Genomic DNA, 230,686 nt, shown 5'->3' with positions numbered 1-230,686 from the left:
CCATCTGAGTCTTATGTAGTAGAGGTTTATAAAGATTTAGCTGCTATTGAAACACATCGCAAATCTGATCATTATCAGGCCTTTGTTAATGAAGTAGGTTCTAAATTAACAAATCGTAAAATGTACGACGTACAGTCTGTACTATTGTTTGAGAAAAAAGATGCTTTATCTATTGTCAATGATGGTAAAGCAATAGTGACTCTGACAGAGTTTACTGTTAATAGCAATGATATCGACACAGTACAACGTCAATACCAACTCGATATTGAACGGGCCGTACGCGATGATGCGGGTTATAAGGCTGGTTATGTGCTTCGTGAAAGAAATGTAAAAAATCATTGGTATGTTATCCAAATTTATAGTGATCAAGAGGCCTTAACAAAACATTTAAATAGTCCTGGTTATCGATTCATGATGAGCCAAATCCAAGGTAGTCTACAAAATGTTACCACAAAGGTTTTAGATGGGGATGTCCTCGTCAACCATGGGGGTCAAGCATTTGTAAGACCTTAAAACTGAATATAATATAGTATAATATAATCACAGTAAAGTTACTGCTAGCATATACATATGTGCTAGCAGTTTTTTGTTATATATTAGGTGAACGTATAGTCTATAAAAAAAGGAGTTACATATGACACAGCAAGAACGGTTACGCTATTTGGTTGAAGGCTTAGTAGCAGAATACAATGAGCGGCATAACGAACATATAGATATCCCTATAAATGAAGAAGAGCAATTTACTCTCTTTAGATCTTTATGTAATATTCGTCCTGCTGGTGGAATGCCTCTTGAATGGATGAAGATAGAGTCTGAATATTTAAATATATTGGCCCATGAAAAGGGAATCGTAACGATTAGTGATATGGAAGAGCGAGAGCCTCAGATTTATTTGTGGCAAGGAGATATTACTCGATTATCTGTAGATGCTATTGTAAATGCAGCCAATAATAAATTACTCGGATGTTTTGCTCCAAATCATAAGTGTATCGATAATGAAATCCATACCTTTGCTGGTATAGAGCTTCGCATGGAATGTGCTAGAATGACTGAGTATATGGAAATGCCTGAAAAAACGGGTGTGGCTCGTATGACCTATGGGTATAATTTGCCCGCAAAGCATGTACTTCATACGGTAGGTCCTATTATTTATGAAAGTGTAACAGATAAGGAAAGAATTGAATTAGCTTCTTGCTATCAATCCTGTTTAAAGTTAGCTAATGCTTATAAATTACGCTCCATTGCATTCTGTTGTATTTCTACTGGTGAATTTAGATTCCCTAATGAAGAAGCAGCACAGATTGCCATAGATACGGTACGAACATATTTAAAAGAAACAAATAGTAAAATACAAGTGGTATTTAATGTATTTAAGGATATAGATTATGACATCTACAACAAATTATTGGGATAAATAATATACTCCTTTTGAAATTCATAAAAATACTGTATCATTTAATAATGACATACAAAAGGTTATGAATGAATTGTTAGTTTAAGAAGGAGATAATGTACTATGAATTATAAATACACCTATGAAAGCCCATTAGGAACTATGATTATGCTTGGTACATTATCATACTTAACAGATTTGTTTTTTATCGATGAAGATTATGCACCAAGTTATGATGATGCGGAGTATATAGAGCAACTAACAGGTCCATTTGAAGTAACTATTATGTGGCTAGACCAATACTTTAATGGTAAAAAGCCTTTTATTACACCACCGATTCAGTTAGAGGGGACAGAGTTCCGTAAGTCTGTATGGTCCATATTACAAACTATAGCTTATGGTGAAACTACAACATATGGAGATATAGGTAAAGAGATTGCAAAACAGCAAGGAAAAGATAGGATGTCTGCCCAAGCAGTAGGAGGTGCTGTAGGTCATAATCCTATATCTATTATCATTCCATGTCATCGTGTGATTGGTAGTAATGGAAAATTAACTGGCTATGCTGGCGGTATTGAACGTAAGAAATACATGCTTGATCTTGAAGCGAAACATAAATAGTACATATTAGATTGTAAAATCATATTTAAATAGACTTATAGAAAAAGAAGAAAGAGATTACTTATGATGGATAGACACATCATAGGTAATCTCTTTTGGTATATATAGGTGGGACTATTTAAATTGATTTACTAAGGTACCAATGCCACTAATCGATATAGATACGGTATCTCCTGATTTTAACCAACCATATTTGCTTTCATTTTTACCAAGTACAACACCACTAGGTGTACCGGTAAAGATAATGTCACCCTCTTGTAGTGTAATATACTGGGATACAAATTCGATAATCGCGTCCGGTTTAAACATCATTTGTTGTAATTTGGCTTGTTGACGTATTTCACCATTTACTGTTGTAGTAATAGTGGCATTGTCAAAATCAAAATCATCTGGAGAAACAATAGTAGGACCAATAGGGGCAAAGTTATCTAGTGATTTGCCGAGAATCCATTGAGAGCCTCTAAATTGTAAGATTCGAGCAGAAACATCATTTCCAATGGTATAGCCTAATATATGGTCTCTGGCCTGTTCACGAGATATATTTTTACCAGCCTTACCAATGACGATAACTAGTTCTCCTTCGTAATCATAATGAAGGTTTTTATCTTGAATGGGAACTATATCTTGATGTGACGCTAATGCATTAGATGTTTTCATAAAGATTTCTGGAAAATCATGTGTAGCAAGACTAGTTTCCTCTATATGGTCTGCATAGTTTAAACCGATACAGATAATGTTTTTGGGATTAGTAATTAGGGTACGGTTAGTAGATTCTTTCATGAGAGATACCTCCTTAAGAGATAAGATACATATATTGTAAGTTAATTATAATATAAATCGGTATGTAAAGAATATTTTTGACGAAATAATTATATAGAGGCATTTTTGTCACATCCTGTTTATTATACTTAAACAAAGTAATAAAAGGAGGAGTCCCTATGTATATGCATAGAAATGTGACAGATAAATTTATAGGTACCGTAGCATCTTGTGACATTATAAGTACGGGTAGCTGGTATGGTGATTTACCAGATGGCGTTGCAAAGGAAGTGAAATTAAATCGTAAAGATTACTATATTGAAGAGATACAACATATTTCTATTAAGGAAGCCATAAGTGTTACCTATGGCATTAAATGGGGGCATATCTCAAAACCTGTAGAGGGGAAAATAGAATCCTTAACTACTAAGGAGTACTCAATTGACGAATCTAAAAAACAATATCTATTAGAGCTTATGGGGTGTAGATTTTCTGATGATATTGACCTATATGATGAGGATGAGTGTGCTGTCCAAGTGCAGCTCATCAACACTAAAGATCAGGAATTTATATATGAATTTCCTTTTGATAATACCCTGAGGGCCATGTCTATACTATTCAGACAAATCCTAGGTATGCCTACATTACTTTTATTTGATGGAAATCGAGAAAAAGATAGAATTCAAGAGATTCATATTGAAGTGCAAAAAAATATGTACCAAGAATATGGTGATGTAAATACATTGAATTTTAATTGGAATGCGTCTATTTCCATTGATTGTAATAGTAAGCAATTTGGTCACTCTAGTCATAGTCATAGCGAGTATGTAGATAATCAAATGATTCATCAATTGAAGCAAGATATTGACTTTCACATTGGCGGAACGCTATATAGTCTAGATTCTTTTAGTCTTAGTGAAAGTCATGACCTTGATAGAGATCCTGCTCGTGGTGGTATAGTAACAGTACGTATTAAATGGGCGCATAAAGAGGATACATTGTTTATAGGGAATCTAACAGATCAGTATGTGCCCACTTGGTATAAAAATCTAATTAATTTTATACATGCTCACACAAGAGATAAATCTTTACAAGAGTTTTTACAATCAAATCATACATCTGATAGAAGGATTTATACGTATTGTTCTGTATATATTTTTAAGATAAACCAGGAATTTTATTATCGTACTGATAGAAATGATATATATGAAGGGGATATTGTAAAAGTTCCGTTTGGATCCGATAATGCGGTTCGTACTGGTCGTGTAGAATCTATTTCATATCATACGCGTTACGATGTACCTTATGATTTGAAACGAACTAAATTTATTATAGATAAAGACATAGAAATTATTTATGATACCAATCGTTATAGATATGATGATCTATATGATTTATAAGGCATCAAAATAAGTGGTATTCTATATTTTGTACTTAAGTATACTTAACTTATTACATGTCTAATTTTTGTTCTCTATAGAATATGTTGAAATAACTTGCTCATAGTGTTAAGATTATAAGTATATTAATAAGCATGGAGGTTATTGTTATGAGCAAGAATATCGATTGGGATAATCTCGGTTTTGGTTATGTAGAAACCGACTACCGTTATTTGACTACATATAAAGATGGTAAATGGGACGAAGGCGGATTAATTACTGATGCTAACGTTGTTCTTAATGAATGTGCTGGTGTATTCCAATACGCTCAAACTGTCTTTGAAGGTTTGAAAGCATACTACACTAAAGATGGTCACATCGTATGCTTCCGTCCAGATTTGAATGCAGTTCGTTTGAATCAATCTTGTGAACGCCTTGTAATGCCTACATTACCTGAAGGTCGTTTCCTTGAAGCTGTAAAAGAAGTTGTAAAAGCAAATAAAGACTTTGTTCCTCCTTATGGTCATGGTGCAAGCCTTTATATTCGTCCATATATGATGGGTACAAACTCCGTTATCGGTGTAAAACCTGCAGATGAATATCAATTCCGTGTATTTACTACACCAGTAGGACCTTACTTCAAAGGTGGCGCTAAACCAATCAAAATTCGTATCACTGATTTTGATCGTGCAGCTCCTCATGGTACTGGTCATATTAAAGCTGGTTTGAATTATGCTATGAGTTTGTATGCTATCACTGATGCTCATAACAAAGGTTATGCAGAAAACATGTACCTTGATGCGGCTACTCGTACACATGTAGAAGAAACTGGTGGTGCAAACTTTATCTTCATCACTAAAGATGGTAAATTAGTTACACCTAAATCCGATAGTATTTTGCCATCCATTACACGTCGTTCTTTGATGTATGTAGCAGAACACTACCTTGGTATGACTGTAGAAAATCGCCCTGTTCATAAAGATGAATTAAAAGACTTTGCTGAAATTGGTCTTTGTGGTACAGCAGCTGTTATTTCTCCAGTAGGTCAAATCGATACTCCAGAAGGTACTATTAATGTACCGGCTGGTATGGATGATATGGGTCCTATCACTAAAAAATTATATGATACATTACTTGGCATTCAACATGGTGAAATCGAAGCTCCTGAAGGCTGGGTAGTTAAAATTTGCTAATCTTTTAATAGATTAATGTAGTAGATTATATAATCTAACACGTAAATAGAAATGGCATCTATCGTTGGATAGATGCCATTTTTGTCTTATTTTGATATGTTAAATTAGGGGTTATAGGACAAAAAGTGTTGCTGTTAATGCCGATGGAGGTAGTTAAATACTGGCTCTATCGGCATTTTATCTTTTTGAGTAACTTTTACATATAGGACAAAAAGTGTTGCTAAAAAGTCTGAACTCCCTTGATTTTACTGACTCAAATAAGGTTTTATCTTTCTAGAAAGATATATTTTTTAGAAGGAGTATAATTATGAAACTAGTCAGATGCCCTAGTTGTGGTTTCATTTGTAAGAAAAATGGTAGAACAAATGCGGGTTCTCAACGTTGGTATTGTAATCAATGTTCTTGCTCATTCACAAATAAAGTGAATAAAACTAACAATAATTTACAGATGTTTTTGGATTGGTTATTTGGTAAACACACACAGTTAGATATGGCTGGTGATGGACGTTCATTTCGGAGAAAAACATCACAGTTTTGGGAACTTTGGCCATTACCACCAAAAGTTGAATCATCAAGTAGCGTAGTATTTGTTGATGGTATTTATTTAGCTAGAAATGCTTGCATTTTAATCTGTTGTAATGAGACGCATGTCTTAGGCTGGTATGTTTGTAGATATGAACATTCTAAGGCTTGGGAGGCTTTATTACGACGTATTTCACCACCTACAGTAGTTGTATCCGATGGTGGTACCGGCTTTCAAAAGGCATTAAAAAAAGTTTGGCCGAAGGCCAAACTACAAAGATGCTTATTTCACGCATTTCAACAAGTAAAACGCTATACAACAATACGTCCTAAAACGATTGCTGGCCGTGAATTATATGGAATTGCAAGGGATTTATTAACGATACACACACAAGATCATGCCGTAAAGTGGGTACAAAACGTTATGTCATGGAAAGTACGACATAGAGTATTTCTATCAGAAATGACCGTTGACGAAAATGGTACGATACGACCTAAACACGAACGACTCATAAAAGCAGAAAATTCCTTAATTAAATTAATCAATAAAAGATGTTTGTTTACTTACTTAGATACATCATTAACATGTACCTGTCCGGCTACTAATAATCGTATAGAAGGTGGCGTAAATGCTCAGTTACGCGCTATGTTACGTAATCATAGAGGAATGTCTATTGAAAGACGAATAAAAGCGGTGTTCTGGTGGTGCTATATGCACTCACCGAACCCGCTTTCTAATGCAGAAATACTTAAGGTTATGCCGACCAACAAGAGTATTTCTGATATATATCATACCATACATGAACAATCTAGGTTAGAAGCCTCTATTCCAACTTGGGGTGATGCTATTGTTTGGAGCGATTTGCATAATTATGATCGCCTATTTACCAATCTTTGGGACTGAAATAGCAACACTTTTTGTCCTATAACCCTAAATTAGAGATAAGGGTATTGTAAAATTAGTTATAGACTATTATTAAAACTAGTTATTAGTTAGATTTTGCACGACTTACTACTTTAGCCATGAATTTTTCGTTATTAATAACAAATCGTTCATGAGTTCCTCGACCAATGATACCAACGCCGTCAGATGCTTCAATATCAAAGGTTATTTTACGTCCTTCTACAGCACTAACTGTAGCTTTAGCAGTTACTGTTGCACCAAGTGGAGTAGGGGCCTCATGAGTAATGGATAGAGCGATACCTACAGTGCCTTCGCCATCTTCTAAATATGGTTGTACTGCTGCTTGTGCTGCTTCTTCCATTAATGCACACATAGCTGGTGTGGCAAAGACCTCTAAAGAACCGGATTTCATTGTTTTAGCAATATTAGATTCTGTAACTGTTACAGTCGCTGTAGCTGTTTGACCTGCTGATACCATAATATACCTTCTTTCATTAAGAATATTCTCGTTATAATAGTATTATACATCTTTCGATAATTTTTATGCTAATGCTATTATACATATTTTATAGATACTACCAGTTAAAAGTAATTATTTTTAACTGGTAGTATCTATAAAACTAGCCTATATAACTTATAATCCTAATATTTTTAACTGGTAGTAATTGAAAAAATAGCATATAAAAGTATGAATGGTAATAAAAAGTATGAATGGTAATATTTTAACGGGTAGTAAAAAAATAACATATGAAAGTTCTAATGATAATATTTTTGACTGGTAGTAATTAGATAAATAGAATGTTTAGGTTCTTACGTATAACAGTTCTATAGAATCCGTGATATAATAGAACTAGTTTTTTATAAAACGAGGTATATATGAGTACAAAAAAATTAAAGCCTTCTGGTGAAGGTTGGGTACAGTTAATAGCAGGCATTGGTTTTGTCATTCTATTAATTGCCATCAATATAGTAGATCCTACATTCTATCCTACTATGTGGCATTTAGCGACGAGTGGATCCATGGATGAGATAGCAGAGTATATTCAAGGCTTTGGCCCAATGGCCATGGTTGTTAGTATGCTTCTTGATATTTTTGTTAATGCTGTTGGTTTTCTACCATCTATCTTTATATCTACCGCAAACGGTCTCGTATTCGGCATGTGGCCGGGCATAATTATTTCTTGGCTTGCAGAAACGATTGGCGTAGTCATTAGCTTTTATATTATGCGTTACTTTTTACGTGATACAGCAGATAAGCTTATTGCTAAGAGTACAGTATTGATGAAAGTAGATGATTTCTCTGGTAAAAATGGTTTTGTGGTCATGTTATTTGCCAGATCCTTACCATATTTTCCATCTGGTGTGATCACAGCACTTGGTGCTATTAGTAAGATTAAACCGAGAGACTACATCTTAGCAAATTTAATTGGTAAGTTCCCATCTACAGCTCTTGAAGTAGCTATCGGTACAGATATTGTAAATTTCCAAGAGAATATGGGGCGATTAGGAATTATTGTTCTTGTTGCAGGTGTTGTATACTTCATTCTTTGGAAAGTATATAAGAACTATATCAATAAGAAAAACGCTGAACAAGAGCATGATCCTAATGCTTAACAATCTCTAATTAAATGTTATTCAATTTAGTATATATGAAAGAGGCGATAGTATGAGCTTTTCTCTTCCTGAACGGGTGACCCTAAAAGGTCCTAATTTTATTCGTGAAGTATTTGAACGTGGTGTAGGGGTAGAAGGTTTTATTAGTTTTGGTATTGGCAATCCTGCACCTGAAGCGATTCCTGTGGAAATCATCGAAAAGGCTTTTGATGAAGTAGTTCACTCTAATCCAATGAGTCTTTTACAATATGGACCAATGCAAGGTGATGCACGATTAGCAGAATTGACATTAGATCGTCTTGTAAAAACGCATAAGATGAATCCAGAAGGACAAGGTCTTATTATCTCTAATGGGGCGGGGCAACTCTTAGGTCTTGTACCGATTACTGTATTAGAACCTGGCGATGAAGTATACATGGATGAATTCACTTTTACCAGTGCCATTAATTCTGTACGCAATATGGGTGGTAAAGCATTAGGTATTAAGACTGATGAGTATGGCATGATTCCTAGTGAATTAGAAAAAGCGGCTCAATCTGGTAAAGGTAAATATATTTATCTCATTCCTAACTTCCAAAACCCAACAGGTATTACAATGCCGTTGGAACGCCGTAAAGAAATTTACGCTATTGCGTCTAAATATGATTTGTTTATCTATGAAGATGATCCATACGGTGAGATTCGCTTTGCTGGTGAGTACATTCCAACATTTAAATCCTTTGATACAGAAAATCGTGTTCTCTATGCAGGTTCGTATTCAAAGACATTATCTGCTGGTTTGCGTGTAGGTTTCTTATTTGGCCCAGCTAAAGTTATTGAAGCTATTCAAGCATTAAAAAATAATACGGCAGGGCAAATGCCATTAGTTACGCAAAAAGTGGTAGCTAAAGTGCTCGATACAATCGATTACGACGCACATTTGGAAAATGTACGTAAAGTTTATAAAACAAAATGTGATGCCTTGTTAAATGCTTTTAACAAGTATGCAAGCTCTAAGGTTAAGTTAACACAGCCTACTGGTGGTATGTTTGCATGGATGACGATGCCTGAGGATGTAAATTGTGATGAATTCTTCGAAGCATGTATGGACAGAAATATAGGGATTATTAAGTGTGGTGCCTTTGCAGCTGATGGAGCAGGGGAAGGACATGCATTCCGTTTGAGCTATACTGTACCAACAGTAGAAGAAATTACAAAGGGCATGGAAATTCTTGGAACTTTAACTAAAGAGTTCTGTGGCGAGTAATATATTGATAAAGTTTGATATGACATGATACAATGTAACAGTAGATACATTGTATCTACCATATAGAGAAAAAGTTTTACATATAGATGTGAGGTAGTTCCTCAAAGAAAGTAGGTGTTTACTATGGGTTGCGGTAGCAGCAGTGATTGTGGCGGATGCCCATCTCAATCCTCTGGTTGCGGTGGCGGCGCTCCTCAACAACCTCAAGATCTTACAGCTCCATTACACGAGCTTAGTTCTGTTAAACATGTAATCGGCGTAGTATCTGGTAAAGGTGGCGTAGGTAAATCCTCCGTTACAAGCTTAATGGCTATTACTATGGCGCGTAAAGGTTACAAAGTAGGTATCCTCGATGCGGATATTACAGGTCCTTCTATTCCTAAAATGTTTGGTATCAAGGAAAAAGCATATGCTGACGAAATTGGTATGTATCCTGTAAAATCTAAAGGCGGCATTGACGTTATGTCTGTTAACCTCCTTTTGGAAAACGATACAGATCCTGTTTTATGGCGTGGTCCTATTTTAGGCAATGTGGTAAAACAATTCTATAGTGATGTTATTTGGAAAGACATCGATTATTTATTCGTTGATATGCCGCCAGGAACAGGTGACGTAGCAATTACTGTATATCAATCTTTGAAATTGGATGGTATCATCATTGTTACATCTCCTCAAGACTTGGTATCCATGATTGTTGAAAAAGCAGTTAAGATGGCTGATTTAATGCAAGTGCCTATTATTGGTGTAGTGGAAAACTACTCTTACTTCCATTGCCCAGATAATGGTAAGGATTATCAAATCTTTGGTGAAAGCCACATTGAAGAAATCCTTCAAAAATACGGTCTATTATTGTTGAATCGTTTGCCAATTGATCCAACTATTGCAAATCTTTGTGATAAAGGTGATATTGAAGCTATCGAGAAAACAAACTTAGAAAACGTATCTTTACCAGAATAGGATTTATATGTTAATGAAAGCTGTGCATACCTCGTGATGCACAGCTTTTTTTCATTATTGTCTTTAGACTGGTTCGCGACGTAGTCGCGAATCATTAAACCACCCGCTATGCGGGTGCGGCAACGAAAGTTATACAAAAAAATCACCTTGCTTAAGTATAATGTAGGTGTTCAAGCCGCATTATATGCAAAAGAAAGGTGATTTTATATGGCAACAAAGACACAGAGCCTTGCGCACACAAAATGGTTATGCAAATACCACATAGTATTTACACCTAAGTATAGACGTAAAGTTATATATAATCAATACAGAAATAGTTTACGTGAAATATTGAGACGTTTATGTGAATATAAGGGCGTCAAGATTATAGAGGGGGAGCTTATGGCTGATCATGTGCATATGCTAGTATTAATCCCGCCTAAAATATCAGTATCATCTTTTATGGGATACTTAAAAGGGAAAAGTGCACTAATGATGTTCGATAAACACGCAAACTTAAAGTATAAATTTGGAAATAGACACTTTTGGTCCGAGGGTTATTATGTTAGTACAGTAGGTTTAAATGAGGCTACAGTAAAGAAATATATACGTGAGCAAGAGTTACATGACCAAATGAAAGATAAACTTAGTGTAAAAGAATATGAGGACCCTTTTAAGGGTAGCAAGTAATACACATCCCCTTTAAGGGGAACGTTACGAGTCAATGGCTATGCGGCTTGAACGTAGTGAAAGCCAGCGCCTTTAGACGCTGGCCTAGTACTACGGGCTTATAGCCCGTGAGCAAACCACCCGTTTTACGGGTGGTTCTGATTTCTTTTTATGATGTAATATATTATATTTATTATAAGAAGAAATAATTATATATCTCACTTCACATACTACTGATATATACTGAAGACACCGTAGGATAGGGGCTACTGTGTGTTTTATAGTCACCTTGCGATGCCTTGGTATTTCAGCAGTTATATATTTTAGTTTTTTCCTATGTAGGAGGTATGTGTATGAAAAAACTGTTAAACTGGATTATTCCAGCGGTCTTTGGTATAGGCCTATGGTTTATTCCGACACCAGAGGGGTTAACACCTCAATCTTGGCATTTATTCGCCATTTTTGTGGCTACAATCGTAGGCTTTATTACTCAGCCATTACCGATTGGTGGCGTATCCATCGTTGTGATTACTGTAGCAGCTTTGACTGGTACTTTGAAAATTGGTGAAGCTATCTCCGGTTTTGCTAACTCTGCTATTTGGTTAATCGTAGGTGCGTTCTTATTCTCTCGTGGCTTTATTAAAACTGGTTTGGGGAAACGTATTGCATATAATTTGATTGCTGCTTTTGGTAGTAGCTCCTTACGTTTAGCTTATGCATTAGCTTTATCTGATCTAATTTTGGCTCCAGCAACTCCATCTAACACAGCTCGTGTAGGTGGTGTTATTATGCCGATTACTACTAGCTTGGCAAAAGCATTTGGTTCTGAACCTCAAGATGGTCCTCGTAAAATTGGTTCCTTCTTGATGCAATCCATTTATCAAGTTAATACGATTACATCTGCTATGTTCCAAACATCTATGGCTGGTAACACATTGGTTGCAGCATTGGCGCTTCAATCCTTTGGCATCGGTATTACATGGGGTGACTGGGCTATGGCAGCTATCGTACCTGGTATCATTGCATTGATCATTATGCCGTACTTTATTTATAAAGTTTACCCACCTGAAATTAAAGATGCTCGTGAAGCACAACAAATGATTAAAGAAGAGTTAAAAGGCCTTGGTAAAATGTCCTTCCAAGAATGGGTTATGTTAGGCGTATTTATTTTAGCTTTAGTTTTATGGGCTACTTCTCAGTTTACTAAAATCGATGCTACAACTGTTGCATTTTTAGGCATCTCTATTTTGCTTGCTACAAGCGTTCTTGTTTGGGATGATGTTAAAAGTGAAAAAGGTGCTTGGGATACATTAGTTTGGATGGGTACTTTAATGGGCTTTGCAGGCTTCTTGTCCAAATTAGGTTTCATCAAATGGGCAACAGTACTTGTAGGTGGTTATATTCCAGAAGGATCTTGGATTATTGCCTTCGTTATAGCTGTACTTATTAATACATATTCCCACTATGTATTCGCATCTTTAACTGCACATATTTCTGCAATGTTCGTAGCATTCTCTGCAATTGCTATTTCTGCAGGTGCACCACCAATGTTAACATTGTTGATGATTGCATTCACATCTAACTTGTGTATGTCTTTAACTCACTATGCAGCAGGTCCATCTCCAGTAATCTTTAATACTGGTTATGTTCCTCAAAATACATGGTGGAAACTTGGTTTCTTTGCATCCGTAATCAACTTGATTATCTTTATGGGACTTGGTTCTGTATGGATGAAAGCTATCGGTATGTGGTAAGAACTGAAAACGATAAAATAATATACTTGTAATACATAAAAACTTTAGATTTTAGAGTTGTTTTGATATGTAGTTACAAAATATACGGAAAGCCGTCCCGTTTGGGACGGCTTTTTTGTGATAAAATAAGTGTAGTTAATATATTATTAATGTATATGTTGTAATATTATACATATATAAACTATTCCTAGTGAATAAAAGAATTGCATCATTATTTTACATAGGAGGAAACTATGAAATTTGATAATGAACAGTTATTGAAATATATTGGTGCCTGTACATCTCCGTACCATACGGTAGATACAAGTTTGCAAATGTTATTGGATTCAGGATTTACAGAACTTAATTTAGATGATGAGTGGCAATTAGACTCTGGTTCTTATGTTGTTAATGTATTTGGTACTACCTTATTTGCCTTTCATATAGGTAAAAAACCAGAAGATACATTACGTATTGCTTCGGCACATACGGATTTTCCTGCGATCCGTGTTAAACCTAATCCTATTACCTCTGTAAAAGGTTACACTAAACTGAATGTAGAAATGTATGGTGGTCTCATTGAAAATACATGGCTTGATCGTCCTCTAGGAGCGGCTGGTACTGTTGTATTAAAAGGTGATAATGCCTTTGATGTTGATTCCGTATTGGTTGATACAAAACGTCCTATTGCGATCGTTCCAAATTTAGCTATACATATGAATCGTTCCGTTAATGATGGGGTTAAATTAAATCGCCAAAAGGAAATGCTTCCTATATTAATGATGGATCGTAAGGATAAGGCGAATTCTTGCAAATCTTTAAATGATCGGAACAATCCAAGCCTATTCCCAGAATCTGATATTCAATACGATGAGTGGACTACGTTCTTGGCTGATGAAGTCAACTGTGATCCATCTGAAATATTATCTTATGAAATGACATTATATCCAACAGAACAAGGTTGTGTCTTGGGCACAGAAGGAGATTTTATTAGTGCACCGCGTTTAGACAATTTAACATCTTGTTTTGGTGTGCTTTCCGGGATTATTCAAGCTCGTAAACATAATGCTAATGGTGTACGCTGTGCGATTCTCTTTGATAATGAAGAGGTAGGGAGTCGCACAAAACAGGGTGGAGCAGGTATGCTTTTACCAAACCTTATTAAACGTGTATATGATGCATTAGGATATTCCAATCAAGAAATGGAAAGTTTCATTTCTAAAGGGTTTATGGTTTCCTCTGATGTAGCCCATGGTTTACATCCAAATTACCCTGAGAAAAACGATATCACTAATATTCCTACACTTAATAAAGGGGTAGCCCTAAAAATCGCATGTAGCCAATCTTATGCAGGTGATGCAAGAGCCATTGCCATTGTTAAAGGTTTGTGTGATGAAGCTGAGGCAAACTACCAAATTTATGTAAATCGTTCTGATATACCAGGAGGGTCTACAGTTGGATCTATTTCATCTGCTATGTTGCCGATGAGAACCATGGATGTAGGCTTACCATTGTTGGCAATGCATTCTGCACGTGAGTTGATGGGGGCCAATGACCAAGAACAACTCAACCGATTAATGAATCATTTCTTAGGTGATTAATTATATAGTATATAGAACTAGTTCGATGTACATCGATAAAAGACATATGAGTTTTACTCATGAACAGCGGATAATGTATTTTATGATTTCGTAATTAATATAATCCTTTAAATATGTGGAAAATATTGTATAATAGTTATATATAATTATGAATATTATACTCATCATAAATTTTGATGAGTTTTCCAAATATATTGTTTTGACTATAAGTATAGGAAATATTCATATATTAATAAAAATGAAAGCTGATAGTTCACATTAGTGGAAGCTAGTAGGAGGCAATACATGAGAAAAATTAAATCCGTATTGGTTGCCAACCGTGGTGAAATTGCGATCCGCGTGTTCCGTGCATGTAATGAAATGGGTATTAAAACTGTAGCCATTTATTCCAAAGAGGATACATTATCCTTGCACCGCAACCAAGCTGACGAAGCCTATCTCGTAGGGGAAGGTAAAAAACCAGTTGAAGCATATCTTGATATTGAAGATATTATCCGTATTGCAAAAGAACATGATATTGATGCTATCCATCCAGGTTATGGGTTCTTATCTGAAAACGAAGAGTTCGCTCGTCGTTGTGGTGAAGAAGGTATCATTTTCATTGGACCTCATGTAGAACATTTGAATATGTTCGGTGATAAGGTTAATGCTCGTGCACAAGCTAAATTGGCAGATATCCCAATGATCCCTGGTTCAGATGGGGCTTTGCGTGATTTTGAACAATTAGAAGAATTTGCAAATACTCATGGTTTCCCATTGATGATTAAAGCCGTAAATGGCGGTGGCGGCCGTGGTATGCGTGAGGTTCATCGCAAAGAAGATCTTCGTGATGCATATGATCGCGCTAAATCTGAAGCAAAAGCTGCTTTTGGCGATGATGATGTATATGTAGAAAAACTTATTGTTGAACCTAAACATATTGAAGTACAAATCTTAGGTGATGAACATGGTAATGTAGTTCATTTACATGAACGTGATTGCTCTGTACAACGTCGTCACCAAAAGGTTGTTGAAATGGCTCCAGCTTTTGCATTGCCATTGGAAACTCGTAAAGCCGTATGTGATGCAGCTGTAAAAATCATGAAAAATGTTGGCTACGTTAATGCGGGTACTGTAGAATTCTTGGTAACTGCTGATGGCTCCTTCTATTTCATCGAAGTTAACCCTCGTATCCAAGTAGAACATACTGTAACAGAAATGATTACAGATATTGATATCGTTCATTCTCAAATCCGTATTGCTGAAGGTTATGACTTACATAGCCCAGAAGTAGGTATTCCAGCACAAGATGAAGTTCCTTGTAAAGGTACTGCAATCCAATGTCGTATCACTACAGAAGACCCTAAAAATAACTTCATGCCTGATACAGGTAAAATCTTGGCATATCGTAGCTCCGGTGGCTTTGGTATCCGCTTAGACTCTGGTAATGCTTTCACTGGTGCCGTAGTAACACCTTACTATGATTCCTTGCTTGTAAAAGCGACTGCATTCGGTCCTAACAACGAAGAAACTATTCGTAAAATGCTTCGTTGTTTAAAAGAATTCCGTATTCGTGGCGTTAAAACTAATATTCACTTCTTGATTAACGTTCTTGAAAATCCTGAATTCCAAAGCGGTAACTACACTGTTAACTTCATTGAAGACCATCCAGAATTGTTTGAATTAAAACCAGACCGCGATCGTGGTACTAAATTATTACGTTATATTGCTGACGTAACAATCAATGGCTACTCTGGTGCAGGTCCTCAAGTGGTACCTGATTTTGAACCAATTCAAATGCCATCTGATTTAGATGTATCTCTAGCAGCTGGTACAAAACAAAAATTTGATGAATTAGGACCAGAAGGCTTCAGTAAATGGTTATCTGATCAAAAACAAGTATTCTTTACAGATACAACATGGCGTGATGCTCACCAATCCTTATTTGCTACACGTTTACGTACCATTGATATGGCACGCGTAGCTGGTCGTGCTGCAAAAGGTGTTCCTAACTTATTCTCCTTGGAATGTTGGGGCGGTGCTACATTCGACGTATCCTATCGTTTCTTACATGAAGATCCATGGGAACGCTTACGTATGTTCCGTCGCGAAGTGCCTAATACATTACTTCAAATGCTTATTCGTGGCGCTAATGCTGTAGGTTACACATCTTATCCAGATAATGTAGTTCGTCAATTTATCCAACGTGCTGCTGCTAATGGTATTGATGTATTCCGTGTATTCGATAGCTTAAATAGCCTTGATAATATGCATGTAGCTATTGATGAAGTTCGTGCACAAAACAAAATTGCTGAAGTAGCATTGTGCTATACAGGGGATATTCTTGATTGCAACCGTCCTAAATACAATTTAGACTACTATGTAAATATGGCTAAAGAGCTTGAAAAAGCGGGTGCTAATATTATTGCCATCAAAGATATGGCTGGTTTATTGAAACCTCAAGCTGCTTATAATCTTGTATCTGCCTTAAAAGATGCTGTTACTGTACCGATTCATTTACATACACATGAAGGTTCTGGCAATGCTATCTATTCCTATGGTCGCGCTGTAGATGCTGGTGTAGACGTTATCGACTTAGCATACTCTGCATTTGCTAATGGTACATCTCAACCTAGCATGAACTCCATGTACTATGCATTGAGTGGACATGAACGTCAACCTGAAATGAACATTGATTACATGGAAGAAATGTCGCATTACTTTGGCAGCATTCGTCCTTACTACAAAGGTGTAGATAAAGCAGAAGCATATCCTAACACTGAAGTATATCAACATGAAATGCCAGGTGGCCAATATTCCAACTTGCAGCAACAAGCTAAGATGGTAGGCCTTGGTGATCGTTGGGCTGATATTAAGAAAATGTACCACCAAGTAAATATGATGTTTGGTGATATCATCAAAGTAACGCCTTCCTCTAAAGTTGTAGGTGATATGACATTGTACATGGTACAAAATAACTTGACTGAAAAAGATATTTACGAAAAGGGCGATGTATTAGACTTCCCTCAATCCGTAGTTGAATTCTTTGAAGGTCGTCTTGGCACTCCATACCAAGGATTCCCTGAAGAGTTACAAAAAATTATCTTGAAAGGTGCAAAACCAATCACAGTTCGTCCAGGTGCAGTATTGCCTCCAACAGACTTTGAACATGTTCGCAATGAATTGAGTGAAATGGGTGCTCAAACAACTGATGAAGATATCAGTGCATACTGCTTGTACCCTAAGGTTTACCAAGATTACAATAAATTTAAAAAAGACTTTGGTAATGTATCTGTACTTGATACTCCAACATTCTTCTTCGGTATGAAACGGGGCGAAGAAATTCAAGTAACTATCGAAAAAGGTAAAACACTTATCATCAAAATGAACGGCTTATCTGAACCAGATGAAGATGGTAACCGTATCGTATTGTTCGAGTTCAATGGTCAACCTCGTGGTATTAAAGTTCATGATAAACATGCTAAGACTACTGGCGTTGTTCGTCGTAAAGCGGATGAATCTAACCCTGGTGAAATTGGTGCTACATTGTCCGGTTCCGTTGTTAAGATTCTCGTTAAAAATGGTCAATCTGTAGCTAAAGGTGAGCCATTGATCGTTACAGAAGCGATGAAGATGGAAACTACAATTACTGCTCCTATTGATGGTATCGTAGAAGAAATCCTAGTTCGTGAAGGTAGCCGCATCGAATCCGGCGACTGCTTGCTTCGCGTTGAAGATGCTCCTAAACGATAGTTAGAATAGTACATAAAATTAAAAATATTATTTCTAAAGTATTTCATAACATAAAATGCTCTAGAATAATGGAAGAATCCCTAGGAAATCCTAGGGATTCTTTGTATTTTAAAGGCTTTCATGGTACTATATATAGTAGAGAAAATGGGCGTATTATGCACTATTTTAGAGTGATTATTAAAAAAGGAGTAGTAACAGATGAGATGTCCTTATTGCCAACACACAGACACGAAGGTAACAGACTCTAGAACGACTGATGAAGGTAATAGTATTCGCCGTCGCCGCGAATGTATCAATTGTGGCCGTCGCTTTACTACCTATGAAATTATAGAAGAAGTACCACTTATGGTATTAAAGAAAAACGGACGTCGTGAATTATTTGATCGCGGTAAATTATTAAATGGTCTATTGCGATCTTGTGATAAACGTACCGTACCAATGTCTGTGATGGAACAAGTGGTTAATGATGTAGAGCGTGATATTCGAAATGAAATCAATCAAGAGGTAACTACTGATCGTATAGGTGAACTTGTATTGCAACAATTAAAAGATATTGACCAAGTTGCATATGTTCGTTTTGCCAGCGTATATCGTAAGTTTGATAACATTGATAGCTTTATGGAAGAATTGAAAGCATTAAAGAAACTTGATTCTAAAAAACCAAAACGCAATTAATTACTAATACTATATGTGAGGCTTTATGATAGATTTACACTGCGATACGATAATGAAATTAATAGATCATCCTGATTGTGGAGATTTGTATCGTAATACTTGGAAAATCGATATAGAAAAATTACAAAAAGCTCACAGCAAGGTGCAAGATTTTGCACTTTTTATCAATCTTGGTGAGACAAACGATCCTTATGGTCGTTATGAAGCGATGCGTAATTTATGTACATCACAAATTCATCACTATGGAGAGCACATTCAGCATGTGCTCTCTTATCAAGATGTAGAGTCTGTGTATGAGTCTGGCAAGATTGGCGCTCTCATGTCTATTGAAGAGGGCGGTGTACTAGGCGGCGATTTAGATAAACTAAAACAAGCTTATCAAGATGGGGTTCGACTTATTACGCTTACCTGGAATTATCCAAATGGACTGGGTGAGCCACATTGTGGTGAGCAGCATAAAAAATTGACATCAAAAGGCGTTGAATTTGTAGAGGCTATGCAAGATTTAGGGATAATCGTCGATTGTTCTCATCTGAATGATGCTGGTACTGAGCAATTAGGAGATATTTTAGATGTACCATTTGTAGCATCACACTCCAATGCACGTGAAGTTACAGCCCATACTAGAAATCTACCAGATAATTTGATTAAGCTTATTGCTGATAAGGGTGGTGTGATAGGCCTTAACTTTGCCCAATCTTTTTTAGGCACATCACCGATAAGTCGAATTGAAGATATCGTAAATCATGGTTTATATCTTATCAATAAAGGCGGGGAAGATGTTGTGGCATTAGGAACCGATTTTGATGGTATTAAGCCGGATACAGAAATTAAAGACACTTCTGAAATGTATCGATTATACGATGCATTTAAAGAAGCTGGTTTATCTGTGGAACAATGTGAAAAATTATTCTGGAAAAATGCAGATAGACTGTTAAAGGAGATTTTATAATGACTGATTTAAATCCAATCATTGCAGATCGTTTTACGGAGCATTTGGAAGTCTTTGGTAAGACAATGGAGCATATGGATACCATTCAAGAGATTGCATATCGCTGTAAGGCGGCTCTAGAGAATGGCAATAAAATTTTGTTCTGTGGTAATGGCGGTTCTGCTGCTGATTCTCAACATTTAGCAGCTGAATTGATTTGTCGCTTTAAAAAGGAACGACGCTCTCTTGCAGGTATTGCATTGACTACTGATACATCTGCATTAACAGCTATTGCAAATGACTATGATTTTGAATCTGTTTTTGCACGTCAAGTAGAGGGCTTAGGCCGTACAGGTGACGTTCTCATTGGGATTTCTACATCTGGGAACTCCAAGAATGTTGTAAAAGCTGCAGAAATGGCCCGTTCTATCGGCATGCACACCATAGCTTTCACAGGTGAAGGCGGTGGAAAACTAGCTGAATTATGTGATATTACATTAGCTATTCCAAGCAATGTGACAGCACGTATTCAAGAAATGCACATTCTGGCAGGTCATATAATGTGCGAAATCATTGAAGAAGATTATTAACCGTTACGGTCATATTTATAAATAGATACATGTTTGAAACCCGGTTTTTTAGATAACTCGTTATACATGTATATTGTGGTAAGGAATAGGTGGATTATGATAAATGCTACCATTAATCAATTTTTGACAAAACAACTACCAAATCTAAAGATTGCCGTTATAGGTGATGTGATGGTAGATCGTTATGTTTTTGGTGATGTAAGTCGTATTTCTCCGGAAGCACCGGTTCCTGTAAACCGCGTGGCAAAGATGAAAGAAGTGCTTGGTGGCGCCGGTAATGTTGCGTCAAACTTATCAAATTTAGATTGCACAGTATATCTTGGTGCTATTGCTGGTAATGATGACCATGGTCGTTTATTACAACAATTGCTAAAGGCTGATAAGATTGATACAACAGGTTTATTAACGAGTGATAATCGTTCTACCATTACTAAAATGCGTATCTTAGGCGATCGACAACAGATGATGCGCCTTGATTTTGAAACGATTACAGATTTAACAAGTGAGGAAGAGAAGCGACTGGCTGCTTGGCTAGAAAATCTATGTAAGACTGGTATCGATGGTATTGTTGTATCTGACTATGGCAAAGGCGTTTGTACACCAACATTGCTAAAAAAAATCTTTAGTTTAGCTAAGGCGTATGGTGTACAAACCATTGTTGATCCTAAAGGTTCAGACTGGTCTAAATATAGTGGTGCAACCTGTATTACACCGAATGTAAAAGAACTAGGTGAATGTGTAGGTCATAAGTTAGCTAATGATGATGCCACCATCGTAGAGGCAGCTAAGTCAGTACTGGCTAATGTTGATTTAGAATATATTGTAGCTACACGGTCAGCAAAAGGGATTACTGTTATTGCAAAGGATGGACGCACATGGCATAATCCGGCTACACAACAAGAGGTATTCGATGTAAGTGGTGCAGGCGATACGGTTGTATCTATGATGATGACATGCCTTGCTAGCGGTCTATCTATGCGTTTGGCATTACATATTGCAAATGGTGCTGCTGGTATTGTCGTATCTAAGGTGGGCACATATCCAATCCACCGATCTGAACTATTGGATTTATGGCATTCTTATAAGCATAGTGTTCAATCTAAACCTTTATATACAAAAGAAGAGATGAAGCAACTTATTGCACAATGGCAAAACAAAGGTGAAACTGTTGTGTTTACTAATGGTTGTTTTGATATTCTTCATCGTGGACATATTACGTATTTACAAGAGGCGGCTCAGTTAGGCGACCATTTAATTATTGGATTAAATTCCGATGCTTCTGTTAGACGCCTAAAAGGGGAAACGCGTCCCATCGTACGTGAAGAGGATAGAGCTGCATTATTAAGCGCATTGCGTTGTATTGATGGTGTGGTGTTATTCGAAGAGGATACACCAGCTGAACTATTAGCTTATTTACGTCCTAATACGCTTGTTAAGGGCGGCGATTATAAGATAGAAGACATTATTGGACGTGAGTCCGTAGATCATGTAGAGGTGCTTTCATTTAAAGAAGGTTATTCTACATCAGATATTGTAGGGAAAATAGCTACTATGGCTAAGGAGGGTAAATTATGATTATCGTAACAGGCGGTGCTGGTTTTATTGGCAGTAATATTGTGAAAGCGTTAAATGACCGTGGTCGTACAGATATTCTTATTGTTGATGACCTTACAGATGGTCGTAAAATCCGAAATATTCAAAATCTAGAATTCTTAGATTATATCGATTGTGATGATTTTGATTGTGCTATCGCTGACGGTACATTCGATGTGGGCCCTATTGAAGTCGTATTCCACGAAGGCGCTTGTGCAGACACAATGGAATATAACGGCAAATATATGATGAAGAACAACTATGAAGGTTCTAAAAATCTATTCCATTATTGCCAAGACCGTCGTATTCCATTCATCTATGCATCCTCTGCATCTACTTATGGCAATGGTACTAATGGTTTCGTAGAAAAACCAGAAGCCGAAGAAGCCCTCAATCCATATGCGTACTCTAAATTGTTATTCGACCGTTATGTGCGTAAATATGAAGGTGAGTATACAGCGCAAGTTGTAGGTTTACGTTACTTCAATGTATATGGTCCTAATGAAGCTCATAAAGATAAAATGGCTTCCTTAGTTCGCCAAATGTTCTACAAAAATAAAGAAACTGGTATTATCAATCTATTTGAAGGTACAGATGGCTACGAAGATGGTGGTCAAACACGTGACTTTATCTATGTTAAAGACGTAGTTAATGTAAACTTCTACTTCTGGGAGCATCCAGAAATTTCTGGTACTTTTAACTGCGGTACTGGTAATGCTCATAGCTTTAATCAATTCATGCAAGCTGTTATTGACTACAACGGTAAAGGCAAGATTGAATATATTCCATTCCCTGAGGTATTAAAAGGTAAATACCAAAGCTTTACTGAGGCTGATACTACTAAATTATTGGCTGCTGGTTATGATAAAGGGTTCCATAAAATGGAAGATGCTGTTAAAGAATATTGTGAACTACTCGATAATAACGAAGGGTATTTACGTTAATGCGCAAGGTATTATTTTTAGATCGCGATGGTGTTATCAATAAAGATGTTAGCTATTTATATAAAATCAGCGATTTAGAATGGGTGGATGGAGCTAAAGAAGCACTAGCTTATGCGTATAACAAGGGCTATGACCTCATTGTAGTGACAAATCAAAGTGGTGTAGCTAGAGGTTATTATAAGGAATCTGATGTTCAGATTTTACATGATCACATGGCTCATGAACTAGATCGCAGTGGGGCACCAATTTTACATTTTTATTATTGCCCTCACCATAAAGAAGGATCTGTGCAACTTTATGCTGTCGATTGTGAATGTAGAAAGCCAAAGCCTGGTATGATCAATCAAGCTATTAAGGATTATGATGTAGATCCTAAAGCTAGCTTTCTTATCGGTGATAGTCAGCGCGATGTTGATGCAGCAGAAGCGGCTGGTGTAAAAGGCTATCTATTTACAGGTACAAATTTGTTAGATTTTATTAAGACTATTATTTAGTCCATTATTTATTTTACGCTTACTTTAGAGTAAATCAGATTCAACGGTGTTATGAGGCTTTTTAGTTGTGGTGTTGTATTTTGGGAGGCTATATGAAAGATTACAAGAATATACTCATCATTAAGATGAGTTCTTTAGGTGATGTAATTCATGCATTGCCTACCTTGTATGCAGTGCGTAAAAATTGGCCTAATGCGCATATTACATGGGCTATTCATGAACAATTTGAGAGTCTCCTACCAGGTAAACCATGGGTAGATGATGTAATCATTATCGACAAGAAACAACTTAAAAAGCCTGCTTATTTATGGCAGTTACGTAAGGATTTACATAGCCGTCATTTTGATATGACTTTAGACCTTCAATGTATTGCAAAGAGCGCCATTGTATCATTATTATCTGGTGCGCCTGAAAAATATGGCTACTGGGAACTTCGTGAAGGCAGTAATTTAGTTAATAAAGCACTTGTTGGTGAACATAAATACGATCATGTTATCGAACGATACCTCGATACCGTACGTGCTCTTGGAGGCGATGTAGAAGGCGTAGAGTTTCCTATGCCTGCTTATGTGGAGGCGGAGAAGTCCGTTAAGCATAAGTTACAATCTCATGGTGTAGAAGATGAATATGTAGTAGTTGTACCAGGTGCTCGCTGGATTGTTAAGGAATGGCCACTTCTTAACTTTGGTGAGCTATGTATCCGCTTATGTGAATCAGGTAAAAAAGTAGTTATTGCTGGTGCTCCAGATGATGCAGAAAAAGGAGCTTTCATAGAAAACTATGTGAAAAATAAGAATCTCATTAACCTAGTGGGATCTACATCCATGCCAGAGCTAATTGAGTTGATTCGACACTGTGAAATTTTCATCAGTGCTGATACGGGCCCTTTGCATATTGCTAATGCTCTGAAGCGGCCTTTGATTGCATTATTTGGAACCACATCTCCAAAACGAACTGGTCCATATGGAGGGAGTCATGTACATCTTATTATTTCACCTACATCAAAGGCTACACCTGAACAGCCATTAGTAGATGATCCTGATTGTATGGCTCAAATTCCAGTGGATGCAGTGTGGTCTGTATATGAACAAGTACTTGGAAAGGAACTGTAATGGAACTTGATTATAAACGCATTGTGGTCACCTTTCTTATGCATTTAGGAGATGTTATATTAACGACTCCATTTTTAGAAGTGCTTCGTAAAGCAGCACCACATAGTCATATTACGTATGTAATAGATGAAAAGTTACAACAAGTGATGCAATATAATCCCAATATTGATGAACTGATTGTAGTAGATAAAAAAGGGCGTCATAATAGTATTTCTGGCCTTAATGAGATTGCTCGTGAGATTAATAAAAAGGGAAAACCTGATATCGTTATTAATTTACATCCCAATGAACGCACATCTTATTTAGCTTGGAAAATACATGCCCTTATTACAACGGGGATGAGCCATTTCCTATTTAGACCATTTATGACTAAGTATACTCGTTTAGATCGTAAAACTCGTCATGCTGCCGATATGTACATCAATGTGCTAGAACAATTAGGTGTAACGGATATTTCTAACTCTGGTTTACATATTGAAACTTGTGAGGCATGGCGCCGTGAGGCTCAGGAGTTCTATGCTAGTCATGGTTTAACAGATAGTGATACGCTCATCGGTTTTAATATTGGTAGTGCTGTTCCTGAGAAACGCTGGCCTGCTGAACGATTTGCCCATGTAGCTGATTATTTGGGTCATTTAGGGTATAAAACAGTATTCTTTGGCGGCCCTATGGATCTCGAAATGGTGCAACCTGTAGTAGAACAAATGGAAACGAAACCGATTGTGGCTACTGGAAAATTCCAGTTAGGACCGTTGGCGGCGGCAATGAGCCGCTGTAATCTATTGATTACAAATGACTCTGGTCCTATGCATGTGGCCATCAGCCAAAAGGTGCCAATTGTGGCGCTTTACGGTCCATCAAACCCATTCTTTTATGGTCCGTACCAAGCTCATGCTATCGTTCTAGAAACGATGGACTCCTATGAGGTTGGTAAAAGCATGAAAAAAATTATTAAAGAAGGAAATTATAAAGGTTTGTCCGTAATTTCTGAAGAACAGGTTATTAAAGCAGCGGAAACGTTGCTTTCAGAATCGAAATAAACATATGAACTATATTGTATTTGATTTAGAGTGGAATCAACCCTATAGCAATGACATTAGCTTTATGAAGCGCACAAAAATGCCACTAACAGGGGAAATCATTCAAATCGGAGCGGTAAAACTGAATGAAAAGATGGACATTGTAGATCATTTTACAATGTTCATCAAACCACAATACCTGCCACGGATGCATAAACATGTCCGTGAATTGACAGGTATTACATCACGAGAACTCGATCATGGTGTGCCCTTTAAGACGGCTATGCAGCACTTTCAAAACTGGTGTGGTGATGAGTATATGTTGTTATCTTGGGGGTCTGATGACATTCTCATATTGCGTGAAAATCTAATGCTTCATAGGATGAAAGCTTTATCTTATGATCAATGGGTAGATGCACAGATGATTTATGCTTATCAGCGATATGGTACGAGTCAACAGTATTCTGTGGCTCATGCCATGGAGGACCTAAATATATCTACGGAGCATTTATCTGCTCATAATGCATTACATGATGCTGTATTTACGGCTCATATATGTCAAAAGCTAGATATACAACAAGGTATTTTACATTATGATCTAATTCGAAAGGAAAGTAGTAATCCTTTCTTATATCCACCAATTTTAACGTTCTTTATGTATGAGAACTTTCCTGAAAAGAAGCGCATTGTTCATGATAGAAGGGTTCGATTATCATTCTGCCCGTATTGTCAGACCCGCTTGGAAATGACGCGACCAGAACGATTACAAGGTGATAAGCATCTCGCTATAGGCGTTTGTCCTAAACATGGCGATTTTGCAGTGCAACTTAAAGTTGGAAAATATACGATTAAGTCCGGTAGTACTAAATTCTACGTTACAAAGGTATTAACGCATTGTACGGACGAAATTCGTTCTCTATATACTCAGAAGTCTGAAATTAATCGAGAGAAAGAGCGAAAATATTTGGAATTTCGCCGGGCGGAACTTGAAAAGGACCGCCAAAAATAATTTTATTAATTCCTGTTCACATCTATAGTTTCTTAATTATTAGCTTGTGAGCATTTAGAAAGGATAGATTATGGAACGCAAATATGCATGGCATAATTACGACGATGCCACTATGGAAAAGGTATATGCCTTAAGTGATACATATCGTCAATTTTTAGATAATGGTAAAACAGAACGTGAATGTGTTGTACAGGCCATTGAATTTGCAGAAGCTAAAGGGTATGTAAACTTAAAAGATATTATTAAGTCCAATACACCAATCAAAGCTGGGGATAAAATTTATTACACACATATGGATAAATCCATTACTTTATTTAATATTGGTACTGATGATATTGAATTGGGTATGAATATCTTAGGTGCTCATATTGACTCTCCACGTATCGATGTAAAACAAAACCCACAATATGAAGATAGCAATCTTGTATTTTGGGATACTCATTACTATGGAGGCATTAAAAAATACCATTGGGTTGCGATGCCTCTTGCTATTCATGGCGTTGTAGTAAAAACAGATGGTACTCGTATCAACATCAATATTGGGGATAACGAAAATGATCCTGTATTCTGCATTACAGACTTGTTACCGCATTTGGGACAAGAGCAAATGCAAAAGAATGCAGCTAAGGTAATTGAAGGGGAAGCCCTTGATTTACTCATAGGCAGTCGTCCTGTAAAAGATGAAGAAAAAGAAGGGGTTACTAAATTTATTAACAACCTTCTTGAAAAAGAATATGGCTTTGTAGAACGTGATTTATTATCTGCGGAACTCGAAATCGTACCAGCAGGCAAGGCTCGTGATATGGGCTTTGACCGCTCCATGGTTATGGCCTATGGACAAGATGATCGCGTATGTGCGTATACATCCTTAGTAGCTATGCTTGAAGTAGACAATGTTAAACGTACTACTTGTTGCTTACTCGTCGATAAAGAGGAAATTGGTTCTGTTGGTGCTACAGGTATGCAATCTCGTTTCTTTGAAAATGCAGTAGCAGAAGTTCTCACACTTATGGGTAAACCTAATTCTGTAAGTGTACGACGGACCTTGGAAAATTCTCGTATGTTATCCTCTGATGTTAGCGCTGGCTATGATCCTTTATATGCATCTGCATTCGAAAAGAAAAATGCATCTTACTTAGGTATGGGGGTTGTATTTAATAAATTTACAGGCTCTCGTGGTAAAGCTGGTTCTAATGATGCCAATGCTGAATATATGGGCTTTATTCGTCGTGTTATGGAATCTAACAATGTAACATATCAAACTGCAGAGCTTGGCAAGGTTGATCTCGGCGGTGGTGGTACCATTGCTTATATCATGGCCTTATACGGTATGAATGTTATCGACTGTGGCGTGGCTGTGCTTAGTATGCATGCTCCATGGGAGGTTACATCCAAGGCGGATATTTACGAGGCTAAACAATGCTATGTGGCATTCTTAAATGCAGCTGATGAATCAATCTAAAATTATGGGGCTTTCACCAATGGTGAAAGTCCATTCTATGTGAGGTATATATGAATCAAACAGATTTAGGCGCAGCCATAGAGGCAGCGAAGGGAGAGGCAACAGAGGTTAAGACTGTAAAAGTCGATATTTTTGATATTCCTGAAACAAAGGCTAAAGAATATATTGCTAATCGTGAAGAAGTAGCAGAAGCTGCAACACAGGTAATGAAGCCTTACTGTGTAACGGTAAAGCGTGAAACTCTAGATCCTGAAGAAGGGGAGGCTATAGTTGGTTATTATGTAACGGGTGAAATTTTAATGTGTGTCATCCTCGATCCATTTGAAGTGCCCGTTATGAAGGTAGCTCTTGATAAAGGGACCCTTAAAGACTATATTTTAGCGGCCAATGAGCTAACAGAAGACATGTTAACATCTCTTGAAAAATAAGAGGATTTCACATTTTTATGTGTCCTATAAATGGACAAATGTAAAATACTTTAATCTGCTACATTGATGTAGTAAAGAAATTTGTTTATAATAGATGTATTATAGTCATTGCAGATAGGAAGGAAATCCCCATGAATTTAAAAAAAGGTATTGCCCTAGCGCTCACGGCGGCAGCATTGATGGCATTTACAGGCTGTGGCTCCAATGGAACAACATCTAATGGTGAATACAAGGTTGGCGTAGTACAACTGGTTGAACATCCTGCACTTGATGCAGCAAACAAAGGTTTTGTTGATGCTTTAAAAGAAAAAGGCTTGGCAGATAAAATTACCTTTGACCAACAAAATGCGCAAGCTGATCAATCTAATTTGAACAGTATTGCACAGCGTTTTGTATCTGATCGTAAAAACTTAATCTTAGCGATTGCAACACCGGCAGCTCAATCTATGGCGAATGCAACTCATGATATCCCAATCTTGGGGACTGCTATTACTGATTACGAAGCAGCAAAACTTGTTAAATCTAATGAAAAACCAGGTGGTAATGTATCTGGTACATCTGATATGAACCCAGTAGAACAACAAGTTGATTTAATTTTACAAGTATTACCAAATGCTAAGACAATTGGTACTATTTATAGCTCTAGTGAAGTAAACTCTCAAATACAAGTTGAAAAAATGAAAGCTTATGCAGCTACAAAAGGTGTTAAGGTTGAAGAGGTTACCGTTTCTAACGTAAACGATATTCAACAAGCAGCACAAAATCTTGTTTCTCAACATGTAGATGCAATTTATGTGCCAACAGATAATGTAGTAGCTTCTGCGATGAGCAATCTTGTAGCGATTACCGATCCAGCAAAAATTCCTGTATTTGGCGGCGAAGATAACCACGTAAAAGGTGGTGCTGTAATGTCCTTGTCCGTAGATTACTACAAACTTGGATACCAAACAGGTTTAATGGCAGCTAAAATTTTAACTGGTGAAGCTAAAGTTGAAGATATGCCTATTGAAATGCAAAAAGAATTTAAATTAGTTGTAAGTAAAGATAAATTACAAAAATTGGGCATCACATTACCAGAAGAGTTGATGAACAAAGCAACTATGATTTAATACAGAACTGGTAAGGAGTTACATATGAACTGGAAAAAAGGTATTGCAGTAGCACTTAGTGCTATCTCTATTATGGCTATGGTAGCTGGTTGCGGTTCCAACACAGCAACTAATGATCAAAAGAAAATCGGCGTTATTCAATTGGTAGAACATCCATCTCTTGATGCCGCGAATAAAGGCTTTGTTGATGGCCTTGCATCTAAAGGTTATAAAGATGGGGAAAACATCAAATTAGACCAACAAAATGCTCAAGCTGACCAATCTAATTTAAATAGTATTGCTCAACGTTTTGTATCTGATAAAAAGGATTTAGTATTAGCCATTGCAACGCCAGCTGCACAAACTATGGCAAACGCATCTCATGATATTCCTATCATGGGTACTGCTATTACAGATTACGTTACAGCAAAACTTGTTCAATCTAACGAACATCCAGGTGGTAATGTTTCTGGTACATCTGATATGACACCTGTAGAAAAAGAGGTTGATCTTATTATTGCGTTAGTACCAAATGTAAAACGTATTGGTGCTATTTACACATCTTCTGAAATCAATTCCCAACTTCAAGTTGAAAAAATGAAAGCCTATGCAGCTACTAAAGGTATCACTGTTGTAGAAGCAACTGTATCTAACGTAAATGATATCCAACAAGCGGCTACAAATCTTGTGAACCAAGATGTACAAGCTATTTATACACCAACTGATAATGTATTAGCATCTGCTATGGCTAACTTAGCTCAAATTACTGATGCTGCTAAAATTCCAGTATTTGCTGCCGATGAAGGTATGACAATGACTGGTGGTGTGGCAACATATTCTGTTGACTACTATAAATTAGGTTATCAAACTGGTTTAATGGCGGCAAAAGTGCTTTCTGGTGAAGCTAAAATCTCTGATTTAGCTATTGAAACACAAAAAGATATTAAGTTAACTGTGAATGAAGAACGTGCTAAAAAATTAGGTATTACAATTCCTGAAGCACTTCGTAAAGATATGAAATAATAGAGGAGATTTTGATGTTAGATTTAGTGGTAGGCACCATAACAACTGGCCTTTTATGGTCTTTGTTAGCGGTCGGTGTTTTCATCACCTTCCGTGTATTAGATGTGGCTGACTTAACCGTAGAAGGTACGTTTCCAATGGGGGCGGCCATTTCTGCAATTTTAATTACAAGTGGTATGAACCCAATCCTATCTATCTTGATTGCCGGCATTGGCGGTATGGCCGCAGGTGCTGTAACAGGTTGGATTCATACAAAATTGAAGATACCTGCATTGCTAGCTGGTATCTTAACAATGATTGCTTTATACTCCATTAATCTTCATATTATGGGTAAAGCTAATGTATCCTTGCTTCGTATGGATACAATTTATACAATCATCGGTAGTGTACTTCACACAGCAAACATGTGGTCTGCAGCTATCGTAGGTATCATCGTAGCTGTTGTAGTTTGCTTATTACTATTCTGGTTCTTCGGTACTGAAATTGGTACAGCATTACGTGCAACAGGTGTTAACCCTCAAATGATTCGTGCTCAAGGTGTAAATACTGACAACATGATCGTTTTAGGTCTTTTGATTTCCAACGGTTTTGTTGGTATGTCTGGTGCATTGATTGGCCAATTCCAAGGCTTTGCCGACGTAGGTATGGGTATTGGTACTATCGTAATCGGTTTGGCTTCCGTAATTATCGGTGAGGTAGTATTTGGTACAAAATCCTTCGTACGTAGCCTTATCGCTGTAGTACTTGGTTCTATCGTATATCGTATCGTTATTGCGGCTGTACTCTATATGGGTATGCCACCAAACGACTTGAAATTATTTACTGCTATTCTTGTTGCCATCGCGCTTTCCTTGCCTACATTGAAAGCAAAATGGTTGGCTCGCTAAGGAGGACACTATGTTAGAAGTAAAAAATATGGTAAAAACCTTCTTTAAGGGCACAATCAATGAAAAAACTGCTCTTCAAGGTATTGATCTTCGTTTAGAAGAAGGCGATTTCTGTACTGTAATCGGTGGTAATGGTGCTGGTAAAAGTACGTTGCTAAACTCCATCGCTGGTGTATTCCCAGTAGATGAAGGTTCTATCACAATTAATGACATTGATGTCACTAAAATGCCAGAATACAAACGTGCTAAATACATTGGTCGTGTATTCCAAGACCCTATGGTTGGTACGGCAGGTAACATGCAAATTGAGGAAAATTTGATCCTTGCTATGCGCCGTGGTAAAAACTTAGGTCTTAAATGGGCTTTCAAAGATAGCGAACAAGCATTCTTTAAAGAACGCCTTGCACTATTAGGTTTAGGTCTTGAAGACCGATTATCTGCTCGTATGGGCTTGTTATCTGGTGGTCAACGCCAATCCATTACATTGTTGATGGCTACTATGCTTCGTCCTGAACTTTTATTACTTGACGAACATACAGCGGCTCTTGACCCTAAGACGGCAGAAAATGTTTTGCAATTGACTGATAAACTAGTTGCTGAACATAACTTAACGACTCTCATGATTACCCATAACATGCGTGATGCATTGCGCTTTGGTAATCGCCTTATCATGATGGATGCTGGCCGCATTATCTATGATGTAAAAGGGGAAGAAAAGAAAAAATTAACAGTTGCTGATTTATTACAAAAATTTGAAGTAGCTGGGGAAAATGCATTGAGCGACCGTATGGTGCTAGGTGCGAAATAATAGAAGAGGGCATAAGCCCTCTTTTATTTATGACATACCTTTACAAGTTAAGGAAGATACTGTATACTAAATAAGGTCGTAAGACATATCGTAAGCGAAGTATTCGAATCTCCAACGGTTACTTAAGCTTATCGGGATTATTTATTTTTTTTAGGAGGTAACATTAATGTTAACTACAGAAGCTAAATTAGCAGTAATTAAAGAATACGCTACTCATGAAGGTGACACTGGTTCTCCAGAAGTACAAGTTGCGATTTTAACAAGCCGCATCCAATACTTAACAGATCACTTGAAAGAACACAAAAAAGACCATCATTCCCGTCGTGGTTTGTTGAAATTAGTTGGTCAACGCCGTAACATGCTTGACTACCTTCGTCGTAAAGATATCGAACGTTACCGTTCCCTTATCGAACGTCTTGGTCTTCGTAAATAATAAAACTAGCCGTCCTTTTTGATATGTACCCATTTTCCTGGACACATATTATTTACTAGCCTAAACACATGGATGCTTCCCTGTATTTTACAGGAGGCATCCATTTTGTTTTTTTCTGGATCCTTTTGTTGTTGTAATAGTTAATGTATTCTTCTATTGCTACTGCAAAAGCATTAAATGATGAATATTCTGTTTCAAAACCATAATATATTTCTGTTTTCAATCTACCAAAAAAGGTTTCCATCACAGAGTTATCATAACAATTTCCTTTTCTAGACATAGACTGAATAATGCCATGTTCTTTAAGTGCTTGTCTAAAATAGTTATGTTGGTATTGCCAGCCTTGATCAGAGTGGAAGATTAATCCCGAAAGATTAGTAAACTTCTTAAAGGCTTTCTCTAACATACGAGAAATCTGTTCTAAGTTAGGCCTTAATGCTAAGTCATAAGCAATAATCTCATTCGTATTCATATCTAAAATAGGCGATAAATAGCATTTTCCCCACGAGAAATTAAATTGAGATACATCAGTAGTCCATTTTTGTAATGGTGCAGTTGTACTAAAATCTCTATTGACGATATTTTCTGCTACTTTACCGACTTTTCCTTTGTAAGAGTGATACTTTTCCTTCGGTCGCTTTCCTGCGAGTCCCATGCTATGCATAAGTCTTTGCACTCGTTTATGATTAACTACAAAACCTCGATTAAGAAGTTCTTGGTATACACGGCGTACACCATACCGACCTTTATGTTCTGTAAAAATCTTTTGAATTTCATCTTTTAGCTCTGTATTTCTTTTATCTACAAGATCTACTTTAGTAATTTCAAAATAATAGGTAGATTTGGACATTGGCATAGCTTTCAAAAGATGCTTTAGTTGATAGCCTTGTTGGCGGAGCGTTTTGATAATCGCTGCTTTTTCGCCTTGAGACGCGCAGCTTCCTTTTCTTCTCTCAAGGCAATCTCTTTTTTTATGACTTCATTTTCAGCTTTAATATAAGCAATTTCAGCTCGTAAGCGAATGAGTTCCTCATATTCACTCTCTTTGAGCTCTCGAGGTGAGATAGTCTTAGGTACTTTCATTTTGCAATCCTTTGGTGGTCGTCCTTTAGGTTTATTAATAAGACCATTGTATCCCAAAGTTTTGTATTTATGAACCCATTGATACAGTTGTCCAGAATTAATACCCGCTACAATAGCTACTGATCTTAAACCTTGACCTGAAAGAACTTGGCATACTAACTCAAATTTTTCTTTTGGAGACCAATACTTATTAGTCCCTCGACATTTATTAATATCTGAACCATGAAGTCGTTCTAATTTAACCCAGTCCCTTATTTGTCTATGAAATGTATCTGTCCTCACACCTTTAGGTGTCTTGGGCCATTCACCTTGATAGAATAATTCAATTGCTTTTCTTTTAAATTCATAACTATATCTCATGAAAATACCCCCTTTACTGGTTGTCCAGTAAAGGGGGTACATATCATGTTGATAAGTAGTGCTTTTTTACATGTATTTTATGGGTGAATTTATATATCAATACACTCTAAAAATACAGTAAATCGAGAGAAATCTATATTTTTCTGTGGATTTTACTATAAAAACTACCTTTTAATTTGGATAGTTATATTCTCCAAACTGAGTAGAATATACTTCATCAGGAGTAAAAAAATTAGTAAGTTATAATTTTGGAGGATACATGAATCAAGTAAAATTTATGGAAAACGTAGGTAAAGTTGCAACTGTTACTGCTGTAGCTATGTATGTATCTTACTTCCCACAAATCATGCACAACCTAGCTCATCCAGGTACAGGTGATTGGATCCAACCACTTGTAGCTGCGATCAACTGTACATTATGGGTAGCGTATGGTTTGTTCAAAGAACATAGAGATATTCCAGTAGCATTAGCCAATGCACCTGGCATCTTCTTTGGCTTGGCAGCAGCTATTACAGCTGTTATGTAATTTAAAGAGTAGAAACATAAAACTATAATTTATTGACATGTAAAATAAGATTACTGTTGACCGTTGTTAATTATATATATCATAATGAATGCATCTCTTAGATTTATAAGAGGTGCATTTTTTATGTGAATAAGAGAGGTTTTTGTGGTTAATAGTACTGACTCTATTAGTGTATATAGACAAATTTTTAATGCCGTTGTGCGTCCTAACTTATGGTTACCATACTTTCAGGCTAGAGGAACTTTAAGTGGTTCTATAAAAGGTATTATATTTTATATAGTATTAATGCTATTTATCATGACTTTGGGGAGCGTAAGCGTCAATTTATTAAAACCTGAAGCTACAACAACATTAGCCGAACTTTTAATTAATCCTACTCTTGCAAGGAATATAGTAGGTTCATTTTTAACTTTTATTGTTATGTCTGTTGTCTTTGTGCCTGTCTTTTTATTGATAGCAAGAGGGGCCGACGCAACATTAACATTAAATCGAGTTTTTATGGTATATTTATATGCTTATTCTGAAATATTTTTAGTTAAGAGTATAGAGTTATTTATTTTTTCACTTATGTCTGTTTTTGTACTGACAAATATTGTTAATATGGTTTTTGCAGGCGCGGTAATTTTTGGGACAACCTTAACCTGTGGACTTTTACAGATAGTGCTGTTTTTTAAAACGTTTAAAATAGCTCTTGATATTCCGTATTTGACAATAGCAGTAGCTGGTGGAATCGGCGGAGGTATTTCTATACTTACCTTATCTCTGTTAGAGAAAATTGGCTTATAAAACTTGGTGTTTAATAATTATTGTTAAATTTTTAGGGAGCATATAGCTAATATGGATTACTTTCACTACACCTATAAACACAATCACATAGATTTCAATAGTGATATATATAAGGTTAGTACCTATCACTATAACTGGCACAGTGGCGTAGAAATCCTAATCTTACTAAAGGGCAGAATCGACATGAGTTGTAATAGTGAGGTTTTTACAATGGAACCTCTTGATACGATTATTATTTCTCCTCAAGTTGGTCATGCTACATTGGCCTTAGAGGAGGATACAACGGCTCTCGTTATTCATGTAAGTAAGGAGTTTTTCCAATATTTTGATCCTAACTTCGGCATGTACCAATTTGTATTGCGATCAGATAAAACTAATCGGTATAATGAATTCTTTACATCACTACGTCATCGTGCTGCACAAATGATGTTGTTAATGGTAAATAGTGAAAGTACTGATCGTCAATTATGCTTGGAGAATCATTATTTAGCCATGATGAGTGATATATATCGGGAAATTGATGCGGTTAAGACTATCCCTGTACATACAAAGCCTGCTGATATGACTGTAGCTACCTTTGATAAAATGATTGCCTATATTGATGAAAATTATAAGCAGAAGATAGAGTTAGAAGATATTGCCAAAATTGGCGGTTATAATGTGAACTATACATCTCAGTTCTTTAAACGCCAATTAGGAGTTTCCTTTTTAGAGTATTTGTTGCGGTTGAGATTACGAGAGGCTACCGTTCGTTTAGCTAACTCTGAGGATGGGGTGGCTCATATTGCGAGTAGCTGTGGCTTCGCAGATATTAAAGCCTTTAATGTGGCCTTCAAGAAGCACTTCCATACAACACCATCTGAATATAGAAAACAAGCAAAAGAGATGGGGCGTAAAACAAAGTTACATGATTGGAAGGAAATTATCTCTACTCAGGAAAAGGATATTATAGATATATTGCAAACCTATTTACCATATCAAGATGCCTCTATCAATAAGGATAGATTGGAAGAGGCTAATCAAAAGTTACAGGATGTTAGAGAAGAACTTGAGCTGGTTGTAAAAAAATTACAATCATAATTTTCATTGTTATAATTCCTTGTAATTGCTTATAATTTTATGATTTTGAAAATTAAAATTAGGGGGATATACAATCATTAGGTATAGGTGATTTTGTATATTTGATAAGCATATAAAAATAAATGATGAAAGAGCACTACCTTTTGATAAGTAGTGCTCTTTTTGATATTTCTGAATAGGTGTAATTGTATATTTTATATAGGTAAAAATATAATTATATAGGTGATTTTGTATGAATTTAGCGTGCTTTCACAAGCAAAAATCAACTTATAAATTGGATAGTTATATCCTGTAAAAAGAGTACAATGAAATCATCGAAAGGAGCTAAGGTTCCGAAACAGAAATAATCACGTCTTAAATAATGAAGTCTTTTTGGAGGTTTGCGATGAGTACGAAGGAACAACAAGTACAAGAAATGACAAATAAGATAGCTAATTTCATTTCTTATATGGCAAAGGTATTGCCTGATGATGTACAAGAAAAAATTCATGAATTGGCACAGGATGAAAAAAATCCTATGGCTAAATCTATTTATGAAACAATGCAACATAATATGGATTTAGCAGCTCAGCTTAATCGTCCTTCTTGTCAAGATACTGGTGTATTACAATTTTGGGTAAAGGTTGGATCTAATTATCCCTTACTAGGAGAATTAGAAGATATTCTAAGAGAAGCAACTTATAAGGCTACACAAGAGGCTCCATTACGATTGAACTGTGTAGAAACTTTTGATGAGTTTAATACTGGTAAAAATATTGGCCTCACTGCACCTTATATTCACTGGGATATCATTCCTGGCCGTGATGATGTAGAAATCTTCCCTTATATGGCTGGTGGCGGGTGTTCCTTGCCAGGGTCAGGTAAAACATTGATGCCTGGTGAAGGCTATGAAGGTGTTGCTAAGTTTGTTCTTGATTTGATGACAAGCTATGGTTTGAATGCGTGTCCTCCACTATTGGTAGGTGTAGGGATTGCTACAACTATTGATACCGCTGCTGGATTATCTAAAAAAGCATTAATGCGCCCTGTATCTTCAAAAGCACCTAATGAAAAAGCGGCTTATATGGAACAATTGTTAGAAGATGGAATTAATAAGATTGGTATTGGACCTCAAGGTATGGGTGGGGATAAAACTGTTTTAGGTGTGAACATTGAACATGGTACACGTCATCCATCTGTTATTTCTTGTGCTGTTAGTGTAGGTTGTTGGAATCATCGTCGCGGCGATCTCGTATTTGACAAGGATGGTAATTGCACAGTTAAATCTCATAAAGGAGTGACATTATAATGGCTAAGAAAATATTAACTACACCTATTCAACAATCTGATTTAGCAGGCATTAAGCCAGGCGATGTGATTTATTTGACTGGGCATATTACAACCTGTCGTGATATGGGGCATCGTCGTGTGGTAGAAGAAGGTAAAACGTTACCGGTTGATGTTAAAGATGGGGCTATACTTCATGCAGGTCCAATTATTCGAACTATAAGCGATAATGAATTTGAAGTAGTATCTGTAGGTCCTACTACATCTATGCGAATGGAAAAATTCGAATATGACTTTGTTAAAAAGACTGGTGTACGTCTCATTGTAGGTAAAGGTGGCATGGGTCCTGAAACAGCCCGTGCATGTAAAGACTTTGGCGCACTACACTGTGTATTCCCTGCAGGTAATGCCGTACTTGCTGCTACAGAAGTCGAAAAAGTAGAATCTGCTAATTGGCGTGAATTAGGTATGTGTGAGACTTTGTGGACTTTTAAGGTTAAAGAATTTGGTCCGCTTATCGTATCTATTGATGCAGAGGGCAATAACTATTTTGAAAATAAAAAAGTAGAATACAATGCGAAAAAAGAAGAGGTGTTAGAAGAGCTCTATAAACACGTAGGCTTCATTAAATAATTGCATTGTGACATGTAACTAAATAGGAGGATTATACGGATTTTGTACAATCCTCCTTTTTTGTACCCTTTTTTAGGTATATTACACGTATTGGGAGGTATTTATGGATACGAGTGTAATGATAACTCTTGGCTTCTTGGTATTTGCCATCGTCATGTTTGCATGGGAGAAAATTCCATTATCTATTACTGCTATGGTTGTAGCAGTAGGTTTGCACTTAAGTGGAGTCTTATCTGCTAAAGAAGCATTCGCCGGTTTTGTAGATCCAAATGTCTTACTATTTATGGGTATGTTTGTTATTGGTGAAGCTTTCTTTGCAACAGGCGTAGCCGTAGGCGTAGGTAATGTAGTTCATAAGTTTGCTAAAACTGAAACATCTTTACTCGTTGCAGTTATGATGATTACAGGTATTTTATCTGGTTTCTTATCTAATACTGGTACAGCGGCTGTACTGATTCCTGTAATTATCGGTATTTGTAAAAAAAGTGGTTTTAAACAAACTAAATTGTTGATGCCTCTTGTGTTTGCTGCAGCTATGGGTGGTAATATTTCACTTATCGGCGCTCCTGGCAATATGATTGCGCAAGCGGGCTTACAACAAGCGGGCCTAGGCTCTTTTGGTTTCTTTGATTATGGTCTAGTAGGTTTGCCAATTCTAATTGTTGGTACTATTTTCTATGCTACAATTGGTAAACGTTTCTTACCAGATGCTCCAAGTCATCAACCAGATGGTGCCTTTGAAGGCAATGACGATTATAGCCATGTACCGTCTTGGAAAAAATGGACTGCTGCAATTGTATTGATTTTGACAGTTGTTGCTATGATCTTTGAAAAACAATTAGGTGTAAAACTTTATGTGAGTGCCTGGATAGGTGCTCTTGTATTAGTTGCTACTAATGTTATTAGTGAAAGTGCAGCTGTTAGATCTATAGATATGAAAACAATCATGCTCTTCGCTGGCTCTATGGCCCTTGGGGACGCAATGGTTAAAACAGGTACTGGTTCTGTAATTGCAGATCTTATCGTAAACAGCCTTGGTGCTAGTCCATCTCCAATTGTTGTTCTAGTAGTAATCTTTGTGCTTGGTGTATTCATGACGAACTTTATGTCTAATACTGCTACCTGTGCATTATTGGTACCAATCGGTCTTAGCTTAGCATCTCAATTGGGATTCGATCCAAAAGCAGTGCTTGCAGCTATTGTAATCGCTAGCTCCTTAGCGTATGCTACCCCAATTGGTATGCCTGCGAATACTATGGTATACAACATTGCTGGTTATAGCTTCATGGATTATGTGAAAGCTGGTTTGCCACTCATCGTTGTATCTAGTATAGTAGCACTTATATTGTTACCAATTTTATTCCCATTTTAATGAGATAATATAAGTTTTTTAGAAAGAGCCCTAATGTATGTTGCATTAGGGCTCTTTCTCATATGTGCAATAGGTAGGGATAAACGTATTAGATAATATAATTTAGCTATTAGATGTTTTAGATGTATTATACGTATTATACGTATTTGACGTATTAGATTTTCTATACGTCTTAGGCATCTTAGATCTATTAGATATATTACTAAAATTGTTAAGGATTAATATTAGACATACGTAATACTTTCATATATAATAGATTACTGTAGTTGTACAAATATACATCTACAGTAGACAATTAATATTAAATAGTAAATATTAGATAATATGTTAATAGTTGTTATATAGTTGATAGATGGCCATGGTGCCAAGGAGGCTTTATGTTAAGCGATATTGAGATTGCCCAACAGAATAAAATGGAAAAAATTCAGGTCATTGCCGATAAATGCGGTTTAACCCCTGATGATATTGAACAATATGGTCATTATAAAGCGAAGATTTCTTTTGATGCTATTCGTCGCTTAGAAGATAAGACAGATGGTAAATTGGTATTAGTTACGGCTATTACACCGACGCCAGCAGGTGAAGGGAAGTCTACAACGAGCATTGGTCTTGTACAAGGCTTACAAAAAATTGGCAAAAATGCTATTGCCACATTGCGTGAGCCATCCTTAGGTCCTGTATTTGGCATTAAGGGTGGTGCAGCAGGGGGTGGTTACGCTCAAGTTGTACCGATGGATGATATTAACCTTCATTTTACAGGTGATATGCACGCTATTACAGCAGCTAATAATTTATTGTCCGCTATGATTGACAATCACATCCATCAAGGCAATGAATTGCAAATCGATTTGCGTCAATTATCTTGGACTCGTGTTTTAGATATGAATGACCGTGCCCTTCGTAATGTTACCGTAGCACTTGGCGGTAAAGTGTGTGGTTTCCCTAGAGAAGATCACTTCATGATTACTGTTGCTTCTGAAATCATGGCTATTCTTTGCTTAGCTAAAGATCTAGAAGATTTGAAAGAACGCTTTGGTCGTATCGTTATCGGCTGTAATTTAGCAGGTGAGCCTGTTTATGTTCATCAGCTAGGTTGCCAAGGTGCGATGGCCCTTCTTATGAAAGATGCCATAAAGCCGAATTTAGTACAAACATTAGAACATACACCAGCTATTGTTCACGGTGGTCCATTTGCAAATATCGCTCATGGTTGTAACTCCATCGTAGCCACTAAGCTTGGTCTTAAATTAGGTGATATCGTAGTTACTGAAGCTGGTTTCGGTGCTGATTTAGGGGCTGAAAAGTTCCTCGACATCAAATGTCGTTACGGTGATATTTTCCCTGATACAATTGTAATCGTAGCTACATTGCGTGCTCTTAAAATGCATGGTGGTGTGCCTAAACAAGAACTTAGCACTGAAAATGTTGAAGCTGTTACAAAAGGTTTCAGCAATTTGCAAAAAGCCATTGAAAATATGCGTTACTTCAATGTGCCTGTATTGGTAGCAATTAATAAATTTGCTACTGATACCGATGCAGAGATTGCTGAATTGACTCGTCTCTGTGATGACTTTGGTGTACCTGTAGAGCTCAATGAATGTTGGGAAAAAGGCGGCGAAGGTGGCATTGATATGGCGAAAAAGGTCGTAGAATTGCTTGAAGGTTCTAAACCAACACCTAAATTCGTATATGATTTAGAAGATAGCTTAGAAGAAAAGGTAAATAAAATCGTTAAAACCATTTATGGTGGCGATGGCGTTATCTTTACAGATAAAGCTAAAAAGCAAATTAAACAATTAGCTGATTGGGGTCTTGATCGTTTACCTGTATGTATGGCAAAAACACAATACTCCTTATCTGATAATCCAGCTTTATTAGGGGCACCGAAAGGATTTACTATTACCGTATCCGATATTCGCGTTGCTAATGGAGCAGGCTTTATCGTATGCCGTACCGGTGATGTAATGGTTATGCCTGGCCTTCCTAAACGTCCTGCCGCTCTTAATATGGATATCGAAGCAGATGGTACGATTAAAGGTTTATTCTAATATAAATTCCTTGTAGTACACATTTTCTTAACTACCCATAGGTAGTGTCTGCTTTCACTAGTTTATATAGTGTGTTACCTGTATATTTTTATAGAAATGACAAAGCGATAACAAGGATAGCTTGTTATCGCTTTTACATGAGGTCTTGTTATGAATTTAGTAGAACAACGTGTTGTAGATTTTGTAGCAGCTACTGCATCTAAAGAACCAACTCCAGGTGGTGGAGCCATTGCGGCCTTAACGGCTGCAACGGGGGCAGCATTAGCTGAAATGGTGGCGAATTTAACCTTTGGTAAAAAGGGATATGAAGATGTTCAATCTGACATGAAAGATCTTCAAGCTAAAGCGGAATCTATTCGTAATCGCATGCTCGAATTATCTCAAGCTGATGCAGATGTATTTAATATCTTTATGAATGCCTTAGGTTTGCCAAAGAATACAGATGAAGAAAAGGCTAAACGTACTGCCGCTATTCAACAAGCTTATAAAGATGCTGCAATGGTTCCCTTTGAAATCGGCGAGTTAGCCTATCAAATCTTTGATTTAGCAGAGCTAGCATCTAAAAAAGGTAATCAAAATCTTATTACTGATGGTATTATTGCTGCAATCAATGCTCGAGCTGCAGTAAAGGCAGCATTCCTAAACGTACGTATTAATTTATCAGGTATTAAAGACGAAGCATTTGTAGTTGATATAACCACAAAAATGAATGCTATTGAAACAGGTTTAGATGATAAAGAAGCGGCAATTATAGCGTTATATGTATAGCCAGCTCAAAATAGCAGTTTAAAACAGCAGATTAAAATAACAAGATATACGACTGTATATACTAATCAATAATACCGTGGATGATTTCGAACGATTAAGGTTTTTAAAAATTTAATGTTCGGAAAAATATCGAAAGAGAACTTATTATTTCTTTTAAAAATAATGAGTTCTCTTTTTTCTATTGTTAAAATCCGAACGATAGTGTAAAATAAATGGGTGTTATTTCGAGGTTTGATGTAGGAGACATTATGACAGATCAAAAACAAATGAATACGGTCGATAGTATGTTGCCAATACCACAGCTCTTTGCCTTTGGTTTACAACACGTACTGGCCATGTATGCAGGTGCCGTTGCTGTACCTATTATTGTGGCACAGGCCATGCATTTACCTGTGGAAGATTTGATTCGCTTAATTACAGCGGACTTATTTACTTGCGGTGTTGCCACATTAATCCAGACGTTAGGTTTTGGTAACATTGGTGGACGTATTCCAATGATCCAAGGGGTTACCTTTGCATCTGTAGGCCCTATGGCGATGATTGGTGCCCAGCATGGTATGACTGCTATTTACGGTGCCATTATCGTAGCCGGTTTATTTACATTCTTGATAGCGCCATTCTTTAGTCGTCTTATTCGACTATTCCCACCTGTAGTTACAGGTACAATTATTACTATTATCGGTATTAACTTGATGCCAGTTGCTATTAACTGGATGGGCGGTGGTGTAGGGAATCCACAATTTGGTAGTTTTACTAATATTGGACTCGGGTTCCTTACATTCTTAATTGTTGTATTCGTTTACAAATTTGCAAAAGGTTTCTTCAGTAATCTGTCTGTATTAATTGGTTTAATTGCAGGTACAGCTATAGCTTTTGCCATGGGTGTTACAAACTTTGACGAAGTTGGACGTTCCAGCTGGATTGCAGTTATTGAACCTTTCTATTTCGGTTTACCAACCTTTGATTGGGCTTCTGTTCTTTCCATGATTATCGTAATGCTTGTTGTTATGGTTGAAACCACAGGTGACAGTATTGCGATTGGTGAAATCGTAGATAAGCCAATTGGACGTAAAGAATTGGCATCTATCATTCGTGCTGATGGGGTATCCACTATTATCGGTGGTATTCTTAATAGCTTCCCATATACAGCATTTGCTCAAAACGTGGGCCTTATTGCTGTAACGGGTGTTAAGAGCCGCTTTGTAGTTGCTGCCTCTGGTGTGATTTTGATTTTGTTGGGATTATTCCCTAAATTAGCGGCCATCGTAGCTAGTATTCCAAATGCCGTATTAGGTGGCGCTGGTATTGCCATGTTTGGTATGATTGTTGCTAGTGGTATTCGTTCTTTAGGCAAGGTTAGCTTTGAAGGTAATCATAATTTAATGCTTGTAGCAATTAGTATTGGTGTGGCTATGATCCCTATTGCAGCGCCAAACTTTTATGCTAATTTCCCTGCGTGGGCACAAATTATTTTAAAATCTGGCATCACTTTCGGTAGTATTATGGCAATTTTGCTTAATTTACTACTTAATGGTGTTAATCGTGGTGACGAAATTAAAGAAATGGGTCGCCGATAAAAATCACTAAAAAAGAACTCTGTTCCTTGGAGCAGAGTTCTTTTTTAGTGATTAAATTCACAGGAAATTTGTGTGAATACTATGCTATAATAAATAGATAATTGTAGAAAAATTTTGTGATGCTTTCAGTAACATGAAAATTATAAAAATGACTGCAATTACATATTGAAATAAAGTTATGTATATATGTATATATATGGTATGTTCCCATAAGAAGGGAAGGGTTACATGGCAGACGGAAAAATTATTGCTATCTCCATTAGTGAGAGAAAAGGGCAAAAGAAACATAATATTGAATCCGCTAATCTTATCGTAGATCATGGTATGGAAGGTGATGCGCACGCAGGCAATTGGCATCGTCAAATCAGCTTGCTTGGTATTGCAAGCATCGATCATATGCGTGCCCAAGGAGCGGATGTAAAACCTGGTGATTTTGCAGAAAATATCACTGTTGAAGGTATGGTGCTTTACGAATTGGCTGTAGGCACACAATTACAAATTGGTAAGGATGTAATTCTTGAAATTACTCAAATTGGTAAGGAATGTCATCATGGCTGTGAAATCATGAAACAAGTAGGATCTTGTATCATGCCTACACAAGGCATCTTTGGCAAAGTCCTTAAAAATGGTACCATTCACGTAGGTGATGAAGTATCTATTATCAAATAACTTAGTCGTACAAACGAGGTGTGTTATGAAAGACGCATGGGGCCGTACAATTGAATATGTACGTCTGTCATTGACAGATGCGTGTAATTTTTGTTGTCCCTATTGTCGACCTGCTGAAATTACACCTCAAAGTCAAACCCAATTATTATCAGTTGATGAATGGATGACTATTTTAGGTGCCTTCCATCGTATCGGCGTGAAAGCGGTACGTTTAACTGGTGGCGAGCCATTGCTATATCCTCATATTGAAGAGCTTTTAACTCGTATCAAGGATACTGGTTGGTTTGAAGATATATCTATGACTACTAATGGTAGCTTGCTTGCATCTCGAGCACAACGATTGAAAAAACTTGGTTTGAACCGAGTGAATATCAGTTTAGATTCTCTTGAAAGTGACGCTTTTGCCACTTGTGTAGGCAAAGAGGGGCAGCTAGATTCCGTATTAGATGGTATTCGCAGTGCTATTAGCGAGAATTTTAAATCAGTAAAGATTAATACCGTATTATCTCGCCATTGGTCTGATGATGAAGTTAAATCTTTATTACAGTATGTAGAAAAGTGGCCTGTTGTATGGCGGTTTATTGAATATATGCCATTCCAAGGCGATGCGTTCCATGGTCCAACCTTTGATGAATGGAAGGCTCAATTAGAACGTGTTAGTGGAGGTCCGCTTACAGAAGTACATTCCGTTTATGGCTTTGGTCCTGCTACGTACTTAGCGTTACCAAGTGGAAAGGCTATAGGCTTTATCTTTTCTATGTCTCATAGCTATTGTGATACATGTAATCGCGTTCGTCTTACATCAGATGGGCAAATGCGGTTATGCTTGTTGCGTGATGACGAGGCTGATCTAGTGTCGCTTGTCCGTAATGGTGTGACAGAAGAGGATTTAGCTATGCATATTGAACGTGCGTTGCAACGTAAACAAGAACGTCATGATGGAATAGGGATGGAACAACCTGAACGTCCAATGTGGCGCATTGGAGGATAGTATGGGGTTTTTTGATTTTCTAAAACCAAGATCAAAGGAACATATTGAAGAATGCTGGCCTGGTGGCAAGATGCTTCAAGTCCATATAGAATACGATACAAAATCTGCTGTCATTACCTACAAGGGACGTTATGGATTGCAATTTAATGTGCCAAAGGCTGATGTGACAAACATTATTATTAAAGAGGTAAGTCGTACGCATAGTGTTCTTCAACTATATAGTGGTGCTGACTGCGTAGGGACTAGTGATATTCTTCCTACGGAGGCTTGTAATACGATGAAGGATTGGCTAGGACGATATTGATGTATATGTTTTATAGGAATGTAATAAATATTCTTTACATTCCTATAAAATAGGCATATAATTAGTCGTGTCATGGACCACTAGCTCAGCTGGCAGAGCACCTGACTCTTAATCAGGGTGTCCAGGGTTCGAACCCCTGGTGGTCCACCAAATAAACCCGCACTACTGTGCGGGTTTTTCTTCTATATTTTAAGTATTTGTATAATCTGCAACTACTTTATGGACGGATATGCTTCATTTACTTAATATGACGTATTTTGTAGACAATAAATGATTAAAAGCTTATTATTAATAATAATAGTTTTTATCATTAGGAGGTTCTTATGGCAGTAGATGTTTCTAGAACACAAGATGTGTATAAAGATGCTGGACAAAGTGTAAATTTTACAACATTATTATTAAATCGTAAAGATCGTGATGCAGAGCTAGAAGTGATTCAAGATATGGCGGACCGCATTCAAGCCATAAAACGTTCTGTAAGTATTCGTGCAAATGGTGAAGGTTTGGGCATTGCTTTTGGTTTCAGCCGTAAAGCATGGGATTATTTATTCCCTAATGCACCTGTACCAAAAGAGTTAGAAGACTTCCAAGGTATTAAAGGTGATAAACAAGACGTACCAGCTGTAGCAGCTGATTTATTCTTACATGTACGTTCCAATGATGAGTCCGTAACATATACTGTAGTGGATCAAATTATGGAGTTCTTACGTCCTATTACATCTGTAGTAGATGAAACTCATGGCTTCCATTATGAACAAGGTCGCGCCATCATTGATTTCGTAGATGGTACTGAAAACCCTGTTGGTCAAGAAGCTGTAGAGTGGGGCGTTATTGGTGATGAAGATCCTGAATTCACTAATGGTTCTTATGCATTTGCTCAAAAATATGAACACGATCTTGATGCGTGGCGTGCGCTTCCTACAGAAATGCAAGAAAAGTTTATTGGCCGTCGTAAATTCAGCGATATTGAGTTAGAAGATGATGAAAAAGATCCAGCAGCTCATAATGTAGTGGCTCAAGATAATCGCGATGATAAAGAACATAAAATCGTGCGCATGAATGTAGCCTTTGCTCAACCGGGTCAAGGTGTACGTGGTACATACTTTATTGGCTATGCTCGTTACTGGGATGTAACTAAAACAATGCTTACTAATATGTTTACGCAAAATGATAAATTGCTTGATTATTCCAAACCTATTACAGGCATGCTCTTCTTTATTCCATCCCTTGATACATTGGATGCTATTGCAGAAGGCGAATTATAATCTGCATAGCTAGTTTATGCATGATTTATATGGTTTGTGATGCTCAGTTTTGTTAGCAGCATATAATTTGAGTGAAAATACCATATAAATTCTATAGAAGCGCTCCTTTTAGGGGCGCTTTTATGCTATAATAAATCTATTAAACTCGTAAAATCCATTGTAGTTATGAATGAGGTATTCCATGAATTATACTAGCACCCGCGGTACCGTTGCGGTAAATGAAACATATGCATTGTTGCACGGCTTAGCAGAGGATGGTGGTCTATATGTACCATCTTTATTCCCTACAAACTGCTTAACTTACAATGATGTGAAAGATAAAAACTATCAAGAGGTAGCAGCTATTGTATTATCTAAGTTGTTCCCATGCTTCTCTGAAGCTCATTTAAATGAAATGATCAATTCTGCATACTCTGATGCTAATTTCAGTACTCGTGATATTGCACCATTACATTCCTTATTAGAAAAGGTTTCTGTATTGGAATTATTCCACGGCCGTACACAAGCTTTCAAAGATATGGCATTGTCCTTATTCCCATATCTATTGGTGGCAGCAAAAGAAGCAGAAGGTGAGAAAAAAGAGGTTCTTATCTTAACGGCTACATCTGGTGATACTGGTAAAGCCGCACTGGAAGGCTTTAAAGATGTACCTGGTACACATATCCAAGTATTCTACCCAACAGATGGTGTAAGCCCTATGCAAGCAGAACAAATGCAAAAGCAAGAAGGGGAGAATGTTAATGTCACTGCGATTCATGGTAACTTTGATGATGCTCAACAATTCTTGAAACGCTTATTCGTTGATAAGGCTACAGCAGAAGAGGTTGCGGAAAAAGGTGTTATGTTCTCCAGTGCGAACTCCATTAACATCGGCCGCTTGGCACCGCAAGTAGTGTACTATGTAAATGCCTATGCTGAGCTCGTAGCACAAGGTGCTATTCACGAAGACGAAGCTTTCAACGTAGTAGTGCCAACAGGTAACTTTGGTAATATCTTGGCTGCTTACTATGCTAAAAAAATGGGTATTCCTATTGGTAAATTGATTTGTGCATCCAACCAAAACAATGTGCTCACTGAGTTCTTTGAAACTGGCACATACGATATGAATCGTCCATTCTATACAACGATTTCTCCATCTATGGATATTCTTGAATCCTCCAATTTTGAACGTTTCTTGTACTATATCTCTGGTGAAGATAGTGAACGTACCGCTGCTTGGATGAAAGATCTTAAAGCAACAGGTAAATTGACTGTCAATGAAGAAGAGTTCAGTCGTGTTAAAGCTAATTTCGCAGGTGCTTATGTTGATGACGAAGAAACAAAAGCTATCATTGAACAAGTGTACAACTCCTATGGTTATGTAATGGACCCTCATACGGCGGTAGCTATGGGTGCATACATGAAGGAATTAGAAAAACATCCTGAAGATGGTGCGCGCCATACAATTATTGCGTCTACTGCACATCCATTTAAATTCCCTACAGCTATTTGTGAGGCTTTAGATATCAAAGTGGGTGACACACCGTATGAAAGCTTAGATAATATTTCTGCTGTAACGGGTGTAGCATTCCCTAAACAATTGGAAGCTTTGAAATCTAAACCGTTGCGTTTCACAAAAGCAATCGATAAAGAGGATATGAAACAAGAAATTCTTGATTTTGTAGATACGTTCTCTAAATAATACGATGCCGCCTTTCGTTAGAAGGGCGGCATATATTTTGGCTTTGTGAACTCTGTATCTCCTGTATATCGGAGTGCTTATATAGATAATACAGGACAGTAACTATGTAGTAACATTATAGTAGAAGTGTATAGGGAGGTAGTATGGCTAAAAAAGGCCTTATGTACGCATTGCTATCGGCTCTTTTGTTGAGTACGATGAATTTATTCGTAAAGATGCTAGGCTCTAATATTCCTTCTGGGGAAATTGCCTTTTTCCGCGGCTTATTTGGTACGGTAGCGGTTCTTATCGTTATGTATGCCCAAGGCATCCGATTCTCTAAAGAAGATAGAGGACATCTACTAATGCGCGGTTTATACGGCGGCTTTGGCATGGTTTGTAACTTTATTGCCTTAGTGCATTTAAAGTTATCTGATGCAACGATTTTATTTCAAACATCAGGTATATTTGTATTGATATTTAGCGCCTTATTTCTTAAAGAACGGGTACCTAAAGGGGCTGGGAAATGGCTTCTTTTGATCTTTGTAGCTGTAATGGTTATGGTAAATCCATTTAGCTTTACTGGCTTTACTTGGTTTGCCTTAGTAGCTATTTTAGGGGCTGCTTTATCTGCGGCTGCGTATACAACGATTCGCCTTATATCTAAGCGAGGTAAACATAGTAATTTCGAAATTATGGCGTATTTTATGATTACAGGTATGATTGCAGGGCTTGTTACAACTGACAAACTCGTTATGCCTCAAGGCACAGATTGGCTTATCATCTTGGCGATTGGTGGTATAAGTGTAGTGGCTCAGTTCTTCTTGACTGGTGCCTTTGTTACAACTAACGCTGTAGTGGCACAATTCTTACAATATGTTGGTGTATTCATCAGTTCCTTCTACGGCTTCTTGTTCTTTGGTGAAAGCTTATCTATTGAAACTATAGGCGCTGGTGTGGCGATGTTCGTATCTTCTGTTATGTTGGCTCGCCTTAAAGAACAAAGTGGACCTTTACAAGAAGGAAAGGTTATAGAGGATAAAATTAAATAATTGTCGAATCTATACAATAATAGACGTTGTATGACAGTAGAGGTGCTAATCACATTCGTGATTGGCACCTTTTAACATGGTGCGAAAAGTACGCATAAATACTGATTTATTACAATTTTAGATTGACCTATGAAAAACTATATTAAATAAATTCGAAAAACTACATCGAAAAATATTGACATCTCTTCATCTTTCCTTTATGATTAGTACAGTTATTAACGCATTCTCAATTAAGTGTATCTAGGAGTAGTGAGAAATGAAAGAATTTTTGAACGATTTTAAAGCTTTTGCATTCAAAGGTAACATGATGGACCTCGCTATTGGTATGATTATTGGTGCTGCTTTCACAGCGTTGGTTAACTCCGTTGTAAGCAACTTGTTCATGCCTATTATCAGCTTGTTCACAGGCGGTATTGATTTCAGTAACTTGTACTTGCCATTAAATGCTGCATCTAAAGATGCATTTATGTCTGGTGCTGATATTAATACAGCTCGTGCAGTTGGTTCTGTATTGCCATACGGTACATTTATTACTGATTTGATTCAATTCTTAATCTTGGCGTTCGTTGTATTCTTGATGGTTCGCGCATTAGCTAAAATGATGAAAAACGCGAAAGAAGAAGAAGCTGCTGAAGCACCTACAACTAAAGAATGTCCATTCTGTAAAACAGAAATTCACATTGATGCAGTTAAATGTCCTAATTGTACAGCAGATTTGAAATAATTCAAATTTAAAGCTACATAAAGGGAGTAAGGCCTAGGCCTTACTCCTTTTTGTTGTATTACGCCAGCTTTCTAGTATAAAATATAAGTATATAGTAGAAATATATAATATTAACTTTAACGCGAAATTCTTGTGCGTGTATTATAAGACGCTTTTGGAGGACTTATACATATGGAAAAAAAACCTCTAGTTGTTGTAAACGGTTTAGTCCGTAAAGATGCAATTGCTTATTTAAAAGAGCACGTAGATGTGCGCCAATGGACTGAAAAGACTGTAATGCCTCGTGAGACCTTAAAGGAATGGCTCGTTGATGCGGATGGTTTGTGGTGTGTTCGCCCTTTAGATGTAGACGGTGATCTTGTAAAAAATGCACCTAATTTAAAGGTTATTGCTCAAGCAGCTGTGGGTTATGATAATGTAAAAATTGATGAATTAACGGCAGCAGGTATTCCTTATGGCAATACGCCAGGTGTTCTTAATGAAACCGTAGCAGAGCTTGCTTTTACATTGATTGCCACTGCTAGTCGTCGTATTCTGGAAAATGCTAATTTCGTAAAAGAAGGACGTTGGGCTCAAAGACCATCTAATATTAAAGGTTTTGATTTGAGTCGCCGTACCCTTGGTATTATTGGGATGGGGGCTATTGGTGTATCTATTTCTCGTCGTGCCCGTGCATTCGGTATGACTGTGGTATACCATAATCGCAACCAGCGTATAGATGATAAAATTTATAAAACAACTTATATGGAGTTAGATGATCTTTTGGCTACTAGTGATGTAGTTTGTGTAATGGCTCCATTAACAGATGAAACCTATCACATGTGTGATGAAGCATTCTTCAAGAAGATGAAAAATACCGCTTTATTTGTAAATGTAGGCCGTGGACCTATCGTTGATACAGATGCTCTCATTAATGCCTTACAAACAGGTGAAATTGATTATGCGGCACTCGATGTAACTGATCCAGAACCATTACCAGCAGATCACCCACTATTAAGTGTTGAAAACTGTCTTATCGTACCACATATTGGTTCCTATACTGACCGCACGCGTTATGATATGTCTATTTTGACAGCCGATAATATTATTGCTGGTGTTCATAAGAAACCATTAAAAACTTGTGTTAATGAAGAGGTTAACTATAAAAAAACAGAAATGGATGTTGAATCTGCTTTAGAAGAGCTTAAAAAGGCAGGAGTTGATTTAGCTGATTTCGACTAATATCACAAGACCTCAAAAGATATGCGATATTATGCAAAATATGGTAAAATAAAAGAATATTTATCCTATGGAGGTTAGAACGTTGGAACATAAAGATATTGAAAAAACTGTAGCTCCTGAAGAAGTTGTATCCGTTAACTTTATCGAAGCTATCATTAACAAAGATAATGAAACTGGTAAATACGGCGGACGCGTATTAACTCGTTTCCCGCCAGAACCAAATGGTTACTTACACATTGGGCATGCTAAATCTATCTGCCTTAACTTTGGTATTGGCAAGCAATATAATGGCTTAACAAACCTTCGTTTTGATGATACAAACCCAGCAAAAGAAGACGTTGAATACGTAAACTCCATTATGGAAGATGTAAAATGGCTCGGCTTTGATTGGGCTGGAGAGCCTCGCTATGCATCTGATTATTTCGGTCAAATGTACGAATATGCTAAGAAATTAATCACTCTTGGCAAGGCTTATGTAGATGATCAAACAGCAGATGAAATTAAACAAACACGTGGCGATTTCTCTACACCTGGTACCAATAGTCCATACCGTGACCGTAGCGTAGAAGAAAACTTGAAACTCTTTGAAGAAATGAAGGATGGTAAATACGCTGATGGTGAAAAGGTATTGCGTGCAAAAATCGACATGGCTCATCCTAATATCGTTATGCGTGACCCTGTTATTTATCGTATTGTAAATACAGAACATCATAACACAGGCAATGAGTGGAAGATTTACCCTATGTATGACTTTGCTCATCCTATTGAAGATGCTATCGAACGTATTACACACTCTATCTGTACTTTAGAGTTTGAAGTTCATCGTCCATTGTATGATTGGGTACTTGAGGATTGGGATGATACTGAAATTCCGCAACAAATTGAGTTTGCTCGTTTAAATGTAACTAAAATGGTTATGTCCAAACGTAAATTGCGTGCACTTGTGGAAGCTGGTCTCGTAGCTGGCTGGGATGATCCTCGTATGCCTACTATTTCTGGCTTGCGTCGTCGTGGTTACACGCCAGAAGCAATTCGTGATTTCTGCGATCGCATTGGCGTCGCTAAAGCTGATAGCGTTGTTGATATTGCTTTGCTTGAGTTCTGTATCCGTGAAGATTTGAAACTCAAAGCTACACGTCCTATGGTAGTTATTGATCCTGTGAAAGTTGTTATTACGAACTATCCAGAAGGTCAAAGTGAACTTTGCACAGTTGAAAATAATCCAGAAAATGAAGAGTTGGGTAACCGTGAAGTTGTATTCGGTCGTGAAATCTACATTGAACGAAATGACTTTATGGAAGAGCCAGTTAAGAAATTCTTCCGCTTGGCACCAGGTAAAGAAGTACGCTTAAAAGGTGCATACTTCATTACATGTACTGATGTTATTAAAGATGAAAATGGCAATATTACAGAAATACACTGTACATATGATCCAGAAACTAAGAGCGGTAGCGGTTGCACTCGTAAGGTAAAAGGGACATTGCACTGGGTTGAAGCATCTACTGCAGTAGATATTGAATCTCGCTTATATGATTATTTACTTAAAGAAGATTCCGATGGTAAAGACTTCTTGGGCGATTTCAACCATGACTCCTTACAAGTATTCCATAGTAAAGGTGAAGCATGTCTTGCTAATACTGTACCAGGAGACCATTTCCAATTCTTGCGCCAAGGTTACTTTGTAACTGATAAAGATAGCACACCAAATCATATCGTAATGAACCGTATTGTTGGTTTACGCGATAGCTGGGCTAAGGCACAAAAGAAATAATTTAGTCAGTCATATACGTTGCTAAGATAATGATAAAGAACCGCTCCACTAAGGGCGGTTCTTTACTACTGTGTTGTTACTATAAATGTTGAGTGTTTGTGACATTAACATTTCACTAGAGGAGACATATGAAAAAATTAGTATTACTTGCTACTGCAGCTGCTGTATTAGTATCTGTTCCAGCAATAGGTTCTGCAGCAAACATTAAGTCCGTTTTGAATAAAAGTCAAACTGTAACATATCAAGGTGTTAAATTATCTGAAGGTGTTACAATGTATCAAAATAATCCTAAAGCACTTTTTGCAGGCGATGCAAAAAAAGATATTAAATCTGTGCTTATAGAAGCGGGTGCTACCTCTGCTAATGTATATACATTGAATATTAAAAACGAAAATGAAATGAACTATGCTGTATATGGTGATGTAGTATTAGGAAAGCAATTATCTGGTCGCATGAGTGAAACTAAGCATGTCAATGCAGATCCATCTTCGCTAGGTGCACTTGCCTCTGCTATTAATAAGGGAGATAGTCCAATCCTTGGTACTTTCACAGTTGTAACGCCATTAGCTAAACAAGGTAATGTATACGAAGGAACATTAAAATATAAAAGCGTAGCTAATAATAATTCTTATAATGAAGTTTTACATATTAGCCTTTTTGATGATAAGTATACTGGTCCGAATGCACGCTTTATCGCTATAGATGAAGCTGATGATGCTGCGATATTCCCTAAAGTTAAGACTTTACTAACCGTAAAAAAATAAATAATTATTGAAAATATATATCAATTATTCTTGACAATTTTTCTCATCAAGAGTACTATTGGCATATAGGAATTATTCTCATTAGAGAAAGTTCTAACGATGTGCAACAGGCAGGTACTATTATGATGAATTCAATTGACCATATCATTGGATATCATTGTGCACCGGCAATTCGAGGTATCAAGCTTTCGAACTTGGTTTCTATTCCACGGGACATGAATGAACAAATCCAATTTGTATTGACAGAATATAATAAAGAGTTCAATGAAAAAGGATTGTTCTTCTTTGAATTATGTCGCTGTAAAGCGCGTAGACTATTATTGGTATTCCGTGAGAAACAATTACGAGACTATGTACGGCAACCTGCAGTTATGACATTTTTGAAAGCCTACGGTTATCATGATCGCATGAGCATTATGGAGATGCTTGAGCACCTAAGATATCGTATGGAAGCAAGTGTTGATTTTCCACATGAAATCGGCGTATTTCTAGGTTATCCATTAAAAGATGTGAAATATTTTATTTCTCGTCGTGGCAGTGGATATCGTATGTGTGGAGAGTGGAAAGTTTACCATGATGTGGTAGATGCAAAGCGCTCTTTCTTATGTTACAAAGCATGTCGTGAATTTTGTCAAACTCAATTGATGTTGGGAAAAACATTTAGTTCATTGGTCGCAAGAACGGCCTAGGAGGTACAAGATGATTGGTGTAATTTATTGGTCCGGTACAGGCAATACAGAACAAATGGCTCAAGCAGTAGCTGAAGGTATCAAAGCTGCAGGTCAAGAAGTTGAAGTGAAATCTGTTTCTGAAGTATCCGTAGATGACGCAGCAGCTTACGAAAAACTAGCTCTTGGCTGTGCTGATATGGGTGCAGAACAATTAGAAGAAGGCGAATTTGAACCATTCTACACAGAATTAGAAGCTAAATTAGGTGGTAAAAAAGTAGCAATCTTTGGCTCCTATGGTTGGGGTGGCACTTGGTTAGAAGACTGGGGCACTCGCATTAAAGACGCTGGTGGCGAATTAGTAGCTGATGGTGTGGCAATCTTGGGTGAACCTGATGATGATGGTAAAGCACAATGCCAAGAATTGGGTAAAACATTAGCAAACGCATAATTTACTCTTAACCATTAACATAAATCCTAACAGATAACAGTATATAAAGGCTGTAATAACGATATGTCGTTATTACAGCCTTTTTTGTATGCAATAAGGAGATTATTTACACTTACTATGTATATAGACGTAACTCTTTGATAGTTATAAATAGTAGGAATATTTATAAAATATATATATGCATAATGACATAGCAGATAGAATTAATACATATAAAAATATAGATATACATTGATTTTTATAGAATTTGAATAGATTTAATTATATAGATGTGATAGTACAAAGGTCATTAAAAATTTTTATAACAGACAGTTCGTGTGATGGAAATCACAGGGAGTGTATATGTTTGTAACAATGGATGTATGTATCTGTATGTTTATAAATAACTTTAATGCATAATAGCGTTGCATTTTTGTATACATAGACCTATAATTTAAGTAAGGAACCTAACAAAAAATTAGGTTGATACAAAAATAGTTAGAATTATTCTCATAATGCTAACTATGTAAGCGGACTGAAGTTATTTAGACCATAAAGTTAACCGATACCGATGAGAGGGAGGTTATCTCAATGAGTACATTGGAACGGCTAAAAGTAATAGCCCATGGATTGGCCATACAATTCGGACCATCTTGTGAAGTACTAATACATGACTTACAAGGAGATCTCGATACATCACTTGTATATATAGAAAATGGTACGATAACAAATCGTCATGTTGGTGATGGTCCATCACATGTGGTTTTAGATGTACTCAACTATGATGATGGTAGTGAAGGTAGATTTGGGTATCTAACAAAAACTAAGGATGGACGAATATTAAAATCTTCTACCATGTATATCCGTGATGATAATGGCAATATTGATTACCTATTAGGAATTAATCAGGATATCACAGAGTTTGTTATGATGCATCGATCACTTGAAAGTCTTATAGGGATAGGCCAAGCAGAGAATGGCACTGTTGAAAAAATTACTACAAGTGTATCGGAACTATTAGATGATTTACTACTAGAAGCAGAACGATTAGTTGGCAAACCTGGACCACTCATGAATAAAGTAGAGCGACTAAAAGCTATTAGCTACTTAAATGAAAAAGGGGCTTTTCTTATCTCTAAATCTTCAGAAAAGATTGCGGAGTATTTCAATATTTCTAAGTTTACTCTTTATAGTGATTTAAATACTGTAAAGGAAGAATCCTAGGAGGCAAATATGGACCGAATTCAGTGGAAACGTAATACGATGGCACCATCTAGTGACAAGTTTTTGTCCGTTATGGATGTTAGAGAAATTAAGAAAGCAAAAGCGTTTCATGAAAGTTTTCCACAGTATAGTGTAACTCCACTAGTATCGCTAGAAAAATTAGCAGATTATATCGGTGTTAATTCTCTCTTTGTAAAAGATGAATCTTACCGCTTTGGCTTAAATGCGTTTAAGGTATTAGGCGGCTCTTATGCAATGGCAAAATATGTAGCTCAACAAACTGGTAAAAATGTTGAAGATGTACCATATGATGTATTAACTTCTCCACAATTAAAAGAAGAATTCGGACAAGCTACATTCTTTACAGCTACTGATGGTAACCACGGACGTGGCGTAGCCTGGGCTGCTAATAAATTAGGTCAAAAAGCAGTAGTGTTCATGCCTAAAGGCTCTACAGAATATCGTAGAAAACAAATTGAAAATGAAGGTGCTACCGTAACGATCGAAGAATTCAACTACGATGAATGTGTACGGCTAGCAACTAAAAAATCTAAAGAAGTTCCAAATGGTGTTGTAGTTCAAGATACAGCATGGGAAGGTTATGAAGAAATTCCAAACTGGATCATGCAAGGCTATGGCACAATGGCTATGGAAACGGCAAATCAGTTAGAATCTGAAAACTGTAAGGTACCAACTCATGTATTTGTACAAGCTGGTGTAGGTTCCCTAGCAGGTGCTGTAGTAGGTTATTTCACTAATTTATACAGCAATGCAGCTAAGAAACCTAAATTAGTGGTTGTAGAAGCTGAAGCAGCAGCTTGCTTATATAAAGGGGCTGTAGCTGATGATGGTAATCCTCGTATCGTTGAGGGTGATTTAGAAACAATCATGGCTGGACTTGCATGTGGTGAACCAAATACAGTTTCTTGGGATATTTTGAGAAACCATGCGGATGTATTCGTATCTGCTCCTGATTGGGTAGCAAGACTTGGTATGCGCGTTGGTGGTGCACCGATTAAAGGTGATACACCAATCACTACAGGTGAATCTGGTGCAGTTCCACTAGGTCTTGTAACGGCAATTATGACAATGCCAGAATATGAAGACTTACGCAAGGAATTAGAATTAGATGCGTCTTCAAAGGTGCTCTGCTTCTCCACTGAAGGTGATACAGACCCTGAAAGATATAAAAACATTATGTGGTATGGTGAAGATCGTTAGGAGGCATTAATTATGGATTTACAAGCAATTAAACAAGCAGCAGCAACTTATGGACCAGCGATGACCAAGTTCTTACGTGAAATCGTAGCATTCCCTGGTGAAAGTGCAGAAGAAAAAGAACACGTTCAACGTATTGAAAAAGAAATGAAAGATCTTGGCTTCGACGAAGTTGAAGTAGATCCAATGGGTAACATTCTTGGTTACATGGGTACTGGTAAAACACTTATTGCCTTCGACGCTCATATCGATACAGTAGGTATTGGCAACCGCGATAACTGGAATTTCGATCCTTATGAAGGTTTCGAAGATGAAACTAAAATCGGTGGTCGTGGTGTATCCGACCAATTAGGTGGTATCGTATCCGCTGTATACGGCGCTAAAATCATGAAAGACTTAGGTCTTTTAAGTGATAAATATCGCGTACTTGTTGTAGGTACAGTTCAAGAAGAAGACTGCGATGGTCTTTGCTGGGAATACATGATTAAAGAACGCAATATTCGTCCTGAATTCGTAGTATCCACTGAACCTACTGATGGTGGTATCTACCGTGGTCAACGTGGTCGTATGGAAATCCGCGTAGACGTACAAGGCGTATCTTGCCATGGCTCCGCTCCTGAACGCGGTGACAACGCAATTTACAAAATGGCAGACATTCTTCAAGATATCCGTGACTTGAATGCTAACTCTGCTGATGAAAGCACAAAAATTAAAGGTCTTGTAAAAATGCTTGACCCTAAATTCAACCCTGACCACTACGAAGAAGCTCGCTTCTTAGGTCGCGGTACTGTAACTACTTCCCAAATCTTCTACACTTCTCCAAGCCGTTGTGCAGTAGCTGACTCTTGCGCCGTTTCCTTGGACCGTCGTATGACAGCTGGCGAAACATGGCAATCCTGCTTGGCAGAAATCGAAGCTTTACCACATGTTAAAGAATATGGTGCGAAAGTATCCATGTATGAATATGCTCGTCCATCCTGGACTGGTTTAACATATCCAATCGAATGTTACTTCCCAACTTGGGTAATTCCTAAAGATCACAAAGTAACAGAAGCTTTGGAAGAAGCATACACTAGCTTGTATGGTAATGAACGTATCGGCGCTGAAGATACAGTTGAAATGCGTAAAGCTCGCCCATTGACTGATAAATGGACATTCTCCACAAATGGTGTTTCCATCATGGGCCGTAACGGAATCCCTTGCATCGGCTTCGGTCCTGGCGCAGAAGCACAAGCACATGCTCCTAACGAAATTACATGGAAACAAGACCTTGTAACATGTGCGGCTGTATATGCATTATTGCCATCCGTATACTGTAAAGACTAATATCACATAAATTGGATTAGATCTCTTTAAAACGGAAATCACTAGAACATCGTTCATAACTACAAATTTAATACGGTACCTCACCATTGGATGAGGTATCGTATAAAGTTAGATCCTAAGTAGCCCTTTAGGGAATTGAAAGAGAGGACTTACAGATGACAGACTTCAATAAAAGTATTGAAACTTTAAAAGACTTAGACGTTAGCAAAATGTACGGCGAAGATTTCTTCCTTACATGGGAAAAATCTGAAGATGAATTAAAAGGTGTTTGGGCAGTAGCAGATGCATTACGAGCTCTTAGAGAACGCAATATCTCCACTAAAGTATTCGACAGTGGCCTTGGTATTTCTTTATTCCGCGATAATTCTACAAGAACTCGTTTCTCCTTCGCCTCCGCTTGTAACTTGTTAGGTCTTGAAGTTCAAGATTTAGATGAAGGTAAATCCCAGATTGCTCACGGTGAAACAGTTCGTGAAACAGCGAATATGATCTCCTTCATGGCTGACGTTATCGGTATCCGTGATGATATGTACATCGGTAAAGGTAATGCTTACATGCATCAAGTATCTGATGCAGTTAAAGAAGGTCATGAAGATGGCGTATTAGAACAACGTCCTACACTTGTAAACTTACAATGTGATATCGACCATCCAACACAAATCATGGCTGATGCGGCTCATATCATCAAAGAATTCGGTGGTGTAGAAAATCTTAAAGGCAAAAAACTTGCTATGACTTGGGCTTACTCTCCATCTTATGGTAAACCTTTATCCGTACCTCAAGGTGCTATTGGTTTATTCACTCGTTTAGGTATGGAAGTTGTATTAGCACATCCTGAAGGCTATGAAGTAATGCCAGAAGTTGAAGAAATCGCTAAGAAACAAGCTGAAGAAAGCGGCGGTTCCTTCCGTAGAACTAACGACATGAAGGATGCTTTCAAAGATGCAGATATCGTATATCCTAAGAGCTGGGCTCCATTTGGTGCGATGGAAAAACGTACGAAATTGTATGGCGAAAACGACCATGAAGGCATTAAAGCATTAGAAAAAGTTCTTCTTGAAGAAAATGGTAAACATAAAGATTGGGCATGTACTGAAGAGATGATGAGTCTCACTAAAGACGGTAAAGCTCTTTACTTACATTGCTTACCAGCAGATATTACAGGTGTAAGTTGTGAAGAAGGCGAAGTAGACGCAACAGTATTCGATCGCTATCGCGTACCTCTTTATAAAGAAGCAAGCTACAAACCATATGTTATTGCAGCTATGATCTTCTTAAGCAAATTTAAGAATCCTGTAGAAACCTTAAAAGAATTAGAACGGAAGGGAACTGATCGAGTTCAACCGTAAAGTAAACTTTAGGGGCCATCCGTGTTGATGGCCCCTTTTTATTCTTAATAGTTTGTTATGAGGCATAACATGAAAAAAAGAGTTGTAGTAGCGTTAGGTGGGAATGCATTAGGTAATTCCCTTCCGGAACAAAAAATTGCAGTAAAAAGTACAGCTAAAACGATTATTGATTTAGTAGAAGCTGATTGTGATGTGGTAGTAACTCATGGCAATGGTCCTCAAATTGGTATGATCAACAATGCGATGGCTGCATTGACACGTGAAGTAGAAGGCCAACCAAATACACCATTGTCCGTATGTGTGGCTATGAGCCAAGCATATATCGGGTATGACTTACAAAATGCCCTTCACGAAGAGTTGTTGAATCGTGGTATTGAACATTTGCCAACCATGACAATGGTTACGCAAGTATTAGTTGACCAAAATGACCCTGGATTCCAAAATCCAACAAAACCAATCGGTCACTTTATGACTAAAGAAGAAGCTGAATACGCAGAAAAAAATTACGATTACGTTGTAAAAGAAGATTCTGGTCGCGGATATCGCCGTGTAGTAGCATCTCCAGCACCTCAGGAAATTATCGAAATTGAAGCGATTAAAGGCTTGGTAGGGAAACAATTAATCGTTGCTTGTGGTGGTGGCGGTATTCCTGTAACTAGAGAAGGTAATGAACTTCATGGTGCAGCAGCCGTTATTGATAAAGACTGGACTAGTAGCCTATTAGCACAAGAAATTGATGCAGATGTACTTGTTATATTAACCGCTGTTGAAAAGGTTGCCATTAATTTTGGTAAAGAAAATGAAAAATGGCTAGATGAAATAACCGTGGCAGATGCGAAAAAATATGCAGCAGCAGGCGAATTTGCAGAAGGCTCTATGAAACCTAAGGTAGAAGCAGCTATTGCCTTTGCAGAATCTAAAAAAGGCCGTGTTTCCATTATTACATTATTAGAAAAATCTAAGGATGGTATAGCAGGAAAAACAGGTACGCGTATCGTATTATAATAATATATGGATTTATAAGTATGCATCCAACGTTTCGTTGGGGAGGTGCCCTATGATTATATTAGGAAAAGGTACTGTAATTACTCGCGATACTGATAGACCTATCATTTATGATGGTGCTGTTGTTATTGACGGAACTCAGATTATAGATATTGGTACATATGATGAGTTATGTAAAACTTATGCAAACGCAGAAATCATTGACGCTCATGGCGGCTTGATTATGCCTGGTTTTATTAATGCACATCACCATATTTACTCTGCTCTTGCACGCGGCTTATCCTTGCCTGGTCCAGCACCAACTAACTTTGGTGAAATTTTAGAAGGACTCTGGTTCTATTTAGATAATAAATTGACAGCTCCAGATGTGAAAGCTAGTGCATTACTTACATATTTAGGATGTATAGAAAACGGCGTTACTACTATCTTCGATCATCATGCAAGCTATGGTGAAACTGCTAATAGTTTATCTGTAATTGCTGATGTAGCTAAACAGTTCGGTGTTCGTTCTTGTTTATGCTATGAAGTCTCTGATCGTAACGGTGTTGACCAAATGAAAGCAGCTGTTGCAGAAAATGTGCGTTTTGGTAAAGAAGCGAAAAAAGATCCATCTAGACTCGCTGCTATGATGGGCTTACATGCATCCTTCACATTAAGTTCTGAAACATTAGATTATGTGAAAGCACAAAATGAAGACAAGTTAGGTTATCACGTTCATGTTGCTGAAGGCCCTGAAGATGTGGCAGATAGTAAAGAAAAATATGGCATGACACCGGTGAGACGACTTGTAGAGGCAGGAATTTTAGGTCCTAAGAGTATTGCAGGTCACTGCGTACATGTAACTGATCAAGATGTGGAATTATTGAAAGAATCTCAAGCTAAGGTTGTACATAATCCAGAAAGTAACATGGGTAATGCAGTAGGCACAACAGATATCTTAAAACTATTAGGTGCAGGTATCACAGTTGGTCTTGGTACAGATGGTTATACAAATGACATGCTCGAATCTTACAAAGTGGCAAATTGCCTTGTAAAACATGAGCAACATAAACCATATGTAGGTTGGGGCGAAGTTCCTCATATGCTATTCGAAAACAACCGTAAAATGGCGAATGAATTCTTCGATACTACAGTTGGCATCCTTAAAAAAGGTGCCGCAGCTGACGTAATCGTTCTTGATTACGCAGCACCAACGCCACTTGATGAAAATAACATCAATGGTCACTTATTATTCGGTGCTAATGGTATGTATGTGGTAACAACTATTAGTGATGGTGTACCACGTATGATCGATCGTAAGTTACAAGGCATCGACAAAGCTGAAGTAATGAATGAAGTTTTAGCAACATCTAAAGGTTTATGGAAACGACTAAACCCATAACACAAGCGCTTTAAAGGAGTGTGACATTATGAGTGACATTATGTATCCGGTAAGTTTCGGAAATTTGATGAACCACATTATGACTGAGTACAAGATGTACAATCGTATTTACAATGTAAATAAAATTCATCGTACGAATCATGATCAACGCTTATCTATTTTTGGTAAATCCATTGAAAACCCTGTAGGTCCTGCAGCTGGCCCTAATACACAGTTGGCACAAAATATTGTGGCTTCTTATGTAGCTGGTGCTCGTTGCATCGAATTGAAAACTGTACAAATTATGTACGGTGAAGAATTAGGTATTCCTAGACCTTGTATCTACTCTGTAGACGAAACATACAACGTAGAGTGGTCTTCTGAATATAGCTGTGATGAAGCTGCTGATGAATACATCAAAGCATGGTTTGCATTGAAATTGATCTCTAAAGAATTAGGCTTAGGCGATCCAGATGGTTTCTTGTTTATCATGAGTGTTGGTTACAATTTAGCTGGTATTAAGAGCCCAATGGTTGATAAATTCATCAACACAATGCGTAGCGCATCTCAATCTCCTATGTGGGATGAATGCAAACAATGGTGTCTTGACCATGTAGATGAATTTGAACATATCGATGCTGATTTCATTAACTCCATTAGCGATGAACTTTGCCAAGCAATTACATTGTCCACAATGCATGGTTGCCCGGCTGAAGAAATCGAATCCATTTGTTCTTACCTAATCAGTGAAAAAGGTCTTCATCTATACTTGAAATGCAACCCTACATTATTAGGTCCAAAACGCATTAGAGAGTTATTAGATAATGCTGGCTTTGAATATATTGACTTTGAAGATCATCAATTCGAAGTTGATCTTCAATTCGATAAAGCTGTTCCAATGTTAGAACGTCTTATCGCTCTTGGTGAAAAACATAACAAGATCTTTGGCGTTAAATTGACAAATACATTCCCTGTACAAATTCATAACAATGAATTGCCAGGCGAGCAAATGTACATGTCTGGTAAATCCTTGTTACCTGTAACAATTGGCGTAGCTGAGCTTCTAAGTGCTCAATTCGGCGAACGTTTACCAATGTCTTACAGTGGTGGTGCTGTAAAACAAAATATCAAAGCTATCTTTGATTGTGGTATCTGGCCTGTAACAGTATGTACAATTCTTCTACAAGGCGAAGGTTACAATACGTTCAAAGGCTTAGCAGATGAAGTTGAATCTACTGATTACAACGCTGCTTTGAAAGTGCATAAAGATCTAATCGCTAAACTTGCTAAAGATATTAGTGAAAATAAAATCTTCAAGAAGAGCGATGCAATGAAGAAAAAACGTGAAGCAATGCCATCCTTCCCTAGTACACGTAGCTCTGACTACCACTGCCGCGTAGTATGTGGTGCTTGCGTTCGCGTATGTCCTAATAGATGTAATGAAGTCGTTACTGTAAATGATGCTAAATTGATTGTCCATGTAGATCAAAGCTGTAATGAGTGTGGTAACTGTGCATGTCATTGCGTAGAACCTTGTCAACCATACAAGGATCGCATTACATTCTTCCACAATGCTGAAGCTTTAGCAGATAGTACAAATGATGGTTTCTACATCACAGGCACTAGCTGTGGTTACCGCTTCAAAGGTGAAGAAGCCGTATGTGACATTGATGCATTACCTGAAGAATTGAAAGGAGTTGTACATGCCTTCTGTAAAGAGCATGTGTACTATGTATCATGATTATCATACAACAAGGGGACTTGGTCTTAACTGATCGAATCCTTACCGGAGATTTATTAATTGATGGCGACAAAATTGTCGCCATCGATGAACACGTTCCTGTTCCAGAAGGAGCTAAAGTAATTGATGCAAAAGGTTGCTATGTGTTCCCTGGATTCATAGATCCACACACACACTTTCAGATGACAAATGCCTTAGCGTCTACTGCGGATGATTTTGATAGTGGTACAAAAGCCGCTATTCTTGGTGGAACAACATCAATCATTAATTTTGCTTCTCCTGAGGAAGGATCCCTTTGTAAAGGCTTAGAAGTTCATAAGGAGCGTGCCGCAGGGCATTGCTCCTGTGACTATAAATTCCATATGGAACTAGTAGAAATGAATGAAAATGTAGCTTGTGAGATACCAAAGGTTGTAGATGCCGGTGTATCATCCTTTAAAGTGTATTTAGCGTATGGCTTTCGTTTAACAGACCGAGAGATTTATGATGCTATAGAGGCAATCAAACCTACAGGCGCTCTCGTTGGAGCGCACTGTGAAAATGGTGATCTTATTGATGCGCTCGTAGCTAATAAACGTAAACGTGGTGAATTAGATGTAAGCAATCATCCACTCACAAGACCTGCCATGATTGAATCGGAAGCGATTAAGCGCTTTAGTACAATTGGTGCTGCATTAGACTATCCTGTACATATTGTTCATGTAAGTTCTAAAGAGGGCCTTGAAGAGGTTATTCGAGAACGGAACCTAGGGCATAAAGTGACTTGTGAAACATGTCCACAATATTTAGTGCTCGATGAATCACGATATAATTTGCCTGATTTTGAAGGTGTTAAATATGTGATGAGCCCACCGTTGAGAACAATTCAGGATCAAATGGCAATAAAGGATGCCTTAGTAAATGGCATATTCCAAACGATTGGGTCTGATCATTGTAGTTTTACTTTTGATGATCAAAAGCTAAAAAGTCGGCATGATTTTACTCGTATACCTGGTGGTATTCCAGGTGCTGAGGAACGAGGAATCGTAGCTTATGATGTGTTGGTAAATCAATGCAATATGAGCGTTGTAGATTTTATGAAATTAGTTAGTGAAAATCCTGCAAAGCTTTACGGTATGTATCCGAAGAAGGGCACGTTAGCCGTTGGTAGCGATGGGGATATTACAATTGTTGATAAGCGCATTGAGCATGTGCTTTCGAAAGAGTCCGCCCATACAAAGGCAGACTATATACCTTATGAGGGCATATCTGTAACAGGTAAAGTTCGAGATGTTATCCTTAGAGGTCACCATGTGGTACAAGATGGATCCTTAATAGAATCATATCTTGGTGAATGTATTCCTTAATGAAAGGAGGGCTATATATGTACCGCTTTCAAGTGAATGGCACCCAACATGAGGTTCAAGAGGATCAGCGTTTAATTGATTTCTTGCGAGCTGATTTGAAATTAACTGGCACTAAAGAAGGTTGTAGTGCGGGTGCTTGTGGTACGTGTACAGTAATTATAGACGGAAAAAAAGCTAAGGCTTGTGTAAGCAAATTATCCCAATTGGATGGTAAATCAGTTGTAACGATTGAGGGCCTAACAGAACGGGAAAAAGCAGTATACACCTATGCTTTTGGTGAATGCGGAGCGGTGCAATGTGGTTTCTGTATCCCAGGTATGATTATTAGTGCAAAAGTTTTAATTGATGAAAATAATGACCCTACACCTGATGATGTAAAAAAAGCTATTTTAGGCAACATTTGTCGTTGTACAGGCTATGTAAAAATTGAAGAAGGCATTATGTTAGCCGCAAAAATGTTCCGTGAGAACTTACCAGTTCCTGAAAAGGATACAACTGGTAATGTAGGCGCTCGTTTACATCGTGTAGATGCGGAGGAAAAAGCACTAGGTACTGGACAATACGCTGATGATATCCATATGGATGGCATGATTTATGCTAAAGCATTGCGTTCTAAATACCCTCGTGCTAGAGTCGATCGCGTTGATGTTTCTAAGGCGCTTGAACATCCAGCTTGTGTAACAGCTTTGACCGCTAAAGATGTACCATTTAATAAAACTGGTCACTTAGTGCCAGACTGGGATGTACTCATTGCAGAGGGCGATATCACTCGTTATGTAGGTGATGCAATTGCGCTCGTAGCAACTACAGAGAAAAAATACTTGGACGAAGTTCTTGCTCTCGTTGAAGTTGATTATACAGAGTTAGAGCCTGTAGTAGACCCATTAGAAGCATTAAAACCAGATGCACCTCAATTACATCCAAGCGGAAATGTATTGACTCGTCAAACATTATCTCGTGGTGATGTAGATAAGGCTATTGCAGAGGCTGCATTTGTAGTAACAAATCACTATTCCACACCTCAAACAGATCATGCATTCATGGAACCTGAATGTGCTGTAGCATATCGTGAAGGCGATGTAATTCATTTGCATTCTGGTAGCCAAAACGTTTACGATGATCGCCACGAAGTGTCTCGTATGCTTGGTATCCCTGAGGAATCTGTACAAGTTCATAGCATGCTCGTAGGTGGCGGCTTTGGTGGTAAAGAGGACATGAGCGTACAGCATCATGCATCTCTTGTAGCTTGGCTTACAGGCAAACCAACTAAGGTTCTCTTCTCTCGTCAAGAAAGTCTTAATATTCATCCTAAACGCCATGCGATGGAAATGGATATTACTACTGCTTGTGACGCAGAAGGCAACTTGGTAGCAAGTAAGGTAAACATCGTATCTAACTGTGGTGCATATGCATCCTTAGGTGGTCCTGTACTTCAACGTGCAGGTACACACTCTTGTGGTCCTTACAAATTTGATAACTTTGCCTTTGATGGCGTTTGTGTTTACACAAATACTGTTCCTGGTGGTGCATTCCGCGGGTTCGGCGTAACACAAACTATCTTTGGTCAAGAACAAAATATTGATGAATTAGCAGCATTGGTAGGCATGGATCCTTGGGAGTTCCGTTATAAAAACGTTGTTCGCCCTGGTGACTCCTTACCAAATGGCCAAATTTGCTCCGAAGAAACTGCATTAGCAGAATGTTTGGAAGCCGTAAAAGATGCATACTACGCATCTGACCGTACAGGTCTTGCTGTATGCTTGAAAAACAGTGGTATCGGTGTAGGGTTACCTGATACTGGCCGCATTATCTTAGAAGTGCGTGACGGTGTGGTTCGCATCCGTACTGGCGCAGCTTGTATCGGTCAAGGTATGGCTACTATGGCTACTCAAGTTCTTTGTGAAACAACTGGTTTAACAGCTGACAAAGTATTTGTAGAACGCCCTGACACAGTACGTACACCAGACTCTGGTACAACTACTGCATCTCGTCAAACAGTATTCACTGGTGAAGCAACTCGCAAAGCAAGTCTTCGCTTGAAAGAAATGTTAGAAACTATGTCATTAGAAGAACTGAATGGTGTAGAAATTTATGAAGAGTTCCTTGGTGAAACAGATCCATTCAACTCTGATAAACCACATCCAAAAAATCACGTTGCCTATGGTTACGGTGCTTGTGTAGCAACAATTGGTGAAGATAATAAAATTGCTGATTTACATGTAGCATACGACGTAGGTCGTGTAGTTAACCCACAATCTTGTGCTGGTCAAGCTGAAGGCGGCGCTATCATGGGTATGGGCTTTGCTGTAACAGAAGACTTCCCTTATAAAGATGGCTATGTAACAGCTAAATACGGCACTCTAGGTCTTCTTCGAGCGACACAATGTCCACCAATTCATGTAAGTTTGATTGAAAAGGGGACACCAGAACAATATGCATACGGCGCTAAAGGTATTGGTGAAATTTCCAGTATTCCAATTGCACCAGCTATTGCAAATGCGTATCGTCGTATTGACGGAGAACCACGTAGATCTTTGCCGATTCAACATACAGGTTATAAAAAATAGAATATTTGCTTAATGGGTAGGGGCCTAAGGCCCCTAGCCATCAAGGTTCCCACGTGAAGTCGATGAGATTTCTCTAAACTCTATCATGTACGATAGTATGACTATATAATTTTACTAGTAACTAAAACGTAAGATATGAGGTGATTCTTATGAGTAAAGCTATATCTGGCGTCGACCATGTAGATGGTATGCTGCCAATCCCGCAATTGTTTGCTTATGGCTTACAGCACGTACTAGCTATGTACGCAGGTGCAGTAGCGGTACCAATCATCATCGCACAAGCGATGAACTTACCTATTGAAGACTTAATTCGTTTGATTACGGCCGACTTGTTCACATGTGGTGTTGCTACATTGATTCAAACATTAGGCTTTGGTCCTATCGGTGGTCGTATTCCTCTTATTCAAGGTGTAACATTTGCTTCTGTAGGTCCAATGATTATGATTGGTCAGCAGCATGATATTACAACTATCTACGGTGCGATTATCGTAGCCGGTATCTTTACATTCCTTGTGGCTCCATTCTTTAGTCGTTTGATTCGTCTATTCCCACCTGTAGTAACAGGCACTATCATTACTATTATTGGTATCAACTTGATGCCAGTAGCAGTTAAATGGATGGGTGGCGGTGCAGGCAGTCCAAACTTTGGGGATCTGCTTAACATTGCTCTTGGTGTAGCTACATTTATTATTGTTATTATAACCTATCGATTTGGTAAAGGATTTATTGGTAATCTAGCAATCTTAGTAGGTCTTATCCTTGGTACAGCCCTTGCTATGCTTTGTGGTGTTACTGACTTCTCCGAAGTAGGTCGTTCTCAATGGGTATCCATTGTAACACCGTTCTATTTTGGTCTTCCAACCTTTGACTTTGCTTCTATGATTTCTATGATTATTGTAATGCTCGTAGTTATGGTTGAAACAACTGGTGACAGTATCGCAGTAGGCGAAATCGTTGATAAACCTATCGGTCAAAAAGAGTTGGCTGCAGTACTTCGTGCTGATGGCTTATCTACTTTAATCGGTGGTGTGCTTAACAGCTTCCCTTACACAGCGTTCGCTCAAAACGTTGGTCTTATCGCTGTAACACGCGTTAAGAGCCGCTTCGTTGTAGCAGCATCTGGTGTTATTCTTATTTTATTAGGTCTTTTCCCTAAATTAGCTGCTATCGTAGCTTGTATTCCAAATGCCGTTTTAGGCGGTGCAGGTATCGCAATGTTTGGTATGATCATTGCCAGCGGTATCCGTTCCCTTGGTAAAGTTAGCTTTGATGGTAACTACAACTTGATGTTAGTAGCGATTAGTATTGGTGTATCCATGATTCCTCTAGCTGCGCCTAACTTCTATGCACATTTCCCAGATTGGGCTCAAATTCTTTTGAAATCTGGTATCACAGCTGGTAGTATCATTGCCGTTCTTCTAAACGTTGTATTCAATGGCTTTGGTTACAAAACTGTTAACGAACCTAATCGTGCAATACGTAAATACCGTCACTTCACACGATTCAAAGGCTATCCTAAACATTTCTATCAATAATATATAGTTAGACGAGTTTATTCTCATACGATTACATGTATTGTCTTTCACAATAGAAACCTTGTTTGTATAGGTAAAACATCTATATACATGTTTTCGATTTTAAAAGGGCTCACTCTAGTTTTAGAGTGAGCCCTTTTTTGTGTGGAATCGTGTACTACTTTGGTATATAATTAAATAATATTATTACAAAGGAGAAGCATTATGAAAGACGAGCGATTTATAGTTACGTATCGAATAGAAGCAGGTTCATATGAAGAAGCAAAAGCAATTGCTTGGGCTGTTCAAGTAGAACAAACTATAGAGTTTCCTTATGAGTTTATTACTGATTCGTATATTAAAGAAAATATCACTGGTCGGTTAGAGAGCCTTGAGCCTATGGAACAAGGTTCTGCATATGTTAATGTTGGCGTTATGCCAAATGCTGTAATTGATGTATCTCGTTACTATGTGGCTCGTATTTCGTATCTTGTAGATACTACGGCATTAGAAGCGACACAATTTTTAAATGTTGTCTTTGGAAACTCGTCCTTACAACCTCATATTTGGGTGGTTGATGTAGAGTTATGTCCAACCCTTTATGATGTGTTTACAGGGCCTCAGTTTGGTTTACAAGGCATTCGTGACTTAGTGCACACACCGACACGACCTATGATTCAGGCGGTTGTAAAACCTATGGGAACACCTAATGAAGAGTTAGCTCGTATGTGTGGAGCTTATACACGTGGTGGGGCAGATGTTATTAAGGATGACCATGGTATCTCTAACCAGTCGTTCTCTCAATTTAAAGATCGGGTAAAGCGATGTGCTGCTATAGTGCGTGAAATGAATGATAAACACGGCAAACATACCTTATATGCAGCTAATGTGTCTGGCGATGGTACAGACGTAATAGAACGTGCTTATTTTGCTAAGGAAGCTGGCGCAACGGCCCTTATGGTGGCCTCAGGGCTCGTTGGGTTTGGTTGGCTACATAAACTAGCTAGTGATGAAAAATTACGATTGCCCATTATACATCATCCCGCTTATTCAGGTGGATTTGTAAGTCCTGGCACATCTGGTATAGCTGATTATCTACAATTAGGCTTGTTGCCTCGTATTTTTGGGGCTGATATGCCAATCTTTGTATCCTATGGTGGACGTTTTACTTTCACAGAGGAGCAATGCAAGAGAATTTCGAATTATATTAAACAACCTATGGCATTGATGAAAGCGGCTTGCCCAGCTCCAGGTGGTGGTGTAACAGATGCTCGTCTTAATGAACTAGTTAAGTTATACGGTAATGATACAATGTTCCTCGTTGGGGGCGATATGTTCCGTAGAGGTCCGGATATCGAGTCTAATATGGCTTACTTTGTAGAGCGTTTGACCGACTTATCTGAAAGCAAGTCATGATAGTTTACGGTTATTTAACTTAATACAATAGTTATATCGAATAACTAAGTCACTGACTTTCACAAAACTATGTAAAGAATTATGATTAAGTATATGGAGTGTTTTGATGAGTGAATCCTCACCGTTGGAGGTCCATGTCCTTGCTAGTGGTAGCAAGGGCAATTGTACAGTAATAAAAAAAGGAAACTCCGTCATATTGCACGATGTAGGCATTAGCTGTCGGCGCATCGTAAATGGATTAAAAGAATTGCATATCGATATGGCACAGGTAGAGGGCATATTTATCAGTCATGAGCATAGTGATCATATTGCAGGGCTACAACAACTGTTGAAACGCTTTGATATTCCTGTGTATACGAAACAGGGAACGTGGCGTGAAATACAAGATAAGCTCGTCGTACCAAAGAATCAATTAATTGAACTGACCAAAGGTAGTCTAACATTGGGGAATCTGATTGTAGAACCTTTTGCAGTGAGTCATGATGCAGCAGATCCAATCGGAATAAATGTATTTTCTGGAAACGACAAGGCTACAGTCGTGACCGATACGGGTATCATTTCTGATGATATATTACATAGACTGGATGATAGTACGTTGCTAGTACTAGAGGCTAATTATGATCCTCATATGTTGCGCTTTGGACCGTATCAACCTTTTTTGAAACAACGGGTGGCCAGTGATGAAGGCCATTTAAGCAACGAAATGGCAGCTCAAGCCTTGCTTATGATGAAGCGGCCTGATTTTATGCAAGTTATTCTGGCCCATCGTTCTGAAAACAATAATAATGCAGTTTTAGTAACTCAAACGATTGGAAAAATGCTAGTAGACGGTGGCGTACGCATTGGACCGGAAATGAAATTGCAACATGGTCAGCCTAATGAAATTGTGTCTATGCAATCTGTAAAGAGGTAGAAAATGAGATTTTATGTAGTTTGTATCGGAAAGTTAAAAGATGCTTATCTGCGGGATGGTGTTGCGGAATTCGTAAAGCGCATGCGGCCTTATGGTGGTATTACTATTACTGAATTAAATGAAAGTAAAATTGGCGATAAGCCGAGTGATGCGGATCGAAAACAAGTCGTTGCAGAAGAAGGTGAGCGTTTATTAAAAGCGGTTCCGAAGAGTGCTTATACAGTATTACTCGATGTGTACGGTAAGACAATGTCCTCTGAAGACTTAGCAAAGACTGTAGCAAAATTAGAAGTAGATGGTGTTAGCGATATGGCGTTCATCGTTGGCGGTGCTTTTGGGGTAAGCGATGAACTACGTAGATCTGTAAATTATAAATTATCCTTTAGCCCAATGACCTTTACCCATCAAATGGTACGCTTATTGCTAGTAGAGCAAATTTATAGAGCTTCTAAGATTAATCGTAACGAACCATATCATTGGTAATAGACTTATAAATTATTTATATAATATTCTTATAAAAAAGGAGTTTTATTATGCTATGTCGAATAGTATAATAAAGCAAGATGTATTTGTAAGGAGGAATTCACTATGAAAATTCAAGAAGTAATGAATAAATACCCTGTTACTGTTGGCAAGGATGCGCCGATTTCTGATGTGGCTGACTTATTGGTAAAATATAATTTAACAGCTGTTTCCGTAGTGGATGACAACAATAAATTATTAGGTATTATTTCTGAAGGTGATTTGCTTTATAAAAAAGTTCGCCCTCATGTACCTCACTATGTAAATGTGTTGGGCGCTAGTATTTATTACAATGGCATTGGCGAATATAATGCGCAATTCAAAAAATTGTTAGCATCTCACGTTCATGAGTTGATGACCGACGAAGTCATTACAACTACACCGGATAAAGATGTAGAGGAAATTGTATCTGTTATGCTTGATCAACATTTGAAAAATGTTCCTGTTGTAGATAAGGATTACCATTTGATTGGTATCTTGTCTCGTCGTGACATTATCAAATTGATTGCTAAAGATAACTAATTTGCATAATTATGTAGAACATAGAAAGACCACCCATTTCGGGGTGGTCTTTTAGTGTAAATTGAGAAGAATTGCATTGACCTTGCATTTATGTTATTATTAGGAGTGCATAATATACTACAGAAATTTGGGCGTATTGCCCTTCGAGGAGGACATATTTTAAATGAAAGCAACTGTAAATCCTGTTGATCAACACGTAGTAACGTTAACTATTGAAGTACCTGCAGCAGAAGTAGATAAAGGCATTAAGCAAGCTGTAAAACGCATTGCAAGTCAAGTAAACATTCCTGGCTTCCGTAAAGGTCATGCGCCTCGCCGTATTTTGGAAATGAACTTCGGCAAAGACGCTATCATGGAAGAAGCATTCGAAGTATTGGCTAGCCAAAACTACAGTGCTGCACTTCGTGAAAATGATATCGTTCCTGTATCTGAACCAGAAATCGAACGCGAACAATTCGAAGAAGGTAAAGACTTGATTTTCAAAGCTACTGTAACTAAACGCCCTGAAGTTAAACTTGGCGACTACAAAGGCTTAGAAGCTGAAAAACAAGATGCTACAGTAACTGATGAACAAATCGAAGAACAATTGAACAACATCCGTGAACAACAAGCAAAAATGGTTGTTGCTGAAGAAGGCGCTACAATTCAAAAAGACGACTTCGCAGTAATCGACTTCGCTGGTTCCGTTGATGGCAAACCATTCGATGGTGGTGAAGGTAAATCCTACCCATTGCAAATCGGTTCTGGTAGCTTCATTCCTGGTTTCGAAGATCAATTGATCGGCGCTAAAGCTGGTGATGATGTAACTGTAAAAGTAACATTCCCTGAAGACTACTTCGTAGCAGAACTTGCTGGTAAAGAAGCAGAATTCAAAACACATATCCATGACATTAAACGTAAAGAGTTGCCTGAATTGAACGACGAGTTCGCAAAAGAAGCAAGCTCTTACGAAACTATTGAAGAATTGAAAAAAGATCTTCGCGCTAAAATGGAAGAAGAAGCTTCCCGTCGCGCAATCGATACTTACAATGCAGACTTGATTCAAACAGCTGTTAAAAATGCAACTGTTGAAATCCCAGAAGTAATGATCGAAGATCGTGTAGAACAAATGATTCAAGAATTGGCTATGAACATGGAAGGCCGTGGCTTGAAACTTGATGACTACTTGAAATTCTCCAACAAAACTATCGAAGATTTACGTTCTGAATACAAAGATTCTGCAGCTGAAAACGTACGCGCTGATTTAGTATTAGACGCTATCGCAACTGCTGAAGGTATCGAAGTAACTCCAGATGATATGAACCGTGAAATCTTCATTATGGCTCAAAACTTTGGGGCAGATCCTAAAGAAGTTTGGGATATTATTGCAAAAGAAGGTCGTGTAGCTATGTTGGCAGGCTCTGTAGCTCGCAAAAAAGCAGCTCGATTCATTATTGATAATGCAAAAGGCGCTGAAGCGGCTAAATAATAGTTTGCTCAACTAGGTACATGAAAAGGTGAATATATGTATGTACCAATCGTAGTTGAACAAAGTGAACGCGGTGAGCGTTCCTATGATATTTACTCTCGCTTGTTAAAGGACCGCATTATCTTCCTAGGTGGACCTATTGATGATAATGTAGCAAATGCGGTTATTGCGCAAATGTTATTCCTAGAAGCAGAGGATCCTGATAAGGATATCCATTTGTACATTAATAGCCCCGGTGGTGTTGTAACTGCCGGCATGGCTATTTATGATACGATGCAATATATAAAACCAGATGTGTCTACCATTTGTGTAGGCTCTGCAGCGAGCATGGGGGCCGTGCTTTTAACAGCAGGTGCCAAGGGCAAACGTTATGCGTTGCCTCATGCACGCGTTATGATTCACCAACCATTAGGTGGTGTTCAAGGGCAAGCATCTGAAATTGAAATCCATGCCCGTGAGATTCTTCGTATGCGTGAAGAATTAAATGGTATCTTAGCTTCTCGCAGTGGACAAGATATTGAGGTTGTTGCGCGCGATACAGATCGCGATAACTTCATGAGTGCTCAGGATGCCGTTGAATACGGCTTAATTGATGAGGTACTCACAAGAGAACCTGTAGAAAGCAAGTAATGGAGGCGCCCATTGGCAAAAGATAAAGACACTATGCGCTGCAGTTTTTGTGGACGCACAAGCGAAGAAGTCCGCAAATTAGTAGCGGGTCCTAACGTATATATTTGTGATGAATGCGTTGAAGTATGTGAACGTATTATTGCTGATGAGTTAGGTGACGTAGAGACGGACGACTTCAACTTAAAAGAATTGCCAACGCCGAGAGAAATTAAAGCTCATCTTGACGAATATGTTATTGGTCAAGATGATGCTAAAATCTCTTTAGCTGTGGCTGTATATAATCACTACAAACGTTTACAAACAGATAATGTAGTTGATGATGTAGAATTACAAAAGGCTAATGTTTTATTCATTGGTCCTACTGGTAGTGGTAAAACACTATTGGCTCAAACCTTAGCGAAAATGCTAGAAGTACCATTTGCTATTGCAGATGCTACAAGCTTAACTGAAGCTGGTTATGTAGGGGAAGATGTGGAAAATATCTTGCTCAAAATTATCCAAGCTGCAGATTATGATATAGCTCGGGCTGAACGTGGCATTATTTATATCGATGAAATTGATAAGATTGCACGTAAGTCTGAGAACCCTTCCATTACACGTGATGTGTCTGGTGAAGGCGTACAACAAGCATTACTTAAAATCTTAGAAGGTACCGTAGCTTCTGTTCCGCCTCAAGGTGGTAGAAAGCATCCAAATCAAGAAATGCTTCAAATTGACACTACAAATATTCTCTTTATTTGTGGTGGTGCATTTGATGGTATGGACAAGGTTATTACTAAGCGTACCGCTAAGAAAACCCTTGGTTTTGGTGCAGATGTACAACGTAAAGAAGAACGTAATATATCGGCTATCTTGAAGGATGTTGTACCTGAAGATTTATTGAAGTTTGGCTTAATCCCTGAGTTCATTGGTCGTTTGCCAGTAATGGTAACATTAGATCAATTGGATAGAGATGCATTGATCCAAATTTTGACAAAACCTAAAAATGCATTAACAAAACAATATGAAAAAATTCTATCCCTTGATGGTGTAGAATTAACTTTCACTGAAGATGCATTAGAAGAAATCGCTGATGAAGCATTACAGCGAAAAACAGGTGCTCGTGGTTTGCGTGCTATCATTGAAAAGGTGATGAAACGCGTTATGTTTGAAGTTCCTTCCATGCCGGAAGTAACTAAGTGCATAGTTAATCGTGAATCCGTGTTGAGCACAGGTGAACCTATACTCAAAAATGAGGCAGACCAAGACATCCAGTTGAAATCGTAATTCGAAGAAACTCATTTCTGTGTAGGAATGAGTTTCTTTTCATAATATAAATACCTGGAGGAAGTATGAATTTACTCGAAATTGGGATTCCAACCGTACCCCTTAGAGGCATGGTTGTATACCCGAATATCGTGATTCACCTCGATATCGGTCGAGACAAATCCATTAAAGCGGTAGAAGCCGCAATGAACGAGGATCGCATTTTAGCAGTTGTCAGCCAAAAGGATGATGCTGTTGATTCGCCAACTGTTCATGACTTAGCCCAAATGGGTACATTAGTAAAAATTAAGCAAATGTTACGCTTGCCAGGTGGTATTGTACGTGTTCTTGTAGAGGGCATTACACGTATTCGCGTAATGAATATAACAAGTATGGATCCGTACTATGTAGGGGACTACGAGCGTGTAGCCTCCGAATTTGAAGACGATGTTGAGTTAGAAGCCTATCGTCGTTTAGTGCAATCTAAGTTTGGCGAATGGGCTGAAGAGGCCAAATCTGTTACCGATGAAGGCGTAACACGGGTTATGGAATTACGTGACCCTTGTGAATTAGCTGACCAAGTTGCGTTCTTGTTGCCTATTAATAATACTAAACGCCAAGAGTTACTTGAAGAGTTATCCGTAGCTCGTCGTTTAAATATGATCGTAGGCATCTTGAATATGGAATTACAAATTTCTGATTTGGAAAATTCTATTAATAATCAAGTTCGTCAATCTATGGAAAAAGCGCAAAAAGAATATTTCTTGCGTGAAAAAATCCGAGTTATCCACGATGAGTTGGGTGACAAAGGAGATCCAGAGGAAGAAGCAGAAGAGTTACGTGTTAAATTGAAAGCACTCAACCTTAGCGAAGATGTACATGAACGTATCGATAAAGAAATCTCTCGTTATAGTCGCATGCCTCAATTGATGCCAGAAGCAACTATTTTGCGCAATTACCTAGATTGGGTGTTAGCGTTACCTTGGAACGAATTGACTGAGGATCGCTTAGATATTAAAGAGGCTCATGATATGCTTGAGGCTGATCATTATGGCCTTGAAAAGGTTAAGAAACGCATCCTTGAATTCTTAGCTGTTCGTAAGTTAACTGGTAAGAATAGTGGCTCCATTCTTTGCTTAGTTGGACCACCAGGTGTTGGTAAAACATCCTTGGCTACGTCTATAGCTAAAGCAATGAACCGTAAGTTCATCCGTGCATCTTTAGGTGGTGTACGTGATGAAGCTGAAATTCGTGGCCATCGCCGTACGTATATTGGTGCATTGCCTGGTCGTATGATTCAAGGCCTCAAGAATGTAGGCACTAAGAACCCTGTATTCTTATTGGATGAAATTGATAAACTTGCATCTGATTATAAAGGCGATCCATCCTCTGCATTGTTAGAGGTATTGGACCCTGAACAAAATAGCACATTTAGTGATCACTTCATTGAAGTACCATTTGATTTCTCCGAAGTATTCTGGATTACAACGGCTAATGTTGCATCCAATATTCCAGGTCCATTGTTAGATCGTATGGAAATTATCGAATTATCTAGCTATATGGAACAAGAAAAATTAGAAATTGCTAAGCGCTATTTAGTACCTAAACAAATCAAGAAAAATGGCCTTGAAGATTACAAGGTTAAATTATCTGATGCAGTGTTGAAAAAGGTAGTTTCCGAATATACTCGTGAAGCGGGTGTTCGTACCTTAGAAAAAACGATTGCTAAGATTTGTCGTAAGATTGCTTATAAAGTCGTTGAAGAAGGTGGGGATGCACCGAAAGTAACGACAAAAAATCTTCCCGAATTCTTGGGTGCACCAATTTTTGTTGACCAAGAGCGCGAAAAGAAACCGCAAATTGGCTATGTAAATGGTCTAGCTTGGACTTCTGTAGGTGGCGTTGTATTGCCATGCGAAGCAACAACTATGAACGGTACAGGTAAACTTGCATTAACGGGTAGCTTAGGTAAGGTTATGCAAGAGTCTGGTCAAGCTGCAATGAGCTATATTCGCCACAATGCAAAAGCCTTAAAAATTGAAGATGATTTCTATAAGAAACTCGATATACACGTTCACTTGCCAGAAGGTGCAACACCTAAGGATGGCCCTTCCGCAGGTATTACGATGACATTGGCTATGGTATCTATTTTAACAAACCGTAAGGTTCGTTCTGATATTGCCATGACTGGTGAAATTACATTGCGTGGCCGTGTACTACCAATTGGCGGTTTAAAAGAAAAGTTATTAGCAGCCTTGTCTAATGGTATTAAAGAAGTATTGATTCCTAAAGGTAATGAAAAGGATATTGCAGAATTACCTGATATTGTAAAAGACGGTCTCATTATTACGCCAGTTAAGACAATGGATGAAGTATTAGCAAAGGCACTTGTGTAATGCAAAAAAAGAAAAAATCCACTAAACAAATGGGCCCAAAACCACAATATACACGAAAAGAACCGAAGGGGCCTCGTATTATAGCAGCAAAATATAATACTTCCTGTGTTAAGGCTGATCAATATCCTGAAGGGGATACTGTGGAAATAGCTTTCATCGGGCGCTCTAATGTGGGCAAATCTTCGTTGATTAACTCGTTGTGTAATTATCGTGGGTTGGCTCTCGTTAGTGGCCAACCAGGTAAGACTAAGACAATTAACTACTTTGATATTGAATCAAAAGAGGATATTTCTGAAACAGAGGAACGCAGATATAACTGGTTTCTCGTAGACCTTCCTGGTTATGGTTTTGCAAAGACAAATAAGGGAAACCGCAACTTGTGGTCTTCCTTTATTGCCGATTATATTTTACATTCTGAACGATTGATGTTGTTGTGCTTACTTATCGATGGCCGTCATCCAGAGATGCCTATCGATAAGGTGGCCTATGATTGGCTCGTTGAAGCTGGTGTACCATTACAAATTGTAGTTACTAAAGCTGACAAACTAACGGCTAAAGAGAAGTCTGCGAACTTGGCTAAAATTAAGGAAATGTATCCAACGAATACACCGCCTATTTTATATAGCTCCTTAAAACACACGGGACGTGAACTTTTACAACAACGCATCAATAAAGTTCTAGTAGGAGATGAAGCATGAGTCAAACCAATGAATTAGAGATTATGGAACGCATTGCTCTAGATTTAGAGGGTGTGGAAGAGTCTCTTGCATCATCTTTTAATACAGGTGCAGAAGACTTTAATGCACTGATTCGACCATTATCTGCTGCAGGTGGCAAGCGCTTGCGCGCGCAATTATGTTTATTGATTGCTAATGCAGGTACATCTGTAGAACGTCAGCGTATTAGAATTGCTGAAGCCGTAGAGATGCTTCATTTAGCGACTTTGATTCACGATGATGTGTTAGATCAAGCAGAGATTCGTCGAGGCGAAGAAACGATACATATGCATAAAGGAAATAAGGTAGCTATTCTTAGTGGTGATTACTTGTTTGCTAAAGCATTCCAAATTGTATCTGAAATGCCTAATATGAAATATTTGCAGATTTTTTCTCATATCATTACTTGCCTTGTGGAAGGCGAGTTTATGCAGATGGAAGATGTGTATCGCATCGATCAAGGGATTGAGCGCTATATGACTAAGACCCAAAAGAAAACAGCTGACTTTATGGAAGGCTGTATGGAACTTGGTGGCCTATTAGGGGGCTGGAGCGAATCTGAAATCGTTGAGTTGAAAAAATATGGTCATGCTCTGGGCATGGCATTCCAAATTACTGATGATATTATGGATTATCGTGAAACAACAGCGACGACTGGTAAACCCGTGGGGAATGATCTTCGCGAAGGTTTATTGACATATCCGTTGTTAAGTATCGTTAATGATGATAATAAAGATAAATTGCTTGAGGATATTAAAGCCTTGAATAATGGCGGCGATGAGCAGGCTATTATCGACTATGTTATCGCTCAAGGCGGTATTGATAATACATTAGCTGTAGCTGATCAATATTGCAAGGATGCTTTGGCAGCGCTCGATGCTGTACGTGATTTCCCAGGCAAGGAATTCCTTGTGATGGCAGTAGAAAATTTAGCTGATAGAAAGGTATAATATGGAACCATTCGAACCAAAACCGGACTTCGAATATCCCATACAAAAACCTTCTTTTGATAGTGTAGTTCGTCAAAAACGTCGCGAAGCAGAGTTAAAGGCTGAGCAAGAACGGTATAAGGTGGCAAATCAACGCGTTCCTGAGGAACCGGAAGAAGAACCGATTTATACTGAAATGGAACAGAAAATGATGGACGAAGCTAGGGAACTATCCCTTGTGGGACATCTATCTGAATTGCGAAAGCGTCTAATTATAATGGCTGTTGCAGTTGTTATAGGAACTTGTATTTCTTATTATTATGTAGACTTTTTATTGGAAATACTCCTAAAACCAGCTGGTAAGCTCTATTATATGAAACCAACTGAAGCCTTCTTTACCTATATGAAGGTGTCCATAGTAGGTGGTCTTATTATAGGGGCGCCTATTATATTGCATCAAATTTGGCTATTTGTTAAGCCAGCCCTTACTGTACGAGAAAAGCAGTTATCTAACTGGATCTTACCGGTTGCCATAGGTCTATTTGGCATAGGTATTGTATTTTCTTATTTTCTCGTGCTACCAGCAGCTGTTAAGTTCTTTATGGGCTTCGCTACAGACGAATTACAACCGCTATTTTCCATCGGCCAGTACATGGACTTTGTATTATCCTTTGTACTACCCTTTGGATTTATCTTTGAGTTGCCGTTGATTTTAATCATCTTGGGATATTTCAACTTAATTACATCGCGTTTTTTAAAAACGAAGCGAAAGATATTTATTCTTATATCCTTTATCATAGGTGCTGTCATTTCACCAACACCGGATATGTTCTCTCAAACGATGATTGCATTGCCTATGATATTGCTATATGAAACGAGCCTATTTGTATTGGCTAAGATTATGAAGCGCTAAGGAGTTTATTTAGGAGGAACGATGAAAACCTACGAAAATTTAACCACTTATAACCCCGGTGAAATAGAAGGGAAATGGTATTCATATTGGGAAAACCAAGGATACTTTCACGAAGAAGTAGACACTAATAAAGAACCATTTAGTATCGTGTTGCCGCCTCCTAATGTAACTGGTATGTTGCACATGGGCCATGCTTTAGATAATACATTGCAAGATATCCTTATTCGTTTCAAACGCATGCAAGGCTACAATGTATTGTGGATGCCAGGTACTGACCATGCTGGTATTGCTACACAAATTAAAGTAGAAGAAATGCTCGCTAAAGAAGAAGGCAAATCTCGCTATGATTTAGGCCGTGAGAAATTCGTAGAACGCGTATGGGAATGGAAAAAAGAATACGGCGATACTATTGTAAAACAAATCCGTAGCTTAGGCGCATCTTGTGACTGGTCTCGCGAACGCTTTACATTAGATGAAGGGTACTATCATGCTGTGCGTGAAGTATTCGTAAAGCTTTATGAAAAAGGCTTAATCTATCGCGGTGAACGCATTATCAACTGGTGCCCTCGTTGTGCTACTGCTTTATCTGATGTTGAAGTTGAACATGAAGACGAACATGGCCACTTATGGCATATTAAATATCCTGTAAAAGGTGAGGATAATCGTTTCGTAGTTGTTGCTACCACACGTCCAGAAACAATGTTCGGTGACGTGGCAGTAGCAGTAAATCCCGATGATGATCGTTATAAAGACCTCATCGGCAAAACATTGATTTTACCATTTGTTAATCGCGAAATTCCTGTAATTGCCGATGACTATGTAGATGCTAGCTTCGGTACAGGCTGTGTAAAAATTACGCCTGCTCATGACCCTAATGACTTTGAAATGGGCCAACGTCATAATTTGGAATCCATCGTTGTTATGAACAATGATGCCACAATGAATGAAGGTGCTGGCAAGTTCAATGGCATGACTCGTGAAGAAGCTCGTAAACAAGTAGTAGCAGAGCTCAAAGAATTAGGCTTGCTTGAAAAAATCGATGATCATGACCATGCAGTAGGTCATTGCTCTCGTTGTAATACAATTATCGAGCCAATGGTATCTAAACAATGGTTTGTAGATATGAAACCATTAGCAGAGCCAGCTCTTAAGGTTGTTAAAGATCACGAAGTAGAGTTCGTTCCTGAACGTTTTACAAAAACATATGTAAACTGGCTTGAAAACATCCGCGACTGGACGATTTCTCGTCAATTATGGTGGGGTCATCGTATTCCTGCATGGTACTGTGATGACTGCGGCGAAACAATCGTAAGCCGTGAAGACATCACTGAATGTCCTCATTGTCATGGTCATGTAACACAAGATCCAGACGTTCTTGATACATGGTTCAGTTCTGGCTTGTGGCCATTTGCTACAATGGGGTGGCCTGAGCAAACTCCTGAGCTTAAACAATGGTATCCAACAAGTGTTCTTGTAACTGGCTACGATATCATCTTCTTCTGGGTTGCTCGTATGATCTTTATGGCTCTTGAGTTCGAACATGAAATTCCATTTAAACATGTATTTATTCATGGTCTTGTTCGTGATAGCCAAGGTCGTAAAATGAGTAAATCCTTGGGCAATGGTATTAATCCTCTTGAAGTTATCGACCAATATGGTGCCGATGCATTGCGCTTTACTCTTGTTACTGGTAACACACCAGGTAATGATATGCGCTTCTATATGGAACGTGTTGAGGCTAATCGTAACTTTGCCAATAAGATTTGGAATGCATCCAAATTTGTATTGATGAATCTTACAAATTATGATGAAAGCTTCGTTCCAACTGCAGATGATTTGACATTAGCAGACCAATGGATTGTTCAAAAATATAACGAAACAGTACAAAGTGTAACGTCTAATCTCGATAAATTCGAGTTGGGTGAAGCTGCAAGTTCTGTATATGATTTCATTTGGAACACATACTGTGACTGGTATATTGAGTTAGCTAAACCTCGTTTATACAACGATGGTAATGAACGTGATCGTCGTACAGTTCAATATTTACTTGTAACAATCTTGCGTCACATGCTTGAATTGTTACATCCATTTATGCCGTTCGTAACAGAACATATTTGGCAACATTTACCTCATGAAGGGGATAGCATCGTTGTTGCAAAATGGCCTGAAGCATTAAAGTTTGATAATCTTGAAGGTGCAGCACGTCAAATGGAAGTTATGATGGATGCCATCAAGGGTATTCGTAACATGCGTGCTGAAATGAATGTGCCTTTAGGTAAAAAAGCTGAGGTTATCGTAGCGCCAACAGATGAAGCATTAGCTCAAACTGTAGCAGATCATAGGGATTACTTTGTTACATTAGCTTGGTCTGAGAAGGTAACAATTCTTGGTGCCGATGATCCAAAACCAGAAAATGCAACTGTAACAGTTGTAAATGGTATGGAAGTATATCTCTTACTTAAAGACTTGATCGACGGTGAAAAAGAAAGAGAGCGTATTGCAAAGGAAAAAATCCAAATGGAAAAAGAAATTTCCCGTTTGGAAGGCAAATTGTCTAACCAAGGCTTCCTCGCAAAAGCTCCAGAAGCTGTAGTAGCAAAAGAAAAAGAAAAGTTAGAAGAATATAAACAAAAACAACAAGCGTTATTGGAACGTGAAGCGTTCCTTGAAACCTTATAATAGGAGGTTTATATGACATATCAAGAGGCCTTAGCCTATTTAGAACAGGCATCTTCATTCGGTATTAAGCCTGGCCTTGAACGAATTACAGCGCTTATGGAAGCCCTTGGGAATCCACAAGATGACTATAAGATTGTTCATGTAACAGGCACGAATGGTAAGGGCTCGGTTACCTCATATATTTCCTACGCACTGTTTACAAGTGGACTACGGGTGGGGCGATTTACATCGCCTCACCTTCAATCCTATACGGAGCGAATTCAAATCAATGATGGAAATATAACAGAGGAAGCCTTCGGTAATCTAATTAGTCGTGTAAAAGTGGCAGTTGATACTATCATTACTAACGGCATAGAAGCGCCAACGCAATTTGAAATTTTGACGGCTGCTGCCTTTTTGTTCTTCAAAGAACAAGATGTGGACTATGCGGTGGTGGAAGTTGGTTTAGGTGGATTACTAGATTCTACTAATATCGTGACACCAAAGGTATCGGTTATTACTAATGTAACAATAGACCATCAAGCGTATTGTGGTGATACTGTTGAGGAAATTGCGCGTCATAAGGCAGGGATTATTAAATCTAAAGTTCCTGTTGTAACGGCTGCACAGGATGCACCGCTTCGTATAATTGAAGAGGTAGCTAAAGAGAAGCATGCTAGAGTGTATGCTTTCAATAAAGACTTTGGTATAGATAGCCGTAGTGCTGTAACTGGTGGCCAAATGATTACGGTTAGTACTAATGATGCCGCTCCTGCAATGTTGTTTACGACAATGGCAGGCATTCACCAATCTGTCAATCTTGCGTGTGCATTAATGGCTGTACGGTTACTGATGAAAGAAGATACTAACATCAGTGAAGAAACGATGCGTGAAGGATTTGCTCGCACTACGTGGGCAGGTCGATTTGAAGTTAAACGAGGCTTGGATCGCACCTTTATCTTTGATGGTGCTCATAATGCGGCAGGTGCTGAATCTTTCAGTATGACCTATGCTGAATTATTTAAGGACACTCCAAAAACGATTGTGATGGCAATTCTGAAAGATAAAAATCAAGATGCTATTATCCGCGAAGTTGTTAAGGCAGGCGATACGGTTCTAGTTGTACCAGCTCCAACAGATAGAACTGAAGTGCCAGAGGTTTTGGTTGAGAAAATACGTCACATCGTTCCAAAAGCTATAGCGCAAACAGCAGATTCTGTTGAAGACGCATTGTCTTTAGCATATAAACATACAAAAACTGGTGATATTATCACTGTTTGTGGTTCTTTATATATTTTAGGAGATGCTCGTCAGTGGTTTAACCATGAGATGAGTCACTAAGGTGAGCCTATGGAACTCTCACTTATTCCTAATCAGAAGCGAATCACGTTCTATATCGAGCGTCTAATTTATGGTGTGGTGGTGGCTATGCCATTACAACCTATGGTGGGGGATGTACTTCTGTGGCTAGCGATAGGGCTTGCACTATATGATTTAATATCTAGTAAATCTTTGAGCTTACCAACAGGCTATTTATCGTGGTCTGTTATGATCTTTGTGATATGGACTGGCATATCTTCTATAGTGTCAGAAAATTGGGATTGGTCAATTCAAAGTTGGTTTTATCAAATTGTGGCCAGTGGCGGTATGTATTATTTGGTTCGTACATACATTCAAACGCCTAAACAGTGGAACTATTTTCTTCGTGCCTTGCTAGGTACTGCTGTTCTAGTGTGTATCATAGGTGCTTATCAATATGTATTTATTCCTAATATACATATAAAAGAGTGGGTTGATGCGGCACAGTTCCCTAAATTGATGCGTCGCATGTCGTCTACATTACAAAATCCTAATTTATTGGGCGCCTATCTATTGATGGTACTTAGCGTATGTATCAGTTATATCTTGGTATATATGAAGGAAAATCGTACGCGCGAAGTCATTTCAATGCTCATTATAGGTATTATATTATTCTTAACGATGCTACTAACCTATTCTCGGGGAATTTGGATTAGCTTTGGAGCGATGATTTTGTATTGGGCAATCTTTGTGGAACGAAGATTATTCTTATCTTTATTAGCAGTGCCAGTAATTTTATATTTTTATGATGGTGAAATAGCTTCAAGGTTGTGGTCTATATTCCAAGGTCACGATACGTCAGCTGATCTTCGATGGGCCTTATGGGATAGTACTATGTATATCGTACGAGAAAATCCTATCTTTGGTATTGGGTGGAATACATTTTATTTAGTATATCCAGATTATAATTACTATATTCAAGGACCTCACATCTTGATGTATCATGCTCATAATTTATATCTTAATATGTTAGCTGAAACAGGTATTCCAGGATTACTATCATTCCTAGCAGTTATCGTAGGTCATGTTATTACATCTATAAGACTTAAAGGGGATATATTCCGTCAAGCTGCGCAAATAGGTGTAGGTGCTTTGGCTATAGGTGTTTTATTTAGTGGCTTATCTGATTTTGAGCTATACAGTCATCAAGTGACTATTGTATTTTGGCAATTGTTTGGCTGGGTAGGGGCCTTTGTAAAAGTTCAACTGTCTGCTGATAAATCTGCATAATTGTCATATCTTGTATAATTAGCATGTTTTATGGTAGATATATAATTTCATAATATGGTATACTTAATACATACCTTGGGTAGGTACGTATTAAGTAGTATAACCGGTTTTCTAATGTTAGACATAATTGAACATTATCGTTGGCATTTGAAAGCCGGTTTTTTGTATATCATTGTATCTTTATAGGGAGGTGTATGGTCTAGTTCTTGTATATGAGATGTTGTTTTGTATTGAAAAGTGTCTATATATTGTATAGAGAGAGTTCGATTTAATTGAAAAACATCAATATATGCCATAAATCGATAATTCCTGTGAGTTATAGCGATGTGAATAAAACTTATGTGAATATATGAAAATCTATGCATTTTAATCATAATGCACCCATAAAGTGTATAAAAAAATACATTTTAGTCATATAAGTTGACAATACGTTGGATGTGGACTACGATGAAGTCGGTTTAAGGAACGACCAAGAGATCAAACTGTCGTTTATACAATGTTACTCTTAAAGGAGATGGTAATGGTGATAGACATCAAAGACCGCGTTAAATGTGCGGCCCTCCAAGGTAAAATTGTCACTGCTTATGATGCAGCTCTTTTGATTAACCCTAACGATAAAGTTGGTATTTCCGGCTTTACTCCATCTGGTTATGCAAAAGCAGTGCCATTGGCATTGGCAGAAAGAATGGAAAAAGAACCATTCAAAATTGATTTGTGGACAGGTGCTTCCGTAGGTGATGAAGCTGATGGTGCGTTAACTCGTGCTAACGGTATCAATCGTCGTTTCCCATATCAAACAAATGGGGATACACGTAAAGCCTTAAATAGCGGTGCTGTTAAATACATTGATATGCATTTAAGCACAATGGCACAAAATGTTCGCTATGGCTTCTTTGGTGATTTAGATGTAGCAATTATTGAAGCTGCACAAATCAACGAAGATGGCTCCATTGTTCCAACTACATCTGTTGGTAACTCTCCAACATTTGTTAGCCAAGCTAAAAAAGTTATCGTAGAAGTGAATGTATCCCAACCACTTTCCTTGGTAGGTATGCATGATATCTATGAACCACTCGATCCACCACATCGTAAACCAATCCCATTGGAAACACCTGGTGATCGTATTGGTACTGAAGCAATTCCTTGTGATCCAAGTAAAATTGTTGCAGTAGTACCTTGTGATGTTCCTGATACAACAAGACCTTTGGCACCTATCGATGATGATGCAAAAGCAATGAGTCAACACCTTATCAAATTCTTCGAACAAGAAATTGCAGAAGGTCGTTTACCTAAAAACTTGCTTCCATTACAATCTGGTGTAGGTTCTGTGGCGAATGCTGTAATCAGTGGTCTTGCTAAAGGCCCATTCACAGATTTGTCCATCTATACAGAAGTAATCCAAGATGGTATGTTCGACTTGATCGATGCTGGTAAAGTAACTGTATGTTCCGGTACTGCATTAAGTCCTTCTCCAGATGGGTTGAAACGTTTCTATGCGAATATTGATGAATATCGTAAAAAAATCATTCTTCGCCCACAAGAAATTTCCAACAACCCTGGTATTGCTCGCCGTATTGGTGTCATTGCCATGAATACCGCTATCGAATTTGATATTTTTGGCAATGTAAACTCTACTCATATTATGGGTAGCAAAATGATGAATGGTGTTGGTGGTTCTGGTGACTTTGCACGTAGTGCTTATCTCACTATTTTCTGCACTAACTCCGTTGCTAAAAATGGCGACATCAGTTCTATCGTTCCATATGTATCTCATGTGGATCACCCAGAACATGACACTATGATTTTCTGTACAGAACAAGGTGTTGCTGACTGCCGTGGTTTGAGCCCAGTGGAAAGAGCTCGTTTGATCATTGAAAAATGTGCTCACCCAGACTACAAACCTATGTTAACTGAATACCTAGAAAAAGCATTAGCTGCAACAAAGAATGCCCATACACCTATGTTGCTTGATGAAGCTCTTTCTTGGCATAAACGCTTCACAGAAACTGGAAGCATGAAAAAATAACCTGTTTTTTTAGGAGGATGATGAAAACATGGCTTACGAAAACTTAAAAGCCCAAATTGCTGAGTACAACAAACTTTGTGACGAAAAAAGTGCAAAAACTCCAGAACGTCAAAATTTAAAATACAACCGTGTATATACACCAGTTGATATCGAAGGTTTTGACTATGAACGTGATTTGGGTATGCCTGGCGAATTCCCTTACACTCGTGGCGTACAACCTACTATGTACCGTGGTCGTTTCTGGACAATGCGTATGTATGCAGGCTTCGCTACAGCAGAAGAATCTAACAAACGTTACCGCTACCTAATCGAGTCTGGTGCAACTGGTCTTTCCTGTGCATTCGACTTACCTACACAAATTGGTTACGACTCCGACGATGCAGTTGCAGAAGGCGAAGTTGGTAAAGTAGGTGTAGCGATTGACTCCTTGGCAGATATGGAAATCTTGTTCGACGGCATCGATCTTGGTAAAGTATCCACATCCATGACAATCAACGCTCCAGCATCCGTTTTGTTGGCAATGTACATCGCAGTAGCTGAAAAACAAGGCGTACCTTCCACAGAATTGAAAGGTACAATTCAAAATGATATTTTGAAAGAATACGCAGCTCGTGGTACTTACATTTTCCCACCAAAACCATCCATGCGTTTGATTACTAATATCTTCGAATATTGTTCTCAAAATGTTCCAAAATGGAACACAATCTCCATCTCCGGTTACCATATCCGTGAAGCAGGTTCCACAGCAGCTCAAGAAATCGCATTCACAATTGCTGATGGTATCGCATACGTAGAAGCAGCTTTGAAAGCTGGTCTTGATGTTGATACATTCGCTGGTCGTCTTTCCTTCTTCTGGAATGCTCATAACAACGTACTTGAAGAAGTTGCTAAATTCCGTGCATCCCGCCGTTTATGGGCAACAATCATGAAAGAACGTTTTGGTGCAAAAAAACCAAAATCCATGATGCTTCGTGTACATACTCAAACAGCTGGTTCCATGTTGACTGCACAACAAGTTGATAACAACATCGTTCGTGTTGCTCTTCAAACTGCAGCTGCTGTAATGGGCGGTACTCAATCCTTACATACAAACTCCCGTGACGAAGCGTTGGCTCTTCCTACAGAAGCATCTGTACAAGTAGCTCTTCGTACACAACAAATCGTGGCTTACGAATCTGGTTTGGCTGACGTAGTTGACCCATTGGGCGGTTCCTACTATGTAGAAGCTATGACTAACGCTATCTATGACGAAGCTATGGCATACATCAAGAAAATTGATGAAATGGGCGGCGCTGTAGTAGCAATCGAAAAAGGCTACATCCAAAAAGAAATTCAAGAATCCGCTTACAAATGGCAAATGGAAGTTGAATCTGGCTTGCGCACAATCGTTGGCGTAAACAAATTCCAAGTTGAAGAAGAAGCTCCAAAAGACTTACTTCGCGTAGATGCTTCCGTTGGTGTTAACCAATCCAAGAAAACTCAAGCAGTTCGCGCTAACCGCGATCAAGCAGCAGTTGATAAAGCATTAGCAGCTCTTAAAGCTGGTGCAGCTGATGAAAACGTTAACTTGATGCCATTAATTCTTGATGCAGTTAAAACATACGCTACTTTGGGTGAAATTTGTAATGTATTGCGCGAAGTATTCGGTGAATACGAAGCTCATTCCACATTATAATATCGGCTAATTTCGGAGGTAATTAATCATGGCAGAAAAACGTATTAGAGTAATCGTAGCAAAACCAGGTCTTGATGGTCATGACCGTGGTGCAAAAGTAGTAGCACGCGCACTTCGCGATGCTGGTTTCGAAGTAATCTACACTGGTCTTCGTCAAACTCCAGAACAAATCGTAGAAGCAGCTCTTTCTGAAGACGTTAATGTAGTTGCATTATCCCTTCTTTCTGGTGCTCATAACACATTGTTCCCTAAAATTGTTGAACTTTTGAAAGAAAAAGGCATGGGCGATGTACTAGTAATCGGTGGTGGCGTTATTCCTGACGCTGATATCCCTGGCTTGAAAAAAGCTGGCGTAGCAGCAGTATTCACACCTGGTACACCAACTGGCGATATCGTTAAATTCATCAACGAAAACGTTAAATAATTAATTGGGCAAGAGAGGGGTTCAACTGAATAGTTGTCTCCCCTCTATTCCCATATTTTAAGATAGGTGGTGAGGCGAGTGGATTTAGTTAAAGAACTTTTTGAAGGTTCCCGACTAGCCTTAGCACGGTCCATAACAGCTGTAGAAAACGAGTATGAAAATGCCATTGATATTATGAAGGCTATTTACCCTAAAACAGGGAATGCACGTATTCTCGGTATTACTGGGGCCCCTGGTGCTGGTAAAAGTACTTTGACTGATAAAGTTGTTAAACATTATCTAGATCAAGGTAAAAAAATCGGCATCGTTGCCATCGACCCAACAAGCCCATTCTCTGGTGGTGCTATCTTGGGGGACCGTATTCGAATGAATGATTTGACATTAAATGAAAATGTATTTATTCGAAGCATGGGCACGCGTGGTAGTCTTGGTGGTTTATCTAAAAAGACTGCAGACGTTGTAAAACTCATGGATGCCTTTGGCATGGATTTAGTAATCATTGAAACAGTAGGTGTAGGTCAATCCGAAGTAGATATCGTTAAAAATGCAGATACTACACTGGTTGTACTTGTTCCTGGTCTCGGTGATGATATCCAAGCTATCAAAGCAGGTATTCTTGAAATTGGCGATGTATTTGCTATCAATAAAGCTGACCGAGATGGTTGTGATCGTTTGAATGTAGAAATTGAAATGATGCTTGACCTAGACTCTCGTGAAGTAAAATGGCGCCCACCAATTAAGCGCACAATTGCTAGCAAGGACCAAGGCGTAGATGAACTCATCGACGCTTTAGATGAACATTTTGAGTATCTTGAAGATTCTGGTGAATTGGAATCTCGTCGGGCAGAACGTACTCGTGATGAAATCATCGCAATGATTAATGAACAAATTGGTCGTTATGTAGCTGATAAAATTGTTACAAGCGACGAATTTAATAGCCAAGTGGCAGCTGTTAACGAACGCGAAAGCGATCCATACACAGTTGTTAACGGCGTAATGACAAGCGTGCTAAAGTAGACGGCGACTACATAGCATTAGAGATTTAGCCTTGAAAAGGAGATAATCGAAATGGCTTTTAAAGTATTACAAGTGGATCACATCGGTATTGGTGTTAATGATTTAGCAGCAACTAAAGAATTCTATAAAAATGCATTGGGTATTCAACATCTTCCAGAAGATGAAGTGGTTGAAGAACAAAAAGTAAAAGTATCCTTCTTCCCATGTGGCGATGCTGAACTTGAATTCTTAGAAACTACAACTCCAGATGGCCCTATTGGTAAATTCATCGAAAAAAATGGCGGTCGTGATGGTATCCAACACGTTGCATTGCGCGTTGATAATATTGAAAATGCTATTGCTGATTTGATGGCTAAAGGCGTTCGTATGATTGACGAAAAACCTCGTTACGGTGCAGGCGGTTCCTCTATTGCTTTCTTACATCCAAAAGCAACAGGTGGCGTATTGCTTGAATTATGTCAACGTATGAAATAATACAGTATCCAATTCACATCATTATGTATGAGTAATAGATATACATATTCATATAATCACTAGTTATATATTAAATATGTATGCATGCTTGAACTTTAATTATTTATGAAATAAAATGATACTGTAACAAGTTTTATTTGGAGGTGCTATAATGGCAACAGTGCAAGAAAAAATCGAGTTATTGCACGAAAAACTAGCTAAAGTTAAAGCTGGTGGCGGTGAAAAACGCGTTGAGAAACAACATGCTCAAGGCAAAATGACTGCTCGTGAACGTTTGGCTAAATTATTCGATGATAACTCTTTCGTTGAACTTGATCAATTTGTTAAACATCGTTGTGTTAACTTCGGTCAAGAAAAGAAAGAATTACCAGGCGAAGGTGTAGTAACTGGTTATGGTACTATTGACGGTCGTTTAGTATATGCATTTGCACAAGACTTCACTGTAGAAGGTGGTTCTCTTGGTGAAATGCATGCTGCTAAAATTGTTAAAGTACAACGTTTAGCAATGAAAATGGGTGCTCCTATCGTTGGTATCAATGATTCCGGCGGTGCTCGTATTCAAGAAGCAGTAGATGCGCTTGCTGGTTACGGTAAAATTTTCTTTGAAAATACAAATGCATCTGGCGTTATTCCACAAATTTCCGTAATCATGGGCCCATGTGCAGGTGGTGCTGTATATTCTCCAGCATTAACTGACTTCATCTACATGGTTAAAAACACATCTCAAATGTTCATCACTGGTCCTGCAGTTATCAAATCTGTAACTGGTGAAGAAGTAACAGCTGAAGACCTTGGTGGCGCAATGGCTCACAACTCTGTGTCTGGTGTTGCTCACTTTGCAGCTGAAGATGAAGATGATTGCATCGCTCAAATTCGCTACTTATTAGGCTTCTTGCCATCCAATAATATGGAAGATGCTCCATTAGTAGATACTGGCGATGATCCAACTCGCGAAGACGAAGGCTTGAACAGCTTGTTGCCTGATAACAGTAACATGCCATACGACATGAAAGATGTTATCGCAGCTACTGTAGATAATGGTGAATACTATGAAGTACAACCATTCTATGCTACAAATATTATTACTTGTTTCGCACGTTTTGACGGTCAATCCGTTGGTATCATTGCTAACCAACCAAAAGTAATGGCTGGTTGCTTGGACATCAATGCATCCGACAAATCTTCCCGTTTCATCCGTTTCTGTGATGCTTTCAATATTCCAATCGTTAACTTTGTTGACGTTCCTGGTTTCTTGCCTGGCACAAATCAAGAATGGGGCGGTATCATTCGTCATGGTGCTAAAATGTTGTATGCTTACTCTGAAGCTACAGTACCAAAAATTACTGTTATCACTCGTAAAGCATACGGCGGTTCTTACCTCGCTATGTGTTCCCAAGATTTGGGCGCTGACCAAGTATACGCTTGGCCTACATCCGAAATCGCTGTAATGGGTCCTGCTGGTGCAGCTAACATTATCTTCAAGAAAGACGAAGATAAAGATGCTAAAACAGCTAAATACGTAGAAGAGTTCGCAACTCCATACAAAGCTGCAGAACGTGGCTTCGTAGACGTTGTAATCGAACCAAAACAAACTCGTCCAGCAGTTATCAACGCTTTGGCAATGCTTGCAAGCAAACGCGAAAACCGTGCTCCAAAGAAACATGGTAATATTCCATTATAATTCGTTTCGATAACAAGAACATCGAATTTGGGAGATACCTTTCTTTACTAATTTTTTAGAAAGGGGAATGATTATGGAAGGACAAGCAGTTACTACCAATCCTTGGTTAATCATGGCCATTAATATGACAGTTGTATTTGTTGTGTTGATTCTTTTAGGTGTTTTAATGACAATTGTTCATTTGATTGACCCTACTAAGAAGAAAAAAGAAGTACCAGCAAGTGCACCTGTTGCGGCTCCAGCAGCTACTCCAGTGGCTGCACCAAGTGCATCTGCTCAAAATGAGGATGAAGTAGTAGCAGCTATCGTAGGTGCCATTGTGGCGATGGGGTATTCATCTGAACAAATTGCATCTATTCGACCTACAGCAACCAGCGCTAAATGGCGCTTGGAAGGTCGTTTAAGCGGTAGAGGTTAATAAAATTTTAGGAGGCATTTGTAATGAGCAATGCTACAACAACTAACGGTAAAGCTCCATCTCAAGATGTAGTAGCAGTAATCGTTGGTGCATTAGCGGCAATGGGTTATTCCGCTGATCAAATCGCGCATATCCGTCCAATCGTAAGCTATAATTGGAAAATGGAAGGCCGTTTGCGTGGTAATCGATAAGATTATAGGCTAATTTGATAATTCAATAGATTATCTAATTTATATGTGTAAAAGAAATTTATAAGTATTGTGTAGACATACACATTTTGGAGGAATTTAAAATGAAAAAATTCAACGTTACAGTAAATGGCACAGCATATGATGTAGAAGTTAATGAAGTAAAAGCAGCAGCTCCTGCAGCGGCTCCTAAAGCAGCTCCAGCAGCAGCTCCTAAAGCAGCTCCTGCACCAGCTCCAGCTCCAGCTGCAGCAGCAGCTCCAGTTCCAGCAGGTGCTGAAACTGTAAAAGCTCCAATGCCTGGTAAAATCTTATCTGTAGCAGTATCCGCTGGTCAAGCAGTTAAAAAAGGCGAAACTTTGTTGATTCTTGAAGCTATGAAAATGCAAAACGAAATCGCAGCTCCTCATGATGCTGTAGTTGCAGAAGTTCGCGTAGCTGCTAACCAAACTGTATCCACTGGCGATGACATGGTTGTTCTTGGTTAATACCAAGTTGTGTATGACGCGGCTAGTCCGCGTCGTATAACAATTTTATATTTGTGAAAGGGGAACGCATATGGAGGCTTTTGCTGTTGCGATTCAATCCGTTATAACTGATAGCGGGTTCCTCGCATTTACAACAGGCAATGCTATTATGATTCTTGTAGGTTTGATCCTATTGTACTTGGCATTTGCTAAAGAGTTTGAACCATTATTGTTGGGTCCGATTGCGTTTGGTTGTGTACTTGCTAATATTCCTCGTAATGGCTTCGAAGAAGGCGTTATGGCTCTTATTAGTGCAGGTATCTCTCAAGAAATCTTCCCACCTTTAATTTTCCTTGGTGTAGGTGCAATGACTGACTTTGGTCCACTCATTGCTAATCCTAAAACATTGCTTTTAGGTGCTGCTGCTCAAATCGGCGTATTCGTTGCATTAGGTGGCGCAATGATGCTTGGCTTTACTGCTCAAGAAGCAGCTGCTATCGGTATCATCGGTGGTGCTGATGGCCCTACATCCATTTACTTGGCTACTAAGCTAGCTCCTCATTTATTAGGTGCAATCGCGGTTGCTGCATATTCTTATATGTCCTTAGTACCGTTGATTCAACCACCTGTAATGAAATTATTCACTACGCAAAAAGAACGCGAAATTGTTATGGAACAATTGCGTGAAGTTACACGTTTTGAAAAAATCGTATTCCCAATTATTTCTACGATCTTCATTTCCTTATTGCTTCCTTCCATTACATCCCTTTTAGGTATGTTGATGTTAGGTAACTTGTTCCGTGAATCTGGCGTAACTGATCGTTTGTCCGATACATCTCAAAATGCGTTGATCAATACTGTTACAATCTTCTTGGCAACTGGTACTGGTTTAACAATGAGTGCGGAACACTTCTTAAGCGTGCAAACACTTCTTATCATTTGCTTAGGTTTGGTTGCATTCATCGGTGGTACTGCTGGTGGCGTATTATTCGGTAAATTGATGAGCTTAGTAGATGGTGGTAAAACAAATCCACTTATTGGTTCTGCTGGTGTATCCGCGGTTCCAATGGCGGCTCGCGTATCTCAAGTTGTAGGTGCGAAAGCTAACCCAGCTAACTTCTTGCTCATGCATGCTATGGGTCCAAACGTAGCTGGCGTTATCGGTACAGCAGTAGCAGCAGGTACAATGCTTGCTATGTTGTCCAACCACTAGTAATTTAATAATTATTCACCAAGGTGTGCCTAATTAGGTACACCTATTGGTGAATATAAAAACCCTTCAAATCTATGTATTCATGCATAAATAGGGTATATTTGCAATAAATGCTTTTCAGATCGGTCATTAGGTGATACAAGCATTCACACAATAACCTTCTAGTGCTTTAAATTTAGTAGAGGTGGTCACTTGTTATCTGTAGAATTAAAAATACTGATTTGTTTTATCTGGGCATTTATTGTATTTTTTATTACGGCACTGATTATCGGTGTTGAAGGCAAAGCTAAATGGTTTCAACGCAGAACTAAATATACTTGGTTTAATCGCCGAGGATTTTTAGGTGAAACCTTATTCTTTGGGTATCCTAAAACAAGAGAGGGATATGGGATTACTTTTTTGATGGCTTCCGCCATTGGTATCGTAGGTTATATTTTATACCTCTTATAACTATATCAGTGCATTTCTCTGAAGGGAGATGATGATGTATGGGTACTGCAGAACAAACCTTAATCGTCCTCGCAGTCATGGCTGTTTTATTTGTTACGGAAATTATTCCTTTAGCTATTACTTCTTTAGGCGGCGCTATTACACTTGGCCTTATGGGTATTATTACTCCTAAGGTTGTATTCTCTGGTTTATCTGATAGTACAGTTGTGTTGTTTGCTGGCATGTTCGTTGTTGGTGCAGCATTGTTCTACACTGGTTTGGCTCAAAAAATTGGGGAAACAGTAGTATCTCATGCTGGTACTAGCGAAAATGGCTTAATGCTAGCAATCATGGTTGTTACAGCAACTATGTCCGCATTCTTATCTAACACTGGTACTACAGCTGCTTTACTTCCTGTAGTTGTTGGTATCTGTGCTGTTGCTAAGATTCCTGCATCTCGCCAATTGATGCCTTTAGCATTCGCTGCAGGTATTGGTGGTATCATTACAATGGTTGGTACACCTCCAAACATTATTGTAAGTGGTACATTAACTAAATTTGGTGAACAACCATTTGGTTTCTTTGAATTTGCTTGGATCGGTATTCCTTTGACTGTCGCAACTATCGCATTTATGATGCTTATTGGTAAACATTTATTGCCTAAGCATGAAATTCAAGATGCTGGCGACGTTGAACAAGAAGTAGCTGCTGAAGATATTTCTAACGATCCTAAGAAACAATTATACTCTGGTCTTATTCTTTTAGGCGTAATCATTGCTATGATTTTAGGTGACTTCCTAAAAGGTTATGGTATCAACTTACCATTGAGCATGGTTGCAGTTATTGGCGCAATGCTTTGCGTATTAACTGGTTGCTTGAACGAAAAACAAGCTTACACATCTATTGACTGGGTAACAATCTTCTTATTCGCTGGTATGATGCCAGTAGCAACTGCACTTGATCAATCTGGTGCAGGCAAAATGATTGCTAATGCAGTAATCGGTGTTATGGGTTCTGACCCTAGCCCTTACTTTGCAACAGCAGTATTATTCGCATTGTCTTGTGTTATGACTCAATTTATGTCTAACACAGCATCTTGCGCATTATTGGCTCCTATCGGTATCTCCATTGCTCAAGGTATGGGCGCTGACCCTCATGCTGTATTGATGGCTATCGGCGTTGCTGCATCTTGTGCATTCGGTACACCTGTAGGTACACCTCCAAATACATTAGTACTTGGCCCTGGTCAATACAAATTTACAGACTATGTAAAAGCCGGCGTTCCATTGATTTTAGTTTGCTTCGTAGTAAGCTTAATTATCATTCCAATGGTATGGCCATTCTTCCCTGGTAAATAATAGGGGATAGGTTACTCTACTATACAAGCACACACGAGGTCGAATCGTAAGATTCGGCCTCGTTTTTTATGATTTTAGCCTATATGATTTTAATATAGATTACATATAAGTGTAATTAAAAGCAATATGAATTAAACTAATTTGCATGATTAATTTTACACAATTGACTACATCGAAAAAAATATGATATAGTATATTGTGTAAGCTATAATAATGTAATGTTGAATAAGGAGTTCATCTATGACAAAAGAAAGATTTAACATGTTAGTTGGTTCTATTGGTGCATTTATTGGTGTATTTGTATTTTTAGCCTATATCCCACAAATAATTGCTAATCTTCATGGTCAACCTAGTCAACCATGGCAACCATTATTTGCAGCAGTATCCTGTTTGATCTGGGTATTATATGGTTGGACAAAATCACCTAAACGTGATTATATTTTAATCGTACCAAACCTTGCAGGCGTTATTTTAGGTACACTAACATTCTTAACATCTTTCTAAGTGCTATAAGAAAAAAATAGTATTATTGTTATATAGTGAATAATAGTAAAGATATTACTTTACTTTATAAATATAAATGAGGTCGAATCGTATGATTCGGCCTTTTTTAGAGTGAAGTTTATATGTTAGATTAAAATATAGATAAGCGTTAAATCTGTTGTAATAAAAAAATAGTTTTTATGATAATAAATATTGATAATTAAATTCCTATTATAATGATTAGGATTTTATAAAATTGATAATTACAACATTCTCATTTTTTGAATATCATATTCAATTAATTAAATGAAAAGTAATATCAAAATACCTATAAACATAGGCTTTGTATGATAAAAATGAAAAAGTAATATGCAAAAATATATACAGTTTTTTATCATTTTCATTTGACTTTCAAAAAGAACTGTGTGATAATGAGAACATAAGTTGAGGCAAGTGCCTTTCTAAATGATAATAAAAAGTTCTGATCTATATTTTTATGGAGGTCCTAATTATGAGAGTTATTGCTGATGGTTGCATTAAATGTGGTTCTTGCGCATCTGTTTGCCCAGTTTCTGCTATTTCTGAAGGCGAAACTAAATATGAAATCAACGATACTTGCATCGATTGCGGTTCTTGCGAATCCGTTTGCCCAGTATCTGTAATTTCCGCTGAGTAATCACAAATTAAATCGCCCCTCATTGAGGGGCTTTTTATTTTGCCTAAATTTGGTTAACTTAGTATAATAGGACTATTAAGATATATATTATAGTAAGGGAGTACATCTTGTTTTATATTATACTAATCCTATGGTTACTATTAGATCAATGGACTAAATATTACATAATGAATCATTTTATGTTAGGGGAGTCTTTACCAGTTATTCCTAATGTATTTCATTTAACATATATTATTAATCGCGGTGCTGCGTTCGGTATGCTAGCTAATCAGCGATGGTTCTTCTTATTGGTAGCGGTTATTTTGCTAGGTGCTTGTGCGTATTATTGGAAGCGCTTGTCAAAAGGTCCGTGGACGTTGCAGATTGGATCTGCTTTATTAGTATCTGGCGCCATTGGTAATGGTATCGATCGTTACATGCTTCATGGCGTTGTTGATTTTTTTGATTTCCGTATATGGCCTATTTTTAATGTTGCTGATATTGGTATCTGTGTTGGCGTAGCTTTAGTAGTCTACTATTTATTTACATTAAAAGATGATGATAAATGATTAATTAATATATGATGATAAATATTAATTAAATATGATACTTAACTCATAGAGAGGTAGAGGATGAACGAATATATTGTAAGTGCTGAGCAAGACGGCATGAGACTAGATGTGTTTTTAACTGAACAGATGGAAGGGTCTCGTAGCTATATTCAAAGCTTAATAAAAGGTGGTCACGTTACTGTTGGTAATAAGATTGGTAAGGCAAATCTTAGACTTACACCAAATACTGTGATTCATGTAGAGGTACCAGAGCCTGAATCGGTAGAGGTAAAGGCGGAAGATATTCCTTTAGATGTATTGTACGAAGATCATGATATTATCATTGTAAATAAGCCACGTGGCATGGTTGTTCATCCTGCAGTGGGCAATTATTCTGGCACACTTGTGAATGCATTGTTATATCATTGCAAAGATTTATCTGGTATTAATGGTGAAATAAGACCTGGTATTGTCCATCGCTTAGATAAGGATACATCCGGTGTTATGATGGCTGCCAAGAATGATGCAGCTCATATTGGGCTAGCGGAGCAGGTAAAAGAGCATTCGGCTAAACGGACGTACTTAGCTTTGGTACAAGGTAATATTGTAGAAGAGAAGGGCACAATTAAGGCTCCTATTGGAAGACATCCAAAGGATCGTATGAAAATGGCTGTTGTCTTTGAAAATAGTAAGGATGCAGTCACTCACTTTACTGTTGTTGAACGTTTTGGCCATCAAACGTTGGTGGAATGTAATTTAGAGACTGGTCGAACACATCAAATTCGTGTTCATTTTGCTCATATTGGACATCCTGTCGTTAATGATCCATTCTATGGTTACCGTCGTATGGATTTCCCTATTGAAGGGCAAGCATTACATTCTAAATCTCTAGATGTAAAACATCCTATTACAGGTGAAAGTATGCATTTTGAGGCGCCTCTTCCAGATGACTTCAAAGCATGTATAGAGTTTGCTAAAACATATCGAGAAGATAAGCGTAAATAAGCGAAAAAATGAAAAGAAATCAAACGAAATGTAAAGAAACGTAGACAAACGTAGACAAACGTAAATACATGCAAATGAAATAACTGCCTTATATTGTGGTTTACTAAATAATCTTCTAACTATATTTGTAAAGGGGCATAGAGAACTCTGTGCTATAAGGGCGTATATATGGAAAAGAAACGCTTATTGATGGATCAAGATGCTATTATGCGCGCGATTCGTCGTATTAGTCACGAAATCCTAGAACGTAATAAAGGCTTATCTAATGCTCTTATTGTAGGCATTGAACGACGTGGTGTTATTTTGGCAAAACGTTTGCAGGCCGAAATCGAACGCATTGAAGGTATTCGTATTGAATGTGAATCACTCAATGTTGCTATGTATCGTGATGATCGTGATGCTCGCCAAAAAGAAGGCGAACCATGTACGATTGATACTACAGAGAAAACAATTATCCTCGTTGATGATGTGCTTTACACAGGACGCACCATTCGTGCAGCTTTAAATGCATTGATGACATCTGGTAGACCTAAATCAATTCAGTTAGCAGTTCTCGTGGATCGTGGCCACCGTGAATTGCCAATTCGTGCAGATTATGTAGGTAAAAATATTCCTACGTCACATCTTGAAAGTGTACGCGTTGCCGTTGCTGATTTAGATGGTGAAGAAGGGGTTACAATACAGGAATAACCTGTATTGTAACCCCTTCTTTTTGTTTGCTTAAATTTATCTAGATAAATTAAGCTCTGCTCGTTTTTTTATCTCAATCTAAATCTAAACATAAATGACAAAGTTAAGTTATTTATTTAATATATTGTGGTGTATATGTATAGTCTGTATGGCCTATACGGTTAGCTTCATTATGGAAACATAAGGCTTGTATATCTGTCGCTAGCGTATCTATATGATGCATAGATTTTCCAAGATTATTGAGCTGAGTAGGTGCTTTAGCCCATTTTTGAATGAGTGGAATGTCATGTTTAGTTCTCAGCCATTGACGTCCTCTGTCGTTAAAGGCTAGTAATCTAGCATATTGAGGACCGTCTTGCATAGCGATATTTATCAAGTCTTTCGTAATGCCTAATGTAAGATATGCACCCATGCGCTGTAAACGGGCGTAGGTGTAGCGCTTGGATTTTATTTGCTCAATGGCAGATTCCCATGAAGGCTGTTGTGCTGCTTTTAACCACAAGTGTTCAATACCTTCAGTAAAATCAACAAAACGCTCTAATTCATTGATATTCATGCGGCGACTCAACATATGTACCATATTGTAATATCTATTGTAGTCGACATAGTCATCATTTGTGATTCTATGCGTCATATCAGCTAGAATTGGTGTTGGAATAGTACTTTGAAGCGTTGAATACATATCTAAGGGATTAGCAGTAGTGATGAGATGACGCAATGCCGTACCGGATGGTAACTCTTGATTGAAATTGTGATTGTGGTGATCAGATGTACGCTGAATAGGAATATATTCTAAGTTTGGATAATATTTTATTGCAGCACGGATATATTCAAGTCCTAATAAGGCATTAGGTGTGCTAAGTGATTCGGAGCCTAGCGCTTTACGGAAGGCTGTACCATAGGACATGCCTTCATTTAAATAATTGCGTAATTCATTTTGGGTGCTTTCACAATCCATACGCTTAGCCGTATGAATGAGTTGATTTAAATCAGTTGTTTCAGAACCAAAAGAAAGCGTATCAATGGATAAAGCCTTAATTAAACGAACCGCACCTGTCCCAAAAAGTTGCGCACTGCCTAAGGAATAGAGTGTAGGGAGTTCGATAACAACATCTGCACCGCCAAGCATGGCCCAACGCGCGCGATCGAATTTTGAGAAAAGGGCTGGTTCGCCACGTTGTACAAAGGAGCCACTCATAATGCAGATGCGCAATACATCAGGGTATTTTGTAGCTAATGTATGTAGTTGATGTGCATGACCATTGTGAAATGGATTGTATTCGCAAATAATACCGATGGTTTTCATAGTGACTCCTTTCATTAGTGTTAGTGTAACAAAGCATAGAAAGACTGTAAATAAATTTTGAACTTAAGAGGCCGTATAGTAAAGAAATAGATGTAAAAAATGTGTGTAAAACTAAAGTTTTTTGTAGATTTTATTTGTTCTATAGGCTATAATTAACTGTAAATGCTGAATTGATGTGAGGTATATGATGAAACAAAATTGGAAACGTACATTACAAGGGGCTCTGCTCGGTGCTGCGCTACTAGCAATGGCGGGATGTGGCTCTACAAATGTAATGGATACATATAGTTTTGGCCATCAAGTTATCCGTGCTGGTCAATCTGAAATTACCATTGCTTTGCCTTATGAAATGGGTAAAAGCACAAAAAATATGTCTGATGATGGGTATCCAATTGATATTTATGGATCTGTTACAGACCATATGGTGATTGAGGTTGAGGCTTTGCGTGCCGGTGAAAATAAACCATTGCCAACGGTGGATGAGTATGTTAACCGCAGCAAATCTGAGTTTACTAAAATTGGCGGCACCATCAAAGAAGAGTCTGTAGCTTTAGAAGGCGCGTCTGCTAAAAAGCTTGATGTGACTTATACAACTCAAGGGCAAACATTTAGATTTTCTCAATACGTATTCTTAGATCATGGCGTATTGTGGAATATAGTCTACCAATATCCTGAAAAGGATCAGGTAGGTGCTGATATCAGCAAAGAAATTCAAAACAAGATTCAAGTTACACAACAGAAAGAGGGTTAATCGATGAACGTATTAGTAGTTAACTGCGGTAGTTCTTCCTTGAAATATCAATTACTTGATATGACAACTGAAACAGAATTGGCAAAAGGTCTTTTTGAGAAGATTGGTGATCAAGACGCTATCTTCACTCATAAACGTCCTAACGCAGATAAATTAGAACGCGTTGAACCAATTTTGAATCATAAAGAAGCTCTTCGTATTTTACTTGATATTTTAGTTGATGCTGAATATGGTGTAATTAAGTCTATGGACGAAATCGACGCTGTTGGTCACCGTGTAGTACATGGCGGTGAAAAATTCGCTGACTCCGTATTGATCACTCCAGCTGTTATGGAAGCATTAGAAGAATGCTGCTCATTGGCTCCATTGCATAACCCACCAAACATTCAAGGTATCGAAGCTTGCCAAGCTATCATGCCTAACGTACCACAAGTTGCTGTATTCGATACTGCATTCCACCAAACAATGCCTAAAGAAGCTTACATGTATGCGCTTCCTTACGAATACTATGAAGATTATGGCATCCGTCGTTACGGTTTCCATGGTACATCCCACAAATATGTTGCACAACGTTGCGCTGAATTGATGGGCAAACACATGTCTGATCTTCGCATCATCACATGTCACTTAGGTAATGGTTCTTCCGTATCCGCTATTAAAGGTGGTCGCTCCATCGATACTACAATGGGCTTTACTCCATTGTCTGGTTTGATCATGGGTACTCGTACTGGTGATATTGACCCAGCTATCGTTCCATTCTTGATGAACAAAACTGGCATGAACTACGATGAAGTAGACGCTATTATGAATAAAAAATCCGGTGTACTTGGTATTTCCGGTGTGTCCAATGACTTCCGTGTTATCGAAGAAGCAGCATCTAATGGTAACAAACGTGCTCAATTAGCATTGAACATGTTCCATTACAAAGTTCGCCGCGTAATTGGTGCATTCGCAGCAGTTATGGGTGGCGTTGATGCTATCGTATTCACAGCTGGTATCGGTGAAAACGGTATCGGTAACCGTGATGCAATCTGCAACGGTTTAGAATACTTGGGTACTCGCATTGACTCTGAACGCAACAACATCCGCGGTAAAGAACAAGAAATCAGTGCTGAAGGCTCCAAAGTTAAAATCTTCGTAATCCCTACAAACGAAGAAATCATGATTGCTCGCGATACTCAACGTATTACAGCATCCTTGAAAAAATAATATAGTTCGTATCTGAACTAGGTGACTAATAGAGTCATAAAACCCCGTCTATATCATAGATATAGGCGGGGTTTTTGTAGTTTTTATACTTAGAATACCTTATAATAGAATGTATAGTTATAAAGTAGTAGTTCTTTTAAAGGGGTAACATATGACAGTATTATATGAAGAAAAATCTCAGCGTGCTAAAAGTGCAGAGTGGCTAGTATTATGTTTTGTTATTCTATTATTATGTGGTGTTGGCTACACTACATATCGTAGTATTAACTTGCATACTATACTAATAGCAGAATATTTTATTGAAATTATGGCTATCATCGTAATTGTTAAACAAGCCGTTAGTCGATATACCTATATTTTGACAGATACAAAGTTAGTAATTGAAGAATCTTCTATATTTAGAAAGCGCCATTTTGAGGTAGATTACGATATGATTGATGGCGTATTTAAGTTTGAACGTGAATTATTGACAAATATTAAATATCGATATAAATATAGAAAATGTTCAACTTCTGATCCACGTCCTATTTGGTCTCTAGTATATGCGATTGTAAAGGGTGATAAGGTTCAAAATGGTCGCCTTTTATTGAAAGCAGATGATAAATTTTTTGACATCTTAGAGGAACATATACCAGGTCGTATCCGTGTGCCTCAAGCGGACATTGTGTTTTATGCTGCAGTCCGTGCTGATGCGGTAAAACATGGTGAAGATGTACAAGAGTACTATAAAAAGTTAACAACACCTGAAAAGGATGGCCCTGATATTCTTGTTTAATTTACAGATCTTTTCTAATTTATATTATCTAAATTAGTTGGAATGGTTTTATTTATAAAACGGTGAAATTAACTAAAATTCATATACTATAAAGGAGTGCAAATGGCTGGATTATATTTGGCGAGCCAATCACCACGAAGAACTGAATTATTAACACAAGTTGGTATTGATCATATTGTTGTATCAAGTACCTATGAAGAGGCTAATAAGGGTTATGATGATCCTATTGAAATGGTGAAAGAACAAGCTTTAGGTAAGGCTCGTGCGGCTGTAGGCGTACCTGAAGGGAGCATCGTACTAGGTGCTGATACGATTGTCGTATTAGACAATCAAGTGCTAGGTAAACCTCATGATGAATCTGAGGCCCGTCATATGCTAGAGCGTTTATCAGGCCAAGTTCATTCTGTAATTACTGGTGTAGCCTTGCTTATTAAAGGTCAAGAAATAGTTTTTCATAATGAAACAAAGGTATATTTTAAAAAATTAGCTCCTTTTGAAATCGAATCCTATATTGCTAGTGGCGAACCTATGGACAAAGCTGGCGCCTATGGCATACAAGGTAAAGGTGCTTTATGGGTAGAGAAGATAGAAGGCTCTTATACCAATGTGGTAGGATTACCTGTTGAACATGTATACGATGAATTGTGTAAAGCATTAGGTGCTAAATAATACTATCATTTGATGGCGATGGTGCTATAATCGGCTGTGCTGTGCTGTGCTGTGCTGTGCTGTGCTGTGCTGTGCTGTGCTGTGCTGTGCTGTGCTGTGCTGTGCTGTGCTGTGCTGTGCTGTGCTGTGCTGTGCTGTGCTGTGCTGTGCGCTATTGATATAGTAAGAGAGTAGATGTGTGTAGTTAGATTTACAAATGGTGTTATCTATTTGAATGGAGAGATTCTATGGAAGTACCAACAGTAAGTGTAAAAGACATGTTACCATTTCAGCGTCCCCGTGAAAAATTTCTTGCTTTAGGACCATCCCATATGGCGATGGAGGAATTGCTAGCTATTTTATTGCGTACTGGGGTGAAAGGTCAGTCTGCCATATCGCTAGCGAGTGATATTGTACAGTCCTATGATGATGGGGAGTACGGTCTTAATAGAATGACCGTTGAAGAGCTTATAAAAATTAAGGGAATTGGTACAGATAAAGCGGTAACTTTGTGTGCGGCTCTTGAGATGGGGCGACGATTAGGGGAACTAAAAATTAAGGAAACATACGAAGATTTTTCTCAACCTTTTGTCATTGCTCAATATGTAATGGAGCGCCTGCGACACGAAGAGGTGGAGCATGTATGGGCAGCTATGTTGACGTCTCGAAATAAGTTGATTCAGTTAGAACATATTTCGAATGGAGGTTTAGTATCTAGCCTCGTAGAGCAGCGAGCTGTTTTTAAGAAGGCCATAGCTTGTAATGCGGCAGCCATTATCTTAATACATAATCATCCATCTGGCGATAGCCGGCCTAGTGACGAAGATATTCGGCTTACCAAGTTATTTGTTAGTGCAGGTCAGTTTATGGGAATACCAGTATTAGATCATATTATTATTGGTGATAATGAATTCACTAGCCTTAGTGAAATAGGTAAACTTAGTTAGAGAATGCACATATTAATAGTAAAAGCACTCATAATAATGAGTTCACTCTTTCTGATTTGTTCAGTGAAGAGATGTATACATCATTATAGGAGTGCTTTTTCTATTTTGTATGGTCTATACATAGCAAGGTGTATCAGTTGTAAGTGTATAAATTATGTATGACTTAAGGGTACTTGAATTATGCATTTTATGTGCTTTTAACATGGGGAAAAGCCTTGATATCAATAGATAAAGTCGCATTATATGTGGTAAAATGGAATGATGATGTAATGAAGGAGATTTTACTATGAGTTCCATTTTACCTACTCTAGGAAAAGATGTAAGTATAGATATTGGTTCCATACAGACGCGCCTCATGGGGGGGACGCGAGGAACTGTTATAAGCGAACCATCTATTATAGCAACTGATACAAAACAAGAAAAAGTAGTAGCCGTTGGGGATGAAGCGGCACGTCTTGTATTGCGTATGCCCGATATGTGGCGACCTTTAACGCCATTAAAAGATGGATTTATTGTAGACTATCGCGTTATGCACACGATGCTTAACTATTTTCTGAATAAAGTGTCTAATGCATTGCGCCGCGCTCGAGTTCTTGTTGGTGTTCCTTGTGGGATGACCGACGTTGAGCAAAGAGCGATGATGGATGCTGTTATTCAGGCTGGAGCACGCGAAGTATTTCTTATCGAACGACCTGTCGCTGCAGCCATTGGTTGCGGCGCACCTATCTTTGAAGCTCGTGGATCTATGGTCATTGATATTGGTGGTGGCACTGTCGATATGGGTATTGTTTCATTGGGCGGCATTGTAGACAGTAAAACGATTCGCTTCGGTGGCTCAGATATCAATAATGCATTGCTACGCTATGTACGTGAGTGTTTTGGGGTTATCGTTTCTGAAGAAATTATAGAAGATATTAAACATACAGTAGGCACTGCTATGGCACCTTTAGAAGATGCCGAATATGCCTTTCAAGGTCGTGATATGATGAATGGTTTAGGCAGACGTTGTGTTATTCATCAGTCAGAGGTATATCAAGTTGTTAATGACTGTATTGCGGGCCTTTTAGATGAAGTGAAACAAATGATTCGTTCTGCTGAACCTGAGATTGTAGCAGATATTATGCAATATGGAATATATCTAACTGGTGGTACTGCGCAACTGTCGGGTTTGGCTGAGCGTATCGGGGGCGAGTTAGGTGTGCCTGTACATGTTCCAGATGCACCAGAGACAAAAGTCGTTGTGGGCCTTAACGGGGCTTCATCTGACTTGGTGAGCTTATCACGATTTATTGTGAATTCTAAAAATAGAAAGGGCCAAGACTAATATGATACAGTCAGATAAAAAGTTAATTATCGTTGTTGTCATTAGCTGTATCCTATTAGCGTTGCTCGGATTTGCATGGAAACAACGAACTAGTATTCCTTTTGTTACTGTCACTCTTGAAGGTATTACAACGCCATTTGCTTATGGATCTGCCCGTTTGCTTGACGGTGTACAAACCGGTTTTACAGTGCTCAATAATGCTATTTCTGCAACTATTGAAAGTGATGAGGCAGCATCTCGCAAGGCTGCATTAGAACAAAAGGTTGTTAACTATGATGAAGTAGTAGCAGAAAATATTCGACTTCGTCAATTGCTCAACTATAAGAGCAATCATCCGGAATTCTCCATGACTTTAGCCGGTATTATTACAAAGGATTACGGCACATGGACAAATACTTTCACTATCGATAAGGGTAGTGAAGAAGGGATGGCTGTCAATATGGCTGTCGTTGTACCAAGTGGGGTAGTTGGTTTTATTACCGATGTATACCCTCACTCTTCTCGAGTACAAACCATTCTTGACCCACGTAGTGCAATCGGTGTTATTGTACAACGTCCTGAATCTCGCCTATCTGGCGTCGTAAAAGGTGATGGTGACTCACCTCGTACGCCATCAATGGTAAATATTGCCCGTGATGGTGATGTATTAGTAGGGGATAAATTAATCACCTCTGGGTATGGTGGTATCTACCCTAAAGGATTACCTGTTGGTAATGTACAGTCCATCGAAAATGATACGGAAGGTTTTGTAAAGAATGCCGTAATTACACCAAGTGTGGACTTCTATCGTTTAGAAGAGGTATTTGTCCTTACATCATCTTCAGTAAGTGCACCACCAAAACCAGGGCTTGAGCCTAAACTAGTACCTCAAACACAACGAGATCAAGTTGAAGGGGCAAAGGGGGCCGTTAAACCATGACGCGTCTAGCTTTAGTACTCTGTGGATTTTTAATTTACTTTATACAGGCGCAATTATTGCCTGCTATTTTTCATACGAATTGGTTGCCAAATTTAATTTTGACCACCATTGTTATAGTCACACTATTTAAAGGTCGTTATATGGGGCTGATGGCAGCTGTTATAGGTGGTATTGTACATGATGTATTGATATCTAACTTCTTTGGGCTCCATTTATTCCCTTACGTTCTTGTGGTTTACCTATTATCTGCAGTGAAACATCGACTCTATGAAGAACGTTGGTATTGGTCCAGTGCTATTGTAGCCATTTGTACATTGCTTGATGGATTTATCCGGAGCTTAATGATATTGGCCAGTGGTGGAGATTTACATATAGGGGGATATATGTGGCATATGGTTATACCAGTACTATTTTGGAACGGTCTATTGGCTGCCATCGTACATGGATTATTGTGGCGTAAGGACGAACAGCAAGATTATATTTGGTAATAAATTAGTAAGGGGGTGAAAGAGTGCTTGAAGGCCTCTATAAACGAAGAAAAACGAGTCGCTTTGATGTACTCTTTTACATTGTAGCGGGCATATTTATAGTGTTAGCATTGCGTTTGTTTATGCTACAAATCTTGGCTGGTGGCTATTATCAAGCCAAGGCGGAAGGCAACCGATTGCGCATGGTACCGATGACTGCAGCACGAGGTGTTATGTATGATCGTAATGGTCAAATTCTTGTAGGCTCTCGACCTGCTTATACTATATCTATCATGCCTACCGGAAAGGCTTTGGATGATGGTGAAGTTGCTAAATTGGCAGCTTTATTAAAAATGAAGCCTGAAGATATTACAAAGAAGGTTAATGATCACAAGTATGGTTATGAGCCAATACGTATTGCTAATGATATTTCTATGGATGTAGTGACAACCATTGAAGAGCATCGTCATGAATTACCAGGGGTAACCATTGATGTTGAGCCACTTCGATACTATCCATATGAAACGATGGCTTCTCAATTATTTGGTTATGTTGGTGAAGTGAGTGAAGAGGAATTAGAAGAGCTAAAACAGCAAGACCCTAATACACTGGTAAGTGGCGGTACTATTTTAGGTCGTTCTGGTCTCGAAAAATTATATGATTCTATCTTGCGTGGTACCGATGGTGGTAAACAAGTTGAGGTAGATGCTACAGGTCGTCCTGTGGCTGAGGTAGATAGAAAACATACGGTGCCAGGTGCTAATATTCATCTAACCATCGATGTGAATTTACAAAAGGCTGCAGAAGAAGCTGTTAAAAACCAGCTCGATCAATTGCGTGCGCAAGGTATTCCCGCACAAGGGGCAGCAGTGGTGGCCATGGACCCTAATACAGGGGCTATTTTAGCTATGGTCAGTGCGCCTGAATTTAATCCAAACTGGTTTTCTAAAGGGATTACAACTGCTCAATGGAATCAGCTGAATAATGATAAAAATCATCCTTTTGATAATAAGGTTATTTCTGGTGAGTATCCACCAGGGTCACCATTTAAGATTATTACCGGTACAGCAGCATTAGATCTTAAAAAGGTTACTCCTGAAGAGATGATCTTTGACAGTGGTAAGCACTGGTTAATCGATAAGCGAAATGCAGAAGGTGAAGCCTTAGGATGGCTTAACTTTAATAGAGCGCTTGCTAAGTCAGATAACGTTTACTTCTATGAAATGGGTAATCGCGTTGGTATAGAAAATCTCGATAAATATGCTGCTTATTTTGGCATTGGCGAAAAGACTGGTATTAATTTACCAGGTGAGGCGTCTGGCATTATGGCAAGCCCTGAGTATAAACGAAAAGTATATGATGAAGATTGGTACTTAGGTGAAACCTTCGATGCTGCTATTGGTCAATCTTTTACCTTAGTTACGCCATTGCAAATGGCTGTTTTGCTAAGCGAAGTAGCTAATGGTGGTATTAAATATAAACCTTATGTGGTAAGCCGTATTGATAATAAAGATGGCACTCCGAAAGAGATTTTCGGTCCTGATAAATTAGGTATTCTACCAGTTCCAAAAAATATTATGGACCTTATTCGAGAAGGTTTGCGTGATGTTACAAATGAAGGTGGTACAGCAGGGGATTTATTTAAAGGCTTCCCAATTAATGTAGCTGGTAAGACTGGTACTGCGGAAAATGCACATGGCCGGGATCATGGCTGGTTTGTAGCCTATGCACCATATGACAAGCCACAAATTGTTGTGGTTGCACTTGTTGAACAAGGTAGCTTTGGTGCGGGCTCTGCAGGTCCAATCGTACGAGATGTGTTAGCCGCATATTTCAATGTACCATTAAATAAAAAAACGAATGATACAAATACTAAAAGTAATAAAGATTCTGCAACTGTAGGGAATACGCCTAATGGGCAGAAACCTCAGAATGCAGTAACAAGTGGGCAACCAAGAAAGGATTAGTATGGGCGAAATCATTGGTGTTGTATCCGGCAAGGGTGGCGTAGGTAAAACGACCGTCACTGCATGCTTGGGTGCAGCCTTAAGTCATGCAGGGCACCGCGTATTGCTCTGTGATGGGGACTTTGGATTGCGCGATTTGGATCTCGTATTAGGCGTGGCAGATGAAATTATCTATGATGCACTTGATGCGAGTGAAGATAAAGAATATACAGATGATGCTATTGTATCAATTGCAGAAAATCTAGATTTCTTACCGGCTAGTCAAAGTGCACGCTGGGAAGATATAGGTCGAAAGAAGTATAAGAAATTAGTTCGTCGGCTTTGTGATGTATATGACTATATTTTGATCGATGCACCAGCAGGGATTGGTAAGGGCATTGAGTCAATTTTAGATCTTGTGAGTCGTTGTATCGTTGTGACACATCCATTGTGGGTATCCTTGCGCAATGGGGCGCGTATGATTCAAGTGTGTCAAGAACATAATATTCGCGACTTTGCTATTGCCTTTAATGCAGTGCCAGTAGATAGTGAAGACATAGATTTATATGATATGTTGGAAGTCCTTCGCGCCGAGTATGTAGGGGCTATGATTCCTTATGATGAAGATATCCTAACATATACACAAGATGGTCATTTGTTAGACCTTGCTTCTCATGAGTTTCGTAATGTATTAGCACCTCTTGTAGACTATGTTGTGACAGGCGATTGTTGGGAAGATTATGATGTACAAAAACAATTTGATGCCTATGTAACTAAGAAAAAAGCGGCTAAAGAAGAATCATGTACACCGACTCTTGCTTCAGCTGGTGAGTCTATCTTTGGAGATTCGAATACTGTTTTGTATATTAATCGCGGTGGATGGACTACTCAGCGTTTATTAGTGCAAGGTAAGCAAAGTTTATGGCGCCGTCGTAAATTGAAATAGGTGATATGATGTGGCGGAAACTATGGAATGATAGCGACTGGGCTATTATCATATGTACTTTTCTACTGGTTTGCATTGGCTTAGCAGCTATTGGCAGTGCAACTCATGTTAATCAAGAGCCTATTGGATTTGGTAGTTTAGTAGTAAAGCAACTTATATTTTTCCTTGCTAATGCAGCTGTTGTGATAGGCATGCAATTCCTTAACTACCATCGGTTAAAGGATTGGGGCAATATCATTTATGGCATTACCCTTTTGATGTTAATTGCCGTTATGGCCGTTGGTACATCTGCATTGGGTGCTCAACGGTGGATTCAATTGGGGCCTATTACCATTCAGCCATCAGAATTTTCTAAATTATTGATGATTATCTGTATGGCTAAAATGCTAGAGCCCCGTATTGGCAAGTTAGATACATTTAAGTCTTTAATATTGCCTGTATTATATGTTGGGGTACCTATTGGACTTGTATTTTTACAACCTGACTTAGGTACATCTCTTGTGTACATTGCTATTTTTGTGGGAATGCTATTTATCTCTGGCATTAAAACTAGACTCATAAAAATCATTGCAGGGACTGGTTTATTATTGATGCCTTTAGGCTGGTTTGTACTGAAAGAATACCAAAAACAACGTATTCTCGTATTTTTAAATCCAGATATTGATCCATTTGGATCTGGCTATCATATTATTCAGTCTAAGATTGCCATTGGTTCTGGTTTGATTTTTGGCAAAGGTATCTTTAATGGCACACAAAGTCAGTTGAACTTCTTACCAGAAAACCATACGGACTTTATTTTCTCCGTTATTGGTGAAGAATTTGGCTTTGTAGGTTGTATCATAGTATTATTATTGCTCTTTATGCTTATTTATCGCAGCATTAAAGTGGCGTATATGTGTAATGATAATTTTGGTATGTTACTAGCTACAGGGATTGCCACTATGTTTACCTTCGAGGTACTCGTTAATGTAGGCATGACCATTGGTATTATGCCTGTTACAGGTATTCCATTACCATTCCTTAGTTATGGTGTCAGTGCGTTGACCACCAATATGTTGAGTATCGGTATTTTGTTAAATATCGCTATGCAACGAACGAAATATATTTTCTAAAACCCTATGTATTTAGGATTGATTATGAAAGAAGTCTTTCAGAAAAGACGGAGGATGTATGATTCAATTAGATACGTCATGGTTACAACATGTCCAAAAGCCTGCTCGTTATACTGGTGGCGAATATAACAGTATCGTAAAAGATCACAGTACTGTTGATGTAACAATGGCATTAGCTTTTCCAGATGTATACGAAGTGGCTATGAGCCATTTGGGCATCAAAATTTTATATGGTCTTGTAAACCGTCGTGAAGATGCAGCAGCGGAACGTGTGTTTGCTCCGTGGCACGATATGGAAGAGGAGATGCGCAAGCGCAACATTCCTTTATTCTCTTTGGAAACTCGTACGCCTATTAAAGACTTTGATGTACTAGCCTTTACGCTTCAATATGAGATGAGCTTTACTAATATTTTGAATATGCTCGATTTGGCTGGCATTCCTATGTACGCTAAAGATCGTGATATGGATTTCCCGTTACTCGTATGTGGTGGCCCATGTGCATTTAATGTAGAGCCTATTGCAGATTTCTTTGATATTGTATCTCTCGGTGAGTCCGAAGAATGGGGAGATGAATTCATCGATCTCTACAAGGCTGAAAAGGCAAAAGGATTCCCAGGCGGCAAGGAAGCATTCTTGCGTAAAGTGGCTCAAATCCCTGGTACGTATTGTCCAGCATTATACGATGTGGAATATACCGAGCAAGGCGATTTTAAATCTATTACACCGCGCTTTGAAGACGTACCTGCAGCTGTTGAAAAACGCATTGTTGAAGATGTAGAAAATGTTTTCTACCCAACAAAACCTGTTGTACCATTCTTAGATATAGTTCATGACCGTGCGGTACTCGAATTATTCCGTGGTTGTACACGTGGTTGTCGTTTCTGTCAGGCTGGTATGTTATACCGTCCTGTTCGTGAAAAGACGCCAGAGCGTTTGCTTCAAATTGCTAAGGATACGATTGCTAATACTGGTTATAATGAAATCTCTTTGATGAGCTTGAGCTCTGCGGATTATTCTAAATTGCCAGAGCTAGTAGATATGCTCATGGAAGAGTTCAAAGATAAACAAGTGAGCGTAAGCTTACCATCCTTACGTATTGATAGCTTCTCCATTGATATTGCGAAAAAGGTGCAACAAGTACGTAAGAGTGGTCTTACTTTTGCTCCTGAAGCGGGTACACAGCGCATGCGCGATGTTATCAACAAAGGCGTTAGTGAAGAAGATTTATTGGCAGCGTGTACAAATGCCTTTAAATCTGGGTGGAATACAGTTAAATTGTACTTCATGATGGGCCTTCCTACTGAAACAGATGAAGACCTAGCAGGTATTGCTAATCTAGCGTACAAGGTACTTGATTTACACCGTGATATTACGGGTAAACGCAATGGCTCTGTAACCGTTAGCGTATCCTTCTTTGTGCCAAAAACACATTCTCCATATCAATGGTATGGTCAACAAGATGTAGAGGAAATTCATCGTAAGCAACGCTACTTAAAATCTCTCATCAATAACCGCAATATTTCTTATCACTATCATGATGGCTATACGGGCTACATGGAGGCTGCCTTTGCTCGTGGGGACCGTAGATTGTCTAAAGTTCTTGTAAAAGCCTGGGAAGCAGGTTGTAAATTTGATGGCTGGACTGAGTTCTTCAACTATGAAACTTGGTTAAAAGCATTCGCTGACTGTGGGTTGGATCCTGCATATTTTGCACGTCGTACTCGTGATTTCGACGAGCCATTACCTTGGGATCATTTGGATTGCACTGTAAGTAAAGCTTTCTTGAAACGAGAGTGGGAACAAGCGGTAGAGGCAAATTTAACAAGTGATTGCCGTCGCGGTCCATGTAAGGGCTGTAACGTATGTCCAGAGCTAAATACTGCAATTATTGACTATAAGGAGGGTGGCAGAGTTGAAAAAGTTACGTTTGGCCTTAAATAAAGGCGAAAAATTGCGATTCTTGTCGCACCTTGATTATGCACAAGCAGTAGAACGTATGATTCGCCGCGCAGAAATTAAAATGGCTTATTCTGAAGGCTTTAATCCACATATGAAAATTAGCTTTTCCTCTGCACTTGCTCTAGGTGTAACAGCGGCGGCTGAATATATCGATATGGATGTGCTAGAAGAGGACTCTTTAGAGTCCATTATGGAGCGTTTGAACCGCGTAGCACCGCCAGGTCTTGAGGTGCTAGGTGGCAAGGAAATGCCTGAAAAGGTTAAAAAGATGATGGCTATCTGTAACTTTGCTATTTACGAAGTAACAGGTCCTGTAACGGATGAACATGCTGATTGGGATGCTTTGCTCAAATCTTTCAATGAAGCTACGGAGATTTCTTATGAAAAGGTAACGCCTAAGAAAACTCGCACTATTGATGTGAAAGAATTTGTAAAAGAACCTATCGTAGCATCTGTTAAGGACGGTATGGTAACCCTTACTATGGGCATCGGCATCTATCCGCAAGGTACTATTAAACCTAGTGAGGTATGGAACCTTGGTAAAGACCAATATAACTGGCCGATTACAAGTGGCTATGAAATTCATCGTAAAGCGATTATGGTGGAAAATGAAGAAGGTCGTTACACTCCATTGGAAATTAACTACTAATACTCGTTATATACATCTTAATTACTAATATCTTTACATAAATCTTAAGTGGTTTATATACGCTTTAGTGTTTTAAAAGATCTATATATTTTAAATTGAACGAAGGGAGGGATAGGATGCATAAAATTTTGGTCAATGTTATGCGAGAAGAAATTCGCATGGCTGTTATCAACGAAGAAGGGCAGTTAGTAGATTTTGTCTTAGTACGTACTGATGAGTCTCATATGGCAAATCATATGTACAAAGGTACTGTTAAGAACGTATTAAACGGTATGCAAGCGGCCTTTGTTGATATAGGGGGCTCTCAAAATGCGTATTTGAACCTTCAACAGGGGAAAGAACAGAAAATCTTGCCACGCCTATCTGTGGGACAGCAAATTCTTGTACAAGTGGTAAAAGAGGAAATGCTTGGTAAAGGTGCTCGCGTTACAGCTGATGTGAGTTTGGCAGGACGTTTTATGGTGCTTTTACCATATTCTGAAGGCATGCATATTTCTAAGAAAATTACTGATGAAGCAGTACGTGCTAAATTACAAGAATTAGCAGCGCCTTATGTACAGGAAGGCTGTGGATTTATTATTCGTACCGCAGCCGCTAAGGCTAGTGCTGACGAAATCGGTCGTGATATGGAATATTTATGGCGTACATGGCAACATGTGTTAAAACGATTTAAGGTGGCTAAGAGTGGTACTGATCTCTATAGTGATGCGGATTTTTGGTTCCGCCTTGTGCGAGACTATGCGCATCGCAATGTAGAAGAGATTATTGTAGATTCTGATATGGGCGAGTCTCGATTGATGGACCTCTTAGGTCATGGGCCTACATCACAGCAAATTAAAGTGACACGTCACCGTGGTAGCACACCTATCTTTAAAGCTAATCATATTGAACCACAATTAGAAGATCTTATCTCTCGTGATATCAATCTACCTTCCGGTGGCTCTATCCGTATCGATCATACGGAGGCTCTCACCGTATTTGATGTAAACTCGGCTCATTACACAGGTAAGTCTAATAAGTTAGAAGATCTGGCTTTTACAGTCAATAAAGAGGCGGCAAAGGAAATTTGTCGACAATTGCGATTGCGCGATATTGGTGGTATTATCGTCGTCGATTTTATCGATATGAAGGATAAGTCCCATCAACAAGAGTTGTTAAAATTGTTGAGCGCACAGGCCAAGTTAGATAAGATGAAAACTGTGGTATGTGGTATTAGTTCGCTTGGTCTTGTGGAGATGACAAGAAAGCGTGCCCGTCAAGGTTTGCAAACTTTGATGTTTGATACATGTCCTCAATGTGGGGGCACTGGATACATGTTGTCAGGTAGAACTGTATACATGCAAATTATCCGTCGTATACGTGAGCTGTTTAAATCAGGTCGCATTAAATCTAATCTAGAAATCGAAGTACATCCAGAGGTAGCCCAATACTTAACTAAGGCTGTCCTTGAGGAGTTAGGCGATTCTATAGGGCGTAAGATTTCGATTGTAGTGAATTCACAAATTAGCCGAGAAGGATATTCTTTGATGGCAGTAGCAGAATAAGTAAGTAGTTTTTATAGGTGAGTTTCGTGTCTGTATTTGAAATTATATTAATTAGTATTGGTCTAGCCATGGATGCCTTTGGTGTATCGATTGGTAAAGGTTTATCAATGCCGGTAGGTGAAAATGGCCGAAAGGTTACATTGGCATTCTTATTTGGGTTATTCCAGTTTCTCATGCCTATAATTGGCTGGCTCATTGGTCGCCAGTTTATCGATGTCATATCTGAATGGGATCATTGGATTATCTTTGGACTTCTCGGCTATTTAGGGGTTGCTATGATACGAGAAGGCCTTAGTGATGACGATGAAGATGATGATAAACAGTTTTTAGGTGCTTGGGAAATGATTATGCTATCTGTGGCAACTAGCCTTGATGCGATGGCGGTTGGTTTAACCTTTGCTTTTCTACCTATTAATGTATGGGAAGCCTCTACTATGATAGGGGTAATTACCTTTGGTATTTCTCTTATTGGTGTGTACCTAGGCAAATTTATGGGCCAGTTCGTGGGAAAATATGCAGACATACTAGGTGGGGGTGTATTGATTCTCATCGGTACAAAAATACTTTTACAACATCTTGGAATTATCGGAGAATTTTAGAGGTTTGTATATATATGAAAGTATCATAAACTGAGCTATTTATATTGAATTTTGTTTGACATAGATAGGTAAATACGATATACTATATCAGTATTAGTTCGGTTTACTGAACTTTGCAATCCGCGTGAAGCAGGTTTAAACGCCCGACCGAAGTTCGGGTCGGGATACCGAATTCAGCGAGTTCGATAACAAGGAGGTGTTCTCATGTACGCAATTATTAAAACTGGTGGTAAACAATATCGCGTTGCTGAAGGCGATGTAATTACTATCGAAAAATTGGAAGCAGCTGCTAACGAGTCCGTTACATTCGAAGAAGTTTTGACTGTAGTGAATGACGGCGACGTTAAAGTTGGCGCTCCTCTTGTAAACGGTGCAAAAGTTACAGGTACAGTTCTTGAGCATGGTAAAGGTAAAAAAATCTTAGTATTCAAATACAAAGCTAAATCCAACTACCGTCGTCGTCAAGGCCATCGTCAACCGTTCACAAAAGTTCGTATTGAATCTATCCAAGCTTAATTATGGTTTCCATTGAAATCCAGCGGAATAGTGAGAATCAAGTCATTGGTTGTCACCTATCCGGTCATGCAGGATATGATGAGCATGGCTTCGATATCGTATGTGCTGCAGTGTCTGCCTTAACGGCAACGGCAATGTTAGGACTTACCCAGATTGCTCAGCAAGAAGGGGAATATACGAATAGCGAAGGTCGATGTGATATGGTTCTCTCTGGTACGATTAACCAGAGTGGACAGGATATTCTGGGGACTATGATCCTTGGTTTAAAGGAAATTAGCCGTCAATATCCAGAGTTTGTCCAAATACACGAAATATAGGAGGTGAACTTAATGTTTACTTTTGATTTGCAATTGTTCGCACATAAAAAAGGTGTGTCCAGTACTCGTAATGGTCGTGACAGTGAATCTAAACGTCTTGGTGTTAAATGCCATGATGGTTCCATCGTAAAGAGCGGTAACATCATCGTTCGTCAACGTGGTACTCACTTCCACCCTGGTACTAACGTAGGTATCGGTAAAGATGACACTTTATTCGCACTTGTGCCTGGTAAAGTAGCATTCGAACGTGCTGGTCGTTACAACCGTAAAGTTAGCGTATACCCTGTAGAAGCTTAATTTTACAAAGATTATTAATCCCTAGTGGTTTTCCACTAGGGATTTTTTGCTTTCTGTAGTATGTGTCTGATAGATATATTATAATTAAGTTTAGCATTATCATATTGGCAATGATATCATAATTAGAATCATTATGCTTAAGAATACTAAATAACTAGCAACAGTGAGCCGATATTTTGCTTTTAATACACATATGACGAGATAGGGGGCATTATGGCACTGCTAGAATTATCAAATATATCTTATATTGTAAAAGACAAATCTATTATCAGTGATGTATCTTTATCGGTAAATCAAGGCGATTATATTACTATTGTAGGTCCTTCTGGAAGTGGTAAAAGTACACTTTTAAAATTATGTAGTGATCTGATTAGTCCTACATCGGGAACTATTACTTATAATGATCGTCCTTTAACGGCTATAGATCCTGAATCTTATCGTAGAGAGGTGGGCTACTGCTTTCAAAGACCTTATTTGTTTGCGAAAACAGTACGTCGTAATATTCTATTTCCTTATGATATTCGCGGTTTAAAACCGGATATGAGTCGTATAGAATATCTCTTTGATTTACTACATATGCCACTAAATTATATGGAGCGCCGTAATGATGAGTTGTCTGGTGGTGAAATGCAACGAATATGCCTTATTCGGAGCCTTATTTTCGAGCCTAAAGTGTTGCTTTTAGACGAGGTTACGTCTGCCTTAGATGCGACGAATACATCTATTGTAGAAAATGTGGTTGATGAGCTTCATAAAAAGGGGATCACCATTATCTCCATTACTCATAATGAAGAGCAAAGCTTGCGTATTGCAAATCGCCGCATCACTATCGTAGACGGTCAATTAGCTAAAGAGGAGGTACTGATATGAGTCAGTTTCAAACTATATCTACTATATCGTTGTGCCTTGCATCAGTGCTAGTTATTATTAGTATGATTATGTCTTATCGACAAGAATTGAAGCTAGAAAAGGATATTTTCATCAGTGCTATACGTGCTACAGTTCAACTATTAGTCATCGGGTTTATTTTATCGTATATTTTTAGTACGGAAAGTCCAATATTTATTATTGGCTTACTTGGATTTATGGCTTTTAATGCCGCTTATAACTCAGCTAAACGAGGGCAAGGGATTCCGCATGCGTTATGGATTTCCTGGTTTGCTATCACCATTGGTGCATGGATAACCTTATCTATTTTATTGGTAACTGGCGTGCTTAGTTTTACTGCGTACCAATTGATTCCTGTTGGTGGTATGGTCATTAGTGGTGCTATGGTAGCCATTGGGCTTTGTTATCGTCAAATGCTATCAAATTTTGAATTGCGTAAACAAGAGGTGGAAATTAAATTAGCCTTGGGTAGTACACCTAAACAAGCTTCGAAAGCAATAGTTCGTGATGTTATAAAGACGGGTCTACAACCTACTGTAGATAGTGCCAAGACATTAGGTATCGTAGCGCTGCCGGGGATGATGACAGGCCTTATCCTAGCAGGCATGCCTCCATTAGAAGCTGTAAAATATCAAATGATCGTTACATTTATGTCGTTATCCACTATATCGATTGCTTGTTTTATTACGTGTCAATTGGCATATAGAACATTTTTTAATACTAGAAATCAATTATATAAGTAATTTCTATTGAAATGTTAATAGTAAATAAGGAATTAATTTAATTACATACATTTTAGTCATATTCGATATAGATAATCGATATAAATTAGAAATTCCCATACTATAAAGGTTGCTTCCTCTTATGAGGGAGTAACCTTTTATTATTGTGTGTCAAATTCCTATGTTTTTTAGTAGGAATAGTGGTATACTATGTACAGTATCAGTGAAATACCAGAATACTGGTTGTCATATACTTTCATATACCTAAAGAGGGGTGGCGTTGCCACTAGAAAGATTTGAGGTAAGTACTATGTATGATGTAAAATCTCCAAAGGCGGAGGAATTTATTTCCCATCAGGAAATCCTTGACACCCTTGCCTATGCAGAGGAAAACAAGGAAAATCGGGAGTTGTTAGATGCTATTTTAGCAAAAGCTGCTACATTTAAGGGGTTAAATCATAGAGAAGCAGCTGTTCTATTAGAATGTCCGTTGCCTGAATATAAGGAAAAGCTTTATGCGTTAGCTAAAGAAATCAAGAAAGCTATTTATGGCGATCGTATCGTTCTATTTGCACCATTATACTTGTCTAACTATTGTATTAATGGCTGCGTATACTGTCCGTACCATTCTAAAAATCGCGATATTAAACGTAAAAAGTTGACTCAAGACCAAATTAGAGAAGAGGTTATTGCCTTAGAAGCAATGGGGCATAAGCGCATTGTTATTGAGTCTGGTGAAGATCCTCTTAATAATCCTCTTGAATATATTTTGGAATCTATCAAGACTATTTACGGTATTAAAAACAAAAATGGCGAAATTCGCCGTGTAAACGTAAATATTGCAGCTTGTTCCGTTGAGGATTACAAGAAATTACATGAAGCTGGTATTGGTACATATACATTATTCCAAGAAACATACAATAAAGAAAACTACGAAGCACTTCATCCAACAGGCCCTAAGAGCGACTACGCCTACCATACAGAGGCGATGGACCGCGCTATGCAAGGTGGCATTGATGATGTAGGCATCGGTGTTCTTTATGGTTTGGAACATTATAAATATGATTTTGTAGGTTTGTTGATGCATGCAGAGCATTTAGAAGCAGTATTTGGTGTAGGTCCACATACAATTTCTGTACCTCGTATTTGTCCAGCTGATGATATTGATGTAGATGATTTCAGTAATGCTGTACCTGACGATATATTTGAGAAAATCGTTGCTCTTATTCGTGTATCCACACCGTATACAGGTATGATTATGTCTACCCGTGAAAGTCAATCCATGCGTGAACGCGGTTTGGCATTAGGTATCTCCCAAATTAGTGGTGGCTCTCGTACTAGCGTAGGTGGTTACAAAGAAGAAGAGAAACCAGAAGATAATTCGGCTCAATTTGATCGCAGTGACACACGTACATTAGATGAAATCGTAGATTGGTTACTAGATCTTGGATATGTGCCTAGCTTCTGTACTGCATGCTATCGAGCAGGTAGAACAGGGGACAGATTTATGGCCCTCGCTAAATCCGGTCAAATCCATAACTGTTGCCAACCTAATGCATTGATGACATTAAACGAATACATCATGGATTATGGTGATGAAAAAACTAAAGCTCATGGCGCTAAGGTTATTGAACAACAGTTAGAAAATATCAAAAATGATTTAGTTAAAGATAAAGCTAAAGCTTATATTGCACAGATGAAAGACGGCGAACGAGACTTCCGGTTCTAAGTAATTCACTGATCGTGAACCTCCTATTGATAATGGGAGGTTCTTTTTTGTTGAGAAAATGTCAAAAGTTAAATGAGAATAAAGTATATAAAATAGTTTATTTTATTCGCTTTTTGATGTATAATAAATAAAAATGATAATGATAATACGTTGAAGTTTTATACTAATATTGATTATAAACTACTGAGGGATATGATGATTAAGAAAAAACGTTGGCGCATTTCCACAAGCGACAAAGAACAAGAGAATATCTTAATCCGTGAACTTGGTGTGAATCCTATTGTGGCCAAATTAATGGTTAATCGCCACATAGATGTTGATGAAGGGCGTCGGTTTTTACAAGGCTCTTTGTCTGATTTGTTAGATCCATTCGCATTAAAAGATATGGATGTAGCTGTTTCGCTAGTTCAGGAGACAATTGAAAAACATAAACCAATCGTTATTTATGGTGATTATGATGTAGATGGCATTACTGCCACATCTGTTCTATATCGTTTTTTAAAGAAACTAGGTGCTGATGTTACCTATTACATACCAGAGCGTCAAAGTGAAGGGTATGGCCTCAATTTAGATGCTTTAGAGCACCTTATAGAACGGGGTACAGCTTTAGTGATTACCGTAGACTGCGGTATTAGTTCTTACGATATTGTAGAATCTGTACGAGATCGTATCGATATGATTATTACAGATCATCATACGGCACCAGATATGATTCCACGAGCAAAGGCTGTTATTAACCACAAGCAAAAGGACTGTCACTACAAGGATAAGAACTTATCCGGTGTTGGGGTTGCTTTTAAATTATGCCAAGCATTGTGGCTTACAAAGACTGGTGAATGGTATTTAGATGATTTAGATATTGTTGCATTAGGCACTGTGGCGGACGTTGTGCCGTTAGTCGGTGAGAACCGCATCATCGTAAAAGCAGGCCTTGAAAAGATGAATAGTCATCCAAATCTAGGAATTAAAAAGCTAATCGATGTAGCAGGTCTCCATGAACGAACTATAACATCTGGACATATTGGTTTCACCTTAGCCCCACGGCTCAATGCAGCAGGTCGCGTAACCCATGCAACACGTGCTGTTGAGTTGCTAGTTACTGATAATACTGACATGGCTGAAGCGATTGCTGAAGAATTAAATGAAACAAATCGTGAGCGTCAAGAACTAGAGAGAAATATTCACGAACTAGCTCGTATCGATGTGGCTAACCAAGGCCATAAGGCAGACTATGTAACCGTTGTAGCCGGTGAAGACTGGCATCCTGGTGTTATCGGTATTGTGGCTTCTCGCTTAGTTGAGGAGTTTTATAAGCCGACCCTGGTTATTAGTATCCACGATGGCATTGGCAAAGGCTCCTGTCGTAGTATCGATGGTTTTAATATCTACGATGCACTGAAGTCTTGCGAAGATGTGTTATTACAATTCGGTGGCCATGCTGCAGCAGCAGGCTTCAGTATTGATGCAAATCGTATAGATGAATTGCGAGACCGTTTGACTGCGTATTGTAAGGAGCATGTAACAGCAGAGGAATATATTCCTGTTGTTGCTATTGATGCGGAACTACCCGTTGATGATATCGATGTAGATATTATTGACCGCGTATCAGCCCTTGAGCCATATGGTATGGCCAATAGTACGCCGGTCTTTGCCGTTATGGAAGCAACCGTACAAGATATAATGCTTATGGGACAATTGAAAAATCACTGCAAGGTGATTTTAGAAACCTCTAGTGGCACATTGGATGCCATTGCTTGGAATCGTCCCGATTTATTTAAAACTATATTCATTGGAACTGTGGTGAAAGTAGCATTTTCATTGCAAAAGAATGAATGGCAAGGGATGGTTTCTCCACAGCTTATGATCCAAGCTATTGAACCGCTCACTGAAGAGCCGATTACACTTTCCACGGAAGGGCTTAGAGCAATGTATGTCATAGTCAAACAAGCTATGCGTGGTCGTAGTCAATCGGTTTATAATGTGGAGCAAGATATTTTGCGCCGTAAGCCGGCAGATCAAAATAATCGCAGTGCTCTTACATCCTTAGATGTATTTAAGGAGTTGGGCATCATAGAAGAATATACCAGTGATGATGGTCAATTAATGCTAAGATGGAATGCCATTGAAGGAAAATTAGATCTTGTCACGTCCGTAACATTTCTTACCTATAGTGTATAGGAGGTGACACCATGACAACTGTAAATGAAGAAGGCAAAGCTTTAGTAGAACAAAGCACTTTTGATAAAGGAAAAGCTTTAGCTGAATTTATGGAGTATATCCATACCTATTTAACAGATGATGAGTGTAACCAAGTATTAAAGGCTTTTGAGCTTGCAGATAAGGCTCACGAAGGTCAGCTTAGAGCTTCTGGTGAACCGTATATCATGCATCCACTAGCAGTAGCTGATATTTTGGCACACTTACAAATTGACCATATCACACTTATGGCAGCACTCATGCATGATGTGGTTGAGGATACATCATATTCAAAGGAAGACTTGGAGGAAATGTTTGGCTCTGAAGTAGCATTCCTTGTTGATGGTGTAACGAAATTAAACCAATTCCAATATGAAACAAAAGAAGATCGGCAAATGGAAAATTATCGGAAGATGATTTTAGCCATGGCGAAGGATGTGCGCGTCGTTGTTATTAAACTAGGTGACCGCCTACATAATATGCGTACCTTAAAGCATATGCGTAGCGACAAACAAAAGCGCATTGCAAAGGAAACATTAGAAATCTTTGCTCCTTTAGCACATCGCCTTGGTATCTTCAATGTGAAATGGGAGCTGGAAGACTTATCATTCCGGTATTTAGAACCAGAAAAATACTATGATCTTGTAGATCAAATGAAGCAAAAACGCCAAGCTCGTGAAGATATTGTAAATGATACGATGAGTCAACTCACTAAGGCTTTAGGCGAAGCTCATATTAAGGCGGATATCAAAGGTCGTCCAAAACATTTCTACAGTATTTACAAGAAGATGAAAAAGGACAATCGCGATTTATCTCAAATCTATGACTTGCTTGCAGTTCGCGTTATCGTTGATACAATTCCTGATTGTTACGCCGTATTAGGCATTGCTCATAGCTTGTGGAAACCATTGCCATATCGTTTTAAAGATTATATTTCCATGCCGAAATCTAATATGTATCAATCGTTACATACTACGGTTATCGGTACCATGGGGCAACCTGTAGAAATTCAAATCCGTACATGGGAAATGCACCGCGTATCTGAATACGGTGTTGCAGCGCATTGGCGTTATAAAGAAGGCAATAAAAATGGCGATAAGGATTTCGACCAAAAGGTTGCCTGGTTACGCCAAGTCCTTGAATGGCAAGATACAAGTAATCCAACAGAACTCGTTAATGCTTTAAAACTAGACGTTTTCTCTGGTGAGGTCTTTGTATTCACACCAAAGGGCGATGTTGTTAAATTGCCAATTGGTTCAGTTCCACTTGATTTTGCGTACCGTGTTCATACCGATGTTGGTCATCGCTGTGTGGGTGCGAAGGTAAACGGTAAAATTGTACCGCTAGATTACACCTTACAAAATGGCGATATTGTAGATATTATTACATCTAAAACAGGTCGTCCAAGTCTTGATTGGCTTAATATTGTAGGCTCTTCTGAAAGTAAGAGCAAAATTCGCAACTGGTTCAAGCGTGAAAATAAAGCTGAAAATATAGAAAAAGGCCTAGAGGCGCTTGAAAAAGAAGCGAAACGATTAAACTATAGTTGGAAAGAATTGATCGGTGATAATCGTCTCCAACAAGTTACAAAACAGCTTAAAGCAGGTACTGAAGAGGAAATGTTTGCTGCTTGTGGCTATGGCGGTATTCCTGTCAGCACTGTTCTATTACGGTTAATTGAACTCTATAAAAAATCTAAAGAAGCAGAAGAGTCTAAACACAGCACTGAACAAATCATTGAGAAGTTAAAAGCTCAAGGGCCAAAAACGACTAAGAATGGTACGGGCGTTCTCGTAAAAGGGGAAGCTGGTGTCATGGTGCGTATGGCGAAATGCTGTAGCCCTGTACCTGGTGATGATATCATCGGTTATATCACGCGTGGTCGTGGGGTATCCATCCATCGCTCCGATTGTACGAGTCTAGGGCATACGCCAGAAGATTTAGAGCGTATGATTGAGGTCTCCTGGGATGGTTCCTCTGGTGAATCTTTCCACGTAGGCATCGATATCCAAGCTTATGATCGAAATGGTCTGTTGATGGAGGTTATGGCTGTACTTTCAGAATTGAAAATCACCATTACAAACATCAATGCAAAGGTTCAAGAAGATACTAAAACCGTAAGTATCAATGTAGTTGTTGATATCCGAGATATTTCACAACTTGATTTTGTTATGACTAAGTTGCGTCGTATTCGTGAAGTATATACGGTACAACGTAGTAAAGGAGGGGCTTAATGAGTGAACAACAATTAGTGCTTATGCGCATGCCTTTAGGTCCACTAGGAACAAATTGCTATGTCATAGGTGATAAAGCGGTTGGTGAGGCTTTCATCATTGACCCTGCCACACCGGAAGTATTAGATGCGCTAAAGAAACATGACTTGAAGCCAAAAGCCATTTTGCTAACTCATGGTCATGGTGACCATATTGGTGGCGTTCAAGATATTGTAGATACATATCATGTGCCTGTATATATTCAAAAGGGTGATGTACCATATTTGGCAGATCCTGAGTTAAATCTCAGCGCCTATAGCAATCCTACACCCATTAAGGTAAATGCTGATATCATCGAGGTTAAGCAAGGTGACCATATTACATGTGGCGCTATTGACCTTGAAGTACTTGAAACGCCAGGTCATACGCCGGGTGGGGTATGTTATTATATGGAAGGCCTTGTATTTGTAGGCGATACACTATTTAGAGATTCTGTGGGACGTACAGATTTTCCAAATGGTTCTTATGAGACGTTAATGGAATCCATTAAAACGCAGCTCTATAAGTTGCCTGATAATACTATGGTGTATCCTGGTCATGGGCCGGAAACAAATATAGGTTATGAAAAACAATACAATCCATTCGTTGGAGCGTAGGTTTTATAAAATTTTGTAAGAAGTAAAGGGGATAGTTATCATGAATACAACATTAGAAAAATTAAAAGAACGCATTAAAGACAAAAAATACAAATTGACTACACAACGTCAAACAATTTTACAAGCCTTCATCGATGCTGATGAAAATCATTTAAGTGCAGAAGACGTATATGTACTTGTAAAAGAAGTGGCTCCTGATATCGGCTTGGCTACTATTTACAGAACACTTGATCTCTTCACTGAACTTGATTTGTTGAAACGTCTTGATTTCGGCGATGGCCGTAACCGTTACGAATTGAACGACGAAGAGTTTGCTCATTTCCACCATCATTTGATCTGCGTAAAATGTGGCAAAGTATCCGAGTTTGAAGATGATATGCTTGAAACACTAGAATCCATCATTGCTAAAAAATTGAACTTCCGCACTATCGACCATCAATTGAAAGTATATGGTTATTGCAGTGATTGCCAAAATCATATGACTGAAGCAGAGCTTGATAAATTAGAACGTATGGCTCATCACCATGCTTAATGGATATCTATATACGGGACCATTACCGCTTGGTTCTGTAGTGGCTCATAATTGTGGTGCTGCAGGCCTGTTTTCTGACAAGGTGCATCCAGATGTTATTCTTGAAGCTCATGAAGTCGATGGATTGTATACCTTAACAGTTACCATTGGTGACACGGTTCAGACTTTTGAAGGTCCCGTTTCCTCTATGGGACGACGTCAAATAGGGCAAGCTTTGTTAAGCTATTTGCGTGAATATCAAGGCTTGCCAGTTGATGCACCATGGGGGACTATGGTCGGTGTACGCCCTACAAAGCTGCTACATAAATATATAGATACATATGGCTCTGTCCACACAGCAACTCGTCACATTAGGGACGAGTTTTCTGTGTCTATGGAAAAACTTGCCACTTTAGGAGCTATAGGTGAATACCAACGTCCGTTTTTAGCTGATACAGACGATAAAAAGGTGAGTCTCTATTGTGGCATTCCTTTTTGTGACACCCGCTGTGTTTACTGCTCCTTTCCGTATGGACTCTATCAGGACTATGATGGTAAAAGCCAATTTTTAACTGCCTTAGACCGGGACATAGAGGATATGAAAACTATTGTTGAATCGTATGGCTTAACGGTAGATACCCTCTATATGGGAGGCGGTACACCGACGGTGTTAGGGGACGAAGACTTTCACCAAGTTCTGAAACAGCTATCTATACTTGTTCCTGAAGGTCATGAGTTTACTGTAGAAGCGGGGCGACCGGATTCTGTTAATCCTACAAAGTTACGATCTATGCTTGATTTAGGTGTTAATCGTATCAGTATTAACCCACAAACGATGCAAGATGATATTTTACGTCGCATAGGGCGTGGACATAGTGCACGTGATATTGATGAGTTGTTACACTATGTCAAACATAATACGTCGTTAGCGGTAAATATGGATTTTATTGCCGGTTTACCAAATCAAACGATGCAAAACATGATAGAGAATATGGATTATGTATGTCAAAATTTGCCGGAAAATGTTACAATTCATACGTTAGCATTAAAACGTGGTAGCCCATTGTATGATTTAAATATGCAAGATGATATCCCTGAGGAACATCTCGTGGCAGACATGGTACAATATGGTAAAGAGCGTCTAGAAGCGGCTGGCTATGTACCATATTATCTATATCGTCAACAATATATGAGAGGACAGTTAGAGAATATCGGCTATACCTTGCCCGGCAAAGCGTGCGAATACAATATTCAGATTATGGAAGAGCGACAAAGTATTCTTTCCATGGGACCTGGTAGTTCATCTAAGTGGATGCGGGCCCCTGAATATCGTCAATTGAAACAGCATATGCCAAAGGATGTAGATGTTTACCACGCAACGATAGATGCACTATTAGAGAAACGACATAGAATTTGTAAAAAATTTTGGGAGGTTGTGTAATGGCTATTAGAAAACCAAGAGGTACACAAGACTTTTTGCCAGAGCAAATGATAAATTGGCACTATATTGAACAGCGTATGCGTGAAATTTGTAAGGTATACGGGTTCAACGAAATTCGCACACCTGCCTTTGAAGATACTAAATTATTTTTGCGTGGCATCGGTGAAACTACAGATGTAGTACAAAAGGAAATGTACACATTTACTACGGGTGATGATGGTGGCTCTAGCTTTACCTTGCGCCCTGAAAATACAGCATCTGCAGTACGGGCCTATTTAGAAAATAAAGTATATGGTAAAGAAGGCCTTACAAAATGGTATTACATGGGGCCTATGTTCCGACATGATAAACCACAAGCTGGCCGTTACCGCCAATTCCACCAATTTGGGGCAGAGGTATTAGGTTCTCAATCCCCTGTAGTGGATAGTGAAGTTATCTGCATGGTCGTACAATTGTTGAAAGACTTTGGCCTTAAAGACCTCAATGTAGAGGTGAACTCTGTAGGATGTCCAATATGCCGCCCTGTATACCGTGAAAAATTAATTGAGTTCTTTGAGCCTAAAAAAGAACAATTATGTAGTGACTGCCAAGAACGTTTGTATAAAAATCCGTTGCGTATCTTGGATTGCAAAAATGAAACATGCAAATCTTTGTCCGTAGGTGCTCCTGAAATTCACGAACATTTATGTGAAGAATGTCATGATCACTTTGAAGAATTAAAAACTTATTTAACGGCTGCTAATGTGCAATATACATTAAATCCTCGTTTAGTACGTGGCCTTGATTATTACACAAAAACAGCATTTGAGGTGCAATATACTCCATTAGGGGCTCAAAGTGCAGTAGCCGGTGGTGGTCGTTACGATGGACTTGTAGAGGAACTTGATGGTCCTCATACACCAGCTATCGGTTTTGCGATGGGCATGGAACGTTTATTATTAGCCCTTGAAAAACAAAACTTATTACCGGAACAAACTGTAGAGCCATCTGCATTCGTAGTAGCTCTTGGTGATGCGGCTAAGGTAGAGGCTTTCAAAATTTGCCAAGCATTGCATGATGCATATGTATCCGTTGAAATGGACGGACAGGGTAAGAGTATGAAGGCACAATTAAAATATGCTAACAAAATTAATGCAAAATATGTTATCATATTGGGTGATGATGAATTGGCTCGTGGGGAAGCCATAATCCGATTCATGGAAACTAGTGAACAAGAAACTGTACCACTCGATACAGTTTCTGAACGTATAACTTCTTTGGTGAAAGGATGACAATTAGAATGGAAACAATGCAAGGCTTACACCGTACGCACGGTTGTGGCACCATCTCTGAACAAGAGGTAGGTAAAGAGGTCGTATTATGTGGTTGGGTTGAACGCCGTCGTGATCATGGTGGTTTGATTTTCTTGGATTTACGTGATCGTTCTGGCGTAGTACAAGTAGTGGCATCTCCAGATCATAACGTGGAATCTTTCCACAAAGCAGAGGATGTTCGTAACGAATATGTACTTTGTGTACGTGGTAAAATTACAAAACGTGATGAAGCTGCTATCAATCCAAATCTTCCAACAGGTGCATATGAAATGTACTGTGAAGAGTTGCGCGTATTGAACTCTGCTAAAACACCTCCATTCTATATCCAAGATGATATCGATGTAGATGAAAATATTCGTTTAAAATATCGTTACCTTGACTTACGTCGTCCAGAAATGCAACGTAACTTGATTTTACGCCACAAAGTAACGAAAGCAATGCGCGACTTCTTCGATAGCCGCGATTTCTTGGAAATTGAAACTCCAATGCTTACTAAATCTACACCAGAAGGCGCTCGTGACTATCTAGTACCTTCTCGTGTAAATGCTGGTACATTCTATGCATTGCCACAATCTCCACAAATTTTCAAACAAATCTTGATGGTAGCTGGTTATGAAAAATATTTCCAAATCGTTCGTTGCTTCCGCGATGAAGATTTGCGTGCAGACCGTCAACCAGAGTTCACTCAGCTCGACTTGGAAATGTCCTTCGTAGATGAAGAAGACATTTACTCCATGCTTGAAGAAATGGTTGCTCATGTATTTAAAACTACATTGGGCAAAGAACTCACATTGCCTATGCCTCGCATTACATGGGATGAAGCAATGGATAAATATGGTTCTGATAAACCAGACCTTCGTTTTGACATGGCCTTTACTGATGTAACTGATCTTGTAAAAGATACAGAATTTAAAGTATTCCGTTCTGTTATCGACAATGGTGGCGTAGTTAAAGGTATCGTAGTACCTGGTGATGCAGGTATTCCTCGTCGTGAACTTGATGACCTTGTTGAATATGTAAACCGTTATGGTGCGAAAGGTCTTGCATGGGCTTGCTTCAATGAAGATGGTTCTATCAAGTCTCAAATCATGAAGTTCTTAGGTGAAGATACAATCCGCAACATCGGTGAAAAAATGGGCGCTAAAGGTGGCGACCTCGTATTGATGATTGCTGATAAACCAGCAACTGTAGCACGTGCATTGGGCGAATTGCGCCTTGAAATGGCACGTCGTATGAACATGATTGACCAAGATAAATTGGCATTCACATGGGTAACTGACTTCCCTATGTTCGAATATAATGAAGATGAAAAACGTTATGTTGCAATGCACCATCCGTTCACAATGCCTCGTCATGAAGACCTTGATAAATTGGAATCCGATCCTGGCAGCGTAAAAGCAATCGCTTATGATATGGTATTGAACGGTGTTGAAATCGGTGGCGGTTCCTTGCGTATTTACCAATCTGATGTACAAGAAAAAGTATTCAAAGCTATTGGTTTGTCTGAAGAAGAAGCAAAATCCAAATTCGGCTTCATGCTTGATGCATTCCAATATGGTGCACCTCCTCATGCAGGCTGTGCATTCGGCCTTGATCGTCTTGTTATGTTGATGGCAAAACGTCAATCTATCCGCGACGTAATCGCATTCCCTAAAACTCAATCTGCTTCTGATGTTATGAGCCAAGCGCCATCTGAAGTAGAACCTAAACAATTAAAAGAGTTGCATATTAAACCAGATATCGAGGAAGAAGAAGAGCAATCTTTGGTGTAAAAACATAGGCAAGAATTGATTAAAATTCAAATGTCAAGACTTGTTTATTACCAATCTTTCTGATACTATTTATGTATAAGATATCCCTGCCATGTGCGTGTGATATCGCAGTTTTGAGCCAACACATTTACTTCGGGAGTCCGAACTCTCGTCTGAACGTTACGCCCTTATGGGACAACTGCAGGATGAGGAGGACACCCACCTGCCCTAAGCAGGATCAAAACGCGGTACATTACGGCATGGTGGGGCTTTTTTGCGTGTAAAAATGGCATATAATGAGAACATCAATGGTTTAGAAATATGAATATTAATTGTTTAGATACAGTGAATTGAGGTGATAGAATGGATAGTTTGTTTGATTTAGAGCCTACAAATGCATATGAGCCACTTCCTGTGCGTATGCGTCCTACCAAGTTGGATCATTTATACGGTCAAGAGAAGGCCGTAGGGAAGGGGACCTTCTTACGTGCTATGGTAGAGAAGGATACCATTCCATCTATGCTTTTTTATGGGCCTTGTGGAACGGGGAAAACTACACTAGCAGGTATCATTGCTAAGGTAAGTAACAGTCATTTTGTAAATTTAAATGCTACCAATGCTGGTATAGGTGAGTTGCGTAACATCATAGAGGATGCTCGTAAGCGCGTACGGTCATTACAACAAAGAACTATATTATTCCTCGATGAAATCCATCGTTTCAATAAAAGCCAACAAGATGTGTTATTACCTTGTGTAGAAGATGGTACGATTATCCTCATTGGTGCCACCACAGAGAATCCGTTTTTTGAGGTTAATAGACCGCTTTTATCCCGTTTGCGACTCATAACATTGGAGGCTTTGACACCAAAGGCGATTGGTCAAATTTTGCGTCGTGCTATTACAGATGAAGAGGTAGGTCTTGGTAAACGCCGTTTACAAGTAGCCGATGAAGTGCTAGAGGATGTAGGAATTTTCGTTAATGGCGACGGTCGTATGGCTTTGAATATTTTAGAACAGGCTGCAGCTATGGTACCGGATGAAGGGACTATAACCATAGAGGTTCTTGAAAAAGTTGTGGGACGTCGGATTTACACATATGATAAAAAAGGTGACAGCCACTACGATACAATCTCTGCTTTTATTAAAAGTATGCGTGGCTCTGATGTACAAGCGACGATGCATTATTTAGCACGTATGATTGAAGCGGGGGAGGATCCTAATTTTATTGCTCGTCGGATCGTAATATGTGCAGCTGAGGATGTAGGCCTTGCAGATCCGCAAGCTTTAATTCTAGCCAATGCAGCGGCTCAAGCGGCTCATATGGTAGGATTTCCAGAGGCTCGTATCATATTGTCTGAGGCGGCTTGTTATGTAGCATTAGCACCGAAAAGTAATTCTGCTTATTTGGCTATCGATGCAGCAATTGCCGATGTGCGCCACAAGGATTGTGGACAGGTGCCAGATCATTTAAAAGATAGTCATTATAGTGGGGCTAGCAAGTTAGGTCATGGGAACACCTATAAGTATGCTCACAACTATCCAAATGGCTATGTAAAACAGCAGTATCTACCAACACCTCTTATGGATGCTTCGTACTACAACGGTATTAAAAGAGGCAAGGAAGAACAGTTGCTCTGTGACTGGGAGAAACGGCGTAAAAGCTAACTAAATACTTCGATATATGCTATAATATAATGATAAGTTAATTTACAGTAGTGTTATATAAGTAAGGGGTTTGTATAGATTTATGGCAGAAGAAAAAACTTCCACCAAAAAACGCAATACACGACGAAAGCGAACAAGTACAAAACAGCAAACTAAGTCTCAAGGATTTTCCTTGCGCAGCGAAGTTAAAGGCTTAATTGTAATTGCCTTTGCAGTTATTTCCTTGCTCGGATTCTTTGGGTTTGAACTCGGTCTTGTAGGACAGATTTTAACAGGTATATTCCGTTATGGTTTTGGCCTAGGCGGTATTATTCCTTGCCTTGGTGTGTTCTGGATTGGCTGGCGATTATTGTATAAAGGAACATTTATTTCCGTTACTAAACGGGGCGTTGTAATGACTTTGTTCTTCCTATTCTTGCTAGCTCTTGTTCCATTGTGGCGCGTTCCTGAGGGGCAGGAATTAATCACAACACAATTGGCTGATCAAGGTGGTGTAGTAGGTGGTGCCATCGCTACATTCCTTCGCACCCTATTAGGTGAGCTAGGGGCTATCATTTTAGATGTGTTCTTATTATTAGCCTTTGGTATTCTGATCACTCGTTTATCTTTGCGAAGTGGCCTGCAAAAGGCAGCGGATAAAACACAAGTAGGTTTAGATGTGGCTAAAGAAGTGGCTGCTGAGAAGGTAGCTGTAGCTAAAGAGGTCTTTGAAGATTGGAATGAACAACGTAAAGAAGCTGCAGAACAACGGAAAGCGTATAACAGGGAAAAGGACACACGCTTTGCTGATGCTGCAGATCAAGCGTTAGATACACTTGAAAAACGAGGTATCACTACTGACCGAGATAACTTTGAAACGAGTGCGGTTGTAGATAATGAATCTATGGTGGATACAGTAACGACTGTAGAAGCTCCAAAGGCTCCCACATCTTGGAAAGAATTAGCTGAAATAGAAGCGCGTAACCGTGCAGCAGAACAATTGGCGAATATTTCTGAAGATGCTGGTGATGCGAAGTCTTATGATGCAGATGATTTTGATCAATTCTCTGATGCTAGTAGATCTACAGGTGATGACTATGTATATACTCCAGATGAGGATTATACATATACTCCAGACGAAGGATATATAGATGAATCTGACTCAGTAGAGAATAACCATGAGGAACAACCAAAGTTTACATATCAAAATACAACGATTGGTCCATTGGAAACTAATCACGCTGCCATAGCTTCTGCTGTACCTGGAACAGGTGCTGCAGCAAGTTCTGTAAGTGCTGGTGCCGGTATGTCTGGTATGAGTTTACAAGTACCATCTACTATTAGTACTACAGAAGATACAGCACAAGTAGCAGTATCTAAAGATGGTCAAATTCATCGTACCTATGATAGACCTTATCATTTCCCAAGCCTTGATATTTTGGCGAAAGGGAAGGGGAGTCAAAGCAATGGTGAAGAAGTAGCGCAAAATGCAATGATGCTTGAAAATGTATTGAGTAACTTTGGTATTACTGCTAAGGTCGTTAATGCTACACAAGGTCCAACTGTTACACGCTACGAAATTGAACCTGCACCTGGTGTAAAGGTTAGCCGTATCGTCAACTTAACTGATGATATTGCCTTAAACTTAGCGGCTCAACATATTCGGATGGAGGCTCCAATCCCTGGTAAATCCGCCATCGGTATCGAGGTTCCTAATAAGACGACAGAGGCCGTTCATTTGCGTGATGTTCTTGATTGTAGTGACTTCAAGGACGCTCGTGGGGGTATTCCGGTAGGTCTTGGCAAGGATATTGCAGGTAAGCCTGTTATTACTGACCTTGCGAAGATGCCTCACTTGCTTGTAGCAGGTACTACTGGTTCTGGTAAATCTGTATGTGTTAATACTTTGATTTCAAGTATTCTATTTAGTCGTAAACCAGAAGAGGTTAAGCTTTTATTAATCGACCCTAAGATGGTTGAATTGTCTATCTACAATGGCATTCCTCATTTGATGGCGCCAGTTGTAACAGATATGAAAAAAGCAGCTGCTGTATTGCGTTGGGCTGTTCGTGAGATGGAGGCTCGTTATAAAGCTTTTGCAGCATCTGGCAAACGCGATATTAAGAGCTATAACGAAGCGCACCCTAAGGCGGCTATGCCTTTGATTGTATTAATTATCGATGAGTTAGCTGACCTTATGATGACTGCTCCTGATGATATTGAAGAATCTATTAGTCGATTAGCACAAATGGCGCGTGCTGCAGGTATTCACATGGTACTTGCTACGCAACGTCCTTCTGTCAACGTTATTACAGGCTCTATTAAGGCCAATGTACCTAGCCGTATTTCCTTTGCAGTAGGTTCTCAAATTGACTCCCGTACTATTCTCGATATGGCGGGTGCTGAGAAATTGCTTGGTAAAGGGGATATGTTATTTGCTCCAATTGGTGCTAATAAACCAATTCGTGTACAAGGTGCATTTATCTCTGATGATGAGGTAGAACATCTTGTAGAATTTGTAAAAGCTCAACGTGAACCAGAATATGACGATACTGTTACACAAGAGGCTGAAAAGGAAACCGAAAAAGAATCATCAGAAGAAAATGATATCTACCGCGATGAATTATTAGAACGTGCTGTTAATCTCGTTATGGAATCTGGTCAAGCTTCTGTGTCTATGTTACAGCGTCGATTCCGCATTGGGTATACTCGTGCGGCTCGCCTTGTTGATACGATGGAAGATCTTAAAATTGTTGGTCCTAGTATGGGCAGTAAGGCTCGAGAAATTTTGATGAGCCCTGAACAAGCTAAGGCGCGATATTTCTCAGACTCCAATGATGAGCAATAATTAAATGATTACGATATGAGTATTATGTAGATTAAGAGAGGAACGAAAATGGCTGAATTAGGCGAAGAATTACGACGTGAACGAGTAAGACGTAATTTAACCTTTAAAGATGTGGAGCAAGTACTGCACATTAAAACAACCTATTTGGAAGCTATAGAAGATGGTAAGTATGACATCATTCCTGGTCAGGTCTACGTAAAAGGCTTTATTCGTAATTACGGTAATTATTTAGATCTTGATGGGGATCGCTTGGTAAAAGCCTACCAAAGTCAAGTAGGTGATATAGATACGTTTTCTTTGCGTTCTGTGACGCGTCAGAAGGCACAAGCTGCGCCAAATTTGGTGCAAAGTGAATTCGTTGAATACCAAACCTCTAAAAAGCGTATGTCCTTAGAAACGCGTCAACGAAAACGCCAACGTTCTATCGTTCAGGAACGTATTATTTTAGGCATTATTTTATTCTGTATGGCATTATTTTTACTGTGGTTATTCCTTTTCTAATAGTTGATTAGGAATGATAGAAAGGCATTTACACAATCAATGGATAGATTTTTAGTAACAGAACCTTCGGAGATGAAGGAACGAGGTTGGGCCGAATTAGATTTTGTCCTCATTAGTGGGGACGCCTATGTTGACCATCCTTCCTTTGCACCTGCAGTTATCGGCAGATACTTAGAATCCAAAGGCTATCGTGTAGGCATTATAGATCAACCAGATTGGAATGATGTAGAGGCTTTCAAAAAACTTGGTAAACCGCGTCTAGCATCCCTTGTTACAGCAGGGAATCTAGATTCAATGCTCAATAAATTTACGGCAGCAAAGAAAATTCGTCGACAAGATGACTATTCTCCAGGTGGTGAAGCGGGCCATCGCCCAGATCGAGCTACCTTGGTATATGCGAATCGTATGAAGGAGGCTTACAGTGATGTGCCTCTTATTATCGGTGGCATAGAGGCGTCCTTACGTCGATTTGGTCATTATGATTATTGGTCAGATACTGTGCGTCGTTCTATTTTAGTTGATTCAAAGGCAGATGTACTCATTTATGGTATGGGTGAACTTCAAATTGTAGAATTAGCTGATGCGTTAGATCAAGGTAGATTTAAAGAGTCCTTGCCATCTATTCGTGGTATTTGTTATATGGCCAAGGAAATCCCTACCATAGACTATGTTGAGTGTCCATCTTTTGAGGAAATTAAAGCGGATAAGATGGCTTTTGCTGATGCATTCCGTATGCAGTATGATGAACAAGACCCATTCTATGGTCGTATAGTAGTACAAAAACATGGCGATAGATATCTTGTTCAAAACACACCTGCATTGCCACTTACGCAGGAGGAAATGGATGGCGTATATAACTTGCCGTATACTCGCAAGTGGCATCCTAAATATGATGATAAGGGTGGCGTACCAGCATTAAGCGAAGTACAGTTTAGCCTTGTAAGTCAACGGGGGTGCTTTGGTAGCTGTTCATTCTGTGCAATAACAAATCATCAAGGTCGTATCATCCAAAACCGTAGTCATGAGTCTTTACTTGATGAAGCTCAAACTATGATTAATATGGATAACTTTAAAGGATATATTCATGATGTTGGGGGCCCTACGGCGAACTTCCGTCATTTAGCTTGTGACAAACAAGCTGTATATGGTGCTTGTAAAGGTCGTACTTGTGCTGCTCCAGAGCCTTGTGAAAATCTAAATACAAACCATGATGACTATATTGCTTTACTCCGTAAATTACGTAAGCTAAAAGGCGTAAAAAAGGTATTTGTTCGTTCTGGCTTGCGTTATGACTATGTTCTAGCGGATAACAATAAAGATTTTGTCCGCGAGCTTTGTGAATTTCATGTAAGTGGACAATTAAAAGTAGCGCCAGAACATGTTTCTAAACGCGTTACCAATATGATGGGCAAAGCTGGTAAGGAAGAGTTCCTCACCTTTAAATCTTGGTTTGAAGAGGCCAATAAAAAGCTTGGTAAGAAGCAATATTTAGTACCATATTTTATGAGCTCTCATCCAGGTTGTGCCTTGGAAGATGCTATTGAATTAGCTGAGTTCTTACGTGATCAACATATGTATCCAGAACAAGTGCAAGACTTTATTCCTACGCCGGGAAGCTTATCGACATGTATGTACTATACGGGCATTAACCCACTGGATGGAAAACCTGTATATGTTGCCAAAAAAGGTAGAGATAAAGCTAAGCAGCGGGCCTTAATGCAATATAAAAATATTGAAAATTATGACCTTGTAAAAGAGGCGCTCATTGAAGCTAATCGACGTGACTTGATAGGGTTTGGACCTGAATGTTTGATTCCACCACGCCCAATTGGTCGGACTAATCGTCCTAGTCAATCTAGTGGTTCTCGTAATAGTGGGAAGAATAATGATCGTCGCAACGGACGTCAGTCTAGTGAGAAAAGTAGTAAGGGTAGACCCTCTCGTAATGGCATGACCAAAAGTCGCCCATCTAATAGTAATCGAGGACGTGGTAGTCGTTAATAATGGAGAATAGTTTTGTCTATTCTGGTTTGGGAATACTTTATGTCTTATAGGAGGCATATATGAAACGGTGGATTGCTCCGGGCGTTTTAGCCCTATTTGTTATAGGAATGTTAACCTATGGCGTAAACTTTTACCATCAAGAACAGTTAGAACATGCAAAAGAACCTGTTCGTGGTGAGATTACAGTTTATACAGACTTGCCGAACAATATAACTACATTGCTTGCCGACCGATATGAAGAGGAGAAAAATGTAAAAGTTACAGTTATGCCTCTTACAGAAGAGCAAATGGCCCAACGGTCGGCTTCAAATGTAGCTGATACATCTGGTGATCTGGTACTTACCTCTGAAGATAATCTCGTTGTAGGGGCAAATGTAGGGAAATATGCACCTATCGTTAATGAGAGAATTGACGAAGTACGTGATAATCTAAAAGATATAAATGGGTATTGGGTAGGTCTTTGGTATGATCCTATTGTATTTGTTCAAAATGACACCTTCTACAATGGGATAGGTAAATATATAACTACTTGGGATACATTGGGAAAACAAGGTGATTGGTCTATTGTGATGACCGATTTTGTAGCATCCCAAAATGCAGCTAATTTGTTATATAACATGGTGGAATATAGAGGCGAGCCTGAGGCACTGAACTATTTATATAGCTTAAAGCCACATATAATACAACATGCCAAGTTCTTGTCTACTCCAGTTCGCTTAACTGCGTTAGGAGAGTCTAATATCGGCATTGGTAATTTGTCTGATGCAGCCCAATATACTCGTCATGGATATCCGATTAAGGTTATATACCCAACAGATGGAACATCTTATTATGTAACTGGCGCTGCTGTGTTAAAAAATTCAAAACATAAAGCAGATAGCGTTGAATTTATTAATTGGTTGTTATCCACAAAGACTGCAAAATATATGGTTGAAAATAATTTCACCTATATATTTACGAATCCAGAAATGGATGAGCCAAAAGACTCATTGGGGCACGAGTTAATTTTATGGCCTGTTAATGGTGGTTACACTATAGATGGTAAAAAATTATTGTTAAATCACTGGGTTAGCCAAGTGCGCTTCCGCAAGGAGTAACTCAGTTATATAAATCCTATTACAGGAAGTAAATTGAGAAATAAACTAGTTATGAAAGGATATAGAATGGGTAAGAAATTAGGGTATGTTAGCCTAGGTTGTGCTAAAAACTTAGTAGATACAGAGGTAATGTTAGGCTTATTGAAAGATAATGGCTATACGATTACAGAGGACCTAAGCGAAGCAGATCTTATCGTTGTAAATACCTGTACCTTTATTGAGAAAGCAAAAGCTGAGTCTATTAATACTATTCTTGAGGTGGCTCAATATAAAGAGGATGGTAAATGTAAAGGTCTTATTGTAGCAGGTTGCTTAAGCCAACAATATCAAGATGAATTATTCCAAGAAATTCCTGAAATTGATGCTTTAATCGGTACAGGTGCATGGGACCAGATTATGGTAGCCGTTGATGCTATTGAGCATGGCAATCGCAGTTGTATCATGGAAAATATTACAAATATTTATGATGAGCGTATGCCGCGTATTCAAACAACGCCTCGGTACAGTGCATATGTAAAAATTGCTGAAGGCTGTAATAATGGTTGTACATTCTGTATTATTCCAAAGGTGCGTGGTGCATTCCGCAGTCGTACTATCGAGTCTATTAAGGCTGAAGTAGAACGATTGGCTGCATCTGGTGTTAAAGAGGTCGTTCTTATCGCTCAAGATACCACTAGTTATGGTATTGATCTAAATGATGGTAAACCATTGTTGACTACATTGCTTAAGGAATTAACTGCCGTAGAAGGTATCGAATGGATTCGCATGTTATACTTATATCCAACTTTCTTCTCCGATGAATTGTTAGATATTATCGTTAATGAGCCAAAACTTTGTAAATATGTAGATATTCCACTACAACATGTGAATAACGATATTTTAAAACAAATGAATCGTCGTGATGATCGCAATGATATTGAACGTTTGCTTAAGAAGATTAGAAATGCACCGACCCATATTACATTGCGCACATCTATCATCGTTGGGTTCCCTGGTGAAACAGATGAACAATTTGAAGAACTTTGTGACTTTGTAAAAGAAATAAAATTTGATAATATGGGCGTATTTACTTACTCTCAAGAGGAAGGTACACCAGCTGGTGCCCGTGAAGATCAAGTGCCAGAAGAGGTGAAAGAAGAACGTTATCATATTCTCATGTCCATTCAAGCAGCTATTTCTGAAGAGAATAATCGCGATTTAGAAGGTACTGTTGACTATGCAATGGTGGAAGAAATCGAGGACGGCGAGAATGGTACATTACTAGCTAAAGGACGTTTGAAATCTCAAGCACCTGATGTAGACGGTAATATGTACATTGAGGACTGCGGTGAAGATATTCAACCTGGTGATATTCTTAAGGTACAGGTAGAGCAAGGCTTTGCTTACGATGTAGTAGCTACGGTTGTAGAATAAAACACAGCTCGATTCTTTCGATTGTGGAGGTGATCTGATGATTGTAGAACTTATTTCTACAGGTTCAGAATTATTGCTAGGCGATACAGTGAATACAAATGTATCTTGGCTAGCACAAGAATTAAATAAATTAGGCTATACTATTGCTTATCAATCTGTAGTGGGGGATAATCCTAAGCGCATGGCAGAGGTCTTTCAATTAGCTAGCACTAGAGCGGACATCGTTATTAGTACTGGTGGTTTAGGCCCAACACAGGGTGATATTACACGTAATGTATTGGCGGATTCTGTGGGCCGAAAGATTTTATTTAATCAAGAGGCTATGGATGAGGTTGAAAAATTTTTCCAACGTGTAAAGCGTACTGTGCCTGATGCGAGCCGTCGCGAAGCACAATTGCCAGAAGGTGCAAAGGTATTACATAATCCAGTAGGTGTAGCACCAGGTGTAGTCGTTGAAGATGGGGATACTACATATATTCTTTTGCCAGGACCTCCTGGTGAGATGAAGGGTATGTTCCACGATAGTGTGGTGCCTTATTTAATGAATCGATTTGGTTCGCAAGGTGTTGTTACCTCCTATCGCTATGGTGTATATGATATTCGCGAAATTGATTTAGAAAATACCTTAATGGATCTCATTAAGAACCAATCGAATCCAACCATTGCGTTACTCATTAAAAAGGGGTACATAGAGGTTCGTATTACTGCTAAGGCTGACACCTTAGAGGCTGCCCATGAGGTTCTCAACCCTTGGGATGCTATCATTCGAGAACGATTAGGAGCTCGTGTAGGACGTGACTTGACTGTTTCTATGGAGGAAACACTTGGTCATGTATTACTTGAAGAGCATAGCACTATTAGTACTGCTGAATCCTGTACTTCTGGATTAGTTGGTAAGTTATTGACTAATGTCAGCGGTAGTAGTGAATACTACATGGGTGGCGTTATTTCGTATAGCAACGACATCAAACATCGTGTACTAGGTGTACCTCAAAACATGCTCGATACGTATGGTGCCGTAAGTGAGCAAGTTGCTAAGGCTATGGCCGAGGGGGCACGAACTGTGGGTCAAACAACATATGCCGTTTCTACGACTGGCATAGCTGGTCCCGGCGGTGGTAGCCCTGAGAAGCCGGTTGGTCTTGTGTGGTTCGGTGTAACTGGACCTCATGGGACAGTAGCTCACAAGACTAATTTAATTGGTAATCGCGAAGATATTCGACAAAGTGCAGCAGAGCTAGCACTATATTATGTGTATACTTATATAACAGAAAAGGGGAAATAAAATAATGGCTGTAGATGGCAGACAAGCAGCGTTGGATAACGCGTTAAAACAAATTGAAAAAGACTTTGGTAAAGGCGCTATTATGCGTCTTGGTGAAGCGGCTGATCGCATGAACGTAGAGGTTATCTCCTCCGGTTCTCTTGCTATCGATATCGCTGTTGGTGTAGGTGGTTTCCCTCGTGGTCGTGTTATTGAAATCTACGGCCCAGAATCTTCTGGTAAAACAACAGTAGCACTTCATGCTGTAGCAGAAGCACAAAAACAAGGTGGCATTGCGGCATTTATTGATGCGGAGCATGCGATGGATCCAGTATATGCTCGTAACTTGGGCGTAGATATTAATAATCTATTGATTTCTCAACCAGACAATGGTGAGCAAGCTCTTGAAATTACAGAAGCTCTTGTTCGCAGTGGCGCTGTAGATATCGTAGTAGTTGACTCCGTTGCAGCTTTAGTGCCTAAAGCTGAAATCGAAGGCGAAATGGGCGATGCTCACGTAGGTCTACAAGCTCGTTTGATGAGTAAAGCATTGCGTAAACTGACTGGTATCATCAGCAAGTCTAAAACTGTTGTTATCTTTATCAACCAATTGCGTGAAAAAGTAGGCGTAATGTTTGGGAACCCTGAAACTACAACAGGTGGTCGTGCATTGAAATTCTATTCTTCTGTACGCCTTGATGTTCGTAAGGGTGAACTTATTAAAGCTAACAACGAAAACGTTGGTGCCCGGACTAAAGTTAAAGTAGTTAAAAACAAAGTAGCACCTCCATTCAAAACAGCAGAATTTGACTTGATGTATGGTGAAGGTATTTCTAAAGCAGGTACTCTTATCGATATCGGTACAAATATGGAAATCATCAATAAATCTGGTGCATGGTATTCCTACAATGGGGAACGTATGGGCCAAGGTAAAGAGGCGGCTAAACAATACTTGCTCGACAATCCACAAATCGCTGATGAGATTGATCGTATTATTCGCGATACATTAGCGGTTGGCACTGAAGAAATCGATGTAATCGGTGAAGAAGTAACTGAAGAAGTATAATCATGAGTGAAGAAACGATGCAAGCTGCTATGGATCAAGCGTATCGCTTCCTAGCTCAACGATTTCTAAGTTCCTATGAACTGACACAAAAAATGAGACGTAAACAAATCGAGGACCCCATCATTGAGCGGGTCCTCGAACGCCTTAGAGACTATGATTATATCAATGATGAGCGCCTGTCTGAACAAGTATTAAACTATTTGATGAAAGAACAAAAATACGGCGCCTACATGATTAAGCAAAAGATGAAACTTAGAGGTCTTACTGTGCCTCCGGAAATCTCTGATTATGATGAAGTGAAAGCCGCTTATCGTGTGGTGGAGAAAAAATTTGGTTCCATTCTCAATGAGGACTGCACTCCTCGTGTAAAAGTCTTTAATTTTCTCAAATATAGAGGGTTTTCAACGAGTACTATCCAAGTTGTGTGCAATGATTTTTATGAATAGATAGTACTTTTTCTGAGGCCTTACCAGGCTTGTAAAATCTTGACAGAAAGGGCTTTCAAGTCTAAAATTAATAATAGCCTTATTTATTTATATGATGATATGGCTAAATGATAATTTAATGCATGAAGGGCATAAAAAGGAGCATGAAAGCTCGATTTTGAGAATTTAAGAGGAGGTGAGACAGATTTTAGAAGATGTGGGACATATTTTAGAGTATTGTCTAATTGCAGTGGTAATGGTACTGATTGGACTAGGGGCAGGCTATTTTTTTAGAAAAAATATTGCTGAAGGAAAACTGAATCAAGCTGAACAAGAGGCTGCACGCATCATCGCAAATGGTGAGCGCACAGCTGAGTCTAAAAAGAAAGAAGCTTTATTAGAAGCGAAAGAAGAAATTCATAAGCTCCGTTCTGATGTAGAACGAGAAAATAAAGATCGCCGTTCTGAACTTCAACGTATGGAACGTCGTATTCTTCAAAAAGAAGAATCTTTGGATAAAAAATTAGACAATATTGAACACAAAGAGGAAGCTTTACATCGCAAAGAAGCTGACTTAGCCCAAAGCCGTGAAAAAATTGAAGCTTTGTATGAAAAACAAATGGCAGAGTTAGAACGTATTTCTGGCATGACATTTGAAGAAGCTAAGAATATCTTGTTAACAAATGTAGAACAAGAAATTCGTCATGAAACGGCAATTATGGTTAAGGAAATGGAGCAGCAAGCTAAGGATGATGCGGAGAAAAAAGCAAAAGAAATTATCTCCTCTGCAATCCAACGTTGCGCAGCTGACCATGTGGCGGAGACTACCGTATCCGTAGTGGCATTGCCTAATGATGAAATGAAAGGCCGCATTATTGGTCGTGAGGGCCGTAATATTCGCGCACTCGAAACATTAACAGGTATTGATTTGATTATCGATGACACACCAGAAGCAGTTATTCTTTCTGGCTTCGACCCAATTCGTCGTGAAGTGGCTCGTATTGCTTTAGAAAAATTGATTGTAGATGGTCGTATCCATCCAGCTCGTATTGAAGAAATGGTTGGTAAAGCTCGTAAAGAGGTTGACCAAACTATTAAAGAAGCTGGTGAACAAGCAACATTTGAAGCTGATGTTCATGGCTTACATCCTGAAATTGTTAAGATTTTAGGTCGTTTGAAATATCGTACTAGTTACGGTCAAAACGTTTTGAAACATTCTATTGAAGTATCTCATTTAGCAGGTTTGATGGCAGCTGAACTAGGCTGTGATGTAACATTGGCTAAACGAGGTGGTTTGATCCATGATATTGGTAAAGCATTAGACCGTGAACTTGAAGGTTCTCATGTTCAAATCGGTGTTGATGTGGCTCGTAAATATCGTGAAAGCGCAGCAGTAATTAACTGCATTGGCGCTCATCATGGTGATGAAGAGTTCCAATCTGTAGAAGCTGTATTAGTAGCAGCTGCTGATGCTATCTCTGCGGCTCGTCCAGGAGCACGTCGAGAAACATTAGAAAACTACTTAAAACGTTTATCTAAATTGGAAGAAATCGCTGAATCCTTCGAAGGCGTTGAAAAATGCTTTGCTATTCAAGCAGGTCGTGAGATTCGCGTTGTAGTAAAACCGGATAAGATTGATGAAGCTGAGTCTACATTACTTGTTCGGAATATCGTAAAACGCATCGAGTCTGAACTCGAATATCCAGGCCAAATTAAGGTCGTAATTATTCGTGAAACTCGCGTTGTGGATTACGCAAAATAATATGCTATAAGAGATAAATATAGGCTGCAATGATTTCATTGCAGCCTATTATTATCAAATTTCATTTGTATATAATTTAAAGATACGGAGTATAGGAATCCTTATGTATTTATCTTTAATAGATGATGATTCCTATGATTCGTATCGGTTATTAAACCGGTTGACTCGATAATTGATTAAATTACTTTACAAATAGAGGATTTTTTATTTGTATATCGAATTAATATATATAAGGGAAGGAGGCGTTGGCTATGAGCAGATATTTTGAAAATGAATTGATTGAACAAATCAAAGATGCAAATGATATTGTATCTGTAATATCCGAGCATGTAGCTTTAAAGAAACGGGGCAAGAACTATTGGGGTTGTTGTCCATTTCATAATGAAAAGACGCCGTCCTTTAGTGTTGCCCCTGAAAAGGGCTTTTATTATTGTTTTGGCTGTCATGCATCGGGGAATGTCATTAAATTCCTCATGGAACTAGAGCATTTAAGCTTTGTAGAGGTTCTAGAGCGGCTTGCTAATCGTGCTAATATTCCCTTGCCGGAGGCAAAACTTTCACCAGAACAACGAGCTCGAGATGAACGACGAAAAAAACTATATGAAGCTTCGGAATTAGCGGCTACATTTTTCCATAACTGCCTTACTCAAACATCGATTGGTAAGGTGGGCCTTGATTACTTAAAAAAACGGGGTCTTACAAAAGATACAATTGAAAAATTCAAATTAGGCTTTGCTCCAGATGGTTGGGATAAGTTGTATCGCGCCTTTCACGAACGTGGTATCGATGATTCTATTCTCTTGGAGTTGAATCTGGTCCGTAAAAACCAAAAGGGACAGTTTTACGATTTCTTTAGAAACCGAATTATGTTTCCTATTATGGATGGTAAAGGTCGTGTAGTTGCCTTTGGTGGTCGTGTTATGGATGACAGCACGCCAAAATATTTAAACTCACCAGAATCAGCCATCTTCGAAAAGGGAAAACTATTATTTGCCTTTGATAAGGCTTATAAATCTATTCGTCAAGAGCGACAGGCTATCCTTGTGGAAGGGTATATGGACGTTATATCTGCTCATAACCATGGTGTTACTAATGTAGTAGCATCCCTGGGGACGGCTTATACACGAGATCATGGTCATATCTTAATGAGGCAAGCTGATGAAATTGTGCTGGCCTATGATATGGATGGTGCAGGTCGTCAAGCAGCAGCTAGGGCTATAGAATTATTACAAAATACGGACTTTAAGGTGCGTGTTCTGGCTATGCCAGATGGTAAGGATCCAGATGATTATGTACGTAATCATGGAGGACAAGCATTTAAAGATTTAGTGGCTAAAGCGGTTAAGCCTCTTGATTATTTATTAAGTGAGTCCTTAATTAAACACGACACAAATAATACGGAAGGGAAGCAAGCTGTTATGGCTGATGTATTCCCATATATTGCTAATATAGATAGTCAAACACAACGGGATGATGCTCTAAAGACATTGGCATTACCACTATGGCTTGATAATAGTAGTATTTTTAGATATTTCCGAGATTATGTAAAAAAAGGACAAATTGAATTGGTTGATACTGCGTCTACACCGTTGCCAACACAGGACTTACCTAAAGGTGATGCAGAAAAATTATTGTCCTTAGCCTTTACAGATGGTGAAGTGTTACAACATATGATGAGCTATTTGCCATTAGAAGACTTTGAAAAAATTGAATATCGAGGTATAATAGAAAAGATATTCACCTTATTTAAACAAGAAGGTCGTCTAGATGATACTGCCATTCAATCTGTTTTATCCCCATCGGAGTATGATATTTACTCTAGATTGGTTGTTATGAGTGACGATGAATATAAGGTACAAGTGCCTGGATTAATCCGCAAGATAAGGCTTCATTCATTGCGTGAACAGTATAAAGCGCATTCAATTATGGCGGATCAATTAAAACGGGCAGGAGATTCGACATTTATTAGCGAATTACATAAGTGTCAGGAAATACAGAACTTAATTAGAGAATGGTCTAAGTAATATAATGTAAGAAGGAGAGCGCTGTGGCTAAGAAAGTACAAAAAAGTCAAATAGAGGAGATTGTAGAACAACTTCTTGAAAAAGGCCGAAAAACCGGCGTGTTGACACAATCAGAGATTTCAGATGCTCTTCATGAGCAAACTGGACTTACTGCGGAACAATTAGACGATATTTATACTACATTTGGTAAATTAAATATTGAAGTAGTGGCTGATATCGACAGTGAGGATGCGGACGCTAATCCAATAGAACCAGAAGAAGAGGATGAAGAAGATACTTCTAATGAAAAGAATATCTCCATCGATTTAAGTGTAGACTCTGGTGTTAACATTGATGATCCTGTACGTATGTATCTCAAGGAAATTGGTCGTGTCCCATTGCTTTCTGCAGATGAAGAAATCGTTTTAGCAAAGCAAATTGAAGCTGGCGCAGCAGAAGATGCTACATATAAAGATATTCAACTTGCCAAAAAGGCTAAGAAAAAATTGGTAGATGCTAACTTGCGCTTAGTTGTAAGTATTGCAAAACGTTATGTAGGTCGCGGCATGTTATTCTTGGATTTGATTCAAGAAGGTAACTTGGGCCTTATTAAAGCTGTAGATAAGTTCGATTATACAAAGGGTTATAAATTCTCCACATATGCTACATGGTGGATTCGTCAAGCTATTACTCGTGCTATTGCGGACCAAGCTCGTACGATTCGTATTCCTGTACATATGGTAGAAACAATCAATAAATTGATTCGTATTTCCAGACAATTATTGCAAGATAAAGGTCGTGAACCATTACCAGAAGAAATCGCAGAAGGTATGGGCATTACGGTAGAGCGCGTGCGTGAAATTCAAAAAATCGCACAAGAGCCAGTATCATTGGAAACTCCAATTGGTGAAGAGGAAGACTCTCACTTGGGAGACTTTATTGAGGACCAAGATGCTATTGCTCCAGACGATGCAGCTAGCTACATCTTATTACAAGAACAAATTGAAGATGTATTTACATGCTTAACTGACCGTGAGCAACAAGTATTGATTTTGCGCTTTGGTTTGAAGGACGGCAAACCTCGTACATTGGAAGAAGTAGGTCAACATTTCAATGTAACTCGTGAACGTATTCGTCAAATAGAAGGCAAAGCGCTTACTAAATTGCGCAATCGTGGTAAACGCGATAAAATTAAAGACTTCTTATAAGATGTTGAATCTCTTAAGGGTTGTAATGCAGTGTTCTCTAGCACTGTGTTACAGCCCTTTTGTGTTATATTACTGTGTATGCCCGTTCTCTACTGCAGAAAATATGGCAAAATATAGCTTATGAAACAGTTATAGAAATACGGTGTGCCTTGACTTAGTACTAGCCTATTCGGTATAATTAATGAGCTAGAAACTAACTGTGGGCCTATAGCTCAGGGGTAGAGCAACCGGCTCATAACCGGTCGGTCCCTGGTTCGATCCCAGGTGGGCCCACCAATCATGTTGATATCTACCGTCCTTGAGGATTCAAGGGCGGTTATTTTTATATATAATAATAGAGGAATTATGGAACCTAGACCTATGATGGATCGCTTAGAGGCGGTGTTTTCAATCGTACCAAAAGCTCATGCTATAGCTGATATTGGTACTGATCATGGATATTTAGCAGTAGAACTCATCAACCGTAATCGCGCTGAATTTGTTATTGCTGGCGACGTGCATAAAGGACCTTTAGAATCTGCAAAAGAATATGTTCAATCTTGTGGATTAACTTCTAAAGTAGATTGTCGATTAGGTGATGGTCTAAAGGTAACAGAGAAGGGCGAATTAAATGGTGCCATTTGCTGCGGTATGGGTGGATACCTCATGCGTGATATTGTAGACGCCGGTCCAGAGCCTTTAGAGTTCTACGTATTACAACCACAGAATGGACAAAAAGAATTACGTCAATATATGGTACAAAAGGGCTATGTTATCGTCCTTGAAATCATCGTTGAAGATGCAGGAAAGCTATACACTGCATTTTTAGCAGTGCGTAATGATCAGGTAGAAGCGTATACGGGCATGACTGAATACGTAGATGTTTATCAATCATTGCCAGAGGATTCATTATTATGGTCTGTAGGTGCTCTTTTAGAACAGGAGCGACCATCACTTTGGACGAAATATATTGAGTACTTAATATATCAACGACAATGTGCACTAGACGGTATGACTGAGCAATTGAGCCATACAGATAAATATAAGGATCTAGAGCGTGAAGTAGAATTTCTGTACGGACTTTTAGAAGATAGAAAGAAGTGAGCTTTATGACAACAGTTCAACAAGTTATTACCTTAATGGAACAATTGGCCCCACGTTCTTATGCAGAATCTTGGGATAATGTGGGCCTCATGGTGGGTGATAGAAATGTTATCGTTACAGGCGTGTTAACTACATTAGATGTAACAGAGGAGGCTATTTCATATGCCATTGAACATGACTGTAATCTAATTGTTAGTCATCACCCGTTGATTTTTAAGGGCTTAAAACAATTGTCTTGTGATACGGCGCAAGGGCGAATGATTAATCAATTAATCCAACATAATATTGCCGTGTACAGTGCACATACCAATCTTGATATTGCACCTGGTGGCTTGAATGATATGTTGGCAGAACAATTAGGTCTTATAGATGTTAAGGGCTTTATCAAAACTGGGGAAGACGCATTGTATAAGATAACTACCTTTGTACCTGAAAATGCAGCTGATGCGGTTCGAATGGCAATGGGGAATGCTGGTGCTGGACGTATTGGTAACTATGAATACTGTAGTTTTAGTGCTCATGGTGAAGGTCGCTTTGTAGGCAATGATACCTCTCATCCTGTAATTGGTGAAGCCGGATCTATGACCGTAGTACCAGAAGTACAAATCAATGCGTTGGTAGATGGTATACATTTGCAACACGTCATTGAAGCGATGAAAGATGCACATCCTTACGAAGAGGCTGCCTATGAGGTACTATCCTTAGTTGAGCCGAAAGAGGCGACTCAATATTTAGGTCGTATTGGTAGATTACCAAACGCCTTAGATTTAGATACATTCCGTGAATGGGTACAGGAAGCATTACCAGAGGCTAATATTCGTTTTGCTGGCATAGCGCCTAAAGAAATTCAATCCATAGCACTATGTTCTGGTGCCGGTGCTGAATTTATTAAGGATGCAGCTCGCTTGCATGTAGACGCATATGTTACAGGCGATGTGAAATATCATGATGCACAATTAGCTAAAGAGCTTGGATTGCTTGTAGTTGATGCAGGCCATTTTGGCACAGAATCTATTGTTGCTAGCGGTTTACGTGACTATTTACTTAGTAAAGATATATCTGTTCCTGTGAAAGCTTTTACAGAACAGAATGATTTCTTTTTCTTATAATATTGCATTTTCTTGCAACAAATAGGCTAGCTATGATAAACTGAATTGAAGCAAGTATGAAAGACGGTTGCGAGTCCATAGGACTCGAGGAAAGTCCGAGCTCCATAGGGCAGGATGCCAGATAACGTCTGGCGAGGGTAACCTTAGGGAAAGTGCCATAGAAAAGGAAACCGCCACGTCAGTGGTAAGGGTGGAAAGGTGAGGTAAGAGCTCACCAGCAGTCTGGTAACAGGCTGGCTCGGTAAACCCCATCCGGAGCAAGACCGAATAGGGAAGGGTTAAGGGTGGTCCCGCCTACCTTCCGGGTTGTGTCGCTCGAGCGTGCAGGCGACTGTACGCCTAGAAAGATAATCGTCACCGCGCAAGCGGAACAGAACTCGGCTTATTGATTGCTTGCTTCCATATTTAAGATATAATTTATAGTATATAAGATTGTAGATCTTTGTTAGGAGAACTTCATGGCAATTACAGCGATTACTAGTGTACAAGAATTTGATGAAAAAGTACTTGGCTCTAAAGGTTTAGCTATTGTTGATTTCTGGGCTGCCTGGTGCGAACCTTGCACTGTTATGCGTCCAGAGGTAGAAGCTGTAGCAGAACGTTTGAAAGGACAAGTAACGTTCTTTAGTGTTGATGCAGAAGATAAAAATCTTCGTGGCGTTTTGTTGAAAGAAGACATCGATGGTATTCCATCCATGGTATTCTATCGCGATGGCAAAATGCTTGATTCCCTTGTAGGTTACAAGAAAGCTGATGTGCTTGAGGCTCTAATCAAGGAAGTTATCTAATTTAGTGATAATTGAAATTTTTAACAATATCATATAGTACAAGGCTGTATACAAGTTAAATAAATTTTCTTGTATACAGTTTTTTTGTTTAAAATCTGTAGTTTTAACATTTATTAAGTGATATAATAAAGTTGTAAGAATATGATTGTTATCATAATAGCTATGATATATTGAATGGTAAAATTAATTATCATAGTATGATTATTATCATAATGGTTGTAGTTTATTAAGTAATATTTATATATTGCGCAAAGTTGTTGTAAGGAGGCTATATTCCGTGAAGAATCGTATAAACAGTTTATGGACACTCTTCCAAGAGCGACGTTTGAGTCGACGCACATTTATGAAATCCTGTGTAGCACTCACCGCTATTCTCGGTTTGCCACCAACGATGTTAGATACCGTTGTTAAGGCAGCTGAAACAACTGAATTGCCTACAGTAATTTGGTTACATGGTCATGAATGTACTGGTTGTAGTGAATCATTCATTCGTTCATCTTCTCCGTTTACATCCGATGTAATTTTGAACATGATTTCCCTTGAATATGATGATACTTTGGCGGCTGCATCTGGTGCACCATTAGAAGAACATTTAGAGAAAATCATCAAAGAAAAAGCAGGCAAATATATTTTGGCTGTTGAAGGTGGCGTACCACTTGATGAAGATGGTGTTTACTGTACAGTAGGTGGACGTACATTTAAAGAGTCCTTACTAGAAGCGGCTAAAGGTGCAGCAGCAATCATTGAATATGGCTCTTGCGCATCTTGGGGTGGTATTCAAGCGGCTAAACCAAATCCAACAAATACAGTATCTGTATCTTCTGTTGTATCTGGTAAGCCTATTATCAAAGTTCCTGGATGTCCTCCAATTCCAGAGGTTATGACTGGTGTAATTATGCATTATGCATTATTCGGCCAAATCCCACCTCTTGATTCTCAAGGTCGTCCTAAACAATTTTATGGCAATCGTATTCACGATACATGCTATCGTCGTGCCTTCTTTGACTCTGGTCTATTCGTTGAAAAATTTGACGATGATGCATCCAAATCTGGTTGGTGCTTGTACAAAGTAGGTTGTCGTGGACCTCAAACATATAATTCTTGTGGTAACTTACGTTGGTGGAATGGGTTATCCTACCCAATTCAATCCGGTCACGGTTGTATTGGCTGCTCTGAAAAGGGCTTCTGGGATAATGACGTATTCTATAAACGTTTACCAGATATTCCATTGGCTAAAACCATCACAACTGCTGATACAATCGGTACTGTAGCTGCTGTTGGTGCCACTGCAGCTGTTATTGTTCATGGTGCTGCAACTCTTACGCGTAATAAAATTCTTGATATGAAAGAAGAAAAACGCTTAAAAGAAGAAGGCTTATGGGATGAAAAGAAACATAATAATGGAGGAGGTCACTAATGAAACGCGTAGTAGTAGATCCGATTTCCCGTATTGAAGGTCATTTACGGGTAGAAATAAAAGTTGATGAAGCGAGTGGTAAGGTAGAGGACGCATTGTCTTCTGGTACTGCTTGGCGCGGTATCGAACTTGTTGCTAAAGATCGCGATCCTCGTGACCTTTGGGCTTTCGTACAACGTATTTGTGGCGTATGTACTACAACACATGCGTTGGCAGCGTTACGTGCTGTAGAGGATGCACTTGGTATTACGATTCCTAAAAATGCAAACTATATTCGTAATATCATGCATAGCTCTTTAGATGTACATGACCATATCGTACATTTCTATCACTTGCATGCTCTTGACTGGGTTAGCCCAGTAGCAGCTCTTAGTGCAGATCCAGCTAAAACTGCACAATTACAAAATGATGTATTAGCTACTTATAATGTAAGTGGTTTGGCGCCAGCTGAAACTGCGTCTAAAGACTCTGCATATCCTAAAGAGTTCCCTAAAGCTACCACTGCCTATTTTGCAGCGGTACAACAAAAGGTTAAGAAAATTGTAGAATCTGGTCAATTAGGCATCTTCTCCGCTCAATGGTGGGATCATCCTGACTATAATTTATTGCCACCAGAGGTTCATTTGATGGCCGTATCCCATTACTTGAATATTCTTGACCGTCAACGTGATATCGTTATTCCACACGTTGTATTTGGTGGTAAAAACCCTCATCCGCATTACATTGTTGGCGGTATGCCATGCTCCATTTCAATGAATGACATGAATGCACCTATTAATACACAACGTCTTGCTGCGGTAGAACAATCTATTGCATTGGCTAAAGATCTAGTGGATAATTTCTATGTTCCAGATTTATTAGCTATTGGCAAAATGTATGTAGAAAAGGGCATGGTCGATGGTGGTGGCCTAGCGAAAAAACGTGTTATGTCTTATGGTGATTACCCAGATGATACATATTCTGGCATTTCTAATGGTGATTATCATAAGAAATGTGTGGTTCGCTCCAATGGTGTAGTTGAAAACTTTGCTTTAGGCGTAGATAAAGCTACATTTATTCCATTAGAAGGTAAAGACTTTATGGATCCTCAATACCTTAGTGAAGAGGTTGATCACTCCTGGTTCACATATCCAGATGGTAAAAGCTCTCTTCATCCTATCGAAGGTGTTACAGATCCTAAGTTTACAGGTCCTAAATCTGGTACAAAAGAAAAATGGGAATTCCTTGATGAAGATAAAAAATACTCTTGGATTAAATCCCCAACATTCAAAGGTAAAACTGCAGAGGTTGGCCCATTAGCAAAATATATCGTTGTATATACAAAAGTAAAACAAGGTATCATTAAAGACCCAACTTGGGCAGAGTCTATGATTGTTCGTCAAATCGATACAGTATCCCAAGTATTAGGGGTACCTGCTCACGTATGGATGCCTACTATGGTTGGTCGAACAGCTTGTCGTGGCCTTGATGCACAAGTAGCAACAAATATGAGCCAATACTTCTTCGATAAACTTGTAGCGAACATTAAAAATGGTGATACTACAGTGGCTGATACAACTAAGTTTGAGCCAAATACATGGGATAAAGATGCTAAAGGCGTTGGCCTTGTAGATGCACCTCGTGGTGGTTTGGGCCACTGGATTCACATTAAAGATGGTCGCTCTGCAAACTATCAATGTATCGTACCATCCACATGGAATGCATGTCCTAAGACTGCAGCAAATGAACATGGTGCCTACGAAGACTCCATGATTGATACACATGTAAAAATTGCAGATAAACCACTTGAAATCTTGAAGGTAATTCACTCCTTTGACCCATGTCTCGCATGTGCAACCCATTTATACAATAAAAAAGGCGAAAAAATTGTCTCCGTCAATACAGATGCATTGTGTAAATAAAGGGTGGTGGGCTTATGTTAATACATACTGACAAAAAGGCGTATGTCGTATTTAGTCTATGGCTGCGCATATTCCACTGGACTATGGTGCTAAGCGTAACTGCATTATTCTGGACAGGTCTATATATTGGTGATCCAGGATTTGCGGCTATCACAGGTAATCCAGAGCCAACCTTTGCTATTGATGGCTGGTTCTCTATGGAAACTATGCGTCGTATCCATTTCATTGCAGGGGTTATCTTAACATGCTCCTTTATTTTCCGATTTGCAGGAGCTCTTTGGAATCGAGGAGATAGACTATTACCTAAATTCCGCCAAAAACGGTATTGGTATGGTCTTAAAGAAACTACATTGCACTATTTGATGATTCCACAAAAACACGAACATCATTGGCTTCGTAACTCCTTAGCAAGAACTGCATATATGATGGTATATGTAATGTTTTTCTTTGAAATCTTAACGGGCTTTACAATGTATTCAATGGTGGATCCTAATGGTATTCTAGGAACCCTATTCGCACCAGTTGTTACATTATTTGGTGGTGAATATAAGGTTCACATTATTCATCACTATATTGCGTGGGGATTCTTGTTCTTTACTATCGTTCACGTGTACATGGCATTCCGAGAAGACGTTATGGAGGAATCCGGCGAAGTATCTGCTATGGTTTCCGGTATGAAGTATTATGCACATGATCCAATCGATATTGAAGATCTAAACGGTAAACGCCGTCGTGGTGAACGTATCGATAAACCATCTGGTACTACATATCGTCCAAGTGATCCTAACGATCCTAGAGAAAGAGAATTACAAGATAATGACTAATACAAGTACTGATATCATCAGTGGCTTGGAACAATACGCGGACTCTGAGGGTCCGCGTATTGATTTAAATAGCCTTTATGATGATGGGAATAATGAAATTGTTCTACTTGGTGTAGGGAATATATTGCTTACTGATGAGGGATTAGGTGTTCATGTAGTGAAAGAGTTGAAAGAATCTTTTACATTTACACCAGCCATTTCTATTATTGATGGTGGCACAATGGGGATGGAGCTACTTACGTATATGCGTGGAATGAAGAAAATTCTTCTTGTAGATGCTATCAATGGTGGAGAAGCACCAGGAACTATATATGAGTTTCCTCATAAGGAATTAGAACAATATTTTACAGAGCATATTTCTGTACATGAAGTAGGGATGCAAGATATTTTACGTATCCGTGCTATTCAAGAGGATCCATTAGAGGATGCGGTGGTTATTGGTGTAGAACCAGAATCATTAGAAATTGGCTTTGAACCTAGTGCGCCTGTACAACGAGCATTACCAGAGGTTAAAGAGCGGGTATTACATGTTCTACAAGAATGGGGCGTAACTGCAGAGCTTAATACTTAAAATAATGCGTTTATAGGATATAAAGAGTATCTCTAATAGGAGTATTTATGATTGAGAATTATAGTAATGTTCGCGCTGTTTTAAATGAGTTGCGTTTAGCTCTTAAAAACTTGCGAGAAACGGGTGAGACATATTCAATTTATATTGAGAAAACAGGGCTCACAGAGGAAGAACAAGTGGAAGTATTAGAAACACTTGGCCGTGGTCATATTACGATTAACTTCAATGAAACTGATCAGCCTGTAGAGTGGTATGAATCTCAATTCTCTGGAATTTGGATTGGAACCTTTAAAAATGGTCGAGATGATTCAATTTTGCACACCGTAGAGGTTTCAAAGTATCCTGTAGTGGCTGGTGCATATGAAGAGGATATGGAGCTTGCAGAGGAAGATTTACAATCTTGGATTGATGCTGCTGGCCTATAATAAAAGAGACCCTAATAAGGGTCTCTTTCTTCTCTATTGATGAAAAGATTCTAGTAAATCTATTTTGTTAATACCATAATGTTGTTTTTTATATTATTAGTATTTTATGCATATTTTGGGCCATATATTATTGGTTTATGCACAGCGTGATTAGTAAAATTATTTCAATTTTCATGAATTTAAGATGAAATGCATTAGGGTTCTTATATTTATAGCTAAAAATATATTTTATATTTTGATTAATTGGCAATTAAATCATAATTAACAGCAATTCATTGATTTTTAGTGATATAAATTTATTTTATAATATGATTTATTGAGTAGTTATTTAGATAAGTAAAATAATGACTTATTCATAGAACTTATATATAGGATAAATGAAGAGAAATGTCGATAGAGTTTGTAGAAATCGCATGATTACTGGGGTTATAGATATTATTTTTCCTATTGTTAACCTTGACGATTTGCCTTAATTTACTAATTAACTTAAAATATGTGAGTAAAATACTTTGGAGGATTTATGTTACTTTCTATTGTAGTGCCTGTATATAACGAAGAAGAGAACATAGCGAATTTTTATAAAGCTGTAACTGATGTTATGTCAGGACTCACGTACGATTATGAACTAATCTTCGTAGACGACGGTTCTAGTGATTCGTCATCTATGATATTACGTGAAATTGCTTACAATGATAAACATGTCAAAGTGTTATTGCTTGCTCGTAATTTTGGGCATCAGACTGCGCTTACTTGTGGTCTTGATTATGCTCATGGAGATGCAGTTATTACAATGGACGGTGACATGCAGCATCCACCGGCTTTGATTCCTGAACTTGTTAGATTGTGGGAGTCAGGCTATGATGTGGTGCGCACCATACGCGATTCAACTGAAGATGCTAGTTGGGCTAAATCTTTCACGTCTAAGTATTATTACAAGCTAATGAACAAAATGGCCGATGTTCCTATTGTTGAAGGTGGATCTGATTTTCGTCTCATGAATAGTAAAGCATTGGGCACATTGAAACGGTTTAGAGAACATGGTCGTTTCTTGCGCGGTATTGTCGGTGCCTTGGGGTATAGACAAGCTGAGTTGCACTTTGTGGCGCCACCTCGTTTTGCAGGTGTCTCAAAGTTTAGTGTGCGTAAAATGATACGATTTGCTCTCGATGGGGTAACCGCCTTTTCAAGAGTTCCTTTACGGGCTGCCTTGTACGTCGGTGTACTATGTGGTGGGTTGAGCTTCTTGCTTATATTGCACCTCTTGTATGTATATCTTACGGGACAAGCCTTGAATGGATGGACTACCTTGGGCGTATCAATTTTGTTTATTGGTGGAATTCAACTCGTCGGACTGGGAATTATTGGCGAGTATGTAGGTCGTATTTTTGAAGAGGTGAAGCAACGGCCTTTGTATTGGGTTAAGTCAGCTATAAACTTTGACGAGCATGAAGATGCTCCATTACTTGGACCAAGTAGTGCAGATGTGTTTATGGCACCTGAGACTTATACTAACAAAAGCAAAGAAGACTAGCTGTATTTGTGAATGCAAATAAATAGACGGTTAGTATATTTTGAATAAATAACTTACTTTAAAAGTTTTTGGAAAGGAAGCATATGAAGTCAAAATATAGTAAGGTTAAAATAACGGCATTAACATTAACTTTTGTGTGTGCCACAACAGCCATGGTAGGTGCAACAACATTACAATATGGTGATAAGGGCAAAAGTGTTACAGCGGTTCAACAACAACTAATTAAACACGGTTATAATGCTACAGATAAAAATGGTGTATATGGTAAAGAAACGAAATGGGCAGTTCGTCTGTTCCAACAAGATCGTGGCTTACCAGTGGACGGTATTGTAGGTCCTGCTACGTATAATGCATTGATGAGTGCTCCTCGTTCTACGAAGGCAGTATTGACTCAAAATGCTGCGACTAAAGCAGTAGCAACAAAATCCGCTTTCACAAACAACAATGCGACATCTCGTCGTGTTGCTGGTCAATCCATTACTGGCAAAAATATTAAATTAAATAATATTACGAAAAACGAAACACCAAATAGCATTCATGCTATTTTGGCTGAAGCGGACAAATACCGCGGTGTACCATATGTATTTGGTGGTACTACACCAAGTGGTTTTGACTGCTCTGGTTACGTTAAATATGTATTTGCAAAACAAGGTATTTCTTTACCACGTTTAGCAGATGAACAATATAACGTAGGTGTTGAGGTTTCTCGTGCAAACTTAAAAGCAGGGGATTTGGTATTCTTTGAAACATATGAACCAGGTCCATCTCACTCCGGTATTTATATTGGTGATGGCAAGTTCATCAGCGCCACTTCCAGTCGTGGTGTAGCAGTAGCAGATCTTGATACTGGCTATTGGGGTGAACGCTATATCGGCGCAAAACGCGTTGTATAAACCAATACATATTAGCTTTAAAAGAGGCTATACGAATCAATTATGTTCTGTTGATTTGTATAACCTCTTTTTCTCATTTCTAGAATTATTGAATTTTATCCTTGTATTTGCTTTGGTGAAAGTCGGTAAATTCCGCATAATCTCAATGTTTTTAATAGATTTTATGTCGTTTTTACGATATAATGAAGAGTAAATAATTTTAGGAGGAATATACACATGAAGGGTAATGAACTGCGTCAAGCATACTTGCAGTTTTTTGAAAGCAAAGGACATTTAAAATTAGATAGTTTTTCTCTTATACCAGAAAACGATCCATCTCTATTATTGATTGGGGCAGGTATGGCGCCATTAAAGCCTTTCTTTACAGGTAAATTGGTACCTCCTTGTCATCGTATTACAACAAGCCAAAAATGTATGCGTACTGGTGACCTTGAAAACGTAGGTCGCACAGCTCGTCATCATACATTCTTTGAAATGCTTGGTAACTTCTCCTTCGGTGATTACTTCAAAAAAGAAGCGATTCACTGGGCATGGGAGTTCTTAACTGAAGTTATTAAACTCGACAAAAATAGATTATATGTCACTGTATATCCAGATGACCAAGAAGCATATGATACATGGCACAATGATTGTGGTGTAGAAGAAAGTCATATTACACGCCTTGAAGATAACTTCTGGGAAATCGGTGAAGGCCCATGTGGTCCTGATAGTGAAATCTTCTTCGACCAAGGTCCTGAACATGGTTGTGATGATCCTAACTGTGCACCAGGTTGTGACTGCGATCGCTATCTTGAAATCTGGAACTTAGTATTCACTCAATTTAATAAAATGCCAGATGGTTCTTATGAACCATTGCAACATAAAAACATCGATACCGGCGCTGGCCTTGAACGATTGGCTTCCGTATTACAAGGTTGTAAAACAAACTTTGAAACAGATTTGATTTTCCCAATTATTGAAGCTACAGCTAAACGCGCTGGTGTTACATATAACGAAAATCCAAATACTGATGTTTCTTTAAAGGTTATCGCTGACCATGCTCGTGCTGTCACTGCATTAATTTCTGATGGCGTATTGCCATCTAATGAAGGTCGTGGTTACGTATTGCGTCGTATTTTACGTCGTGCTGTACGTCATGGCCGTTTACTTGGTATTGAAGGTATCTTCTTAACACCACTTATTGATGTAGTAGTAGATATTCTTGGCCCTGGTATTAAATCCATTGCTGAGAAACAAGACTTCGTTAAACGGGTTGTACAAAACGAAGAAGAACGATTTAACCAAACCTTGGAACAAGGTCTTGAATTGTTGAATTCTTTGATTGATACACTTGCTGCTGAAAAAGCAACTGTAGTGCCTGGTACAGAAGTATTCAAACTATATGATACATACGGATTCCCTTGGGAATTAACAGAAGAAATCGCTTCTGAACGCGGCTTTACAATCGACCATGAAGGTTTTGAAGCAGCTATGAAGGAACAACGTGAACGCGCTCGTGAAGCTCGTGTAAAAGAAGATGCTAAGGTAGCAACACCTGACATCACATTCTTGAAAGACGAAGAGCTTCTTGAAGATGAAGCTGTAACTGCTTCTTCCGTATTAATGATCGGCAAAGGCTCTGAACGTTTACAAACAGCTGCTGATGGCGATGAAATTACTGTTATCGTACGCACCACACCATTCCACGCTGAAGGGGGCGGTCAATTAGGTGATACAGGCTTTATCGTTGGCCCAATGGGTAAGGTAGAGGTTCATAATATAAAACGTTTACCTGAAGGCACTGTATACCATATCGGTACTGTTGTGGAAGGTTCCATTTCCGAAGGCGATGATGTAACGCTTGAAGTAGATACAAATCGCCGTGCTGCTATGGCTCGTAACCATACAGCAACACATTTGTTACATGCAGCATTGAAAAAGGTTCTAGGCGAGCATGTTAACCAAGCTGGTTCCCTAGTAACTCCTGATTACTTGCGCTTTGACTTCACTCATTTCTCCCCTGTAACACAAGAGGAACTTAATCAAATCGAAGCTCTTGTAAATGAAGAAATTTTAAAAGCTACAGATTTAGCTATTGCTGAAATGTCTATGGACGAAGCAAAAGCTAAAGGTGCGATGGCACTCTTTGGTGATAAATATGGTGATGTAGTTCGCGTTGTAGAGGTTCCTGGTTTCTCCGTTGAATTATGTGGCGGTTCTCATGTAGGTAATACAGCTTTCATTAGTTCCTTCCGTTTAACATCTGAAGCGGGTATCGGCTCTGGTGTACGTCGTATTGAAGCAATTACAGGTCGTGCAGCTCTAGATGCAGCAAAACATGATCGCTTGACTATCGAACGCATGGCAGGCGAACTTAAAACTAAAGCACCTCAAGTAGAAGAACGTTTACATCAAGTGTTGGCAGAAGCAAAAGAAACTGCTAAAGAATTAGAACAAATTCGCAAAGAGGTTTCTGCAGCTGGTGCGGCAGATATCATTGCTGGTAAGGTAATGATTGGCGATGTTGCATTTGTAGCGGCTGCTGTAAAAGCATCCTCTATCGATGAATTACGTGACTTAGCGGATATGGGCCTTGATAAATTGGATGGTTCTGGCGTAGTGCTTGTAGGCGCTGCTATGGGTGATGACAAGGTTAACTTTGTATGTAAAGTATCTAAAGACGTTGTTGCTAAAGGTGCTAAAGCTGGTAACATCGTAAAAGCAGCAGCTCAAGTAGCTGGTGGTAATGGCGGTGGCCGTCCAGATATGGCTCAAGCAGGCGGTAAGGAACCAGCTAAATTGGCGGAAGCATTAAAAGCTGGTGGTGAAGCTTTAACATCTATGTTACAATAGGCATATAATTTTATAATTATACTTGTATCTGTTATAGATAAATTTTATAATGCATAAAAAGGTACTGACTTTGTAGCTTTAATTCAAGTATAATAGGAGGCGAGGTTTCACTTTTACAGTGAAACCTGCCAATGTAATAAAAAGGAGGGATACGATGAAGGTTTCTGATGAAACTATGTTATTCCGTAAAGTAGACGATGAACCGATGACAGCTGAAGAGGTTCTCACTCGTGTTTATCAATCTATTCAAGAAAAAGGTTACAATCCAATCAATCAAATCTTAGGGTATCTTATTTCTGGAGATCCAGCGTACATTACAAGTTATAATAATGCACGTTCTGATATCCGTCGTTTAGAGCGGGATGACTTGATTGAGGAATTGTTGAAAGAATACGCAAAGGCAAAACAACTATAATGAGAATTATGTCATTAGATGTGGGCAGCCGTACTATCGGTATTGCCTGTAGTGATGCACTGCTCATGACAGCACAAGGTATTGAAACCATTCGTAGAACATCTCTTGAAAAAGACTTTAACCGCTTACAAGAACTCATTGCTGAATATGAAGTACATGAATTAGTAGTAGGTATGCCGAAGAATATGAATGGTACAAAAGGTGAACGGGCTGAAAAGACCGAAGAGTTTGTTGAAAAGATGAAGGAAGTCATCGATTTACCTGTTACATATTGGGATGAGCGGTTATCTACCGTTATGGCTGAACGCCAACTCATTGCGGCTGACGTGAGTCGTAAAAAACGTAAGTCCGTTATTGATAAAATGGCAGCGGTTGTAATTTTGCAAGGATATTTAGATCGCTTGCAGTTTAATAAATAAGTATTTTTTCTTAAGGAGGGTTTCCGATGGTTGACCAAAATTTTGAAGGCGAAGTATATTACTTGGAATTCGAAGATGAAAATGGTAACAAACAGTACTTCACAGAGGACATTATTTTAAGTCATGAAGGCCAAGAATATGCTGTTCTTGTACATGTACAAGATGAAGAGGCTGACCATGAAGGTCAAGATGATACATACATGATCTTGGCTCGCATCGAAAAAAATGAAGAAGGCGTAGAAGAATACGTACCTTTAGATGAAGATGATGAAAACTTTGAAACTCTAGTAAAATTGTATGAAGAAATGGAAGATGGCGAGTAGTCGTCTTCTTTATAAAAATAGCGTATTGTCTTTGGATAATACGCTATTTTTATTTGCTATTTATTAAGGGCCCCATAATATGATAATGTCCTTTTATATAGGGGAAATATAGACTTTATGGTATAATAAGATGATAAATACTGTTATGTTACAGAAAGGAACTCAACGTCGTGAGAAAAGCCTTAAGATACATTTTAATCCTTATTATTGTAGGCGTATTAATCATCGCAGGTGGTTTGGGAGCGATTTATTTAGTGCCAAACACCTTTGCTCAAGATGATGGTACACAAGTACTTGTCATCGAAAAAGGGCAGACTGGCACTGAAATTGCAGACATGCTCTATGAACGAGGTCTTATTCGTTCCACACAAGGCTTTAAGCTTTGGTTATATTTGAGCGGCACCAATGATAAACTTCAAACTGGTCACTACCAAATTCCTAACAAGGTAACTGTGCGCGAACTCATTTCTTTATTACAAGAAGGTCATGTAGAATCTATTCGTGTTACAATTCCTGAAGGATACACAGTTGGTGATATTGCTATCGTTCTTGAAAAAAATCAAATTATGAAGGCAAAGGATTTCTTAGCAGAAGCAAAGACCTTTGTACCATATCCATATATGAAAGGTACAAGACCTGCTACATATCCGGTAGAAGGCTTCTTATTCCCAAGTACTTATGAAATTCCAGTAGGTGCAACGCCACGTGAAGTGATTCAAATGATGGCTGACGAAATGAATCGTTACCTCACACCGGCTGTGAAGAAACAAATTCAAGCTCAACACATGAGTATTCATGACTTTGTAACATTGGCATCCATTGTTGAACGTGAATCTTTATTTGATGCAGATCGTCCAACAATTGCAGGGGTATTTAAAAAACGGTTAGCCCATGGTATTCCATTGCAATCTGATGCGACAATTTCCTATGTACTTGGTTATGCAAAAGAAGATGTAACTATTGGTGATACGCAATTACAAAGCCCGTATAATACATACGTATCTAAAGGCTTGCCACCTGGTCCAATTGCGAATCCTGGTAAAAAAGCATTAGATGCAGTTTTGCATTCTGAAGATACAGATTATTTATACTTTGTAGCAGATAAAGATGGACATAACCACTTCTCTAAAACATATGAAGAACATTTAGCGGAAGTTCATAAAATCTATGGTAATGATACGGCTACATCCTCTAATACAGAGGCCGCAGTACAAGCTGGTCCTAACTATGATGTGGCTGTGGCAACGACAGAGCCTAACTACAATTACAGCTCTGAAGAAGCGGTGGAAGCAGATTCTCAATATGTTAATGTGGAACCTACGTATAAATATACACCAACAACGGTTCCAGCTGCTGAAATTCCAGCACCAACACCAGCTCCACAAGCACCAGCTCAATCTGCACCAGCAACTCAATCATCTAGTTCTAACTCTTATGTGCCAACTACAACACCTGCTCCAGAATCTATGCAAAATGTTGTACCAAGTACACAACAAGTACCTCATATTGAAGTAAAGCCAGCTGAATCTGTGGATCGTTCTACGTTGGTAATTCCTAGTGGTAATAGCAATAAATAATGTAGGAGATTGAATCTACTTTCATGACATTAAATGATATTTTAAATGAACAGCGTATTTACGCGATGATTAATGATGTACCGATTCTACGAGAATCTGAGGTTCATCTCTTTGAAGAATTAATAGGTTTGTACCGGCCCACCTCTGTGTTAGAGGTGGGCACCGCCATTGGTTACTCTGCTTTGTTGATGGCTCCGCTACTCGACGAAGAGGAGGGACATATTACATCTATTGAATTAGATGATGTGCGTCACGAAATGGCTAAATATTATATTAACCAATCTGATTATGCCGATACAATTACATTGCTGAAAGGCGATGCGTCTCAAGTCTTAATGGAACTCACCGGTGAATATGATTTAGTGTTTTTAGATGGTCCCAAAGGGCAATATCTTAAACAATTAGAACTCATTTTGCCTCATGTGAAAGAAGGAGGCGTTATCCTGGCAGATAATGTACTTTTTAGAGGTTATGTAAGAGGCGATAAGGAGCCGCCAAAACGGTTTAAGACTATCGTAAAACGGTTAAAAGAATACTTAACGTATGTTGAAAATAAAGAATTGTTTAACACCACCATCTATCCAATGGGTGATGGTATGAGTGTAAGTGTGTGGAAAGGGCACAACAAATAATGGCAGAACATTTTATGGAATTGCTTTGTCCAGCCGGTAATATGGACAAGCTTAAAATGGCTATTCGCTATGGTGCGGATGCTGTATATTGTGCAGGCAAACGTTTTGGTTTGCGCGCAGGTAACTCTAATTTCTCTGACGAGGAATTAAAGGAAGCTGTAGAATTCGTACATGCTCATGGTAAAAAACTCCATGTTACATGTAATATCATTCCTCATAATGAGGACTTTGAAGGTTTAGAGGACTATTTGAAATTCCTTGAAAGTATCGGCGTTGATGCGATCATCGTTGCCGACATGGGTATTTTTAGCCTTGCTAAACGCGTGGCTCCAGGCCTTGAACTTCATGTAAGTACACAAGCTTCTACAACAAACTGGCACACAGTGCAAATGTGGAAAGAATTGGGTGCTACACGTGTAGTAGCAGCTCGCGAAGTGTCTTTGGCTGACCTTAAAGAAATGAAGGATAATGTAGATATTGAAATTGAATCCTTCGTACATGGTTCTATGTGTATCTCTTACTCTGGTCGCTGCCTATTATCTAACTACATGACAGGCAATCGCGATGCGAACCGTGGTCAATGCTCTCAATCTTGCCGTTGGAAATACTCCCTTGTTGAATCCAACCGACCTGGTGAATATTACCCAATTGAAGAAGATGAGCATGGTACATATATCTTTAACTCTAAAGACTTGTGCTTGATTCACCGTATTCCAGACTTATATGAAGCTGGCATCGACAGCCTTAAAATCGAAGGCCGTATGAAATCCGTTCACTACTGTGCAACAGTGGCGAAAGTATATCGTACAGCTATCGATACGTATCTTAAAGAAGGTAAAGATTGGTATGTTCGTCCAGAATGGATTGCAGAATTAGAAAAGATTTCTCACCGTCCATATACTGATGGCTTTGCAGAAGGTCGTCCTGATGAAACTGCTCAGAACTATGGTAAATCTACCAATACACAAAGCCATGATTTTATCGGTTTAGTTATGGGCTACAACGAAGAAGAAAAATACGTTGATCTTGAACAACGTAACAACTTCAAGGTAGGCGATAAAGTAGAATTCTGCCAACCTAAGGGTGAGCTTGTGGAAACTGTAATTGAAAAAATGACAGATGAAGATGGTAATCCAATCGACGTAGCGCCTCATGCACAAATGAAAGTGCGTATCTACATGGATACACCACTTGAGCCGTATTCTATGATGCGCCGTGAATGCAAACCAAAAGAAGCTTAGTAGGTAGTATATTAACGACAAACATATCTAATGGATGACTATACTAGCGATATGTATAGCATTTACATTTTATAGTAATGATGTGTAGGAGGACTTATGAGTGGTACATCTTTAGAACCGAGTAAATCTATCGGTGCATTTACTGATGTACCAGATTTAGCAACTTCTGGGGAAGAGGCGTATGTGTACTTTCATCTTGAACCGAAGCATACGAACTATATCAATCGCATCATTGAAGGCTATGAATACTTAGGGGTTATGACATCTATTGATGTAAATGGACGATGTATGCTAAGGTGTACACCTTCAACACGGCCCTTGGCTATTGAATTATTAAGTAGTCTATCGGACTATGTCACTATCGAGGATTAATATAATATTTTTATCATTACATCAAAATGTTTAGACCTAGTAGAGAAATGAGAGTATATCTATGAAACAATCTATGTTGAAACGTGCATTATTAACAGCTTGTCTAAGTATATCTATGGCAGGCGTAGCTATGGCAGGTCCTGTAGGCCCTGTTATTATCCCTCAAGCAGGGGATGTAGTAGTCATCAATCATGGTCCTGATATGACCTTCACGGGTAATATCAACTTTGATGTGGAAAGCCAAACTAACAATAATTTACAAGTTGGCTCCACTGTGATTCCTAATGTTGTATATGGTGCAGCGTTCAATAAAACTGGTGCGCCAGATACAATTATCCCAGCGCAAACTTACGTGTATGTAGGCACAAAAGATGGGGCGAATGCTTTCACAGAGGCTAGCGATGCTGACAAAAAAGGTGCTAACTGGAATGTAGAAACCTTGAAAAAAACTAAATCTGGTGACGTACAATTGGCAAGCCGTGGCATTCCTGAAAAGCCATTGGCAAATCAAGTAGCCACTATTAAAGATTCCATTATGCTTAGCGCCGTAGACCTCAGTACAACAGAGGTAGGCCGAAACAGCAAGGGCGTTCTATACATGACGGTTCCTAAGGAATTGAAATTGACTACTGACACAGGTATTCCTGAAGATGTGCGCGAAACAATGCCAGCTATGTTCCGTGGTAAAATGGGTGATTCCCTCATGGTAAACCTTATGCCTCTCAATGAAGAGGAGAAACAACAATTAGCGGCAAATCCACATAATGCAAATACAATCGTATTCAACCGTGGTATGAGCATGGCAAAAATGATTGGTTCCTCTGCACGTACAAGTAAAGTGTACACATATATGAAGGATCATTACTTGAACCTCGTTATCGTAGCAAAAGATTACGACGATAACGGTGCTCGTGGTAGTGGTGTTATGATGGTATCTAAACAAGATAACTCTAACGATGTACTCTTAACATTATACAAAGGCCCAGACCTTTCCAATAGCAAATTGGAAAAAGTAATTGGCGCTATGTTATCTACAAACTTCAAACGCTAATAATCTAGCTCATGTACAGTGAGCTGTAGTACAGCTACATTGGTTAGCGTATATATGATAATCTTAATAAACGGCTCGAGTTTGATATGTACCCCTTTTAATGGACAACCCGTAAAGGGGGTACATATTAGTTATATCGGGCCGTTTTTATATGGTGTGTTTAAAGGCGTTTCTTTAATTTATAGATTTTGTGAAATTTACAGTTACACTGTATTGAATTTTTTGATTCTCTATGATACTATAATCTAGTAAAAGTTATGCAAAGGACATGATTCTCATATCCCTGTGTACCAGAGAGAGGCTGATGCTGGAAATGCCTTACACATATATCAGAGTTACCCCCTTTAAACTGATTTGTCGAACCTAAGTAGGCAAATACGGCCGCCACCGTTATCGGGCTTAATGAAGTGAATTAACTATACACATATATTCGTATAGGTAGTTAACTAGGGTGGAACCGCGAATGATCTTCGTCCCTTGTTTTGTAGGGATAGAGGGTCTTTTTTTATTACAAAAATCCAGTCTATCCTAGATAATAATTGGAGGAAATTAAAATGGCAGATGTAAAAATCATTTTACCTGATGGTAGTGCAAAGGAATACGCTGCTGGCACTACTCTTGGGGAAGCAGTAAAACAATTATCTAACAGCTTGGCTAAAAAAGTACTAGCTGCTAATGTAAATGGCGAATTAACAGACCTTCGCGAAGAACTCGTTGATGGTTCTGAAGTAGCATTCTTAACATTCGAAGAAGATGGTGGTAAACATACTTTGCGCCACACAGCTTCTCATATCTTGGCTCAAGCGGTTAAACGCTTATGGCCTGAAGCTAAATTAGCTATCGGTCCTGCTATCGATAAAGGTTTCTACTACGATATCGATATGGAACATACTTTGACTCCTGAAGATTTGGGTAAAATCGAAAAGGAAATGAGCCGTATTGTAAAAGAAAACTTGCCTATCACTAAATCTGTAATGTCTCGTCAAGAAGCTATCGAGTTCTTCAAATCCAAAAACGAAGACTACAAGGTAGAATTGATCGAAGATCTTCCTGAAGATGCTGTTATCTCTTGCTATGCGCAAGGCGACTTCATCGATCTTTGTGCAGGTCCTCACGTGGCATCCACTGGTAAGGTAAAAGCTTTCAAATTACAAAGCATTGCAGGTGCATACTGGCGCGGCGATGAAAAGAACAAAATGTTGCAACGTATTTACGGTACAGCATTTGAAAAGAAAGAAGAACTTGATGCATACCTTCACTTGCTTGAAGAAGCAGCTAAACGCGACCACCGTAAACTTGGTAAAGAACTTGGTTTGTTCGTTATCAAAGAAGAAGGTCCTGGCTTCCCATTCTTCTTACCAAAAGGTATGGCTCTTCGCAACGAATTAGAAAACTTCTGGCGTGAAGTTCACCATGAATTCGATTACGAAGAAATTCGCACACCAATCATCTTAAATAAACAATTGTGGGAAACATCTGGTCACTGGTTCCATTACCGTGAAAATATGTACACTACAATCATTGATGATGAAGAATATGCAATTAAACCAATGAACTGCCCAGGCGGTATCTTGGTTTACCAAAACGAAATGCATTCCTACCGTGACTTCCCATTGCGTTACGCTGAACTTGGTTTAGTTCACCGTCATGAATTGTCCGGTGCATTACATGGCCTATTCCGTGTACGTGCGTTTACTCAAGATGATGCTCACGTATTCATGTTGCCAGACCAAATGCAATCTGAATTGATGAAAGTTATCGAATTGTTCGACCGCATTTATAGCCAATTTGGTTTGAAATACCATGTTGAATTGTCTACTAAACCAGACAATGCAATGGGTGACGATGCCATTTGGGAAGCTGCTACAGAAGCATTGCGCAATGCCATTGAAGCAAAAGGTATTCCTTATGTAATCAACCCTGGCGACGGCGCATTCTACGGCCCTAAACTTGACTACCATATCGAAGATTCCTTAGGCCGTACATGGCAATGTGGTACTATCCAATTGGATATGAACTTGCCTGAACGTTTCCAAATCGAATATGTTGGCGAAGATGGTCAAAAACATCGTCCTATCATGATTCACCGTGCATGCTTCGGCTCCATGGAACGTTTTATCGGTATCTTAACTGAACACTATGCAGGTGCGTTCCCAACATGGATGGCTCCTGTACAAGTTAAAATCTTGCCTATCTCTGAAAAACATGTTGAATATGCTAAAGAATTGGCAAAACAAATGCATCGCGACTATGTACGTGTAGAAGTGGATGATCGTAGCGAAAAAATTGGCTACAAAATCCGCCAAGCACAAATGGCAAAAGTTCCATACATGCTTGTGGTAGGCGATAAAGAAGTTGAAGAAGGCACAGTTAACGTTCGTAAACACGGCGGTGACGAATTAGGTTCCGTACCATTCGAAGAATTCTTCAATTCTATTAAAATCGAAATCAAAGAACGTAACTAATTGATTATTATGACTCATCCATCAATATTACCGATGGATGAGTTGTCATGTTTGAAATTGTTATAATCTAATTTCTTATATGCATCAAAATAAATAGATATAAATTTAGCCCCCATATACTGAAGCCTTTCATTAGACTTAAGTCTAGGAGTTGGCCATTTGTATAGTGGGGGCTATCTCTTTAATTGTTACCTGTGAGTAGCGAAAGGAAATAGTATGAAAGAAGTAAATTCATATGGCTGGAAAGCCGTTATTGGTTCCTCCATTGGTTATGCTATGGATGGTTTTGATCTCTTGATTTTAGGTTTTATGTTGACCTTAATCTCTGGAGATTTAGGCTTGACCACTGGTCAAGCAGGTTCTTTGGTGACGTGGACCTTGGTTGGTGCCGTACTTGGTGGTTTCATCTTCGGTACCTTGTCAGATAAATTTGGTCGCGTTCGCGTATTGACTTGGACTATCGTACTATTTGCAGTATTTACTGGCCTCTGTGCTTTTGCTCAAGGTTATTGGGATCTTCTTATTTACCGTACAATCGCTGGTATTGGTTTAGGTGGTGAATTTGGTATTGGTATGGCACTCGCTGCTGAAGCTTGGCCTGCACAGCATCGTGCAAAAGCGACAAGCTATGTTGCTCTTGGTTGGCAATTAGGCGTGTTGGCTGCTGCTTTGTTAACACCATTACTTATTCCTATTATTGGATGGCGTGGTATGTTTATGGTTGGCATTATTCCAGCACTAGTTGCTTGGGTATTCCGTGCGAAACTACATGAACCAGAAATCTTTGTACAAAGTAAAGAAGATAAAGAGCATTCACATACAAACTCTTTCAAGTTATTAGTAAAAGATGTAAGAACTACAAAGACATCTATTGGTGTTGCTATTTTAACATCTGTTCAAAACTTTGGTTATTACGGTATTATGATTTGGTTACCTAATTTCTTAAGTAAGCAATTAGGCTTCTCTCTTACAAAATCCGGTTTGTGGACAGCGGTTACTGTTTGTGGCATGATGGTCGGTATTTGGTTATTTGGTCGCTTGGCTGATAAAATAGGTCGTAAACCTACATTCATCCTATTCCAAGTATGTGCTGTAGTATCTATTTTAATCTACTCTCAACTATCTGATCCAACTGCCATGCTATTTGCCGGTGCTATCTTAGGCGCCTCTGTAAATGGTATGATGGGTGGCTATGGTGCCTTGATGGCAGAAGCCTACCCAACAACTGCTCGTGCAACGGCTCAAAACGTACTATTTAATATTGGTCGTGCTGTAGGCGGCTTTAGCCCAATGGTAGTAGGCATGATCATCTCTATGTACTCCTACCAAGTAGCAATTGCATTCCTAGCTATTATCTACGTACTTGATATTCTTGCAACCCTATTCTTAATCCCTGAACTTAAAGGTAAGGAATTAGAATAATATAGTGAATATCTAAAAGGCTCTGTCTCATGACAGAGCCTTTTGGTTTATATATGATTGTTATGAAAGTACAGTATTATGCGATTCCAATCCAGTGCCAATATGTAAGAGCAAATACGAGCATCATTACATAGCCAATAATAGTCAATGGAATACCTGTAGTCATAAATGTTTTTACGTCGAATGTGTCGGTACCGTAAGCTACCATACCTTGTGGAGAGTTTACTGGTAATACTAGACCGAAGCAGATCGCATATTGCATAAGCATGGTTACGCCAATTGGGTTAAGACCTTCTGCGTTATGTCCTACTACAATAGAAATTACAATAGGAATCATAGCAGAGGAGAGGGCTGTAGCAGATGCAAAGCCTAGGTGGATGACAATGAGGAAGGCTGCCATTACAGCAATTAAGATGAATACGCTGGCACTTTCAAGGGAGAAGGCGTTTACGAATACTTGAGCTAGCCAAGTGGCTGCCTTTGTTTTCAGTAATACAGATCCAAGACCGATACCAGCACCAAACATAACGATGGAACCCCAGTCGATGTTTGGCTGTGCAAATTTCCAATCCATAATGCCAATCTTAGGGAAGAAGAATAATGCGATAGCTACAATTGTTGTAGTTGTTGTATCGATAGAATGTAGCTTGCCACCGGTAGCCCATAATGCGAGAAGACCGATAGAAATACATAACAGTTTCTTTTCATCAGTACTCATAGGACCGATTTCTTGGCGCATTTTAGCGAGTTGTACATCGCCACCTACAAGTTCCTTGAACTCTGGCTTAATTAATGCTTGTGTTAAGAAGTAGGCGATGATAACCATAATGATGGAGAATGGAGCCGCTGCAGTAAGCCAATCTATCCAGCTAATAGATGTATTCATCTGAGTTTGTATAAAGCCTACAGCCACAAGATTTTGAGCGGCAGCCGTTTGAATCATAATATTCCAGAACGTATCGGCTTGTACGGCACCTACCATGAGTAGAGCGGCTACGCGGCTTTTACGTTCAATACCTAAGTTCTCAACAATACCAATGATAATCGGTGCTAAGCAAGCAATACGAGCTGTTGCACTGGGTACGAAGAAGGCGAGGATAAGTCCTGTAATAATAACACCTAAATAAATACGACTTACCTTAGTACCAACGCTAGATAGTACTAACATGGCGATACGACGATCGAGACCCGTTTTACGCATAGCTACAGAGATAAACATAGCAGCACCTACGAGAATCATGGCTGGTGAAGAATAACCAGAAATGATCAGCTTCAAGGCATTGGCTGTGCCCATAGCCTTGGCAGGTGCTTCGGGATTTGGTGAGAATCCTAATAGTAAAGCGGTAAGTGCAGTAATCATGGTAGCACTTACTGGATAGGAAACAGCTGAGGTCATCCATAAGATGATGGCAAAGGCGAGGACGCCAATCATACGATGACCGCCGGTAGATAATGTTTCCGGTGTAGGCAATAATAAAATACCGCCTAAAACAATAAAGGATAAAATAAGTCCAATATTTTGAGCAGTTGTACGCGCCTTTTGTGGAGGGGCAGTGGTTGTTACACTCATAATAAAACTCCTTTCAATTTGTATCATAACTATTACTGTATAATAATAAATAAGGTAAACTATATAAGCTAGACTATCCTATAAAGTATACTATTCTATAATGTACACTATCCTATAATATACGCTATTCTATAAAGTACACTATATAAGCTAGACTATTCTATAAATATTATTGTATCGTATTTTCTATAGAATTAGTTGTATAATTTATAAGAATATTGTATACATAAAGAGAGCGCGGTGTCAGTAAGTATACCTATATACAGAACTTATAATGTCTGTTATACTATAAGAGTTGTAATAACAAATTCATTGTTAAAAGCTCAATATTTTTTGTTGACTTTCACCATACGATTTGTTATTATAATTAAGTAATTTATGAAGCAGAGGCCATCCGCCACTCACCTAATACCGAGAAGTATGAGGTTAATATAGAGAACTCTATTCGGATGGTGTTTGCCGTCCGTTTTTTTTATTCTCTTGGAGGTGAACGCTATTAGCAAGGATACACCACGCATTAATGAAGAAATTCGTGCTCGTGAACTTCGTGTCGTAGGTCCTGAAAACGAACAAATCGGCATTATGTCTGGCCGTGAGGCGTTGGCATTGGCTGAAGAAAAGCATCTTGATCTTGTGGAAATTGCACCTAACGCTAAACCACCAGTAGCTCGCATTATGAACTACGGTAAATATCGTTATGAACAACAAAAACGCGAGAAAGAAGCGAAGAAGAAACAAAAAATCGTAACTTTAAAAGAAGTTAAGTTACGTCCACATATTGAAGACCATGACTTTTACGTAAAAATGAAAAACGCATCCAAATTCTTGGGTGAAGGTAACAAAGTAAAAGTAACCATCATGTTCCGCGGTCGTGAACTTTCACATCCAGAACTAGGCATGGCAGTATTGACACGTTTCGCTGAAGAACTCAAAGAAACAGCGTCTATTGAAAAAGCAGCTAAATTAGAAGGTCGTAACATGACCATGATTTTAGTAAGTAAATAATGTTTTGGGAGGATTATAATTATGCCAAAAATTAAAACTCGTCGCGCAGCGGCTAAACGTTTCGCAGTAACTGGTACTGGTGAATTCAAGCGTGCAAAAGCTTTCAAAAGCCACATTCTTGAGAAAAAATCTCCAGCTCGTAAACGTAATTTGCGTAAAGCTACATTGGTTGCAAAAGCTGACCACAAACGCGTAGCTAAATGCTTACCATACGCTTAATCGTTGACTATTAGATCGATATATCGTAATTTAGGAGGAATATACAATGGCAAGAGTGAAAAAGGGCGTTACAGCTCATGCACGTCATAAAAAGATTTTAAAATTAGCTAAAGGTTACCGCGGTACACGTTCCCGTTTGTTCAAAAAAGCTAACGAAACAGTAATGAAAGCGTTGTACTACGCTCGTCGTGACCGTCGTGCGAAAAAACGCGAATTCCGTCAATTGTGGATCGCTCGTATCAACGCAGCGGCTCGTATCAATGGCACAACTTACAGCCGTTTCATCGCTGGTTTGACTAAAGCAGGCGTTGAAGTTAACCGTAAAATGTTGGCTGACTTGGCAGTTAACGATGCAGCAGCATTCGCTAAACTTGTTGAAGTAGCTAAAAACGCTTAATAGCATAACAATACAGACTAAGGACTCTCTTTGGAGGGTCCTTTTTTGTATGGTGAAAGTATGATATAGTGAAAATACATATCGTGTTGTGTAAAAGCGGGAGAATAGATGAGGAGTAGGTAATGGAACAGTTATTTTATCTGTTAATACCTTTAGGACTTTGTTTGTTTTATTTAGGTATTAAATACACGATTCGCTTTAGTAGAGCTAAGATGCTCTATGAAATGCCCTATGTAAATAAAGAAGGCACTTTTACGTTAGAGCGAGCAGGTACTTATGGCCTATGGCTTAGTGGAAAAATGTTTACAAAGGCGCCTATTGGAGAATTTGGTTTTAACTTAGTTGATGAAAAAACGGAAAGGACAATTCCTTTATTTCTATCTATTATGCGCGCCCGAGTTAATGGCATTACTCACTCTAGAATGGAATTATATACCTTTGATGCGGGGCCAGGTACCTATAGACTATCCGTTACAGAAGATCCTTTTGTACTAGATGCAGTTATGAAAAAAGTAGGCGACAAGGTGATTAAAGGTGATATCGCCTATAATCAATTTACTATACAAATCCATACACATACTTCCTTTGTTTTAAGGTTTATATCAATTTGGATGATTGTACTTGGACTTATTATTGCTGTATTAGGCGGAGTTCTTCCTAACACTTTAGTGTGAAATAGTAGATAGTTTTGGCTATTTTATATAATGAATAAATTATCAGAAAAGTGAAATAGTAAAAGAGGAGTTTTATCATAGCTTGTAGAAGTAACATAGTAATGGACCTATTTAAAGGTATTTGTTAAAAGGAGACAGTATTATGGGAATCTTTAAAAAGCTATGTATGACCTCTATGTTAGGTGTTATGTTGGCGGTACCTACGTATGCAACTGTTGTTACAGGTAGTCAGTCCGATGTAAACATGGAATTAAAATATCCATTGGTGTATACCAATAATATGTTTGCACAAAAGGCAATTAATACAGATATTGCTAACTATGTTTTATATGCAAAATCAGTCTATTACGATCAACATGCGTACCAAGTAAAGCAAAATTATAAAGTTACCTATGAAGACGCTCAAGTTGTATCTATTTTGTTAACTACATATCATTACCATGCTGGTAGTGCACATGGTATGTATAACACCAAAGGTCTAGTATATAACAAGATTACGGGTCAAAGAATTCCACTATATAACTATGTAAAAATTGCTAATCCACAACAAATAGAAGGAGGCATTAACTCTGGTATTTTACGCTTCTACAGTGAAGGTCATAAAAAAGCAGACTTACTACCTAACTGGAATGTAGAATATGTTTCTGACAACTACTACTTGAAAGGTAAAGGCGCTATAGGCCTTGTATACCAACCATATGAATTGGGACCATTCTCTTATGGGAATACATTCGTTGAATTCTCACCAAAAGCCATTGAATACTTTAACAGAATGAACTTCTGATAAAAGTATGTTGCTATTTTGATCCTGACTGTATTTTGATGAATTAAATAGTATTCTTGTAATATATGACAAAAGCCTATAGTACATTTTTAGTACTATAGGCTTTTAGTATACTTACCAAATTATCTTCTATATCCGCCGCATCCTCTAAAATTTGAGTTTGGACCGCAATAATTTTGGTTGTCATTGTTGGATGTTGCATAGTTAGTATTGTTCGCATTGTTATCGGAGTTGTATTGTGTGTTAGTGTTGCAATTGTACTGAGAGTTATTGCATACATAACCGTAAGCAAATCCTGTAGATACCACAGCAGTCACGGCTAAGAATGTCATCACAATTATACGTTTTGTAAATTTCATAGATATCACCTCCTTCTTTCTATAAATATATTATACTACTATGAGTCAAATAAAATATGATATTCTATATATATAATATTTGAGAGACATTATGTGAAAGGATGAGAGTTTATGATGAAACGTGCGTTAATGGTTACACTATGTTTTAGTTTTGTGACATTAGGTAGCCAAGCAATTGATATTAATATACCAGGTGCAGATCCTACAATTTCAAAGGATGCATATCAAAACTATCGTAAGTCGGATGCTACAGCTAAGCAAATGGAGTCTGATGTAAATACGATGATAAGAAAACAATATGCTGATAATAAGCCTAAAACTTGGACTATAGATGAATTAGTTTACTTTGCAGAGGAATTAAATCACTCTGCAGGCTTTTCATCTTCTGTGTTTATTTTAAAGAATGATGGAGCAAATATAAAGTTTACAATTCCTTCAGGTAGTCGATTCGGAGTAACTGTTAAAGGGGATCCTATGACTACAGAAGTAAAACGGGGCAATTTTATCTTTAATGAAGGTAATTTTAAATACTCGATTCACAAGGAAAAAGAAGGAAACTCTAAGGCCAATACATTCTCATATCCGACCATTAAAAATGGTTCATGGGAAGTTAGACAAAATCAAAAGGGAACTTTAGAAGGAGTCCTAAGCTTTAGAATGAAAGCTGATCCTTCATTATCTTACCAAGTTGCTTATGATTTAAGTAAGTCTAGAGAACTAGAATTGCTAAAGAAACATAATCAAGAATATGTATATAAAGAGCTAATGTCACCATTAGTTAATTATGTATTGCCTTCAATTGAACCAGCAAAACAAGTACTTTCAAGAACTAAACCTTTTACTATAAAGGGATTTACATTCCAAACACTTAAATCGAGTAATTTAACGTACAGCGGTACTGAGGCTGATGCTATTTATAGTTATGATGGTAAAGGATATCGTGAGGGCATCATGGTAAGAGAATTAACGCCAAAAGAGATAGCGAATAAACATAAATTATTTGCGGAAGTAATAGAGTTCTTTACTATGTACAAGCCTTATTCTGGATATAAACCTATCCAATATGCCACTGTATGGAATGATGCTACTCCAGCTATTTATATGGAAGTAGAACGATCTGCATCGAAAATGTATATTCAATCGCTATATGATGATAAATATTTATATACCCACTTTATAATGACAGACTTAGATATTAAAATTCCATCAAAAGAATTAAGGGATGTTGTTCAATATGCTGAAAATTCAAATGATAAAGAACAATATTCAAAACGAATGGCTGGTATGAGTGCTATACCAAAGGGAATGTATGAAAGGTCAACTGTTAAATAAGCTAGAAAATCATGAATCGTAATAATTTTATTAACTATTTACGACAAGAATACATATGTGATATCGATTATCCATGGGAAAAATATCCTGACTATGTAGTAATCATACGTAGAGATAATCAAAAATGGTTTGCTGGTATCTTTACTATTAGAGGGCATCAAGTAGGTTTAGATATAAATGAACCTATGGATGTAGTCAATCTAAAATGCGAACCTGATTTAATTCCTACCCTAATTCGTGAAAGTGGAATCTACCCTGTGTATCATATGAATAAACAACACTGGATCTCGGTGGATATTGAAAGATATGAAGATATAGAGAAACTTAAAATGCTAGTGGATATGAGCTATCAGTTGGTGGGGAAGAAGTAACTAGTTAATGTATGTAGATTAAATTTGTTTTAAATATAAGAGAGCCAGTAGTGCTATAGAAATAGCAGTACTGGCTCTCTGTTTTGTTATTTATCTAGCTTGAGATTAAGTTTATCTATATTAGAATTTGTTTTATCGGCCGCTAGTGGTTGTTCGGATAGAACAACTTGAGGTTCGTTGTAAGTATAGCTCAATTGATGATTATATGCTAGTTTAAAATAGTTAGATAGCTCTTTATTGGTACAGTAAATATAACAGCCCTTTTGGCCTCGTGTCATTAATGTTCGGTAGGTATTTTTCACAATCTCATTAGCAATATGTTGTGCTTCTTCAGGATTTTCCTTTAAAAGTTTTTTGATACCTTTGATAGACTGATCTGTTTTAGCACGTTTATTAATATCTACGATGAGTTTGCCATTTTCATAACGTAAATCGTCGCCGATAATTACACCTACATACTCAAACTCAAGTCCTTGGGTTGTATGAATGCATCCAGCCTCATTGATAGAGTCAGGATCAATAGCATATGTATCAGAGTTACCTAGATTCCAACTGATTCCAAAATTATGTTCTGGTATTTGGATATCTTTTACGAGAGATGTCATGCGACCTTCTTTAGGCCAGTCCCAACAATAACCTGCTAGAACTCGAGATTTATTGTTTATTTCATTTTTTGCTTTTATAGCATCATACATTTCATGAGGGTTATCAAAGATTTTAAAATCATAATCACCTTCAAATCCGTCGTAGTTAGCTGTTTCAGCAATTTGTAGTACATTATCAAGCCATGCTAAATAGCCATCTGAGCCATTACAACGGAATTGAGATTCTAGTACACCTTCATATATTAGTGAATTTTGCTCTTGTGCAAAGTTTCGGATTTTATCAATTGTACCAGCATCATTAAAGGTAACACGTTGGTTTCTATCGATAAAGAATACACTAAAAAGAGAGGCATTAATGATTTCCTTGATTTGATCTTCACCTTGATTTTGGAACATACCAGATTTTTTACGTAATCGATGAGCTTCATCAACAATTGCAATTTGAAGTTCGTTCTTTTTCCTTGTATGAAAGGTACCACTACTTTGAAATAGTGCTTTAATTTCAGATTTTTTATAACCTTGTTGCAGCATGGCGCTGTATACATTTCGTGGAGCAGCATTTGAAGTAATATACTGTGCCATATAACCATTATGAATACATTCTGCTAATAAGTTGATTGCTACTACACTTTTACCAGTACCAGGACCACCACGAACTATATACACCGTTTTTTGATTACTTTTAATAGCATCAAGAGCCGCTTTTTTTATTTGTTCAAACTCTACCTTTTGGTCATCAATAAGAACAAATTCCTTATTGCCTTTTAGCATATTTAAAATAGAATCTTGAAGTGATTTTGATGGTCTCAACTTACCATGTTCAATGGACTCCATGATATTTGTAGTATCAGGCTTTGGAATATAGGTTTTGATAAAGTTACGTAAGCTATCCATTTGGCCTAGTGTGAACATCGGAGAGCTATTTAATATATCATTATAGATAGGATCACGGAGCTCAGGGGAGATGCTTTCATCAAAATTATGTAAAAAAGCACATGGGTGTAACTTAATAGGTCGATTCTGCACATCCTCATTGAAGTTTTCAATAAGACTACAATAGGACCAAGCTTGATAGGAAGGGTGGGTTACTTCACGGATTCCACCGCCAAGGTAGGTAGATACAATATTATCCTTATCTGTTACCTTGAAAGCTTCGCCCCATTGTTTAAGCTCAACAATAACTACATGTTCTTTATCTTGTTGATCTAATCCTGTAATAATAAAGTCTACTCGTTTTTGGGTATTTGGAACAATATATTCGATGGCAACACCAGCTAAGTCTGGTATAGCAAAATCACGCATAACATTAGCCATATAAGATAAAGACGTTTGCCATGAATGAATTTCAGATTCGCCAACACGGCGATATTTTTCTGTTAATGTTTGATGTAGTTTTTTTACCAAGATACCCTGTTCGAAATCTTGGATAAAAGATTGTTTTGTAGAAGAGTAGATAATCATATTGTAACCTAGAAATTTAAAATGAAGGAAAATTCATGAATTTTGTTGAATAATAATATTATAGCATTTTTTATAAAATGATATTTGATACGGGTTAAAATACATAATGAATTAATATATAATTCATCTATTCAATGTTGACGATAATAATTGTTTTGATGGAGAGGCTAAATGAAATTTTCTTCGATAAGAATTAAGAATTTTAGAAATTTTGATGATATTGACATTGAGCTATCTAATAAGAACGTATTTTTTGGGCTTAATGATGTTGGAAAAACGAATTTCTTATATGCTTTAAGATTTCTATTTGATCGCAATATTAGAAAAAATGGATTTATAGATAGTGATTTTTATCAGAAAAACATTAAACATGATATTGAAATTATTGTTGAAGTGGATATATCAGATATAGAAAATGATGCATCTAAACTAATTCGTTCTATCGTAAAAGGTGCGTTACGTAGTGGTGACAATTCATTATACATAAAACTAAAGGCTAGTTATAATGATCAACTTCAATACGGAGAGCCTGAATTAATGTGGGCTGGGAATGAAAAGAATTATGAGAATATAAAACAGATTGGTACATTTACTGATTTAGATAAAATTTTTAATGTTATATATATAGATGCATATGTAAATTTACAAGAGTTATTTAGTCGTAGTTTGCGTTACATATTACCAGATGCTTCCGAAATGGATTCTGATATTCATAAATTAATTGATGAAGATATTAAATCTCTTAATGAGCATATTTCATCATTATCTAATATTAAAAGTATTGAAGAAGACTTGACACCAATATTTAACTTGTATCAAGGAAAAGAACATAAGATTTCTTTAAAGTCTGAGGTTTCAGTTAATGGATACTATTCAAACCTTACACCATATATAGAAGGACCAGATAGCCAGGAGATATATCCAACAGCTGGAGAGGGGCGGCGTAAGCTTCTTGCGTATGCATTATATAAATTGTTAATGCGAAAAGATGAAGGGAAAAAGATAAATTTATTTCTTTTGGAAGAGCCAGAGAATCACTTACATAAAGGAATGCAACTTTCCTTATCTAATGTGATTTTTAATGATAATACATATGAATATCTATTTGTTACAACCCATAGCCCTTTTATTCTTTATGAAATGAATGATGTGAATTTGGTAAGAATTTATAATTTGGGTAATATAAGTAGTAAAAGTTATATTTATAAAGTTCCTTCTGAATTTGAGAAGTCGAGAAAACTTTTAAATAGTTTTTTAGCTGAGGCTATATTTGCTAATAGAGTACTATTAGTTGAAGGCCCTTCAGAGGAATTACTTTTTAATAAAGTTTTGTTAACTATTAAATCTAACTATGAAGCGTTAGGATTATATATTCTTCCGGTTCGAGGGATATATTTTGATAAATTCATTGATGTATTAAAACCATTAGGCATTACCTGTATTGTTAAAACAGATAATGATATTAATGCAATACCAAAGAAGAAGAATCAGTATCTACCAGCTGGTTTTAAGCGTTGTAATAAATTGTTAGGAAAAACTATGCTACCAGAAAGAGAATTAACGCAAAAAAGTATTAAACAGCAGAAGAAAATATATAAAGAGAATATAGCTATTATAAAGCAAATGAATGACTCAAATATATTTATATCAGAGATTGATTTAGAGCATGACTTACAGTCTACATTAAAACCTAAGCGATTTAAAGAACTAGTAAATCATGATAGTCCAGTTAAATATTTACAAGATAAAAAACAAATTCATATGGTTGAATTCATTAATAAATTAAGCAAAAGTGATTGTGAAGTGATTTATAATTCATCGTTATTTTTATGTTTAAAGGCATTAACAAATGAGAATATATGATTTGACTGAAGAACAAATTGCGATAATAAAAGATCCAAGTAGTATTGTAGTATCTGCTAGTGCTGGCACAGGTAAAACTTTTGTTATTACTCAAAAAATTGAATATGAGATTCAATTAAATCGAGGTTTTAAAAAATTAGCTGCATTGACATTTACAAATAAGGCGGCGGATGAACTTAATAGTCGGTTAAAAAAAAACAATGAAGGAAATTTTATAGGCACTATTCATAATTTTGTACTTTATGAAATTATCAACCCTTTTTTTAAAGATGTATATGATTTAAAGTATGAAGGAGAAGTTTCTTATAGTACTACTCTTAAATTTCTTACAATTAAGGATGGAATAAATAAACTTTCTGAATTGGGTCAGGTGGGAAATTATTATGATAATAAAAAATCTTTTATCTTTGAATTAGCATTGTCAATTATAAAGAATTCAGAGGCTTGCCAACTATTTTTAAAGTCAAAATATTATAAAATTTTTATTGATGAATATCAAGATTGTGATGTTAGTATGCATAATCTCTTCTTGTATATACTAGAAAAGTTAAATATTTTATTGATTATTGTTGGAGATGAAAAACAATCAATATACAATTGGAGAGGTGCTAACCCCACATTATTCAAATCACTTTTAACTTCAGATAAATTAAATAAATACAGGTTATCTACTAATTTTAGATCTGATCCTTCAATTCAAAATTATGCAAATTTAATATTTGGATATAAAGTAAATTCTTATAGAGAAACTGAAAGTAATAATGTTTTATTTATGGTAGTAGATACGGTAAATAATGTTGATTTAAATGTCTTAGATTATATTGACAATAATGCCTCATTAGCCATTTTGACTCGTAAAAATGATATAGTAAAAATAATTGGTAGTAATCTTAATAAAAATGGTATCAAATGTGCTATAATTCAAAAATCTCCAATTGAGTATATTCAAAATAAGGATAGTAATATATATTTATCAATTGCAAAATATATAATTATTAAGAACTATTCCGAGTATGACTTTTCTCGAGATATTGATTTAGATAATAAATATAAAGAGGTATCGCTCGAAGAGTTGAAAATGCATTTAAAGAAATTTAATAAAATAGATGGTAAAATGCTTAAAAAAGTGGTTTGCTCGATAGTAAAGTTATTTAACTTAGCGTTTAACGAAGAACTATATTCCAAGTTAGAAGAAACTCTAAATAATAATATATTCCATTATGGTTTTAACATTGACCAATATCAAAATGTTGTCATGACAATACATGCTGCTAAGGGGTTAGAGTATGAACAAGTTATATTATTTGCTGCTGATTTTGACTTTACTAGCCCTGAAAATAGAGAATTACATTATGTTGCCTCTACCAGAGCCAAATCAAAACTGATAATTATTGCCAATAATGATTGTAATAGTAATAAATTCTGGACATATTTAAATAATCGAGCTGAAATAGAAGGAGTTGAATTAGATAAAATAATAAAAAGAGTTAATTTAAATCTATAAAGGTAATGTTATTTATATAATTTGTTATGTATACTCTCAATACAGATATTTTTTTACTAAGTTCAATATAATTCAACTTAAAGTGATATATAAATAGTGGAATATTTCATTTTTATTATGAACACTCATACATCAGAAGTTAAGTCTCTAACTGGCAAGTTATCTTCGATTGTGGTAAAAGCTAGTATTCCTATAAATGGGTATTAAACGTATAGTAAAGGTGATTGACTAAAAGAGACCACTATATTTTGGTACATGATAGCAAAAATAACTTTAAATTGACTACACTTAATTGCAGTTTAGTTGGTGAATTTAAATAAGAAGATGGAGAAACTAATATTGGATTTAAAAGTATAGATACTAAAAGATTACAGAAGCTTTAAAATAGAGGTGATACATTAAGAGTTCTTGTTTTTTCATCTTTAAGAAACAGTCTGACTTTACGGTTGGACTGTTTTTATTTATTTTCATGAAATCTCTTTATTCAACCTGTATAATACTTTCATTAGTCTAATGAGAGGGTAGATATAGATGAGAGATACTGCAAAGCAAATTATAAATTATTGGTATTCACTTGAGTGTTTGCAACCGAAAGAGGTTCCTAAGTATAAAGTAATTCCTAAGAAGTATGTAAAAGAGCTCGTGTTTACTACTGAAAATGATAGAACTACAATTTATCAACAGTCAGTAATTAATCCTTTTTGGAAAAATTCACATGTTTCTACGTATGTAGTACCGGTACCAAATTATTCTTATAATTATTCTATTATTGATGAGATTAAAAGTTTTAAGGATAAAAAGGACTATGTGTTAGATGATGAACATGCTGTTCTTTTGGGTGTAGTTAAAGGTACTGAAGTATTAGAAGCTTTCATTGAGAAATTAGGTATTGAACACCCTGAAAAACCATATTTAGGAAATGTGTATAGTGCATCATTTATTACTGATGTAGATGGATTCTATAAAGAAGGTAGTCTACAAATTGCTCCATTTATATGGGTGATTTACCAGATGATGTTTCAGCCAGATGTAGAGTTTAAAGATATTAAACTCGATGGGTGGGATGAGGTTGTTAAAGACATCGAGAAAGGTTTTAATCTCCCTGAGGAAAAGGTATCCCTTGATAAGGCTGCACGTGAGATTAATGCATATCTACAAGAGCATATTTTGAAGCCTATGGGTGTTACTATGTTCCGTGCTGGTGATGTTTATGGTTACTGTGGTTTTACGGCAGAGGAAATCCAGCTTGTTAAGGCTGAGACAATGCCTATTAATGATTTAAAATCTAGCTTTTTCCTTGATGATCTACATTTAGTGTTACATCATATTGATACATTAAAGGATAATGATAAGGTATTGTCTTATATTAATAGTCTTAATCAAGATATTGAGCATTATGATTTGTTGAAAGATATAGATCAAATGCGTAAGTGGTATAACCCAAAGGTTTTACCTTATGGTAGATGGCCTTCAAAGTTTAACTTATCTTTTATGCAGCAAATTGCTGTTAATATTGCTAAGGAGAATCCTAAAGATATCTTTTCTGTTAATGGCCCTCCAGGTACAGGCAAAACTACGTTATTGAAGGATATAATTGCTAGTAATATTGTTGAGCGTGCTGCTAAGTTTTGTGAAAGCAATCATGTAAACGATATATTCGAAAAGATTATGGGCCGAGATGGTAAATCCTTTTACTATACTATACCTAGTGATATTGCCATATATGGTATGTTGGTGCTTTCATCAAACAACAAGGCTGTTGAAAATATTACCTTAGAATTACCGAATATCTCTTCTGTGGAAGAGGGAACCAATGGCTCTACCTTGTTTAATCCTGATTCGAGTAATCAACAGGTTGATTTATCTTACTTTGCTGAGGATAAGAATTATGAATATGTTAAATCTAATGAGGTATATTTTACGTTTTTAGCTGATCGTTTAGTAAAGAGTAATGAACAATGGGGATTAATTTCTGCTAGACTTGGTAAGAAAGCTAACATTACTAACTTTATGTCTGTATTAAATGTATTATCTTCAGATATGTCCTCTATTATGCGTATACCTAATGTTCAAGATGCTTTTGAAAGTGCTAAAAAACAGTTTCAGGAACAATATGACCTTGTAAAAGCATTATTTAGTTATGTAACAACATATGAAGATAATATCAAATTAGTTCAGGAGCTAAAATTTAAAATTGATGAATTACAAGAGGAAATTCATACAATCGATGAAGAATTAAGTGAATATGATACCTTAGACGATGATTTATTGAAGTTGATTGAGCATAAAAATAGTATTGAAACTAAATTAATAGAGTATAACAATCAACGATCTATTTTTGATAAGCTGTGGCACGCTACTAATTGGTCTATTTTAAAAGCTATGGGTAACCCTACATTGTTATCGGTAATTGAAGAGGAGACTACAAAGCTTCAAACTATTAAGGGTCAATTGGATGCATTATACCAATTGGTCAATGAACGTGAATCCATAATTAATACAAAAGATGGCTTATTATCTGATATTAAAAATCTTGATGGTACTGTTCAAGGTGTAGAGAGAACACAGCAAGAGATTTTAGGTACATTAAAATCTAGTGGTAAAGATACGATACATTGCTTTGATGATATAGCATCGAAGTTAATGTCATCTGATGAGGAACGCGCAGAGGCACACACTGCGTTCTTATATGTGTGTAACTATTTAAATGAAAGTAGAGAACGCTTATTGTATGATGCCTTACAAGTACAAAAGACTATCGTTATGAGTGATGCTTTTAGAAACAATATGCAATTACTTAGTAAGTATTGGGGTTCATTAAATGAAAAGAAAAATCTACAGAAAAACTTTAACCTTGATGTGATTTTCCCTGCATTACTTAATTCTTTGATGATTGCTGTACCTGTTATTTCTTCTACTTTTGCTGCTGTGGAGAGATTCTTGATTAACTGTAAATCTGGAAGCTCGTTAGGTACTATCATTATTGATGAAGCAGGACAAGCGTCACCTCATATGCTTGTAGGTGCATTGTTCCGTGCGCAAAAGGCAATAGTAGTTGGTGATCCAAAACAGATTGAACCAGTACAAACTGTACAAGATTTGTTTGTAGAAAGAATTGGCGGCGAAGGTATTGGTAAATATCGGAGTAAAGAGCTATCTGTACAAAGCTTAGCTGATGCACAAAATCCATTTGCAGGCATCATCAAAAACCTTGATGGGTCTGAGTCGTGGGTAGGGTGTCCGCTTGTTATTCATAGACGCTGTAAAGACCCGATGTTTACAGTTGCCAATGAGTTATCTTATGGTGGATTCATGATTAATAAGACCATGAATCCCAAAGACCCTATTGAGCCATGTAAAGAGAGCTGTTGGATAACATATGATGCAAGTAATATTGGTTCAAGCACTGGTAAAGATAGATATATACAAATACAAGGTCAAATTGCATTTGAATTAATTCAAAAGTTACGAGCAAGAAATACGAAGTTTAAAGATATATTTATCATTACACCGTTTAGCACTGTTGCATATGGCTTTAAAAAGTATATGGAATCAATTAGTAATGATATCGTCAACTGGACAGATAAAGATAATAAGAGCAGTTGGTTAAAGGATAATATCGGAACTGTTCATACTTTCCAAGGAAAAGAAGCTAAAGTAGTTATTTATATGCTGGGCTGCCAAAGTGATGGTTCTGCTAATGGCGCAATTAAATGGGTTAATGCAAATAATGTAAATGTAGCTTTTACAAGAGCAAAAGAATATGTATATGTTATTGGTGATGCTACTAAATGGGCAGAACTTAATAAAAATCTAGCATTCGCTCAAAGATATTTACCTGTTTATACTTTAGAGGATATATAAAAAATATTAGCTGAAGACGATACTTATAAATGACGAATATATTAAAGGTTATAACAATAAAACAGGAAAAGAAATCCTTAGATTTCTTTCCCTGTTTAAATATGATATAATTTATATCAAAGTGAGGCATAAATGGTTTGGTCGCCAGACTTCGCTTCTAGAATTTAATGTTGAAGAAACGGTCTGACTTCTATGTCGGGCCTTTTTTCATACCACGATTAGAAAGCTAGCTTTTGCTAGAGGACAATCACTTTGCTGCCATGATAATGGTCGCTACAAGTATGCCAAAGGAAATCATCAATGATAACACTTTGAATGTACTCATATTGATCACCGCCAATCTCTAGAAGATTAGCAAAGGCTGGACCCATTCAGAGGCCTCAAGTTCAATATAATGTTGTGAATAATAAAAGTAAATAGATTAGAGGTTCCTAATAGTCACCTAGGTGACCAATAGGAACCTTTTACATTTTGTAATCGTATTCATAATTGTGTTCTTATTATGTTACAATACAGTTAAAATTACTATTTTATGGAGAGATGTATATGTTAAAACGTTTATTATTAAGTGCTATTGTATTGAGTTCAATTTGTGTATCTTGTCATGCAATAGATGTAGACCTACCTGGTGCAAACTCCAAAATACCTGAAGATGAGTATAAAGATTATGTATATCTTAGTCCTAAAATTGCATTGGAGCAAATTGCTAGTACACAGGCTATGATTAATCAAATTAAAGCTGATGGTACTTTTGAAAAATTAAAAGAATGGCGTAAGATATCTGATGATGCTGAATTGGAGAAAACGTTACGCCATGATTTTAAGCAGTTTATGACGCCAATAGATGGACAAACAGAAATAATAGAACATACAGAAAATAGTGGGATACAGCTCACAGTTCCATTTTCAAGTATATTTAAGATTCAAAATAGTGAACATAACTATACCTTAGAAGGTCTTACTGGCAGTACATATGTCGCTAGAGATTATAATGTTGTTGAAAAAGGTGGTTCTGAAAGAACATTTATTTATAAAAAATTAGATAATACAAAATATTGGAATCTAAACGTTACTAATTTGGATAAATCAAATCAAGGTACTATAGTAGGCATTACTTTTACAAGCAAAGATAATCCTAATACTAGTCATAGTATTGGTACGTATGTTGCAGGATCTGAATCAGAGTCAGAACGTAATATAAAAGCCAATAGAATTCTTGCAAATTATGTATTGCCTTCGATACGTTCCTTGAATAGACTTAACGAATTTTCTACTATTACGATGTCGAAGAATTTACAGTATCGGATACTAAATGGTTCAACTCGTACAGAATCGACAGATAAGGACAGTATATATAGATCTAAATCTTATACTGTAACGCATAAAGGACCACATGGAGTAAATCAAGTCCTTCAGATGATTCCACTACATGATAAGCAACAGCATTTTTTATTGAATGCAAAACCAGATGATCCATATAACTTTGAGACCCATATTGAGTATATTAATTCTTTATATGGTCATACCTTAAATAAAAAGATTAGATTGTCTCGGATTAGTAAAAGCTTCGTCTGGTTTGATGGTATTCCGGGGTTATTATTGGATTATGAATTATCTAATGGAGAGGGTAGATTAGAATTTATAACACACGATAAAGACTATGAATATCGTCATATTGTTTCATATCGAGTAAATGGCTATTATACTTTGGAGCAACTAAAAAATATGTTGTTAGATGTAAAGTTGTTAAATACTGGAGATATGTATAATAGAGATATTGACTTATTTAATCTAAGATTAAAGTCTTAGCTTATCTTGAATTGCAATAAGTAATAAAATAGTAGAGCCTAATAAACATATATATGTCTATTTGGCGCACAATGATAACAGGGAAAGAAATAATACGATTTTTTTCCCTGTTTAGATATGATATAATTTATATCAAAGTGAGGCATAAATGGTTTGGTCGCCAGACTTCGCTTCTAGAATTTAATGTTGAAGAAACGGTCTGACTTCTATGTCGGGCCTTTTTTCATACCACGATTAGAAAGCTAGCTTTTGCTAGAGGTCAATCCCTTTGCTGCCATGATAATGGTCGCCACAAGTATGCCAAAGGAAATCATCAACGATAACACTTTGAATGTACTCATATTGATCACTGCCAATCTCTAGAAGATTAGCAAAGGCTGGACCCATTTAGAGGCCTCAAGTTCAATATAATGTTGTGAATAATAAAAGTAAATAGATTAGAGGTTCCTAATAGTCACCTAGGTGATCAATAGGAACCTCTTTCGTTTTGTAATTAGTTCGGGGGATTTAACAGTATCTTTTATGCAGACCTCGTTTGCCGTATATTTTTAAGATTATAGCAATAATTGTATTTAATACGAATAGAAGAGCAAAGCATACTAAGGCTGTAGTATATCCATATCCTGCTTCGTGAAAGTATGACACGAGCATAGGACCAACTATACCAGCTAATCCCCAAGCGGTTAGAATGCGGCCATGAATAGTGGAGAGTTGGCGTATGCCATAGAGGTCTGCAAGATATGCTGGCATACAGGCGAATCCGCCGCCATAGCAGGTGATAATGAGAAGAATTAAAACTTGGAATGTTAGAGCATTATTGGTTTCGGCAAGTACGTAGAATGCGATGATTTGTATAATAAAGAATAGTATGTAAGTTTGTGCACGGCCAAAGTAGTCGGAGATAGTGGACCATGCAATGCGACCTCCACCATTGAAGATACCGATGATACCAACTAGTGATGCAGCTGCTGCAGGTGTCATACCAATGGTTTCTTGTGCCATAGGGGATGCTAAGGATAGAAGACCTATACCACAGGTAATATTAATAAAGAAAATCCACCAAAGGGCACCAAATTGCCAAGTTTTCATAGCATCATTAGCTAGCATACCATGGTTGTGAACGTACATAGTGGATTTATCTTTCGTAGTTCGAGGTGGTTGTTTTTGTTGAGGTGCTTTCAAATAGAGCGAAGAGGCGCCCATAACCACTAGATAGATTACACCGAGGATAATGAAGTTATTTACTAATCCCACTTGAGCTACGAGGAATTGCATAAGTGGTCCTGCAATGAGTGAAGCAAATCCAAAACCCATAATGGCTAACCCGGTGGCAAATCCTGGGCGATTTGGAAAGTATTTTACCAGTGTAGAAACTGGTGTTATATAACCAATACCTAGTCCGATACCACCGATGATACCATAGAATAGATAGAGTAAGGTAAGATTATGGACACTAAGTGCATAAGCAGTACCTAATAGGCCTGCCACCCAGAATAACATAGCAAGAAGGCCGCTTTTTTTAGGACCTATTTTTTCTGCAAAGGATCCTAAAAAGCCTGCAGACAGTCCAAGCATCAGGATAGCTAGGGAGAAGGTCCATGTTGTTTGAGACATAGTAAATCCCATATATGCCATAATAGGTCGTGTGAGCACGCTCCATGCGTACACACTACCGATGGATATATGCAGACCAATGGCAGCTAGTGCAATAAGCCAACGATTTCTCATAAGAAAACTCCTTTCATATAGGTGAGATGATTAAAACTTTGTACAGTATTATTTGCTACAAGAAAATAAAAAAAGACCGCCTGAACAAAAGCTTGCCCAGACGGTCGGCTATCACACGATGTGCGCTACTGTGCATGTAGTCAATTCTACGAATCCGTCAGCCCAGTAGTAATATATTATAAATATAGCAATTAAGAGGATATCTTGTCGATGATATAAGTCACTATCGTATACACCATAAACATTTATTATTGAAAATAAGGAAAGGAATCCTTCGATTCCTTTCTCTCTTTAGATATGATATAATTTATATCAAAGTGAGGTATAAATGGTTTGGTCGCCAGACTTCGCTTCTAATAAGAAAAATTGAAGAAACGGTCTGACTTCTATGTCGGGCCTTTTTTCATGCCTTCAATCACCATTTTCATCAATGTATTCTTATTATGTTACAATACAGTTAATATTAGTGTTCAATGGGGGATGTGTGTATGAAACGTTATATTACACTACTTAGTTTAGGATTGTGTTTAGCCATACCAATGCTTTCACAAGCTAGCGATATTAAACCTCTTATGCATGTTACGAATGTACATAATGGTCAATATGATACGGCATTAGATGCTATTACAGATACAAAGTTTTATGGACCGTATCAATTCCGAGTATTAAAGAATGCTATCGAAACACAGGGTGAAACGAAGGACATTGATGGTAGGGCGTTTAGAACCTCTGATGGGATATTTATGCATGTAAAGGCTAGATCTATCGATAGTACGAGTTCCACGTTAGATGCTGAGGTTAATGAGATTGTTAAAGATAGGACGGTTCCTGAACCTACAGTTAAGATGGTATTGCCTGTTAAGCATGATGTAATAGAGGTCAATAATGATGGTGTGCGTAGTTTGCTAGCCGAATTTATGTATGGCTGGCCATTACATAATAGGACGGATATGGTATTAGTTACTGATTATGAAGATACTCGTTACTATTATAATTTGCAGTTTTATAGAGACAAGCTACCTGAAGGTATTCGCATTGAGCAGTTGCGCCAAATGATTATGGATGCGCAGTTCAGTTATAAATAAGTGATATCTAATTAGCACAATATAGTTATAAATAAAAGAGGTTCCTAATGGTCACAGTAGTGACTTATAGGAACCTCTTTTGTCGGGCAAGTAATTTATATGAATTTGTTATAAGGTTATATTACTTATAAGTGTGTTTTTTTATTCGTGGTGGTTTTATATGTTTTACAATTACGATAGATATAGCAATTGTAAAAGCTATCAAAAAGGATTCTTTTGCGAAGCTAATGGCAATAGTTTCTTGTCCCATTAGCATATAATAAATGGATCGATAAAAGCTGAGCCCTGGTAGTAAAGGGAATAAGCTAGTCATTAGGAAAACTATAGCAGGGCATTTCCGTTTAACAGCCAATATTCTTGATGCTATGGCGATGATAAAACCACTGATGAATATGGAGAGCATAACATTAGACTGTAGTGAAGATAATGTTAAGAACAAGAACCATGAGATGAATCCTAATATTGTACAATCGATAAAATGTTGTTTAGCTACACGGAATAAGATTGCAAATGCTGTAGTACCAATACCAGCCATTATACTACGCATAAACATAGAGGTTAAGGAATTAGTATCTAAATTAGAGGTATAAAGAGGAATCATTTGTGTGTTGAAGAGTAGTGATTGTACTACTGCGACTCCTACAGCCATTGAAATACAGGTAAGTAATGCGCCCATCATAAGGGTTATTCCTGTATTATAGTTATTCTGGCTATACTCTCTAATAGCATTGACGAAAGGAACTCCGGGAACAATGTCAATCATGGCTCCTAGTAATATAACTGATAGGTTGGAGCCTAATTCAAAGTGGATAAAGAGATTACCCAATAAGGCTATTAGAATACTACCTAAAATGGTAATCAATACATCAGAGCTAAGTATGCGTTTGATGGTACACATATAGACGCCTAATATTAAGCCTATAATACCTGCAATTATAGAGTCTGTTATAGAACTACCAATTGCATAGCTAAAGCCCGAAGCTCCTAACGTATAAGCTACTAATCTCCAAAAAAAAGAATAGTCTGACATGGTATCAATTTGATTAAGTTCACTTTCAATCTCCTCAATAGTAATATTTTTTTGTGTGATACGTCGGGAGAGAGCATTAACAGATTCAATTTTACTGAGGTTAATATCGACTTCAGGAACGTTATAAATACGAGTAATTTCAGTTCCATCAGCTTTCTTAGCAGTCGCAAAAATGCCTCTATTGGATACGTAGGCTTCTAAATCTTTAAAATTCATAGCTCTTGCTATGTAGTTCATAGTATCCTCTGTACGACTGATTTCGGCGCCACTGCTAAGTAGTATTTTTCCAGCTTTTAGTATAATTTCTAATTCCACACCTGTCATTATTTCCTCGTTATTCATTTTACTTCATTGTTATTTATATTGGACTTTTTGATAGGTCTATCTTTAGAAGATTCAGTTGATTTTGATTCTTCCTGTTGTTCTTGTAGAATATTGATATTTTGATGTATAACTTCTTCGTCTATTGAGAGATGCTCTTCCACATAGTCTTTTAGCTCTTGAACTGTTTCCGTATTTGAAAGTATTTCTTTTGCTTCATTATGAATATCTTCTTTAAGAGATTTTGTATCTGCTTGACTAATATCACCTAATGTATGGAATAGTTCACGTTCTTTTTCTGAAAGATTTTTGTGAGGACTATGTTTTTTTAATGATAAATGGAGCATCTTTCTTCGGAAGAGTTTTTCCATAATGATATCTTTACGATCACGGAGCCAGCCATAAATAAGAATAATTAGGAGTAATAGTCCCATATAACCGAGAATTGGGTAGAGGATACTAATCAAATCTTTAAAACCAAAGAAACTACATATATATCCTATGATTACTACAGAAATAATAACAATTCTCATTCTTTTTGTACTGCCGTTGGCAAAACGTCTAGCAATAGAATAAAAAAGAGAGAATGCTGTATTAAAAATAAGTGAAAAGACTGTGATTGCATATATATATGCTAGCCAAGGATGAATTTGATTGGCAATAGCAAGAATCGGCAAATCTGCATCTTTTACAGTATCTAGATTGGCAAAAATAGAGATAGCAGCTATAAAAACAACTAATCCGACTAATAGGCCGCCACGAGTGCCACCTTTTTCAGCAATACCAATACGAACAACAGAACCACCTAAAATAAAGGCCATAGAAACAGCTGTCATAGCACATAGAGAATAATAATTAATGACAGAAAACCATACATTGCTTGTGGCTGGTTTGATTGTGTGGGCTATAGTATCTAACGCAGCCCAATCATGACTTTTACCAATAAAAGAGTAACCTGTAATGATGAATATCATTACAATCATAATAGGTGTAAAAATACCTAGAACATTGGTAATTTTATCAAAGTCCATAAATGATACGGTTATGATTAAAAGTGAGCAAATTAATCCGCCAATCCAAAAAGGAAGTCCAAATTGTTGTTCTAAGTTTGATCCTGCACCGGCTATCATAACGAAGCCCATAATAAAACTACCAGCGATTAGTACAAAATCAAGTATTTTTGTAATAATAGGATGGGAAATCTGTGTAAAAACTTCTTCATGATTGTCTGCACGATAGTAGCTCCCCAAAGAAAGCATGATTTTACCAAATGCGGCATTTAATAGACCTAGTAATAGAACACCAATGAGACCTATTTGGCCAAAACTTATAAAATATTGTAGAAGATCTTGTCCACTCGAGAGTCCTGCACCTACAATAACACCTATGTAGGCAAATGCAATTTTCCATGATTGTTGCATTATATTTTCCTCCTTTCAAATACATATCTTAGTATATAAAATAATATTATATCATACTAATGATTCAATTGATGGAAATCTTACTGCCAATCTCTATAAGATTAGCTAAAAATGGACCCATTTATAGGCCTTAAGTTCAATACACTAACTATTGAATTGACGGCGTGTACATGTGAAAGTAATGCCTCATAGATGTAACATATATCACATTTTTAAGGCAATAGATTGGGGATAGTATCTATGCGTAAAAGGTATAATGTGAAAGTTGAAATAAATTTGAGAAAATAAAAGAAAAACCGCAGAAAATGAGAATTCAAATGTTTTAATTCTCATTTTTGTGCGGTTTTAAGATATAAATCGGTTATTTTATATGAATTTGTTATAGATTAATGATTATAATTTTGTACATTATTTATTTAAGTTTTCCACAATGCTTAGAATATCTTCTGCTTTACGAGCAATATGTGTTACGCCTAATTCTTGGTGGAGAGATTCTTCTCTAAATCCCCATGTAACACCAATGCATAGTAGTCCAGAGTTTTCCGCTGTTGCTACGTCTACTTCAGAATCACCAACATAGATAGATTCTTCTGGTGTAGAGCCTAGTTCTTTTAAGGCTTGTAGTACCATGTCTGGTGCTGGTTTGCGTTGTAAGCCAGGTCTTTCACCGATGGCAACAGGTAAGCGATCACCAAAGTATTCTTTATTTAGAGGTGTAACACCTTCTTGGATTTTGTTAGATACGATGGCCAATTTATAACCTTGTTCACGTAATACATCAAGCATATCTAGGATGCCTGGGTAAGGAGCTGTTGTGTCTTTTAAATGCTCACCATAGTATGCTTTGAATTCCTCAATGTATGGTTCTAATTCATCATCTGCTACAGAACTTGGTAAACATTGACGTATTAAGTACGTTACTGCATTGCCAAGAGCTGCTTTTACTTCTGCTAGTGATTTTTCAGGGAAGTTATGTGTACGTAGTACATAATTTACAGCATTCGCTAAATCTGTAGCCGTATCGAGCAATGTGCCGTCACAATCAAAAACGATGGTTGTATATTTCATGGGAACCTCCAGTACGAAATCTATATGTACTTTATAAGTATAAGATAAATAGGGAGAAAATCAAGTGAATAGGCTCATGACCTATAAATTATGTTACAATAGTAGCAGTACTAATTACAGTGTATAGGAGGCGTAGTATGACTGAAATACAAGCTCTTTTATTGATAAAATCTATTCTTGAGTCCGCAGATATTCATGGTATTGAAAACATTTTGGCTGAGGATTGCGAATACATGTCCACAGGGCGTGGTATTATTGGCCGCAATCGTAATGAAAGTATTGAGTTTTTATCCTCTATGACTGAGTCTATTAAGGCTGATAATGTGCCTGTTACGTGCAAGGTGATGCATATTACCGATGTGTACGAGGAGGATGCGCTATTCCATGAGGGCCGTCATGGTTTGACTGTTTCTTATGAAAGCGGCGATAACTATGTGTACATGATTTTTGTAGATGTAAATGATGAGGGGCTCGTAGACCGCATTGTATCTAGTCAGGAAAACTATAGTATTGAGTATGATGATCTTCGTTTTGGCGATGATGAAAGCGAGTATGCTTTTATTTCTGCACCAACTACTGTGAAAGATTGGATTACAGCCCTCAGCATGTGGCTTGAAACCGCGAATGTTGATGTGGATGATTTTTATCAGTACATCGATGAAGACACACGTGTTGTATTCCAAAAGGGCGATGCTGAATCGATTACTCTTGAAAGTGGCCTTGATGTAGAAGATTACTTTGATCAATTAATGAACCAACACTTTGATGCGGTGCCTCATATTATTCGCGATGAAGAAGATGGCCTTATTTTAACCTATGGGCCTATGAGTGCCATTGCAACCCTTAATGAAGAAGGCGCACTAGCCCTAATTAGTATCTATATCGACACACGCGACGAAGACGAAGCTACTGATGAAGTTGGCTATATCGAAGAAGAACTAACCAAGACAACAACTACTGAAGAAGAGTTATTATAAATAACTCTATCAGTAAAATGTACTATACTTATTCTAAATATATATGGTTAGTGAGATACTACCAGTTAAAACTATTATGTTTAGTCTAACTACATATGGTTAATGAGATACTACCAGTTAAAAGTATCATATTTAGTCTAAAAGTATATATAGTTAATGAGATACTACCAGTTAAAAGTATCATATTTAGTCTAAAAGTATATATAGTTAATGAGATACTACCAGTTAAAAGTATTATATTTAGTCTAGAAATGTAAAAAACTACCAGTTAATTTCACGTTGTAGTAGATCGACCTCCTGTTATTGAAGATAGGTTTATAAAACAACATGACTAACTGGTAGTTTTAAATTTAATTAGAAATAATTATTTTTAATTGGTAGTATCTCAAAAAAGGGTATATATGAGATGCGTGAAATTATTTTTAACTGGTAGTATCTCTAAAATAGATATATGTAAGAGAACCAAAAGCTTTTCTACATTTCATCATGGTCCTTAATGAGACCAGCTTTTTTCTTTTTCCAATAGGAGTAGTAGAATGGCAAGATTACAATACAGCCGCCTAGACCCCATAGTAATTGGTTAGTTTGTGCTTGGGCGAGCATCCATAGGGAGGTGCCGATCGCAATAACTGGGATTAAATAGCCACCAGGGATTGTATAAGATCGAGCTTTGTCTGCCCATTTACGACGGAAGATAATAACTGCTAAACATGTTGGTAAGTATTGTGTAAAACGAGATACTGCACTGATGGCTGCTAGTGTAGTAAAGGAACCAGACCATGCAAGTAATACACTGGCAATAGCAGTAACAATAGCTGCAACATATGGTGCATTGTAACGATTACGTTTAGCTAGAGCACTTGGTAACATACCGTCTTCAGCCATAGAGGTAGCCACACGAGGTGCATAGTAAGCCTCCGCAAAGTTGATACCACCCATAGAAATTAGTGTTCCTACTAATACAACGTACATGCCGATAGGACCTACAATTACGTTAAAAGCATCTTGGACTGGTGCTTTTGTATTAGCCAAGTCAGAGCCGAGTACACCGATAGATACGGCGAGGATTGCCATATATAGAACGGACACGAGAAGCATACACATGATAATAGCCCGTGGCAAATTCTTTTTAGGATTTTTCATATCCTCTGCAGCAATGGCAATAACTTCAAATCCTGTATAGGCAAAGAATAGAAGAACAGCAGCTTGTGCAAATGATCCATCCACATAAGTATCTTGCGGGAAGACTGGCGTAAAGTTAGCTCCATTTATAAAGAAAATGCCAATTGCAATGAATAGGGCAAGAGGAACTAACTTAGAAATAGTGATTAAGTTGTTAACGAATTTTGATACGTTAACACCAAAGATATTTACAATGGTAAGACCTACAATCAAGATAAATGAAATAACATCTTTTGCAAGATCACCACTTAACGCCGGTACTGCAGCACCTAATGCGGTAGCAAAGCCAACGGCCATGGCCGCCCAAGCAATAACGGTTACAATCCATTTTAGAACGCCTACTTCGAAGGCCCAAAAGTCACCTAATGCATGTTTTGCATATAGGTAAGGTCCGCCATTACGTGTAAATAGGCTTGCCGCTTCAGCAAAGCAAAGGGCGATACATCCTGCAATAACGGCATCAAATAATAGGACGCCTAAACTAGCGGAACCAATGATAGAATATGCTTTGTTTGGTAGTAGGAAAATACCTGTCCCTACAATACCATTGATGCCTAGGAGTACAATACTCCAGAAGCCAAATTTTCCTGTTTCTTTCATACTAAAACCTTCCTACTATTTAGTTATATTTTCTCGAGCTGCTGTTACAAAGGCAGCAAATAAACGTTTTGCATTTTCATCTGTTTCAGACATCATTTCTGGATGGAATTGGCAGGCTACTAACCAAGGATAGGAAGCGTCTTCTAATGCTTCTACAGTACCATCCTTAGCTCTTGCTACTACTTGTAAACCTTTACCAACATGTTTTACTGTTTGATGATGGTGGGAATTTGTAATCCATGTGGAGCGACCAATAGCACTAGCAAGCTTAGATTCAAATTCAATATCTACTGTATGAGTGCCAAGAGAAGGTGTTTGGTTTTGTGAATGTTTTATCGTACAGTTTTCATCATACTTTAAATCTTGGTATAGAGAACCACCACGATATACATTTAAAATTTGAATGCCTCGGCAAATACAAAAGATAGGAATCTGTTTTTCTTCTGCTGCTTTTAATAATGCAAAATCGAATTGATCTCGTTCAGGGAATACATCGCCTAGACCTTGCAATGGTTCCTCACCGTAATTTAGGGGAGATACATCATGGCCACCAGATAATAATAAGGCGTCAAGTTTTGCTACTGTTTCACGGGCTACGTCCAGATTTTTTGTAAATGGAATGATAACTGGAATGCCACCAGCCTCTTCGATAGAGCGTGGATAATCATGGTTTACATAAGAACGTAATAAATCTACGTAGGCACCGCCGCTATCTCGTAAGATATTGCCAGATACACCAATGAATGGTTTTGTCATAATATCACCTCGTATGTGTAAAAATTTGTACAATTAGTATAATTTAAGTATATCAAATATTCGTGAATAAATAATACTACTATTGCAATTAATTATAAAACTTATACATTCTAAAATATGTTAACATTGTTACATTTTCTAAAATTCATATTAGTTTTATAGGGATAATTATATTCGGTTTTATAGGCATAATTATATTCGTATATGTTTTGTTAAAAACATGGTATGATAGATTACGAATAAACTGTACGGGAGGTTTACTATGGTTTTTCTTACATCCTTACAGAGCATCATACCTATTGTATTGCTAATCTCGCTAGGATATATATTAAAAGGGCGAGGGATGTTTCATCCCATATTTAGTGGTAATCTATCTAGATTTATCATGTCTGTTGCGTTACCAGCCGGTGTATTTGTATCGGTATTGCATCATCTACATACATCGGATTTATGGGACCTTCGATATGGGATGCTAGCCGTTACATTAACCTATGTAATTGCATATATCGTTGCTTTTATCATGATGAAAGCACTAAAAGTACCTCGAGGTAGGCGTGGTATTTTCATAAATATGGTAGTTAATGATAACTGCTTATTTATTGGATTGCCAGTGCAAATCGCCCTCTTTGGTCAAGATGCGCTACCATATTTCTTGTTATATTATATCGGTAACACTATTTCAGTATGGATGGTAGGGGTATTCCTTATAGAGTTAGATCCATTGCCTAATGATGAATTAGGTTTTGATAATAGTAAAACTGATGGTATAAGTAATAGCACAGTAGATACAGAAACAAAGCGTAAGAAGTTTAAATTTGATTTGAAGAAGTTATTACCTCCACCATTGTTAGGGTTCTTTGTAGCATTGATATTCTTATTCTTCAAAATTCCTTTAGCACCAATTTTACATACTACATTGAATTACTTAGGAGATATGGTAACCCCATTATCCTTGATTTATATTGGTATTGTACTTCATGATGCGGGGCTAAAAAGTATGAGTCTCAATAAAGATTCCATTGGTGGTATTATCGGTCGTTTTGTAATTTCACCGATTATCATGTTCTGTGTCATTCTGGGCTTGCAATATGGCGCAGGTATCGTCCTAGAACCAATAGCAATCATTACCTTTGTTGTACAATCGGCGGGTCCCGTTATTGCAGTATTACCAATTGTAGCCAATGAATCGAAATCTGACTTGCCATTTGCTACAGGACTTGTCATGATTAGTACCATATTATTTGTGGTAGCTATACCAATTATTATGGAAATCCTAACTATGATAGGTATAACAGCATAAACAATAAAAAGGTCTGACTATAATGTCGGACCTTTCTTATTTACCTAAATATGTAAAAATGATAAACTATAAAATAAGTGTTAAAAGTATAAAATATCCTATTGCGTTTGAGGAGAGAATTATGAAGTTAAGGCGTTTACTAATATTAAGTTGTATTGGTGTTATAGGTGCAATGGGCATTTCTCAAGCCATTGAGGTTAATATTCCGGGAGCGCATCCAGATATTCCTAAAGAGGCCTATCAAGAATATCGTATTCAGGGGGACGTGGCAAAAAAAATTGATGACCGTCAAGCAAGGGAAGTAAAAAAATGGGCACAAAATCAACCAAATTATAATAATGAAAAATTAGCTGATGATATTTATAGATCACAAGAATTAGTGAGGGCGATTTATCAGTCTAAAACTGTATATATTATTACAGATAATGGGGCAGATATTAAATATACTAGTCCAAAAGAAAGTATATTAGGATGGTCTATTGATCCTAAACATTTTTCTAAATACCCTATTAAGAATGGTGGCATAACTTTGTCAGGAGTAGCTGATTATGGCTATGAAACAAGACCACAACCTAAAGGTTCTAAGTGGGAAAATACAAATGTTGAGTATGCAGACGTAAATAAATCTATTATACAGGATGTGATTAGAAAGAATTTAGAAAAAGAAAAGATAGTTCCTCGGTTTGTAGATGGAGGTGTTTTTACATATCCTGGTCTAGAGAAAGCAACTTGGGATGTAATAGGCTTAGATAATCATCATGTAGAGGGGACAATTAATTTTACGTTACCGAAAACACCGACTCTTTCTTATCATATAGGGCAATCCCTCAATAATGATATTATAAAAAATATTATTAAAGACGATACGCAACGTTCCATCTCGGACACAATGGGACCATTGGCTAATTTTGTGTTACCTTCGATTAAGCCGGCTAGTGATGTGTTGGAATATACTGATCCAGTACGTCTTGGACCTTATACATTCAGAGTATTAAAAAATAGTAAATTTAAGGAGCATGAAGTTATAGGTAAAGCGGATTATGATATCTATCAAGCAGGACGTATTAAGGCTGTATTGGGTAAGCAACCTTTAGCAGAAGGTCTTAGTGTTGAGAAAAAGAATATTCTATATAGTTATTTAAGAATGATTGTTGAAAATCATGGATTAAAAGGGCATAAACGATTACAATATGCTACAGTTTGGAATAATAGTGTACCTGCATTATACTTTGAAGCGGTTAAAGAAAATTCAACACTCTTTGGTATGGTATTATATGATAATCAAAATATATATACGTATTATTTATATAAACCACATGATGTTCATGTAAGTAATTATAAATTGCGTGATGTGATTCAATATGTAGATATTAAATCTAGTAAAGGGTTATTTGACAAGGCTACTGTAGGGATTGGTTTTACTCCGAATCGAATCCAATTTATGGAAGTACGTCCAGATAATAAAAAAGTTGTTAATGATAAAAAATAAGTAGCAATAAAAAATAATGTAATAGTTAGCGTAAAAAAGAGGTTTAACACTTGAGTGTTAAACCTCTTTTTTTTTGCTTATCTAAAGAATCTACCAATGAGTGGCATGCTTGCACCATCGTTTTTATTAAGTCCTTTTAAAAGAACCATGATAATAACGTAGAGCAATAAGCCTTCGATACCTGTGAGTATGAAGTTAACCCACATTGGTAAGATATCTGTTAAGTAGTGGTAACTCAAGAAGATGAGTATACCCATGACACCGGCACTGACCACGTTTTTCCAAAGTAGGGAAATATCGAGGAAGTAGCCAGTGTATTTTTTGATGTAAATCAAGTTGAGTAACGCTGCAAAGCCAATATCAGCAACGGTTGCCCAAGCGGCACCGCCGATACCAAGCCATGGGATGGCCGTTAATGTCCAATTCAGGATGACTTTGATTACTAACGCAATACCCATATTAATTACAGGAATACGCGGTTTGTTAAGACCTTGTAAGATACCTGTTGTTACTTGGTGTACACCAAGGAAGAAGATAGAGAACGCTGTAATTTGTGTTGCTAATTCTGCCTTAGGTGCATTATAAATCAAGGTAACTGTTGGGGCAGCTAAGACATATAATAGTACCGTAAATGGTACAGTAGCCATAAATGTCAATCTCATGGAGCCCGAGGTACGTTCATAAATACCTTGATGATCGCGTTTTGCAAAGGCATGAGAGATAGCTGGTACAATGCTTGTTGCTAGGGCCGCTGTAATAATGGTAGCCAAGTTGATGAGCGGCACTGCCATACCTGTAAGATAACCGAACAATTCTGTTACTTCATTCATCGGAAAACCAGCATCTAAGAGCCGACGTGGTACGATGAGCAAATCGAGGTTAGCCGTCAGTGGCAACATGATACTTGCTAAGGAAATTGGAATAGACAATGTTAAGAGTCGTGACAAAATTTCTTTAGCTGATTCACGGGGACCATCGTAGCTTTCACCAGTACTACTTGCCTTAGGCAATTTATAGTAGTAGTACAAGAGCACTAGAAAGGCACCAAAGGCACCTACGCCAGCACCTAAGCTAGCACCGCCTGCAGCAGCCGGTAGACCATAAGGTAACAAGATAGCTGCAGCACCGAGCATGACGATAACACGTAACAGTTGTTCTACGATTTGGCTGACCGCTGTTGGCGTCATCATTTCATAGCCTTGGATATACCCGCGGAAGCAGGAAATCCACGTTACAAAGAATACTGCCGGAGCGAGCGCGATGATAGAGTAGTAGGCACGGCTTTCAGCAATGAGTCCACTAGAGATTAGCCAATCTGCACCAAAGTACATGGCGAGGCTGGCGATAAAGCCTGTAATGGTTAACATTGTAAAAGATATATTGAATACTCTCTTAGCACCACCAAAGTCGTGTAAGGCTAATCGTTCTGCCGTCAAAATAGAGATGGCAATCGGCACACCTGCGCTCGAAATTTGTAATAGTAACAAATAGATAGGAAAGGCCATCTGGTAGATACCGATGCCTTCACCACCCAAGATGCGGGATAGAAGAATCCAGTTAATACTACCGATGGCTTTCACTACGAAACCGGCAATGGTTAAAATTAAGGTTCCTTTTAAAAATCCACTAGCCATTGATTATAGTTTGTTGGAAGAACCTAAAACATTTTTAATTTTGTGAGCTACCATGCCTTTAATAGCATCACGAGCAGGTCCTAAGTATTTACGAGGGTCAAATTCGGATGGATTTTGAGCCAAGTATTCACGTACAGATGCAGTCATTGCAAGGCGAAGGTCTGTATCGATGTTGATTTTGCAAACTGCCATTTGAGCTGCTTTGCGAAGCATTTCTTCAGGTACGCCTTGTGCACCAGGAATGTTGCCACCAAATTCGTTACATTTTGCTACGAATTCAGGCAATACGGAGGATGCGCCATGTAATACGATAGGGAAGTCAGGCAACAATTCGCCAACTTTTTTCAAACGGTCAAAGTCAAGGTAAGGGTCGCCTTTAAATTTGTAAGCACCGTGGCTAGTACCAATAGCAATTGCTAAGGAGTCTACACCTGTAAGATGTACGAATTCAGCAGCTTGTTCTGGGTCAGTGAAGCGAGCATCTGCATCGGATACGTTTACATCATCTTCAACGCCAGCCAAACGGCCCAATTCTGCTTCTACTACAACGCCATGAGCGTGAGCATATTCAACAACTTGTTTAGTAATTTTTACGTTTTCATCGAAGTCATGGTGAGATGCGTCGATCATAACGGATGTGAAACCACCGTCTACACAGTCTTTACAGATTTCGAAGGAATCGCCGTGATCAAGGTGAAGAGCGATAGGTAAATTGCTGTCTTCAAGAGCTGCTTCTACGAGTTTTACAAGGTAAATATGTTTAGCATATTTACGAGCACCTGCAGATACTTGCAAGATAAGAGGGGATTGTTCCTCTTTTGCAGCGTCTACGATACCTTGTACGATTTCCATGTTGTTTACATTGAAAGCGCCAACAGCATAGCCGCCTTCATAGGCTTTTTTGAACATTTCTGTAGTAGTAACTAATGGCATGTTGTCCTCCTTGGCCATAGGCCTGTCATATCATGTTATTAATACTGTGACTGCTAGTATTTCTAGCGCATATGAGCTAGATAAAAAACTAGTGTTATTGCAATCACATATCAATTCAAGTTAAGTATATCAAGAAACACTATAAAGGGCCAATATTTTTTGTATAACTTATGCATAAAATTCGTCAAATTTTATGGCCCATGTGGGTTAATTTTTATGTATTAGTGTTTATTCTGTAAATATTGATTACCTTAGTAGGTCAGTAATGCCTTCATATCCGATGGTATTGGTGCCTGTAGTTCTAACCATTCATCTGTCATGGGATGGTAAAAGCTAACACGCGATGCATGGAGTGCTTGGCGTCCAATATAATTTAAATGACCACCATATAAATCATCTCCCGCCAAGGGATATCCCAGTTGAGATAGATGGACACGAATTTGATGAGTGCGCCCCGTATGTAATAAACATTGCACATGGGTAAAGCATTGCTCAATCTTATTCTTTACAATGGTATTACTCTCAATGACAGTTATATCTGTATGAGCAGGTTTACCTTCATTCGTGCAGCAACGCTCGATAATACTACCTGGTTTGCGTCCGATAGGCCACTGAATGCTTATAGAATTAGCAGGTAATTGACCTTCTACAATAGCATCGTAGTTTTTATGAAAATGAGTTCGCTTTTTATCAAACGCATGTTGTACTACAGATGTTTTTGCGATGATAACAATGCCAGAGGTATCCTTATCCAATCGATGAACCGGATGAAAATCATAATGCTGATTTGTCTCTTGATAGTAATGTAGAACACCATTTGCTAAGGTATGATCTCGTACCGTAGAGGTGGGATGCATGAGTACACCAGCCTCCTTGTTGATAACTAGAATATACTCATCTTCGTAGACAATATCTAGATTCATGGGACTTAAACTAAATTCTTGCTCTGGTGTCAATTTCATAACGAGATGGTCACCACCATGTACTAGGGTGTTCCACGTAGCAGCATTGCCATTGACTGTTATAATACCGTCATTTCGCAATCGCCGCCTCATACGTTGTGAAATATGCTGTTGTTTTATAATATGATTCATAGACTGCGTATGTACATCAGAATCTACAATCAAGTCGATTATGGTTGCTGTTTTCATAGATAGTATTATATCAAATAAAAAGTAAATGAAGAATTTTTCATTCTTTGTTGTTTTTCTGAAGGTCTATATAGTATAATTTATGTTAATAAATTTTATATATTTTTAATATATAGGTTTGGTATAGATATGATTGTTTTGTACCTAAGTTTAATTTGTAAAAGGAGAGGTTTATGAATCTTAACAAGAAATCCTTATTAGTCGCTTGTGTGTTGGCGGCTATGTCTACAAGTACTTTCGCAGCATCTACTACAACATCTACTAGTAGTACAACAGTAACAAATCAAGATACAAAAACATCTACTAGTACAAAAGTTACACGTGAGCAACATAGTTCTAGTGTATCTACATCTACAGTAACAACTACAGAAAAATCTTCTAGCCGTTCTAGTGGTACATCCGTAGGCGTAGGTGTTGGTATTGGTCGACTTGATACTTTTGTACCTATTTCTGGGGCTGTTAAAGAGCCACCAGCAGCTGTAAAAAAGGCTATGAAGGTATTAAAAGATGACTCTTTATTACAACAAGGCTATTTAGGCCTTGTTAAAGAAAAGGGCAAATGGGGTATCGTAGGTACTAATGGTCAAGTCGTACTTGCGCCAGCCTATAAATCTTTAGATGCATCTAGTAAAAAGGATGGTACGTTCTTTGTTGAGGAAGGTAAAAATAAAATTTCTCATATTAAAGGCGATGGTACTGTATTAGAATCTGGCAAAGAAGCTCAAGAAGCTTTATATAGCAGTCTTAATGAGAAGAATACGGCTGTTAAAGAGTTAAATGATTTTGATCCTAAAGCCGTTAGTCAATACTATCCAAGTGATTCTTATGTAGCTTTCACAGAAAAAGGTAAACTAGGATTTAAAGATGCAAATGGCAATGTAGTAATTCAGCCTCAATTTAAAGCGTTATCCGATGTAGAAACTAAATTTAGTGAGGACCGTGCCTTTGTAAAAGCTAATGGCAAAGTGGTTGCTATCGATGGTAAAGGTACTGTATTATTTAATGCTCCATCTAATGAGGTATATCCATATAAAAATGGCTTGGCTGAATTCCGCCGTAAGGTTAGTCACTTTGGCCTTGGTGGTATTCTAGGTCTTGTAGGTATGGGCTATTTCTATAATCATGGTGGCGTATATCTTGATGGCCTTGGCGGTCTTGTAGATGATGGCATGAAGCGTGGTTATATTGATCGTAATGGTACTGTTGTAATCGACAGTAAGAACGATTATGTATACCCTATGGAAGAACATGGTACTTTGGTTCGTAATGAAGGCAAATTAGGCTTTATGAATCGTCAAGGTCAATATGTAATTCAACCTGGCAACTATGAAGCTGGTACAATCGATGTAAACAATGTATTGTTAACATTGAAAAATAAAGATACTAATAAATACGGTATTTTTGATATGGAAACAGGTAAGCAAGAGGTACCATTTAAATACGATTCTATCGAGTTTGTAGGTGAGCACGAAATGTCCGTTACTAACGATACAAATCGTTATGTAGTAGATATGGCTACTGGTCGCGTTATCTATAAAGGCGATAAATCTATGAACGTAAAAACGTTCCTTGGTGATACGTATACATGGGTATATAACAAAGACGGTAATTATAAGATTCTATCCCTTGATGGTACAGTGACAGAAACTCCAGTTATGAAAGATATTTCTGGTACTGGTAGCTTCTCTCATGGTTACAGCCCTGTAAAAATTAAAGGCAAATGGGGGATTATTAACTCTAAAGGCGAGCTAGTAGTTCAACCTACTTACGATGAAATCACAATTTTATAATTATAACCTTAAGACTGCATTTGAAAGAGTGCAGTCTTTTTCTATTTCTTGACTATATTGATTATATGTATAAAATTTTTATATTTATCTATATATTTATTCAATAGATATCCAATGGATAATTCTTCTATGATTAATAATAGTTATAATTAAAAATCTCGATTTACCTAGAAAATAAGCCTATTATAAGGTATAATTATAGAGATATATTCCGATTTGGTGTACATTTACACTTTCACTTGGAATATGAGGATGATGAAAGTAATGCTATGGACCCCATGCCCAACGGGTTCAGGTGTAGGAGGTATAAAATGGCTAAAGATTGTTCCTTTGACGTTGTGTCCGAAGTGGATATGCAGGAAGTAGATAATGCGGTAAACCAAGCGAAAAAAGAGATTGGTACGCGCTATGATTTCCGCGGTTCTAAAGCGGAAATTAGTCTTGAAGGTGACACTATCAAAATCATCGGTGATGATGAATATAAATTGAATGCCATTATCGATGTTTTAAAAGGCAAAATGGTTAAACGTAACGTAGCGATTAAAAATCTTGACTACGGCAAAGTTGAACCAGCTGCTGGTGCTACAGTTCGCCAAATCATTACTATTAAAAAAGGCATTACTAAAGAAAATGCTAAAGAAGTAGTAAAAGCAATTAAAAACATGAAAATCAAGGTACAAGCATCTATCCAAGAGGATCAAGTGCGCGTATCTGGTAAGGATAAAGATGATTTGCAAGCAGTAATCCAAATGTTAAAACAATTGGATATCCCTGTAGAATTGCAATTCGTTAACTTCCGTTCCTAATAACATATGTCCATAAGATAGGGTTAGTTTGATTCATTGGAGTTGCTAACCCTATTGGTGTAGGAGGCCTTATGAAAGTAGAGGACATGAAGGGTGGCTATACCACAGGTTCATGTGCTACGGCAGGTATGAAAGCTGGTTTATTGGCCCTCTTAGATAAGAACATCGTTGACCAAGTGGTCATTGAAAATCCTCAAGGTCAGTATATTGAGGTACCTATCAAACAGGTAGAGGTCATATCCGATACAGAGGCTAAGGTGACCGTTATGAAAGACGGCGGCGATGATCCTGATGTAACTCATGGCAATGATGTGGAAACGACGGTGACTCTTGATGATACTGGTGAACTACGATTCCGGGCGGGCTTTGGCGTTGGGACGGTAACGAAACCGGGCCTTGCGATGCCGCCAGGAGAACCGGCTATCAATCCAGGGCCTAGGACGATGATGAAAATCGTCTTTGAAGAGCATTGTGTACATGGCCAAGGTGTAACGGTAACGGTGAGCGTACCAAACGGTATGGTATTAGCCAAGAAAACCTTAAACCATACCCTGGGTATCGAAGGTGGTATTTCCATTATCGGTACTACGGGTATCGTTAAGCCTATGAGTGAAGAAGGGTTCAAGAACTCGTTAGTACCTCAGCTAAAGGTTATGAAAGCTAATGGTTGTGAAACGGCTGTTCTCGTGCCGGGCCGTATCGGTCAGGATCTGGCGGAACAAGTTCTGGGTATACATAAGAACCAAATGGCAGAGACCAGTAACTTTATTGGCTTTATGCTTGAAAAGGCAGTACAAATTGGCTTCAAGCGTATTTTGATCATCGGTCATATTGGTAAGCTAATAAAACTTGCTAGTGGTAGTTTCCATACCCACAATCGCATGAGTGATGGTCGCATGGAAAGCATCGTAGCCTATGCCGCTTTAGAAGGGGCATCCCAAGCGGTGTGTGAAGAGCTATTTAGTTGCCAAACTACAGAGTCTACGTTCCCAATATTGGAGCGTGAAGGACTGACTGGCGTATACCAACGTGTGGTAGATCGTGCATCGTTACGTAGTGAGCGATACATTGCTAATGAAGCAGAGGTAGGTATCATTATTACCACCTTAAAAGGTGAGATTTTGGCAATGGATAAGCATGCTAAAGAGATAGGAGAGCTTGAACAATGGCACATACCTTGTATATCGTAGGCATTGGGCCAGGTAATCCTGATTTTGTGGTACCTAGAGGCCTAAATTTAATTAAATATGCTACAGTATTGGTGGGCAGTGAACGGTCCTTAGAGGACTTTCAAGAGCCTGGCCAAATTACATATCCTGTAACGGGTAAGCTTAGCTTACTGGCTGAGCAAATTGAGCGTGAGCTTAACGACCATGATGTTGTAGTTATGGTAAGCGGTGATACAGGCTACTATAGCTTATTACCGTATTTGAAAAAGAAATTTACTGCTAACCCTATTGAGGTTGTGCCCGGCATTAGTTCTATGACTTTTGCTTTCGCACGACTTAATGAGGTGTGGCATGATGCGGATTTAATGAGCTTTCACGGTCGCCAACCGGCACCAGAGAAACTCGTATATGAAGCAGGTAAAAAGATGGGGTTCTTGACGGATCCAGAATATAATCCAGCGCATATTGCGCGTATTTTAATAGATGCAGGTTGGCCAAAAGAAACGAGAGCAGCAGCCCTTGAGCGTTTGAGCTATGATGATGAAAAAATTGTAGACTCTACGCTAGAGGTAATAACTGAGCTAGAAGGTTTTGGTCACTCTGTAATGGTGGTACTAGGATGAGACATTTTTTCGGAATTCCTGATGAGGAATTTATCCGCGGCGACGTGCCGATGACGAAATGCGAGATTCGCAAAGCCGTTATGAATGAGGCACGCATCGAGGAAGATAGCATCGTCCTTGATGTAGGTGCTGGTACGGGCTCTATCTCTATTGAAGCAGCCTTGGCCGCGCCTAAAGGACATGTATATGCGATTGAGCGCTTTGATAAAGGCATCGACCTTATCAATGAAAACATGAAGAAATTCAATGTAAATAATATGACGGTTATCAAGTCCAAAGCTCCTGAAGGCATGGAAGAATTGCCTGAGCTTGATGCGGTTATCATCGGCGGTAGCGCTGGAGGTATGACAGGCATTATGGATGAGGCGCAACGTCTTTTAAAAATTGGTGGTCGTTTAGTTGTAACAGCTGTAACAATGGAAACTGGCTACACAATCCTTAAAGAGTTGAAAGGTCGTCCTTTCACCTATGAAGGTTACCAAATGTCCATCAGCCGTTATCGTAAGGCTGGCCCATATCATTTGTTAGACCCATTGAGTCCAATTTTCATTGTATCTGCAACGCGTATCGCAGAAGGAGAGTAATATGGTTGACGTACATATCGTAGGCGCAGGCCCTGGAGATCCTGAGTTAATCACTCGCAAAGGGTATCGTTTAGTACAAGAGGCAGACGTTGTAATTTACGCTGGCTCCTTGGTAAACCCTGCCATTTTAGAGGCTTGTAAACCAAGCTGTGAAATCCATAACAGTGCTACTATGAACCTTGATGAGGTGTTGGCTGTTATGAAAGCTTCTGTGGAGGCTGGTAAAAGCGTAGTCCGCCTTCACACAGGTGACCCTGCTATTTACGGTGCTATTCAAGAGCAAATGGATGCACTAGCTGGCATGGGGATTTCTTATGAAGTCGTGCCAGGTGTAAGCTCTTTCCTTGCTACAGCAGCGGCTTTGAAACAAGAATATACATTGCCAAATGTATCTCAAACAGTAATTATTACGCGTATGGAAGGCCGTACACCGATGCCTCCAAAGGAAAAATTGCGCATGTTAGCAGCTCATGAAGCGACAATGTGTATTTTCCTTAGCGTTCAAATGTTAGATAAGGTTGTAGCTGAACTCATCGAGGGCGGTTATGACAAAACGACTCCAGTGGCGATAGTGGTAAAAGCGTCTTGGCCAGACCAACGCATTATCCGCGGCACATTGGAAACCATTGCGGACATCGTAGCGAAAGAGGGCGTATTGCGCCAAGCTATGATCGTAGTAAGCCATGTATTAGATAGCGAATACGAATTATCTAAACTTTACGATAAAGGCTTTGCTCACATGTACCGCAGTGCTAAGGACTAGTATGATGAAAGAACTAGAAACTGTTGCATCTACGACTGGAGCTAAGAAGAATAGAACGGCTATTCTCTCTGTATCTGAACGAGGTGCAAAGCTAGGTCAACGCATCAAGTCTTTGGTGGCACCCCATGCGGATTGCTTTGAAAAGGAAAACCGTCCCTCTGGTGGTGAGGCTATTTATTTTGATTCCCTCAAAAACCATATTGGACAGATTTTCAAGGATTACGACCAAGTACTTTGTATTATGGCACTCGGTATCGTAGTGCGCATGATTGCACCGTATATTGAGCATAAATCCAAAGATCCTGCTGTAGTCGTAATGGACGAAGTAGGACACCATGTGATTAGCTTATTGTCTGGGCACCTTGGGGGCGCCAACGAATGGACGCAGTCCATTTCGCTGGCCATCGATGCGGACCCCGTCATTACAACCGCAACGGATGTAAACGGATTGCCAGCGCCTGACGTGTTGGCGCGCCACGAGCATCTGTTGGTCGATGATTTTCAAACTTTAATCAATGTAAACTCTGCCATTGTTGGAGGAGAGAGAGTTGATTATTATATCGATGCTAGCTTACCGAATGCAGAGCATTTAGAACGAGCTGCGAAAGCTCATATTGGTGAGCATGGTATGGTTCATGTTGTTTCTTTGAATCAACTAGATTCTATTCCATGTAAACATGAAAGCTCTGAAGAGGGGACTTCTCGGGTGGTCATTACGGACAAAGTAATTGCCGAGTATGGTCATCAATTGATTTTGCGCCCTCGTACCTATACGATGGGCATTGGCTGTCGTCGAGACACGCCGAAGGAATTGATTCTTGATGCTATTCAACAATCTCTGGCAGCCCATAAGCTTTCACCAAAGAGCCTTGTAACGGCAGCATCGGTCATCGTTAAACAAGACGAAGTAGGCCTATTAGAGGCTATGCAAATTATGGGGTGGCCTATCGTGTTCTATACACAGGACGAGATGGCACCACTCATTGAAGAAGAAGAATTAAAAGAATCTAATTTTGTAAAAGGAACTATAGGAGTAGGAAACGTATGCGAGACAACGGCATTACTAGCGGCCAAGAGCCGAACATTAATACAGCACAAAACAATTTATCCCAAAACAACGGTAGCCATTGCACAGGTAACATCAAAGTAATCGGTATCGGCCCTGGCGATGAAGAGTTTATGACGCCTCAAGCGCGCGAAGCTATCTTAGCTGCTGACCGCGTTGTAGGTTATTTGACATACCTCGACTTGATCAAAGACCTTATCGTAGGTAAAGAGACTGTAGGCACTGCGATGATGCAAGAAGTTGATCGTTGCCAACAAGCCGTTGATTTAGCCGTAGAAGGTCACCAAGTAGTTGTAGTATCCTCTGGTGACTCTGGCGTATACGGCATGGCAGGTCTTGTGTTGGAACTTGCTAATAAAGTGCCAGCAGAAAAACGTCCTTCCGTAGACATCGTACCTGGTCTTAGTGCTGTAAACGTAGCAGCATCTGTATTGGGTGCACCTTTGATGCATGACTTTGCAGTCATTTCCTTGAGTGATTTGATGACTCCATGGGATCTTATTAAAAAACGTGCTGACCTTTGTGCACAAGGCGACATGGTTATCTCCTTGTACAACCCACGCAGTAAAAAACGTGTTACACACTTAGATGAAGTTCGTGAAATCGTTCTTAAATACCGCGATCCTAAAACACCTGTTGGCATCGTACAAAAAGCAGGCCGTCCAGGTCAACAAATGGTAATTTCTGACCTTGAAAACTTCACAAAAGAAGAAGTAGATATGCAAACACTTGTTATTATCGGTAACAGCCAAACCTATGTTGAAAATGGTCGCATGATTACACCTCGAGGCTACAAATTATGATCTGGGTCATTGCCGGCACTTTGGATGGTCGCACCTTAGCGGTAGAAATCCAAAAACGAACTGGTGAAAATGTGCTTGTTACGGTTGTTAGTCAATATGGTGCAGAGCTTGCTGCCCATAAAGGCATTACCGTGCATACGGGCCGTCTTGACCAAGAGGCGATGCAAAACTTGATTAAAGAGCACAATGTACGACTCTTAATTGATGCAAGTCATCCGTATGCTGCTATTGTTACAGCTACGGCTCAAGATGCAGCAAAGGCCGAAGGTATACCTTTTGTTCGGTTTGAACGTAAAGAGGTACCATTACCTGATTATGATAAATTACATATCGTAGTAGATGAAGTAGAAGCAGCTAACCTTGCTGGCAAATTAGCAAAAGAAAATAATAACCATGTGTATTTGACTACTGGTAGTAAGACAATGCACATCTTTGCTAAATCTGAAGCCTTACAAGACTGTGAAGTATGGACACGTATTTTGCCTACCGCAGAGGTGTTACAAATGATGGAAGACCTCAATGTAAGTCCAAAGCGCATCGTTGCAGTACAAGGTCCATTTTCTTACGATATGAACCGTATTATGTTCCACGATACAAAGGCTAGCGTTGTAGTTATGAAAAACTCTGGTCTTGTAGGTGGTGCTGATACAAAATTACAAGCAGCTATGGATCTTGGTATCCATGTTATTGTTATCGATCGTCCACGTGTTAAGATTGAAAGCCACGTGGTATCATCGAATGATGAATTTTTCGAATTATGGGAGGACACTAATGGATTACGTTAAAAATCCTAAAGCGATTGAAGATAAAAGTATGCAAATCATTTACGACTATGTAAAAGATTTAGGTTTAACAGATGATGAAGTACGCGTAGTATCCCGTACTGTACATGCTTCTGGTGACGTTGAATACGCACAACTCGTAAAAATGAGCCCTGATGCTGTTCAAAAAGGTATTGAAGCATTGGAAAATGGTGCTAATATTTACACTGACGTAGAAATGGTGCGCACAGGTATCTCCAAACCAGCTCTTAAAATTCGTGGTAACGAAGTACACTGCTTAATCAAAGATGAAAACGTGGCTAAAATGGCTAAAGAATTGGGTGTAACTCGTTCCATCGCGGCTATGCGTACATTTGGCAAACAATTAGAAGGCCAAATCGTAGCTATCGGCAATGCACCTACTGCATTGTACGAAGTATTGCGCTTAGCTCTTGAAGAAGGTATTAAACCAGCTCTTATCATCGGTATCCCTGTAGGCTTCGTAGGCGCTGCAGAATCCAAAGATTATTTGATGGAAGTATCCCCAGTTCCTTACATCACTGTAAAAGGTAACAAAGGTGGTAGCCCAATCGCTGCTTCCGTATGTAATGCATTGCTTTACACAGATGTAAAACGCAATGACATGCTCTTCGTAGAAGGCAAAGAGTCTAAATAATACAAAACCCGAATCGTATGTTAGTAGTTTTTTGCGATTCGGGTTTTACTGTATATTTTTAATACTACCAGTTAAAAGTAAATGTTTAGGCCTATAATATTATCTTTTTTAGATACTACCAGTTAAAAATAAATATTTTTAACTGGTAGTATCTCTATAATAGGTAGTACTAAGTCTAAAAATTTAGGATTTTCAAAATAACGTATTTGTTATATGAAAATCTGGAGAGGGGGTTCGTATGGCATCTATTAATGAACGAAAATTATTTCGATTATCAGTTATTATTTTTTTAATAGTTGCTGTTGTAGCTAGCATGATTATATCCCTTATTTGGGGGTCTACACCGGTGTCATTAACGGAGATTTGGCATACATTGTGGGCTAGTGAGCTAACAGATACATCATCACAAATTATTTGGAATATTCGGTTGCCTCGTAATATTGTAGCTGCACTAGTTGGTGCTTGTTTAGCCGTATCGGGTGCCATTTTACAGGCCGTAATGAAGAATCCTTTAGCAGATCCTCAAATCGTTGGCGTTTCGTCCGGTGCTGGACTTGCTGGGGTTATCATATTTATTCTTTTTCCTGGTTATGACCATATAGTACCTTTAGTGGCCTTTCTAGGTGCTATGGCTGCCGCTCTCATGGTATATGCTCTGGCATGGAAAAATGGTGTACGCCCGAGCCGTATCATCTTGGCCGGTGTTGCGGTGGCTGCCTTTTTAGGCTCAGGTATTTCAGCACTACTTGTATTCTTCGGTGATCGTGTACAAGGGGCATTGCTTTGGATGGTAGGGGGACTGGCTGCACGCAGTTGGCCTCAGGTAGAGGTTTTGTTCCCATACGCGTTAGTAGGTCTCATTTTTGCTTGCTTAGGTGCCAAACGTTTGACCATCTTAAGCTTAGGTGATGAAACAGCAAAGGGGCTAGGTCTTAAGGTTGAACAAACGCGGTTTGTTATGACAGCCGTTGCTGCTTTATTAGCGGCAGGCGCTGTTAGTATTGCGGGCTTGATTGGCTTCGTAGGCCTTGTTATACCTCATATGTTGCGACTTATCATCGGCAATGATTATGCGTATTTGCTACCTGGCTCGGCATTATTAGGCGCACTCGTCCTCGTTATTAGCGATACGGTAGGGCGTGTCATGTGGAGTCCAATCGAGGTACCGGTTGGCATTATCATGGCCTTCTTTGGGGCACCATTCTTCTTATATCTATTGAGGAGGGATAACTAATGAAAACGGCTATTGATGTAAAACAGTTATCCGTAACTCTCGGTGATCGTCAGATTCTGCATGATATTAATGTATCTGTCCCTGTTGGTAAAATAACGACTTTAATCGGGCCTAATGGTTGTGGTAAAAGTACACTCTTACGGTCTATGATTGGATATATTCATAGTCCTCGTGACTGTGTGACTATTTTAGGTAAACCATTACAGTCGTATTCACAAAATGAATTGGCACGTCAAATGGCGTTTCTGCCACAGGTGCCTAATATGCCAAAGGATATGACCGTAGAAGAATTGGTATATTGTGGACGCTATCCATACCAAATGTGGTGGAAGAATACGGCCAAAGAAGACCGAGAAATCGTTGACTATGCATTAGGAATTACAAAAACGAATCATTTACGGAATCAATTAATTCCATCCTTATCTGGTGGTGAACGGCAACGAGTATGGATTGCTATGGCGTTAGCACAACAACCAAAATTATTAGTGTTAGACGAACCAACGACATATTTAGATATTAATCATCAACTGGAAATTATGGAATTGTTAAAACGATTAAATGATGAACAAGGGTTAACCGTATTGATGGTACTTCATGAATTGACGCAAGCCGTACAATACTCGCATCATATGGCCATTATAAAAGATGGTCATTTAGTGACAGCTGGAGAAACGAAAGAAATCGTATCGGATGAACTATTTAGAGATGTATTTTCCGTAGATGTACAAATCGATACCTTTGATGATAAACAATATGTACGCGTAAAAGGTTTAGTTGAGTAGATAGCTAGACTATAAGTGAAAGAGGGCATTCCCGAAATGGGGAATGCCCTCTTTAGTATGTTAGGATATGTTAAAATGTCACATCGACGCCATATGCTTCTTTCACTAAACGAGCCATAGCTTCAGGTGTTTGTAGACCTGGGTTAAGTAGGAATAGTTTAGATGGTAAGTAAATGACACGGTTGTTTTGTACAGCCTTAAGATTTGCCCATGCAGGATTATCTGTCATAGCTTTCTTCATGGCCTTTGTAATTTCTTCTTCTTTACCCATGGTAACGACGAAGATAATATCAGGGTTATCTGCGGTTAATGTTTCAAGAGAATAAGGTACCGTTTTATCCTTAGTTGTACCATCTAGGTGAGATGTTACAACATTTGTCATACCTAATTCTTTGACCATAGATGCAGTTACTGCTTCGTCGGTTTCGGCTGTCACACCTTTACCGGTAGCACGTAATACAGCAACACGTGCAGGTTGTTGGTTTTTAATAGCATCCTTTACCTTTTGAATGTTGCTTTCATAGGTGGCAATAACGGATTTAGCCTTATCTTGATGGTTGGTTAACTCTCCAAGGAATGTTAGCATTGGCACATTATCCTTAATGCCATCGTAATTGAAAAGTACGGCTGGAATATTGTTAGATTGTAATTGGGATTCATATTTTTTATGTTGATTTTCCAAACCCAATACCACATCCGGTTTTAAACCTAACAATTGTTCCATGTTGATGTTAGCCGTTTGACCCAATGCAGGTAATGCCTCTAAATCTGGAGCTAACTTATCTGTTGTGCTAGCACGGGAGATAGCCTTGCCATCCACTGCGTATAGCATGGACAATACGGAGTTTGAAAGAACAGCGATGCGTTGTGGATCCTTTGGTACAGTGTAGGTTTCACCATTAAAGGTAAGTTCCTTCGTAGTAGCAGAAGAGCTGGATGTGGATTTACCACACCCAGCTATTGCTAGTACGATCATGACCAAAGCTAGACTACAAAGTAGTAATTTTTTCATGATGTACTCCTATGTACGTTATATAACGATACTAGTTAAATTGTAGATTGATTATTTTTGTAAAGCGTCCCAAGATTCGTTAGCACGTTCAACAAATAAGTTACGGATATTTTGGTTTTCACCTAAACCATGAAGGTAAGTATCTACTTTGAAGCCTTCTTTTTCAAGGATGGATTTATGGGAATCTGGTTCTTTACCAGCCATGTCGTTGTTTGCATGGTCGCCTGCTACCATCATGAATGGCATCAATGTAACATGTTTAATACCATGTAATTTCAATTGAGGGATAACTTGTTCAAGATTTGGAGTACCTTCTACTGTGTAGATAAATACATTTTTCATACCAAGAGTATGGATACGGTCTTGAATTACAGAATAGTAAGCATTTGCAGGATCTGGAGTACCATGAGCCATGATAAGAACAGCATCTTCTTTGCCTACTTTAGGGAATTGAGATTGTACAGCCTTAATTGTTTGAATAACTTCATCAGTTTGGCCTTCTTGACCCATCCAGTACATAAGTGGAGTGCCAAGTGTCATTTTTTTGAAGTTATTTTTGTAAAGGTTATAAACAGCTACATCATAGTTGTATTCCATGCCAGGGATAACATCCAAGGATGTCAAAGCTACGCGAGAGTAACCTTCAGATTTCAATTGGGCTAATGCTTCTTCAGGAGTTGGGTATGTAATACCTTCTTTTTGTTGGATACGGTCACGGATAATGTGGCTTGTGAAAGCTGTTACTACTTTAGTATTAGGGTGAGCTGCTTGAATAGCTGCTACAGTAGCATCAATTGTTTTAGCACGAGTTTCTTTATAAGTTGTACCAAAGCTCATAACTACGATAGCATCTTTGTTTTGAAGATTTTGAAGTTCTTTAGTTTCATGTGTGCGAACACCAATAGTAGATGCCTCTTTTAATGCAGGTGTAGGATCTTTTACTTCTTCATTTAATTGATATGCAGCATTAGATACAACAGGTGCACCAAAGGATACTGCAAGACCTAGAATAGCGGATGCTAAAGCTAATTGTTTTTTCATTTCTATACTCCTATCCAAAACTAAAACTACAGGGATATGCAATTATTTACATAATTTTAATATATTGAAAAATGTAGATTTATTGCATATATATAACCTTACGCCAATCGTAACAAAGGGAAATAGGGGTGTCAATAAACCCCATACCCCTAGAAGTATAGGAAAATTAAGGTGTTTTTAAGAAATTAATGTGATGAATATAGTATAGTATTAGCTTTTATAATTATATTCTTTTTGGTTATATGGATATGAATATGTGAATATATAAGTAATTTTATTTTCTTGTCATCTAGATAAATTTTGATATTATTTCTCATTGACTTATATTCGTGAATCTTGTACTATTATTACATAGTAGTTGATAACAATTTTCAGTTATGGAGATTGTATCATGTATGAGCAATATGGAGGTCACATATGAAAGGCATAATTATTGCATCCTTTGGATCAATTTATCAAGATGCTGTGGAGAAATCCATCGGCAGTATAGAGAAAAAAGTACGTTCCATGTATAGCGATATGGAGGTACGCCGTGTATTCTTATCTGATGCATTAGTGGAAAAGTGGAATGAGAAATATAATGAAAAGATTTCTTCTTTCACAGAAGCTATGCAAGATTTTGCTCGTCTTGGCATCGATGAGGTATACATTCAACCTGTAACATTAGTAGCAGATCAGTGTTACCAACAAATGCGTAAACAAGCATTGAAGTTTTTACATAGCAATGAATATGGTTTTAATCAAGTAAATATTGGTAAACCATTACTTACATCATTAGGTGTAAAAAACTATGCTGACGATTATGAAGCAACATTAGAAAGTATCGTACGCCATGTTAATACAAAAGCACTTAATAAATCTGTAGTGCTCATGGCAAATGGTCAAAACCAATTAGAGTTTAGCACATTACAATTGAAAGCCATGTATGGGGCAGCACCAAATGTAGTAGTATTTACTACAAATGGGTTCCCTACATTTAAACAAGCACTTACATTATTAGATCGTATGGGTCATAAGGACTTGTTAGTAGTACCATTAGCTCTTATTGGTTCTACACATTTAATGGACTACCTTGGCGGTGAACGTTCTGACTCCATTTATGCATTGCTCGCTGAAGAAGGGTACAATGTAGATATTTGGAATGAAGGTCTTGGTGAAAACCCTTATGTACAAGATTTATTCTTGAAACATTTAGGCCAAGCTATCCGCATGTCTGATCGGAAGCGTCCCATGCCTCGTGAATCTGTAAAACCTGTTATGACAAACTCTCGTATGGAAGCACAAGGTATGATTTCTTAGATTGATCTCTTACATAATTAGACATACATCTCTCCACACTCCTTTATATACGTAAAAGTCCTCCTTGTTGGAAATCCAATGAGGAGGATTTTTACTTTTACTATGAAAAATATTTATAATATCCATTTTATACGTCCTATGGTATGCCCCTAATGTGTCGTCTATGGTATGATTAAGATACATTATTAATTAGATAAGGAGACTTCCATGAAACAAGCTATTTTAGTTGTTGCTTTTGGGTCCACTGTTGACAGTGCTCGTGAACATAATATTGATTCCGTTGTGGAGCATATCCGTAAATCCTATCCAGATTATACTGTGGAATTAGCATTTTCTTCTCGTATTATCGTTAAACGTTTACGTGAACGCGGTATTGAGGTGCCTACTGAACAAGGGGCGTTAGAAAAACTTATCCAAGACGGGTATACACATGTGTATGTACAACCACTTCACTTCACTGGCGGTGAAGAGTTTGATAAATTGAAAAATAATATCCTTGCTCATGAAGGGGAGGGGCAACTAGAAGTGTTGCGTGTAGGTCGACCACTCGTATATTACATAGGGCAAGAAGAGCATCCAGATGATTACCAAATCTTAATTGAACGATTCATTAAATCTCTTAACATTTCTAAGGACGACGGTTTATTACTAGTTGGTCATGGTGGCCTTGGTTCTGGTAATTCCTCATATGGTAATTTACAATTTAAACTAATTCGTGAGGGGCTTACGAATGTACGTATTGCGGTGCTAGAAAATGCGCCATATGTAGCAGACGTAGCTATGCCATGGGAATGGCTTGATGGGAAGCGTCCAAATACAATTTATGTGCACCCATTATTATTAGTTCTTGGAGATCATGCACAAAACGATCTCTTTGGTGACGAAGAAGATAGCGTTATTAATGAACTTGCCGATTATGGTTATGAAGTTAAACCAATCCATAGCGCACTTGGTGAATATGAAGCAATACAAGATATCTTCCGTCAACATGTGCAAGATTGTATTGATGATTTGTATGGCAAACGTAGTTCACATCGTCCAACAATTCCAAATATTAAATAGTAGTTTTGTATATCTTGCATAAATTAGTTATAATAAAAGAAATGAAATTTATAAATAGAATGTAACTATAAGAATAGGAGAACCCCATGAAAGGTAAATTATATGGCATTGGCGTAGGCCCTGGCGATTCTGAATTAATGACTGTGAAAGCTGCTCGCATCGTAGGTGAAGCAGATATTATCATCACACCTAAAACAGAAAAGAAAGATGGTTCTGTAGCACTTAATATTGCATCCCCATATATTCAAGAACATACAGAAATCGTTCCTGTAGTATTCCCAATGGTATTGGATGATGCTACACAAGAGGAAGGCTGGCAAGAAGCAAAACGCATTATTTTGTCTTACTTAGATCAAGGTAAAAGCGTTGTATTCTTAACATTGGGTGATCCTATGTTCTACAGCACGTATATGTATGTATACCGATTGATTGAAAATACTGGTCATGAAATCGAAACCATTCCAGGTGTAACTGCATTCTGCGCTATTGGCTCTCACCTTGGCTATCCAATCGTAGAGAAAGAAGAAGTACTAGCTATCGTTCCTGCGACAGCACCTAAAGAAAAAATTGATGCTGTATTAGCCGTAGCTGATGATGCGGTAATCATGAAAGTGTACAAAAACTTTGATGAAGTACAAGAAACATTGCTTAAACACAACATGGCAGATGATGCGGTTATGATTAGCCGTGTAGGTTTGCCTGATGAGCAAGTATATGTAGGTTTAGATAATATGCCAAAAGATACTAAACTCAACTACTTATCTACAATCCTTGCAAAACGTAAGGATCGTTAACAAACACGTCGTATTACGAGGTAATATCTATGAACACAGTACAGATTCCACGTGTTGTCATTGCAGGCACAAACTCTGGTGTAGGTAAAACAACAATCGTAGCGGGCTTATTAGCTACTTATGCAAATGGTGGACGTACGGTGCAATCCTTTAAAGTGGGCCCGGATTATATTGATCCGGGCTTTCATAAAATTGCATCCGGCCGTGACAGCTATAATTTAGATACGTGGCTCGTGCCACCTCACAAATTAAATCCTTTCTTTGCTACTATGGCGCATGGCGTAGACCTTGCTATTATTGAAGGTGTTATGGGTTTATATGATGGTGGTCGAGAAGGCGTTAGTTCTACAGCTCAAATTGCTAAGCAATTGAATGCACCGGTAGTGCTTGTTATCGATTGCAAGGCCATGGGTGAAAGTGCGGCAGCTATTGCTAAAGGTTTCCGTGATTATGATCCAGAGGTAAACTTTGGCGGCGTTATCTTAAACCGTTTAGGTTCTGCCAACCACGAGCGCATGGTTCGTGAAGGTATGGATAAAATTGGTGTACCTGTTATTGGTGCTATTTATCGAGATGATCGTATGCACTCTCCTGAGCGCCATTTAGGACTCACACCTGTTACTGAGATTGATCCAACAGAGGCTATCAACACGATTCGCGAAGCCGTTGAGAAAATGGTAAATTTAGATCAATTGTTGGATATCGCATCTAGTGCACCTGCTATTGAGTTGCCAGAGGCTGTAGATGCTAAATCCGTTGAAAAGCGAGTTAAAATTGGCGTAGCCTATGATGAGGCGTTCTCATTCTACTATCCTGCAAGTTTAGCTGCCTTAGAAGAGAAGGGGGCTGAGCTCGTTTATTTTAGCCCTCTTAATGATTTAATGATTCCCGAAGTAGACGGCCTTGTATTTGGTGGTGGCTTCCCTGAAATGTTCTTGTTCCAACTCTCTAGTAACGAGTCAATGAAGGAATCTATTCGTGAAGCTAATGAAAAAGGTATGCCTATTTATGCAGAATGTGGTGGCCTCATGTATTTATGTGAAAGTATCCACGATTTTGAGGGCGCCGTATATAATACAGTAGGTATTGTACCTGCTAATTGCATTATGCAACAAAAGCTACAAAAAGTAGGGTATGTTACGGCTACAGCTAAGCGAGATACCTTATTAGGTGCTGCAGATACATCTCTTCGTGGGCATGAGTTCCATTTCTCTACGATGGAACCAACTGTAGAGAATTTCCCTTGGGCCTTTCACTTAGAAGGAGGTCGAAGACCTCAATCTTATGATGGCGGCTATGCAACTGATAATGTATTAGCATCGTATTTACATTTGAACTTTGCTGGTTCTGATGAAGGTGCACAGCATTTTGTTGATATATGTGCTAACTATAAAGCTAAAAGGAGCTAAATATGAGTGAACGAGGCTTAATTTTAGTTAATACTGGCAATGGTAAAGGAAAAACAACGGCTGCATTAGGCGTAGCATTACGTGCTGTTGGCCAAGGTTTTAAGGTCTTAATCTTACAATTTATTAAAAGTGGTAATGGCTATGGTGAACTAGCGGGGCTTGCCAAATTAGGTGACCAAGTAGAAATTCGCTCTATGGGTAAAGGCTTTATTTACTATAAACGGGATGAGGTTAGCGACGCTGAATTGGCACGTCATAAAGAGGCAGCTCAAGAGGCTTGGCGTACACTGGTTGAAGAGGTAAATTCCGACCGATGGGATCTTATCATTATGGATGAAATCAATAATGCCATTAATTACGAGCTTATTGATGTAAACTCTGTAGTAGATATGCTTAAACATAAACCTAAGCGTTTACACGTTGTTTTAACGGGCCGTTATGCTAAACCTGAAATCATTGATATAGCTGATACGGTAACAGAGATGAAGGTAGTTAAGCATGCCTATGAAAAAGGAATTAAGGCTGCTAAAGGGATTGAGTTCTAATACGCAGAGCTTGAATATAATTAAATCTAAAATTTTCGAAAAAGTCCTTGCTAAAACTATATCGAAAATGTATAATATAGTCATAAGCACAAGGTGCTGAATATTCTTGACATTAAGTATGTATATAACACTAACCAGGAGGTTAACTATGGCTGTACATGATTACATTAAATCCGGCGATTTCGCTACTGAAAAACACGTTCCTGTTATCGAGACTGTTGACACTGTAAAAGCAGGTGAAACTTTCCACGTAACATTGTCCGTTGGTAAAGATATCGCACATCCTAACACTGTAGAACATCACATTGAATGGATCAAATTGTACTTCGTAGCTGAAGGTACTCAATTGCCATTCGAAGTTGGTGAAATTTCCTTCAACGTACATGGTGATGGCGCAACTGCAAACGAAGGCCCTGTACATGCAATTTCTGAAGGTTCTTTGGCAGTTTCCTTGAACAAATCTGGTAAATTAATTGCTGTATCCTACTGCAACATCCACGGTTTGTGGGAATCCGAAAAAGAAATCACAGTTGCTTAATTAACTTAATCAACTTATAAAGACCAGCCATAAGGCTGGTCTTTTTGTCTGTAAATGTTAATAATAACTGAAATAATCATACTAAAGTTGTGTCCGCACTCGAAGGAGTTTTGTTTTTGCGCAGTGGATAAATTGCCTTATATCCCTTTACAGTGCTATTTGTTTGTGGTAAAGTATATGCATATTGATTTTTAGTAGATAAGTTAAATGAGGGATTATTGTGGCCTTAATCGTTAAAAAATTTGGTGGTAGTTCCGTAGCTACACCAGAAAAAATATTTAATATTGTTGATCGCGTCCTTCGTGAGAAGAAAGAAGACGATAAAATCGTTATCGTTGTATCCGCTATGGGTGATACAACAGATGACTTGGTAGCATTGGCTAAAGAAGTAACATCTAAGCCTTATGGTCGTGAAATGGATCGCTTGTTATCTACAGGTGAGCAAGTAACGATTGCATTAATGGCGATGGCTTTCAATGAACGTGGTCATAAAGCAATGTCCTTAACAGGTGATCAAGCAGGTATTACAAGTAGTGATACATTCAATAAAGGCCGTATTTTAGGCGTTGATCCAAATCGCGTATTTGAAGCTTTGGATGAAGGCAATATTGTAGTGGTTGCAGGTTTCCAAGGTATTACTGAATATGGTGATATGGTTACTTTAGGTCGCGGTGGTTCTGATACAACTGCTGTTGCATTGGCAGGCGCTATGAAAGCTGATGTTTGTGAAATATTCACAGATGTTGAAGGCGTTTACTCTACAGACCCTCGTGTTGCAAAAGAGGCTTTCAAATTAGAAGAAGTAACATATGGCGAAATGCTTGAGATGGCACGTCTTGGTGCAGGTGTAATGCAACCTCGCGCCGTAGAAATGGGTTTCCGTTATGGTGTACCTATTCACGTACGTTCAACATTTAGTGACAATACAGGTACTATTATTCGGGAGGATTATACTGTGGAAGCAAATAAACACGTAATTACTGGCGTAGCTGATGATACTAATACAGCAAAAGTAGCCCTTGTAGGCGTTGAAAATAAACCAGGTGTTGCAGCAACTGTGTTCAAAGCATTGGCTGCAAAAAATGTGGATGTTGATATGATTGTTCAATCTATCCGCGCCGTAGGTGAACCTAAAACTGACCTCATCTTCACTGTAGCTATGGATGATGTTGTACTAGCTCGTGAAGTATTAGCAGAATTACAAAAAACTGTTGATATTGAAGCTGTAAATATTGACGAAAGAATGGCAAAAGTATCTATCATTGGTGCAGGTATGTTAGGGCAACCAGGCGTGGCAGCTCAAATGTTTGATATTTTGAGTCAAGAAGGCATCAATATTGAAATCATTTCTACTTCTGAAATTAGTATTTCTTGCCTTGTTGCTGAAGACCGCGTTAAAGATGCTGTTCGTGTAATTCACAATGGCTTATTGTTAGACCAAAGAGGTTAATCTATTTATGGATAGTCTACGTAGTTTTATGGATGAAATGCTCAATGACCAAGGTCGTAAGGAAGGTTTCATTAGCGATCTACTAGGAAATCTAAAAAATCAGCCTATTCCAACATTGGAGCAAGCTCAAACTGGTTATACTACGGTAAGTAATTTACATGGCATTTTCTACGATTATGATAAGGCCGAAGTTACTATTTCTTATAAGGTAGTACCTGATATGTACCCACCGTATACGTTAAGCTTTGTACAATTCCAAGCCGTGTTAGAAGGCTTGTTAACCTTGCGCCGCAATCAAAAGTGGCAAATGCAACATAATAAATAAAATGAACCCCATAGGTGGTAATGCCTATGGGGTTTTGTGTTTCGATAATTATTCTTAACATCTATATATAGAGTTGTCGATGTGTTATAATGAATTGTTAGGAAGAAATTAATTATATTTATATAGAAAGAAGGGACAGCATGGAAATAAATAAGGTTTATTCTGGCTTTCGCCTTGACCGCATTGAGCGCATTGATGAGATCAATGGTACCGCTTATGAAATGAAGCACGAAAAGTCTGGTGCTCGTTTAATTTATATTGATTCACCAGATTCTAATAAAGTATTCAATATTGCGTTTAGAACAACACCTCACAATAGTACCGGTGTGGCACATATTATGGAGCATTCTGTTCTATGTGGTTCTCGAAAATTCCCATTGAAAGAGCCCTTTGTTGAACTGGTAAAAGGTTCTTTAAACACGTTCCTGAATGCTATGACATATCCGGATAAAACAATGTATCCTGTAGCCAGCAAGAACGATAAAGACTTCCATAATTTGATGGACGTATATCTTGATGCAGTATTCTACCCACGTGTTCGTGAAGATGCAGAAATCGTAATGCAAGAAGGTTGGCATTATGAGCTAGAAAATGCAGATGATGAACTTACTTACAAAGGCGTTGTATTTAATGAGATGAAGGGTGTTTATTCATCTCCTGATTCTGTATTGGAACGCCAAATGATGCGCGAGCTTTTCCCAGATACGACTTATGGTGTTGACTCTGGTGGGGATCCTGATCATATTACAGATTTAACATATGAAGAATTCCAAGAGTTCTACCGTGTCCACTATCATCCATCTAATAGCTATATCTTCTTATATGGTGATATGAATATTGAAGAGCAATTAGCATTTTTGAATGATGAATACTTAAGTCATTTTGATGCTATTGAGGTTCATACCGAGGTAGCTCTACAAGCTCCATTTACAGAAGGAAAAGTAGTGAGCTATCCATATAGTGTAGGTTCTGAAGAACCAACAGATAATCGTACATTGCATTCTTTTGCGTATGTATTGCCTGATGTAACACCTGAACATAGCTTGGCTTTTGAAGTGTTAACACATGCTTTGTTGACATCTCCAGCGGCGCCTCTTAAACAGGCTTTGGTAAAAGCTGGTATTGGCTCTGACGTAAGCGGCTATTATTTAGATAGCATTCGTCAACCTATGTGGACAGTACAAGCTACGGGCTCAAACTTAGATAAACAAGCTGACTTGCAACGCATCGTAGAATCTACCTTACAAGAGCTATGTGATAAGGGCTTAGATAAAGAATTATTAGAAGCTTCTTTGAATAGCATTGAATTTGCTCTTCGTGAAAGTGATTTTGGTGGACGACCTATTG

Annotated in this window: 209 protein-coding genes, 2 tRNA genes, 2 other RNA genes, 1 riboswitch and 1 other annotated feature (2 of these 215 running past the window's edge); of the genes, 192 read left to right on the top strand and 21 right to left on the bottom strand. The window is 38.2% G+C overall.

Translation table 11 applies throughout. The features are described from left to right. The 3 genes from VEIS1202513_RS05515 to VEIS1202513_RS05505 form a co-directional block, all read left to right on the top strand. A protein-coding gene (locus tag VEIS1202513_RS05515; protein ID WP_039969244.1) for an antibiotic biosynthesis monooxygenase crosses the window boundary here: on the top strand, positions 1-513 show its 3' portion. The gene continues 255 nt to the left of window position 1, outside the view; 513 of the gene's 768 nt are visible here — the last part of the coding sequence; its start codon lies beyond the left edge, outside the window; it ends in the stop codon at positions 511-513. A 121-nt stretch (positions 514-634) separates the two neighbouring features. After that, entirely contained in the window at positions 635-1,414 is a 780-nt protein-coding gene (locus VEIS1202513_RS05510) for a protein-ADP-ribose hydrolase (protein ID WP_213466941.1), read from the top strand. A 102-nt stretch (positions 1,415-1,516) separates the two neighbouring features. After that, complete coding sequence (locus VEIS1202513_RS05505; protein WP_105089065.1) at positions 1,517-2,014, top strand: methylated-DNA--[protein]-cysteine S-methyltransferase; 498 nt, start codon at positions 1,517-1,519, stop codon at positions 2,012-2,014. 114 nt (positions 2,015-2,128) lie between these two features. Here VEIS1202513_RS05505 and VEIS1202513_RS05500 read toward each other — a convergent pair whose 3' ends face one another. Then, positions 2,129-2,794, bottom strand: a complete 666-nt coding sequence (locus tag VEIS1202513_RS05500) for a fumarylacetoacetate hydrolase family protein (RefSeq protein WP_213466939.1) — start codon at positions 2,792-2,794, stop codon at positions 2,129-2,131. Positions 2,795-2,952: 158 nt separating this feature from the next. Between VEIS1202513_RS05500 and VEIS1202513_RS05495 the strand changes: the two genes are divergently transcribed. From VEIS1202513_RS05495 to VEIS1202513_RS05485, 3 genes are all read left to right on the top strand, one after another. After that, complete coding sequence (locus VEIS1202513_RS05495) at positions 2,953-4,173, top strand: hypothetical protein (protein ID WP_213466937.1); 1,221 nt, start codon at positions 2,953-2,955, stop codon at positions 4,171-4,173. 149 nt (positions 4,174-4,322) lie between these two features. Further along, positions 4,323-5,345: a branched-chain amino acid aminotransferase gene (locus VEIS1202513_RS05490; RefSeq protein ID WP_213466935.1), complete on the top strand. Its 1,023-nt coding sequence runs from the start codon at positions 4,323-4,325 to the stop codon at positions 5,343-5,345. Between the two features lie 307 nt (positions 5,346-5,652). Continuing rightward, positions 5,653-6,771, top strand: coding sequence for an IS1249 family transposase (locus tag VEIS1202513_RS05485; RefSeq protein WP_213466934.1), 1,119 nt, complete (start codon positions 5,653-5,655; stop codon positions 6,769-6,771). 85 nt (positions 6,772-6,856) lie between these two features. On the opposite strand, the gene VEIS1202513_RS05480 is transcribed toward VEIS1202513_RS05485, so the two are convergent. After that, positions 6,857-7,249 (bottom strand): thioesterase family protein, encoded by a 393-nt coding sequence (locus VEIS1202513_RS05480; RefSeq protein WP_213466932.1) that lies wholly within the window; start codon positions 7,247-7,249, stop codon positions 6,857-6,859. Positions 7,250-7,647: 398 nt separating this feature from the next. On the opposite strand from VEIS1202513_RS05480, the gene VEIS1202513_RS05475 reads away from it, so the two are divergent. From VEIS1202513_RS05475 to rpsO, 23 genes are all read left to right on the top strand, one after another. Then, positions 7,648-8,385: a TVP38/TMEM64 family protein gene (locus VEIS1202513_RS05475; protein ID WP_178885137.1), complete on the top strand. Its 738-nt coding sequence runs from the start codon at positions 7,648-7,650 to the stop codon at positions 8,383-8,385. A 52-nt stretch (positions 8,386-8,437) separates the two neighbouring features. Beyond that, the gene (locus VEIS1202513_RS05470) at positions 8,438-9,631 is read left to right on the top strand and encodes an aminotransferase-like domain-containing protein (protein WP_213466930.1); all 1,194 of its coding nucleotides are present in this window, start codon (positions 8,438-8,440) and stop codon (positions 9,629-9,631) included. Between the two features lie 123 nt (positions 9,632-9,754). Further along, positions 9,755-10,588 carry an Mrp/NBP35 family ATP-binding protein gene (locus tag VEIS1202513_RS05465; protein WP_213466928.1) on the top strand — a complete coding sequence of 278 codons (834 nt, stop codon included), beginning with the start codon at positions 9,755-9,757 and terminating at the stop codon, positions 10,586-10,588. A gap of 207 nt (positions 10,589-10,795) precedes the next feature. Further along, the gene (tnpA, locus tag VEIS1202513_RS05460) at positions 10,796-11,257 is read left to right on the top strand and encodes an IS200/IS605 family transposase (protein WP_005380067.1); all 462 of its coding nucleotides are present in this window, start codon (positions 10,796-10,798) and stop codon (positions 11,255-11,257) included. Positions 11,258-11,589: 332 nt separating this feature from the next. Then, on the top strand, positions 11,590-12,990 hold the full coding sequence (locus tag VEIS1202513_RS05455) for an anion permease (protein WP_213466926.1): 1,401 nt from the start codon (positions 11,590-11,592) through the stop codon (positions 12,988-12,990). 233 nt (positions 12,991-13,223) lie between these two features. After that, entirely contained in the window at positions 13,224-14,570 is a 1,347-nt protein-coding gene (locus VEIS1202513_RS05450; RefSeq protein ID WP_213466925.1) for a M18 family aminopeptidase, read from the top strand. 285 nt (positions 14,571-14,855) lie between these two features. Further along, positions 14,856-18,302: a pyruvate carboxylase gene (locus tag VEIS1202513_RS05445; RefSeq protein ID WP_213466924.1), complete on the top strand. Its 3,447-nt coding sequence runs from the start codon at positions 14,856-14,858 to the stop codon at positions 18,300-18,302. Positions 18,303-18,500: 198 nt separating this feature from the next. Further along, positions 18,501-18,977 carry a transcriptional regulator NrdR gene (gene nrdR, locus VEIS1202513_RS05440; protein ID WP_060924705.1) on the top strand — a complete coding sequence of 159 codons (477 nt, stop codon included), beginning with the start codon at positions 18,501-18,503 and terminating at the stop codon, positions 18,975-18,977. Between the two features lie 25 nt (positions 18,978-19,002). After that, positions 19,003-19,929, top strand: coding sequence for a dipeptidase (locus VEIS1202513_RS05435; protein WP_213466922.1), 927 nt, complete (start codon positions 19,003-19,005; stop codon positions 19,927-19,929). Then, the gene (gmhA, locus tag VEIS1202513_RS05430) at positions 19,929-20,498 is read left to right on the top strand and encodes a D-sedoheptulose 7-phosphate isomerase (protein WP_060924703.1); all 570 of its coding nucleotides are present in this window, start codon (positions 19,929-19,931) and stop codon (positions 20,496-20,498) included. Before VEIS1202513_RS05435 ends, gmhA begins: the two co-directional genes overlap by 1 nt. Positions 20,499-20,594: 96 nt before the next feature. After that, on the top strand, positions 20,595-22,073 hold the full coding sequence (gene rfaE1 / locus VEIS1202513_RS05425) for a D-glycero-beta-D-manno-heptose-7-phosphate kinase (RefSeq protein WP_213466921.1): 1,479 nt from the start codon (positions 20,595-20,597) through the stop codon (positions 22,071-22,073). Then, entirely contained in the window at positions 22,070-23,035 is a 966-nt protein-coding gene (rfaD, locus tag VEIS1202513_RS05420) for an ADP-glyceromanno-heptose 6-epimerase (protein ID WP_005386892.1), read from the top strand. Before rfaE1 ends, rfaD begins: the two co-directional genes overlap by 4 nt. Further along, complete coding sequence (locus VEIS1202513_RS05415; RefSeq protein ID WP_213466920.1) at positions 23,035-23,529, top strand: D-glycero-alpha-D-manno-heptose-1,7-bisphosphate 7-phosphatase; 495 nt, start codon at positions 23,035-23,037, stop codon at positions 23,527-23,529. Before rfaD ends, VEIS1202513_RS05415 begins: the two co-directional genes overlap by 1 nt. A 92-nt stretch (positions 23,530-23,621) precedes the next feature. Next, positions 23,622-24,641, top strand: a complete 1,020-nt coding sequence (locus VEIS1202513_RS05410; protein ID WP_213466919.1) for a glycosyltransferase family 9 protein — start codon at positions 23,622-23,624, stop codon at positions 24,639-24,641. Continuing rightward, positions 24,641-25,681 carry a glycosyltransferase family 9 protein gene (locus tag VEIS1202513_RS05405; RefSeq protein WP_213466918.1) on the top strand — a complete coding sequence of 347 codons (1,041 nt, stop codon included), beginning with the start codon at positions 24,641-24,643 and terminating at the stop codon, positions 25,679-25,681. Before VEIS1202513_RS05410 ends, VEIS1202513_RS05405 begins: the two co-directional genes overlap by 1 nt. A 4-nt stretch (positions 25,682-25,685) precedes the next feature. Continuing rightward, positions 25,686-26,669, top strand: coding sequence for a 3'-5' exonuclease (locus tag VEIS1202513_RS05400; protein WP_060924698.1), 984 nt, complete (start codon positions 25,686-25,688; stop codon positions 26,667-26,669). A 70-nt stretch (positions 26,670-26,739) separates the two neighbouring features. Next, the gene (locus VEIS1202513_RS05395) at positions 26,740-28,131 is read left to right on the top strand and encodes an aminopeptidase (RefSeq protein ID WP_213466917.1); all 1,392 of its coding nucleotides are present in this window, start codon (positions 26,740-26,742) and stop codon (positions 28,129-28,131) included. Between the two features lie 50 nt (positions 28,132-28,181). After that, on the top strand, positions 28,182-28,559 hold the full coding sequence (locus VEIS1202513_RS05390) for a hypothetical protein (protein WP_156719739.1): 378 nt from the start codon (positions 28,182-28,184) through the stop codon (positions 28,557-28,559). 131 nt (positions 28,560-28,690) lie between these two features. Beyond that, positions 28,691-29,668 (top strand): ABC transporter substrate-binding protein, encoded by a 978-nt coding sequence (locus VEIS1202513_RS05385; protein ID WP_119209000.1) that lies wholly within the window; start codon positions 28,691-28,693, stop codon positions 29,666-29,668. A gap of 24 nt (positions 29,669-29,692) precedes the next feature. Continuing rightward, positions 29,693-30,670 (top strand): ABC transporter substrate-binding protein, encoded by a 978-nt coding sequence (locus VEIS1202513_RS05380; protein WP_119206686.1) that lies wholly within the window; start codon positions 29,693-29,695, stop codon positions 30,668-30,670. Between the two features lie 14 nt (positions 30,671-30,684). Further along, positions 30,685-31,557 carry an ABC transporter permease gene (locus VEIS1202513_RS05375; protein WP_024066234.1) on the top strand — a complete coding sequence of 291 codons (873 nt, stop codon included), beginning with the start codon at positions 30,685-30,687 and terminating at the stop codon, positions 31,555-31,557. A 10-nt stretch (positions 31,558-31,567) separates the two neighbouring features. Next, positions 31,568-32,365, top strand: a complete 798-nt coding sequence (locus VEIS1202513_RS05370) for an ABC transporter ATP-binding protein (RefSeq protein ID WP_024066235.1) — start codon at positions 31,568-31,570, stop codon at positions 32,363-32,365. A 166-nt stretch (positions 32,366-32,531) separates the two neighbouring features. After that, positions 32,532-32,798 (top strand): 30S ribosomal protein S15, encoded by a 267-nt coding sequence (gene rpsO, locus VEIS1202513_RS05365; RefSeq protein WP_005386879.1) that lies wholly within the window; start codon positions 32,532-32,534, stop codon positions 32,796-32,798. 55 nt (positions 32,799-32,853) lie between these two features. On the opposite strand, the gene VEIS1202513_RS05360 is transcribed toward rpsO, so the two are convergent. Further along, positions 32,854-33,708 carry an IS3 family transposase gene (locus VEIS1202513_RS05360; protein WP_244856321.1) on the bottom strand — a complete coding sequence of 285 codons (855 nt, stop codon included), beginning with the start codon at positions 33,706-33,708 and terminating at the stop codon, positions 32,854-32,856. Beyond that, positions 33,672-34,241 (bottom strand): helix-turn-helix domain-containing protein, encoded by a 570-nt coding sequence (locus VEIS1202513_RS05355; RefSeq protein WP_244856214.1) that lies wholly within the window; start codon positions 34,239-34,241, stop codon positions 33,672-33,674. Before VEIS1202513_RS05355 ends, VEIS1202513_RS05360 begins: the two co-directional genes overlap by 37 nt. Positions 34,242-34,500: 259 nt before the next feature. On the opposite strand from VEIS1202513_RS05355, the gene VEIS1202513_RS05350 reads away from it, so the two are divergent. From VEIS1202513_RS05350 to pyrR, 63 genes are all read left to right on the top strand, one after another. Beyond that, on the top strand, positions 34,501-34,767 hold the full coding sequence (locus VEIS1202513_RS05350) for a SemiSWEET family transporter (RefSeq protein WP_004698672.1): 267 nt from the start codon (positions 34,501-34,503) through the stop codon (positions 34,765-34,767). A 144-nt stretch (positions 34,768-34,911) separates the two neighbouring features. Beyond that, a complete protein-coding gene (locus tag VEIS1202513_RS05345) occupies positions 34,912-35,553 on the top strand; it encodes a hypothetical protein (protein WP_005385841.1) in 642 nt (213 codons plus the stop codon). Between the two features lie 51 nt (positions 35,554-35,604). Then, positions 35,605-36,633 (top strand): AraC family transcriptional regulator, encoded by a 1,029-nt coding sequence (locus VEIS1202513_RS05340; protein WP_213466914.1) that lies wholly within the window; start codon positions 35,605-35,607, stop codon positions 36,631-36,633. A gap of 385 nt (positions 36,634-37,018) precedes the next feature. Continuing rightward, positions 37,019-37,921: a L(+)-tartrate dehydratase subunit alpha gene (gene ttdA / locus VEIS1202513_RS05335; protein ID WP_021148394.1), complete on the top strand. Its 903-nt coding sequence runs from the start codon at positions 37,019-37,021 to the stop codon at positions 37,919-37,921. Beyond that, positions 37,921-38,532, top strand: coding sequence for a L(+)-tartrate dehydratase subunit beta (gene ttdB, locus VEIS1202513_RS05330; RefSeq protein WP_213466913.1), 612 nt, complete (start codon positions 37,921-37,923; stop codon positions 38,530-38,532). Before ttdA ends, ttdB begins: the two co-directional genes overlap by 1 nt. Positions 38,533-38,635: 103 nt before the next feature. Beyond that, positions 38,636-39,904 carry an SLC13 family permease gene (locus tag VEIS1202513_RS05325; RefSeq protein ID WP_155086774.1) on the top strand — a complete coding sequence of 423 codons (1,269 nt, stop codon included), beginning with the start codon at positions 38,636-38,638 and terminating at the stop codon, positions 39,902-39,904. Between the two features lie 377 nt (positions 39,905-40,281). Next, complete coding sequence (locus tag VEIS1202513_RS05320) at positions 40,282-41,952, top strand: formate--tetrahydrofolate ligase (protein ID WP_156719048.1); 1,671 nt, start codon at positions 40,282-40,284, stop codon at positions 41,950-41,952. A gap of 150 nt (positions 41,953-42,102) precedes the next feature. Then, a complete protein-coding gene (locus tag VEIS1202513_RS05315) occupies positions 42,103-42,720 on the top strand; it encodes a cyclodeaminase/cyclohydrolase family protein (RefSeq protein WP_060924027.1) in 618 nt (205 codons plus the stop codon). A gap of 248 nt (positions 42,721-42,968) precedes the next feature. Beyond that, complete coding sequence (locus VEIS1202513_RS05310; RefSeq protein ID WP_213466912.1) at positions 42,969-44,297, top strand: nucleobase:cation symporter-2 family protein; 1,329 nt, start codon at positions 42,969-42,971, stop codon at positions 44,295-44,297. A 228-nt stretch (positions 44,298-44,525) separates the two neighbouring features. Next, complete coding sequence (locus VEIS1202513_RS05305; protein WP_060924025.1) at positions 44,526-44,966, top strand: MOSC domain-containing protein; 441 nt, start codon at positions 44,526-44,528, stop codon at positions 44,964-44,966. Positions 44,967-44,991: 25 nt separating this feature from the next. Further along, positions 44,992-45,957, top strand: coding sequence for a GTP 3',8-cyclase MoaA (moaA, locus tag VEIS1202513_RS05300; protein ID WP_213466911.1), 966 nt, complete (start codon positions 44,992-44,994; stop codon positions 45,955-45,957). 1 nt (position 45,958) lies between these two features. After that, positions 45,959-46,261 carry a hypothetical protein gene (locus VEIS1202513_RS05295; RefSeq protein WP_024064659.1) on the top strand — a complete coding sequence of 101 codons (303 nt, stop codon included), beginning with the start codon at positions 45,959-45,961 and terminating at the stop codon, positions 46,259-46,261. Between the two features lie 74 nt (positions 46,262-46,335). Beyond that, a tRNA-Lys gene (locus tag VEIS1202513_RS05290) sits at positions 46,336-46,411 on the top strand. Positions 46,412-46,584: 173 nt separating this feature from the next. Next, complete coding sequence (locus tag VEIS1202513_RS05285; protein ID WP_156719046.1) at positions 46,585-47,526, top strand: Dyp-type peroxidase; 942 nt, start codon at positions 46,585-46,587, stop codon at positions 47,524-47,526. Between the two features lie 181 nt (positions 47,527-47,707). Next, on the top strand, positions 47,708-49,207 hold the full coding sequence (gene thrC / locus VEIS1202513_RS05280; RefSeq protein WP_213466910.1) for a threonine synthase: 1,500 nt from the start codon (positions 47,708-47,710) through the stop codon (positions 49,205-49,207). A 143-nt stretch (positions 49,208-49,350) separates the two neighbouring features. Then, positions 49,351-50,238: a DMT family transporter gene (locus tag VEIS1202513_RS05275; protein WP_213466909.1), complete on the top strand. Its 888-nt coding sequence runs from the start codon at positions 49,351-49,353 to the stop codon at positions 50,236-50,238. A gap of 256 nt (positions 50,239-50,494) precedes the next feature. Further along, the gene (gene mscL / locus VEIS1202513_RS05270; protein ID WP_213466908.1) at positions 50,495-50,962 is read left to right on the top strand and encodes a large conductance mechanosensitive channel protein MscL; all 468 of its coding nucleotides are present in this window, start codon (positions 50,495-50,497) and stop codon (positions 50,960-50,962) included. 171 nt (positions 50,963-51,133) lie between these two features. Beyond that, complete coding sequence (locus VEIS1202513_RS05265; protein ID WP_105085939.1) at positions 51,134-52,183, top strand: 2-hydroxyacid dehydrogenase; 1,050 nt, start codon at positions 51,134-51,136, stop codon at positions 52,181-52,183. Positions 52,184-52,265: 82 nt separating this feature from the next. Continuing rightward, positions 52,266-53,954 carry a glutamine--tRNA ligase/YqeY domain fusion protein gene (locus VEIS1202513_RS05260; protein ID WP_213466907.1) on the top strand — a complete coding sequence of 563 codons (1,689 nt, stop codon included), beginning with the start codon at positions 52,266-52,268 and terminating at the stop codon, positions 53,952-53,954. A 128-nt stretch (positions 53,955-54,082) separates the two neighbouring features. Further along, the gene (locus VEIS1202513_RS05255) at positions 54,083-54,718 is read left to right on the top strand and encodes a hypothetical protein (RefSeq protein ID WP_213466906.1); all 636 of its coding nucleotides are present in this window, start codon (positions 54,083-54,085) and stop codon (positions 54,716-54,718) included. Between the two features lie 101 nt (positions 54,719-54,819). Then, on the top strand, positions 54,820-55,407 hold the full coding sequence (locus VEIS1202513_RS05250) for a DUF3793 family protein (protein ID WP_060924014.1): 588 nt from the start codon (positions 54,820-54,822) through the stop codon (positions 55,405-55,407). 10 nt (positions 55,408-55,417) lie between these two features. Next, positions 55,418-55,837, top strand: coding sequence for a flavodoxin (locus VEIS1202513_RS05245; RefSeq protein WP_213466905.1), 420 nt, complete (start codon positions 55,418-55,420; stop codon positions 55,835-55,837). A 570-nt stretch (positions 55,838-56,407) separates the two neighbouring features. Next, on the top strand, positions 56,408-57,040 hold the full coding sequence (locus VEIS1202513_RS05240; RefSeq protein ID WP_105085934.1) for a helix-turn-helix transcriptional regulator: 633 nt from the start codon (positions 56,408-56,410) through the stop codon (positions 57,038-57,040). A gap of 9 nt (positions 57,041-57,049) precedes the next feature. Further along, complete coding sequence (gene dpaL, locus VEIS1202513_RS05235) at positions 57,050-58,261, top strand: diaminopropionate ammonia-lyase (protein WP_105094096.1); 1,212 nt, start codon at positions 57,050-57,052, stop codon at positions 58,259-58,261. 12 nt (positions 58,262-58,273) lie between these two features. Further along, positions 58,274-59,584 (top strand): YgeY family selenium metabolism-linked hydrolase, encoded by a 1,311-nt coding sequence (locus VEIS1202513_RS05230; protein WP_195185928.1) that lies wholly within the window; start codon positions 58,274-58,276, stop codon positions 59,582-59,584. A 155-nt stretch (positions 59,585-59,739) separates the two neighbouring features. Beyond that, positions 59,740-60,933 (top strand): knotted carbamoyltransferase YgeW, encoded by a 1,194-nt coding sequence (ygeW, locus tag VEIS1202513_RS05225; RefSeq protein ID WP_105089457.1) that lies wholly within the window; start codon positions 59,740-59,742, stop codon positions 60,931-60,933. A 69-nt stretch (positions 60,934-61,002) separates the two neighbouring features. Further along, positions 61,003-61,938, top strand: a complete 936-nt coding sequence (gene arcC, locus VEIS1202513_RS05220) for a carbamate kinase (protein WP_105085932.1) — start codon at positions 61,003-61,005, stop codon at positions 61,936-61,938. A 52-nt stretch (positions 61,939-61,990) separates the two neighbouring features. After that, the gene (gene ssnA, locus VEIS1202513_RS05215) at positions 61,991-63,319 is read left to right on the top strand and encodes a putative aminohydrolase SsnA (protein WP_213466903.1); all 1,329 of its coding nucleotides are present in this window, start codon (positions 61,991-61,993) and stop codon (positions 63,317-63,319) included. Positions 63,320-63,347: 28 nt separating this feature from the next. Continuing rightward, positions 63,348-65,039: a selenate reductase gene (locus tag VEIS1202513_RS05210; RefSeq protein WP_213466902.1), complete on the top strand. Its 1,692-nt coding sequence runs from the start codon at positions 63,348-63,350 to the stop codon at positions 65,037-65,039. Then, a complete protein-coding gene (gene hydA / locus VEIS1202513_RS05205) occupies positions 65,036-66,385 on the top strand; it encodes a dihydropyrimidinase (RefSeq protein WP_213466901.1) in 1,350 nt (449 codons plus the stop codon). Before VEIS1202513_RS05210 ends, hydA begins: the two co-directional genes overlap by 4 nt. Positions 66,386-66,402: 17 nt before the next feature. Next, positions 66,403-68,952 (top strand): selenium-dependent xanthine dehydrogenase, encoded by a 2,550-nt coding sequence (gene xdh / locus VEIS1202513_RS05200; RefSeq protein WP_213466900.1) that lies wholly within the window; start codon positions 66,403-66,405, stop codon positions 68,950-68,952. Positions 68,953-69,101: 149 nt separating this feature from the next. Continuing rightward, positions 69,102-70,487: a nucleobase:cation symporter-2 family protein gene (locus VEIS1202513_RS05195; protein WP_060924007.1), complete on the top strand. Its 1,386-nt coding sequence runs from the start codon at positions 69,102-69,104 to the stop codon at positions 70,485-70,487. Between the two features lie 204 nt (positions 70,488-70,691). Continuing rightward, positions 70,692-71,882, top strand: a complete 1,191-nt coding sequence (locus VEIS1202513_RS05190; RefSeq protein ID WP_156719034.1) for a RuBisCO large subunit C-terminal-like domain-containing protein — start codon at positions 70,692-70,694, stop codon at positions 71,880-71,882. 106 nt (positions 71,883-71,988) lie between these two features. Next, positions 71,989-72,795: an MBL fold metallo-hydrolase gene (locus tag VEIS1202513_RS05185; RefSeq protein ID WP_024065469.1), complete on the top strand. Its 807-nt coding sequence runs from the start codon at positions 71,989-71,991 to the stop codon at positions 72,793-72,795. Between the two features lie 3 nt (positions 72,796-72,798). Next, positions 72,799-73,278 (top strand): 23S rRNA (pseudouridine(1915)-N(3))-methyltransferase RlmH, encoded by a 480-nt coding sequence (rlmH, locus tag VEIS1202513_RS05180; protein ID WP_024065468.1) that lies wholly within the window; start codon positions 72,799-72,801, stop codon positions 73,276-73,278. Positions 73,279-73,383: 105 nt separating this feature from the next. Next, entirely contained in the window at positions 73,384-73,839 is a 456-nt protein-coding gene (locus VEIS1202513_RS05175; protein ID WP_024065467.1) for a CBS domain-containing protein, read from the top strand. A 163-nt stretch (positions 73,840-74,002) separates the two neighbouring features. Further along, positions 74,003-75,307 carry a trigger factor gene (gene tig, locus VEIS1202513_RS05170; protein WP_105085923.1) on the top strand — a complete coding sequence of 435 codons (1,305 nt, stop codon included), beginning with the start codon at positions 74,003-74,005 and terminating at the stop codon, positions 75,305-75,307. 36 nt (positions 75,308-75,343) lie between these two features. Further along, the gene (gene clpP / locus VEIS1202513_RS05165) at positions 75,344-75,937 is read left to right on the top strand and encodes an ATP-dependent Clp endopeptidase proteolytic subunit ClpP (protein ID WP_005385987.1); all 594 of its coding nucleotides are present in this window, start codon (positions 75,344-75,346) and stop codon (positions 75,935-75,937) included. 12 nt (positions 75,938-75,949) lie between these two features. Further along, complete coding sequence (gene clpX / locus VEIS1202513_RS05160; protein ID WP_105085922.1) at positions 75,950-77,203, top strand: ATP-dependent protease ATP-binding subunit ClpX; 1,254 nt, start codon at positions 75,950-75,952, stop codon at positions 77,201-77,203. Positions 77,204-77,268: 65 nt separating this feature from the next. Further along, entirely contained in the window at positions 77,269-79,578 is a 2,310-nt protein-coding gene (gene lon / locus VEIS1202513_RS05155) for an endopeptidase La (protein WP_105085921.1), read from the top strand. Next, the gene (gene yihA / locus VEIS1202513_RS05150; RefSeq protein ID WP_105085920.1) at positions 79,578-80,276 is read left to right on the top strand and encodes a ribosome biogenesis GTP-binding protein YihA/YsxC; all 699 of its coding nucleotides are present in this window, start codon (positions 79,578-79,580) and stop codon (positions 80,274-80,276) included. Before lon ends, yihA begins: the two co-directional genes overlap by 1 nt. Next, a complete protein-coding gene (locus VEIS1202513_RS05145; protein WP_105094086.1) occupies positions 80,273-81,244 on the top strand; it encodes a polyprenyl synthetase family protein in 972 nt (323 codons plus the stop codon). The genes yihA and VEIS1202513_RS05145 overlap by 4 nt, the downstream gene beginning before the upstream one ends. Position 81,245: 1 nt before the next feature. Then, on the top strand, positions 81,246-82,136 hold the full coding sequence (gene tatC, locus VEIS1202513_RS05140; RefSeq protein WP_105094085.1) for a twin-arginine translocase subunit TatC: 891 nt from the start codon (positions 81,246-81,248) through the stop codon (positions 82,134-82,136). Positions 82,137-82,157: 21 nt separating this feature from the next. Next, positions 82,158-84,815: a valine--tRNA ligase gene (locus VEIS1202513_RS05135; RefSeq protein ID WP_213466899.1), complete on the top strand. Its 2,658-nt coding sequence runs from the start codon at positions 82,158-82,160 to the stop codon at positions 84,813-84,815. A gap of 12 nt (positions 84,816-84,827) precedes the next feature. Further along, the gene (locus VEIS1202513_RS05130) at positions 84,828-86,135 is read left to right on the top strand and encodes a bifunctional folylpolyglutamate synthase/dihydrofolate synthase (RefSeq protein ID WP_213466898.1); all 1,308 of its coding nucleotides are present in this window, start codon (positions 84,828-84,830) and stop codon (positions 86,133-86,135) included. 9 nt (positions 86,136-86,144) lie between these two features. Beyond that, a complete protein-coding gene (locus VEIS1202513_RS05125; protein ID WP_156719029.1) occupies positions 86,145-87,383 on the top strand; it encodes an O-antigen ligase family protein in 1,239 nt (412 codons plus the stop codon). Between the two features lie 520 nt (positions 87,384-87,903). Further along, the gene (gene scpC, locus VEIS1202513_RS05120; protein ID WP_060924000.1) at positions 87,904-89,409 is read left to right on the top strand and encodes a succinyl-CoA:acetate CoA-transferase ScpC; all 1,506 of its coding nucleotides are present in this window, start codon (positions 87,904-87,906) and stop codon (positions 89,407-89,409) included. 28 nt (positions 89,410-89,437) lie between these two features. Next, positions 89,438-91,084 carry an acyl-CoA mutase large subunit family protein gene (locus VEIS1202513_RS05115; RefSeq protein WP_005386006.1) on the top strand — a complete coding sequence of 549 codons (1,647 nt, stop codon included), beginning with the start codon at positions 89,438-89,440 and terminating at the stop codon, positions 91,082-91,084. Between the two features lie 28 nt (positions 91,085-91,112). Next, entirely contained in the window at positions 91,113-91,508 is a 396-nt protein-coding gene (locus VEIS1202513_RS05110; RefSeq protein ID WP_060923999.1) for a cobalamin B12-binding domain-containing protein, read from the top strand. Positions 91,509-91,586: 78 nt separating this feature from the next. Next, positions 91,587-92,525, top strand: a complete 939-nt coding sequence (meaB, locus tag VEIS1202513_RS05105; RefSeq protein WP_060923998.1) for a methylmalonyl Co-A mutase-associated GTPase MeaB — start codon at positions 91,587-91,589, stop codon at positions 92,523-92,525. Positions 92,526-92,576: 51 nt separating this feature from the next. Then, positions 92,577-92,999, top strand: coding sequence for a methylmalonyl-CoA epimerase (gene mce / locus VEIS1202513_RS05100; protein ID WP_060923997.1), 423 nt, complete (start codon positions 92,577-92,579; stop codon positions 92,997-92,999). A 151-nt stretch (positions 93,000-93,150) separates the two neighbouring features. Then, positions 93,151-94,680: a methylmalonyl-CoA decarboxylase subunit alpha gene (mmdA, locus tag VEIS1202513_RS05095; protein WP_105085914.1), complete on the top strand. Its 1,530-nt coding sequence runs from the start codon at positions 93,151-93,153 to the stop codon at positions 94,678-94,680. Between the two features lie 73 nt (positions 94,681-94,753). Further along, complete coding sequence (gene mmdD, locus VEIS1202513_RS05090; RefSeq protein ID WP_105085913.1) at positions 94,754-95,098, top strand: methylmalonyl-CoA decarboxylase subunit delta; 345 nt, start codon at positions 94,754-94,756, stop codon at positions 95,096-95,098. 23 nt (positions 95,099-95,121) lie between these two features. Next, positions 95,122-95,289, top strand: coding sequence for a methylmalonyl-CoA decarboxylase subunit epsilon (gene mmdE, locus VEIS1202513_RS05085; protein WP_004696483.1), 168 nt, complete (start codon positions 95,122-95,124; stop codon positions 95,287-95,289). 101 nt (positions 95,290-95,390) lie between these two features. Next, positions 95,391-95,774 carry a methylmalonyl-CoA decarboxylase subunit gamma gene (gene mmdC, locus VEIS1202513_RS05080; RefSeq protein WP_005377346.1) on the top strand — a complete coding sequence of 128 codons (384 nt, stop codon included), beginning with the start codon at positions 95,391-95,393 and terminating at the stop codon, positions 95,772-95,774. A gap of 70 nt (positions 95,775-95,844) precedes the next feature. Next, positions 95,845-96,966, top strand: coding sequence for a methylmalonyl-CoA decarboxylase subunit beta (gene mmdB / locus VEIS1202513_RS05075; RefSeq protein WP_105094080.1), 1,122 nt, complete (start codon positions 95,845-95,847; stop codon positions 96,964-96,966). Positions 96,967-97,158: 192 nt separating this feature from the next. Continuing rightward, positions 97,159-97,416: a hypothetical protein gene (locus VEIS1202513_RS05070; RefSeq protein WP_005377387.1), complete on the top strand. Its 258-nt coding sequence runs from the start codon at positions 97,159-97,161 to the stop codon at positions 97,414-97,416. A 38-nt stretch (positions 97,417-97,454) separates the two neighbouring features. Next, positions 97,455-98,753: an SLC13 family permease gene (locus VEIS1202513_RS05065; protein ID WP_156719028.1), complete on the top strand. Its 1,299-nt coding sequence runs from the start codon at positions 97,455-97,457 to the stop codon at positions 98,751-98,753. Between the two features lie 240 nt (positions 98,754-98,993). Continuing rightward, positions 98,994-99,257, top strand: coding sequence for a SemiSWEET family transporter (locus VEIS1202513_RS05060; RefSeq protein ID WP_004696474.1), 264 nt, complete (start codon positions 98,994-98,996; stop codon positions 99,255-99,257). A 490-nt stretch (positions 99,258-99,747) separates the two neighbouring features. Continuing rightward, positions 99,748-99,912 carry a 4Fe-4S ferredoxin gene (fdxA, locus tag VEIS1202513_RS05055; protein WP_005386021.1) on the top strand — a complete coding sequence of 55 codons (165 nt, stop codon included), beginning with the start codon at positions 99,748-99,750 and terminating at the stop codon, positions 99,910-99,912. A 107-nt stretch (positions 99,913-100,019) separates the two neighbouring features. After that, positions 100,020-100,460 (top strand): signal peptidase II, encoded by a 441-nt coding sequence (lspA, locus tag VEIS1202513_RS05050; RefSeq protein ID WP_213466897.1) that lies wholly within the window; start codon positions 100,020-100,022, stop codon positions 100,458-100,460. Between the two features lie 63 nt (positions 100,461-100,523). Continuing rightward, positions 100,524-101,447, top strand: coding sequence for an RluA family pseudouridine synthase (locus VEIS1202513_RS05045; protein WP_213466896.1), 924 nt, complete (start codon positions 100,524-100,526; stop codon positions 101,445-101,447). Positions 101,448-101,615: 168 nt separating this feature from the next. Beyond that, a complete protein-coding gene (pyrR, locus tag VEIS1202513_RS05040) occupies positions 101,616-102,137 on the top strand; it encodes a bifunctional pyr operon transcriptional regulator/uracil phosphoribosyltransferase PyrR (RefSeq protein ID WP_156720047.1) in 522 nt (173 codons plus the stop codon). Between the two features lie 112 nt (positions 102,138-102,249). Here the strand turns inward: pyrR and VEIS1202513_RS05035 are convergent, their stop codons facing one another. Further along, positions 102,250-103,443 carry a tRNA(Met) cytidine acetate ligase gene (locus tag VEIS1202513_RS05035; protein ID WP_213466895.1) on the bottom strand — a complete coding sequence of 398 codons (1,194 nt, stop codon included), beginning with the start codon at positions 103,441-103,443 and terminating at the stop codon, positions 102,250-102,252. A 187-nt stretch (positions 103,444-103,630) separates the two neighbouring features. Here VEIS1202513_RS05035 and VEIS1202513_RS05030 point away from each other — a divergent pair, with 187 nt between their 5' ends. From VEIS1202513_RS05030 to VEIS1202513_RS04715, 64 genes are all read left to right on the top strand, one after another. Continuing rightward, positions 103,631-104,194, top strand: a complete 564-nt coding sequence (locus tag VEIS1202513_RS05030) for a hypothetical protein (protein WP_039969076.1) — start codon at positions 103,631-103,633, stop codon at positions 104,192-104,194. A 3-nt stretch (positions 104,195-104,197) separates the two neighbouring features. Continuing rightward, on the top strand, positions 104,198-105,403 hold the full coding sequence (locus VEIS1202513_RS05025) for an acetate/propionate family kinase (protein ID WP_105089434.1): 1,206 nt from the start codon (positions 104,198-104,200) through the stop codon (positions 105,401-105,403). A 151-nt stretch (positions 105,404-105,554) separates the two neighbouring features. Next, entirely contained in the window at positions 105,555-106,178 is a 624-nt protein-coding gene (locus tag VEIS1202513_RS05020) for a hypothetical protein (RefSeq protein ID WP_213466894.1), read from the top strand. A gap of 102 nt (positions 106,179-106,280) precedes the next feature. Beyond that, positions 106,281-106,847 (top strand): Maf family protein, encoded by a 567-nt coding sequence (locus VEIS1202513_RS05015; RefSeq protein WP_105085903.1) that lies wholly within the window; start codon positions 106,281-106,283, stop codon positions 106,845-106,847. Between the two features lie 227 nt (positions 106,848-107,074). Then, complete coding sequence (gene radC, locus VEIS1202513_RS05010; RefSeq protein ID WP_213466893.1) at positions 107,075-107,773, top strand: RadC family protein; 699 nt, start codon at positions 107,075-107,077, stop codon at positions 107,771-107,773. Between the two features lie 286 nt (positions 107,774-108,059). After that, positions 108,060-109,097 carry a rod shape-determining protein gene (locus VEIS1202513_RS05005; protein ID WP_060923982.1) on the top strand — a complete coding sequence of 346 codons (1,038 nt, stop codon included), beginning with the start codon at positions 108,060-108,062 and terminating at the stop codon, positions 109,095-109,097. A 1-nt stretch (position 109,098) separates the two neighbouring features. After that, positions 109,099-110,016 (top strand): rod shape-determining protein MreC, encoded by a 918-nt coding sequence (gene mreC / locus VEIS1202513_RS05000; RefSeq protein ID WP_060923981.1) that lies wholly within the window; start codon positions 109,099-109,101, stop codon positions 110,014-110,016. Beyond that, positions 110,013-110,504: a rod shape-determining protein MreD gene (gene mreD, locus VEIS1202513_RS04995; RefSeq protein WP_213466892.1), complete on the top strand. Its 492-nt coding sequence runs from the start codon at positions 110,013-110,015 to the stop codon at positions 110,502-110,504. The genes mreC and mreD overlap by 4 nt, the downstream gene beginning before the upstream one ends. Positions 110,505-110,527: 23 nt before the next feature. After that, entirely contained in the window at positions 110,528-112,450 is a 1,923-nt protein-coding gene (gene mrdA, locus VEIS1202513_RS04990; protein ID WP_213466890.1) for a penicillin-binding protein 2, read from the top strand. 1 nt (position 112,451) lies between these two features. Beyond that, on the top strand, positions 112,452-113,375 hold the full coding sequence (locus tag VEIS1202513_RS04985) for a P-loop NTPase (RefSeq protein WP_213466889.1): 924 nt from the start codon (positions 112,452-112,454) through the stop codon (positions 113,373-113,375). Between the two features lie 8 nt (positions 113,376-113,383). Beyond that, positions 113,384-114,487 (top strand): rod shape-determining protein RodA, encoded by a 1,104-nt coding sequence (rodA, locus tag VEIS1202513_RS04980; RefSeq protein ID WP_082717856.1) that lies wholly within the window; start codon positions 113,384-113,386, stop codon positions 114,485-114,487. 58 nt (positions 114,488-114,545) lie between these two features. Then, positions 114,546-116,429 carry a TIGR03960 family B12-binding radical SAM protein gene (locus VEIS1202513_RS04975; RefSeq protein WP_213466888.1) on the top strand — a complete coding sequence of 628 codons (1,884 nt, stop codon included), beginning with the start codon at positions 114,546-114,548 and terminating at the stop codon, positions 116,427-116,429. After that, the gene (locus VEIS1202513_RS04970) at positions 116,401-117,096 is read left to right on the top strand and encodes a TIGR03936 family radical SAM-associated protein (protein ID WP_178884685.1); all 696 of its coding nucleotides are present in this window, start codon (positions 116,401-116,403) and stop codon (positions 117,094-117,096) included. The genes VEIS1202513_RS04975 and VEIS1202513_RS04970 overlap by 29 nt, the downstream gene beginning before the upstream one ends. A gap of 116 nt (positions 117,097-117,212) precedes the next feature. Further along, positions 117,213-118,640, top strand: a complete 1,428-nt coding sequence (locus VEIS1202513_RS04965; RefSeq protein ID WP_213466887.1) for an Rne/Rng family ribonuclease — start codon at positions 117,213-117,215, stop codon at positions 118,638-118,640. A 26-nt stretch (positions 118,641-118,666) separates the two neighbouring features. Then, entirely contained in the window at positions 118,667-119,239 is a 573-nt protein-coding gene (locus VEIS1202513_RS04960; protein ID WP_213466886.1) for a manganese efflux pump MntP, read from the top strand. A 204-nt stretch (positions 119,240-119,443) separates the two neighbouring features. Next, positions 119,444-119,755 carry a 50S ribosomal protein L21 gene (rplU, locus tag VEIS1202513_RS04955; RefSeq protein WP_004698652.1) on the top strand — a complete coding sequence of 104 codons (312 nt, stop codon included), beginning with the start codon at positions 119,444-119,446 and terminating at the stop codon, positions 119,753-119,755. A gap of 2 nt (positions 119,756-119,757) precedes the next feature. Then, a complete protein-coding gene (locus VEIS1202513_RS04950) occupies positions 119,758-120,072 on the top strand; it encodes a ribosomal-processing cysteine protease Prp (protein ID WP_060923972.1) in 315 nt (104 codons plus the stop codon). Between the two features lie 12 nt (positions 120,073-120,084). Next, positions 120,085-120,369, top strand: a complete 285-nt coding sequence (gene rpmA / locus VEIS1202513_RS04945; protein ID WP_004696430.1) for a 50S ribosomal protein L27 — start codon at positions 120,085-120,087, stop codon at positions 120,367-120,369. A gap of 213 nt (positions 120,370-120,582) precedes the next feature. Further along, on the top strand, positions 120,583-121,239 hold the full coding sequence (locus tag VEIS1202513_RS04940; protein WP_213466885.1) for an ABC transporter ATP-binding protein: 657 nt from the start codon (positions 120,583-120,585) through the stop codon (positions 121,237-121,239). Then, positions 121,236-122,000 (top strand): ABC transporter permease, encoded by a 765-nt coding sequence (locus VEIS1202513_RS04935; RefSeq protein WP_060923970.1) that lies wholly within the window; start codon positions 121,236-121,238, stop codon positions 121,998-122,000. The genes VEIS1202513_RS04940 and VEIS1202513_RS04935 overlap by 4 nt, the downstream gene beginning before the upstream one ends. Before the next feature lie 289 nt (positions 122,001-122,289). Further along, complete coding sequence (gene hydG / locus VEIS1202513_RS04930; RefSeq protein ID WP_060923969.1) at positions 122,290-123,708, top strand: [FeFe] hydrogenase H-cluster radical SAM maturase HydG; 1,419 nt, start codon at positions 122,290-122,292, stop codon at positions 123,706-123,708. Positions 123,709-123,903: 195 nt separating this feature from the next. Continuing rightward, entirely contained in the window at positions 123,904-125,886 is a 1,983-nt protein-coding gene (recJ, locus tag VEIS1202513_RS04925) for a single-stranded-DNA-specific exonuclease RecJ (RefSeq protein WP_060923968.1), read from the top strand. An 11-nt stretch (positions 125,887-125,897) separates the two neighbouring features. Further along, the gene (locus VEIS1202513_RS04920; RefSeq protein ID WP_213466884.1) at positions 125,898-128,138 is read left to right on the top strand and encodes a RelA/SpoT family protein; all 2,241 of its coding nucleotides are present in this window, start codon (positions 125,898-125,900) and stop codon (positions 128,136-128,138) included. Continuing rightward, positions 128,138-128,773: an MBL fold metallo-hydrolase gene (locus VEIS1202513_RS04915; RefSeq protein ID WP_213466883.1), complete on the top strand. Its 636-nt coding sequence runs from the start codon at positions 128,138-128,140 to the stop codon at positions 128,771-128,773. The genes VEIS1202513_RS04920 and VEIS1202513_RS04915 overlap by 1 nt, the downstream gene beginning before the upstream one ends. Positions 128,774-128,813: 40 nt before the next feature. After that, the gene (locus VEIS1202513_RS04910) at positions 128,814-129,305 is read left to right on the top strand and encodes a Fur family transcriptional regulator (protein ID WP_024065550.1); all 492 of its coding nucleotides are present in this window, start codon (positions 128,814-128,816) and stop codon (positions 129,303-129,305) included. Further along, positions 129,298-130,725: a coproporphyrinogen dehydrogenase HemZ gene (gene hemZ / locus VEIS1202513_RS04905; RefSeq protein WP_213466882.1), complete on the top strand. Its 1,428-nt coding sequence runs from the start codon at positions 129,298-129,300 to the stop codon at positions 130,723-130,725. The genes VEIS1202513_RS04910 and hemZ overlap by 8 nt, the downstream gene beginning before the upstream one ends. Further along, positions 130,725-131,996, top strand: coding sequence for a histidine--tRNA ligase (gene hisS / locus VEIS1202513_RS04900; protein ID WP_105094521.1), 1,272 nt, complete (start codon positions 130,725-130,727; stop codon positions 131,994-131,996). Before hemZ ends, hisS begins: the two co-directional genes overlap by 1 nt. A gap of 8 nt (positions 131,997-132,004) precedes the next feature. Beyond that, positions 132,005-133,810, top strand: coding sequence for an aspartate--tRNA ligase (aspS, locus tag VEIS1202513_RS04895; RefSeq protein WP_156720063.1), 1,806 nt, complete (start codon positions 132,005-132,007; stop codon positions 133,808-133,810). A gap of 80 nt (positions 133,811-133,890) precedes the next feature. Then, a non-coding RNA gene (gene ssrS, locus VEIS1202513_RS04890) (6S RNA) lies at positions 133,891-134,063 on the top strand. Positions 134,064-134,152: 89 nt separating this feature from the next. Continuing rightward, a complete protein-coding gene (locus tag VEIS1202513_RS04885) occupies positions 134,153-135,454 on the top strand; it encodes a replication-associated recombination protein A (protein WP_213466881.1) in 1,302 nt (433 codons plus the stop codon). A gap of 82 nt (positions 135,455-135,536) precedes the next feature. Then, entirely contained in the window at positions 135,537-138,281 is a 2,745-nt protein-coding gene (locus VEIS1202513_RS04880; protein WP_213466880.1) for an FtsK/SpoIIIE family DNA translocase, read from the top strand. A 48-nt stretch (positions 138,282-138,329) separates the two neighbouring features. Further along, complete coding sequence (locus tag VEIS1202513_RS04875; RefSeq protein ID WP_005386075.1) at positions 138,330-138,782, top strand: helix-turn-helix domain-containing protein; 453 nt, start codon at positions 138,330-138,332, stop codon at positions 138,780-138,782. A gap of 39 nt (positions 138,783-138,821) precedes the next feature. Continuing rightward, the gene (locus tag VEIS1202513_RS04870) at positions 138,822-140,783 is read left to right on the top strand and encodes a YgiQ family radical SAM protein (RefSeq protein ID WP_213466879.1); all 1,962 of its coding nucleotides are present in this window, start codon (positions 138,822-138,824) and stop codon (positions 140,781-140,783) included. Positions 140,784-140,845: 62 nt separating this feature from the next. Next, positions 140,846-141,883, top strand: a complete 1,038-nt coding sequence (locus tag VEIS1202513_RS04865) for an ABC transporter substrate-binding protein (protein WP_105094515.1) — start codon at positions 140,846-140,848, stop codon at positions 141,881-141,883. A 66-nt stretch (positions 141,884-141,949) separates the two neighbouring features. Then, positions 141,950-143,296, top strand: coding sequence for a 30S ribosomal protein S12 methylthiotransferase RimO (gene rimO / locus VEIS1202513_RS04860; RefSeq protein ID WP_213466878.1), 1,347 nt, complete (start codon positions 141,950-141,952; stop codon positions 143,294-143,296). Between the two features lie 37 nt (positions 143,297-143,333). Continuing rightward, complete coding sequence (locus tag VEIS1202513_RS04855; RefSeq protein ID WP_213466877.1) at positions 143,334-144,581, top strand: competence/damage-inducible protein A; 1,248 nt, start codon at positions 143,334-143,336, stop codon at positions 144,579-144,581. Positions 144,582-144,585: 4 nt separating this feature from the next. Next, on the top strand, positions 144,586-145,626 hold the full coding sequence (gene recA / locus VEIS1202513_RS04850) for a recombinase RecA (protein WP_105094512.1): 1,041 nt from the start codon (positions 144,586-144,588) through the stop codon (positions 145,624-145,626). A gap of 2 nt (positions 145,627-145,628) precedes the next feature. Beyond that, positions 145,629-146,072 (top strand): regulatory protein RecX, encoded by a 444-nt coding sequence (locus VEIS1202513_RS04845; protein ID WP_060923958.1) that lies wholly within the window; start codon positions 145,629-145,631, stop codon positions 146,070-146,072. 196 nt (positions 146,073-146,268) lie between these two features. Further along, entirely contained in the window at positions 146,269-147,813 is a 1,545-nt protein-coding gene (rny, locus tag VEIS1202513_RS04840; RefSeq protein ID WP_105094511.1) for a ribonuclease Y, read from the top strand. A 251-nt stretch (positions 147,814-148,064) separates the two neighbouring features. Further along, entirely contained in the window at positions 148,065-149,837 is a 1,773-nt protein-coding gene (gene dnaG / locus VEIS1202513_RS04835) for a DNA primase (RefSeq protein WP_213466876.1), read from the top strand. A 23-nt stretch (positions 149,838-149,860) separates the two neighbouring features. Further along, on the top strand, positions 149,861-151,024 hold the full coding sequence (gene rpoD / locus VEIS1202513_RS04830) for an RNA polymerase sigma factor RpoD (RefSeq protein ID WP_195185894.1): 1,164 nt from the start codon (positions 149,861-149,863) through the stop codon (positions 151,022-151,024). Positions 151,025-151,225: 201 nt separating this feature from the next. Then, a tRNA-Ile gene (locus VEIS1202513_RS04825) sits at positions 151,226-151,300 on the top strand. Positions 151,301-151,369: 69 nt separating this feature from the next. After that, a complete protein-coding gene (locus tag VEIS1202513_RS04820; protein WP_213466875.1) occupies positions 151,370-152,107 on the top strand; it encodes a tRNA (adenine(22)-N(1))-methyltransferase in 738 nt (245 codons plus the stop codon). A gap of 5 nt (positions 152,108-152,112) precedes the next feature. After that, positions 152,113-153,216, top strand: coding sequence for a Nif3-like dinuclear metal center hexameric protein (locus tag VEIS1202513_RS04815; protein WP_213466874.1), 1,104 nt, complete (start codon positions 152,113-152,115; stop codon positions 153,214-153,216). A 50-nt stretch (positions 153,217-153,266) separates the two neighbouring features. Continuing rightward, an RNA gene (gene rnpB / locus VEIS1202513_RS04810) (RNase P RNA component class A) lies at positions 153,267-153,617 on the top strand. Positions 153,618-153,674: 57 nt separating this feature from the next. Then, the gene (locus VEIS1202513_RS04805; protein ID WP_119206471.1) at positions 153,675-154,004 is read left to right on the top strand and encodes a thioredoxin family protein; all 330 of its coding nucleotides are present in this window, start codon (positions 153,675-153,677) and stop codon (positions 154,002-154,004) included. A 277-nt stretch (positions 154,005-154,281) separates the two neighbouring features. Beyond that, entirely contained in the window at positions 154,282-155,421 is a 1,140-nt protein-coding gene (locus tag VEIS1202513_RS04800; RefSeq protein WP_060923952.1) for a hydrogenase small subunit, read from the top strand. Continuing rightward, positions 155,421-157,322 (top strand): nickel-dependent hydrogenase large subunit, encoded by a 1,902-nt coding sequence (locus VEIS1202513_RS04795; RefSeq protein WP_213466872.1) that lies wholly within the window; start codon positions 155,421-155,423, stop codon positions 157,320-157,322. The genes VEIS1202513_RS04800 and VEIS1202513_RS04795 overlap by 1 nt, the downstream gene beginning before the upstream one ends. Before the next feature lie 14 nt (positions 157,323-157,336). Beyond that, entirely contained in the window at positions 157,337-158,146 is an 810-nt protein-coding gene (gene cybH, locus VEIS1202513_RS04790; protein WP_119206473.1) for a Ni/Fe-hydrogenase, b-type cytochrome subunit, read from the top strand. Next, positions 158,139-158,717 carry a HyaD/HybD family hydrogenase maturation endopeptidase gene (locus VEIS1202513_RS04785; RefSeq protein ID WP_024066802.1) on the top strand — a complete coding sequence of 193 codons (579 nt, stop codon included), beginning with the start codon at positions 158,139-158,141 and terminating at the stop codon, positions 158,715-158,717. Before cybH ends, VEIS1202513_RS04785 begins: the two co-directional genes overlap by 8 nt. Before the next feature lie 47 nt (positions 158,718-158,764). Further along, the gene (locus tag VEIS1202513_RS04780) at positions 158,765-159,142 is read left to right on the top strand and encodes a hydrogenase expression/formation C-terminal domain-containing protein (RefSeq protein ID WP_060923948.1); all 378 of its coding nucleotides are present in this window, start codon (positions 158,765-158,767) and stop codon (positions 159,140-159,142) included. 520 nt (positions 159,143-159,662) lie between these two features. After that, the gene (locus VEIS1202513_RS04775) at positions 159,663-160,673 is read left to right on the top strand and encodes a glycosyltransferase family 2 protein (protein ID WP_119207006.1); all 1,011 of its coding nucleotides are present in this window, start codon (positions 159,663-159,665) and stop codon (positions 160,671-160,673) included. 83 nt (positions 160,674-160,756) lie between these two features. Further along, a complete protein-coding gene (locus VEIS1202513_RS04770) occupies positions 160,757-161,566 on the top strand; it encodes a C40 family peptidase (protein ID WP_105094499.1) in 810 nt (269 codons plus the stop codon). 216 nt (positions 161,567-161,782) lie between these two features. Further along, a complete protein-coding gene (gene alaS / locus VEIS1202513_RS04765; protein WP_213466871.1) occupies positions 161,783-164,398 on the top strand; it encodes an alanine--tRNA ligase in 2,616 nt (871 codons plus the stop codon). Between the two features lie 154 nt (positions 164,399-164,552). Continuing rightward, complete coding sequence (locus tag VEIS1202513_RS04760; protein WP_009351224.1) at positions 164,553-164,813, top strand: IreB family regulatory phosphoprotein; 261 nt, start codon at positions 164,553-164,555, stop codon at positions 164,811-164,813. Further along, on the top strand, positions 164,813-165,232 hold the full coding sequence (gene ruvX, locus VEIS1202513_RS04755) for a Holliday junction resolvase RuvX (RefSeq protein WP_213466870.1): 420 nt from the start codon (positions 164,813-164,815) through the stop codon (positions 165,230-165,232). The genes VEIS1202513_RS04760 and ruvX overlap by 1 nt, the downstream gene beginning before the upstream one ends. Positions 165,233-165,258: 26 nt before the next feature. Further along, complete coding sequence (locus VEIS1202513_RS04750) at positions 165,259-165,555, top strand: DUF1292 domain-containing protein (RefSeq protein WP_105085863.1); 297 nt, start codon at positions 165,259-165,261, stop codon at positions 165,553-165,555. Between the two features lie 170 nt (positions 165,556-165,725). Further along, entirely contained in the window at positions 165,726-167,132 is a 1,407-nt protein-coding gene (mltG, locus tag VEIS1202513_RS04745; RefSeq protein WP_105094497.1) for an endolytic transglycosylase MltG, read from the top strand. Positions 167,133-167,155: 23 nt separating this feature from the next. Next, a complete protein-coding gene (locus VEIS1202513_RS04740) occupies positions 167,156-167,764 on the top strand; it encodes an O-methyltransferase (RefSeq protein ID WP_213466869.1) in 609 nt (202 codons plus the stop codon). Continuing rightward, positions 167,764-169,005 (top strand): peptidase U32 family protein, encoded by a 1,242-nt coding sequence (locus VEIS1202513_RS04735; RefSeq protein ID WP_119209135.1) that lies wholly within the window; start codon positions 167,764-167,766, stop codon positions 169,003-169,005. The genes VEIS1202513_RS04740 and VEIS1202513_RS04735 overlap by 1 nt, the downstream gene beginning before the upstream one ends. Before the next feature lie 96 nt (positions 169,006-169,101). Next, positions 169,102-169,377 carry a DUF4911 domain-containing protein gene (locus VEIS1202513_RS04730; RefSeq protein ID WP_060923942.1) on the top strand — a complete coding sequence of 92 codons (276 nt, stop codon included), beginning with the start codon at positions 169,102-169,104 and terminating at the stop codon, positions 169,375-169,377. A gap of 61 nt (positions 169,378-169,438) precedes the next feature. Beyond that, positions 169,439-170,428 (top strand): hypothetical protein, encoded by a 990-nt coding sequence (locus VEIS1202513_RS04725; protein WP_213466867.1) that lies wholly within the window; start codon positions 169,439-169,441, stop codon positions 170,426-170,428. Positions 170,429-170,676: 248 nt separating this feature from the next. After that, positions 170,677-170,909: a binding site (T-box leader), on the top strand. A gap of 73 nt (positions 170,910-170,982) precedes the next feature. After that, positions 170,983-172,893 carry a threonine--tRNA ligase gene (thrS, locus tag VEIS1202513_RS04720; RefSeq protein WP_105089385.1) on the top strand — a complete coding sequence of 637 codons (1,911 nt, stop codon included), beginning with the start codon at positions 170,983-170,985 and terminating at the stop codon, positions 172,891-172,893. Between the two features lie 216 nt (positions 172,894-173,109). Next, positions 173,110-174,315, top strand: coding sequence for an MFS transporter (locus tag VEIS1202513_RS04715; protein WP_213466866.1), 1,206 nt, complete (start codon positions 173,110-173,112; stop codon positions 174,313-174,315). Between the two features lie 76 nt (positions 174,316-174,391). Here VEIS1202513_RS04715 and VEIS1202513_RS04710 read toward each other — a convergent pair whose 3' ends face one another. Next, positions 174,392-175,885 (bottom strand): DASS family sodium-coupled anion symporter, encoded by a 1,494-nt coding sequence (locus VEIS1202513_RS04710; RefSeq protein ID WP_156720080.1) that lies wholly within the window; start codon positions 175,883-175,885, stop codon positions 174,392-174,394. Positions 175,886-176,371: 486 nt separating this feature from the next. Here VEIS1202513_RS04710 and infC point away from each other — a divergent pair, with 486 nt between their 5' ends. From infC to VEIS1202513_RS04685, 5 genes are all read left to right on the top strand, one after another. Then, on the top strand, positions 176,372-176,890 hold the full coding sequence (gene infC, locus VEIS1202513_RS04705; protein ID WP_005386139.1) for a translation initiation factor IF-3: 519 nt from the start codon (positions 176,372-176,374) through the stop codon (positions 176,888-176,890). Between the two features lie 21 nt (positions 176,891-176,911). Further along, positions 176,912-177,109, top strand: a complete 198-nt coding sequence (rpmI, locus tag VEIS1202513_RS04700) for a 50S ribosomal protein L35 (RefSeq protein WP_004696338.1) — start codon at positions 176,912-176,914, stop codon at positions 177,107-177,109. A gap of 46 nt (positions 177,110-177,155) precedes the next feature. Next, positions 177,156-177,506, top strand: a complete 351-nt coding sequence (gene rplT, locus VEIS1202513_RS04695; RefSeq protein ID WP_005376311.1) for a 50S ribosomal protein L20 — start codon at positions 177,156-177,158, stop codon at positions 177,504-177,506. A gap of 122 nt (positions 177,507-177,628) precedes the next feature. Beyond that, on the top strand, positions 177,629-178,180 hold the full coding sequence (locus tag VEIS1202513_RS04690) for a hypothetical protein (RefSeq protein ID WP_213467956.1): 552 nt from the start codon (positions 177,629-177,631) through the stop codon (positions 178,178-178,180). 142 nt (positions 178,181-178,322) lie between these two features. After that, positions 178,323-178,964, top strand: a complete 642-nt coding sequence (locus tag VEIS1202513_RS04685; RefSeq protein WP_213467955.1) for a polysaccharide deacetylase family protein — start codon at positions 178,323-178,325, stop codon at positions 178,962-178,964. Between the two features lie 122 nt (positions 178,965-179,086). Here VEIS1202513_RS04685 and VEIS1202513_RS04680 read toward each other — a convergent pair whose 3' ends face one another. Beyond that, on the bottom strand, positions 179,087-179,323 hold the full coding sequence (locus tag VEIS1202513_RS04680; RefSeq protein WP_156440660.1) for a hypothetical protein: 237 nt from the start codon (positions 179,321-179,323) through the stop codon (positions 179,087-179,089). Between the two features lie 111 nt (positions 179,324-179,434). On the opposite strand from VEIS1202513_RS04680, the gene VEIS1202513_RS04675 reads away from it, so the two are divergent. Both VEIS1202513_RS04675 and VEIS1202513_RS04670 read left to right on the top strand, forming a co-directional pair. Next, positions 179,435-180,655, top strand: a complete 1,221-nt coding sequence (locus VEIS1202513_RS04675; protein WP_213467954.1) for a hypothetical protein — start codon at positions 179,435-179,437, stop codon at positions 180,653-180,655. 11 nt (positions 180,656-180,666) lie between these two features. Further along, positions 180,667-181,026 carry an MmcQ/YjbR family DNA-binding protein gene (locus VEIS1202513_RS04670; RefSeq protein WP_213467953.1) on the top strand — a complete coding sequence of 120 codons (360 nt, stop codon included), beginning with the start codon at positions 180,667-180,669 and terminating at the stop codon, positions 181,024-181,026. 86 nt (positions 181,027-181,112) lie between these two features. On the opposite strand, the gene VEIS1202513_RS04665 is transcribed toward VEIS1202513_RS04670, so the two are convergent. Next, positions 181,113-183,092 (bottom strand): DUF2075 domain-containing protein, encoded by a 1,980-nt coding sequence (locus tag VEIS1202513_RS04665; RefSeq protein ID WP_213467952.1) that lies wholly within the window; start codon positions 183,090-183,092, stop codon positions 181,113-181,115. Positions 183,093-183,263: 171 nt separating this feature from the next. Here VEIS1202513_RS04665 and VEIS1202513_RS04660 point away from each other — a divergent pair, with 171 nt between their 5' ends. From VEIS1202513_RS04660 to VEIS1202513_RS04650, 3 genes are all read left to right on the top strand, one after another. Then, positions 183,264-184,955 carry an ATP-dependent nuclease gene (locus VEIS1202513_RS04660; protein ID WP_213467951.1) on the top strand — a complete coding sequence of 564 codons (1,692 nt, stop codon included), beginning with the start codon at positions 183,264-183,266 and terminating at the stop codon, positions 184,953-184,955. A 1-nt stretch (position 184,956) separates the two neighbouring features. Next, complete coding sequence (locus VEIS1202513_RS04655; protein WP_213467950.1) at positions 184,957-186,459, top strand: UvrD-helicase domain-containing protein; 1,503 nt, start codon at positions 184,957-184,959, stop codon at positions 186,457-186,459. A 531-nt stretch (positions 186,460-186,990) separates the two neighbouring features. Next, a complete protein-coding gene (locus VEIS1202513_RS04650; RefSeq protein ID WP_213467949.1) occupies positions 186,991-190,323 on the top strand; it encodes a DEAD/DEAH box helicase in 3,333 nt (1,110 codons plus the stop codon). A gap of 236 nt (positions 190,324-190,559) precedes the next feature. Here the strand turns inward: VEIS1202513_RS04650 and VEIS1202513_RS04645 are convergent, their stop codons facing one another. Further along, positions 190,560-190,694, bottom strand: coding sequence for a hypothetical protein (locus tag VEIS1202513_RS04645; protein WP_256440062.1), 135 nt, complete (start codon positions 190,692-190,694; stop codon positions 190,560-190,562). Between the two features lie 175 nt (positions 190,695-190,869). On the opposite strand from VEIS1202513_RS04645, the gene VEIS1202513_RS04640 reads away from it, so the two are divergent. Beyond that, a complete protein-coding gene (locus tag VEIS1202513_RS04640) occupies positions 190,870-192,132 on the top strand; it encodes a hypothetical protein (protein WP_213467948.1) in 1,263 nt (420 codons plus the stop codon). A gap of 242 nt (positions 192,133-192,374) precedes the next feature. Here the strand turns inward: VEIS1202513_RS04640 and VEIS1202513_RS04635 are convergent, their stop codons facing one another. Both VEIS1202513_RS04635 and VEIS1202513_RS04630 read right to left on the bottom strand, forming a co-directional pair. Further along, positions 192,375-192,446 (bottom strand): hypothetical protein, encoded by a 72-nt coding sequence (locus tag VEIS1202513_RS04635; protein ID WP_371732233.1) that lies wholly within the window; start codon positions 192,444-192,446, stop codon positions 192,375-192,377. A 193-nt stretch (positions 192,447-192,639) separates the two neighbouring features. Continuing rightward, the gene (locus tag VEIS1202513_RS04630) at positions 192,640-193,860 is read right to left on the bottom strand and encodes an L-lactate MFS transporter (RefSeq protein WP_213467947.1); all 1,221 of its coding nucleotides are present in this window, start codon (positions 193,858-193,860) and stop codon (positions 192,640-192,642) included. An 87-nt stretch (positions 193,861-193,947) separates the two neighbouring features. Further along, positions 193,948-194,035, bottom strand: a riboswitch (ZMP/ZTP riboswitch). A gap of 313 nt (positions 194,036-194,348) precedes the next feature. Here VEIS1202513_RS04630 and VEIS1202513_RS04625 point away from each other — a divergent pair. Next, the gene (locus VEIS1202513_RS04625) at positions 194,349-194,945 is read left to right on the top strand and encodes a hypothetical protein (RefSeq protein WP_213467946.1); all 597 of its coding nucleotides are present in this window, start codon (positions 194,349-194,351) and stop codon (positions 194,943-194,945) included. 121 nt (positions 194,946-195,066) lie between these two features. Here the strand turns inward: VEIS1202513_RS04625 and VEIS1202513_RS04620 are convergent, their stop codons facing one another. The 3 genes from VEIS1202513_RS04620 to VEIS1202513_RS04610 all read right to left on the bottom strand — a co-directional run bounded on the left by VEIS1202513_RS04620 (position 195,067) and on the right by VEIS1202513_RS04610 (position 198,785). Further along, positions 195,067-196,299, bottom strand: a complete 1,233-nt coding sequence (locus tag VEIS1202513_RS04620) for a threonine/serine exporter family protein (protein WP_105089548.1) — start codon at positions 196,297-196,299, stop codon at positions 195,067-195,069. A 14-nt stretch (positions 196,300-196,313) separates the two neighbouring features. After that, on the bottom strand, positions 196,314-197,717 hold the full coding sequence (locus VEIS1202513_RS04615) for a YkvI family membrane protein (protein WP_129823139.1): 1,404 nt from the start codon (positions 197,715-197,717) through the stop codon (positions 196,314-196,316). Between the two features lie 408 nt (positions 197,718-198,125). Continuing rightward, positions 198,126-198,785 carry an HAD family hydrolase gene (locus VEIS1202513_RS04610; RefSeq protein ID WP_213467945.1) on the bottom strand — a complete coding sequence of 220 codons (660 nt, stop codon included), beginning with the start codon at positions 198,783-198,785 and terminating at the stop codon, positions 198,126-198,128. Positions 198,786-198,922: 137 nt separating this feature from the next. Between VEIS1202513_RS04610 and VEIS1202513_RS04605 the strand changes: the two genes are divergently transcribed. Next, on the top strand, positions 198,923-199,762 hold the full coding sequence (locus VEIS1202513_RS04605; RefSeq protein WP_213467944.1) for a hypothetical protein: 840 nt from the start codon (positions 198,923-198,925) through the stop codon (positions 199,760-199,762). Positions 199,763-200,236: 474 nt separating this feature from the next. Here VEIS1202513_RS04605 and VEIS1202513_RS04600 read toward each other — a convergent pair whose 3' ends face one another. Beyond that, positions 200,237-201,544 carry an APC family permease gene (locus VEIS1202513_RS04600; protein ID WP_195185870.1) on the bottom strand — a complete coding sequence of 436 codons (1,308 nt, stop codon included), beginning with the start codon at positions 201,542-201,544 and terminating at the stop codon, positions 200,237-200,239. A gap of 15 nt (positions 201,545-201,559) precedes the next feature. Beyond that, positions 201,560-202,300 carry a gamma-glutamyl-gamma-aminobutyrate hydrolase family protein gene (locus tag VEIS1202513_RS04595; RefSeq protein WP_213467943.1) on the bottom strand — a complete coding sequence of 247 codons (741 nt, stop codon included), beginning with the start codon at positions 202,298-202,300 and terminating at the stop codon, positions 201,560-201,562. Between the two features lie 262 nt (positions 202,301-202,562). Here VEIS1202513_RS04595 and VEIS1202513_RS04590 point away from each other — a divergent pair, with 262 nt between their 5' ends. Together VEIS1202513_RS04590 and VEIS1202513_RS04585 are read left to right on the top strand one after the other, a co-directional pair. Continuing rightward, positions 202,563-203,600 carry an AEC family transporter gene (locus VEIS1202513_RS04590; protein WP_213467942.1) on the top strand — a complete coding sequence of 346 codons (1,038 nt, stop codon included), beginning with the start codon at positions 202,563-202,565 and terminating at the stop codon, positions 203,598-203,600. A 121-nt stretch (positions 203,601-203,721) separates the two neighbouring features. Further along, complete coding sequence (locus tag VEIS1202513_RS04585; protein WP_213467941.1) at positions 203,722-205,089, top strand: hypothetical protein; 1,368 nt, start codon at positions 203,722-203,724, stop codon at positions 205,087-205,089. Between the two features lie 77 nt (positions 205,090-205,166). Here the strand turns inward: VEIS1202513_RS04585 and VEIS1202513_RS04580 are convergent, their stop codons facing one another. From VEIS1202513_RS04580 to VEIS1202513_RS04570, 3 genes are all read right to left on the bottom strand, one after another. Then, a complete protein-coding gene (locus VEIS1202513_RS04580; RefSeq protein WP_213467940.1) occupies positions 205,167-206,723 on the bottom strand; it encodes a putative polysaccharide biosynthesis protein in 1,557 nt (518 codons plus the stop codon). Positions 206,724-206,726: 3 nt separating this feature from the next. Next, positions 206,727-207,656, bottom strand: coding sequence for a class II fructose-1,6-bisphosphate aldolase (gene fba, locus VEIS1202513_RS04575; RefSeq protein WP_060924176.1), 930 nt, complete (start codon positions 207,654-207,656; stop codon positions 206,727-206,729). A 251-nt stretch (positions 207,657-207,907) separates the two neighbouring features. Beyond that, positions 207,908-208,807, bottom strand: a complete 900-nt coding sequence (locus VEIS1202513_RS04570) for an RluA family pseudouridine synthase (protein WP_213467939.1) — start codon at positions 208,805-208,807, stop codon at positions 207,908-207,910. Between the two features lie 173 nt (positions 208,808-208,980). On the opposite strand from VEIS1202513_RS04570, the gene VEIS1202513_RS04565 reads away from it, so the two are divergent. The 12 genes from VEIS1202513_RS04565 to VEIS1202513_RS04510 all read left to right on the top strand — a co-directional run bounded on the left by VEIS1202513_RS04565 (position 208,981) and on the right by VEIS1202513_RS04510 (position 219,864). After that, on the top strand, positions 208,981-210,597 hold the full coding sequence (locus VEIS1202513_RS04565) for a WG repeat-containing protein (protein ID WP_213467938.1): 1,617 nt from the start codon (positions 208,981-208,983) through the stop codon (positions 210,595-210,597). Between the two features lie 311 nt (positions 210,598-210,908). After that, the gene (locus tag VEIS1202513_RS04560; protein ID WP_004696277.1) at positions 210,909-211,403 is read left to right on the top strand and encodes a YajQ family cyclic di-GMP-binding protein; all 495 of its coding nucleotides are present in this window, start codon (positions 210,909-210,911) and stop codon (positions 211,401-211,403) included. A 71-nt stretch (positions 211,404-211,474) separates the two neighbouring features. Next, complete coding sequence (gene cbiD / locus VEIS1202513_RS04555) at positions 211,475-212,593, top strand: cobalt-precorrin-5B (C(1))-methyltransferase CbiD (RefSeq protein WP_156719011.1); 1,119 nt, start codon at positions 211,475-211,477, stop codon at positions 212,591-212,593. After that, the gene (gene cbiE / locus VEIS1202513_RS04550) at positions 212,569-213,195 is read left to right on the top strand and encodes a precorrin-6y C5,15-methyltransferase (decarboxylating) subunit CbiE (RefSeq protein ID WP_213467937.1); all 627 of its coding nucleotides are present in this window, start codon (positions 212,569-212,571) and stop codon (positions 213,193-213,195) included. Before cbiD ends, cbiE begins: the two co-directional genes overlap by 25 nt. Continuing rightward, positions 213,192-213,779, top strand: coding sequence for a precorrin-6Y C5,15-methyltransferase (decarboxylating) subunit CbiT (gene cbiT / locus VEIS1202513_RS04545; protein WP_054748358.1), 588 nt, complete (start codon positions 213,192-213,194; stop codon positions 213,777-213,779). Before cbiE ends, cbiT begins: the two co-directional genes overlap by 4 nt. Before the next feature lies 1 nt (position 213,780). Further along, complete coding sequence (gene cobM / locus VEIS1202513_RS04540) at positions 213,781-214,542, top strand: precorrin-4 C(11)-methyltransferase (protein ID WP_024064141.1); 762 nt, start codon at positions 213,781-213,783, stop codon at positions 214,540-214,542. Positions 214,543-214,546: 4 nt separating this feature from the next. Continuing rightward, positions 214,547-215,692: a cobalt-precorrin 5A hydrolase gene (locus VEIS1202513_RS04535; protein WP_213467981.1), complete on the top strand. Its 1,146-nt coding sequence runs from the start codon at positions 214,547-214,549 to the stop codon at positions 215,690-215,692. 29 nt (positions 215,693-215,721) lie between these two features. Further along, positions 215,722-216,411, top strand: coding sequence for a precorrin-3B C(17)-methyltransferase (gene cobJ, locus VEIS1202513_RS04530; protein ID WP_244856326.1), 690 nt, complete (start codon positions 215,722-215,724; stop codon positions 216,409-216,411). Beyond that, entirely contained in the window at positions 216,408-217,196 is a 789-nt protein-coding gene (cobK, locus tag VEIS1202513_RS04525; RefSeq protein WP_213467936.1) for a precorrin-6A reductase, read from the top strand. Before cobJ ends, cobK begins: the two co-directional genes overlap by 4 nt. Next, the gene (locus VEIS1202513_RS04520) at positions 217,183-217,848 is read left to right on the top strand and encodes a precorrin-8X methylmutase (RefSeq protein ID WP_213467935.1); all 666 of its coding nucleotides are present in this window, start codon (positions 217,183-217,185) and stop codon (positions 217,846-217,848) included. The genes cobK and VEIS1202513_RS04520 overlap by 14 nt, the downstream gene beginning before the upstream one ends. 238 nt (positions 217,849-218,086) lie before the next feature. Continuing rightward, entirely contained in the window at positions 218,087-219,082 is a 996-nt protein-coding gene (locus tag VEIS1202513_RS04515; RefSeq protein ID WP_105089355.1) for a FecCD family ABC transporter permease, read from the top strand. Next, positions 219,082-219,864 (top strand): ABC transporter ATP-binding protein, encoded by a 783-nt coding sequence (locus tag VEIS1202513_RS04510; protein ID WP_213467934.1) that lies wholly within the window; start codon positions 219,082-219,084, stop codon positions 219,862-219,864. Before VEIS1202513_RS04515 ends, VEIS1202513_RS04510 begins: the two co-directional genes overlap by 1 nt. Before the next feature lie 70 nt (positions 219,865-219,934). On the opposite strand, the gene VEIS1202513_RS04505 is transcribed toward VEIS1202513_RS04510, so the two are convergent. Together VEIS1202513_RS04505 and VEIS1202513_RS04500 are read right to left on the bottom strand one after the other, a co-directional pair. Continuing rightward, entirely contained in the window at positions 219,935-220,876 is a 942-nt protein-coding gene (locus VEIS1202513_RS04505) for an ABC transporter substrate-binding protein (protein ID WP_005386213.1), read from the bottom strand. Positions 220,877-220,927: 51 nt separating this feature from the next. Beyond that, positions 220,928-221,917, bottom strand: a complete 990-nt coding sequence (locus VEIS1202513_RS04500) for a sirohydrochlorin cobaltochelatase (RefSeq protein ID WP_156719005.1) — start codon at positions 221,915-221,917, stop codon at positions 220,928-220,930. A gap of 417 nt (positions 221,918-222,334) precedes the next feature. Here VEIS1202513_RS04500 and VEIS1202513_RS04495 point away from each other — a divergent pair, with 417 nt between their 5' ends. The 9 genes from VEIS1202513_RS04495 to VEIS1202513_RS04455 form a co-directional block, all read left to right on the top strand. Further along, positions 222,335-223,216, top strand: a complete 882-nt coding sequence (locus tag VEIS1202513_RS04495; protein ID WP_119207120.1) for a sirohydrochlorin cobaltochelatase — start codon at positions 222,335-222,337, stop codon at positions 223,214-223,216. Between the two features lie 207 nt (positions 223,217-223,423). Beyond that, positions 223,424-224,278, top strand: coding sequence for a sirohydrochlorin cobaltochelatase (locus VEIS1202513_RS04490; protein WP_119207119.1), 855 nt, complete (start codon positions 223,424-223,426; stop codon positions 224,276-224,278). An 86-nt stretch (positions 224,279-224,364) separates the two neighbouring features. Beyond that, positions 224,365-225,072 carry a precorrin-2 C(20)-methyltransferase gene (gene cobI / locus VEIS1202513_RS04485; RefSeq protein ID WP_105085826.1) on the top strand — a complete coding sequence of 236 codons (708 nt, stop codon included), beginning with the start codon at positions 224,365-224,367 and terminating at the stop codon, positions 225,070-225,072. 29 nt (positions 225,073-225,101) lie between these two features. After that, the gene (locus VEIS1202513_RS04480) at positions 225,102-226,481 is read left to right on the top strand and encodes a cobyrinic acid a,c-diamide synthase CobB (RefSeq protein ID WP_213467933.1); all 1,380 of its coding nucleotides are present in this window, start codon (positions 225,102-225,104) and stop codon (positions 226,479-226,481) included. Positions 226,482-226,483: 2 nt separating this feature from the next. Further along, positions 226,484-227,026, top strand: coding sequence for a cob(I)yrinic acid a,c-diamide adenosyltransferase (gene cobO / locus VEIS1202513_RS04475; RefSeq protein WP_119207117.1), 543 nt, complete (start codon positions 226,484-226,486; stop codon positions 227,024-227,026). Between the two features lie 148 nt (positions 227,027-227,174). Beyond that, positions 227,175-227,564 carry a class II SORL domain-containing protein gene (locus VEIS1202513_RS04470; protein ID WP_005386220.1) on the top strand — a complete coding sequence of 130 codons (390 nt, stop codon included), beginning with the start codon at positions 227,175-227,177 and terminating at the stop codon, positions 227,562-227,564. Between the two features lie 220 nt (positions 227,565-227,784). After that, positions 227,785-229,014 (top strand): aspartate kinase, encoded by a 1,230-nt coding sequence (locus VEIS1202513_RS04465; protein WP_060924195.1) that lies wholly within the window; start codon positions 227,785-227,787, stop codon positions 229,012-229,014. 7 nt (positions 229,015-229,021) lie between these two features. Continuing rightward, a complete protein-coding gene (locus tag VEIS1202513_RS04460) occupies positions 229,022-229,339 on the top strand; it encodes a hypothetical protein (RefSeq protein ID WP_005386222.1) in 318 nt (105 codons plus the stop codon). A gap of 140 nt (positions 229,340-229,479) precedes the next feature. Next, positions 229,480-230,686 carry the start of an insulinase family protein gene (locus VEIS1202513_RS04455; RefSeq protein WP_213467932.1) on the top strand. 1,703 nt of this gene lie beyond the right edge of the window, so the window shows 1,207 of its 2,910 coding nt (coding positions 1-1,207); the start codon lies at positions 229,480-229,482; the stop codon falls past the right edge of the window.

Source organism: Veillonella orientalis, assembly GCF_018406505.1.
In the GTDB taxonomy this organism is placed as follows: Bacteria; Bacillota; Negativicutes; order Veillonellales; family Veillonellaceae; genus Veillonella; species Veillonella nakazawae.
This window is presented reverse-complemented; position numbering and strand designations above follow the sequence as displayed.

What these genes read in the sequence shown, in the direction of transcription:
- VEIS1202513_RS05510 (WP_213466941.1), top strand. Translation starts at nt 635, where the DNA reads ATGACACAGCAAGAACGGTTACGCTATTTGGTTGAAGGCTTAGTAGCA.
- VEIS1202513_RS05505 (WP_105089065.1), top strand. Translation starts at nt 1,517, where the DNA reads ATGAATTATAAATACACCTATGAAAGCCCATTAGGAACTATGATTATG.
- VEIS1202513_RS05500 (WP_213466939.1), bottom strand. Translation starts at nt 2,794, where the DNA reads ATGAAAGAATCTACTAACCGTACCCTAATTACTAATCCCAAAAACATT.
- VEIS1202513_RS05495 (WP_213466937.1), top strand. Translation starts at nt 2,953, where the DNA reads ATGTATATGCATAGAAATGTGACAGATAAATTTATAGGTACCGTAGCA.
- VEIS1202513_RS05490 (WP_213466935.1), top strand. Translation starts at nt 4,323, where the DNA reads ATGAGCAAGAATATCGATTGGGATAATCTCGGTTTTGGTTATGTAGAA.
- VEIS1202513_RS05485 (WP_213466934.1), top strand. Translation starts at nt 5,653, where the DNA reads ATGAAACTAGTCAGATGCCCTAGTTGTGGTTTCATTTGTAAGAAAAAT.
- VEIS1202513_RS05480 (WP_213466932.1), bottom strand. Translation starts at nt 7,249, where the DNA reads ATGGTATCAGCAGGTCAAACAGCTACAGCGACTGTAACAGTTACAGAA.
- VEIS1202513_RS05475 (WP_178885137.1), top strand. Translation starts at nt 7,648, where the DNA reads ATGAGTACAAAAAAATTAAAGCCTTCTGGTGAAGGTTGGGTACAGTTA.
- VEIS1202513_RS05470 (WP_213466930.1), top strand. Translation starts at nt 8,438, where the DNA reads ATGAGCTTTTCTCTTCCTGAACGGGTGACCCTAAAAGGTCCTAATTTT.
- VEIS1202513_RS05465 (WP_213466928.1), top strand. Translation starts at nt 9,755, where the DNA reads ATGGGTTGCGGTAGCAGCAGTGATTGTGGCGGATGCCCATCTCAATCC.
- tnpA (WP_005380067.1), top strand. Translation starts at nt 10,796, where the DNA reads ATGGCAACAAAGACACAGAGCCTTGCGCACACAAAATGGTTATGCAAA.
- VEIS1202513_RS05455 (WP_213466926.1), top strand. Translation starts at nt 11,590, where the DNA reads ATGAAAAAACTGTTAAACTGGATTATTCCAGCGGTCTTTGGTATAGGC.
- VEIS1202513_RS05450 (WP_213466925.1), top strand. Translation starts at nt 13,224, where the DNA reads ATGAAATTTGATAATGAACAGTTATTGAAATATATTGGTGCCTGTACA.
- VEIS1202513_RS05445 (WP_213466924.1), top strand. Translation starts at nt 14,856, where the DNA reads ATGAGAAAAATTAAATCCGTATTGGTTGCCAACCGTGGTGAAATTGCG.
- nrdR (WP_060924705.1), top strand. Translation starts at nt 18,501, where the DNA reads ATGAGATGTCCTTATTGCCAACACACAGACACGAAGGTAACAGACTCT.
- VEIS1202513_RS05435 (WP_213466922.1), top strand. Translation starts at nt 19,003, where the DNA reads ATGATAGATTTACACTGCGATACGATAATGAAATTAATAGATCATCCT.
- gmhA (WP_060924703.1), top strand. Translation starts at nt 19,929, where the DNA reads ATGACTGATTTAAATCCAATCATTGCAGATCGTTTTACGGAGCATTTG.
- rfaE1 (WP_213466921.1), top strand. Translation starts at nt 20,595, where the DNA reads ATGATAAATGCTACCATTAATCAATTTTTGACAAAACAACTACCAAAT.
- rfaD (WP_005386892.1), top strand. Translation starts at nt 22,070, where the DNA reads ATGATTATCGTAACAGGCGGTGCTGGTTTTATTGGCAGTAATATTGTG.
- VEIS1202513_RS05415 (WP_213466920.1), top strand. Translation starts at nt 23,035, where the DNA reads ATGCGCAAGGTATTATTTTTAGATCGCGATGGTGTTATCAATAAAGAT.
- VEIS1202513_RS05410 (WP_213466919.1), top strand. Translation starts at nt 23,622, where the DNA reads ATGAAAGATTACAAGAATATACTCATCATTAAGATGAGTTCTTTAGGT.
- VEIS1202513_RS05405 (WP_213466918.1), top strand. Translation starts at nt 24,641, where the DNA reads ATGGAACTTGATTATAAACGCATTGTGGTCACCTTTCTTATGCATTTA.
- VEIS1202513_RS05400 (WP_060924698.1), top strand. Translation starts at nt 25,686, where the DNA reads ATGAACTATATTGTATTTGATTTAGAGTGGAATCAACCCTATAGCAAT.
- VEIS1202513_RS05395 (WP_213466917.1), top strand. Translation starts at nt 26,740, where the DNA reads ATGGAACGCAAATATGCATGGCATAATTACGACGATGCCACTATGGAA.
- VEIS1202513_RS05390 (WP_156719739.1), top strand. Translation starts at nt 28,182, where the DNA reads ATGAATCAAACAGATTTAGGCGCAGCCATAGAGGCAGCGAAGGGAGAG.
- VEIS1202513_RS05385 (WP_119209000.1), top strand. Translation starts at nt 28,691, where the DNA reads ATGAATTTAAAAAAAGGTATTGCCCTAGCGCTCACGGCGGCAGCATTG.
- VEIS1202513_RS05380 (WP_119206686.1), top strand. Translation starts at nt 29,693, where the DNA reads ATGAACTGGAAAAAAGGTATTGCAGTAGCACTTAGTGCTATCTCTATT.
- VEIS1202513_RS05375 (WP_024066234.1), top strand. Translation starts at nt 30,685, where the DNA reads ATGTTAGATTTAGTGGTAGGCACCATAACAACTGGCCTTTTATGGTCT.
- VEIS1202513_RS05370 (WP_024066235.1), top strand. Translation starts at nt 31,568, where the DNA reads ATGTTAGAAGTAAAAAATATGGTAAAAACCTTCTTTAAGGGCACAATC.
- rpsO (WP_005386879.1), top strand. Translation starts at nt 32,532, where the DNA reads ATGTTAACTACAGAAGCTAAATTAGCAGTAATTAAAGAATACGCTACT.
- VEIS1202513_RS05355 (WP_244856214.1), bottom strand. Translation starts at nt 34,241, where the DNA reads ATGAGATATAGTTATGAATTTAAAAGAAAAGCAATTGAATTATTCTAT.
- VEIS1202513_RS05350 (WP_004698672.1), top strand. Translation starts at nt 34,501, where the DNA reads ATGAATCAAGTAAAATTTATGGAAAACGTAGGTAAAGTTGCAACTGTT.
- VEIS1202513_RS05340 (WP_213466914.1), top strand. Translation starts at nt 35,605, where the DNA reads ATGGATTACTTTCACTACACCTATAAACACAATCACATAGATTTCAAT.
- ttdA (WP_021148394.1), top strand. Translation starts at nt 37,019, where the DNA reads ATGAGTACGAAGGAACAACAAGTACAAGAAATGACAAATAAGATAGCT.
- ttdB (WP_213466913.1), top strand. Translation starts at nt 37,921, where the DNA reads ATGGCTAAGAAAATATTAACTACACCTATTCAACAATCTGATTTAGCA.
- VEIS1202513_RS05325 (WP_155086774.1), top strand. Translation starts at nt 38,636, where the DNA reads ATGGATACGAGTGTAATGATAACTCTTGGCTTCTTGGTATTTGCCATC.
- VEIS1202513_RS05320 (WP_156719048.1), top strand. Translation starts at nt 40,282, where the DNA reads ATGTTAAGCGATATTGAGATTGCCCAACAGAATAAAATGGAAAAAATT.
- VEIS1202513_RS05315 (WP_060924027.1), top strand. Translation starts at nt 42,103, where the DNA reads ATGAATTTAGTAGAACAACGTGTTGTAGATTTTGTAGCAGCTACTGCA.
- VEIS1202513_RS05310 (WP_213466912.1), top strand. Translation starts at nt 42,969, where the DNA reads ATGACAGATCAAAAACAAATGAATACGGTCGATAGTATGTTGCCAATA.
- VEIS1202513_RS05305 (WP_060924025.1), top strand. Translation starts at nt 44,526, where the DNA reads ATGGCAGACGGAAAAATTATTGCTATCTCCATTAGTGAGAGAAAAGGG.
- moaA (WP_213466911.1), top strand. Translation starts at nt 44,992, where the DNA reads ATGAAAGACGCATGGGGCCGTACAATTGAATATGTACGTCTGTCATTG.
- VEIS1202513_RS05295 (WP_024064659.1), top strand. Translation starts at nt 45,959, where the DNA reads ATGGGGTTTTTTGATTTTCTAAAACCAAGATCAAAGGAACATATTGAA.
- VEIS1202513_RS05285 (WP_156719046.1), top strand. Translation starts at nt 46,585, where the DNA reads ATGGCAGTAGATGTTTCTAGAACACAAGATGTGTATAAAGATGCTGGA.
- thrC (WP_213466910.1), top strand. Translation starts at nt 47,708, where the DNA reads ATGAATTATACTAGCACCCGCGGTACCGTTGCGGTAAATGAAACATAT.
- VEIS1202513_RS05275 (WP_213466909.1), top strand. Translation starts at nt 49,351, where the DNA reads ATGGCTAAAAAAGGCCTTATGTACGCATTGCTATCGGCTCTTTTGTTG.
- mscL (WP_213466908.1), top strand. Translation starts at nt 50,495, where the DNA reads ATGAAAGAATTTTTGAACGATTTTAAAGCTTTTGCATTCAAAGGTAAC.
- VEIS1202513_RS05265 (WP_105085939.1), top strand. Translation starts at nt 51,134, where the DNA reads ATGGAAAAAAAACCTCTAGTTGTTGTAAACGGTTTAGTCCGTAAAGAT.
- VEIS1202513_RS05255 (WP_213466906.1), top strand. Translation starts at nt 54,083, where the DNA reads ATGAAAAAATTAGTATTACTTGCTACTGCAGCTGCTGTATTAGTATCT.
- VEIS1202513_RS05245 (WP_213466905.1), top strand. Translation starts at nt 55,418, where the DNA reads ATGATTGGTGTAATTTATTGGTCCGGTACAGGCAATACAGAACAAATG.
- VEIS1202513_RS05240 (WP_105085934.1), top strand. Translation starts at nt 56,408, where the DNA reads ATGAGTACATTGGAACGGCTAAAAGTAATAGCCCATGGATTGGCCATA.
- dpaL (WP_105094096.1), top strand. Translation starts at nt 57,050, where the DNA reads ATGGACCGAATTCAGTGGAAACGTAATACGATGGCACCATCTAGTGAC.
- VEIS1202513_RS05230 (WP_195185928.1), top strand. Translation starts at nt 58,274, where the DNA reads ATGGATTTACAAGCAATTAAACAAGCAGCAGCAACTTATGGACCAGCG.
- ygeW (WP_105089457.1), top strand. Translation starts at nt 59,740, where the DNA reads ATGACAGACTTCAATAAAAGTATTGAAACTTTAAAAGACTTAGACGTT.
- arcC (WP_105085932.1), top strand. Translation starts at nt 61,003, where the DNA reads ATGAAAAAAAGAGTTGTAGTAGCGTTAGGTGGGAATGCATTAGGTAAT.
- ssnA (WP_213466903.1), top strand. Translation starts at nt 61,991, where the DNA reads ATGATTATATTAGGAAAAGGTACTGTAATTACTCGCGATACTGATAGA.
- VEIS1202513_RS05210 (WP_213466902.1), top strand. Translation starts at nt 63,348, where the DNA reads ATGAGTGACATTATGTATCCGGTAAGTTTCGGAAATTTGATGAACCAC.
- hydA (WP_213466901.1), top strand. Translation starts at nt 65,036, where the DNA reads ATGATTATCATACAACAAGGGGACTTGGTCTTAACTGATCGAATCCTT.
- xdh (WP_213466900.1), top strand. Translation starts at nt 66,403, where the DNA reads ATGTACCGCTTTCAAGTGAATGGCACCCAACATGAGGTTCAAGAGGAT.
- VEIS1202513_RS05195 (WP_060924007.1), top strand. Translation starts at nt 69,102, where the DNA reads ATGAGTAAAGCTATATCTGGCGTCGACCATGTAGATGGTATGCTGCCA.
- VEIS1202513_RS05190 (WP_156719034.1), top strand. Translation starts at nt 70,692, where the DNA reads ATGAAAGACGAGCGATTTATAGTTACGTATCGAATAGAAGCAGGTTCA.
- VEIS1202513_RS05185 (WP_024065469.1), top strand. Translation starts at nt 71,989, where the DNA reads ATGAGTGAATCCTCACCGTTGGAGGTCCATGTCCTTGCTAGTGGTAGC.
- rlmH (WP_024065468.1), top strand. Translation starts at nt 72,799, where the DNA reads ATGAGATTTTATGTAGTTTGTATCGGAAAGTTAAAAGATGCTTATCTG.
- VEIS1202513_RS05175 (WP_024065467.1), top strand. Translation starts at nt 73,384, where the DNA reads ATGAAAATTCAAGAAGTAATGAATAAATACCCTGTTACTGTTGGCAAG.
- tig (WP_105085923.1), top strand. Translation starts at nt 74,003, where the DNA reads ATGAAAGCAACTGTAAATCCTGTTGATCAACACGTAGTAACGTTAACT.
- clpP (WP_005385987.1), top strand. Translation starts at nt 75,344, where the DNA reads ATGTATGTACCAATCGTAGTTGAACAAAGTGAACGCGGTGAGCGTTCC.
- lon (WP_105085921.1), top strand. Translation starts at nt 77,269, where the DNA reads ATGAATTTACTCGAAATTGGGATTCCAACCGTACCCCTTAGAGGCATG.
- yihA (WP_105085920.1), top strand. Translation starts at nt 79,578, where the DNA reads ATGCAAAAAAAGAAAAAATCCACTAAACAAATGGGCCCAAAACCACAA.
- VEIS1202513_RS05145 (WP_105094086.1), top strand. Translation starts at nt 80,273, where the DNA reads ATGAGTCAAACCAATGAATTAGAGATTATGGAACGCATTGCTCTAGAT.
- tatC (WP_105094085.1), top strand. Translation starts at nt 81,246, where the DNA reads ATGGAACCATTCGAACCAAAACCGGACTTCGAATATCCCATACAAAAA.
- VEIS1202513_RS05135 (WP_213466899.1), top strand. Translation starts at nt 82,158, where the DNA reads ATGAAAACCTACGAAAATTTAACCACTTATAACCCCGGTGAAATAGAA.
- VEIS1202513_RS05130 (WP_213466898.1), top strand. Translation starts at nt 84,828, where the DNA reads ATGACATATCAAGAGGCCTTAGCCTATTTAGAACAGGCATCTTCATTC.
- VEIS1202513_RS05125 (WP_156719029.1), top strand. Translation starts at nt 86,145, where the DNA reads ATGGAACTCTCACTTATTCCTAATCAGAAGCGAATCACGTTCTATATC.
- scpC (WP_060924000.1), top strand. Translation starts at nt 87,904, where the DNA reads ATGGTGATAGACATCAAAGACCGCGTTAAATGTGCGGCCCTCCAAGGT.
- VEIS1202513_RS05115 (WP_005386006.1), top strand. Translation starts at nt 89,438, where the DNA reads ATGGCTTACGAAAACTTAAAAGCCCAAATTGCTGAGTACAACAAACTT.
- VEIS1202513_RS05110 (WP_060923999.1), top strand. Translation starts at nt 91,113, where the DNA reads ATGGCAGAAAAACGTATTAGAGTAATCGTAGCAAAACCAGGTCTTGAT.
- mce (WP_060923997.1), top strand. Translation starts at nt 92,577, where the DNA reads ATGGCTTTTAAAGTATTACAAGTGGATCACATCGGTATTGGTGTTAAT.
- mmdA (WP_105085914.1), top strand. Translation starts at nt 93,151, where the DNA reads ATGGCAACAGTGCAAGAAAAAATCGAGTTATTGCACGAAAAACTAGCT.
- mmdD (WP_105085913.1), top strand. Translation starts at nt 94,754, where the DNA reads ATGGAAGGACAAGCAGTTACTACCAATCCTTGGTTAATCATGGCCATT.
- mmdE (WP_004696483.1), top strand. Translation starts at nt 95,122, where the DNA reads ATGAGCAATGCTACAACAACTAACGGTAAAGCTCCATCTCAAGATGTA.
- mmdC (WP_005377346.1), top strand. Translation starts at nt 95,391, where the DNA reads ATGAAAAAATTCAACGTTACAGTAAATGGCACAGCATATGATGTAGAA.
- mmdB (WP_105094080.1), top strand. Translation starts at nt 95,845, where the DNA reads ATGGAGGCTTTTGCTGTTGCGATTCAATCCGTTATAACTGATAGCGGG.
- VEIS1202513_RS05065 (WP_156719028.1), top strand. Translation starts at nt 97,455, where the DNA reads ATGGGTACTGCAGAACAAACCTTAATCGTCCTCGCAGTCATGGCTGTT.
- VEIS1202513_RS05060 (WP_004696474.1), top strand. Translation starts at nt 98,994, where the DNA reads ATGACAAAAGAAAGATTTAACATGTTAGTTGGTTCTATTGGTGCATTT.
- fdxA (WP_005386021.1), top strand. Translation starts at nt 99,748, where the DNA reads ATGAGAGTTATTGCTGATGGTTGCATTAAATGTGGTTCTTGCGCATCT.
- VEIS1202513_RS05045 (WP_213466896.1), top strand. Translation starts at nt 100,524, where the DNA reads ATGAACGAATATATTGTAAGTGCTGAGCAAGACGGCATGAGACTAGAT.
- pyrR (WP_156720047.1), top strand. Translation starts at nt 101,616, where the DNA reads ATGGAAAAGAAACGCTTATTGATGGATCAAGATGCTATTATGCGCGCG.
- VEIS1202513_RS05035 (WP_213466895.1), bottom strand. Translation starts at nt 103,443, where the DNA reads ATGAAAACCATCGGTATTATTTGCGAATACAATCCATTTCACAATGGT.
- VEIS1202513_RS05030 (WP_039969076.1), top strand. Translation starts at nt 103,631, where the DNA reads ATGAAACAAAATTGGAAACGTACATTACAAGGGGCTCTGCTCGGTGCT.
- VEIS1202513_RS05025 (WP_105089434.1), top strand. Translation starts at nt 104,198, where the DNA reads ATGAACGTATTAGTAGTTAACTGCGGTAGTTCTTCCTTGAAATATCAA.
- VEIS1202513_RS05020 (WP_213466894.1), top strand. Translation starts at nt 105,555, where the DNA reads ATGACAGTATTATATGAAGAAAAATCTCAGCGTGCTAAAAGTGCAGAG.
- VEIS1202513_RS05015 (WP_105085903.1), top strand. Translation starts at nt 106,281, where the DNA reads ATGGCTGGATTATATTTGGCGAGCCAATCACCACGAAGAACTGAATTA.
- radC (WP_213466893.1), top strand. Translation starts at nt 107,075, where the DNA reads ATGGAAGTACCAACAGTAAGTGTAAAAGACATGTTACCATTTCAGCGT.
- VEIS1202513_RS05005 (WP_060923982.1), top strand. Translation starts at nt 108,060, where the DNA reads ATGAGTTCCATTTTACCTACTCTAGGAAAAGATGTAAGTATAGATATT.
- mreC (WP_060923981.1), top strand. Translation starts at nt 109,099, where the DNA reads ATGATACAGTCAGATAAAAAGTTAATTATCGTTGTTGTCATTAGCTGT.
- mreD (WP_213466892.1), top strand. Translation starts at nt 110,013, where the DNA reads ATGACGCGTCTAGCTTTAGTACTCTGTGGATTTTTAATTTACTTTATA.
- VEIS1202513_RS04985 (WP_213466889.1), top strand. Translation starts at nt 112,452, where the DNA reads ATGGGCGAAATCATTGGTGTTGTATCCGGCAAGGGTGGCGTAGGTAAA.
- rodA (WP_082717856.1), top strand. Translation starts at nt 113,384, where the DNA reads ATGTGGCGGAAACTATGGAATGATAGCGACTGGGCTATTATCATATGT.
- VEIS1202513_RS04975 (WP_213466888.1), top strand. Translation starts at nt 114,546, where the DNA reads ATGATTCAATTAGATACGTCATGGTTACAACATGTCCAAAAGCCTGCT.
- VEIS1202513_RS04965 (WP_213466887.1), top strand. Translation starts at nt 117,213, where the DNA reads ATGCATAAAATTTTGGTCAATGTTATGCGAGAAGAAATTCGCATGGCT.
- rplU (WP_004698652.1), top strand. Translation starts at nt 119,444, where the DNA reads ATGTACGCAATTATTAAAACTGGTGGTAAACAATATCGCGTTGCTGAA.
- VEIS1202513_RS04950 (WP_060923972.1), top strand. Translation starts at nt 119,758, where the DNA reads ATGGTTTCCATTGAAATCCAGCGGAATAGTGAGAATCAAGTCATTGGT.
- rpmA (WP_004696430.1), top strand. Translation starts at nt 120,085, where the DNA reads ATGTTTACTTTTGATTTGCAATTGTTCGCACATAAAAAAGGTGTGTCC.
- VEIS1202513_RS04940 (WP_213466885.1), top strand. Translation starts at nt 120,583, where the DNA reads ATGGCACTGCTAGAATTATCAAATATATCTTATATTGTAAAAGACAAA.
- VEIS1202513_RS04935 (WP_060923970.1), top strand. Translation starts at nt 121,236, where the DNA reads ATGAGTCAGTTTCAAACTATATCTACTATATCGTTGTGCCTTGCATCA.
- hydG (WP_060923969.1), top strand. Translation starts at nt 122,290, where the DNA reads ATGTATGATGTAAAATCTCCAAAGGCGGAGGAATTTATTTCCCATCAG.
- recJ (WP_060923968.1), top strand. Translation starts at nt 123,904, where the DNA reads ATGATTAAGAAAAAACGTTGGCGCATTTCCACAAGCGACAAAGAACAA.
- VEIS1202513_RS04920 (WP_213466884.1), top strand. Translation starts at nt 125,898, where the DNA reads ATGACAACTGTAAATGAAGAAGGCAAAGCTTTAGTAGAACAAAGCACT.
- VEIS1202513_RS04915 (WP_213466883.1), top strand. Translation starts at nt 128,138, where the DNA reads ATGAGTGAACAACAATTAGTGCTTATGCGCATGCCTTTAGGTCCACTA.
- VEIS1202513_RS04910 (WP_024065550.1), top strand. Translation starts at nt 128,814, where the DNA reads ATGAATACAACATTAGAAAAATTAAAAGAACGCATTAAAGACAAAAAA.
- hemZ (WP_213466882.1), top strand. Translation starts at nt 129,298, where the DNA reads ATGCTTAATGGATATCTATATACGGGACCATTACCGCTTGGTTCTGTA.
- hisS (WP_105094521.1), top strand. Translation starts at nt 130,725, where the DNA reads ATGGCTATTAGAAAACCAAGAGGTACACAAGACTTTTTGCCAGAGCAA.
- aspS (WP_156720063.1), top strand. Translation starts at nt 132,005, where the DNA reads ATGGAAACAATGCAAGGCTTACACCGTACGCACGGTTGTGGCACCATC.
- VEIS1202513_RS04885 (WP_213466881.1), top strand. Translation starts at nt 134,153, where the DNA reads ATGGATAGTTTGTTTGATTTAGAGCCTACAAATGCATATGAGCCACTT.
- VEIS1202513_RS04880 (WP_213466880.1), top strand. Translation starts at nt 135,537, where the DNA reads ATGGCAGAAGAAAAAACTTCCACCAAAAAACGCAATACACGACGAAAG.
- VEIS1202513_RS04875 (WP_005386075.1), top strand. Translation starts at nt 138,330, where the DNA reads ATGGCTGAATTAGGCGAAGAATTACGACGTGAACGAGTAAGACGTAAT.
- VEIS1202513_RS04870 (WP_213466879.1), top strand. Translation starts at nt 138,822, where the DNA reads ATGGATAGATTTTTAGTAACAGAACCTTCGGAGATGAAGGAACGAGGT.
- VEIS1202513_RS04865 (WP_105094515.1), top strand. Translation starts at nt 140,846, where the DNA reads ATGAAACGGTGGATTGCTCCGGGCGTTTTAGCCCTATTTGTTATAGGA.
- rimO (WP_213466878.1), top strand. Translation starts at nt 141,950, where the DNA reads ATGGGTAAGAAATTAGGGTATGTTAGCCTAGGTTGTGCTAAAAACTTA.
- VEIS1202513_RS04855 (WP_213466877.1), top strand. Translation starts at nt 143,334, where the DNA reads ATGATTGTAGAACTTATTTCTACAGGTTCAGAATTATTGCTAGGCGAT.
- recA (WP_105094512.1), top strand. Translation starts at nt 144,586, where the DNA reads ATGGCTGTAGATGGCAGACAAGCAGCGTTGGATAACGCGTTAAAACAA.
- VEIS1202513_RS04845 (WP_060923958.1), top strand. Translation starts at nt 145,629, where the DNA reads ATGAGTGAAGAAACGATGCAAGCTGCTATGGATCAAGCGTATCGCTTC.
- dnaG (WP_213466876.1), top strand. Translation starts at nt 148,065, where the DNA reads ATGAGCAGATATTTTGAAAATGAATTGATTGAACAAATCAAAGATGCA.
- VEIS1202513_RS04820 (WP_213466875.1), top strand. Translation starts at nt 151,370, where the DNA reads ATGGAACCTAGACCTATGATGGATCGCTTAGAGGCGGTGTTTTCAATC.
- VEIS1202513_RS04815 (WP_213466874.1), top strand. Translation starts at nt 152,113, where the DNA reads ATGACAACAGTTCAACAAGTTATTACCTTAATGGAACAATTGGCCCCA.
- VEIS1202513_RS04805 (WP_119206471.1), top strand. Translation starts at nt 153,675, where the DNA reads ATGGCAATTACAGCGATTACTAGTGTACAAGAATTTGATGAAAAAGTA.
- VEIS1202513_RS04795 (WP_213466872.1), top strand. Translation starts at nt 155,421, where the DNA reads ATGAAACGCGTAGTAGTAGATCCGATTTCCCGTATTGAAGGTCATTTA.
- cybH (WP_119206473.1), top strand. Translation starts at nt 157,337, where the DNA reads ATGTTAATACATACTGACAAAAAGGCGTATGTCGTATTTAGTCTATGG.
- VEIS1202513_RS04785 (WP_024066802.1), top strand. Translation starts at nt 158,139, where the DNA reads ATGACTAATACAAGTACTGATATCATCAGTGGCTTGGAACAATACGCG.
- VEIS1202513_RS04780 (WP_060923948.1), top strand. Translation starts at nt 158,765, where the DNA reads ATGATTGAGAATTATAGTAATGTTCGCGCTGTTTTAAATGAGTTGCGT.
- VEIS1202513_RS04775 (WP_119207006.1), top strand. Translation starts at nt 159,663, where the DNA reads ATGTTACTTTCTATTGTAGTGCCTGTATATAACGAAGAAGAGAACATA.
- VEIS1202513_RS04770 (WP_105094499.1), top strand. Translation starts at nt 160,757, where the DNA reads ATGAAGTCAAAATATAGTAAGGTTAAAATAACGGCATTAACATTAACT.
- alaS (WP_213466871.1), top strand. Translation starts at nt 161,783, where the DNA reads ATGAAGGGTAATGAACTGCGTCAAGCATACTTGCAGTTTTTTGAAAGC.
- VEIS1202513_RS04760 (WP_009351224.1), top strand. Translation starts at nt 164,553, where the DNA reads ATGAAGGTTTCTGATGAAACTATGTTATTCCGTAAAGTAGACGATGAA.
- ruvX (WP_213466870.1), top strand. Translation starts at nt 164,813, where the DNA reads ATGAGAATTATGTCATTAGATGTGGGCAGCCGTACTATCGGTATTGCC.
- VEIS1202513_RS04750 (WP_105085863.1), top strand. Translation starts at nt 165,259, where the DNA reads ATGGTTGACCAAAATTTTGAAGGCGAAGTATATTACTTGGAATTCGAA.
- VEIS1202513_RS04740 (WP_213466869.1), top strand. Translation starts at nt 167,156, where the DNA reads ATGACATTAAATGATATTTTAAATGAACAGCGTATTTACGCGATGATT.
- VEIS1202513_RS04735 (WP_119209135.1), top strand. Translation starts at nt 167,764, where the DNA reads ATGGCAGAACATTTTATGGAATTGCTTTGTCCAGCCGGTAATATGGAC.
- VEIS1202513_RS04730 (WP_060923942.1), top strand. Translation starts at nt 169,102, where the DNA reads ATGAGTGGTACATCTTTAGAACCGAGTAAATCTATCGGTGCATTTACT.
- VEIS1202513_RS04725 (WP_213466867.1), top strand. Translation starts at nt 169,439, where the DNA reads ATGAAACAATCTATGTTGAAACGTGCATTATTAACAGCTTGTCTAAGT.
- thrS (WP_105089385.1), top strand. Translation starts at nt 170,983, where the DNA reads ATGGCAGATGTAAAAATCATTTTACCTGATGGTAGTGCAAAGGAATAC.
- VEIS1202513_RS04715 (WP_213466866.1), top strand. Translation starts at nt 173,110, where the DNA reads ATGAAAGAAGTAAATTCATATGGCTGGAAAGCCGTTATTGGTTCCTCC.
- VEIS1202513_RS04710 (WP_156720080.1), bottom strand. Translation starts at nt 175,885, where the DNA reads ATGAGTGTAACAACCACTGCCCCTCCACAAAAGGCGCGTACAACTGCT.
- rpmI (WP_004696338.1), top strand. Translation starts at nt 176,912, where the DNA reads ATGCCAAAAATTAAAACTCGTCGCGCAGCGGCTAAACGTTTCGCAGTA.
- rplT (WP_005376311.1), top strand. Translation starts at nt 177,156, where the DNA reads ATGGCAAGAGTGAAAAAGGGCGTTACAGCTCATGCACGTCATAAAAAG.
- VEIS1202513_RS04690 (WP_213467956.1), top strand. Translation starts at nt 177,629, where the DNA reads ATGGAACAGTTATTTTATCTGTTAATACCTTTAGGACTTTGTTTGTTT.
- VEIS1202513_RS04685 (WP_213467955.1), top strand. Translation starts at nt 178,323, where the DNA reads ATGGGAATCTTTAAAAAGCTATGTATGACCTCTATGTTAGGTGTTATG.
- VEIS1202513_RS04680 (WP_156440660.1), bottom strand. Translation starts at nt 179,323, where the DNA reads ATGAAATTTACAAAACGTATAATTGTGATGACATTCTTAGCCGTGACT.
- VEIS1202513_RS04675 (WP_213467954.1), top strand. Translation starts at nt 179,435, where the DNA reads ATGATGAAACGTGCGTTAATGGTTACACTATGTTTTAGTTTTGTGACA.
- VEIS1202513_RS04670 (WP_213467953.1), top strand. Translation starts at nt 180,667, where the DNA reads ATGAATCGTAATAATTTTATTAACTATTTACGACAAGAATACATATGT.
- VEIS1202513_RS04665 (WP_213467952.1), bottom strand. Translation starts at nt 183,092, where the DNA reads ATGATTATCTACTCTTCTACAAAACAATCTTTTATCCAAGATTTCGAA.
- VEIS1202513_RS04660 (WP_213467951.1), top strand. Translation starts at nt 183,264, where the DNA reads ATGAAATTTTCTTCGATAAGAATTAAGAATTTTAGAAATTTTGATGAT.
- VEIS1202513_RS04650 (WP_213467949.1), top strand. Translation starts at nt 186,991, where the DNA reads ATGAGAGATACTGCAAAGCAAATTATAAATTATTGGTATTCACTTGAG.
- VEIS1202513_RS04645 (WP_256440062.1), bottom strand. Translation starts at nt 190,694, where the DNA reads ATGGGTCCAGCCTTTGCTAATCTTCTAGAGATTGGCGGTGATCAATAT.
- VEIS1202513_RS04640 (WP_213467948.1), top strand. Translation starts at nt 190,870, where the DNA reads ATGTTAAAACGTTTATTATTAAGTGCTATTGTATTGAGTTCAATTTGT.
- VEIS1202513_RS04630 (WP_213467947.1), bottom strand. Translation starts at nt 193,860, where the DNA reads ATGAGAAATCGTTGGCTTATTGCACTAGCTGCCATTGGTCTGCATATA.
- VEIS1202513_RS04625 (WP_213467946.1), top strand. Translation starts at nt 194,349, where the DNA reads ATGAAACGTTATATTACACTACTTAGTTTAGGATTGTGTTTAGCCATA.
- VEIS1202513_RS04620 (WP_105089548.1), bottom strand. Translation starts at nt 196,299, where the DNA reads ATGACAGGTGTGGAATTAGAAATTATACTAAAAGCTGGAAAAATACTA.
- VEIS1202513_RS04615 (WP_129823139.1), bottom strand. Translation starts at nt 197,717, where the DNA reads ATGCAACAATCATGGAAAATTGCATTTGCCTACATAGGTGTTATTGTA.
- VEIS1202513_RS04610 (WP_213467945.1), bottom strand. Translation starts at nt 198,785, where the DNA reads ATGAAATATACAACCATCGTTTTTGATTGTGACGGCACATTGCTCGAT.
- VEIS1202513_RS04605 (WP_213467944.1), top strand. Translation starts at nt 198,923, where the DNA reads ATGACTGAAATACAAGCTCTTTTATTGATAAAATCTATTCTTGAGTCC.
- VEIS1202513_RS04600 (WP_195185870.1), bottom strand. Translation starts at nt 201,544, where the DNA reads ATGAAAGAAACAGGAAAATTTGGCTTCTGGAGTATTGTACTCCTAGGC.
- VEIS1202513_RS04595 (WP_213467943.1), bottom strand. Translation starts at nt 202,300, where the DNA reads ATGACAAAACCATTCATTGGTGTATCTGGCAATATCTTACGAGATAGC.
- VEIS1202513_RS04590 (WP_213467942.1), top strand. Translation starts at nt 202,563, where the DNA reads ATGGTTTTTCTTACATCCTTACAGAGCATCATACCTATTGTATTGCTA.
- VEIS1202513_RS04585 (WP_213467941.1), top strand. Translation starts at nt 203,722, where the DNA reads ATGAAGTTAAGGCGTTTACTAATATTAAGTTGTATTGGTGTTATAGGT.
- VEIS1202513_RS04580 (WP_213467940.1), bottom strand. Translation starts at nt 206,723, where the DNA reads ATGGCTAGTGGATTTTTAAAAGGAACCTTAATTTTAACCATTGCCGGT.
- fba (WP_060924176.1), bottom strand. Translation starts at nt 207,656, where the DNA reads ATGCCATTAGTTACTACTACAGAAATGTTCAAAAAAGCCTATGAAGGC.
- VEIS1202513_RS04570 (WP_213467939.1), bottom strand. Translation starts at nt 208,807, where the DNA reads ATGAAAACAGCAACCATAATCGACTTGATTGTAGATTCTGATGTACAT.
- VEIS1202513_RS04565 (WP_213467938.1), top strand. Translation starts at nt 208,981, where the DNA reads ATGAATCTTAACAAGAAATCCTTATTAGTCGCTTGTGTGTTGGCGGCT.
- VEIS1202513_RS04560 (WP_004696277.1), top strand. Translation starts at nt 210,909, where the DNA reads ATGGCTAAAGATTGTTCCTTTGACGTTGTGTCCGAAGTGGATATGCAG.
- cbiD (WP_156719011.1), top strand. Translation starts at nt 211,475, where the DNA reads ATGAAAGTAGAGGACATGAAGGGTGGCTATACCACAGGTTCATGTGCT.
- cbiE (WP_213467937.1), top strand. Translation starts at nt 212,569, where the DNA reads ATGGCACATACCTTGTATATCGTAGGCATTGGGCCAGGTAATCCTGAT.
- cbiT (WP_054748358.1), top strand. Translation starts at nt 213,192, where the DNA reads ATGAGACATTTTTTCGGAATTCCTGATGAGGAATTTATCCGCGGCGAC.
- cobM (WP_024064141.1), top strand. Translation starts at nt 213,781, where the DNA reads ATGGTTGACGTACATATCGTAGGCGCAGGCCCTGGAGATCCTGAGTTA.
- VEIS1202513_RS04535 (WP_213467981.1), top strand. Translation starts at nt 214,547, where the DNA reads ATGAAAGAACTAGAAACTGTTGCATCTACGACTGGAGCTAAGAAGAAT.
- cobJ (WP_244856326.1), top strand. Translation starts at nt 215,722, where the DNA reads ATGACGCCTCAAGCGCGCGAAGCTATCTTAGCTGCTGACCGCGTTGTA.
- cobK (WP_213467936.1), top strand. Translation starts at nt 216,408, where the DNA reads ATGATCTGGGTCATTGCCGGCACTTTGGATGGTCGCACCTTAGCGGTA.
- VEIS1202513_RS04520 (WP_213467935.1), top strand. Translation starts at nt 217,183, where the DNA reads ATGGATTACGTTAAAAATCCTAAAGCGATTGAAGATAAAAGTATGCAA.
- VEIS1202513_RS04515 (WP_105089355.1), top strand. Translation starts at nt 218,087, where the DNA reads ATGGCATCTATTAATGAACGAAAATTATTTCGATTATCAGTTATTATT.
- VEIS1202513_RS04510 (WP_213467934.1), top strand. Translation starts at nt 219,082, where the DNA reads ATGAAAACGGCTATTGATGTAAAACAGTTATCCGTAACTCTCGGTGAT.
- VEIS1202513_RS04505 (WP_005386213.1), bottom strand. Translation starts at nt 220,876, where the DNA reads ATGAAAAAATTACTACTTTGTAGTCTAGCTTTGGTCATGATCGTACTA.
- VEIS1202513_RS04500 (WP_156719005.1), bottom strand. Translation starts at nt 221,917, where the DNA reads ATGAAAAAACAATTAGCTTTAGCATCCGCTATTCTAGGTCTTGCAGTA.
- VEIS1202513_RS04495 (WP_119207120.1), top strand. Translation starts at nt 222,335, where the DNA reads ATGAAAGGCATAATTATTGCATCCTTTGGATCAATTTATCAAGATGCT.
- VEIS1202513_RS04490 (WP_119207119.1), top strand. Translation starts at nt 223,424, where the DNA reads ATGAAACAAGCTATTTTAGTTGTTGCTTTTGGGTCCACTGTTGACAGT.
- cobI (WP_105085826.1), top strand. Translation starts at nt 224,365, where the DNA reads ATGAAAGGTAAATTATATGGCATTGGCGTAGGCCCTGGCGATTCTGAA.
- VEIS1202513_RS04480 (WP_213467933.1), top strand. Translation starts at nt 225,102, where the DNA reads ATGAACACAGTACAGATTCCACGTGTTGTCATTGCAGGCACAAACTCT.
- cobO (WP_119207117.1), top strand. Translation starts at nt 226,484, where the DNA reads ATGAGTGAACGAGGCTTAATTTTAGTTAATACTGGCAATGGTAAAGGA.
- VEIS1202513_RS04470 (WP_005386220.1), top strand. Translation starts at nt 227,175, where the DNA reads ATGGCTGTACATGATTACATTAAATCCGGCGATTTCGCTACTGAAAAA.
- VEIS1202513_RS04460 (WP_005386222.1), top strand. Translation starts at nt 229,022, where the DNA reads ATGGATAGTCTACGTAGTTTTATGGATGAAATGCTCAATGACCAAGGT.